The sequence below is a fragment of the Oscillibacter hominis genome, from assembly GCF_014334055.1.
Lineage (GTDB): Bacteria > Bacillota > Clostridia > Oscillospirales > Oscillospiraceae > Oscillibacter > Oscillibacter hominis.
Genome location: NZ_CP060490.1, coordinates 1929116 through 2159801, shown reverse-complemented (window position 1 = coordinate 2159801; position 230686 = coordinate 1929116). Strand labels below are relative to the sequence as shown.

General features: G+C 58.3%; 212 protein-coding genes, 14 tRNA genes and 3 rRNA genes (2 of these 229 cut by a window edge). 95 read left to right on the top strand and 134 right to left on the bottom strand.

The window, feature by feature from the left end:
• Both H8790_RS10785 and H8790_RS10780 read left to right on the top strand, forming a co-directional pair.
• On the top strand, positions 1–1032 hold the 3' portion of the coding sequence (locus tag H8790_RS10785; RefSeq protein WP_187332506.1) for a sodium:solute symporter family protein. The gene continues 384 nt to the left of window position 1, outside the view; the window shows 1032 of its 1416 coding nt (coding positions 385–1416); its start codon lies beyond the left edge, outside the window; the stop codon is at positions 1030–1032.
• 12 nt (positions 1033–1044) lie between these two features.
• Complete coding sequence (locus H8790_RS10780) at positions 1045–1926, top strand: nitrilase-related carbon-nitrogen hydrolase (RefSeq protein WP_187332505.1); 882 nt, start codon at positions 1045–1047, stop codon at positions 1924–1926.
• A 169-nt stretch (positions 1927–2095) separates the two neighbouring features.
• Here H8790_RS10780 and H8790_RS10775 read toward each other — a convergent pair whose 3' ends face one another.
• Complete coding sequence (locus tag H8790_RS10775; RefSeq protein WP_187332504.1) at positions 2096–2545, bottom strand: flavodoxin family protein; 450 nt, start codon at positions 2543–2545, stop codon at positions 2096–2098.
• A 408-nt stretch (positions 2546–2953) separates the two neighbouring features.
• Between H8790_RS10775 and H8790_RS10770 the strand changes: the two genes are divergently transcribed.
• The gene (locus H8790_RS10770; RefSeq protein WP_187332503.1) at positions 2954–4747 is read left to right on the top strand and encodes a glycerophosphodiester phosphodiesterase family protein; all 1794 of its coding nucleotides are present in this window, start codon (positions 2954–2956) and stop codon (positions 4745–4747) included.
• Positions 4748–4786: 39 nt separating this feature from the next.
• Here the strand turns inward: H8790_RS10770 and H8790_RS10765 are convergent, their stop codons facing one another.
• From H8790_RS10765 to H8790_RS10745, 5 genes are read right to left on the bottom strand one after another with little or no spacing between them, the layout of a single operon-like run.
• Positions 4787–5992: a hypothetical protein gene (locus tag H8790_RS10765; RefSeq protein ID WP_187332502.1), complete on the bottom strand. Its 1206-nt coding sequence runs from the start codon at positions 5990–5992 to the stop codon at positions 4787–4789.
• Positions 5992–7134, bottom strand: coding sequence for a hypothetical protein (locus H8790_RS10760; RefSeq protein ID WP_187332501.1), 1143 nt, complete (start codon positions 7132–7134; stop codon positions 5992–5994). The genes H8790_RS10765 and H8790_RS10760 overlap by 1 nt, the downstream gene beginning before the upstream one ends.
• The gene (locus H8790_RS10755) at positions 7131–7985 is read right to left on the bottom strand and encodes an ABC transporter ATP-binding protein (protein ID WP_187332500.1); all 855 of its coding nucleotides are present in this window, start codon (positions 7983–7985) and stop codon (positions 7131–7133) included. The genes H8790_RS10760 and H8790_RS10755 overlap by 4 nt, the downstream gene beginning before the upstream one ends.
• A complete protein-coding gene (locus H8790_RS10750) occupies positions 7972–8718 on the bottom strand; it encodes a hypothetical protein (RefSeq protein ID WP_187332499.1) in 747 nt (248 codons plus the stop codon). Before H8790_RS10750 ends, H8790_RS10755 begins: the two co-directional genes overlap by 14 nt.
• Positions 8711–9256 (bottom strand): RNA polymerase sigma factor, encoded by a 546-nt coding sequence (locus H8790_RS10745; protein WP_187332498.1) that lies wholly within the window; start codon positions 9254–9256, stop codon positions 8711–8713. The genes H8790_RS10750 and H8790_RS10745 overlap by 8 nt, the downstream gene beginning before the upstream one ends.
• Positions 9257–9423: 167 nt before the next feature.
• Between H8790_RS10745 and H8790_RS10740 the strand changes: the two genes are divergently transcribed.
• Together H8790_RS10740 and H8790_RS10735 are read left to right on the top strand one after the other, a co-directional pair.
• On the top strand, positions 9424–9648 hold the full coding sequence (locus H8790_RS10740; RefSeq protein ID WP_187332497.1) for a hypothetical protein: 225 nt from the start codon (positions 9424–9426) through the stop codon (positions 9646–9648).
• Positions 9649–9708: 60 nt separating this feature from the next.
• Positions 9709–9927 carry a hypothetical protein gene (locus H8790_RS10735; protein WP_187332496.1) on the top strand — a complete coding sequence of 73 codons (219 nt, stop codon included), beginning with the start codon at positions 9709–9711 and terminating at the stop codon, positions 9925–9927.
• Positions 9928–10032: 105 nt separating this feature from the next.
• On the opposite strand, the gene H8790_RS10730 is transcribed toward H8790_RS10735, so the two are convergent.
• From H8790_RS10730 to H8790_RS10645, 18 genes are all read right to left on the bottom strand, one after another.
• Complete coding sequence (locus H8790_RS10730) at positions 10033–10986, bottom strand: LysR family transcriptional regulator (RefSeq protein WP_187332495.1); 954 nt, start codon at positions 10984–10986, stop codon at positions 10033–10035.
• A gap of 65 nt (positions 10987–11051) precedes the next feature.
• Positions 11052–12044 (bottom strand): asparaginase, encoded by a 993-nt coding sequence (locus H8790_RS10725; protein WP_187332494.1) that lies wholly within the window; start codon positions 12042–12044, stop codon positions 11052–11054.
• Positions 12045–12101: 57 nt separating this feature from the next.
• Positions 12102–13382, bottom strand: a complete 1281-nt coding sequence (locus H8790_RS10720; protein ID WP_187332493.1) for a TRAP transporter large permease — start codon at positions 13380–13382, stop codon at positions 12102–12104.
• The gene (locus H8790_RS10715; protein ID WP_187332492.1) at positions 13383–13859 is read right to left on the bottom strand and encodes a TRAP transporter small permease; all 477 of its coding nucleotides are present in this window, start codon (positions 13857–13859) and stop codon (positions 13383–13385) included. It abuts the gene before it with no gap.
• A gap of 60 nt (positions 13860–13919) precedes the next feature.
• The gene (locus H8790_RS10710) at positions 13920–14966 is read right to left on the bottom strand and encodes a TRAP transporter substrate-binding protein (RefSeq protein ID WP_187332491.1); all 1047 of its coding nucleotides are present in this window, start codon (positions 14964–14966) and stop codon (positions 13920–13922) included.
• Positions 14967–15025: 59 nt separating this feature from the next.
• Positions 15026–16003 carry a cucumopine synthase-related protein gene (locus H8790_RS10705; protein WP_187332490.1) on the bottom strand — a complete coding sequence of 326 codons (978 nt, stop codon included), beginning with the start codon at positions 16001–16003 and terminating at the stop codon, positions 15026–15028.
• Between the two features lie 29 nt (positions 16004–16032).
• The gene (locus H8790_RS10700; protein WP_187332489.1) at positions 16033–17226 is read right to left on the bottom strand and encodes a metal-dependent hydrolase family protein; all 1194 of its coding nucleotides are present in this window, start codon (positions 17224–17226) and stop codon (positions 16033–16035) included.
• 365 nt (positions 17227–17591) lie between these two features.
• Positions 17592–17668 (bottom strand) — tRNA-Val (locus H8790_RS10695).
• 13 nt (positions 17669–17681) lie between these two features.
• Positions 17682–17756, bottom strand: a tRNA-Glu gene (locus tag H8790_RS10690).
• Between the two features lie 65 nt (positions 17757–17821).
• Positions 17822–17898 (bottom strand) — tRNA-Met (locus H8790_RS10685).
• 217 nt (positions 17899–18115) lie between these two features.
• Complete coding sequence (locus H8790_RS10680) at positions 18116–19402, bottom strand: L-cysteine desulfidase family protein (protein ID WP_187332488.1); 1287 nt, start codon at positions 19400–19402, stop codon at positions 18116–18118.
• Between the two features lie 127 nt (positions 19403–19529).
• Positions 19530–20423 (bottom strand): DMT family transporter, encoded by an 894-nt coding sequence (locus H8790_RS10675; protein ID WP_187332487.1) that lies wholly within the window; start codon positions 20421–20423, stop codon positions 19530–19532.
• Positions 20424–20451: 28 nt separating this feature from the next.
• Positions 20452–21168 (bottom strand): L-2-amino-thiazoline-4-carboxylic acid hydrolase, encoded by a 717-nt coding sequence (locus H8790_RS10670; protein ID WP_187332486.1) that lies wholly within the window; start codon positions 21166–21168, stop codon positions 20452–20454.
• On the bottom strand, positions 21137–21385 hold the full coding sequence (locus H8790_RS10665; RefSeq protein WP_187332485.1) for a hypothetical protein: 249 nt from the start codon (positions 21383–21385) through the stop codon (positions 21137–21139). The genes H8790_RS10670 and H8790_RS10665 overlap by 32 nt, the downstream gene beginning before the upstream one ends.
• A complete protein-coding gene (locus H8790_RS10660; RefSeq protein ID WP_187332484.1) occupies positions 21385–22695 on the bottom strand; it encodes a divalent metal cation transporter in 1311 nt (436 codons plus the stop codon). Before H8790_RS10660 ends, H8790_RS10665 begins: the two co-directional genes overlap by 1 nt.
• Positions 22696–22714: 19 nt before the next feature.
• A complete protein-coding gene (locus tag H8790_RS10655; RefSeq protein WP_187332483.1) occupies positions 22715–23026 on the bottom strand; it encodes a 2Fe-2S iron-sulfur cluster-binding protein in 312 nt (103 codons plus the stop codon).
• 11 nt (positions 23027–23037) lie between these two features.
• Positions 23038–24798, bottom strand: coding sequence for an FAD-dependent oxidoreductase (locus H8790_RS10650; protein ID WP_187332482.1), 1761 nt, complete (start codon positions 24796–24798; stop codon positions 23038–23040).
• 214 nt (positions 24799–25012) lie between these two features.
• Positions 25013–25492 (bottom strand): MarR family winged helix-turn-helix transcriptional regulator, encoded by a 480-nt coding sequence (locus H8790_RS10645; RefSeq protein WP_187332481.1) that lies wholly within the window; start codon positions 25490–25492, stop codon positions 25013–25015.
• A 328-nt stretch (positions 25493–25820) separates the two neighbouring features.
• Between H8790_RS10645 and H8790_RS10640 the strand changes: the two genes are divergently transcribed.
• The gene (locus H8790_RS10640) at positions 25821–26003 is read left to right on the top strand and encodes a hypothetical protein (protein ID WP_187332480.1); all 183 of its coding nucleotides are present in this window, start codon (positions 25821–25823) and stop codon (positions 26001–26003) included.
• Between the two features lie 175 nt (positions 26004–26178).
• Here the strand turns inward: H8790_RS10640 and H8790_RS10635 are convergent, their stop codons facing one another.
• The 6 genes from H8790_RS10635 to H8790_RS10605 form a co-directional block, all read right to left on the bottom strand.
• Complete coding sequence (locus tag H8790_RS10635) at positions 26179–27303, bottom strand: HNH endonuclease family protein (protein WP_187332479.1); 1125 nt, start codon at positions 27301–27303, stop codon at positions 26179–26181.
• Entirely contained in the window at positions 27260–28750 is a 1491-nt protein-coding gene (locus tag H8790_RS10625) for an adenine-specific methyltransferase EcoRI family protein (RefSeq protein ID WP_207724186.1), read from the bottom strand. The genes H8790_RS10635 and H8790_RS10625 overlap by 44 nt, the downstream gene beginning before the upstream one ends.
• 234 nt (positions 28751–28984) lie before the next feature.
• On the bottom strand, positions 28985–30616 hold the full coding sequence (gene groL / locus H8790_RS10620; RefSeq protein WP_187332477.1) for a chaperonin GroEL: 1632 nt from the start codon (positions 30614–30616) through the stop codon (positions 28985–28987).
• A gap of 96 nt (positions 30617–30712) precedes the next feature.
• Positions 30713–30997, bottom strand: a complete 285-nt coding sequence (locus H8790_RS10615) for a co-chaperone GroES (protein WP_187332476.1) — start codon at positions 30995–30997, stop codon at positions 30713–30715.
• Between the two features lie 163 nt (positions 30998–31160).
• Complete coding sequence (locus H8790_RS10610; RefSeq protein ID WP_187332475.1) at positions 31161–32087, bottom strand: diacylglycerol/lipid kinase family protein; 927 nt, start codon at positions 32085–32087, stop codon at positions 31161–31163.
• A 66-nt stretch (positions 32088–32153) separates the two neighbouring features.
• Entirely contained in the window at positions 32154–33272 is a 1119-nt protein-coding gene (locus H8790_RS10605; protein WP_187332474.1) for a THUMP domain-containing class I SAM-dependent RNA methyltransferase, read from the bottom strand.
• Positions 33273–33563: 291 nt separating this feature from the next.
• On the opposite strand from H8790_RS10605, the gene H8790_RS10600 reads away from it, so the two are divergent.
• The 6 genes from H8790_RS10600 (at position 33564) to abc-f (ending at position 40087) form a co-directional block, all read left to right on the top strand.
• Positions 33564–34019, top strand: coding sequence for an NfeD family protein (locus H8790_RS10600; RefSeq protein ID WP_243208492.1), 456 nt, complete (start codon positions 33564–33566; stop codon positions 34017–34019).
• Positions 34016–34951, top strand: a complete 936-nt coding sequence (locus H8790_RS10595; protein WP_187332473.1) for an SPFH domain-containing protein — start codon at positions 34016–34018, stop codon at positions 34949–34951. The genes H8790_RS10600 and H8790_RS10595 overlap by 4 nt, the downstream gene beginning before the upstream one ends.
• Positions 34952–35060: 109 nt before the next feature.
• Positions 35061–35870: a hypothetical protein gene (locus H8790_RS10590; RefSeq protein ID WP_187332472.1), complete on the top strand. Its 810-nt coding sequence runs from the start codon at positions 35061–35063 to the stop codon at positions 35868–35870.
• 66 nt (positions 35871–35936) lie between these two features.
• Positions 35937–37220, top strand: a complete 1284-nt coding sequence (locus H8790_RS10585; RefSeq protein ID WP_187332471.1) for an MBOAT family O-acyltransferase — start codon at positions 35937–35939, stop codon at positions 37218–37220.
• Positions 37221–37232: 12 nt separating this feature from the next.
• Complete coding sequence (locus H8790_RS10580) at positions 37233–38318, top strand: DHHW family protein (protein ID WP_187332470.1); 1086 nt, start codon at positions 37233–37235, stop codon at positions 38316–38318.
• 290 nt (positions 38319–38608) lie between these two features.
• On the top strand, positions 38609–40087 hold the full coding sequence (gene abc-f, locus H8790_RS10575) for a ribosomal protection-like ABC-F family protein (protein WP_187332469.1): 1479 nt from the start codon (positions 38609–38611) through the stop codon (positions 40085–40087).
• Positions 40088–40154: 67 nt separating this feature from the next.
• Here abc-f and H8790_RS10570 read toward each other — a convergent pair whose 3' ends face one another.
• The 20 genes from H8790_RS10570 to H8790_RS10470 form a co-directional block, all read right to left on the bottom strand.
• Positions 40155–41810 carry a ribonuclease J gene (locus tag H8790_RS10570; RefSeq protein ID WP_187332468.1) on the bottom strand — a complete coding sequence of 552 codons (1656 nt, stop codon included), beginning with the start codon at positions 41808–41810 and terminating at the stop codon, positions 40155–40157.
• A gap of 485 nt (positions 41811–42295) precedes the next feature.
• On the bottom strand, positions 42296–45076 hold the full coding sequence (locus H8790_RS10565) for a bifunctional diguanylate cyclase/phosphodiesterase (protein WP_243208491.1): 2781 nt from the start codon (positions 45074–45076) through the stop codon (positions 42296–42298).
• A 462-nt stretch (positions 45077–45538) separates the two neighbouring features.
• Positions 45539–46378 carry a DegV family protein gene (locus H8790_RS10560; RefSeq protein WP_187332467.1) on the bottom strand — a complete coding sequence of 280 codons (840 nt, stop codon included), beginning with the start codon at positions 46376–46378 and terminating at the stop codon, positions 45539–45541.
• A 183-nt stretch (positions 46379–46561) separates the two neighbouring features.
• Positions 46562–48082 (bottom strand): xylulokinase, encoded by a 1521-nt coding sequence (gene xylB / locus H8790_RS10555; RefSeq protein WP_187332466.1) that lies wholly within the window; start codon positions 48080–48082, stop codon positions 46562–46564.
• A 52-nt stretch (positions 48083–48134) separates the two neighbouring features.
• Positions 48135–48995: a MurR/RpiR family transcriptional regulator gene (locus H8790_RS10550; protein ID WP_187332465.1), complete on the bottom strand. Its 861-nt coding sequence runs from the start codon at positions 48993–48995 to the stop codon at positions 48135–48137.
• A gap of 98 nt (positions 48996–49093) precedes the next feature.
• Positions 49094–50404 carry a glycine/betaine/sarcosine/D-proline family reductase selenoprotein B gene (locus tag H8790_RS10540; protein WP_256403913.1) on the bottom strand — a complete coding sequence of 437 codons (1311 nt, stop codon included), beginning with the start codon at positions 50402–50404 and terminating at the stop codon, positions 49094–49096.
• Between the two features lie 14 nt (positions 50405–50418).
• Positions 50419–51723, bottom strand: a complete 1305-nt coding sequence (locus tag H8790_RS10535; protein WP_187332463.1) for a glycine/sarcosine/betaine reductase component B subunit — start codon at positions 51721–51723, stop codon at positions 50419–50421.
• A 22-nt stretch (positions 51724–51745) separates the two neighbouring features.
• Positions 51746–53029 (bottom strand): TRAP transporter large permease, encoded by a 1284-nt coding sequence (locus H8790_RS10530; RefSeq protein ID WP_187332462.1) that lies wholly within the window; start codon positions 53027–53029, stop codon positions 51746–51748.
• The gene (locus H8790_RS10525) at positions 53030–53521 is read right to left on the bottom strand and encodes a TRAP transporter small permease (protein ID WP_187332461.1); all 492 of its coding nucleotides are present in this window, start codon (positions 53519–53521) and stop codon (positions 53030–53032) included.
• 93 nt (positions 53522–53614) lie between these two features.
• Positions 53615–54688 (bottom strand): TRAP transporter substrate-binding protein, encoded by a 1074-nt coding sequence (locus H8790_RS10520; RefSeq protein ID WP_187332460.1) that lies wholly within the window; start codon positions 54686–54688, stop codon positions 53615–53617.
• Between the two features lie 44 nt (positions 54689–54732).
• A complete protein-coding gene (locus tag H8790_RS10515; protein ID WP_187332459.1) occupies positions 54733–55533 on the bottom strand; it encodes an SDR family NAD(P)-dependent oxidoreductase in 801 nt (266 codons plus the stop codon).
• Between the two features lie 30 nt (positions 55534–55563).
• Positions 55564–56670 carry a glycerol dehydrogenase gene (locus tag H8790_RS10510; RefSeq protein WP_187332458.1) on the bottom strand — a complete coding sequence of 369 codons (1107 nt, stop codon included), beginning with the start codon at positions 56668–56670 and terminating at the stop codon, positions 55564–55566.
• A 608-nt stretch (positions 56671–57278) separates the two neighbouring features.
• Positions 57279–58211, bottom strand: a complete 933-nt coding sequence (cysK, locus tag H8790_RS10505) for a cysteine synthase A (protein ID WP_187332457.1) — start codon at positions 58209–58211, stop codon at positions 57279–57281.
• A gap of 852 nt (positions 58212–59063) precedes the next feature.
• Positions 59064–59831, bottom strand: a complete 768-nt coding sequence (locus H8790_RS10500; RefSeq protein ID WP_004010385.1) for a class I SAM-dependent methyltransferase — start codon at positions 59829–59831, stop codon at positions 59064–59066.
• A 50-nt stretch (positions 59832–59881) separates the two neighbouring features.
• Positions 59882–61801 carry a tetracycline resistance ribosomal protection protein Tet(W) gene (gene tet(W) / locus H8790_RS10495; protein WP_031474227.1) on the bottom strand — a complete coding sequence of 640 codons (1920 nt, stop codon included), beginning with the start codon at positions 61799–61801 and terminating at the stop codon, positions 59882–59884.
• 372 nt (positions 61802–62173) lie between these two features.
• Positions 62174–63361, bottom strand: a complete 1188-nt coding sequence (locus H8790_RS10490; RefSeq protein ID WP_228275371.1) for a plasmid recombination protein — start codon at positions 63359–63361, stop codon at positions 62174–62176.
• A gap of 446 nt (positions 63362–63807) precedes the next feature.
• Positions 63808–64962, bottom strand: a complete 1155-nt coding sequence (locus H8790_RS10485) for a helicase RepA family protein (RefSeq protein ID WP_031474225.1) — start codon at positions 64960–64962, stop codon at positions 63808–63810.
• A gap of 3 nt (positions 64963–64965) precedes the next feature.
• Positions 64966–65286 (bottom strand): plasmid mobilization protein, encoded by a 321-nt coding sequence (locus tag H8790_RS10480; protein WP_004010381.1) that lies wholly within the window; start codon positions 65284–65286, stop codon positions 64966–64968.
• A 3-nt stretch (positions 65287–65289) separates the two neighbouring features.
• The gene (locus tag H8790_RS10475; RefSeq protein WP_004010380.1) at positions 65290–66366 is read right to left on the bottom strand and encodes a site-specific integrase; all 1077 of its coding nucleotides are present in this window, start codon (positions 66364–66366) and stop codon (positions 65290–65292) included.
• Between the two features lie 13 nt (positions 66367–66379).
• Positions 66380–66568: a helix-turn-helix domain-containing protein gene (locus H8790_RS10470; protein WP_004010379.1), complete on the bottom strand. Its 189-nt coding sequence runs from the start codon at positions 66566–66568 to the stop codon at positions 66380–66382.
• Positions 66569–66734: 166 nt separating this feature from the next.
• On the opposite strand from H8790_RS10470, the gene H8790_RS10465 reads away from it, so the two are divergent.
• Entirely contained in the window at positions 66735–67292 is a 558-nt protein-coding gene (locus H8790_RS10465) for a helix-turn-helix domain-containing protein (protein WP_004010378.1), read from the top strand.
• 489 nt (positions 67293–67781) lie between these two features.
• Here the strand turns inward: H8790_RS10465 and H8790_RS10460 are convergent, their stop codons facing one another.
• From H8790_RS10460 to H8790_RS10435, 6 genes are all read right to left on the bottom strand, one after another.
• The gene (locus tag H8790_RS10460) at positions 67782–68462 is read right to left on the bottom strand and encodes a lipoprotein (RefSeq protein ID WP_187332456.1); all 681 of its coding nucleotides are present in this window, start codon (positions 68460–68462) and stop codon (positions 67782–67784) included.
• 164 nt (positions 68463–68626) lie between these two features.
• Entirely contained in the window at positions 68627–69790 is a 1164-nt protein-coding gene (locus H8790_RS10455; protein ID WP_138308537.1) for a plasmid recombination protein, read from the bottom strand.
• Positions 69791–70246: 456 nt separating this feature from the next.
• Positions 70247–71401, bottom strand: coding sequence for a helicase RepA family protein (locus tag H8790_RS10450; protein WP_138308539.1), 1155 nt, complete (start codon positions 71399–71401; stop codon positions 70247–70249).
• Positions 71402–71408: 7 nt separating this feature from the next.
• Positions 71409–71729 (bottom strand): plasmid mobilization protein, encoded by a 321-nt coding sequence (locus H8790_RS10445; protein WP_138308523.1) that lies wholly within the window; start codon positions 71727–71729, stop codon positions 71409–71411.
• Positions 71729–72805 (bottom strand): site-specific integrase, encoded by a 1077-nt coding sequence (locus H8790_RS10440; protein WP_138308524.1) that lies wholly within the window; start codon positions 72803–72805, stop codon positions 71729–71731. The genes H8790_RS10445 and H8790_RS10440 overlap by 1 nt, the downstream gene beginning before the upstream one ends.
• A complete protein-coding gene (locus H8790_RS10435; protein ID WP_006571498.1) occupies positions 72792–72995 on the bottom strand; it encodes a helix-turn-helix transcriptional regulator in 204 nt (67 codons plus the stop codon). The genes H8790_RS10440 and H8790_RS10435 overlap by 14 nt, the downstream gene beginning before the upstream one ends.
• A gap of 191 nt (positions 72996–73186) precedes the next feature.
• On the opposite strand from H8790_RS10435, the gene H8790_RS10430 reads away from it, so the two are divergent.
• Positions 73187–73717, top strand: coding sequence for a helix-turn-helix domain-containing protein (locus H8790_RS10430; RefSeq protein WP_071428866.1), 531 nt, complete (start codon positions 73187–73189; stop codon positions 73715–73717).
• Between the two features lie 213 nt (positions 73718–73930).
• Here the strand turns inward: H8790_RS10430 and guaA (H8790_RS10425) are convergent, their stop codons facing one another.
• From guaA (H8790_RS10425) to H8790_RS10375, 11 genes are all read right to left on the bottom strand, one after another.
• The gene (gene guaA, locus H8790_RS10425) at positions 73931–75220 is read right to left on the bottom strand and encodes a glutamine-hydrolyzing GMP synthase (protein WP_187332455.1); all 1290 of its coding nucleotides are present in this window, start codon (positions 75218–75220) and stop codon (positions 73931–73933) included.
• 274 nt (positions 75221–75494) lie between these two features.
• Entirely contained in the window at positions 75495–76121 is a 627-nt protein-coding gene (locus H8790_RS10420; RefSeq protein WP_187332454.1) for a V-type ATP synthase subunit D, read from the bottom strand.
• Positions 76118–77533 carry a V-type ATP synthase subunit B gene (locus H8790_RS10415; RefSeq protein WP_187332453.1) on the bottom strand — a complete coding sequence of 472 codons (1416 nt, stop codon included), beginning with the start codon at positions 77531–77533 and terminating at the stop codon, positions 76118–76120. Before H8790_RS10415 ends, H8790_RS10420 begins: the two co-directional genes overlap by 4 nt.
• A gap of 15 nt (positions 77534–77548) precedes the next feature.
• The gene (locus H8790_RS10410; RefSeq protein ID WP_187332452.1) at positions 77549–79309 is read right to left on the bottom strand and encodes a V-type ATP synthase subunit A; all 1761 of its coding nucleotides are present in this window, start codon (positions 79307–79309) and stop codon (positions 77549–77551) included.
• Complete coding sequence (locus H8790_RS10405; protein ID WP_187332451.1) at positions 79306–79935, bottom strand: V-type ATP synthase subunit E; 630 nt, start codon at positions 79933–79935, stop codon at positions 79306–79308. Before H8790_RS10405 ends, H8790_RS10410 begins: the two co-directional genes overlap by 4 nt.
• 12 nt (positions 79936–79947) lie before the next feature.
• On the bottom strand, positions 79948–80253 hold the full coding sequence (locus H8790_RS10400) for a V-type ATP synthase subunit F (RefSeq protein WP_187332450.1): 306 nt from the start codon (positions 80251–80253) through the stop codon (positions 79948–79950).
• Between the two features lie 11 nt (positions 80254–80264).
• Positions 80265–80717 carry an ATP synthase subunit C gene (locus H8790_RS10395; RefSeq protein ID WP_187332449.1) on the bottom strand — a complete coding sequence of 151 codons (453 nt, stop codon included), beginning with the start codon at positions 80715–80717 and terminating at the stop codon, positions 80265–80267.
• Positions 80718–80752: 35 nt separating this feature from the next.
• The gene (locus tag H8790_RS10390; protein ID WP_187332448.1) at positions 80753–82693 is read right to left on the bottom strand and encodes a V-type ATP synthase subunit I; all 1941 of its coding nucleotides are present in this window, start codon (positions 82691–82693) and stop codon (positions 80753–80755) included.
• A gap of 27 nt (positions 82694–82720) precedes the next feature.
• A complete protein-coding gene (locus H8790_RS10385; protein ID WP_187332447.1) occupies positions 82721–83767 on the bottom strand; it encodes a V-type ATPase subunit in 1047 nt (348 codons plus the stop codon).
• Between the two features lie 13 nt (positions 83768–83780).
• Positions 83781–84092, bottom strand: coding sequence for a hypothetical protein (locus H8790_RS10380; protein ID WP_187332446.1), 312 nt, complete (start codon positions 84090–84092; stop codon positions 83781–83783).
• 446 nt (positions 84093–84538) lie between these two features.
• Complete coding sequence (locus tag H8790_RS10375) at positions 84539–85234, bottom strand: ATP-binding protein (protein ID WP_187332445.1); 696 nt, start codon at positions 85232–85234, stop codon at positions 84539–84541.
• Between the two features lie 103 nt (positions 85235–85337).
• Here H8790_RS10375 and H8790_RS10370 point away from each other — a divergent pair, with 103 nt between their 5' ends.
• The gene (locus H8790_RS10370; RefSeq protein ID WP_243208490.1) at positions 85338–86003 is read left to right on the top strand and encodes a Crp/Fnr family transcriptional regulator; all 666 of its coding nucleotides are present in this window, start codon (positions 85338–85340) and stop codon (positions 86001–86003) included.
• Positions 86004–86115: 112 nt separating this feature from the next.
• On the opposite strand, the gene mutM is transcribed toward H8790_RS10370, so the two are convergent.
• The 9 genes from mutM to H8790_RS10325 form a co-directional block, all read right to left on the bottom strand.
• Positions 86116–86997, bottom strand: coding sequence for a bifunctional DNA-formamidopyrimidine glycosylase/DNA-(apurinic or apyrimidinic site) lyase (gene mutM, locus H8790_RS10365; protein WP_187332443.1), 882 nt, complete (start codon positions 86995–86997; stop codon positions 86116–86118).
• Positions 86990–87880, bottom strand: coding sequence for a radical SAM mobile pair protein B (locus H8790_RS10360; RefSeq protein WP_187332442.1), 891 nt, complete (start codon positions 87878–87880; stop codon positions 86990–86992). The genes mutM and H8790_RS10360 overlap by 8 nt, the downstream gene beginning before the upstream one ends.
• A 23-nt stretch (positions 87881–87903) precedes the next feature.
• Entirely contained in the window at positions 87904–88503 is a 600-nt protein-coding gene (locus tag H8790_RS10355; RefSeq protein ID WP_187332441.1) for a nitroreductase family protein, read from the bottom strand.
• 12 nt (positions 88504–88515) lie between these two features.
• Positions 88516–89151 (bottom strand): nitroreductase family protein, encoded by a 636-nt coding sequence (locus tag H8790_RS10350; protein ID WP_187332440.1) that lies wholly within the window; start codon positions 89149–89151, stop codon positions 88516–88518.
• A 29-nt stretch (positions 89152–89180) separates the two neighbouring features.
• Positions 89181–89633, bottom strand: a complete 453-nt coding sequence (locus H8790_RS10345) for a MarR family winged helix-turn-helix transcriptional regulator (protein WP_187332439.1) — start codon at positions 89631–89633, stop codon at positions 89181–89183.
• A gap of 255 nt (positions 89634–89888) precedes the next feature.
• A complete protein-coding gene (gene guaA, locus H8790_RS10340) occupies positions 89889–91424 on the bottom strand; it encodes a glutamine-hydrolyzing GMP synthase (protein WP_187332438.1) in 1536 nt (511 codons plus the stop codon).
• A 24-nt stretch (positions 91425–91448) separates the two neighbouring features.
• Complete coding sequence (locus tag H8790_RS10335; protein WP_187332437.1) at positions 91449–92021, bottom strand: xanthine phosphoribosyltransferase; 573 nt, start codon at positions 92019–92021, stop codon at positions 91449–91451.
• 220 nt (positions 92022–92241) lie between these two features.
• The gene (locus H8790_RS10330; RefSeq protein WP_187332436.1) at positions 92242–93063 is read right to left on the bottom strand and encodes an Mrp/NBP35 family ATP-binding protein; all 822 of its coding nucleotides are present in this window, start codon (positions 93061–93063) and stop codon (positions 92242–92244) included.
• A 68-nt stretch (positions 93064–93131) separates the two neighbouring features.
• A complete protein-coding gene (locus H8790_RS10325) occupies positions 93132–95309 on the bottom strand; it encodes an ATP-binding protein (protein ID WP_243208489.1) in 2178 nt (725 codons plus the stop codon).
• Positions 95310–95829: 520 nt separating this feature from the next.
• Between H8790_RS10325 and H8790_RS10320 the strand changes: the two genes are divergently transcribed.
• The 19 genes from H8790_RS10320 to H8790_RS10230 all read left to right on the top strand — a co-directional run bounded on the left by H8790_RS10320 (position 95830) and on the right by H8790_RS10230 (position 108215).
• Positions 95830–97359 (top strand): 16S ribosomal RNA (locus H8790_RS10320).
• A gap of 114 nt (positions 97360–97473) precedes the next feature.
• A tRNA-Ile gene (locus H8790_RS10315) sits at positions 97474–97550 on the top strand.
• Between the two features lie 44 nt (positions 97551–97594).
• Positions 97595–97670, top strand: a tRNA-Ala gene (locus H8790_RS10310).
• Between the two features lie 265 nt (positions 97671–97935).
• A 23S ribosomal RNA gene (locus tag H8790_RS10305) occupies positions 97936–100779 on the top strand.
• Between the two features lie 127 nt (positions 100780–100906).
• Positions 100907–100981, top strand: a tRNA-Glu gene (locus tag H8790_RS10300).
• 13 nt (positions 100982–100994) lie between these two features.
• Positions 100995–101070: transfer RNA gene (locus tag H8790_RS10295), tRNA-Lys, on the top strand.
• Between the two features lie 134 nt (positions 101071–101204).
• Positions 101205–101320, top strand: a 5S ribosomal RNA gene (rrf, locus tag H8790_RS10290).
• The 16S, 23S and 5S rRNA genes sit together here with 9 tRNA genes alongside, the layout of an rRNA operon.
• A 43-nt stretch (positions 101321–101363) precedes the next feature.
• Positions 101364–101438, top strand: a tRNA-Asn gene (locus H8790_RS10285).
• Positions 101439–101498: 60 nt separating this feature from the next.
• A tRNA-Ile gene (locus H8790_RS10280) sits at positions 101499–101575 on the top strand.
• A gap of 49 nt (positions 101576–101624) precedes the next feature.
• Positions 101625–101700: transfer RNA gene (locus H8790_RS10275), tRNA-Trp, on the top strand.
• Positions 101701–101765: 65 nt separating this feature from the next.
• Positions 101766–101842: transfer RNA gene (locus tag H8790_RS10270), tRNA-Asp, on the top strand.
• Between the two features lie 3 nt (positions 101843–101845).
• Positions 101846–101921 (top strand) — tRNA-Thr (locus H8790_RS10265).
• Positions 101922–102422: 501 nt separating this feature from the next.
• The gene (locus H8790_RS10260; protein ID WP_187332435.1) at positions 102423–102734 is read left to right on the top strand and encodes a hypothetical protein; all 312 of its coding nucleotides are present in this window, start codon (positions 102423–102425) and stop codon (positions 102732–102734) included.
• Entirely contained in the window at positions 102731–103021 is a 291-nt protein-coding gene (locus tag H8790_RS10255; protein ID WP_404821683.1) for a phage holin family protein, read from the top strand. The genes H8790_RS10260 and H8790_RS10255 overlap by 4 nt, the downstream gene beginning before the upstream one ends.
• Positions 103005–103634 carry a CHAP domain-containing protein gene (locus tag H8790_RS10250; protein WP_243208488.1) on the top strand — a complete coding sequence of 210 codons (630 nt, stop codon included), beginning with the start codon at positions 103005–103007 and terminating at the stop codon, positions 103632–103634. The genes H8790_RS10255 and H8790_RS10250 overlap by 17 nt, the downstream gene beginning before the upstream one ends.
• A gap of 492 nt (positions 103635–104126) precedes the next feature.
• Positions 104127–104696 carry a chromate transporter gene (locus H8790_RS10245; protein WP_187332433.1) on the top strand — a complete coding sequence of 190 codons (570 nt, stop codon included), beginning with the start codon at positions 104127–104129 and terminating at the stop codon, positions 104694–104696.
• Positions 104697–104699: 3 nt separating this feature from the next.
• Entirely contained in the window at positions 104700–105275 is a 576-nt protein-coding gene (locus H8790_RS10240; protein ID WP_187332432.1) for a chromate transporter, read from the top strand.
• Between the two features lie 113 nt (positions 105276–105388).
• Positions 105389–105865: a deoxycytidylate deaminase gene (locus tag H8790_RS10235; protein ID WP_187332431.1), complete on the top strand. Its 477-nt coding sequence runs from the start codon at positions 105389–105391 to the stop codon at positions 105863–105865.
• Positions 105866–105917: 52 nt separating this feature from the next.
• A complete protein-coding gene (locus H8790_RS10230; protein WP_187332430.1) occupies positions 105918–108215 on the top strand; it encodes a polysaccharide pyruvyl transferase family protein in 2298 nt (765 codons plus the stop codon).
• Between the two features lie 159 nt (positions 108216–108374).
• Here the strand turns inward: H8790_RS10230 and rpsR are convergent, their stop codons facing one another.
• The 24 genes from rpsR to H8790_RS10110 all read right to left on the bottom strand — a co-directional run bounded on the left by rpsR (position 108375) and on the right by H8790_RS10110 (position 128410).
• A complete protein-coding gene (rpsR, locus tag H8790_RS10225; RefSeq protein WP_187332429.1) occupies positions 108375–108626 on the bottom strand; it encodes a 30S ribosomal protein S18 in 252 nt (83 codons plus the stop codon).
• Between the two features lie 43 nt (positions 108627–108669).
• On the bottom strand, positions 108670–109128 hold the full coding sequence (locus H8790_RS10220; RefSeq protein WP_187332428.1) for a single-stranded DNA-binding protein: 459 nt from the start codon (positions 109126–109128) through the stop codon (positions 108670–108672).
• A gap of 12 nt (positions 109129–109140) precedes the next feature.
• Positions 109141–109437: a 30S ribosomal protein S6 gene (gene rpsF, locus H8790_RS10215; RefSeq protein WP_187332427.1), complete on the bottom strand. Its 297-nt coding sequence runs from the start codon at positions 109435–109437 to the stop codon at positions 109141–109143.
• Positions 109438–109588: 151 nt separating this feature from the next.
• Positions 109589–110113: a QueT transporter family protein gene (locus H8790_RS10210; RefSeq protein WP_187332426.1), complete on the bottom strand. Its 525-nt coding sequence runs from the start codon at positions 110111–110113 to the stop codon at positions 109589–109591.
• A 234-nt stretch (positions 110114–110347) separates the two neighbouring features.
• Positions 110348–111208 (bottom strand): zf-HC2 domain-containing protein, encoded by an 861-nt coding sequence (locus tag H8790_RS10205; protein WP_187332425.1) that lies wholly within the window; start codon positions 111206–111208, stop codon positions 110348–110350.
• Positions 111205–111798 (bottom strand): RNA polymerase sigma factor, encoded by a 594-nt coding sequence (locus H8790_RS10200; protein ID WP_187332424.1) that lies wholly within the window; start codon positions 111796–111798, stop codon positions 111205–111207. Before H8790_RS10200 ends, H8790_RS10205 begins: the two co-directional genes overlap by 4 nt.
• A complete protein-coding gene (gene dusB / locus H8790_RS10195) occupies positions 111795–112763 on the bottom strand; it encodes a tRNA dihydrouridine synthase DusB (protein ID WP_187332423.1) in 969 nt (322 codons plus the stop codon). The genes H8790_RS10200 and dusB overlap by 4 nt, the downstream gene beginning before the upstream one ends.
• 132 nt (positions 112764–112895) lie before the next feature.
• Positions 112896–113168 carry a hypothetical protein gene (locus tag H8790_RS10190; RefSeq protein ID WP_187332422.1) on the bottom strand — a complete coding sequence of 91 codons (273 nt, stop codon included), beginning with the start codon at positions 113166–113168 and terminating at the stop codon, positions 112896–112898.
• A gap of 103 nt (positions 113169–113271) precedes the next feature.
• The gene (locus H8790_RS10185) at positions 113272–115278 is read right to left on the bottom strand and encodes a SpoIIE family protein phosphatase (RefSeq protein WP_243208487.1); all 2007 of its coding nucleotides are present in this window, start codon (positions 115276–115278) and stop codon (positions 113272–113274) included.
• A gap of 189 nt (positions 115279–115467) precedes the next feature.
• Positions 115468–116358, bottom strand: coding sequence for a bifunctional riboflavin kinase/FAD synthetase (locus H8790_RS10180; protein ID WP_187332420.1), 891 nt, complete (start codon positions 116356–116358; stop codon positions 115468–115470).
• Between the two features lie 6 nt (positions 116359–116364).
• Complete coding sequence (gene truB / locus H8790_RS10175; RefSeq protein WP_187332419.1) at positions 116365–117228, bottom strand: tRNA pseudouridine(55) synthase TruB; 864 nt, start codon at positions 117226–117228, stop codon at positions 116365–116367.
• A gap of 27 nt (positions 117229–117255) precedes the next feature.
• Positions 117256–118209 carry a DHH family phosphoesterase gene (locus tag H8790_RS10170; protein WP_187332418.1) on the bottom strand — a complete coding sequence of 318 codons (954 nt, stop codon included), beginning with the start codon at positions 118207–118209 and terminating at the stop codon, positions 117256–117258.
• Positions 118210–118211: 2 nt separating this feature from the next.
• Positions 118212–118571 (bottom strand): 30S ribosome-binding factor RbfA, encoded by a 360-nt coding sequence (rbfA, locus tag H8790_RS10165; RefSeq protein WP_187332417.1) that lies wholly within the window; start codon positions 118569–118571, stop codon positions 118212–118214.
• 208 nt (positions 118572–118779) lie between these two features.
• On the bottom strand, positions 118780–121170 hold the full coding sequence (gene infB, locus H8790_RS10160; protein ID WP_243208486.1) for a translation initiation factor IF-2: 2391 nt from the start codon (positions 121168–121170) through the stop codon (positions 118780–118782).
• A 176-nt stretch (positions 121171–121346) separates the two neighbouring features.
• A complete protein-coding gene (locus H8790_RS10155) occupies positions 121347–121991 on the bottom strand; it encodes a L7Ae/L30e/S12e/Gadd45 family ribosomal protein (RefSeq protein ID WP_187332415.1) in 645 nt (214 codons plus the stop codon).
• Entirely contained in the window at positions 121978–122259 is a 282-nt protein-coding gene (rnpM, locus tag H8790_RS10150) for an RNase P modulator RnpM (RefSeq protein WP_187332414.1), read from the bottom strand. Before rnpM ends, H8790_RS10155 begins: the two co-directional genes overlap by 14 nt.
• Before the next feature lie 15 nt (positions 122260–122274).
• Entirely contained in the window at positions 122275–123342 is a 1068-nt protein-coding gene (gene nusA, locus H8790_RS10145) for a transcription termination factor NusA (RefSeq protein ID WP_187332413.1), read from the bottom strand.
• 37 nt (positions 123343–123379) lie between these two features.
• Positions 123380–123835, bottom strand: coding sequence for a ribosome maturation factor RimP (locus H8790_RS10140; RefSeq protein ID WP_187332412.1), 456 nt, complete (start codon positions 123833–123835; stop codon positions 123380–123382).
• Between the two features lie 238 nt (positions 123836–124073).
• Positions 124074–124961 (bottom strand): RsiV family protein, encoded by an 888-nt coding sequence (locus H8790_RS10135; protein ID WP_187332411.1) that lies wholly within the window; start codon positions 124959–124961, stop codon positions 124074–124076.
• Complete coding sequence (locus H8790_RS10130) at positions 124936–125442, bottom strand: RNA polymerase sigma factor (RefSeq protein WP_187332410.1); 507 nt, start codon at positions 125440–125442, stop codon at positions 124936–124938. Before H8790_RS10130 ends, H8790_RS10135 begins: the two co-directional genes overlap by 26 nt.
• Positions 125443–125524: 82 nt before the next feature.
• Entirely contained in the window at positions 125525–126340 is an 816-nt protein-coding gene (locus H8790_RS10125; protein ID WP_187332409.1) for a metal ABC transporter permease, read from the bottom strand.
• Entirely contained in the window at positions 126337–127062 is a 726-nt protein-coding gene (locus tag H8790_RS10120; protein WP_187332408.1) for a metal ABC transporter ATP-binding protein, read from the bottom strand. The genes H8790_RS10125 and H8790_RS10120 overlap by 4 nt, the downstream gene beginning before the upstream one ends.
• Entirely contained in the window at positions 127059–128015 is a 957-nt protein-coding gene (locus tag H8790_RS10115; protein ID WP_187332407.1) for a metal ABC transporter substrate-binding protein, read from the bottom strand. Before H8790_RS10115 ends, H8790_RS10120 begins: the two co-directional genes overlap by 4 nt.
• On the bottom strand, positions 128012–128410 hold the full coding sequence (locus H8790_RS10110; protein ID WP_187332406.1) for a Fur family transcriptional regulator: 399 nt from the start codon (positions 128408–128410) through the stop codon (positions 128012–128014). Before H8790_RS10110 ends, H8790_RS10115 begins: the two co-directional genes overlap by 4 nt.
• Before the next feature lie 166 nt (positions 128411–128576).
• Between H8790_RS10110 and H8790_RS10105 the strand changes: the two genes are divergently transcribed.
• Complete coding sequence (locus H8790_RS10105) at positions 128577–129494, top strand: nucleotidyltransferase family protein (RefSeq protein WP_187332405.1); 918 nt, start codon at positions 128577–128579, stop codon at positions 129492–129494.
• Positions 129495–129718: 224 nt separating this feature from the next.
• On the opposite strand, the gene H8790_RS10100 is transcribed toward H8790_RS10105, so the two are convergent.
• The 17 genes from H8790_RS10100 to H8790_RS10020 all read right to left on the bottom strand — a co-directional run bounded on the left by H8790_RS10100 (position 129719) and on the right by H8790_RS10020 (position 153459).
• The gene (locus tag H8790_RS10100) at positions 129719–130270 is read right to left on the bottom strand and encodes a helix-turn-helix domain-containing protein (RefSeq protein ID WP_187332404.1); all 552 of its coding nucleotides are present in this window, start codon (positions 130268–130270) and stop codon (positions 129719–129721) included.
• A 354-nt stretch (positions 130271–130624) separates the two neighbouring features.
• Positions 130625–132058 (bottom strand): MATE family efflux transporter, encoded by a 1434-nt coding sequence (locus tag H8790_RS10095; protein ID WP_243208485.1) that lies wholly within the window; start codon positions 132056–132058, stop codon positions 130625–130627.
• 149 nt (positions 132059–132207) lie between these two features.
• Entirely contained in the window at positions 132208–133662 is a 1455-nt protein-coding gene (gene nhaC, locus H8790_RS10090) for a Na+/H+ antiporter NhaC (RefSeq protein WP_187332403.1), read from the bottom strand.
• A gap of 129 nt (positions 133663–133791) precedes the next feature.
• Complete coding sequence (locus tag H8790_RS10085; protein ID WP_187332402.1) at positions 133792–134268, bottom strand: L-2-amino-thiazoline-4-carboxylic acid hydrolase; 477 nt, start codon at positions 134266–134268, stop codon at positions 133792–133794.
• A 5-nt stretch (positions 134269–134273) separates the two neighbouring features.
• On the bottom strand, positions 134274–135593 hold the full coding sequence (locus tag H8790_RS10080) for a M20/M25/M40 family metallo-hydrolase (protein WP_187332401.1): 1320 nt from the start codon (positions 135591–135593) through the stop codon (positions 134274–134276).
• Between the two features lie 21 nt (positions 135594–135614).
• On the bottom strand, positions 135615–136481 hold the full coding sequence (locus H8790_RS10075) for an EamA family transporter (RefSeq protein WP_256404985.1): 867 nt from the start codon (positions 136479–136481) through the stop codon (positions 135615–135617).
• A gap of 94 nt (positions 136482–136575) precedes the next feature.
• Positions 136576–137484 (bottom strand): NAD(P)-dependent oxidoreductase, encoded by a 909-nt coding sequence (locus H8790_RS10070; RefSeq protein WP_187332399.1) that lies wholly within the window; start codon positions 137482–137484, stop codon positions 136576–136578.
• Between the two features lie 95 nt (positions 137485–137579).
• Complete coding sequence (locus H8790_RS10065) at positions 137580–138755, bottom strand: saccharopine dehydrogenase family protein (protein WP_187332398.1); 1176 nt, start codon at positions 138753–138755, stop codon at positions 137580–137582.
• Positions 138756–138796: 41 nt separating this feature from the next.
• Positions 138797–140299 carry an alanine/glycine:cation symporter family protein gene (locus H8790_RS10060; protein ID WP_187332397.1) on the bottom strand — a complete coding sequence of 501 codons (1503 nt, stop codon included), beginning with the start codon at positions 140297–140299 and terminating at the stop codon, positions 138797–138799.
• A gap of 763 nt (positions 140300–141062) precedes the next feature.
• A complete protein-coding gene (locus tag H8790_RS10055; RefSeq protein WP_187332396.1) occupies positions 141063–141395 on the bottom strand; it encodes a thioredoxin family protein in 333 nt (110 codons plus the stop codon).
• Positions 141396–141419: 24 nt separating this feature from the next.
• The gene (locus H8790_RS10050) at positions 141420–141911 is read right to left on the bottom strand and encodes a DUF2703 domain-containing protein (RefSeq protein ID WP_243208484.1); all 492 of its coding nucleotides are present in this window, start codon (positions 141909–141911) and stop codon (positions 141420–141422) included.
• A gap of 17 nt (positions 141912–141928) precedes the next feature.
• The gene (locus tag H8790_RS10045; RefSeq protein ID WP_187332395.1) at positions 141929–142942 is read right to left on the bottom strand and encodes a permease; all 1014 of its coding nucleotides are present in this window, start codon (positions 142940–142942) and stop codon (positions 141929–141931) included.
• Between the two features lie 79 nt (positions 142943–143021).
• Positions 143022–143330, bottom strand: coding sequence for an ArsR/SmtB family transcription factor (locus H8790_RS10040; RefSeq protein ID WP_187332394.1), 309 nt, complete (start codon positions 143328–143330; stop codon positions 143022–143024).
• Between the two features lie 207 nt (positions 143331–143537).
• Complete coding sequence (locus tag H8790_RS10035) at positions 143538–151097, bottom strand: S-layer homology domain-containing protein (protein WP_187332393.1); 7560 nt, start codon at positions 151095–151097, stop codon at positions 143538–143540.
• 108 nt (positions 151098–151205) lie between these two features.
• Positions 151206–151469 carry a hypothetical protein gene (locus H8790_RS10030; protein ID WP_187332392.1) on the bottom strand — a complete coding sequence of 88 codons (264 nt, stop codon included), beginning with the start codon at positions 151467–151469 and terminating at the stop codon, positions 151206–151208.
• A gap of 270 nt (positions 151470–151739) precedes the next feature.
• Positions 151740–152162, bottom strand: a complete 423-nt coding sequence (locus H8790_RS10025; RefSeq protein ID WP_187332391.1) for a TetR/AcrR family transcriptional regulator — start codon at positions 152160–152162, stop codon at positions 151740–151742.
• 445 nt (positions 152163–152607) lie between these two features.
• The gene (locus tag H8790_RS10020) at positions 152608–153459 is read right to left on the bottom strand and encodes a tyrosine-type recombinase/integrase (protein WP_187332390.1); all 852 of its coding nucleotides are present in this window, start codon (positions 153457–153459) and stop codon (positions 152608–152610) included.
• Positions 153460–153694: 235 nt separating this feature from the next.
• Here H8790_RS10020 and H8790_RS10015 point away from each other — a divergent pair, with 235 nt between their 5' ends.
• Positions 153695–154435, top strand: a complete 741-nt coding sequence (locus H8790_RS10015) for a LytR/AlgR family response regulator transcription factor (RefSeq protein WP_187332389.1) — start codon at positions 153695–153697, stop codon at positions 154433–154435.
• Positions 154428–155741, top strand: a complete 1314-nt coding sequence (locus H8790_RS10010) for a GHKL domain-containing protein (RefSeq protein WP_187332388.1) — start codon at positions 154428–154430, stop codon at positions 155739–155741. The genes H8790_RS10015 and H8790_RS10010 overlap by 8 nt, the downstream gene beginning before the upstream one ends.
• A 311-nt stretch (positions 155742–156052) precedes the next feature.
• Here H8790_RS10010 and H8790_RS10005 read toward each other — a convergent pair.
• Positions 156053–156138 (bottom strand) — tRNA-Leu (locus H8790_RS10005).
• Between the two features lie 257 nt (positions 156139–156395).
• On the opposite strand from H8790_RS10005, the gene H8790_RS10000 reads away from it, so the two are divergent.
• Positions 156396–157235, top strand: a complete 840-nt coding sequence (locus H8790_RS10000) for a pyridoxamine kinase (protein ID WP_187332387.1) — start codon at positions 156396–156398, stop codon at positions 157233–157235.
• Positions 157236–157286: 51 nt separating this feature from the next.
• Here the strand turns inward: H8790_RS10000 and H8790_RS09995 are convergent, their stop codons facing one another.
• Both H8790_RS09995 and ftsH read right to left on the bottom strand, forming a co-directional pair.
• A complete protein-coding gene (locus H8790_RS09995; RefSeq protein ID WP_187332386.1) occupies positions 157287–158543 on the bottom strand; it encodes a helix-turn-helix domain-containing protein in 1257 nt (418 codons plus the stop codon).
• A 172-nt stretch (positions 158544–158715) separates the two neighbouring features.
• Complete coding sequence (gene ftsH / locus H8790_RS09990; protein ID WP_187332385.1) at positions 158716–160818, bottom strand: ATP-dependent zinc metalloprotease FtsH; 2103 nt, start codon at positions 160816–160818, stop codon at positions 158716–158718.
• A gap of 391 nt (positions 160819–161209) precedes the next feature.
• On the opposite strand from ftsH, the gene rlmB reads away from it, so the two are divergent.
• The 5 genes from rlmB to H8790_RS09965 all read left to right on the top strand — a co-directional run bounded on the left by rlmB (position 161210) and on the right by H8790_RS09965 (position 167380).
• The gene (rlmB, locus tag H8790_RS09985) at positions 161210–161968 is read left to right on the top strand and encodes a 23S rRNA (guanosine(2251)-2'-O)-methyltransferase RlmB (protein WP_187332384.1); all 759 of its coding nucleotides are present in this window, start codon (positions 161210–161212) and stop codon (positions 161966–161968) included.
• 32 nt (positions 161969–162000) lie between these two features.
• Positions 162001–164106 carry a hypothetical protein gene (locus H8790_RS09980; RefSeq protein WP_187332383.1) on the top strand — a complete coding sequence of 702 codons (2106 nt, stop codon included), beginning with the start codon at positions 162001–162003 and terminating at the stop codon, positions 164104–164106.
• Between the two features lie 204 nt (positions 164107–164310).
• On the top strand, positions 164311–166386 hold the full coding sequence (locus tag H8790_RS09975) for an elongation factor G (RefSeq protein WP_187332382.1): 2076 nt from the start codon (positions 164311–164313) through the stop codon (positions 166384–166386).
• 202 nt (positions 166387–166588) lie between these two features.
• Entirely contained in the window at positions 166589–166801 is a 213-nt protein-coding gene (locus tag H8790_RS09970; RefSeq protein WP_187332381.1) for a DUF4177 domain-containing protein, read from the top strand.
• 33 nt (positions 166802–166834) lie between these two features.
• Complete coding sequence (locus H8790_RS09965; protein WP_187332380.1) at positions 166835–167380, top strand: NADH peroxidase; 546 nt, start codon at positions 166835–166837, stop codon at positions 167378–167380.
• A 23-nt stretch (positions 167381–167403) separates the two neighbouring features.
• On the opposite strand, the gene H8790_RS09960 is transcribed toward H8790_RS09965, so the two are convergent.
• Positions 167404–167922 (bottom strand): SLOG family protein, encoded by a 519-nt coding sequence (locus H8790_RS09960; RefSeq protein ID WP_243208483.1) that lies wholly within the window; start codon positions 167920–167922, stop codon positions 167404–167406.
• 141 nt (positions 167923–168063) lie between these two features.
• Here H8790_RS09960 and H8790_RS09955 point away from each other — a divergent pair, with 141 nt between their 5' ends.
• From H8790_RS09955 to H8790_RS09920, 8 genes are all read left to right on the top strand, one after another.
• Positions 168064–168429, top strand: coding sequence for a helix-turn-helix domain-containing protein (locus H8790_RS09955; protein WP_187332378.1), 366 nt, complete (start codon positions 168064–168066; stop codon positions 168427–168429).
• 156 nt (positions 168430–168585) lie between these two features.
• On the top strand, positions 168586–168822 hold the full coding sequence (locus H8790_RS09950) for a helix-turn-helix domain-containing protein (RefSeq protein WP_243208482.1): 237 nt from the start codon (positions 168586–168588) through the stop codon (positions 168820–168822).
• A 13-nt stretch (positions 168823–168835) separates the two neighbouring features.
• Complete coding sequence (locus H8790_RS09945; protein ID WP_187332377.1) at positions 168836–169201, top strand: helix-turn-helix domain-containing protein; 366 nt, start codon at positions 168836–168838, stop codon at positions 169199–169201.
• Between the two features lie 171 nt (positions 169202–169372).
• A complete protein-coding gene (locus H8790_RS09940; RefSeq protein ID WP_187332376.1) occupies positions 169373–169567 on the top strand; it encodes a ribbon-helix-helix protein, CopG family in 195 nt (64 codons plus the stop codon).
• Between the two features lie 250 nt (positions 169568–169817).
• A complete protein-coding gene (locus tag H8790_RS09935) occupies positions 169818–170795 on the top strand; it encodes a D-isomer specific 2-hydroxyacid dehydrogenase family protein (RefSeq protein WP_187332375.1) in 978 nt (325 codons plus the stop codon).
• Between the two features lie 152 nt (positions 170796–170947).
• Positions 170948–171889 carry a DMT family transporter gene (locus tag H8790_RS09930; RefSeq protein ID WP_187332374.1) on the top strand — a complete coding sequence of 314 codons (942 nt, stop codon included), beginning with the start codon at positions 170948–170950 and terminating at the stop codon, positions 171887–171889.
• Positions 171890–171974: 85 nt separating this feature from the next.
• Entirely contained in the window at positions 171975–172631 is a 657-nt protein-coding gene (locus H8790_RS09925) for an HAD hydrolase-like protein (RefSeq protein ID WP_187332373.1), read from the top strand.
• A gap of 135 nt (positions 172632–172766) precedes the next feature.
• Complete coding sequence (locus tag H8790_RS09920; protein ID WP_187332372.1) at positions 172767–173636, top strand: helix-turn-helix domain-containing protein; 870 nt, start codon at positions 172767–172769, stop codon at positions 173634–173636.
• 67 nt (positions 173637–173703) lie between these two features.
• Here H8790_RS09920 and H8790_RS09915 read toward each other — a convergent pair whose 3' ends face one another.
• Positions 173704–175002, bottom strand: coding sequence for a S1C family serine protease (locus H8790_RS09915; protein ID WP_187332371.1), 1299 nt, complete (start codon positions 175000–175002; stop codon positions 173704–173706).
• Between the two features lie 152 nt (positions 175003–175154).
• On the opposite strand from H8790_RS09915, the gene H8790_RS09910 reads away from it, so the two are divergent.
• The 3 genes from H8790_RS09910 to deoD are packed head-to-tail and all read left to right on the top strand — an operon-like array spanning position 175155 to position 177564.
• Complete coding sequence (locus H8790_RS09910; protein WP_187332370.1) at positions 175155–176144, top strand: MBL fold metallo-hydrolase; 990 nt, start codon at positions 175155–175157, stop codon at positions 176142–176144.
• Positions 176145–176158: 14 nt separating this feature from the next.
• Complete coding sequence (gene deoC / locus H8790_RS09905; RefSeq protein ID WP_187332369.1) at positions 176159–176815, top strand: deoxyribose-phosphate aldolase; 657 nt, start codon at positions 176159–176161, stop codon at positions 176813–176815.
• A 29-nt stretch (positions 176816–176844) separates the two neighbouring features.
• Complete coding sequence (deoD, locus tag H8790_RS09900) at positions 176845–177564, top strand: purine-nucleoside phosphorylase (RefSeq protein WP_187332368.1); 720 nt, start codon at positions 176845–176847, stop codon at positions 177562–177564.
• Positions 177565–177641: 77 nt separating this feature from the next.
• Here the strand turns inward: deoD and H8790_RS09895 are convergent, their stop codons facing one another.
• Positions 177642–178538, bottom strand: a complete 897-nt coding sequence (locus H8790_RS09895) for a nucleoside recognition domain-containing protein (RefSeq protein WP_187332367.1) — start codon at positions 178536–178538, stop codon at positions 177642–177644.
• Positions 178539–178650: 112 nt separating this feature from the next.
• Here H8790_RS09895 and H8790_RS09890 point away from each other — a divergent pair, with 112 nt between their 5' ends.
• The 22 genes from H8790_RS09890 to H8790_RS09785 all read left to right on the top strand — a co-directional run bounded on the left by H8790_RS09890 (position 178651) and on the right by H8790_RS09785 (position 201782).
• The gene (locus H8790_RS09890) at positions 178651–178917 is read left to right on the top strand and encodes a YabP/YqfC family sporulation protein (RefSeq protein WP_187332366.1); all 267 of its coding nucleotides are present in this window, start codon (positions 178651–178653) and stop codon (positions 178915–178917) included.
• 18 nt (positions 178918–178935) lie between these two features.
• Entirely contained in the window at positions 178936–180132 is a 1197-nt protein-coding gene (yqfD, locus tag H8790_RS09885; protein WP_187332365.1) for a sporulation protein YqfD, read from the top strand.
• A gap of 32 nt (positions 180133–180164) precedes the next feature.
• Entirely contained in the window at positions 180165–181130 is a 966-nt protein-coding gene (locus H8790_RS09880) for a PhoH family protein (RefSeq protein ID WP_187332364.1), read from the top strand.
• Between the two features lie 51 nt (positions 181131–181181).
• Positions 181182–181685 carry an rRNA maturation RNase YbeY gene (ybeY, locus tag H8790_RS09875; RefSeq protein ID WP_187332363.1) on the top strand — a complete coding sequence of 168 codons (504 nt, stop codon included), beginning with the start codon at positions 181182–181184 and terminating at the stop codon, positions 181683–181685.
• A 59-nt stretch (positions 181686–181744) separates the two neighbouring features.
• Positions 181745–182641, top strand: a complete 897-nt coding sequence (gene era / locus H8790_RS09870) for a GTPase Era (RefSeq protein WP_187332362.1) — start codon at positions 181745–181747, stop codon at positions 182639–182641.
• 266 nt (positions 182642–182907) lie between these two features.
• Positions 182908–183660 carry a DNA repair protein RecO gene (gene recO, locus H8790_RS09865; protein ID WP_187332361.1) on the top strand — a complete coding sequence of 251 codons (753 nt, stop codon included), beginning with the start codon at positions 182908–182910 and terminating at the stop codon, positions 183658–183660.
• 57 nt (positions 183661–183717) lie between these two features.
• The gene (locus H8790_RS09860) at positions 183718–186105 is read left to right on the top strand and encodes an endonuclease MutS2 (RefSeq protein ID WP_187332360.1); all 2388 of its coding nucleotides are present in this window, start codon (positions 183718–183720) and stop codon (positions 186103–186105) included.
• A gap of 265 nt (positions 186106–186370) precedes the next feature.
• Positions 186371–186634, top strand: coding sequence for an HPr family phosphocarrier protein (locus H8790_RS09855; RefSeq protein ID WP_187332359.1), 264 nt, complete (start codon positions 186371–186373; stop codon positions 186632–186634).
• A gap of 69 nt (positions 186635–186703) precedes the next feature.
• Positions 186704–188524: an excinuclease ABC subunit UvrC gene (gene uvrC, locus H8790_RS09850; protein ID WP_187332358.1), complete on the top strand. Its 1821-nt coding sequence runs from the start codon at positions 186704–186706 to the stop codon at positions 188522–188524.
• A gap of 211 nt (positions 188525–188735) precedes the next feature.
• Positions 188736–190112 carry an L-seryl-tRNA(Sec) selenium transferase gene (gene selA / locus H8790_RS09845; protein ID WP_187332357.1) on the top strand — a complete coding sequence of 459 codons (1377 nt, stop codon included), beginning with the start codon at positions 188736–188738 and terminating at the stop codon, positions 190110–190112.
• A complete protein-coding gene (gene selB, locus H8790_RS09840; RefSeq protein WP_187332356.1) occupies positions 190109–192037 on the top strand; it encodes a selenocysteine-specific translation elongation factor in 1929 nt (642 codons plus the stop codon). Before selA ends, selB begins: the two co-directional genes overlap by 4 nt.
• A gap of 52 nt (positions 192038–192089) precedes the next feature.
• Positions 192090–192186: transfer RNA gene (locus H8790_RS09835), tRNA-Sec, on the top strand.
• A gap of 54 nt (positions 192187–192240) precedes the next feature.
• On the top strand, positions 192241–193173 hold the full coding sequence (locus tag H8790_RS09830; protein WP_187332355.1) for a selenium metabolism-associated LysR family transcriptional regulator: 933 nt from the start codon (positions 192241–192243) through the stop codon (positions 193171–193173).
• Positions 193174–193635: 462 nt separating this feature from the next.
• The gene (locus tag H8790_RS09825; RefSeq protein WP_187332354.1) at positions 193636–194052 is read left to right on the top strand and encodes a GrdX family protein; all 417 of its coding nucleotides are present in this window, start codon (positions 193636–193638) and stop codon (positions 194050–194052) included.
• 27 nt (positions 194053–194079) lie between these two features.
• Positions 194080–195372, top strand: coding sequence for a glycine/sarcosine/betaine reductase component B subunit (locus H8790_RS09820; RefSeq protein ID WP_187332353.1), 1293 nt, complete (start codon positions 194080–194082; stop codon positions 195370–195372).
• A 22-nt stretch (positions 195373–195394) separates the two neighbouring features.
• On the top strand, positions 195395–196699 hold the full coding sequence (gene grdB, locus H8790_RS09815; protein WP_187332352.1) for a glycine reductase complex selenoprotein B: 1305 nt from the start codon (positions 195395–195397) through the stop codon (positions 196697–196699).
• A gap of 74 nt (positions 196700–196773) precedes the next feature.
• Positions 196774–197715: a thioredoxin-disulfide reductase gene (trxB, locus tag H8790_RS09810; RefSeq protein ID WP_187332351.1), complete on the top strand. Its 942-nt coding sequence runs from the start codon at positions 196774–196776 to the stop codon at positions 197713–197715.
• A 14-nt stretch (positions 197716–197729) separates the two neighbouring features.
• Positions 197730–198047 (top strand): thioredoxin TrxA, encoded by a 318-nt coding sequence (gene trxA, locus H8790_RS09805; RefSeq protein ID WP_187332350.1) that lies wholly within the window; start codon positions 197730–197732, stop codon positions 198045–198047.
• Positions 198048–198121: 74 nt separating this feature from the next.
• Complete coding sequence (gene grdA / locus H8790_RS09800) at positions 198122–198598, top strand: glycine/sarcosine/betaine reductase complex selenoprotein A (protein ID WP_187332349.1); 477 nt, start codon at positions 198122–198124, stop codon at positions 198596–198598.
• A gap of 170 nt (positions 198599–198768) precedes the next feature.
• Positions 198769–200307, top strand: a complete 1539-nt coding sequence (grdC, locus tag H8790_RS09795) for a glycine/sarcosine/betaine reductase complex component C subunit beta (RefSeq protein WP_187332348.1) — start codon at positions 198769–198771, stop codon at positions 200305–200307.
• 12 nt (positions 200308–200319) lie between these two features.
• Positions 200320–201471 carry a glycine/sarcosine/betaine reductase complex component C subunit alpha gene (gene grdD, locus H8790_RS09790; protein ID WP_187332347.1) on the top strand — a complete coding sequence of 384 codons (1152 nt, stop codon included), beginning with the start codon at positions 200320–200322 and terminating at the stop codon, positions 201469–201471.
• 17 nt (positions 201472–201488) lie between these two features.
• Positions 201489–201782 carry a hypothetical protein gene (locus H8790_RS09785; RefSeq protein ID WP_187332346.1) on the top strand — a complete coding sequence of 98 codons (294 nt, stop codon included), beginning with the start codon at positions 201489–201491 and terminating at the stop codon, positions 201780–201782.
• 42 nt (positions 201783–201824) lie between these two features.
• Here the strand turns inward: H8790_RS09785 and H8790_RS09780 are convergent, their stop codons facing one another.
• Positions 201825–202385 (bottom strand): rhomboid family intramembrane serine protease, encoded by a 561-nt coding sequence (locus H8790_RS09780; RefSeq protein ID WP_187332345.1) that lies wholly within the window; start codon positions 202383–202385, stop codon positions 201825–201827.
• Positions 202386–203061: 676 nt separating this feature from the next.
• On the opposite strand from H8790_RS09780, the gene H8790_RS09775 reads away from it, so the two are divergent.
• From H8790_RS09775 to H8790_RS09765, 3 genes are read left to right on the top strand one after another with little or no spacing between them, the layout of a single operon-like run.
• Complete coding sequence (locus H8790_RS09775) at positions 203062–203613, top strand: hypothetical protein (RefSeq protein WP_187332344.1); 552 nt, start codon at positions 203062–203064, stop codon at positions 203611–203613.
• A gap of 20 nt (positions 203614–203633) precedes the next feature.
• Positions 203634–205223, top strand: coding sequence for a GH3 domain-containing protein (locus H8790_RS09770; protein ID WP_187332343.1), 1590 nt, complete (start codon positions 203634–203636; stop codon positions 205221–205223).
• Positions 205220–207763 carry an HD domain-containing phosphohydrolase gene (locus H8790_RS09765; protein ID WP_187332342.1) on the top strand — a complete coding sequence of 848 codons (2544 nt, stop codon included), beginning with the start codon at positions 205220–205222 and terminating at the stop codon, positions 207761–207763. Before H8790_RS09770 ends, H8790_RS09765 begins: the two co-directional genes overlap by 4 nt.
• A gap of 54 nt (positions 207764–207817) precedes the next feature.
• Here H8790_RS09765 and H8790_RS09760 read toward each other — a convergent pair whose 3' ends face one another.
• Positions 207818–208603: a nucleoside phosphorylase gene (locus H8790_RS09760; protein ID WP_187332341.1), complete on the bottom strand. Its 786-nt coding sequence runs from the start codon at positions 208601–208603 to the stop codon at positions 207818–207820.
• A 148-nt stretch (positions 208604–208751) separates the two neighbouring features.
• On the opposite strand from H8790_RS09760, the gene H8790_RS09755 reads away from it, so the two are divergent.
• A complete protein-coding gene (locus tag H8790_RS09755) occupies positions 208752–209240 on the top strand; it encodes a cupin domain-containing protein (RefSeq protein WP_187332340.1) in 489 nt (162 codons plus the stop codon).
• A gap of 53 nt (positions 209241–209293) precedes the next feature.
• Here H8790_RS09755 and H8790_RS09750 read toward each other — a convergent pair whose 3' ends face one another.
• The 4 genes from H8790_RS09750 to H8790_RS09735 form a co-directional block, all read right to left on the bottom strand.
• Positions 209294–209827 carry a hypothetical protein gene (locus H8790_RS09750; RefSeq protein ID WP_187332339.1) on the bottom strand — a complete coding sequence of 178 codons (534 nt, stop codon included), beginning with the start codon at positions 209825–209827 and terminating at the stop codon, positions 209294–209296.
• Positions 209828–209839: 12 nt separating this feature from the next.
• Positions 209840–211672: an LTA synthase family protein gene (locus tag H8790_RS09745; protein ID WP_243208481.1), complete on the bottom strand. Its 1833-nt coding sequence runs from the start codon at positions 211670–211672 to the stop codon at positions 209840–209842.
• Between the two features lie 159 nt (positions 211673–211831).
• Entirely contained in the window at positions 211832–212761 is a 930-nt protein-coding gene (locus tag H8790_RS09740) for a TIGR03943 family putative permease subunit (protein ID WP_187332338.1), read from the bottom strand.
• 12 nt (positions 212762–212773) lie between these two features.
• On the bottom strand, positions 212774–213856 hold the full coding sequence (locus H8790_RS09735; RefSeq protein WP_187332337.1) for a CobW family GTP-binding protein: 1083 nt from the start codon (positions 213854–213856) through the stop codon (positions 212774–212776).
• A 351-nt stretch (positions 213857–214207) separates the two neighbouring features.
• Between H8790_RS09735 and H8790_RS09730 the strand changes: the two genes are divergently transcribed.
• Positions 214208–215605, top strand: a complete 1398-nt coding sequence (locus tag H8790_RS09730; protein ID WP_187332336.1) for an alanine/glycine:cation symporter family protein — start codon at positions 214208–214210, stop codon at positions 215603–215605.
• A gap of 79 nt (positions 215606–215684) precedes the next feature.
• On the opposite strand, the gene cdd is transcribed toward H8790_RS09730, so the two are convergent.
• The 4 genes from cdd to H8790_RS09710 form a co-directional block, all read right to left on the bottom strand.
• Positions 215685–216086, bottom strand: a complete 402-nt coding sequence (gene cdd / locus H8790_RS09725) for a cytidine deaminase (protein ID WP_187332335.1) — start codon at positions 216084–216086, stop codon at positions 215685–215687.
• Positions 216087–216111: 25 nt separating this feature from the next.
• Positions 216112–217323 carry a polysaccharide deacetylase family protein gene (locus H8790_RS09720; protein ID WP_187332334.1) on the bottom strand — a complete coding sequence of 404 codons (1212 nt, stop codon included), beginning with the start codon at positions 217321–217323 and terminating at the stop codon, positions 216112–216114.
• Positions 217324–217764: 441 nt separating this feature from the next.
• Complete coding sequence (locus tag H8790_RS09715) at positions 217765–218187, bottom strand: glycosyl hydrolase family 18 protein (protein WP_187332333.1); 423 nt, start codon at positions 218185–218187, stop codon at positions 217765–217767.
• Between the two features lie 30 nt (positions 218188–218217).
• On the bottom strand, positions 218218–219801 hold the full coding sequence (locus H8790_RS09710; protein WP_187332332.1) for a recombinase family protein: 1584 nt from the start codon (positions 219799–219801) through the stop codon (positions 218218–218220).
• Between the two features lie 169 nt (positions 219802–219970).
• Here H8790_RS09710 and H8790_RS09705 point away from each other — a divergent pair, with 169 nt between their 5' ends.
• The 4 genes from H8790_RS09705 to H8790_RS09690 all read left to right on the top strand — a co-directional run bounded on the left by H8790_RS09705 (position 219971) and on the right by H8790_RS09690 (position 221418).
• Entirely contained in the window at positions 219971–220162 is a 192-nt protein-coding gene (locus H8790_RS09705; RefSeq protein ID WP_187332331.1) for a hypothetical protein, read from the top strand.
• A gap of 181 nt (positions 220163–220343) precedes the next feature.
• The gene (locus H8790_RS09700; protein ID WP_187332330.1) at positions 220344–220664 is read left to right on the top strand and encodes a hypothetical protein; all 321 of its coding nucleotides are present in this window, start codon (positions 220344–220346) and stop codon (positions 220662–220664) included.
• Positions 220665–220895, top strand: coding sequence for a hypothetical protein (locus H8790_RS09695; RefSeq protein ID WP_187332329.1), 231 nt, complete (start codon positions 220665–220667; stop codon positions 220893–220895). It abuts the gene before it with no gap.
• Positions 220896–220899: 4 nt separating this feature from the next.
• Positions 220900–221418 carry a hypothetical protein gene (locus tag H8790_RS09690; RefSeq protein WP_187332328.1) on the top strand — a complete coding sequence of 173 codons (519 nt, stop codon included), beginning with the start codon at positions 220900–220902 and terminating at the stop codon, positions 221416–221418.
• Between the two features lie 116 nt (positions 221419–221534).
• Here H8790_RS09690 and H8790_RS09685 read toward each other — a convergent pair whose 3' ends face one another.
• Positions 221535–222473 carry a LysM peptidoglycan-binding domain-containing protein gene (locus tag H8790_RS09685; protein ID WP_187332327.1) on the bottom strand — a complete coding sequence of 313 codons (939 nt, stop codon included), beginning with the start codon at positions 222471–222473 and terminating at the stop codon, positions 221535–221537.
• A 488-nt stretch (positions 222474–222961) separates the two neighbouring features.
• Between H8790_RS09685 and H8790_RS09680 the strand changes: the two genes are divergently transcribed.
• The 10 genes in view from H8790_RS09680 to H8790_RS09635 are tightly spaced (at most 30 nt apart) and all read left to right on the top strand, a layout consistent with a single transcriptional unit that may run on beyond the window.
• Positions 222962–223420 carry a Na+/H+ antiporter subunit E gene (locus tag H8790_RS09680; protein ID WP_187332326.1) on the top strand — a complete coding sequence of 153 codons (459 nt, stop codon included), beginning with the start codon at positions 222962–222964 and terminating at the stop codon, positions 223418–223420.
• Positions 223417–223722, top strand: a complete 306-nt coding sequence (locus H8790_RS09675) for a monovalent cation/H+ antiporter complex subunit F (protein ID WP_187332325.1) — start codon at positions 223417–223419, stop codon at positions 223720–223722. Before H8790_RS09680 ends, H8790_RS09675 begins: the two co-directional genes overlap by 4 nt.
• Positions 223719–224027, top strand: coding sequence for a cation:proton antiporter (locus H8790_RS09670; protein ID WP_187332324.1), 309 nt, complete (start codon positions 223719–223721; stop codon positions 224025–224027). The genes H8790_RS09675 and H8790_RS09670 overlap by 4 nt, the downstream gene beginning before the upstream one ends.
• Positions 224024–224275 (top strand): hydrogenase subunit MbhD domain-containing protein, encoded by a 252-nt coding sequence (locus H8790_RS09665; RefSeq protein ID WP_187332323.1) that lies wholly within the window; start codon positions 224024–224026, stop codon positions 224273–224275. The genes H8790_RS09670 and H8790_RS09665 overlap by 4 nt, the downstream gene beginning before the upstream one ends.
• On the top strand, positions 224268–225143 hold the full coding sequence (mbhE, locus tag H8790_RS09660; RefSeq protein WP_187332322.1) for a hydrogen gas-evolving membrane-bound hydrogenase subunit E: 876 nt from the start codon (positions 224268–224270) through the stop codon (positions 225141–225143). Before H8790_RS09665 ends, mbhE begins: the two co-directional genes overlap by 8 nt.
• Positions 225144–225170: 27 nt before the next feature.
• Positions 225171–225548 (top strand): sodium:proton antiporter, encoded by a 378-nt coding sequence (locus H8790_RS09655; protein WP_187332321.1) that lies wholly within the window; start codon positions 225171–225173, stop codon positions 225546–225548.
• Positions 225545–227044: a complex I subunit 5 family protein gene (locus H8790_RS09650; RefSeq protein ID WP_187332320.1), complete on the top strand. Its 1500-nt coding sequence runs from the start codon at positions 225545–225547 to the stop codon at positions 227042–227044. The genes H8790_RS09655 and H8790_RS09650 overlap by 4 nt, the downstream gene beginning before the upstream one ends.
• A gap of 18 nt (positions 227045–227062) precedes the next feature.
• Positions 227063–228523: a complex I subunit 5 family protein gene (locus tag H8790_RS09645; RefSeq protein ID WP_243208480.1), complete on the top strand. Its 1461-nt coding sequence runs from the start codon at positions 227063–227065 to the stop codon at positions 228521–228523.
• A gap of 30 nt (positions 228524–228553) precedes the next feature.
• On the top strand, positions 228554–230041 hold the full coding sequence (locus H8790_RS09640; RefSeq protein WP_187332319.1) for a complex I subunit 5 family protein: 1488 nt from the start codon (positions 228554–228556) through the stop codon (positions 230039–230041).
• 14 nt (positions 230042–230055) lie between these two features.
• Positions 230056–230686, top strand: the 5' end (the start) of a protein-coding gene (locus H8790_RS09635) for a complex I subunit 5 family protein (protein WP_187332318.1). 1325 nt of this gene lie beyond the right edge of the window; the window shows 631 of its 1956 coding nt (coding positions 1–631); its start codon is at positions 230056–230058; the stop codon falls past the right edge of the window.

The window sequence follows — 230686 nt, the reverse complement described above, 5'->3', positions numbered from 1 at the left end:
ATCATGACCATCGTGGTGCCCTTTGGCTGGTGCTGCTCCAACCTGACGGCCTTTGCCAAGCTGTACACCACCATCACCGGCATCCCCATCAATGTGCTGATCTGCGTCATGGCGGCGCTGTGCCTGCTGTTTGTGCTGCCTTCCGGCCTCAAGACGGTTGCCTGGACGGACTTTATCTTCGGCTGCCTGATGGTGATCGTGGGCACTGCGGTGGCCATCGTCACGGTGAATATGGCCGGCGGCATGAACCACATCATGACCACTGTGCCTCCCGAGATCGTGGAGCTGCCCGGCTCTCTTTTCAGCGTGGGCCTGTCCACCACGGTTTTGTGGATTTTCTCCCTGACGCCCGGCGGCTTGACCAACCAGATGTACTACCAGCGCATCCTGGCCTGCAAGGACACCAATAAGGTGAAAAAGAGCCTGCTGATCTCCGCCGGCTGCGCCCTGCTGGCCTATGTTTGGGCTGTGATCGTGGGCCTGGGCGTCCGCTCCATGAACCCCTCCCTGGAGAGCGAAATGGCGACCGGCTGGCTGATGAATGAGATGCCCATCTGGTGTGTGGCCATCTTCTCGGGCCTGGTTGTCTGCACCATTCTCTCCACCATCAGCTCCGGCGTTCAGTCCGTGGTGGTAAACCTGAACCGGGACATCTACCGTGTCCTCAAGCCCGACGTGGATGAGAAGAAGGCCGTGCGGATCTCCCGTGTGCTGTCCGTGGTGGTGCTGATCTGCGCCGCTGTGCTGGCCATGTTCTTCCCCCAGGTGCTGAGCCTGCTGGTTTTGACCTATTCCTATTCCGCCGCCGGGCTGGTGTGCCCCATCTTCCTCAGCTACATCCTGCGCAAGAAAGGGATCATCACCAAGAACGGCGTCATTGCCGGCATGGTGGCAGGCATTGTGGTCTGCGCCGTGTCCATGCAGTTTGAGTCCGTGGTGCCCTATGTCATCTGGGGCTGCCTCGCTTCCGGCGTTGCCATGGTCGTGTTCAGCAAGCTGGATCATAAAAACCCCGTTTATCAGGAGCTGTAAGGAGGATCTTTCATGGAAAAAAATCAGTCCCCGGCGCGGGTGGCCTGTGTCCAGATGGATGTTGTGCAAGGTCAGGTGGAGCAGAATCTTGCCACGGCGCGCAGGATGGTCGAGGAGGCCTGCGCCCAGGGCGCCACGCTGATGGTGCTGCCTGAGCTGTTCAACACAGGCTGTGTCTTTGACAACCGGGCCCAGGTGTTTGCCGTGGCGGAACCGGTGCCCGGAGGGCAGAGTACAGCCCTCCTTCTGGAGCTGGCCAAGGCCCATGGCGTATACATTGTCGCCTCCCTTGTGGAGCAGGATGGGCCGGACCTTTTCAATACGGCCGTGCTGGCCGGGCCGGAAGGACTGGTGGGCAAATTCCGCAAGCTGCATCCCTGCGAGGATGAGGTCTACTGGATCGAGCCCGGAAACCTGGGCCTGCCGGTATTCCACACCCCCATCGGGCGGATCGGCCTTTTGATCTGCCTGGACGCGTATTACCCTGAGACCTTCCGAATCCTGGCCATGCAGGGGGCGGATGTCATCTGCGTCCCCTTCAACGCAGGCGATGTGAAGGAGTCCAGGCATCTGCCGGATCCCTATTACACCATGGCCTCCACATTGTGCATGGCAAACGCCCTGTCCAACCACGTCCTGGTGGTGGGGACGGACCGGGTGGGCAGGACCGGCTCGGTGAAGTTTGCCGGCCAGAGCGTCATTGCCGACCAGTGGGGTGCGCCCATTGCAGGCCCGGCCGGCAATGAACGGGAGGAGATTCTCTACGCCGACGTGGACCTGTGTGACAGCCGCCGCAAGTATTTCCACCCCACCAACAGCCGCCTGGCCAACCGGCGCACCGATGTCTACAGCGCCGACCTTGGGTATTGTCCGGAGAAGTACCGGAAGCAGTAAAACTTACACTCTCCTTTCTCTTATAGTTTCCCTTGCCTCAGTCCCCGGACTTTCGTCCGGGGACTGAGGCGTTTTCAGCAGTCGGCGCAGTAAAATGCTGAGAGCAAAAGGGCTGCCCCGCCGGGACAGCCCTTTCCTTGATCAAAAAAGCGTGGACGGTGAAAATCTGCTATTCCCGGGTGATGCGCCGGACGAAGTCCCGGGCCCGCTGAAGGTCCTTTTCGCTGGGACGGCCCTTGGAAATTCCCCCAATTTTCCCAAATACCCCAAAGGTATCATAGCCCGGACACTGGAAGCTGCCCGCCCAGCATACGCCCTTTTCCATCAGCAGCTTTCGCATGCCCCTGGTGTAGTCACGGTAGGAGGTGCCGCAGGTGTCCGCAAGAAAGACCCTTTGGTGGGGCGCAAAGTCGGTGTCATTCACATACGCCTTCAGGGCGTCATGGAACGATTGGTGGTATATGCCGGACGTCAGGCCGATGACATCGTAGCCGGAGGTGTCGGGGGCATCCTCCTTTGTGAGATCGACAAGGTCAGCGCCGATGGAATCCGCCATGCACTCCGCAAGGCGTTTCGTGTTGCCGTGATGCGTGGACACGTACAGTATGATTGCTTTCATCCGATGACCTCCTCAGGCCCTGTGTGTTTCTGTGCATCCCAACCAACAAGCAGGAGGGCGTTTCCCCGCCTGGAGCCGTAAAACCAGCGCGGCCGCGGCTGGGCACGCAAACGATCTGCTGCGGCGATGGAGGCGGATCGGTCCGCCCCTCACGTACAGCCTGCAAGTCAACCATATAACCTTTTTGACGGCCTGTCAACATGTTTGCAGAATCGGCAGCCGTACGCATCCCTTGAAAGCCTGTGCTGACCGGCAGAAAGGGCCCCAAAAGAACGGCTCTGACAAAAAACGGTAGGCTTTTGCAAGCGGCGGTGCATAGAGGGGGAGAAACCGGCAAAGGCTGTAAGAAAGAGCGCCTGTATACAGCACGAAAGGCGTCTTTACACATCTTGGGAAGGGGGAGCATCGATGAAAGAGCGCATTCAGACCGTATGGGAGATGGCGTTTTACAATTGGAGTGTGCTTTTGTGCTTTGAGATGCTGTATCGGGGAGCTGGGTTTCTCCTCCTCTTTCCTCTGCTCCGGGCCATCCTTGGCAGCCTGCCTGGCCTGGCGGGCGAGGCTTTTTTGAGCCAGGAGAACTTATCGCGGCTCTTTGAGCGCCCCCAGGCCCTGTTTGCACTCCTGGGCGTGGCATTTCTGGCCGGGCTTTTCATTTTCTTTGAGCTTGCCGCCCTGTTCCTCTACTGCGACAGGGGGTGGCGCAGGGAGAAACTCACGGTCTGGGGACTTTGGAAAGAGACGGTTCTCCGGACTGCGTCCCTGCTGCACCCGAGGCGGGTGATGGCGCTGGGGGTGCTCCCGGCCATGATGCTATCGGTTTTTGCGATGGAGAGCGGGTACCTGCGCAAGGTGCGCATCCCGGAGTTCCTCTCCGAATACATCGCCGGAGAGCCGCTGCTGCTGTGCCTTTTTCTGCTGTTTATCCTGGGGACTCACCTTGCGGCCTTTTTTTACCTCTTTGGGTTTCCGGTGCTTCTGCTGGAGGGGGGATCATTTCCGGACTCCTGGCGGGAGAGCCTGCGCCTTCTGCGGGGCAGGGCATGGCGGAGCGCGGGGCGGGTAGCTGGGTATGCCCTGCTCTCCCTTACGGCGCTGTGGGGAGCCGCGGCCGCCGCTGTTTCCATCTTGGCCCTTTGGCTGCGGTTTTTCATGGGAACGGAGGCGGGAAGAGAGGAGTTCCGGGCGTGGCTCCTCTCCTTGGGAAAAGCCTGGCCCATTGCAGCAGGAGCGCTGTTCTCCACGCTTTTGTCAGCAGTGGTTGTGATGCTGTTCCACCAGTACCGGGGCGATGCCCGGCCCCAGTGGGCGGCGCTGCGTCCCAGCGGATTCGTGGCGGCCCGGCGGACGGCCGCCGCCCTTGGCACGCTGGCAGCTCTTCTTTTGTTCAGCGAGTCGGAGATGGGAGGCCGCGCCTGGTACACGGAAGGTGAGACAGCCTGGGTGGTGGCCCACCGGGCCGGGGCCGCGTTCGGGCCGGAAAACACGTCCGCGGCGCTGGCGGGCGCCATTGCATCCGGTGCGGATATGGCGGAAATCGACGTGCGGCAGCTGAAGGACGGAACCTTGGTTGTGGTTCACGACGCAAACTTCCGGCGCACTGCGGGTGTGGACCTGGCGGTCAAGGACGCGGATTACCAGCGGGTGGAGCAGTTGGACGCGGGCTCCTCCTTCTCCACGCGCTTTGCGGGGGAGCCGGTGCCCACGCTGGAGGAGCTGCTTCAGACGGCAAAGGGCCGCATCCGGCTGATGATTGAGCTCAAGGCCGATGGCCGGGAGGATGGATTGGTGGAAGAGACGCTGCGCCTGGTGGAGAAGTGGGATATGGAGGACCAGTGCGCCATTGCCTCCACCAGCCTGCGCCACCTCAAAGAGGTGAAGAAGCTCTGCCCCAATATGGCCACCGTGTATATCTCCGCAGTGCTCCTCTCCCGGGCCTATGACTTGGAGTACGTGGATGCCTACAGCGTGGAGACCACCGCCCTGACCCGGGAACTGGTGCTCCAGGCCCGCTATCAGGGCAAGCAGGTGTTTGCCTGGACCGCCAACACGGAGCGGACCATTCGAAAGATCATCGAATGCGGGGCGGACGGCATTGTCACGGACAATCCGGAGCTGGCACGGTACTGCCTGAACTCCATGGAAGAGACCCTGCTTCCGGATGCTCTTTGCGACCTCTTCTTTCCTGTAAAAAGCGCCTGAGGGATCGTTTGATCTCTCAGGCGCTTTGCATGGAGGGGGTCAGAGCGTACGACGCCGCTGCCTGGCGCAGGACAGAATGCATAGCCCCAGGCCAAGGGAGAGAAGCGCAGCCATAAGGACGGCCTCCCCTCCGGCGCAGACCCAGACGCCGCCCCCAATTTCCCTCCGGAGGGGGCGGAAGAAGAAAGGTGCGTCCAGTATCCATGCGCCGGCCAGGGGACCCAGGATCACAAAGAGCGGCAGCGACTTGAGCAGCATGGCCACATAGTTGGCGCTGTATTGGGAGAGGAACACCGTCAGGGCGGCGGCGGTCATGGAAAGGGCAAGGATCAGCCCCATCAGGACAAGGAGATAGGTGCCATAAGTCCAGTTGAACCAGGGCACGCTTCCGCCCCAGAGGCTGTAGAGCCTGCAATCACGAAAGGCCAGCGGCCCCTTGGAGAGGAACGGCAAGGCGTAGAGCGCAGCGTTGATCACGAGGAGCATCAGGGCGGACAGGGCGGCGGCTCCCATCTGGGCGGTCAGAACCCGCCTGCCCCGGCGGGAGGTCCATTGCAGGGCCCGGGTCCGCCGCAGCCGGTCCCGAACCAGAGTGGGAGAGAGCAGCAGCACCGTGCTGAGAACGGCCCACACCGCCAAATCCCTGGCGTACTCGTTGGTGGAGGACATCACCCCGATGGGCAGATAGCCGGAGCGCAGGTCCGGCTGGGCGAGGGCGCCCAGGCGGCGGATCATGGAGTCCGTGTAGCCAATGTCCAATAGGTCCTGGCGGGAGGGTTCTGTCTGATCGCCATAGCCCTGGAGGAACTGTTCCAGTGAGGTGATGGTATAGTAGTTGGTATTGTTCATCACCAGATGGATCAGCCGCTCCGTATCCATGTCGGCCTGGCCGCCGTCCTCTGAAACGGCATCGTAATAGCTGCTCTGAAAGGAGAGGAAGGCGCTATAGTCAGTGAGGCCGGCCTCTGCGGCCGACGGGATGGCCGCGGCCCGGGTTTCAAAAAGGGCGATCTCCTCCGTGAGCTGCTCTTTGATCTGCGGAAGCTCCTCCGGCTCGATGGTGGTACCGAACCGCTCCACCCAGGCGGCGGATAGGTCAAACTGGGCCTGGGCGGAGGGGCCGTTGCAGAAGTAATCGATGTAAAAGACCGGAAAGAGGAAGTAGTACAGGACGCCCAACAGAGCGATGGCGGCCACAATGCCGCCCTGCCAGATTTTTTGAAGCTCCCATTTGAGAAGTTCCATCACAATAGGTCCTTTCTGTTGGTTTGCCGCAGCGCCAAGGCCGTCCCGGCCCCCGCAAGCAGCAGGCTGCAGACCGTGCCCACCGTCTCCTGCCAGGGCACGGCGGCGCTGAGCCCCAACTCTGTAAACCAACCCCCCATGCAGAGCCAAACGCTGGTGGGCTGAAAGCAGGAGAGAAAGTAGAGCGGCCACAGCTTTACCTGGGCCAGCAGGGCGGTGAGGCTGAGCCCGCCGGCGCACAGCAGGATCAGCGCCAGGGCCGCGCCATAGGTGTTCCGGATTAAGATGCCGCACACCGCCGCCAACAGGGAAAATGCCGCACACAAAGCCGCGCCAAGGGCCAGCGCGGCGGCAAGGTACCCCGCCACCGTGAAGTCGGCCCAGGTGAGGAAGGGACGGGTGTAGAGCATGTCCGTGAGGTAGTTGAACTGACTGGACACGCTGGCGCCCCACACGCCGCTGTAGTCCCAGAGGGCAAAGTAGGGCCCCAGGGAGCCTATGCTTAGGAGCGCGTACAACGCGACAGACGCGCTGAGAGCGGAGCGCACCTTGACCCGCCGCAGCGCCCTGCCTGTCCGGGCAGTGAAGGCCAGGCCTCCGGTCCGGAAGATCCGCTCATAGCCCAGAAGGTACAGCGTGGCCAGCATGGAGAGCATGGCCCCCTCCGCCACCACGGCGCGGAGCAGGGTGGAGAAAAGAAACTGATGGCTGTCGTGGGTGATGGGGCCGGCATACAGGGTGAGCGCGGCGTCTTTTTCCGCCAAGTGCGCCGTCCGGCTGGAGAGAAGGCCGTATTTCCACTCCATCCACCGGGAGGCCAGGGGGGAGGAGGAAACCACCCCTTTGTAGAACTCCGAAAGCTCTCCCGTATCGTAGGTCTCAAAAATGTCCTCCAGTCCGGCGGCGGAAGCGATCAGGATGTCCCGGCTTTCACCGGCGGGACGCCGGGAAAGGCCCTCCAGAAAGGATGGGGTCACCTGCTGGCCCAAGTCCCCTGCAACTTTGGACGCATCGCAGAAAAAGTCCCGGCCATAGGAGTGTTCCAGAACCAAGAGCAGATTGAACGCAAGGCAGAGCGCCAAAAACGCCCACAGGGCCGGCAGGCAAAAGAGCTTTCTCCACTCATAGGATGCCTGTCTCAAAGCTGCCCCTCCTCCCGGTAGATGGCAAGGAATGCGTCTTCCAGCCCCGGTGTCACCGGTGCGGCGTTTTGAGGCGGCGCATCGCTCAGGATCCGAAGCACCGTGCCGCCGTCCCCCTGGGCCTCGCTGAGAAGGTGCTGCCCGGCGGTGAGGTCCGTGCCTGCCGGCACCTCAAAGACCTTGCCCAGGAACCGGCCGCAGATGGCGGCGGGGCTTTCGCAGCAGAAAAGGCGGTGATTCCGGAGCAGGACGATCTGGCTGGCGATGGTCTCAATGTCGGAGACGATGTGGGTGGAGAGGATGACAATGCGGTCCTTGGAAAAGCCATGGATGAGGTTGCGGAACCGCACCCGCTCCCGCGGGTCCAGCCCGGCGGTGGGCTCGTCCAAAATCAGAAGCTTTGGGTCGTTCAGCATGGCCACGGCGATGCCCACCCGCTGTAACATTCCACCCGAAAACTTTTTCAGCTTCGTGTCCATTGAGTCGGAAAGCCCCACCATCTCCAGGAGGGAGGCGATGCGCCGGTCCGCCTCCTGGCGGGGGATACACTGCAGCGCGGCGGCATAGCGCAGAAACTGCCTGGGCGTATAGTTGGGATAATAGCCGAACTCCTGGGGGAGGTAGCCCAAAAGGCCCCGGTAGTCTCCCCCCATGCTCAGGATATCCTCCCCGTCCCACAGGATCTGGCCCTGGGTGGGGAAAAGCAGGGTGGTGAGCATCTTGATGAGGGTGGTTTTGCCCGCCCCGTTGGGAGCCAGCAACCCGTAGACCCCTGGGGAGAAGGTCAGGGAGATGTCCTCAAGGGCGGTAAAATCGCCGTAACGCTTGGTCACATGTTCAACTGAAAGCATATGCGCTTCCTCCTTCCGTTTGATGCAGGCAATAGCGGCGCAGCTCCAATAGGTAGAGGGCCAGCCCGGCTGCGGCCAACAGGAAAAAGACCGCGGTGGGAAGCTGGGTGAGCCAGGCCGCGGCCCGCTCGCTGCAAAGGGGCACCGCCCCAAGAACGGCCCAGGCCGCCGGCGCGGCCAGCAGGCCCGGGAGACGGCGCAGCCTCTGGAAGAGGAGGGAGAGGGCGCCGTAGAGAAACAGGCTGGAGCAGGAGAGGCCGAACATCCAGAGAAGGGAGGGGGCGCCATGGGTCAGGGCCCATAGAAGGCCGTCCACCGGCACGCAGATCACAACTGACATACTGCCAAACACCAGCATCCGCAGCGCGGTCATGGCCCGGAAGGAGACACGGCAGGTCCGTTTCCACTCCAGGGTGCCGCTCTGGCCCTCCTTCCAGGCGGTGAAAAGCTGCAAGGAGGCGTAGAGGGCGGGGGAGAGGAGAAACAGCACCGGGGCCAGACGGCCCTGCTGTGCCGCGGCGGCCATGGGAATGAGGCAAAGGGACAGCGCCAGGGCCGAGAGGAACAGGCAGTCGCCCACGCCCCAAAAGAGCGGCCGCAGCCCGACGGTATGAAGCACTTCACTCAGGCTCCGCCGCAGGCCCTGCGGGGCGCTCAGGCCCTCGCTGAGAAGCCGCGCGATGGCCAGGGTTTTTTCCTCTTCCGTGGGCATGGGGATGTTTTGCTCATCCATAGGGGTCAAACTCCTTTCTCAGCCGTCCCATCAGACGGTAGTAACGGGCCTTGACCGCCGCTTCCGGCTGCTCCAGGGCCGCAGCGATCTCCGGGAAGGTCTGCTCCCCGTACAGGCGCAGGCGGAAGACGGCCTGGGTCTGCGGGTCCAGTCCGGAGACATAGGACTCGATCCGGGAGAGAAGGTCCCGATCCTGCACCCGGGCGGCAAAGTCCTCCTCCAGGGGCAGCTCTTCCAGGGGCAGCCCCTCCAGCGGAACGATCTGGGGGCTTAGGCGGCGCCGGGCGTCGATCGCCTTGTTGGAGGCGATGCGGTAAAGATAGGTGCGGAAGGACGAACGCTCCGGGCGGTAGGAGGGCAGGGCGCGCAGCACGGCCAGGAAAATGGTTTGGGTCAGGTCCATGGCGTCTTCCTTGCTGCCGGTCTGCCGGTAGGCAAACCGGTAGAGCTCGTCGTAGTAGGCGCGGATGAGCTGGTCCGCCGCAGCCCGGGAGCCCCGGCGCTGAATCTCCCGGATCCACTTTTTCTCTTGTTCCACCCGCTCACCGCCTTTATTTTTATATTCGTATTTCAGCGTACCATCGTTGCGGAAAAAGGAAAAGAATTTTCTGAAGGATGAAGAGGAAACGCGGCCCGCAAAAGCTGGTGCGGACCAATCGCTGCCCTGCGGCATATCCTGTGGTGCGGAGATTGGAGGTGGCAAGTATGACCATGCGGGCCATCGTGACCGGCGTACAGCCTGGACGGCTGATGGTACTGGACCTGGAGACACGCCAGCGCATTGCTGTCATCACACCCAGCGCATGCCGGTTTCGGCAGGGGAACCTGATCCGCATTCGATACAACGGCGTCATGACCACCAGCATTCCGCCCCAGATCTTTGCGCAGAGCATCTCTGCGCTTCCATGGGGCGGGCCCCGGTGCTGCTGAGCCCAAGGGACGCCGATTCAACAGATGATCCTGTTCTTTCTTGGAAAGGAGAAGTACGATATGGAAATGTCCGCAGAAACTACGATGTGCGCAACGGTGTGCAGAGTCCACCGCTGCTGCCTGTGCGTATGCGATCACTGTTCCCAGCAGGAAGTGATCGTCCACTATGACCGCGCCTGCTGCTTCCGCGTGGGACAGCGGGTCTGCATCCACTACGACGGTACGATGACCAGAAGCATTCCCCCGCAGATCAATGCGACCTGCATTGAGTGCCTCTGACCAAAGCGGCCGCGCGGCAATAAAAGGGCCACTGAGAGCATCGCTTTCAGTGGCCCTTTGCCAATATCCATTCGATTTACCTGGAACACTGGTATGCCTCGGCACTCAATAGAGGTTCCACGCCAGCTGGGCTTTTTCCTGCTCAATGATACGGACAAATCCGCGGGCTGTGGCGGAGAGATACTTGCTCTTCAGGTAGTTCACACACATGTCCTTGGGTGGGAACACATCGCTGATGGGGGAGAGGAACACACGGCCGTCCTCCCTTGAACCGATCTGGTTGCGGTATGGCAGCAAAAACACCTCCGGGCAGACCATGATGCCCAGCCCGTTTAGGCACAGCGGCACCAATACGCTGAGGCTCTTTGCCTTCAGGACTACCTTGGGCAAAAATCCCTGTTCGCCGCAGGCCTCGTAGAACCTGCGGCCCAGCCGCGTCTCCACATCCATTGCAAGAACAGGGCAGTGCCGGACATCCCTGAGGTTCATTTTTCTGCTCCCGGACAGGATGTCCCTGTACTCCGCCGGGAAATAGCGGACCAGGATCTGATAGGGAATCACCAAAACCGTCTCCTCTTTCCAAAAGGGGATGCTCTGCATGCTGTTTTTGCTCAAGGGTGGATAGCCGATGAGAAGGTCGATCTTGGCGCGGTCCAACGCAGTCTCCGTCTCCTGGGAGTTCCCCTCGAAGATGGTGAGCTGGATATTCGGGAACTCCTGATGGAATTTTGTCAGGATGGGGGGAAGGTACAGGTTCCCGCGGGTCCGTGTGATCCCAATGGAGAGCTCCCCGTTTCGCAAGTCCTTGATGTCCTGAATCTCTTTTTCCGTATCGGCCACCGCGGCAAGGATTTTCCGGGCCGCCTGCTGAAGACCAAGGCCCTCCTTGGTCAGGGTCAGGGGGTTGCCCCGGTCGAAGAGGGAACAGCCAAAGTACTCCTCCAGCTTTTTGATGTGTCCGCTCAGGGACTGCTGGGTGATATACAGCCTAACTGCCGCTTTTGTGAAGCTCATTTCCTCGGCGGCAACCAAAAAGTATTCAAGAGACAAAAGGTTCATAGTGATGCCCTTTCCATCATGTGCCAAAGGTGACAATTTGATTATAGTATGCACACCGGAAGGAGTCAAAGGCCAAATTCCCCGCAGCAGTTCTGCCGCAGCAGCGCGATGATCTCATCCGTATCCTCTGTGATGGAGAGAATCCACATCAGTTTTGTCAAAAGCGCCTCCCGCGTCATGTTCCCGGCGCATACCGCGCCCTGGTTCAGCGCCAATCGGCCGGTCTCATAGATGGTCATGTCGCAGCGCCCGCGATGGCACTGGCTCGTCACAACCGTCAGAATGCCCCGCTCCCGCCACTCGATGATCTTTGGCAGAAAGCTGTTTCGCAGCATGGGCAGCCCGCCCACGCCGAAGGCCTCCAGTATGATGATTTTATACCTGGCCTCGATGCACGCATCCAGGAGGTCAGGCGAAAGGCCCGGCGTGACTTTCCAAAGGAGGACCCGGTTGTCCACGCGGATGTGCCACTCCGGCCTTCCGGCCGGCGCAGAGGGGTATTCAAAGATACGCAGCTTCCCCTGATGGACACAGCCGACTTCCCTGCGGTTGACGCACTGAAAAGCCGCCCTGGCCTCCGTGTCGCATTTGCTCACACAGCAGCCGGGCATGATCTTCCCGCCGAATACAACATAAACGCCGGTCAGGCCGCTGCTGCACGCCGTGCAGACCGCGTCCAAGAGGTTTTCCCTGCCGTCGCTGCCCTCCTTGGAAATTGGGATCTGGGCGCCAGTGAAGACCACGCATTTCCTGAGCCCAAGCGTCATAAAGCTGACAGCCGAAGAGGTATAGGCCATGGTGTCGGTCCCGTGTACGATGACAATGCCGTCATAGCGGTCTTCCGCGTCCCGGATGGTTTTCGCGATGAGCTCCCAATCCTCCGGCTGCATATTGGAGCTGTCAATGTTCAGGATGCCGGTTAGTTCTATGTCCGCCAGGCCGCGGACCTCCGGCACATAGCTTAGGAGCGCGCTGCCGTCCAGGGTGGGGGCGTACCCGGCCCCGCCGCCTGTGCAGGCAATGGTCCCCCCGGTTGTCAGCAATAAAATCTTTTTCAATATGACTTCCTCTTTTATGAAGGGCAGCGGCACATACGATCTTTTCTGGCGCCCGCCCTACCCGAAGATGAGATGCGGCAGGAACAGTGTGATTTGTGGGAGGTAGGTAATCAGCAGCAATGCCGCCGCCAAGGGGATCCAGAAGGGCACAAACGCCTTCACCACATCGTCGAATTTCATCTTGGAGATCGTCGCCATGACCAGCAGCCCTGTGCCCACCGGCGGCGTGGACATGCCAAGCAGGGTGACGACCGTGTGGATGACGCCAAAGTGGAGGCGGCTGATGCCGAGCGCGTCGATGACGGGCAGCAGCAGGGGTACTGTGATAATCCGGATGGTGGTGGCATCGATGAAGCAGCCCATGATCAAAAGAACGATCAGAATGAGAAGGAGCATGACATATTTGTTCTCCGTCACGCCTAAGAGCAGCGACGTCAGGTTCTGCGGCACGCGCTCCAGCGTCAGCACATAGCCGATGCCGTTGCCCATGCCGATCATGAACATGATGACCGCGGAGTTTTCAATGGTCTCCACAAAGGTCTCCTTGAGATTCTGAACACTCAGCTCCCGATAAAGGAGGCCCACGACGAAGGAGTACACCGATGCGATAATGCCGGTCTCGGTTGCGGTGACGGCTCCGGAGAACAGGCAGGCCAGCAGGATGACCGGAGCCATCAGGGCAAAAAACCCGTGCTTGAAGGTTCGCCCAACCTCACGGAGGTCAAATTTTTGCGGCGGGGGACACGCTTTTTTGCCGCTTTTTGCGATGACATAATTGGCGGCCATCAAGGCGGCGGCAATGAGGACCCCGGGAACCACCCCGGCCACGAAGAGCTCTGTCACAGATACGCCCGCAAGGCATCCATAGACGATGAAACAGACGCTGGGCGGGATGATGGGCCCCAGGATGGAGGAGGCCAGCGTGATCGCCACGGACCAGCCCCGGTCGTATCCCTTTCGGTCCATCGCCTCAATCTCAACCAGCCCCAGGCCCGCCGCATCGGCGTTTGCCGTGCCGGAGATTCCGGCAAAAATCACGCTGGAGATGACGTTGACCTGGGCAAGCCCGCCGTGCATCCAGCTGCAGAGGGACTCTGCAAAGTCGAAGATCTTATTGGTGATGCCGCCCTTGTTCATCAGGCTGGCCGCAAGGACAAAGTAGGGGATGGCCACAAGGGAGTAGCTACCGGCCCCTTTTTCAATCTGCAGGATCAGGGTAGACAGGCTGTAGTGCCCCGCAAAGAGGGAGGCCAGGGTGGAAACCCCCATGCCCATGCTGATGGGCATGCCCGCGATCAGGACCACAAAGAACACCGCGATTAATACAAACGCTGCCATTTACCGCGCGCCCCCTTCCTTTTTTAGCTGCTCTGTCAGTTTTTCGATATATACAAGGCTCATCAGGAGCATGCTGACCATAATGGCCACAGTGTATAAGTTCAGCGGGATGCTGCTGGTGGTCTTGACCTGCCCGATGCGCAGGCGGAACATGTCCGCGCTGAAGTAGAACAGGCACAGGCTGAACAGCGTGACCAGAATGTCCACGGCCATCTTGACCACGCGCTGGGCCTTGCCGGGGAGCTTGCTGAGAAAGAGGTCCACCGAAATGTCGTTTCCTTTGTTGGCGATTTTAACCATCCCGGGAAAGATGAACCACAGCATGGTTAGAAGTGTAAAATCCTGAATCCAGTAGAGGCTTTTGGCAAAGAAAAAACGCATGAAAATCTCATAGGCATTGGTGAGTACGCAGGCCGCAAGGGAGATGCAGGCGATCGCCATCATGGCATCGGCTGTTTTGTTGAGGAAGCGTTTCATGTAACCGTCCTTTCTTGCGCCGGCCAGAGTCCCCTCTGGCCGGCGTTCAGCGGATGCGTCTTACTGGGCGAGTGAAATGTCGACTGTGCCCTTTGGCAGGACCCCGCTCTCCTCCAGGGAATAGTAGAAGTCCTTCAGGACCTCCCGGGCGGGGGCGGTATCCACCTCGACAAACGTGGCACCTTCCGCCTCCATGGCGGCGATCTGCTCGTCAAGGCTTTCATTCATGGCCGTGTCAACGTCCTCCCCGAACTGATCGGCGCACTCTTTCAGGATTTCAATGTATTCAGGAGGCAGCTTTTCCAGCGCGGACTCGGTCCCCACAATGAGGATGGATGAGAGGTACTCGTTGACATTGGCCACATAAGGGGCCACCTGGGTAAAGCCCTCGTTTTTCAAGGAGCCGATTGCGCAGGCGGCGGCCTCCACCGTGCCCTGCTGGAGGGACATGAACACGTCTGACCAGGGCAGGATGATGGGGTTCGCGCCAAGCTTTTCGTAGGCCGTCATGTAGTTGGTGTTTTCAAAGGCCCGCAGGCGGAGGCCCTTCAGATCGTCGATGGTGTTGATGGGCCTGGTGGAGACCAGCACCCGGTAGGGGCCGCGGAAGCAGTTGCGCGCTTCGTTGAGCATGGTAAAGCCGTTGCTGCTGAGTACGTCCATCTGGGTGTCTTGCGCTCCGGACTCCTTCAGAATGGTGCGGAAGGCCTCGCCGTCCGCATAGAGGTAGGGGACTGTGTCGATGTTGAAGATGGTGTCAAAGCGGGCAAAGTTTCCGCTGGCACAGCTGATAAGGTCGATGTTGCCCAGGGATGCGCTCTCGATCATCGTGGCGGGATCGCCAAGCTGGCCGTGTGGAAAGACTTCGATGGTGACCGCGCCGTTCGTTTTTTCGTGGACATTCTCCGCAAACAGGTCGGCGGCAATTGCCTCGGGCGTACCCTCCGCCATCTCATGGGCAAATTTCAGGGTGTAGGACGCTTCCTTCCCGGAACCGCTGGCTGAAGATTGGGGCTCATTGGGATTCGATGCTCCGCCGCAGGCGGCGAGGCCAATGGACAGTGCAAAAGCAAGCGCAAGCGCGGCAAATCTTTTGAAACAAATCATAGTTGTCCATCCCTTCTCAATCTTTGTTTTGGGTTTCTCTTTGAATTGGGCTGTGAGGGTCAATCCTTTGCGACGTAGTGCCTGTACTCGTCCTCAAAGCGGTAGCATGCGCAGCCGATTCCCCAGGGATAGTAGAAATAAGCCCATTGGGCGATCATATTCGTATAGAGGACAAAGGCGTCAAGGATATAGGTGAACTCCTCCTTGGTCAGTGTCTGCGCGGCGATCAGAGCGCGAAACTCCCTTGCATACTCCCGAAGGGTGCGCATGCCGTAGGAGCCCAGCAGGTTGGTGTAGGTCGGGTCAATCTCCATGTAGATTGATTCCAGGGTGCGGACGTCAAACTCCTCTTTGCGGCAGAGGCGGGAGATGGGGTAGAGTGTATACATGGACAGGTCGCGGGACAGCGAGTAGACAAATTCCCAGGTGCTGAAATACTGTCCGCAGGAGCCCATACCGGCATTTTTACCGGTGCGGACCAGCTTGTGCTCCTCAGGCTCCGCCCTGCTGCACTCCATAGCCCGGTCCAGGATTTTTTCCACCAGGGCTTTGACCTCGGCCTTACAGGCGTCCGGGGCCTCCAGGGTGGGCCGGGCATCCTCTTTGGCCGAGTCCTCACCCAGTCTGGAGATGCGGATGTGGAGCTCGTTTTTCGTCATAAAGATGGACTCCAGGGCCTTGCTGCCAATGGTACGGACGGTTTCGATGTCCTCCTCGTCAACCTGCCCAAGGACGGCACCCATGATGTCCTCATTGCACTCGGCGTATTGGACGATCACCTTGTTGCCGGTATTTTGTGAGTAGCGCAGCCGGCCGACGGGCGCCTTGTCAATCCGCTCTTTCACATGGACGGGGGCGTGGCTGAGCAGCGGCGCCCAGCAGTACATGGAGCCGTCTGTGATCACCGCGTTGTTCATGATGGAGTGGATGGGCAGGGCGTTCCAGAGGTCGTCGCACAGTTCGGGGTTTTTGTCGTCGGCCAGCGTGGCTTTGGCGGAGAGGCCCAGGTCGGGCCACTCAAGTAAAATTCGTCTCATGATGGTTTCCTTCCTTTCCGTTTTTCAAGTTACAGGACCGCCTTGCCGTGTAGCCAAACCTGGACGGCACGGTCGATTGTGTCCAGCGACTTGCTGAGGTCGCCGGGGAAAGCGGCGATGTTGGCGTGCCTGCCCTCTTTCAGCAGGCCCAGGTCTCCGCGGCCGATGATCTTGGCGGAGGTGCTGGTGGCGTGCTCGATTGCCTGGACAGGGGTGCGGTTTGCAGCCTGGGCGATCAGGCGGATCTCATCGGAAAGCCGGCCATAGCTGTCCGTGCCGGTTCCCACCAGCAATCCGGCTTCCACGGCTTTGCGTACAGATTCGTTGTGGGGCTGCCAGATGCGCGTTTCAAGGAGCGCCCGGGTCTTCATGCGGGCCTCGCTGACAGGGGGGATGAAGTACGCGCCGCGCATACCGGTCATTGTCGGGACCAGAGGGAGATTGTGCTTGACCATTTCATCGATGCATTCATCGTCCATCATGACGCCGTGCTCCACGCAGTCGATGCCGGCCTGAATGATCCGCAAGATGGCTTCCTTGGGATAGACGTGGGCTGTGGTGGGCCTGCCCGCGTCGTGGGCCACCCCGATACCGGCCTTCAGCTCTTCCAGCGTCAGCTCGGGGTACTTGGGATCCTCCCTGGGGAACTGGTCCAGCCCGCCGCTGGCCATGAACTTGATGAAGTCGGCCCCCTCTTTGAGCTCCTCGCGGACGCCACGGATCATGCCGTCGACGCCGTCTACCTCGTGGGCGTTTTTGTGGCAGTGGCCCCCGGTCATGCACAGCGGCCTGCCGCAGACCATCATCTCCGGCCCAATCACCAGGCCCTCTTGGATGCCGCGCTTGAGGGTGACGGCGGTATAGCCGCCAAGGCCGAAATCACGGATAAAGGTGACGCCCTCCCCCAACATGTCGCGGACGTTTTTTACGCCGTGGAGCAGCATGTACTCCTTGGAGTTGGACATAAATTCTTTGGAGCGCACCGTAACGGGGAGATCAGTGGGATGATCGCGCAGAATCTTGCGGTTTACATGGTCGTGTAGATTCAAAAGGCCCGGGGTCAGTGTTGTATCCCCCATGTCGACAAAGTCGAATTGCTGTATGGAGGCAGGTTGCTGATCGGACACATAGGTGATGGTATCCCCATCCACACCCACATACACAGGGGCCAGGACAGTTTTTCCATCTCCGGTGATCCCGCGGTCCGCTTTGATGTAAAACATTTGGCACATCTCCTTTGATTGGTTTAATTTACAGAAACCCTCTGCTGATTCGAATATAACCCTGCATCTATCAGGAAATCAAACAGGTCTTTCTTGTAAATCGACAGCTGTTTGCCTGTGGGAGCATTGGAGGATGTCTCTCATACGGCAGCACCCCGGATTGTCCCGGATCATCATTCGGGGCTTCGTAGGCGCAGGGTTCCGTGGATGCGGAAACTGCTGTCAGGCTGGACAGAATAAAATCCCCCCAGGGAGTTGTTCCCTGGGGGGATTTTATCTCAAAAGGTAATAAATTCTCATAAGATTTGGTTGGAACTGAGACATAACAAAAGCCCTTGAACCATTGCGGTTCAAGGGCTTTTGCGTGGTGGAGACTGCTGGACTCGAACCAGTGACCTCCTGCGTGTGAAGCAGGCGCTCTAACCAGCTGAGCTAAGCCTCCAGATGAAAGAAAGTGGTGACCCGTACGGGATTCGAACCCATGTTACAGCCGTGAAAGGGCCGTGTCTTAACCACTTGACCAACGGGCCATCTATATCAAGCCCTGCCAAGGCCCGTTTGGGGTTCTCCTGAGACGCACAGCGTCTCAGGAGAATGGTAGCGGCACCTGGATTTGAACCGGGGACACTGCGGGTATGAACCGCATGCTCTAGCCAACTGAGCTATGCCGCCATAAGAAATCCTCGACAGGGCACAAATTACTATACCAAAAAGCAGTGCATTTTGTCAAGGGTAATTCTTAAAAAACGGAAAATTTTTGTCCAAGCCTATTGTTTGTCCGGTTCCCGCGCGGCAGGCACTTTGCAGTTCCGCCAGGGCCTGCAAAAAAGACCCGGCTCGGCCTGTACACAGACCTTCAAAAGCGATGGTAAAGCAGGGCCGCTGAAGATTATTGCTCCACCATCATACGGATGATCTCACTGTCCGTCTCCCGCATGCCCTCCCGGCCCAGACGGCCAAAGTTGCGGATGGAGTTTTCCACGCCGGTGAGCACCAAGCCCTCGCCGCCGTAAAACTGCTGGCCGTTGCGGTACATCTCGAACCCAAGGATGCCTGCCTCCACCGCCATGGCGATCTTTGCGGCACAGGAGGACTTGGCTCCGTCACAGACAATGCCGGAGGTGACGGCCAGCGTATTGACAATGGTGTGGGAGATGACGTCGCAGTCCCCGCCGTACAGGTAGCTGATGCCCGCGCCCGCGCCGGCCCCGGCGCAGACCGCGCCGCAGTATGCGCTGAGCCGCCCGATGTTCTCTTTGATATGAAGGGTGACCAGGTTGGAAATCACCAGTGCGCGGTAGAGCGTCTCCTCATCCGCGTGGAGTTCCCTGGCGTACACGATGACCGGCAGTGAGGTGGTGAGGCCCTGGTTTCCGCTGCCGGCGCAGATGACCACCGGCAGTTCGCAGCCGTTCATGCGGGCGTCGCTGCCCGCCGCGGCATAGGCCTTTGCCCGGATCCGCACGCTGTCCCCGCCGTTTTTGAGCAGTACCTTCCCAATGTTTGCCCCATAGGTGCTGTGAAGGCCCTCCTCGGCGATGCGGGTGTTTTTCTCAATCTGGGACGAAATGACCTCCCTGACGTCCGATAAATCGCAGGTGGTTGCAAACTCATAGATATCCTGCACGTTCAGAAGAGTGTAGTCCGGCAGGTCGGCCTGGATGTCCTGGGTGCTGGGGTGGAGGTCCTTTTCCAGCGTCACCTTGCCGTTGCGCTCTATGTGGACGATGTTGGTGTGCTCGTTGGCAATGCGAACCTTTGCATAGGAGTCCCCATGGAACGCGGTCACAGTGAGGTCAAGCAAAAAGGGGGACTGGGCCATGTGGATGGCCACAGGCGTCTTTTTGAGATACTCCGGCAACAGGTTTTTTGCGGCCTGATCCACATGGGAGATCACCTCAAGCCGGGCGGATGCGTCGCCGCCCAAAACGCCGATTGCGGCGGCCACCTCGATGCCCCGCCTGCCGTCCGTGTTGGGGACGATGACGCTCTTCACATTTTTAATGATGTTCCCGCTGGCCTCGATGTCCAACCGGTCCGGCATTGCGCCTAACTCCGCCCGGGCCACCGCCGCGCAGTATGCGATTGCGATGGGTTCCGTGCAGCCCATCGCACAGACGAGCTCCCGCTGAAGAATCCGCACATAGGTGCTGTATTGGTTGGACATCTTTTCCATGACGTTCTCCTTTTGGTAATCTGCCGCTGAAGCGGCTCTCGTAAAAAGTACCTTCTGTCAAAAAGCGCTTGTATCCCGCGCCCGGCTAAACTGCTTGTTGGAGAGCGGGATACTAACGGATCGTGCGTCAGGCGGGCATGTCCTCTTGCCGTTTCCCGCGAAAATCGCAGATGGAGAGAAGGAACACTGCCGCAAGGATCAGGACAATCCCCAAGATGATCTGCACGCTGCAGGACTCGCTGAGGAACAAAATCCCGCACACCACGCTGGTAAGGGGCTCGAGCACGCTGAATATGGCGGCGTTTTGCGCGCCGCACAGCTGCACGCCCCGCTGGAACAGCATGGTGGCGCCCACAGCGGTCCCCCAGCTGAGCAATAGGGTGTAGAGCCAGCCCTGCAGGGTGAGGCCAAAGGCCCACGTGCCCATCAGGGTGTTGAGGACTGCCAGCACCACCACGCCGCCAAGGTTCAGCCGCAGCGTCAGCTGGAAGGGGGCCAGGGTCTCCTGCACATGGCTGGCCGGCAGATAGGCCACATATCCGGCATAGGTGATGGCGGAGAGCAGCGCAAGCAGAAGCCCCAGGCCGTCCACCTGCTCCCCCACCGTGCAGAAGAGGGCGACGCCCACAATGCACAAAAAGCAGCAGAAGTACTTCACGGGCCGGATGCTCTGCCGGAACATGGCCCGGCAGAGCAACAGCACGATGGCGGGATAGATAAAATGCACCGTCGTGGCAAGCCCGCTTGCAATTTTGGTGTAAGAGATGAATAGAAGGGAGGGGGTCAGCACATAGGTGATGCAGACCAGGAAAAACTTCTTGTCCGGCGCGGCCCGTTCATGGTGCGGGCAGAGCTTCCGGTCCAGTAAATACAGGAGCGGCAGGCTGAGTGCAAACCGGCAGAAGGAGAGGAAGACAGGATTTCCTCCATTGTCATATACTTTTACCGCCCACAGCGGCATGACGCCGAAGAGGACAGCGGCCAGCATGACATAGATCATGCCCTGCATCTGCTTTTTCACGAGAAAACCCTCCACGCTCTACGCAGCGTTAAATCTGTTCAAAATCGGTTCCGCTGTAGGAGTCCAGCACAGGCAAAAAGTCTTTGCCGTAGCGTTCGGACAGTATGGCGCGAACCCGTTCAATGAGGCCGGCGGCGTCCTTCGGCAGCACCTGGGTGATGACGTGGCAGTACATCTGATAGACGTCCGCGCAGTGGTAGGCCATCTCCCGCTTTACGCACTGGCCAGGCTTCAGCCGGGATTCATAGGTGCTCATGAAGTCGCTCTTCACTTCCGGGCTGTGGAAATAGAAGTCACAGGAGGAGTTGAGGTGCATATTCTGCGTGCGCTCGAAACCCATGGTGGGATTGAAGCCGCGGACCACTGCGCCGTCGATTTCCTTGCAGTAATCCACCCCGCACTGCTCACAGTCCATAGCCCGGAACTCCCGGGCCCACCAGCAGTCGGTCTGATGCTCGTGGACTGTGCCGGGAATGGCCTCATAGGTTCCCTCGTCGTCGAGGCCCTCATCGTTGCAGAGCAGCTCGCCATAGGCAAAGTAGGACGTGAGGTCCAGGGGGTTGCCGTCCCGCATGGCCCGCATGGCCATTCTGCGGCCGCGTCGGGCACCATAGGTGCGCCCAGCGGTCATGAAGAGGTCGTATCCCCGCTCGCGGCCGCAAAAGTCCATCAGGACTTTATAGAATGCCACCAGGATTCCGCCGTGGTGGGTCTCAGTCAACAAGATCGGTTGCTTTTGCGTCATCCTGCACCTCCAAATTCGGGAATGCCAGAACCAGGACCAGGGCGATGGTCAGGATCAGGCTGATGATCATAAGCGCCGGGCCGCCGCCCATCAGATAGTAAAGGCAAATGCCGTACGCCAGGGCAAAGTTCACCGCGCACAAAACGAGAGTCAAAACGGAGCGCACACGAAGGGAACCCACTTTGGATTCCAGGAAACTTGACATCTTTTTCGTCATTATGCCCACACTCCTAACTTAGTTAAAACAAAGGTGACGAAGGTGAGGTTGAGAACGACAACGCTGACCAAGACGCCGATGTTGTAGAGGTAGTTCTTCACCACATGCTTTCCAAGGAACTTGCGGTCGTTTGCCAGCAGGAACCAGGACGAGCCGCTGACCCAGGAGAAGCAGGACTGGAGGCCGGCCACCAGGATGACCGCCCACATGGGCTTGCCGATGTAAGCGCCCAAAAAGCCGATCTGCGTGCTGATCAGGCCGAACTTCCACAGCTTGGAGTGGGGGTCCAGGGGTTTCCCAAAGGCGCGGCACAGGGACTGGGCGGCAATGGTGCTCATGCCGATCATGGTAGACACGGTGATGGCCAAGATGCCGATGTAGAAGCCGATCTGGATGCCCAGGCTGGGGATGGCGCCCACCAGGGCGTTGGCCAGGGCATAGGTGTCGTCGGGGAAGGAGCCGCCGCTGAAGGTCACGGCAAACGCCACGCCCACAAAGGTGAGGACCAGCGTCACGGGAACCAGGCCGCCCACCACAAGGTCAAAGTGGGCAAGCTTTTCGTGGGTGGGGGTGAAGTTGCGCTGCTTCATGGCGTAGTGGTACTGGCACCAGTCGCCCACGGCCACCACAGAGATCAGCGCGGCGATGCCGGTGGAGATGCCCTCGATTCCGCTGGGCAGCGTGGGGATCAGCAGACCGTGCAGCAATGCGCCCCAATCCACACCGGTCACAAAGATGACGGCCACGAACACGACCAGCATCACGACGATCAGGATTTTGCAGAAATTCTCCACAAAACGGACCGCCTTATCGTTTTTGCCGTACATCCAGGCAAAGGGGAACGAGAGGGCAAAGATGACAATCCAGTTGATGGATCTGGGGAAGTTGATGTTCACCAGGGCGAACATATTCTCCAACGCATCCGTACCCAAGGCATACTGCCCGAAGGTAAAGGTCACATATCCCAAATAGCACGCGATCAGTCCGGTGACGGCGGAGCCGATCAGCTTATTTTGATACTTGTTCTGGGCGGTGATGACGTCCAGCCTGCTGTGGACGGCAAACTTAGTACCCAGAGTCAGCATGAACATACCGAGCAGATAGGAGTAGAAGGGGATCCACAGCATCTCATAGCCATAAGCCGCGCCCATGGCGGCGACGGATGCGAAGGAGCCGGCGCCAAGGGTGGTGACGGCCTCCAGGAATGCGGGCCCGGTGTATTTGCTGAATCCCTTCCACCGGGTTAAGACAGGTGCTTGATTGAGACGTTCAAGGTCTTGAATCTCATTGAGATTTACCTGTTCACTCATAATTTCCCTCCCTAAATTATCACGCTTCGCAAATTAAGTCCCGGATCACTTTTTTTGAATAGGGCTCCAATGTGATTTGGTTGGCACACACCCTTTCCTTGCAGGCCAGCTTCACCGCGCCGTCCACTTTCACCATGCATTTGCCGCATGCAGCCTGACGGCAGGCCGCGTGGGAGAAAAACGCAAGAGAATGGTCCTGCTTATTATATATTTCTTCCAGGAGATTCATGACAGAAACCGCCGCGTCATCCTCCACCGTCACCGTGTAGGTCTGATATCGGCCATTGCCTGTTTCGGCCCCCCGTAAGATTTTAACTTCAATGTCTCTCATCTCCAGCCTCCTTAGCTCAGCTTTGCGATTACGTCTTCCACATAGGGGATGTAGTCCTTGCGGACTGGCTCCGGGTAGATGTCGGTGTGGACCGGCGGGACCCATTCGGTGTCTAACGCACAGTTTTTGACCACCAGGTTTTTGAGGTAGTTCTCGTTATCCGTATAGAAATAGTCCTCCCGCACATGGACGCCCCGGCTCTCCTTGCGCATGGAGGCCGCCGTGAGGGTGGCCGCTGCGGTGATGAGGCCGTTGCGAAGCTGCAGGTATTCCAGCCACTCCTTATTATATCTGCGGTCCTTGGTGGCAAGGGACACGCCGGGCAGCTCCTTTTGCAGGCTCAGCACGTCCTGGAGGCCTTTTTCCAGGGCTTTGCCGTTGCGCAGGACCGTCAGGGAGGAGGCGGTTGCGTCGTGCAGCGCCTCCCGCAGCTCCACCGGGCTTGCGCCGCCGCCGTTTGCGAAGGGGCGGAGCAGCTCTTCCTCCATCCGGGCAAGCAGCTTGTCGGAGGCCTTGTCCACGTCGGTCTTCCCCGCATAGGAGGCCGCGGAGGCGCCGGCGATGTTCCCCTCGATCAGCATCTCCGTGGTGGCGGCGGAGACCCGGTTGGCGCCGAACATGCCGCCGGTGCATTCGCCCGCCGCAAAGAGGCCGGGCAGCTTTGTCCCCATCTCCTCGTCGATGCGGATGCCGCCCTCGAAATAGTGGGCAAACGGGGCGCAGGTCACGCAGCGGTTGTTGAGGAAAATTTCCATAATGTCGTGGTACATGCCCTTGGACAGGTTGGGGAGGTCGTGATAGAGCTCCTCCTTCAGCTCCTCCGGGGAGAGGGGAAGGGTGTAGTAGACGCCGCCAAAGCGGTTGCAGCGCTGGGAGTTAATCTCCTTTTGCAGCGCGTAGGAAAGCAGCATCTTGTTCCACTCGGTGTCAAGGGCAAGGGCCTCCACCTCGGCAGTCAGGTGGCGCTGGGTAAAGGGCTTGCCGAATTTGTTGACGTATGTACCGTAGCCGGTGGTGTTCATAATGTAGGGCAGAATGTTGCCCTTATACATCGCTGGGTGGAGGATGACCGAGGGGCAGAAGGAGATCATCTCCATGTCGATGAGCTCAGCGCCCGCCCGCAGCGCCGCCGCCGGGCCTTCACCGCAGCAGTCGGTGGGGCCGCTGTTGTTCCGGAAGATGCCGTGGCTGCCGCCGGTGGCGATGACCACCGCCTTGGCGGGGAAGTACTTGATCTCACCGGTGAGCAGGTCCACACAGGTGCAGCCCTTTACCGCTCCGTCCTCCACCACCAGGTCGGTGAAGAGGTGGCTTTCCACATAGGAGATGCCCAACTCCTTCACCCGCCGGAACAGGGAGTCCAGGATTGCGGAGCCGAAAACGGAGATGCCCCGCTCACCCTCCGTGCCCAGGACCTCCATGCCCCAGCCCATCAGTTCACGGATCCGGTCCGGCGCGCCGTCCACAAATTTGTGGATCAGCTTCTGGTTGCCCAGGTAAAAGCCCTCGTGGCAGACGTCTGCAAAAAACTTCTCTTTGGAGTCGTCCTGGTTCCAGTCACTCAGCCCCATCTCGTGGAGGCTGTGGCCGTCGCAGGCGATGTCCGCGCTCAGGTTGGCTCCGGCCAGCAGTGTGGAGCCGCTGCGGTTGATCTTGCCTTTGGCCACAATCAATGTGTTCGCGCCGCCCTCCGCGGCGCTGATCGCCGCGCGCAGACCGCCGCCGCCGCTTCCAATGACAACGACATCAAATGGAGCGCATTTTTCAAGCATATTCGTTCCTCCTGACCATCTTGTTCCATCCAGTTTTGTTTTGTTTCCAACAAAACAAAAATACTCCCATTCCAAAGAAAAGTCAATTACTTGTTGAATGTTTCTATGGAAATGCTGAAATTTGCAGAGTGCTGTAGACAGTTTGCACAAATATGCGAATCATTCTAAAAAAGAGTCCGCCCTCAGGTTGGGAAACGGACTCTTTTCTATAGGATCAGATGGAACTGAGGGACTGGACATGCTGGCCGCACAGATCCTCCATGTAATCCGCATAGCGGTGGAGCACGTCCAGGACAAGCTCTCTGGACGCGTCCGGCAGCGCGTCAAAGTAGGAGTAGAACTCCCGGCCGATGACCTGGTGAAACTCGATGTGCGCCTCAAATACCTTCATGCCGGTCTCGGTGCCCCGGTAGTAGACTTCCTTGCGGTTGCACTTGTCCTTAAAGCAGTCGATCAGGCCCCGGGATTCAAAATCCCTTGTCATTTTAGAGATGGTGCCTTTCGGGATGCCCGTGATCTGGGCCAGCTTTGTGGTGTTGATTCCCGGATGACAGATGATCTTCTCCAACGTGTGCATTTCCCGCGGAAGCAGGCTCACACCGGGGATGTATTCCCGGTGATTGCGGTTATCGATATTGGTGTAACTGCAAATACGGAGTATGGCTTCATCAAACTCTAAACGCCTGTCAGACATATTGAAATCCTCGAATAAAGTAATGATCGTATGAATTCATTCTATCTCAAGTGTTTGGAAAATGCAAGGGATGTCAAGCCTGACATCGTCCTAAATATTCTACAAGCAGCCTGCACCTTTGCCCACAGTCTGCCAATGCCTTAACAAAATGCACCATATGTCGCCATATTATGGATGCTGACACCGCCTTTATTGGCCGCATATCGGATGATATAAGCCGTTCCTCCAGTATCCATATTTTACGGAGTTATAACAACTCCATTTTGGTCTAAGCGCAACACAACCCTCTAAAATAGAGCCATAGCAGCTCAGTTTTGGAGGTTCTATTATGGAACATAAGAAGATCAATGAGAAACATTGTGGCCTGCGGGTTGATGGCGATATTCATGCAAAGTTCCGCCATGCCTGTGGCTTTCACGGCCGTTCCGCAAATGCCCAGATCATCCGGTTGATGCTGAAATTCATTGCAGAATACGAATCTGAGCATGGCAAGATAAAGCTTGAGAAATAATTTAGAGCAGAGAATAGAGTGGATTTATAACATATGCATAGGTGCATGGATACAGAAAAGGCCGATGGTTACCATATGGTAACCATCGGCCTTTTGAACTCTATCGTGCGCGTTGCTTGTGACAGGCGTCGATCTCTTAATACATGCCGCCCATGTCCGAAGGGGTATCATCATTCTAATATTTGTCGGTCTTTTTCCCGTTGCAGGCTTTGCAGAGCATTTGACAGTTATCAGGTGTTGTCTGCCCTCCCTTGCTCCAGGGCTTGATGTGGTCACCCTCCATTTCTCCAAATGCAAAGTGCTCTCCACAGATGGGACATATCCCATTTTGTCTGCTGTATGCCGCCAGTTTATCTCTCTTGTCAAATGCACGCAGGTTTAGCAGTCTACCTGCAAATGGGTCTGTATCTCGGCAAAGCAGGAATTCATAGATACCTTTTGCTTTTTGTACCTCGTCATCTTCATGCAGGCGTTTCACTTCCAAGCCCATTACCGTAGAATTATAAGTGCGGTCATGGTATGTGTTATAAAGATGGCACCAGTCCAGGCCTTTCATATCCGAGAAGTATTTTGGAAAAATCTTCTCTACCCAATGAATCACATCTTGGAAATACTGCCACAATTCGTCTGCGTCCGCGTCTGATTTATGCTGCGCCATATATTCTGTAATTTCCTTGATACCTTGATACTCGCAGATCCCTTTTAACGCCTTTTCAAGAAGTTCCTGCCTGTTCGGGTCGCCCGTTATGTATTTATCCGACATCAACTTTGCAGCACAATTTCGCTTTGAGAAATGCCGCTTTGCGTCTGAAAGCCATTCGCCTGTGTAAACGGAGTTCCTAAGTTCCTGGTCGGACAGCTTTTCCCCTGCAATATTGACAACTTTGAACCATTCTAATTTTTCAGATTCTTCGCCCTCGCAAATATAAACCATAAACTCATAGTTCATAATGGCGTTGTACTTGTCGTCGGGTAAAGCGTCCCAGTAATATTTCTTGTCGTCAAGGGTGATAGAAAACTGATGTTTCAGATATTGCATGACGGAAAGCGTCCTTTGCTGGCCGTCCAAGACCTCATATCTGACATTCCCAACCCTTACCCAGTACATCACATTCAGCGGAAAACCTTTCAGCACCGTTTGGATAACGGCCTCCGCCTGCTCATTATTATAGACAAACTCCCGCTGATAAGGCGGGCGGATGGCAAGCCTGCCGCCGTAGGCAAAAACGCCGTCGTCGCCGTTGTCGGCGTAGCTGTCAAACACGTCCCTGACCTTGATTTGTTTCGGCTCTATTTTCACGGTTTACCCTCCTTCGGATCAAAATTCTCTTGAAGGTATTCTTCGCATTCCCGCTTGTATCGTAATATACAAGGCTGGTCATGTTTGCAGTATAGTGTCCTTTCCCACCTTGCGCTTGGTATTTTGCGATCCATTCTTCGCCTATTCTTTCAATTCCAATTTCATCAGAGCCATATTTTCCCGTATAATCAGCACAACCAATAATTTCAAACTGCTCTGGATTGTACTTGTCTAAAAAAGTAATGGGTACGCCCATTATCCCGCTACATCTTACGCTTGATAACAATTCTGTCATACAGCCGACTGTACCTTGCGGCGCTTGATGGCGATCCGGTCGTAGAGGCAACGGTAGAGCGTCTGTCGCCTCTCTCTCTCTCTCTCTCTCTCTCTCTCTCTCTACATTAACAGTTTGTGAACTTTCAACAGGCAAATAGAAACGCACTCCGCCCGCTACATAAGTCCCTTTTGGCGCAATTTCCGACATGGGTTTTCCCAACCAGCGGCTTGCCCCGATAATTTCAAACTGGTCTGGGTTATGCTTGTCCAGATAAGTGATGGGGACGCCGATTTCCTCATAGTAGTCGCATGGAATGTCGCTGACCTTCGATACTTCTATTGCATCGTAATTCGCATAATGGGGATATTCTTCTTCGTTGCCGTAATATCGCTTAAATAGCGTTAATTCTTCATGTCGCTTTTGGATATCCAAATTTGTATACCAAGTACAGTTGCGGAAATGAACAAGCCCTGTGGTCGGATTATATACACCAGGGGCATACCCTGCCGCTCTCTCAAGAGGGATCCGAAAATAAGCGTCGTCTTTTCTGAAACCATAGCCAAGCCACAATTTATCCTCTTTAATAAGCGGAAAAATTTCTTTGTATGTAACCGCATTCTTGCTTCCTATGATTAAAAACTTTTTGCCGTACTCCATCAGTTGTGCAACATACTCCCGAAACAGGCTGAACGGCGGATTCGTAACAACAATGTCCGCCTGTTTGAGATATTCGATGCATTCTTCGCTGCGAAAATCCCCGTCGCCCTTTAACTTTTTTACCCCGCGCTTTTTGGATTTCAAGAGTGCGTCAATATCCGCGTCGGAAACGCCCCTGCCGTTTGCCATCGGCACTTCTCTGATGTCCATAACATAGCCGTTTCCCCGCACAACAGGCTCGTCCATCCAGTCAAAGAGCGTAAGCTGCTGCCCGATCACAGGCGAGGTGCTGTAAGAAGTACATATCAATCTTTTCAAGCCGAGGTAATTAAAATTCCGCAGGAAGAATTTACAAAAATTACTCTCAAAAGGATCATCACAGTTACAAAAGATTGTCTTGCCCCTAAAATGCTTTTCGTAATGGTTGAGTTCACTCTGTATATCCTCATACTGTGTATAAAACTCGTCTTTTTTCGCGTCCTTGGCTTTATGCAGATTCTCATTCTTTGCCATCTGTCGATTCCTCCGCTACTGCACATTTACGACTACCTCTACTATAATACAAATGGAAAAGAAGGGCAAGAGCGTGTTTAGACATGATACTTCGACGCAAAAAGGCCGACACCCACAATCGTGAGTGTCGGCCTTTTATTACCCTATCCTGCGCTTTGTCTGTGGCGTAAGTGTAGCGCAAATTCACCTTTCTGTACGCTGAAACCCAGGCGTTTCAAGGGATTGCGGTATTTTTTAATACATGCCGCCCATGTCGCCCATGCCGGGGGCCGCGGCGGGTGCGGGAGGCTCGGGCTTGTCGGCCACGAGGGACTCGGTGGTCAGAACCATGGCGGAGACGGAAGCGGCATTCTCCAGAGCGCAGCGGGCCACCTTGGCGGGATCGATGATGCCGCTGGCGACCATGTCGCAATACTCTTCCTGATAAGCGTCGAAGCCGTAGCCCTTCTTGCCGGACTCGCGGACCTTCTCGAGGATGACGGAGCCGTCCAGGCCGGCGTTGGCGGCAATCTGGCGGATGGGGGCCTCCAGAGCCTTGGCGATCAGGCGCACACCGGTCTTCTCATCGCCCTCTACCTCACCCAGCAGGGCTTCCACGGCGGGGATGACGTTGACAAAGATGGTGCCGCCGCCGGCAACCACGCCCTCTTCCACAGCGGCGCGGGTGGCGTTCAGCGCATCCTCGATGCGGAGCTTCTTCTCCTTCATCTCGGTCTCGGTGGCTGCGCCGACCTTGATGACGGCTACGCCGCCGGCCAGCTTGGCCAGGCGCTCCTGGAGCTTCTCGCGGTCGTAGTCAGAGGTGGTGACGGAAATCTGGCTGCGGATCTGGCCCACACGGTCCTTGATGGCCTGGGAGTCGCCGGAGCCGTCCACAATGGTGGTGGTCTCCTTGGTGACCTTGACCTGACGGGCGCGGCCCAGCATGTCGATGGTGGCCTCCTTCAGCTCCAGGCCCACCTTCTCGCTGATGACGGTGCCGCCGGTGAGGGTAGCGATATCCTGCAGCATCTCCTGACGGCGGTCGCCGAAGCCGGGGGCCTTGACGCACACTACGTTCAGCGTGCCGCGCAGACGGTTGACAATCAGGGTGGACAGGGCCTCGCCCTCCACATCCTCGGCAATGATCAGCAGCTTCTTGCCGGCCTGGACCAGCTGCTCCAGGATGGGCAGGATGTCGGCGATGACAGAAATCTTCTTATCGGTGATCAGGATATAGGCGTCGTCCAGGTTGGCCTCCATCTTCTCGGTGTCGGTGACCATATAGGGGGTGATATAGCCGCGGTCGAACTGCATGCCTTCCACGACCTCGCTGTAGGTCTCGGCGGTCTTGGACTCCTCGATGGTGATGACGCCGTCGGCGCTGACCTTCTCCATGGCCTCGGCAATCAGCTTGCCGATCTCTTCGTCGCCGGAGGAGACGGCGCCCACGCGGGCGATGTCCTTGGTGCCGTCCACGGTCTTGGCCAGGTTCTTGACCTCGGCCACAGCGGCCTCAACGGCCTTGGACATACCCTTTTTCAGGACAATGGGGTTGGCGCCGGCGGCCAGATTCTTCAGGCCCTCATGGATCATGGCCTGGGCCAGCAGTGTGGCGGTGGTGGTGCCGTCGCCCGCCACATCGTTGGTCTTGGTGGAGACTTCCTTCACCAGCTGGGCGCCCATGTTCTCAAACGGATCCTCCAGCTCGATCTCCTTGGCGATGGTGACGCCGTCGTTGGTGATCAGGGGAGAGCCGAACTTCTTGCCCAGGACCACGTTGCGGCCCTTGGGGCCCAGGGTGACCTTTACGGTATCGGCAAGGGTGTTGACGCCGGTCTCCAGCGCCTTGCGGGCATCCTCACCGCGTTTAATCAGCTTAGACATAATTCATTACCTCCAAAATAGAAGAGTTTGATTTTTTGATCTCTTTTTTGCCGCCGAGCTGAGGCGGCCGCCGGACTCTGGCCGGACAGCAGGATGTTATTCCACGATGGCCAGGATGTCGCCCTGACGAACCACCACGTACTCCACGTCCTCCAGGGTGACCTTGGTGCCGGCGTATTTGTCGGTGATGACCTTGTCTCCGGCCTTGACGGTCATGGTGATGGTCTTGCCGTCCACCACGCCGCCGGGGCCCACGGAAATGACCTCGGCCACGGAGGGCTTCTCCTTGGCGGAGCCGGTGAGGATGATGCCGCCCTTGGTGGTCTCCTCAGCCTCTACCATCTTCAAAATGACGCGGTCTGCAAGCGGGGTGAGTTTCATGAAAATTGCCTCCTTATTGTATGATATAATTTTTTGAATGAACGAAATCAGCGTTAGCACTCGTGCTTCCTGAGTGCTAACGCTGCTATCATAGTACATTGTTTTCCATTTGTAAAGGGGGTAGCGGGAGAAATTCTGTAAAGAATTTGTGAATGGACTGTCTTCAGCGGGCGGTTTTGTTGCAGTCGCAGCCCTTGGGACCGAAAAAGTTGAGCCGCTTGTCGGCCAGGCGCACTGTCACGTCGTGGGAGCGGAAGCATTCGCCGTCCAAACAGGTGACGATCTCCTCAGCGTCGGAGTGGATGCGGACCTCCCTGGCCCGGACCACCCGGGCCAGGGAGGGGAAGCGGGCGTACTGGCCGTCGGAATAGGGCCGGAAAAACCGGGCAAAGGTGGGGCGGCTTACCTTTTTGACCAGGATGGTCTCCAGCACGCCGTCGTCCATCCGGGCCTCGGGCACCGGCGTGGAGCCGCCGCCATAGTAGCGGCCGTTGCAGGTGGCCACCAGGGCGAACTCGTCGGTCACCTCTTCCCCGTCGACAGTGACGGTCCAGCGCTGGCCGATGCCCTTGAAGAGAAGGTTGACGGCCACGGAGGCAAGGTAGCAGCCCCGTCCGCTGAGCAGCGGATAGTCGCCGTATGTATGCACATCCTCTGCCACCCGTGCGTCGATGCCGGAGCAGGCGATGGTGGTGCAGTACCTGCCGTTGCACTCGATGAGGTCCAGGGGAAAGACGTCGCCGTCCCAGAGGTTCTCCGCATCGGAGAAGCGGGGCATGTCCTCTCCGAAGTTTTTCAGAAAGTCGTTTCCCGTGCCCACGGGGATACAGGTCACAGCCACATGTTCAAAGCCCGCGGCGCCATTGGCCACCTCATAGACGGTGCCGTCGCCTCCGCAGGCGTAAAGGCGGATGGGTTCCCCGCTCTCCGCCGCCTTACGGGCCAGCTCCGTGGCATGGCCGGGGCTCTGGGTCAGCATACAGGTACAGTCCAGCCCGTGCTTTTGGCGAAGATTCTCCGCCATGGCCAGAATACGGCTGGCCTGGCTGCGCTTTCCGGCGCTGGGATTGATGATGAAGATGTGCTTCATAGGTCCTCCTTTCGGCCAAAATCCAATACGGTTCGTAAACATTCGACCGGAAATTACATATAGTAGTTATTTTCCTCCGTAAAAGAAGGCGTCACACTTGATCATCCCGTTGTAGAGCTTACGCTTTTTCACTGCCGGACGGCCGAAGGAGCGCTCAAACTCCGTGTGGGAGGAGAGTACCACCACCCGCCACTTGGGAGGCAGCGTCAGAAGTGCCTTGCCGAACACCCTGTAAAGGGCTTCCGCTTCCGAGCGCTCCATAAGCCGCTCGCCATAGGGGGGATTGGTGACCAGCTGGCCGTACTCGCTTTCGCGGCGGAACGCGGCGGCGTCGGCCACCTCAAAGCGGACGCAGTCGTCCACTCCGGCGAGCTCCGCGTTGTGCCGGGCAAGGTCCACCGCCGCAGGGTCGATGTCGCCGCCCCAGATGTCGTAGGAGCCGTGGAACTCCCGGTCCATGGCCTCCTGGGCGGCGTCGGTCCAGAGGCGGGAGGGCAGGGTTTTCCAGCGCTGGGCAGAAAAGCTGCGGTCCAGGCCCGGCGCCCTGTTTTTGGCGATGAGAGCGGCTTCGATGGGGATGGTGCCGGAGCCGCAGAAGGGGTCGCAGAAGGGGTCGCGGCCCCGGTAGCGGGACAGCGTCACCAGGGCGGCTGCCAGCGTTTCCCGCAGCGGCGCACCCATGTTCCGGGCCCGGTAGCCCCGCTTGTAAAGGCCGTCCCCGGAGGTATCCAGATACAGCGTGGCCACGTCCTTGATGATGGAGAACTGAATCTGGTAGCGGCTGCCGGTCTCCGGCAGCGTCTCCACGCCGTAAGATTGCCCCAGCCGTTTGGCGGAGGCCTTTTTCACAATGGCCTGGCAGGCCGGGACCGAGTGGAGGATGGAGTTCAGGGTATAGCCCTTGACGGGGAACTCGCCCTCCCGGGGGATATAGTCCTCCCAGGGCAGGGCGCGGACGCCCTCAAAAAGCTCATCAAAGGTGGCGGCGGGAAAGGAGCCCAGCTCCATCAGCACCCGGGCGCCACAGCGCAGGTTCAGGTTCAGCCGGGGGATGTCGGCCTCGGAACCCAGGCAGTGAACCCGGCCGTTTTCCGCGCGGACCTCGCGAAGGCCCAGGCGTTTCATCTCGTCGGCCACCAGGCTCTCCAGTCCAAAGAGGCAGGGGACGGTCAGCGTTATTGTCATAATATGCTCCATTCTGCCGCTGTGCAGAAAAAATAAGACTCCACCAGCGGCGTATGGAGAGTCTGATGTGACGCCGCGCATTCACCCGGCGCATTCAAATTGGATCGGTAATATGCATGGAACAGCATCAGGATTAATTTCCAGAAACAGTATAACAAAAGGGAAGGGAAAGTGCAAATTGGAGAAACGGGAAAATGATAACAGTTTCTTAAAAAGAATCCGGTGGAAATGAAACAAAAGATATGGTATACTGCGTCTATAGGAAAAAGTGCTGTAAGAAAGGAGAAACACATGATTCCTGTCATGACGATAGTTTGGCTGGTGGCCATCGTGGTGTTCGCGGTGGTGGAAGCGGTGACGGCGGGGCTGGTCTCCATCTGGTTTGTGGCCGGGTCCCTGGCGGCGCTGATCGCAGCCATCGCCGGAGCCAGTGAACTTGTGCAGGTCATCCTCTTTGTGGCGGTCTCCGCCATAGCCTTGGCGGCGACAAGGCCGCTGGTGAAAAAATACGCCCGCGGCAAAGCCGTGCCCACCAATCTGGATAGGGTGATCGGCGAAACCGGCAAGGTGACGGAGGACATCAACAACGAAAACGCCACCGGCGCCGTGTATGTGGACGGCAAGACCTGGACCGCCCGCAGCGACGACGGCACGGTGATCCCGGCGGGTGAGCAGGTTCGGATTGTGAAAATGGAGGGCGTCCGGCTCTTTGTAAAATTAAGTGAAAAATTGGAGGTAGTTAAATGAATGGTTTGGGATGGATCCCCGTACTGGTGCTGGTGCTGCTGATCGTTCTGCTCATCATCACCAACATCCATATTGTCCAGCAGTCCCGGGCTTATGTGGTGGAGCGCCTGGGCGCCTTCCACACCGTTTGGAACGTGGGCATGCATTTTAAGGTCCCCTTTATTATGCGCATTGCCAAGAAAGTATCCCTGAAGGAGCAGGTGGCGGACTTTGCGCCCCAGCCTGTGATCACCAAGGACAACGTCACCATGCAGATCGACACGGTGATCTATTTCCAGATCACCGACCCCAAGCTCTATACGTACGGCGTGGAGCACCCCATGAACGCCATTGAGAACCTGACAGCCACCACGCTGCGAAACATCATCGGTGACATGGAGCTGGATCAATCCCTGACCAGCCGCGACATCATCAACTCCCGGATGCGCGCCATCCTGGACGAGGCCACCGACCCCTGGGGCATCAAGGTCAACCGGGTGGAGCTGAAGAACATCATCCCGCCCAAGGAAATCCAAAACGCCATGGAGAAGCAGATGAAGGCGGAGCGTGAGCGCCGCGAGTCCATCCTCCAGGCCGAGGGCCAGAAGGCCAGTCAGATCCTGGTGGCTGAGGGCGAGAAGCAGTCCGCCATCCTGCGGGCAGACGCTGCCAAGCAGGCCGCCATCCTGAAGGCCGAGGGCGAAAAGGAGGCCCGCATCATGGCCGCAGAGGCTGAGGCCCAGGCCATCATGAAGGTGCAGCAGGCCACCGCCGACTCCCTGAAGCTGCTGAATGAGGCCGCTCCCAACAGCCAGGTGGTCAAGCTCAAGGCGCTGGAGGCGATGGAGAAGGTGGCGGACGGCCAGGCCACCAAGATCATCATCCCCTCCGAGATTCAGGGTCTGGCAGGGCTTGCCGCCTCCGCCCAGGTGCTGTTGGAATCCGATAAGTAAAAAAGATTGGCATGGCAGGCGGGGAAACCCGCCTGCTGTTTTTTGGGAACTTTTTTCCGTTGGATTCGTCTAAGGGAAACAGGAACAACAAAGAAAGGAAATCAACGACATGAAAAAACTCTTTGCCCTGCTGCTGAGCCTGAGCCTGTTATTCTCTCTGGCCGCCTGCGGCAGCGACAACAGCGGCTCGTCCAGTTCCTCCGGCGCGGGCTCCTCTGCGTCCAGCGGCCTGCCCGTCACAGGCGGTGTGAGCGATATGGAGGATGGAGAGCCTGACTCCTCCGATGCGCCCCTCGCCGGTGAAGAGGCGGGTGATGTGGACTCGCCCCCGGCCTCAGACCCTGCCGGCGACGCAAAGCCGGTGAATCCCCCGGCCTCCAAGCCCAGCGGCGGGAGCGGCACCTCCAAGCCCTCCGGCGGAAATGCCTCCAAGCCGGAGAATACAGCCAAGCCCTCCGGCGGCTCCTCCTCCAGCAGCGCATCCAAGCCCAATGGCAGCGGAAGCGCCTCCTCCGGCAACTCCTCCTCTTCCTCCTCTTCCTCCTCTTCGGAAGAGAGCCTCAGCGACCTGATGAGCACTATCCTGGATGGTGTGGAGACCCCCAACTACAGCATCAGCGAGCTGGCCGGGGACAGCTTCCCCTACATGCTCTTCATCGATCAGCCCGAGGGCGCCTCCGCTGTCAGCGCCGACGCCATGATCGGCTCCATCGCCCACTCCGTTGTGCTGATGCGGCTGAGCGACGGCTCCGACGTGGAGGGAATCGCCAAGCAGGTGAAGGACAACGCCGATCCCCGGAAATGGATCTGTGTGGAGGCGGAAAAGACCATTGTCAAAACCAATGGGAACCTGGTTCTGCTGGTGATGTCCGATACGGCCACCGCCGACGCCATTGCCGCCAACTTCGACGCCCTGTAAAAACCTCCTCAAAACAGCCTCTTCCTTGGGAGGGGCTGTTTTTTCTGAGTGAAAGGAAACGACCATATGCAACTCTCGTCCCTCACATTTCTGTACGCCTTTTTGCCATTGATGCTGCTCACCTTTCATCTGGCCCCCAGGCGGTGGCGCAGCGCCGTGCTGGCCGGGGCCAACGCCCTATATTGCGCCTTTGGCGGCCCGTTCGCCCTGCTTTTGCTGATAGCAAGCATCCTTTTGGGGTGGAGGGGCTGCATTGTGCTCCGCCAAAATAGAGGCACGGCAAAGGGGCGGGTGCTGCTGACGTGCCTTGTTGCCGCCCATCTCCTGGCGCTGCTGGCCCTGCGCTATGGCGGCTTTTTAGCAGAGGCACTGAAGGCACCGCAGCCCCAATGGAGCGCGCCGCTGGGGCTCTCCGTCTACACACTGGCCCTGATTGGGGCGGAGATAGACGTGTTCCGGGGCCGGGCTGAGCCGGTGGGGAGCCTTTTGGCCTTTGCGGCCCTGGCCGGCTGCTTCCCGGCTCTGGCAGGGGGCGTGGTGGCGCGCCTGCCCGGAGAAGAGCAGCCCCGCTCCTGGGAAACGGCCGCCGACGGGGCCAGAAAAGCGGTGTGCGGCCTGGGAAAGCAGGTGATTTTGGCCGGACTCCTGTGGGAAGTAGCTGCCCGCGTATCCGGAGAGGCCAGCGTGCTCCACGCCTATCTGTATGCCGGAGCGGTGACATTGGGGAGCTACCACTTCCTCTCCGGTTGGGCGGATCTTTCTTCCGGGCTTGGGCAGCTCTTTGGGCTCCGCCTGCCGGATAACTTCCGCTATCCTCTGACAGCGGCTTCCCCACTGGAATTCCAGGACCGGTGGATGATGTCTGTGAACGGCCTTCTGCGCTGCGTGCTGCCCGGGGAGGCTGCGGTGATCCTGGTGGGGCTGTGGCTCCGGCCGGGCTGGAACGGGCTCCTTTGGGGCGCGCTTTGGGGCGCGGCCCTGATGGCGGAAAAGCGCTTTGGAACGCTCCGCGGCCCGTTGGGCAGGGTCTGGGTGCTGGCGCTGTGCACGGTGGGCTCCGTGGCGCTGATGGGGGACGGCCCCTTGGGAGCGCTTGGGGATTTGGGCGCTCTGATGGGCTGGGGAGGCGTTCCCCTGGTCAGTGCGGAAGGGCTCTATCAGCTGAAAAGCGCCGCCGTGCTGCTGATCGCTGCCGCATTGGGCGCAACGCCCGTGCCACGGCGCATCTACCAATGGCTCTCCGGGCAAAAGTGGATGGCCCTGGCCGAGCCGGTCGCCGCCGCCGCGCTGCTGGCGCTGGTCACGGGCTTTTTGGCGGAAGGCGTACCACCAGCCTGGTTTACACTGTAGGGAGGAGAAGGAATGGACAAGCTGAAACAAATCCTGACCGCGTCTCTTTTGGGGCTGATGGTCCTTGGCTTTTCCCTTGCAGGGCTTTTGCTGCCGGATCAGGAGAGCTCCCGGGCAGAGCGGCGCAAACTCCAAACGCTCCCGCAACTTTCCTGGAGCAGGGAATACGGAGAGGGGCTGGAAGTTTACTTTGCCGACCAAATGCCTTTGCGCCGGGAGCTGCGGACGGCAAAGGGCTGGTTTTCCACCAAGGTGATGGGACGGCTGGACAACGGCGGCTATTATCAGGCCGGGGATGTGCTCTGCAAGATGGAGTATCCACTGGATGAAAAGCAGGTGGGCTACGCCGCGGACCGCCTGGCCGGCGTATATGAGGACTTTTTAAAGGGAACCAGCCTCCGCTGGGCAGTGATTCCCGACAAGGGGTACTACGCCGGGGAGGGCCGTCCGGGGCTGGACTACGAACGGCTGGTGGAGCGGATGGCGGACTCGCTGGGCGACGAGGCGGAGTATGTGGATCTCTTTGATGTGCTGCGCCTGGAGGACTACTATGCCACGGACACCCATTGGCGGCAGGAGCGCCTCTTCCCGGCCGCAGACGCGCTGCTTAAGAGCTTTGGCCTGCAGGGGACAGACCCTGGGCGGTACACAGCCCATGAGATCGATGGGTTCACAGGAGCCTACTTCGGCGCCTCCGGCCTTCCGGCAAAGCCGGAGACGCTGACCTATCTCACCAGTCCCGCGACGGAGGGGGCGGTGGTCACCAGTGCGGAGGCAGCGGCCACACTGCCGGTTTATACCCTGAACCAGTGGGAGGAGTCCCTGGACGGCTACAACATCTTTTTGGGCGGGCCCCAGGCGGTGCTGACGGTGGAGAACCCATTGGCGGAGGAGGAGCGGGAGCTGGTGCTCTTCCGGGACTCTTTCGGCAGCTCCATTGCGCCGCTCCTGTTGGAGGGGTACAGCAAGATCACCCTGGTGGATCTGCGCTACATCGCCCCGGAGCTGCTGCCCCAGTACGTGGATTTGGAAGCGGCGGACGATGTGCTGCTGCTCTTTTCCGTACAGGTCCTCAACGCCGGGCGGATTTTGAAGTAGGCATTGACAGGGCGGGGAAGGACCGGTACAATACAGGGGAAGCGGACGTTTGTCCGAAATTCAAAGAGATGGGAGTTGGGAAGATGCGTCACATTTCTTGCTGAAAAGAAAGCGCCGGGGGAAGTATGCCTTGGCGCGCAAGCAGGAAAGTGAACGGTATCTTCTTTTTGCCATAGGATGCGTGCGCCCGGATGAGGGCGGATTGGCGTTGCTGTGAGCTGCGGGAAAGATCGCTTTCCTGCAGCTCATTTTTTACGCCCGCAGACGCGGGGCCAAGGAGGAATGCAGATATGTCTATGATTCAGGTGAATAATCTCACCTTTGCCTATGAGGGAAGCTATGATTCTATTTTTGAGGATGTCAGCTTCCGGATCGATACCAACTGGAAATTAGGACTCACCGGGCGCAACGGACGGGGCAAGACCACGCTGCTGCGCCTGCTTCAGGGGGAGTATGACTATGAGGGCTCCATCGATGCCCCGGTGGGCTTTGACTACTTTCCAACCCCGGTGGAAGACCCGTCGCTCCCCACGGCGGACGTGCTGGCCCAGGTGTGCCCGGAGGCCATGGAGTGGGAGCTGCTCCGGGAGATAGGGCAGCTGAAGGTGGACGAATCGGTGCTTCTCCGCCCCTTTTCCACATTGTCCAACGGCGAGCAGGTCAAAGTACACTTAGCGGCCCTCTTTTGCAGGGAAAACCGGTTTTTGCTGCTGGATGAGCCCACCAACCACCTGGACGCCGAAGCCCGGAGAGCAGTAGCCGCCTACCTTGGGGGAAAACGGGGATTTATCCTGGTCTCCCATGACCGGGCCTTTTTGGACGGATGTGTGGATCATATCCTCTCCATCAACAGGTCCGATGTGGAAGTGCAGCGGGGGACCTTTTCCTCCTGGTGGGAGAACAAGAAGCGCCAGGATGCCTGGGAAATGGAGCGCAATGAACAGCTCCGCCAGGATATCGGCCGCCTCCAGTCGGCTGCTGACCGGGCGGCAAAGTGGTCAAGCCGGACGGAGAAGGAGAAGTTCCATGCGGATGCCTCCGGTCTGCGGCCGGACCGTGGCTTTGTGGGCCACAAGGCGGCCAAGATGATGCAGCGCTCCAAGTCCATCGAGCAGCGACGGAGAAAGGCCGCGGAGGAAAAGACGGAGCTTTTGAAAAACGTGGAGAAGGCGGAGCCGCTTAAGCTCCACCCACTTTCGTACCACACTTCCCGGCTGGTGGAGCTGCGGGATGTGTCCGTGGCCTATGACGGCCGCCAGGTCTGCGCTCCGGTAAGCTTCACGCTGCACCGGGGGGATCGGATCGCCCTGAGCGGCCGCAACGGCTGCGGGAAATCCAGCCTGCTGCGGCTGATCTGCGGGGAGGAAGTGCCCCACACCGGCGTGTGTACGGTCCCGGATCGGCTGGCCATCTCCTATGTGCCCCAGAGCACGGAAGGGCTGCGGGGATCGCTGCGGTCCTATGCCCGGGACTGCCGTGTGGATGAGACGCTGTTTTTGGCCATATTGCGCAAGCTGGACTTCAATCGGGTTCAGTTTGAAAAGGACCTGAGCGAGTACTCCGAGGGGCAGAAGAAAAAGGTGCTCATCGCCCGGAGCCTCTCTGAGAGCGCCCACCTGTATGTTTGGGACGAGCCGCTGAACTACATTGACATCTACTCCCGCATGCAGGTGGAGGAGCTGATCCGGGAGGTTCAGCCCACCATGCTCTTTGTGGAGCACGACGCCGCCTTCCGGGAAAACACGGCCACGGCAGTAGTGGAACTGTAGCCGGCAGCAAAAAAGAAAGAGGCGCGTCCTTACCGGACGCGCCTCTTTTTTTGATTCAATCAGGAAATCACAGCCGGGTCACAACGGGAATGACCATGGGGCTGCGCTTGGTGGTTTTGAAGAGGTAGTTGCTGACCGCGGACTTCACCGTGCCCCGCAGCTCGCCGTCGTCCCGGCGCTTGTGGGAGCTGGACTCGGCGGCCTCCATGGCCACGTTTTGAAGCTCCGTCATCAAGCTCTCCGACTCCTTCACATAGATGAAGCCGCGGGTGATGATCTCGGGCGGGGAGAGCAGCGCGCCGTTTTGTGCGGATACGGGCAGCACCACAACCACCATGCCGTCCTCTGCCAGGCGCTTGCGGTCCCGCAGGACCACCGCGCCCACGTCGCCCACGCCGGAGCCGTCCACAAACACCTCGCCGGAGGGGACAGAGCCATTGATCTTCATGGTCTTGGCAGTCAGCTCAATGATGCTGCCGTTTTCCGCAATGGCCACGTGGTTGGGCTCGATGCCCATGTCCTGGGCCAGGCGGGAGTGAATTTGCAGCATCCGCTGCTCGCCGTGGAGCGGAACGAAGAACCGGGGCCGGGTCAGGGCGTGGATGATCTTCAGTTCCTCCTGGCAGGCGTGGCCGGAGACGTGGAGCATATCGCTGCGGTTGTAGCAGACCTCCACGCCCTTGCGGAAGAGTTCGTTGACCACCCGGCTGACGGTTTTTTCGTTGCCGGGGATGGCGGAGGCGGAGATGATGACCTTGTCGCCGGGGCCCACGTCGATCTGCTTGTGGGTGGAGAAAGCCATACGGTACAGGGCGGACATCTCCTCGCCCTGGCTGCCGGTGGTGACGATGACCTGCTTGTTTTTGGGCAGGGACTTGATCTTGGCAATGTCCATCAGGGTATTTTTGGGCACCTTCATATAGCCAAGCTCTGTGGAGACCTTCATGATGTTCTCCATGCTCCGGCCGGTGACGGCCACCTTGCGGCCGTTTTCCGCGGCGGCATCGATGACCTGCTGGATCCGGTGGACGTTGGAGGCAAAGGTGGTGACGATGATCCGCTGGTCGCAGCCGGCGAACAATCGCTTGAAGGTGTGGCCCACCGCTTTTTCGCTCATGGTGAAGCCGGGCCGCTCCACGTTGGTGGAATCGGCGCACAGGGCCAGCACACCCTCCTTGCCCAGTTCGCCCAGGCGCGCAAGGTCGATGACCTCGCCATCGATGGGCGTGGAGTCGATCTTGAAGTCGCCGGTATGGACCACGGTGCCCATGTGCGTGTGGATGGCAAAGGCCACGGAGTCGGCGATGGAGTGGTTCACGTGGATGAACTCCACGTTGAACTTCCCGGCCCGGACTGTCTCGCCGGCCTCCACAGTGATGAGCTTGGTGGACTTGATGAGGCCATGCTCCTCCAGCTTGAGCTTGACCAGCCCAGCGGTGAGGCGGGTGCAGTAGATGGGCATGTTCACCTGCTTGAGCACATAGGGGATGGCGCCGATGTGATCCTCGTGCCCGTGGGTCAGAAACAGTCCGCGGATGCGGCTCCGGTTCTTGATGAGATAGCTCACATCGGGAATCACCAGGTCAATGCCATAGAGGTCGTCACCCGGGAAGGCCATGCCGCAGTCCACCACGATGATCTCACCGCCGAATTCGTATACGGTCATGTTCTTGCCGATCTCGTCGAGTCCGCCAAGAGGGATGATTTTCATTTTTTCTGCCATAAATTCTGAATACTCCTTTTGCTTATCAAAATATGTAGAGAATCCCCCGGACAGCAGACGCGAAAAGGCCGCACAAAAGTAAGCGGTGATGCTGCACAGCTTCACCGCGGAAAGTGGACGCCCGCTCCCGGCCGGCCCCGTTACGCCGTCGGGAAGAGGGAACGCATCCGCTTTTCGATTGGGATTGTCATCTATAAAACCGGAGTGAAACCACCGGTTCAATACAATTCAAATGGGAGGACCATGCCGAAGTCTGTCCGTCTGCGGACGACACGCATCCAAACAGCTCAAAAGACGGCCAGCAGAGCCGATCCAATTCCCTATTTCTATTAGTATACCACGACTGTATAAATTTGTATACTACTTCCGGGAAAATAACTTTTCCCGGAGAGGCGATATGGATAAGATGCCCGGTTTTTCGCGTTTTAATGGCTTCCCTGTACGCGAGAAGGGCGCCGTATGATCCATACGGCGCCCCTTAAAAATTATGAGTGAAGCAAAAACCTGCGGCGGAACTCCTCTGCGGGCAGGGGACGGCCCAACAAAAACCCCTGGATGTAGCTGAGGGACATTGGGAGCACAGCGTCAAATTCGTCCTCCGTCTCCACGCCCTCCAGGCACGTGTCGATGCCCAGCACGCTGCACAGCTCCACCACAAGGCGCAAAAAGGCGCTGTCGAAGGTGCTGGACTGGATGCCCTTGACAAACGCCCGGTCGATCTTGGCAATATCGATGGGCGCGGATTTCAGGACGCCCAGGGAGGAGTAGCCGGTGCCAAAGTCGTCCATCGCAATGCGGATGCCGCTGCGCCGGATTTCGGTGAGCAGCTGCGCCACCCGGTCCATGTTGGCGGCAAGATAGCTTTCCGTCAGCTCCAGCACAATATGGCGGGGATTGGCGCCCAACTCCTTTATAGTGTCCAGCATGAAGGAGCAGAAATTTTCGTCCTGGAGCTGGAGATAGGAGAGGTTGATGCTGATGGCGAAGTCAGGGGCATCCTGTTCCCAGCTGACGCAGGTGGACAGGACCTCCCGGAAAATCCAGCGCCCCACCGGCAGGATCAGCCCGCTCTGCTCCAGCAGGGGGATGAACTCCACCGGGGAGACCGGGCCGTACTTGGCGCAGCTCCATCTGGCCAGCGCCTCGGCGCCGATCACCTGGCGGGAGGCGTTGAAGACGGGCTGATAATACATTTCAAAGTTCTCAAAGTCATGCTCCACACTTTCCCGCAGCAGCTCCGTCAGCTCAAGGGTGCGGCGCCGGCCCGCCACGATCTCGTGGCGATAGCACTCCAGACGGTTTTTGCCCCGCCGCTTGGCGTATTCCAGTGCATAGGAGGCGCAGCGGGCCAGCTCCACGTAGGAGCGGCCATCGTCCGGCGCAAACACGCAGCCGCCGGAGAGGGTGCAGTAGAACTTCTTCCCGTCGAAGACCTGCTGCTCGCTGAAAGACGCCCGGATGAGATAGAACAGCTGGTCCGCGGCGGTGCGGCTGCTGCCGCGCATCAATATGGCGAACTCATCGCCGTCCAGCCGGTATACGGTGGAGTTGGGGGGCAGCAGGGAGCGCAGCCTGTGGGCCACAAGGCGGATGACCTCATCGCCGAACACACGGTCGTACAGGGAGTTGATGTGCTTGAATCCGTCGAGGCCTAACATCATAAAGGTCAGAGGCTTTGGATGGGGGCCGCTCAGCAGCTGGAGCATGTCGTTTTCCAGCTCAAATTTGTTGAAGAGGCCTGTCAGCGGGTCCAGCTTGTTCTTTTTTCCAAGGTTGGTGATGAACCCCGCGAACAGGGTGGGATCGCCGGCCTTATCCCGCTGGAGATGGCCCCGGCAGCGCAGCCACAGCCATTCCCCCCGCACGTTCTGGGCCCGGTACTCCACACAGTGGACATCCGTTCGCCCATCGATGATCTCCTGGTTGGATTCCAGGAAGACCCGCTTGTCGTGGGGATGGACTTTGGCGCCCCAGACCGCCGCCGCATTGGGGATAACCTCGCCGGGCAGGCCGAACTCCGCTACCATGGCGGGCGTATAGCGGAAGACGCCGGTTTTCATATCGCAGACATAGACATAGTCGTCGGTGCTTGCCACCAGGGCGTCATAGAGCAGGTTGGCATCATAGGAGAACGGGGCGCTGGGTTCCCCGCTCCGGGGCTGGTTCAGCAGCGCCTCGGCACGGCGGATGTGGAGGCTGCGCTTTTGCTGATACATGCGCTCATCCGCCCGGGCCAGCACATCCTGCATGGGAATCTGCTCCCGCACCTCGATGACACCGTAGCAAAAGGCGTCCCCCTCCGGAAAGAAGGCTGGCCGCTCCCGGGCAAACTCCTCCAGCATCGCCTGCATCCGGGCCGCAGCCTCGGCCTGGCGCACACCCGGCAGCACGACCACGAACTCATCCCCACTCAAGCGCATGAAGAACTCCTCCCCGTGGAGCAGCCGGCACACCGCGGAGGCCACGCCCTTGAGAAGGCTGTCGCCGGCAGCATGGCCGTGGAGGTCGTTGACCGACTTCAAGCCATTGATATCCAGCATGCACACGCACAGCGGTTCGCCGGCCTTTTCCAACAGGTGGGAGAGGGCCTCTTTGCCGGCCCGCCGGCTGAGGGCCCCGGTGAGCTCATCGATCATGGCGGCCCGATAGAGCCGGCGTGCTTCGGTAACGTCGGTGGAGTGCTGGAAATGCACCATCCGTCCATCGGTCCAGCGCATCAGGCTGTCATAATTTTCATAGGTGCGCCCGGTGATGGGGTTTTGCTCCTCCCACACATAGGAAGGCGCACTGCCGTCCTGAGTCAGCATCTGGACCGGGCAAAAGGCGCACCGGCCCTGCTGGCCAAGCTGAAGTAACTGCCAGCAGAGCTTCCCCTCCGGGTCCTCCAGGCCGTAAGCCTGCTTCATGGCCCGGTTCATAAAGAGAATCTCATCGGTCTCGGGATCGGTGACATAAATGCAGGCATTGGTGCTGTCCATCATCTTGTTCCAGACCCAATGCTGCAAAGTGGCGTCCCGCCGGTCCCACTCGGCCCGCAGCGCATAGGCGTAGACGGCAGCGATGCTCTCCAACAGCGGGTGCTCCGCCTCCGGCCAAGGGCCGCCGGCGCGGACAAAGCAGGCCGCGCCGAAAGCTCCGCCCTCCGGCAGGCGGAGCTGCCGGGCAAAATAGCGCCCGTCTTCTGCAGGGGCGGCCGTGCCGCCCTTCGCAAGCTGCTCCAACAGGCGCCGGATGGATTCCGGAATCTCCGTCCCCTTTGGATCCACAAAAAAGAAGTCCTCCGTTTGCCCGTGGGGCGCACAATAGAGGTAAATGCAACATAAGCCTTGGGCTGCGCGCATGGCGAACTGCCCAAGGCTGTATAATTCAAGGGTGAGTGCGGAAGGGATATCATTTGTCTCCATAAGGAGGCCCCCTTTCATCGCCGTGTCCCGGCAAAAGGCTGTTAACCGTCCATTCTGGTTCGGCGGAATGCAGCGGATGCATGCTTCAAAATCCGGGGCGTAAGACCGGCACTGCGCCGCAGGTGCCGCAGCCATGAGTCCAAAGCTGCGGACGCGTCTATGGGATTTGCAAGAAACCGAGGACAACCATTGATGCTATTATACCACGCTTTGGCGCCGGGGGGCAAATGATTTTCAAATATTGGAAATGATTTCTGATTGCTTCAGGATAGAAAACGGCGGACAGCAAGGCTGTCCGCCGCTGGAATCAATTTCGGACGATGCTCAATAGGCCACCAGAATGCCCTTTTCCATGGCGTAAAAGCTGCAAAGTCCCTTGCAGCTATAAAGCGTGACGCTGGAGACCGGGAGCTCCTGGAGGATCAGCTGCTTGAGCTTCATGGCGCCCGACAGGTTTTCACAGTGGGAGATGGTCACCGGAAGGCCGTCCAAAGACTTGTTCTCCGCCATCATCTTGACGATGGATTTATAGGTTTTCGCCTCACCCCTGGCCTTTCCAGCGATGTGTATGGTGCCCTGGGGCGTGTTGTCGGCGATGACGTGGATGCCCAGGTTGGTGAGGACGGAGCCCACGAAGGACTTCATCCGCCCAGCCTTGATGAGGTTGCTGAAGTTACAGAGGGTAAAGGTGATCCGCAGCGAGGCAGCATACTCCCGCAGCGCCCGGGCCACATCCTCGAATCCGCCGCCGGCCTCGATGAGTTCCTTGGCGCGAAAGGCGATGAGCGCGGACACGGTCCCCGCGGCCTTGGAATCGATGATGCAGATTTTCTTCTCCGGGTGGGCTTCCAGCACCATGCCCCTGGCCGTCATGGCGGCGTTATACGTCCCGGACAGCTGGCTGGAAATGGTGATGCAGATGGAATAGTCAGCCTGTAAAAAGGACTGCGCAAAGGCGTCCGGAGAGGGACAGGCGGTGGAGGAGGCATCCTTGGAACCTTCCATTGCCTGGAGGAGCTTGGGGATGGAGAGACTGCCGTCATCCACATATTCCTCGCCGCCCACCAGCAGTTTCAGCGGAATGATATCAAAGCGGGCCGCATCGCTGACCAGATCACTTATGCGCAGGTCGCAGCTGCTGTCACAAACAATATTCCAAGTCATATTGATCTCCTTACAATCTGATCTTTCATATTAGATTACAGCAGAAAGAAGAATTTGTCAATGCAATATTTCCCTCTCTTTATTGTATGAAAAAAATGGGGCTCCATTCCGGGGCGCTCCTGCACGGGAACGTGGGGAAGTGGAAAGCGGCCCCCTGACGCGCAGGCGTCAGGGAGCCGGATGTTATTCCTCAACGAATCGGGCCAGATCCTCCCAGACCGGGGCGGACAGCTCCGACACCTCTTTGTAGATCTGAAAGAGCTTCATATACTTAGCGTGGTTTTCCGGATTGGGCAGGTAGGTCTTCTTCATGCGGATGCAGGTTTTGGCGGCCTCCATCTCATTGGCAAAGACGCCCACGCCCACACCGGCCAGCAGCGCCCCGCCGAAAGAGGACTCCGCGTGCTCGGGCAGCTTGACCTCCAGGCCGAAGATGTCGCTGACGATCTGGCACCACAGGGGGCTCTTGGCACCGCCGCCGATGATGACGATGTCCTCCATGCTGTCGGTGAACTCCTTGAGCACCTGGAGGCAGTCGTAGAGGCTGAAGGCCACGCCCTCCAAGAGCGCCCGGGCGAAATGGGCCTTGGTGTGGACCATGCTGACGCCGAAAAAGTCGCCCCTGGCGTTGGGGTTGAAGAGGGGGCAGCGCTCGCCCAACAGATAGGGGTGGAAGATCAGACCCTGGCAGCCCAGCTCCGCGGAGGCGGCCTGCTCATCCATCAGCCGGTAGACGTCCGTGCCCTCTTTTTCACACTGGGCCCACTCGGCGCCATACAGGCTGTCTCGCATCCAGCGGTAGGCGGATGCGCAGCTGTTGGTGGCTGTGACGGTATACCACTTGCCCTCCACGGAGTAGGGGTAGGTGAAGGACTTGGCGTGGGGATTGGCTTCGTTTGTGACCAGGTTCACGTTGCCGGCCGTGGCCAGCTTGATGATGATCTGGCCCTCATTGACGGCGCCGGCGCTGAAATCCTCGGCCGCCGTATCGGAGCAGCCGGCGATGACGCTCAGCCCCTCCGGCAGCCCCGTGCACTCGGCCACCTCCCGGCGGACCGTGCCCACGATGTCCTTGGTTTTGCGGATCTCCGGCAGGACCGAGAGGGGAAGGTCGATGAGGCCGCAGAGCTCACTGGACCAGCATCCGCTGCGGGCGTCGTAGAGCAAACTGCCCTGGGCGTCCACCACATCGGTGCAGAAGTCTCCGGTGACATAGGAGCGGACATAGTCCTTGGTAAAAAGCAGGCGGCGGATTTTTGCGTAGTTCTCCGGCTCGTTTTCCTTGACCCACATCAGCTGGGGCAGCGTCCAGGTAGGGGTGGGCATCTGCATGCCGATGGCAAAGATGGCGCTGCCGTGGTCCTCCTTCAGCCGACGGCACTGGTCGCCGCTGCGCTGATCGTTCCACATGATGCACCGGCGGATCACCTGGCCCTGTTCATCAAGAAGCACGGCGTTGTGGGTGGAGGCGGTGACAGCAAGACCCAAAAGGCCGTCAAACCCGTCGGACATCTGATGACGGCAGGAGCGGACCGTGTTGACGAAAGCGTCGATCCAAAGCGCGGGGTCCTGCTCGGACCAGCCGGGCCTTCCATGCTCGGAGGGATACTCCTCAAAAGCGCTGGCCAGGATGTTGCCCTCCGGATCGATGACGGTGGCTTTACAGCCGCCGGTCCCAAAGTCCACGCCGAATAGTTTTTTCATAGGATCTCCCCATTCAAACTGCGGTGCCGCGCAGGAAGCGCGGAACCGCAGGTCAGTATTTTTTGACAATCAGCGCCTTTTCCAGCGCCTCAAAGTTGTCGATGGCCTGTTCGCCCATCTTCAGCGCCACCCCGGTGTAGAGGGTGTCGATGATGGTCAGCTCGGCCATACGGGAAGAGATGGCATAGGTACGGTATCTGGTCTCCTGGGAATAGGTGTACAGGCGGATGTTGGCCAGCTTGGATACAGGCGAGATACCGTTGTTGGTGATGGAGATGACCGTGGCGCCCCGCTCCCGGGCCAGCCGGGCGGCGTCTGCCGCGTTCCGGGAACTGCCTGAGTGGGAAATGGCCAGCACCACGTCTTCCGCGGTCAGGGAGGAGACGGCGATCATCTGAAGATGGTCGTCGGTATAGGCGTGGGCATCCAGCCCCACGCGAAGAAGCTTGTGCTGGGCGTCCATGGCGATGGAGCCGGAGTTGCCGTTTCCCAACACCACAATGCGCCGGGCGGAGCACAGCGCATTGATGCTGCGCTTGACGGCGGTGGCGTCCATGGCCCGCTGGGTCATCACCAGGGTTTCGATGGCGCTGGAGAAGATCTTTTCAATGATGGCCTCCGCCGGAGCATCCGGCTGCAGGTCCTCGTGGATCTTCTCCTGGGGCGTCACCAGCTCCCGGGCAACGCTGACTTTCAGCGCCTGGAAGCCACGGTAGCCCAGCTTGCCGCACACCCGGGTGACGGTGGCCTCGCTGGTGCCCACCAGTTCGGCAAGCTCTGTGATGGAGGCGTAGATCAGCTGCCCCTGGTGGGCGGCCATATACTCCGCAGTCTCCCGCTCTTTTTTTGACAGGGAATCCAGCTTTTCCTGCACACGGCTGTAAAAGACGCCGCTGCCCATGTTCTCTTCCATTCACTTGTGCCCCCTCATTGGACGTATTGTGTCATAAAATTCATTCTACACGCAATCAGGCCCCGGGGCAAATGAAACTTCCTGATAATCAGGCCTTTTTACAGGATATCTTCCACAGCACCGCGCTTGCCGGGGCGGGTGAGCATATCCAGGGCCTTTTCCACATAGCGGCGGCGGGAGGTTTTCTCGTCCGCCGGGCTCAGGGAGGGGTTCCCCACAGGGCAGGTGATGGCAAAGCCGCGGAGGATCCGGGAGGAACCCACGGACTTGGCGATGTCCACCACCGCGCAGATCTGCGTGACGGGGATGCCCACACGCTCAATTTCCTTGACAATCGTTGACCCGCAACGAGTGCTGGTGCCTCAGGTGGAGGTGAGGATGGCGGCGGTAATGCCCTCGTCCAAAAGCGCCTGGGCAATCTTTTGGCCCTTGGCCTTGGCGGCCGCCACGGAGGCGCAGTTGCCGCAGGTGACATAGACCTCGTCGTCCAGGTAGCCTAAGTTTCCCTGCTCCACCTCTTCCCGGAGAACGTCCACGGGAAACAGGCGGTAGGGGTTTTCCATCACCCAGGTGCCGTCATAGCCGCTGTGGATGACGAAATAGGGCTCCGCTGTCAGCCGATCCCAGTTATAGCAGCCCACCTTGGTGCTGCCGTTTGGCTTGAGCTTGTCGGGGTTGGTCTGGGGGATCAAGCCGCCATCGCTGACCAGGGCCAGCCGGGCGGTCTTCAGATCGGCCACAGGGGGCGCGGGCTCCACCACGTCAAAGTTGGGGGGCAGGAGCTCACTTTTGAAGGGTTCTCCCTTGATCTTTTTCAGCAGCATTTCAATGGCCCGGTCCGCCGCATTCTGAGGCTGCTCCTCGTTGAGGATGATGTCCCGGATCACATAGCCCTCGGACTCCGCGCTGCCGATATGCTCATGCTTTAAAAGGCGCACTCCGATGCTGGCCATGGTGGGGGCCACCTTGCGCAGCGTGGAGGAGAGGATGGCGGTTTTGACGATGTAGGTGTCCTTGCGGAAAAGGTCCACTGCCGGGTTTTCGGGGAACATGCCGGTGACCGTGGGGATGCCCAGTTCCCGGCCCACCGCCGCGGCCATGTTTCCGCAGCTGATGCCGTAGCGCCCGGCGTTGAAGGCGGGGCCGGCGATAAAGAGGTCGGGCTTTAAGCCGCGGACCAGTTCCACGCCCTCGGCCACGGCCTTTTCCGTATGCTCTGCGAAATAGTTGTCGCCGCAGATCACGGTGCCCACCACGTCACAGTCATCTTTCAGAAGGTTCTGGAACAGCAGGGCCGGCCCTATCGGCTCTTCTTTTACGCTGAAGCCCACATGGGCCATGTCCTCGCCGCCGATCTGACCGAAGAACTGGTTGACGTAGCAGACCACTCTCCATTTTTTCGTTTCCATATGTCCCTCCTTTCTCAATAGTCCACGGCCATGCCGTAGGAATAGCCCACCTGGCTCATCAGGCCCACCTGCTTCATATAGGTGGAGCGGACCTGGCCCTTTGCGGGGTCGCCGGAGGCGATTTTGTGGCCGCCGATGACGCCGTCGTCACCGCTGAGGTACAGCGCGTCCTGGGGCCCGCCCAGAAGGGTCTCCACTGGAGGCAGGGTGAAGTTATGGTAATAGGTGCCGGAGCAGACGATGGAGTCCACATTCTGCTCACTGATCATGCACTCGATGGCCAGGTTGCTCTTGCCATTGAGAATCTGGATGATGGGCACAGCCTTGATGCCCAATTTCTCCGCCTCGCTGGCGATGGCGCCCACGCACAGCGTGGAGGCACCGCCCACGCCCTTGGTGACAATGACGCCGTCGGCGTGGAAGACCTCCTTGAGGAGGTTGGCGGCCATTTTGGAGACCAGGTAGCGGTGCTTGGCCTCCACGGAGGTGACGGTGATCAGTACGCCGGCAAAGTTCAGGTCCTTGCCGTGGCGGCGCATCAGCTCCACGATCACAGGGTGGTTCTGAATCTCATAGGTGGTGACGCAGCGGAAGCCCCCGCACAGGGAGATGGCGCCGTCCAGGATTTCCGTGGGCTGCATGATGAGGGGCAGGCTGTCGGGGACGGCGTTGCCGTAGACCATGGGTTCACGGTAGTTCTGGGTGTCATACTGCTTGGAATAGATCTGATAGGAGTAGGCGATGCTGGGCAGGTCCGGGTACTGCTTCTCATTGTCAAAGGTCTCGGAGCTGTCAGCCTCCACGCCCAAGGTGGCCTTGGCCAGCATGACGCTGGTCTTGTACCCCACGCGGCGCACCGCCTCGCGGTAGTCTCGGAAATCCGCGTTCTCCGGAGCCATGGGCTCGATGACCAGTTCTGGCATTTTGGCGTAGGGGTTGATGGCGGCGCATTCGCCGCTCATGTCAAAAGAACCCCATTTCCGGGACCAGTAGGTGTCATTCTGGCACAGGACGATGCCCATGCCATTCACCGCCCGGGTGACGCCGGAGCCGGCGATTTCGTACTCCTCTGTCAGCACGCCGGGCCAGTCGATGTTGCCAGATACCTTACACCGGGGCTGCACCACGTCCACCACATTGATGATGCGGGTGGAGTCCCCGGGGCGGGCAATGTCAATCTTCAGAGTGTCGAAACAGGGCTCCTCGGCGGCAAATGCCAGGATATCCTCTTTGCTCACATAGAGGATTCCATCCCGGAAGCAGGTCTCGGCTCCGAATTGCAGATCCTTGATCTGGATGGTTTCTACGGTTAACTTCATTGGATCAGACTCCTTATAAGAACTACGCGCCCATCAACAGGTTGGGTACAAACGTAATGATCGGCGGGAAGAGATAGCCCAAGAGCATTACGACCAGGACGATCAGCACCACTGGCGCCACATACTTGACCGCGTCTTTAAACGGCGCATCCGCAATATTCATGGACAGGAAGAGGTACAGTCCCACAGGCGGCGTCAACCCGCCCACCACGGTGGCGATGGAGAAAATAACGCCGAACACCAGGGGATCCACGCCCAATCCCACAACGATGGGATAGACGATGGGGATGATGACCGCGGTGGCGGCCAGGGTCTCCATGAAGCAGCCGATGATCAGCATCAGGACAATGATGATCAGCACCACCAGGTTGGGATCGCTGGTGACGGAGAGCATGAAGTTCTTGATGGTGGTGGCCAGGTTCTCGCGGGCAAAGATGTAGGAATAGATGTTGGAGATGCCCATGATCATCATCAGCATGGCGGAAGAAGAGGCCGCCCGCTTAAAGATGGTCACCAAATCCTTCAGGTGCAGCGTGCGGTAGATGAAAAAGCCGCAGATCAGGCCGTAGAGGCAGGCGACGATGCCGGACTCCGTGGCGGTGAAGACACCGGAGATGACGCCGCCCACAATGATGAGCGGGGTGATGAGGGCAAAGAACGCGTTTTTAAAGGCCTTCCACACGGTTTTCCAGCTGAAGGACCCGCTGCCGGCATCCACATTGTACTTTTTGGCGTACCAGCGGCACAGGAACATCAGGCAAATGCCGATGATAATGCCGGGGATCAGGCCGCCGATGAAGAGCTTGCCGATGGAAAAGCCGGTCAGGGAGGCGAAGACGATCATGTTGGTGCTGGGGGGGATGATGGGGCCCAGAGCGCCGGAGCCGGCGATCAGGGCGGCGATGAAGGAACGCTTATAGCCGGCGGCCCTGAGCTCGGGAACCGTCAGGGAGCCCACCGCGCTCATGGTGGCCGCGCCGGAGCCGGAGATTCCGGCAAAGATCATGTTGGCCAGCACGGAGACCATGCCGAGTCCGCCGCGGACCTGGGAGATACAGGCCCGGCAGAAGTCCAGGATCCGCTTGGACAGCTTGGCACCGCCCAGAATCTCACCGGCCAGGATGAAAAGGGGACCGGCCATCAGAGAGAAGGAGTTCATGCCGCGGACCGCCTGCTGCACGGCCATAAAGGGGGCGATGTCGCTGCCGAGCAGGATGGCCAGCAGGCCGGAGAGGCCAATGGCAAAGCTGACGGGTACGCCCACCACAAGGAATACCAGAAGGGTGATGACTGCTATTGGTATCATTTACTTTTCCCCCTTTGCATACTGCTTGGCCAGCTTGGGAATGGCACTGGCATAGGAGCAGAGCATCATGACAATCCCAAGAGGCACTGCCGCATAGATGTAGGAATAGGGTATCTGAATGGCGGCGCCCAGGGAGCTTCCGCTCTTTTGCACCAGGGCGATGGAGCCGGGGAAGAACATGATGAGAAACACCACGCAGATGAGCCGGGAGATGATGAACAGAGCGGCCCGAACCTTGTTGTTTTTCAGAAAGCTGATGACAATATCCACCGACACGTGGCCATCCACGCGGATAGTCAGCGCGGAGCCGATGAAGGTGAGGTAGATGCCGCAAAAGCGCATCGCCTCCTCCGTCCAGGGGGGAGCGGCGTGGAAGATAAAGCGGCCGAAGACCTGGATGGAGCCCAAAATCAGGATCAGGATAAACAGGGCCATGCAGAGATAGGTCTGTATGTTTTCGATGACGCGGTCTATTTTCAAGAGTGTTTTCATTCGCTTACCTGCCTTTCAATTGGAAGATGCGTGCGCACGAACGAGTCCGGTGCGCACGCATCACAAGCCGGCAATACTGGCTTTTGCTGGACCTTAGCCGTTCAGGGCTTCCATCTGAGCAATCAGATCAGCCAGGCCGTATTCATCTGCATACTTATCGTAGATGGACTGGCAGGCGTCTCTCATGCGCTGACGTTCCGTGTCGGAGACCTCGTTGATCTCAACGCCGGCGTCGGCAATGGTCTGTTCCGCCTCGATGCCCAGGGCCTCGCGGTCGGCAAGCTGCTTGGCCTGATTCTCTGCCAGGCACTCCACCAGGATCTGCTGCAGGTCCTCGGGGATGGAATTCCACTTCTCTTCATTGATCAGGACGATGTAAGCCTGGCTCAGATGGCCGATCTTGGACATGTACTTGCCGATCTCCTGCAGGTTCATGCTGACCAGGCCCACGTCATCGGCTTCCACCGCATCGGCAACGCCCTGCTGCAAAACGGTGTAGGCCTCGCTCCAGGCGGAGGTGACGGTGCTGGCGCCCAGGGCGTTCCAGAGGTTCACGTACATCTCGGTCTCGGGGGTGCGCATCTTCAGGCCCTTGATGTCTTCCAGGGTGTTGATGGGGTGGTTTTTCAGCAGGGGCTGGCGGATGCCGTTGGAATAGGTGGTCAGAAGCTTCAGGCCGGTGCCCTCCAGCATCTCGGGAACGGCATCGGGGATGATCTCATTGATGACCTTGATCTGGGAGGCCAGGTCCTTGTTCAGGAACGGCAGGTTAAAAACGCCCAGCTCCGGCAGGTTCAGCGCGGAGGCCCAGTCGGAGGCGTCGGCAAAAGTGATGTCCAGGGTGCCCATGGTGACCTGCTCCATCATTTCGCGGGCGGAGCCCAGCTGGCTGGCGGGATAGATGTTCAGCTGAATGCGGCCCTCGGAGCGCTCCTCCACCAGGGTCTTGAGTTCTTCCGGAGCGATGTACAGCGCGTGGCCAGGGTTTTGAATGTGGCCGAATTCCAGAACCACTTCAGGCTCACCGGAGCCGCCGGAGCCGCCCGTGCTGCTTGCGGAACCGGAAGCGCTGCCGCCGCTGGCGGAGCCGCCGCCGCTGCCGCCGCAGGCGGCCAGCATGCACACGCAGAGCAGTGCAGACAGGATTGCAACAATCTTCTTTTTCATAGTGTACCTCCCATAATTTCAACAAACGTCTTTTATTTTCAGGCTTACAGCCTTACTTGTCCGCAGGTGATGGAGAAGTTGCTTCCGGTGGTGGCACGGCCCAGGTCGCTGCAGAGCATGGCGACCCAGTTGCCGATCTCCTCGATCTCAAGGAGCCGGTGGGTGGGGATCAGGTCTGCAAAATAGTTGTAGCCGCCCTCTTCGTCTGTGCCCAACTGCTCGGCAATGCGGGCGATGGAGTTCACCATCATGGGGGTCCGGACAAAGCAGGGGCAGATGGCGTGGACCAGGATGTTGTCCTTGGCCAGCTCGTTGCCCCAGATTCTGGTGAGGTGGGAGACGGCGGCTTTGGAGGCGGAGTAGGCGCTGTAAGTCTCTGTGGTCAAAAAGGCCTGAGAGGAAGAGGTGTTGACAATGCGCCCCCAGCCGGCCTCCTTCATGTAGGGCACGGCGTGCTTGGTGCAGATGACCACGCCGTGGATGTTGATGTCCGAGACCTTCCGGAACCGGTCCATATCCAGGTCCTGAACCAGATCCTTATAAATGATGCCGGCGTTGTTGCAGAGGATGTCTAACTTGCCGTACTTCTCTGCGATCTTGGCAAAGACCTCTTTTACGTTCTCCTCGTCGGTCACGTCCATGATCATGCGGTCGATGTCCGGGCTGAGCTTGTGCTCGGCGCCCTCCTGGTCCGGCTTGAAGACGATGTCGGTTGCCACAACTGTGGCTCCGGCGTCACAGAGGGCGTTGGCGATCCCCAGGCCGTTTCCCTGGGCCGCACCCGTGACCACGGCCACGTGGCCGCTGAGATCAAAGAGTTTAGCAAAGCGGTTTAGATTCTGCATGAGCGGTTACTCCCTTCAACCCTTATTTTTTTATAGCCCCCGATAGGTTCTGCCCAACTTGTCAGCCACCAGGATGGCGTTGTACACCGACTGGGTGGTGACCAGGAAGGGCTCCTGATGGACCAGCGGGCCGTCAGCTGTCTTGCGGGCGATGGCCATGACGTTTTCATAGGTGGGTTCCACATTCAGCTGTTCCAGCGTGACAGGCAGGCCGATATCCACCATAAAGCGCATTACCTGATCCACGGTCTTTGTGGGTGTGTTCTCCAGCACCATCTGGCAGACCACGCCGAAAGCCACCTTTTCACCATGGAGGAAGGAGTGGGTGGATGCCAGTGCGGTCAGTCCGGAATGGATGCCGTGGGCGGTGGCCAGGCCCGTGTTCAAAAAGCCCAAGCCGCTGAGCAGCGTGTTGGCCTCGATGACATTTTCCAGCGCCTCAGTGACCACGCCCTGCTCCAGAGCCGAGAGGGCGCTGCGCCCATCGGCAAAGAGAATGTCCCAGCAGGACTGGGCAATGGCCATACCGGCCTTGCAGCGGCGGTGGCCGGAGCCGATGTAGTTGGGGGAGTCAGACCGGTCACAGGCCAGAGCCTCCAGGTAGGTGGCCAGGGCATCGCCCATGCCGGCCACAAAGAGGCGTTTGGGCGCCTTGACGATGATCTCGCTGTCCACCAACACCAAATTGGCGTTGTGCTTCATCTTGCGGGACCCGATGTACTCACCGCCGGCCGTATACACCACCGCGATCTCGCTGACCGGGGCATCGGTGGAGGCGGAGGAGGGGACGATGATCACGGGCACGCCCATGGTGTCGGAGCAGAGCTTGGCGGTGTCCAGCGTCTTGCCGCCGCCCACGCCCACGATCAAAGAGGCGTTGTGCGCCTTGGCCACCTCGCTGATGTGGGCAACCTCCTCGTCGCAGCACTCACCCTGAAACTGGATGGAGACAAAGCTGGTCTCAGCGCCCTGGTAGGCCTTTTCCAGCTGTGCGTTCAAAGTCGGATAAAGGAAGCTGTCGATCAATACGCAGGCATTCCCATAGGCGGCAGTATACTCCGGCAGGTGATTGAACTCGCCGGGCCCCTGTATGTATCTGAGGGGGCTTCCAAAAGCTCTTGTCGTGGAATTCACCATACTCCTTAGCGCGCTGCTTGCCGCGCGCATACCCTCCTGTTCCATTTTTAAGTTTTAAAATCAAGCGGAAAGCGATTGAAGTTATCTCTACTATAGTCATATTGAAAAATATTTTCAATAATAATTTTCAAACTTTTTACTTTTTCTATGTTCTTCATGAATTTTCTACAAGGCAGTTGGATGAAATGCACAATTGGCGATTGACAAGGCAACTAAATTTGTAGAAAAAATCATATTCAAGTAAAGCGATATATAAAAATAGAGAGATATCTTTTGCAAAAAAACCAATAGCAGCTCAAAAAAGAAAATAAAATAGGGCATTGTGAATAAAAAAGTAAAAACGGCACAAAACATGGAAAAAGCTGGATTTTTACACGAAAACAATTTTTAAATTATGAACAAAGCGCTAAGAAATCATCAAAAAATATCCAGAAGAAAAATTATTTTCAGTATGGATTTCACCATAGAAAGAATATGCGGTAAGCCTCTGATCCATGCCCACATTGTTGTATAGACAACAGTCCTCCCCTGCAGCACCAGAAAGGCTCCGATCAATTGATCGGAGCCTTTCTGGATGGCAGCAGCTAAGCTGCCCTTCTGGAAGGGGACTATTCAGAAAAGAGAGGGGTGGACAGATAGCGCTCGCCGGTGTCGGGCAGCAGGGCCACAATGGTTTTGCCACGGTTTTCCGGGCGTCTGGCCAACTGAATGGCAGCCCAAACCGCCGCTCCCGAAGAAATGCCCACCAGAACGCCTTCGCTGCGGCCGATATGGCGGGCTGTGGAAAAGGCGTCTTCATTCTCCACCGGGAGGATTTTGTCGTAGATGGATGTGTTCAGCACACCGGGCACAAACCCTGCGCCGATTCCCTGAATTTTGTGAGGCCCGGCCGCTCCTTTGGAAAGCACCGGGGAGGCGGCGGGCTCCACGGCCACCACCTGGATAGCCGGCTTTTTGGACTTGAGATACTGTCCCACGCCGGTGATGGTGCCGCCGGTGCCAATGCCGGAAACAAAGAGATCGACATCACCGCCCGTATCCTCCCAAATCTCCGGTCCGGTGGTGGATTGGTGGATGGCCGGGTTGGCTGGGTTGGTAAACTGGCTTGGAAGGAAGCTGTTGGGAATGGATCTGGCCAGTTCCTCTGCTTTGGCGATGGCGCCTTTCATCCCCTTGGCCCCATCGGAGAGAACTACTTCCGCGCCATAGGCTTTCATCAGCTGCCGGCGCTCCACGCTCATGGTCTCCGGCATGACGATGAGGATGCGGTAGCCCCGGACTGCTGCCATGGAGGCAAGGGCGATGCCTGTGTTGCCGGAGGTGGGTTCAATGATGACGGAGCCGGGCTTCAGACGGCCCTCGGCCTCAGCATCGTCGATCATGGCCTTTGCCACCCGGTCTTTCACAGACCCCGCCGGATTGAAGTACTCCAACTTACCCAGAATGCGGGCTTCCAGCCCGAGCTCCCGCTCTATGTGGGTCAGCTCCAACAGCGGAGTCTTGCCGATCAGCTGGTCTGCAGATGTATAAATACGATTCATATCAATCTCTCCCTGTCAAATTAAAAATATGTAGCGCAAAATTCTCATGACAGGGACATCGGCCCATCCAGCGCGGATAATAAGGCCGAAATATAGCAGGTAAGAGGCTCATTGAATTACCAACCTTTCGAGTAGGTTAATGGGAGTATACAATGTATAACATAGTTTGTCAATGGGAATTATAGAATTAATAAAAACTTGTTGGACGGCTCCCGTTTTCTGTAAGTAAGAATCAGAGGAAATACAGGAATGAATGGTGGCGCTATGCGAGAGGACAGCCTCAACCTGCTTGAGGTGGGGGGGACCCGGAGGGAGCCATGTGGCAGAAGCTGAAGGGCTGCGGCCGGAGCGGAGTCAAGAGGAACGGCCCCGCAGATCAGATGATCTGCGGGGCCGGTTTCGTTTATTCCCACTCGGCAAATTCAGATATAGTAGGGTGTATTTGAGGTGATTTCGCAGGAAAAACTTTCGCAAATATGTTAATATTCCACCTGCTATTTTCGGCTGTAAAGTTTATTAGTATCAAAATAGTATCACAAAAGGCTGGGAAATACAACAGAATTATGTGGAGCTCTACATAATTCCGGCACGGACGGACGCTGTCAGGCACAGCGGATAACAGCCTTGCAAGAGGCGTTGTACCTGCGCTGGATATATTCTTGATAGGCTTTCTGGTCTGTCATGGAAATTCCCCCTCTCTGAATAATAGTGCGGGGCGGCAGCACTCCTTGCTGTCGCTCCTTGACTGCCTAACTGCGAAACCGGGCGGGGCTGTCAACGGTGGGCGAAGCCCGTTCATCTTGACCGCCCGCTGGCTCGGCTGGCTTTGCTATTTACCCGACAAACTTGAATTTATTGTAAGGTATCACGTTTTACCTTCTTAAGCCTTACTATCATTACCATAGGAATTTCTTTGTTGGTTTTGAAACATTCTTCATAAAATCCATCAATGACAAATCCAGCTCTAAAACAAAGGTTAAAAATATCTTGTATGGAACGATGATAATAAATCTGCTCTTTCGGTTGCCCTTCAATCGCTATATCATAGTAACTGTGCGGTGTCATATATTTTTCAGTCAACGTGACAAAACAAGGGTGTTGCGTTGCAAAGACAAAAATTCCGCTTTCCTGCAACAGTTCATAAACAGCCATAAGAAGTGGTTCAATATCCGTAATATCCATAATTGCCATATTAGAAACTGCTTTCGTAAAGGCTCGATTTCTTTTTAATTCTAATATACTTTTTCTATTGGTCGCATCCGCCACACAAAATTCAATTTGTTTTGCATATTGTGATTGCCGTCTTTTAGCCAATTCTATCATTTTTTTGCTGTAATCAAAAGCGACAACCGAAGCGCCTCTTTGTGCAAGATACGAAGAATAATTTCCATTGCCACACGCAATATCCAAAATATAATCCGCAGGATTAGGAGATAGAAGTTCCGTTACTTTGGGACGCACTACCTCTCTGTGAAATTCATTAGATTCGTCACCCATTGCATTATCCCAAAATTGTGCGTTCTCCTCCCAGATTTTTTTACTTTCCTCTGTTCCCATGTTCTCTCCCACTCCCAAAATTTGCTTTTTTGCTTCCATTAAATCTTCCTTACGATATTCCATTGTTACCCTCCATAACTTCTGATTGTTGCCGTCTTGACGATTATGTATCTTTACATTACCTTCTGAAACATATGGCGCACCTTGTCCAGGCGGTTGTTTGGACGGCGGGGCTGGATGACCGGCTGGCCGACAGCGGCCTGATACCCTTTTAGCTCTGTAAGGCATACGCTCTGCCCGTTGGTGTAAAAGGCCAGATCAGTACGGTATGCCTGTATACAGCGGGCGGGAATCTCGCCAGTAAAGACAACTTCATCCTTTTTTACCTGGGCCGTTTCGATGGTGGCACAGTATTTCGGTGCATCATGATAAGCCCTGGAAAGGTATTCCTGGGGCGCATAGAGGGTGAAGGAGAGATAAGGTTCCAGCAGCTGCGTCCCCGATTCCTTCAATGCCTGTTCCAATACAATCGGGGCCAATGAGCGGAAGTCCGCCGGCGTGCTGACTGGACTGTAATAAAGCCCGTATTCAAAGCAAATCTTACAGTCCGTTACGTTCCAGCCGAACAAGCCCTGCTCCAGCCCGTAACGGATACCATCCCTGACAGCGTTTTGAAAACTCTGGTTCAAGTATCCCAGCGAAACCCGGCTCTCGTATTGTACGCCGGAGCCAAGCGGGAGTGGTGTAACAGACAGTCCGATAGATGCCCAAAACGGGTTGGGCGGCACCTCGATATGGATGGTGTGGCTGGCTGCTTTGAGCGGCCGCTCCATATAAATGACGGTGGGTTCCTTTACCACTGTTTCAATCTTGTATTTTTCCGACAGCAAAGCGGAAACGACCTCCAACTGCACCCGGCCCAAAAAAGAAAGAATGATCTCATGGGTGATGGAATCCACTTCGCAGCGCAAAAGCGGGTCAGTATCCGCAAGTTGCGTAAGAGCGTCCAGCAGCCGTTCTCTTTGCGCTGCCGTTTTCGGCGCAATCGTCGTCCGCAGCATGGGGAGGGGGGCCTCGCGCCACCTTTTACGAGGGAGCCGGGTTTGATCCCCTAATACATCGTTTAACCTCACGCTGTCGCTGGGAAGGATAACAATTTCGCCCGGATAAGCGGTGTCTGTCCGAACAATTTCCCCTTTGGATGGAATACGCATCTCTGTGATTTTCAGCTTTTCTCTCCCGGCCAGGGCCACCGTATCCCGCAGGCGCAGCGTTCCGCTGTATAGCCGCAGATAGACACGCCGCTGGCCGCAATCGGTGTACTCAACCTTGAAAACGCTGCCGCATAGGGTGGCGCTCCCCTGTTCCCCAATCGGTTGGAACAGTCCTGTCACCGCATCCATCAACGGTTGAATGCCAAGGCCCTTTTTGGCGCTGCCATGATAGACCGGAAACAGGGAGGCTTCTTGAACCCGCCGCTGTTCCTCCCGCGCAAGTTTTTCCTGGCTGATTGGTTCTCCTGCGATATACTTTTCCAATAATGCATCGTTATTTTCGATGACCGCATCCCATGCTTCTATGTCGGTATTTTCCTCCAGGACTATTTCCGGGGACAGCGACACCGTCTGCTTGATGATAATATCGGCGGAGAGCTTATCCCGAACAGACTGAACCACGCTCTGCAAATCAACGCCAGCCTGGTCGATCTTGTTGATAAAGATAACGGTGGGAATGTTCATTTTCCGCAGGGCATGGAACAGAATACGGGTCTGGGCCTGCACGCCATCTTTCGCGGAGATCACCAAGATGGCCCCATCTAAAACAGCCAAAGAGCGGTACACCTCCGCCAAAAAATCCATGTGGCCGGGCGTATCCACAATGTTAACTTTACATCTGTGCCACTGGAAGGAAGTGACTGCCGCTTGAATGGTAATCCCACGCTGCCGCTCCAAAAACAAGGTGTCCGTCCTCGTTGTCCCTTTTTCGACGCTCCCTGGTTCTGAAATGGCTCCACTGGCATATAGCAGACTCTCCGTCAAGGTCGTCTTTCCAGCGTCTACATGGGCAAGAATCCCGATATTGATAATGTTCATGTCTATCCTCCATACAAGGCCCGAATGGGCGCAAAAATCCCCAGCGGCTAATACTTTTACCGCTGGGGATCATGACTTCGGACACACAGAAACATACACGACTTACATAAGCCGCGGTCCGTCACGATATTTACTAAAAAGGCAAAAGTATTCTTAAAATTGGGTACAAAAACCAAGCCCCTGCAAGGGGCAATCATTTTTGCGCCCATTATCAAATTTTATTTAAGAATACCTTGCCGCATATTTGATAGACTCCTCAAATCAGGATAATAGCAGTATATCATAGTACGCTCTAAAAAACAAGAAATCATTTTACCGATTCCACAAATAAAATCGGAGGGTATTCACTGGAATACCCTCCGGTTTTGGTGATTATCGTGCGTCTATCCGAATTTTTGACTTTGCGGCCCGTTTCCGTTCCTTTTCGGCATGTTCCTGCTGGTAAGCTGCCTCTAATATTCTGTCCACTTGTTCTGGGCCAAAGGCCCTTTTGACCCGCTCATAGTCAGCGGAGACTTGCCGCATGGCCTTGTTTTCCAACTTGACCTCCTGCAATCGATCAGACAGGCGGATGTTGCTCTCCCTCACCCGGCCATAGTCCCCTTGCAGACGCTCAAATTTCCCCCGCAGCTCCACATAGGCCAGATACAGGGAGCGCAGCACCTTGACGATTTGGGCCAGCAGGGGCTTTGCCTTTTTCTCTCGGTAGGCCCGGCCTGTTTCCAGCGTTCCCGGCTCCGGCAAAATCTCCTCCGGATTGGCGGAGAAATCCGCTGCCAACCGCTCCATATTTTTCACCGCCGGGGCAAGTTCTTTGAGCCGCCGTTCCTGGCTCTCCACCTGGTTTTCTTTCTCCGCCTTGACCGTCTCCAGAACGGCGATCTCCTTTGCCCGCTGCTCTTTCTTGTAGTCCAGCACAGACAAGTGCTTGTCGTGGGTGCCTTTGTCCTCCCACTCAATCCCGTGGCGCTCCATGACCAGGGAAAGCTGCTCCTTTTCCGAGCGCACCCACTGGCTCCACTCTGTGTCCCCTCTGGTGCCGCCCTGGAAACCCTGGGCCGCTAACGCCTGTTTCAAAGATACCCTCGTGTCCAGCCCTCGCTTGCTCCCGGTGGTGAATGGTACAAAGTCAATGTGCAGATGGGGCGTAGCCTCGTCCATGTGGAGGTGGGCAGAGAACACCCGGAGTTGGGGGTTGCGCTCTTGAAAGCCCTTCATGTACTCGTCCAAAACCGCTGCCGCAAGCTGTCCCTCCTCGCTGTCGGCGCTCATATCATCTCGATTGCCCACTTGCAGGATGATTTCATGGAACGGCTTTTCCTGCTTGCCGGAGCGGATCTTCTCATAGTAATCCTCTATCCTTCTGTCGGCCCTGGTTTGTTTAGCGTTGTACCGTTCCAGAGCCTCGTCAAAGAGTTCATGGTACACCGCCTTGATATTCTCCTGGCAGTAGGTTATATTCAAGTGGGAGCGTTCCGGGTCAGTGTTCTTGGCGTGGAATTTTCTACTGTTATGGTTCACCGATCCTTGGCCCACCATGGCGCTGATTGTCCTTTTCAAATCAATCCCTCCTCCCTTTTCCGCCGCGCAAGCGGCGAGCCTTTGTTACTTTCTGCGAAAGTAACGCAAAAGCACTTTTGACAGCCTGACGGCCATCAAAAGCGCATTTGCGCCCTACGGGGTGGTGTGGGGGCTTTGCCCCCGGCAACTGCGGTTGCCTCCCCCAGCAGGGCCGCCCTTTGAAAAGGGCACCCTGCACCCCGCCTAAACTTTGTCACTCGCCGTTGGGCAGGGTGGAAAGGCCAGGGGCCTTTCCACCGCCCGGCAAGTGTTTTCCGTGGGCCGAAAGTCAAGGGGTACGGGTTGTATTGACTTGCGGCAATCTCCACCCGCAGGTATGCCCCCCTTGACTTTCGCCCCCGCTCCCCGTGACAGCCGTGACGACCGTGACGATGTTTTACACACCGCCTCCGCACTCCGAAAAGCTGTCACAGCTGTCACGGTCGTCACGCCTGGGGTTCCTCCAACGTGAGCTTGATACTCCGCCCGGCATGGGTTCGGGCGCTTTCATAGTGGATGTGGTACTCATAGGACAGCCGCCACGCCCGGACATTCAGCCGCATAGCCAGGGCATTGGGTTTCATATCCAGCCCCAGGGCGGCGACAAGTTCCGTGGCCGTCCCTCTCCACTCTGGCCGTTCCGCCGTTACCAGGGCGGCAACAGCCTCCAACACCGGGTCAGGCGGCTCCTGCCGCAGCTCCGTTTCCCGCCGCTCCAGCTCCCACACAAGCCGTTCCTCGTCCCGCTTGAGGTAGAGGCGCTGGTCTTGCTGATCCCGCCCAGAAATGTCCAGGGTGGCGGCGTTGTCTGCCCGCCGCTCCTTTTGGAGCAGAAAGGCCCCGTCTGCCGCACCCAATAAGCCGTTGGTGCCGGAGATCATATCAAACTTATCATCGGCCTGCTGCTTGCGGGTGTGATGTACAACCAGGAGGCAAACCCCGCTTATATCGGCAAACCGTTTCAGTTTGGTGATTACCTCATAGTCGTTGGCATAGCTGTACTTCTCTGCCCCGGCCTCCCGGATTTTTTGCAGGGTGTCGATGATAATAAGCCGGGTGTCCGTGTGTTCCCGGACAAAGCCCTTTAGCTGCTCCTCCAGGCCACCGCCGAGCTGCTTAGCTCCGATGGCAAAGAACAGGTTTCCGGTACTCTCTACTCCAAACATCCGGTACAACCGCTCCTGTAAGCGACGGTGGTTGTCCTCCAGGGCCAGATAGAGGACTGTCCCCTGGCGCACCTCATACCCCCACAGGGAAAGGCCCATACTCACATGATAGGCAAGCTGGGCCATGAGAAAGGACTTGCCCACCTTGGGAGCGCCCACAAAGAGATATGTCCCCGCATAGAGCAGACCGTCTACCACAGGAGGTCTGCCGGGGTACACCTGTTCGTAGAGGTCATTCATAGACACGGTAGGCAGATAGGCCGGGTCATTGACCCGGCTTATCTGCCGCAGGATTTCCTCCAAATCTCTTTCCGGGGGCTTGTGTTCTGTCACGCCCTCTGCTATACTTTGGTTAGGTTTTTGTGAGAGCGACTGTCCCCCGTCTGCGCCAACAGGCGGATATGGGGCAGTCGTTTTCTCTTGCAATCTATCCATCTATCAATCCTCCCTCATGCCGTCCATGATGGCGGCGATCAGCCGGATGGTGTCCAGCAACTCCCCATCCACGCCATTCCCGGCCTCGATACGCTCCAGTTCTTCCAGAACGGCGGCCAGCTCGTTCCGCAGGGCCTTATACACCCTGGGGTTGCCCTGTACCACCACATCCCGGCACAGCAGCCGTCGGGTGATGTAGTCCTGTTTGGTAAGGCCGGAGAGCCGCACAGCGGTTTCAATTTCCCTGTCCTCATCCGGGGACACCCGGAAAGCCACAGTTTTGTTTCTCCAGCGGTTGTGTCGGTCAAGATTTTTCACTGACATGATTTAGGCCCCCTTTCGCTCCATGTCCAGTTTGTCCGCCATCTCCGCCTGCCGGGTGGGGAACAGGTGGGCGTAGCGGTAGGTAATATCAATGCTTTCATGTCCCACCCGGTCAGCGATTGCCAGGGCCGTAAAGCCCATGTCAATGAGCAGCGAAATGTGGGAGTGCCTCAGGTCGTGTATTCTGATCCGCTTTACCCCGGCCTCTTTCGCACCCCTGTCCATCTCCCGGTGGAGGTAGGATTTTGTCACCGTGAAAATGCGGTCGGTGGGCTTCACCCCATACAGGCTCTTGATATAGTCTCGCATTTCTTCACAGAGGAAAGCGGGCATTTGAATGACCCGGTTGCTCTTAGGGGTCTTGGGGTCGGTAATCACATCCTTGCCCTTAATCCGCTGGTAGGACTTGGAGATGGTGACGGTCTGTTTCTCAAAGTCGAAGTCGCCAGGAGTGAGGGCCAGCAGCTCCCCCTCCCGGACGCCGCACCAGTAGAGCATTTCAAAGGCGTAATAGGAAAGGGGCTTGTCCATCATGGCCTCGGCGAATTTCAGATACTCCGCCTTTGTCCAGAACAGCATTTCCCGTCCCTTTGGCTTTCCCATATTGCCCGCCTGGGCAGCGGGATTGACCTTTAGATTGTAGTGCCGTACCGCATGGTTGAACACGGCGCTCAACTGATTGTGCAGCGTTTTTAAGTACACCGGAGAGTAGGGCTTGCCGTTCTTGTCCCGGTAACCCAGCATTTCATTCTGCCAGGCGATGACCTCCTTGGAGTGAATGTCGCACATCTTCCGCTTGCCGAAGTACGGCACCAACTTCTTGTAGAGGATATGCTCTTTCGTCCCCCAGGTGTTTTCCTTGATACGGCCTTTCATGTCCGCCACATAGACAGCCACGAAGTTTTCAAAGGTCATTTCCAGGTCGGCGGTCTGTTGTTGCAGGAATGTCCGCTCCCACTCCAGAGCCTCCCGCTTGGTGGGAAAGCCCCGTTTCATTTTCTTTACTTTCTTGCCCGTCCAGTCCTCGTAGTAAAAGGACGCATACCATGTGCCCTTTGCCTTGTCTTTGTATGCCGGCATTGTGGTTCCCTCCTTATTGTCTGTCCCGCAGCCCATAGAATTTTTCCTCGAAGTAGCGCCTGCTTACCCGTCCGGGAATGGTGAGAAAGCCTTTTTTCTTCAGCTCCTCGTTCATCTCCCGCACCAGCTTGTAGGCGTAGGGCTTGGAAATGCCCAGCTCCCTGGCGACCTCCTCTGCTCTCACAAACAGCTCCTTTTCCATGGTCAGCACCTCCTTATTTTAGTTTCGCAAATATGTTAATGTCACCATCTTCATTATACATTAACATAAGTGTTAATGTCAAGAATTTATTTCGCATTTTTGTTAAAGATTATCTTGCATCTTTCGCTTTTTTGCGCTATACTATTGGCAAAGGCGGTGGGATATTATGACAGTCGGAGACAAGATAAAGAAAATCCGCACCTTTCGAGGCATGACACAAAAGGAATTGGGGCTTGCTATCGGCTTTGAGGAAAAGGGAGCGGACAACCGGATCGCCCAGTATGAGACGAATTACCGTGTTCCGAAACGGGAACTGCTGGACAAGATGGCCGAGGCGCTGCGGGTAGACCGCCAGAACTTCTACACCATCGCCCCCGGCTCTGCCGAGGACTTCATGCGGACATTCTTCTGGCTGGACGAGGACAGCCCTGGCGCTATCCGCCTGTTCCAACTTGTCCGCAATCCGGGCAGAGCAGGGGCCGCTGATGATACCGCTGTACGGTACAATGATAGCGATGACTGGCCCGCACACCCTCCCGTGGGTATGTACTTCCAGTATGGCCTTGTGGACGAGTTCATGCGGGAATGGCTTTTTCGTCAGCAGGAGTTACACGCCGGGGAGATCACCAGGGAAGAGTATTTTGAATGGAAACTCAACTGGCCCCATACCTGCGACGATGGCCTGGAAAGCGAATATTATATCCCTTGGCGGAAAAATAAATAAGACAAGCAAAAAAACCGCCCTGCTGAATTTGTCGTTCAGCAGGGCGGTTTTGCTTGTCCTTTTGGGATTTTTCTCTTGAGAATACCGGGCGGACACAAATAGTATCAATCCAGTATCAAGAGCAGTATGGACGGGCAAAAAAGCCTGTATTCATGCGGGTTTTCGCCGTTTCGAGCGTCATTCCCACTCGTTGCTGGGTATCATATTCTAACGGATTTTGCTTTAGAAATATGATGCCCTGTTCTTTTGATTATTTGATATATCCATATTATCCAGCCTATACGATGGGCTGTTATCAAATTGTTATCAGCAGTGATAACGGGAGGGAGTTGCTGACTATTTGTTCTGCTGGTTTGCGACTGTAACTATATCACAAAAGGCGGGGAAATGCAACCACATTCCCCCGCCTTTTTCAAATCGTTCATTGGCAGAAAAGTCCTCGACAAATCGAAAATTACTAACCGTACAAATTAGGGCGTTTCTAATAGCTTATCCGTCTGTGTTCCCCCGTATTTGGGGTAATGTACGGAATGTATAACTGGCACCCCCAACATCTCCCCAGTTCGCAGAAACTTCATAAACATAATCTCCATCACCCAAAGGAAACAGAGAAAAAGTATCTCCCTCAAGCTCGGTATTGACCATTTCAAAATCAGTGGAGTAGGTTTGTGCATCACCAATGCGCGAGGCAGGCCATCGCATAACAGAAACCGTCTCTGGCAAAATTTCTCCAAAATCAAGATAGAATACAGGAGCTATTGAGCCGACATTTTCACCAGCTTCTGGAGCCGGTAAAGTTCCAGCAGGAAAAGCGGTATATAATATGGGATATTCTTGCTGATCCAACGGGTGAGCACCACAAGCAATAAATTCACTAACTGTACCGTCAGGCAGTGTATGGCTCCATTGGTAATTGCCACAAGAAGCAATCACACTATCTACATACATCAAGGTGGAAACGGTCAGTGATGGAGGCTCTGTTAAACTTTCATAATCCAACGGCGCAGTGAAATCCGCTTCGCACTCTCCCTGGGTAGCCGATTCTTGCGGATTGTCTATTGAAATAGTTGTTCCTGTCGGAATTGAAGCTGTTTTTTCATTTGTCTCTACACTCGCACATCCCGTTAGAACAAAAACGAAAGTAGCTATAACCAATACAATTCTTTTCACAATGATACCTCCTTTCGGCCTTATTCATATAGACGACAGATTTTCTAAAAAGTTCCGTGGTCTTTTGGGAAAATTCTAATCTATTGCTCTCATCATAACATAAAAAAGCACCCGCTGACAAGTATAAATCAGGGGTGCACTCCTTGGAGTGCACCCCTGGTGTGTTACCTCGCCCCTCGGCTAAACTTCCGCTTTGCTTTCTTCTGCTCTTTCTCTGCCGCCTCCCGGCGCTTTGCGTCCTCCACGGCCCGCTCTACTTCCTCCGGGCCGAACACCCGCTTGACCCGCTCAAAGTCGGCAACCGTCCCCCGCAGGGCCTTGTTCTCCAATTTCACCTCCTGCAAGCGGTCAGACAACCGCTCGTTGCCCTCCCTGGCCCGTCCATAGTCACCCTGCAACCGCTCATACTTCCCTTTCAACTCGACATAGGCCCGATACAAGGAGCGCAGCACCTTGACGATCTTGGCAAGCAGGGGTTTGGCCTTTTTCTCCCGGTAGGACTTGGCGCTCTCCAGCGGCCCAGGCTCCGGCAATATTCGATCCGGGTCATCGGAGAACTGCGCCGCCAACTGCTCCATGTTCCTCACAGCCGGGGCCAGCTCCTTTAGACGCCGCTCCTGCTGTTCCACCTGTCCCTGCTTCTTGGCCTTAACTGCGTCCAGCTCGGCAATCTCTTTCGCCCTCTGCTCCTTTTTGAAGTCCAGCACAGACAGGTGCTTGTCATGGGTGCCCTTGTCCTCCCACTCTATCCCGTGGCGCTCCATCACGGCGGCAAGCTGTTCCTTTTCAGAGCGTACCCACTGGCTCCACTCCGTATCGCCTCTGGTGCCGCCCTTAAAGCCCTGGGCCGCTAACGCCTGTTTCAGCGATACCCTCGTGTCCAGGCCCCGCTTGCTCCCGGTGGTGAACGGTACGAAGTCGATGTGCAGATGGGGCGTGGCCTCGTCCATGTGGAGGTGGGCGGAGAACACCCGGAGCCGGGGATTGCGCTCCTGGAAGCCTCTCATGTACTCGTCCAGCACCGCCGCCGCAAGCTGGCCGTCCTCGCCCTCGGCGCTCATATCGTCCTTGTTGCCCACTTGCAGGATGATTTCATGGAACGGCTTTTCCTGCTTGCTGGAACGTATCTTTTCATAGTAGTCCTCGATTTTGCGGTCTGCCCTGGTCTGCTTGTCGTTGTACCGCTTGAGGGCCTCGTCGAAAAGCTCATGGAAAACTGTCTTGATATTTTCGTGGCAGTAGGTTATATTTAAGTGGGAGCGTTCTGGGTCGGTGTTCTTGGCGTTGAACGCCCTGCTGTTGTGGTTCACCGAACCCTGTCCCACCATTGCGCTAATCGTCCTTTTCAAATCAACACTCCTTTCGCCGCGCCAGCGGCGGCCTTTGTTACTTTCTGCGAAAGTAACGCAAAAGCACTTTTGACGGCCTTGCGGCCATCAAAAGCGCATTTGCGCCCTACGGGGTGGAGTGGGGGCGTTGCCCCCGCCGTCTGCGGACGGCTCCCCCAGCAGGGCCGCCCTTTGAAAAGGGCACCCTGCACCCCGCCTAAACTTTGACACTCGCCGTTGGGCAGGGGGGAAAGGCACAGCCTTTCCCCCCACCCGGCCAGTGTCCTCCGTGGGCCAAAAGTCAAGGGGTTCGGGTTGTATTGCCTTACGGCAATCTCCACCCCCAGGTATGGCCCCTTGACTTTTGGCCCCGCTCCCCGTGACGGCCGTGACGACCGTGACGATGTTTTACACACCGCCCCGCTCTCAAAAAAGCCGTCACAGCCGTCACGGTCGTCACGCCTGGGGCGGTTCCAGGGTGAGGGTGATACTTCTCCCGGCGTGGCTTCTGCTGTTCTCATAGCGGATATGGTAATCCGCCGCCAGCCTCCCGGCCCGGACGTTCAGCCGCATAGCCAGGGCGTTGGGCTTCATGTCGGTCTGGAGCGCCGCCGCCAGCTCCGTGGCCGTACCGCCCCAGGCGGGCCTGTCCGCCGTCACAAGGGCGGCAACGGCCTCTAATACCGGGTCGGGCGGTTCCACCCACGGCTCCGTTTCCAGCCGTTCCAGCTCCCACACAAGGCGCTCCCTGTCCTTGGTGAGATACATCCGCTGGTCTTGCTGGTCACGCCCGGCCACGTCCAGAATGGCGCTGCCGTCCGTCCGTTTCTCCTTTTGAAGAAGAAAGGCCCCGTCCGCCGCACCCAACAGGCCGTTGGTGCCGGAAATCATATCAAACTTGTCGTCTGCCTGTTGCTTTCGGGTGTGGTGTACCAGCAGGAGACAGATACCGCAATCATCGGCAAGGCGTTTCAGTGTGCCCACCACCTCGTAGTCGTTGGCATAGCTGTACTTGTCTCCGCCAGCCTCCCGGACTTTTTGGAGGGTGTCAATGATAATCAGCTTGGTATCGGGGTGTTCCCGGACGAACATTTTGAGCTGTCCCTCCAGGCCAACGCCGAGCTGTTTAGCGTGGATTGCAAAGAGCAGGTCGTTGGTGCCGTCCATGCCGAACATCCGATACAGCCGCCCCTGCAATCGGCGATGGTCGTCCTCCAACGCCAGATAGAGGACGGTGCCCTTGTGGACGGGGTAGCCCCACAGGGGGAGGCCCATGCTCACATGATAGGCAAGCTGGGCCATCAGGAACGACTTGCCCACCTTGGGCGCTCCCGCAAAGAGGTACGTCCCAGGGTAGAGCAGACCGTCAATGATTGGCGGTCTGCCCTGGTAGACATTCTGGTAAAGCTCACTCATGGAAATGGTGGGGAGATAGGCCGGGTCGGTCATGCGGCGCATTTCCAGAAGCCTTTCCTCCAAACTTTTCTCCTGGGGGTTGTTTTCGGTAGCCGCTTCTGATATACTCATGGCAGTTGCTTGTGAAATGGGCTGTTCCCCGTCTGCGCCAACAGACGGAACCGGGACAGTCCTTTTCGTTTCTCTGGAATCCATCAATCTATCAATCCTCCTTCATTCCATCCAGCGTCATGGTGATAAGGCGGATGGTGGCGAGCAGTTCATCATCCACCCCGCCCCCGGCCTCCATGCGCCGCAGCTCCCCCAGGACGGCGGCGAGCTGGTCACGCAGGGCCTTGTAGACCCTGGGATTGCCCTGCACCACAATGTCCCGGTTGAGCAGCCGCCGGGTGATGTAGTCCTGCTTGGTCAGCCCGGACAGGCGGACGGCAATCTCAAGCTGTTCGTCCTCCTCCGGGGACACCCGGAATGCCACGGTCTTGTTCCGCCAGCGGTTGTGATTGTCCAAATTTTTAGCCGACATTATGCTCCCGTCCTTTCAAAGTCCAGCTTGTCCGCCATTTCCGTCTGCTTGGACGGAAACAGGTGGGCATAGCGGTATGTGATCTCAATACTCTCATGGCCTACCCGGTCAGCAATCGCCACAGCAGAGAAGCCCATATCAATCAGAAGCGAAATGTGCGAATGTCTGAGGTCATGGATTCTGATACGCTTCACACCAGCCTCTTTCGCCCCTCTGTCCATCTCATGGTGGAGATAGCTTTTTGTAACGGTGAAAATGCGGTCTTTCTTCTTGACCCCGTAGAGCATTCCCAGGTAGTCCCGCATTTCGTCACAGAGGAAATTGGGCATTTTAATGGTACGATTGCTTTTCTTGGTTTTCGGAGTGGTAATCACATCCTCGCCGTGGAGCCGCTGGTAGGACTTGTTGATCTTCACCGTCCCGGCCTCAAAGTCGAAGTCCGCCGGGGTGAGGGCCAGCAGCTCCCCCTCCCGAATACCGCACCAGTAGAGCATTTCAAAGGCGTAGTAGGAGAGGGGCTTGTCCATCATGGCCTCCGCAAACCGCTGATACTCCGCCTTTGTCCAGAACAGCATTTCCTTTCGCTCCTCCGTCCCCATGTTCCCAGCTTTGGCGGCGGGGTTGGAACGAAGCTCATAGAAGCGGACAGCGTGGTTGAAAATGGCGCTGAGCTGGTTGTGCAGGGTCTTGAGGTAGGTCTGGGAGTAGGGCTTGCGCTGTTCGTCCCGATAGGCCAGCAGCTCATTCTGCCATGCGATCACGTCCTTGGTGGTGATCTCGCTGATCTTCCGCTTGCCGAAGTAGGGCAGAATCTTCTTCTGGATGATGTTCTCCTTTGTCAGCCAGGTGTTTTCTTTCAGCCGGGGCCGCACGTCCTTGGTGTAAAGCTCGACAAAGGCTTCAAAGGTCATATCCATGTCGGCGGCGGTCTGCATTTGAAAGCTGCGCTCCCAGTCCTGGGCCTCCCGCTTGGTGGGAAAGCCCCGCTTGCACTTCTGCTTACGCTCCCCCGTCCAGTCCCGATACCACGCCATGACGTACCATGTGCCCCGCTTTTCGTCCTTAAATACCGGCATTTTCGTTCACTTCCTTTCTGGCTCCGTAAAGCCGTTCGTTGAAATACTGGCGGTTGACCCGCCCTGCAATGGTGATGAAGCCCTTTCCTTTCAGTTCCTCGTTGAGCTGGCGAATGAGCTTGTAGGCGTAGGGCCTCGACACGCCCAGCTCGTCCGCTACCTCGTCCACCCGGATAAACTTGTTCTCCATGCTGGTTCCTCCTTTCTTGAATGATAACGCTATTTGTTTAATGCTGGCTCTATTATACTAACTATATTCCGTTATGTCAAGGCTTTCCAAGAAGAAAATATAAACAAATTTATTTATATTTTGCTTGACAGTTCTAAACATATCTGTTATACTCCAAGTGTCCCCCATTACATAGATTGGAGTTGGCAGTTATGGCGATTGGTGAACGTATTCGCTTCTTCCGCAATAAGAAAGGTGTTACGCAAAAGTATCTCGGTCAGGTGGTGGGGTTCCCGGAACGCTCTGCCGATGTGCGTATGGCGCAGTATGAAACCGGGAGCCGCACCCCCAAGGCCGACCTGACCAGAACGCTGGCGGGCTTCTTTGAAGTGTCCACCGATGCCTTGACCGTCCCTGACATAGACAGCGACATTGGCCTCATGCACACCCTCTTTGCCCTGGAGGACATTCGGGGACTTACCATCGGAGAGATTGACGGCGAAATCTGTTTGAAGCTGGACAAGTCCAAAGGCAAGACCTATGTTGATATGCTTGAAATGCTGTCCGCCTGGGCGGAGCAGGCCAAGAAGCTGGAGGCCGGGGAGATCACCAGAGAGGACTACGACCGCTGGCGCTACAACTACCCCAAGTACGACACCACCCGGAAATGGGTCAAAGTCCCCTCCAAGGAATTGAGCGACTTCCTTGTGGAAGCGTTCAAGGACAGGCTGGGAAAGGATTGACAGACAGCAAAAGCCCTTACCGATGTTGCCATCGGTAAGGGCTTTGTAATATGGTTTCTGTCACCCACAAGCCGCAAAGGAACACTTTTCACCTGCAATCCACCGGGGATACAGAATGATACGGCCTATGGGGAGCGTTATCAAATCGTTATCAAAAGAGAGGCACAAAACCGTCTATCCGTTGTGCCGCAACGGGTTCAAAGTTTCAAAAACTCATTCCCACTCGATGGTGCCGGAGGGCTTCGGCGTCAGATCGTAAAGGCAGCGGTTGACTCCCGCCACCTCGCTGGTGATGCGCCGGGTAATCCTCTGGAGAAGGGAGAAGGGCACGTCCTCCACCGTGGCGGTCATGGCGTCCACAGTATTCACGGCCCGCAGGATCACCGGCCAGTCAAAGGTCCGCACGCCGTCCCGCACACCCACGGACTTAAAGTCGGGGACAACGGTGAAGTACTGCCACACTTTGCCCTCCAGGCCGGCATTGGCAAATTCCTCCCGTAAGATGGCGTCGGACTCCCGCACCGCCTCCAGGCGGTCCCGGGTGATGGCGCCCAGGCAGCGCACGCCCAGGCCGGGGCCGGGGAAGGGCTGGCGGTAGACCATGGAATCCGGCAGGCCCAGGGCCTTGCCGCAGGCACGGACCTCATCCTTAAAGAGCATCTTCAAAGGCTCCACCAGGGCGAAATCCAGGTCCTCCGGCAGGCCGCCCACGTTGTGGTGGGACTTGACTGCCTTGACGGTTTTGGTGCCGCTTTCAATGATGTCGGGATAGATGGTCCCCTGGCCTAAGAAGCGGATGCCGTCCAACTTCCGGGCCTCTTCCTCAAAGACGCGGATGAACTCAGCGCCGATGATCTTCCGCTTGCGCTCCGGATCGTCCACGCCGGCCAGCTTGTCCAAAAAGCGGTCCACGGCGTCCACATAGACCAGGTTGGCATCCATCTGGTGGCGGAAGACCTCGATCACCTGCTCGGGTTCACCCTTACGGAGCAGGCCGTGGTTCACGTGGACGCAGGTGAGCTGTTTGCCGATTGCCTTGATGAGCAGCGCGGCTACCACCGAGGAGTCCACGCCGCCGCTGAGGGCCAGCAGCACTTTTTGATCGCCCACCTGGCGGCGGATCAGTTCCACCTGGTCGGCAATGAAGTTGTCCATGGTCCAGTTGGCCTCGGCGCCGCAGGTGTGGAAGACAAAGTCGGAGAGGGCCTTTTTCCGATCCGTCTCGTCGGCGGGCCAGGGCGCCTCCCCCTTGTGGTCGGCGCAGAGAACCGGCAGGCCGCAGTGCAGAAGGTCCGCCGAGACGTCGATGGTGACGCCGTCCACCACCCGGTTGGGGCCGCCGTTGAGGATCAGGCCCTTTACGTTGGGGAGGGCCTTGAGCTCCTCCATGGTGAGATCGTGGGGATGAATCTCGCTGTAAACGCCAAGAGAACGAATTTCACGGGCAAGGCGGGGATTTTCCTCGCTGCCCAGGTCCAAAATGACAATCATGTCCTGCTTCATTGCAGTCCTCCTTAGTATCTTTATAGGGATATCCTACCATAGATGTACTGCTTTTCGCAAGAGAGTTCCTTCCCTTTCGCATTTGATGGGAAGCATACTGCCAATCCATATGGCAATCCACGAATTTGAATACCTGTCTCCTGATTCGCTACTTGCCTTGGTTATACTGTATTCAAGTTCGGCAAAGAGGGTACCTGCAAGACTGACAGAACGGTTAGCGGTGGTCCAAAAGAGGAAACGGCAGCCTCCGTTTTCCGGAGGCTGCCGTTTTTCATTAATCTGAGCACTGGGCCTGCTTTTGGCGTTTGATCACCTTCAGGCGTGAGAACTCCTCCCGCTCCTTTTCCTCCAGGGCGTCGGTGATGAATTTGACCGTGGACTCCAGAGTGGGGATGCTCACGTTTTTCAGCGCATTGGCCCTGCGCTGGGTCTTGACAATGGCCTGGGCCAGGCGAAAGGCGCTGTTCTCCACCTCCGCCAGCAGCGCGGTCATCCGCTTGGCCTCGCAGAAACAGCAATAGGCGTTGTCCAGCAGGGAGTTGCTCTGGTGAAGGCCGTAGGAGAGGGTGCGCTGAGGCTCCTCATATTCCACAATGGGGATATCCACGCCCATCACGCTGCGAAAGCGGATGCGCTGGATGCCGTGATCCACCGGAGCAGCCTGGGCCAGATCATCCACCGAGCCCAGGGTTTGGTTGGCCTTGGCCAGGGCGTCATAGGCCTGTTGGTAGGTGGAGCCGATCTCCCGGCGCAGCTGCTTGGATTGGTCCAGCAGCGACATCATCTCCCGGATCAGCACGTTTCGCTTCCGGTCTAAAAGGTCAAAGCCCATGGAGGAAAGGGCCAGTGACTTTTTCGCGGCCATCAGATTGCCCTTGGTGGCGAAAATCTGCTGGCTCACAGCTCCTCACCCCTTTGCTCCAGGAGGGATTGGGCCTCGCCGGGGTGGTAGTGGGCCTCCAGCATCTCGTTGTCCACCCGGTCCAGCTCGCTCTTTGGAAGGAGGGACAAAAGGGTCCACCCCAAATCCAGCGTTTCGTCCATGGTGCGGCTTTCGTCAAAGCGCTGGGTGATGAAATAGCGCTCAAAGGCCGTGCCGAACTTCAGGTACTGCTGATCCACCAAAGAGAGGTCCTCCGCGCCGATCACCGAGGCAAGGGACCGGGTGTCCTGGACGTGGGCGTAAGCGGCAAACAGCTGGTTGGAGACGGCGGCGTGGTCGGCCCGGGTATAGCCCTCGCCGATGCCGTCCTTCATGAGGCGGGACAGGGAGGGGAGCACCGCCACAGGGGGATAGACACCGGTGGCGTCCAAAGAGCGGTCCAGCACGATCTGGCCCTCGGTGATATAGCCGGTCAGGTCGGGAACCGGATGGGTGATGTCGTCATTGGGCATGGTGAGGATGGGAATCTGGGTGACAGAGCCGGCGGCGCCCTTGATGATGCCGGCCCGCTCATAGAGGGAGGCCAGGTCGGAATACAGGTAGCCGGGGTAGCCCTTTCGTCCGGGGATCTCACCCTTGGAGGAGGAAAACTCCCGCAGTGCCTCGCAGTAGGCGGTGACATCGGTCATGATGACCAGGATGTGCATGCCCAGCTCGAAGGCCAGGTACTCCGCGGCGGTGAGGGCGCAGCGGGGCGTCAGGATCCGCTCGATGATGGGGTCGTTGGAGAGGTTCAAAAACATGGTGGTCCGGTCCATCACCCCTGCCTCTTCAAAGGAGCGGCGGAAGTAGTCGGCCACGTCGTTTTTCACGCCGATGGCGGCAAAGACAATCCCAAAGCGGGCGCCGTCAGCCTTGGCCAGGCGCGCCTGGCGCACGATCTGGACGGCCAGCTTGTTATGCTGCATGCCGGGGCCGGAGAAAATGGGCAGCTTCTGTCCGCGGATCAGGGTCATCAGGCAGTCGATGGAGGAAATGCCGGTGTGGATATAGTCCTGGGGATAGACCCGGGCCACAGGATTCAGGGGCAGGCCGTTGATATCGGCCTTCTTTTCGGAAAAAAGGGGGCCAAGGCCGTCGATGGGGCGGCCGGCACCGTCAAAAATACGGCCGGGCAGCTCCGGGGACAGCGCAAGCTCCATGGGATGGCCCATCATGGACACACGGGTGCCGCTCAGGCCCAGGTCATTGGTGCCTTCAAACACCTGGATGATGCAGCGCTCTCCCTCGATCTGCACCACCCGCCCGGATCGGACGGCGCCGCTGCTCAGCCGCAGGCGGACCATCTCGTCAAAGCCCGCGCCGGTGACGCCGTCCAGCGCCACCAGGGGGCCGTTGATCTCGCTCAGGCCGGTCAATTCAATGCTCATTTGCTCTTCCTCCCGTCACAGCGCCGACAGGACCTGGTCGATGTCCTGATCGTAGCTGTCGAACTGCTCCGGATGGTCGTTGGGCACCTCGTATTTCATCTTGGAAAGGCGGCTGAAGATGCCGGACTCCAGCACCTCGGAGAGTGCCACGGCGTGGGGCTCGGCTCCCCGTCCGGAGATGGCGTCCAGGGCGCCGTGGTAGAGGTGCAGTATGACCTCCATCATCCGCAGCTGTTTGCTCAGCGGCACATAGGTGTCCTCCTTATGATAGGCGTTTTGCTGCAGGAAGCCGGTGCGGATCAGCTTGGCGATCTCGATGATCAGCTTCTGGTCGTCGGGCAGGACGTCAGAGCCAATCAACCGGACAATTTCCATCAGCTTGTTCTCCTCGTGCAAAAGGCCCATCAGCTCCTGGCGGCGGGCCATGAACTGGCGGCCCGCGTGCTGGGCATACCACTGGGAGAGGTCCTCCACATATTCGCTGTAGCTCTCGTTCCAGTTGATGGCCGGGTAATGGCGGTTGTAGGCCAGGGATTTGTCCAGGGCCCAGAAGCAGCGCACAAAGCGCTTGGTGTTCTGGGTCACCGGCTCTGAGAAGTCCGCGCCCTGGGGCGAGACGGCGCCGATAATGGACACGGAGGCCTCCTGGCCGCCAAGGGTCCTGACCAGCCCGGCCCGCTCATAGAATTGGGAGATGCGGCTGGGAAGATAGGCGGGGAAGCCCTCCTCGGCGGGCATCTCCTCCAGCCGGCCGGAAATCTCCCGCAGCGCCTCGGCCCAGCGGGAGGTGGAGTCGGCCATGATGGCCACGTGGTAGCCCATGTCCCGGTAGTACTCCGCCAGGGTGATGCCCGTGTAGATGGAGGCCTCCCGGGCCGCCACAGGCATGTTGGAGGTATTGGCGATCAGAACCGTGCGTGCGGTCAGGGGCTGGCCGGATTTGGGGTCGATGAGCTCCCTGAACTCCTCCAACACCTGGGTCATCTCGTTGCCCCGCTCGCCGCAGCCCACATAGACGATGATATCCGCGTCGCACCACTTGGCCAGCTGATGCTGGGTCATGGTCTTCCCGGTGCCGAAGCCCCCCGGGATGGCCGCGGTACCGCCCTTGGCGATGGGGAAGAGGGTGTCGATGACGCGCTGCCCGGTGATGAGGGGCACAGAGATGGGCAGCCGCTCCGCCGCCGGCCGGGGTGTGCGGATGGGCCACTTTTGGCAGAGGCTCAGCTCCCGTTCCCGGCCTGATTCCTCCTTAAGGCGCACCACCACGTCGCTGACGCGGCAGAGGCCGTCCTGGGCCGCGAAGGTCACCGTGCCGGAAAGGCCGGGGGGCACGAGGCAGCGGTGTTCAATGAGCGGTGTCTCCGGCAGCGTGGCATAGACCTGGCCCGGGGTAAGGCGATCACCTTCCCGGACCTTCACGCTCACCTGCCACATCTTCTGCTCATCCAGGGCGCTCAGGCTGGAGCCCACGTCGATCATGGCGCCGGAGGTGCGCATCAGCTCCATCAGGGGCCGCTCGATCCCATCGTAGATGTTGGAGAGGATTCCCGGGCCCAGAGTGGCGCAAAGAGGCGCGCCGGTGGACTCCACGGGTTCACCCGGGGTCAGGCCGGTGGTGGATTCGTATACCTGGATGGTGGTCTTCTCCCGGGTGATGCCGATGACCTCGCCGATGAGGCGACGGCGGCCCACATAGACCATTTCCAGCATTTTCAGGGAGGTAGCGCCACGGACGGTGACAACGGGGCCATTGATGGAATAGACTTCATTCACAGCTGCTCACCTCCCGGGCCAAGGAAAAGTTCCGAAGTTTCATAGAACCACTGGCGCTGGGCCTCCAGGGCCGCGTCCAACGTTTCATCGGCGGCTCTGCCGCTCTCGGGCAGGGAGACAAGCAGCCCCCCCAGCGCGATGGCCTCCGCCGCCTCCACGCGGCAGGGGGCGCCGCAGGCTTGGATCAGGTCTTTTTCGTACCGGAGGTCCTCCGGGCGTACCTGGAGCACAACTTCCTCACCGCCGCGCCGGAGGCCGGAGGCCTTGCCGGCCTTTTTGCGGAGATAGTCCGGGTAGTCGGGGCCGGAGACAAAGTCGCCCAGCCGCGCCCTGGCCTGGGCAAAGAGGTCGTCGGTGAGCTGGGAGCGGCGCTCATAGAGCTGGCGGCGCAGTTCGCTCCGCCGGGCCGAGACCCGCTGGCCCGCTTCGTGCTCAATCCGGAGCCGCTCCTCATCTAACATGTGGTGGGAGTTCCCGCGGGCGTCGTCCTTGCACTTGCCCAGCTCATTGGCGCGAAAGGACTCCAGCTCCGCGTCGATTTTGGCAATCTGTACGTCAGCCTGACGCATGATGCTCTGGCGGAACTGCTCACGCTTTTTTTGAATATCCCGCTGAGACGCTTTCATGTTAACCCCTCCCTACAGCTTGATCCCCAGAGACTCACCGATGTACCGCTCCAATGCGGCGCCCACATCCTCCCCGTGGCGATCGGGAATTTCCACGATCAGGGGGCGTTTGTAGTTCCGCTTGCGCTCGTTGATCAGCGCGGAGCAGAGCGAGACCAGCTTGGCAGTCACCAGCACGATGCCGATGTCCGGGTCCTGTACGGCCTGGCTGAGCGCCTGCTCCACCTCGTCCGCCTGATGGACCACGACGCCTTCAATCCCGGCCAGGCGCATGCCCATCTGGGTATCCATGTTGTCGCTGATTAAAAAGAATTTCATTGCGGAGCCTCTTACAGGCGGTTGATGATCAAAATGGAGATGAGCAGGCCATAGATGGCGATGCCCTCGCCCAACACCACAAAAATGATGGCCTTGCCGAAGGATTTCGCGTTTTCACTGACCGCGCCGATGGCAGCGGGGGCTGCGGCGGCCACGGCGATGCCCGCGCCAAGGGCCGAGAGGCCGGTGGAGAGGGCGGCGGCAAGGAAGCCCAGGCCCTGGGCGGTGGTGCCGGCAATGGAGAGGCTCGCCAAATCCGCTGCGCCCGCTGCCGGCTCGGCGGCAAAGCCGGTCATGGGCAGCACGACGCCTAAGAGGCACACGAAGGCAAAGGTGCCTAAGTTCATGATGATCCTGCGCCGGGCGGACTTTGCACTCAGGCGGCCCCGTGCAAGGGGCACCAGCGGCGCGCACAGCAGGACGATCACAAGGGAACAGATCAAAACAGCCAACCAAATATTCATGTTCAATTCCTCCAAATCTCTTGGGCAGACGCCCGTTATGGCCGCTGCGGCTCAGCAGCGATGGATACAAAGGGGATTCCCTGCCCCTCAAAATAGTGGCTGAACATCTCGTAGAACTCCAGGCGCAGAACCTGGATGCCCACGATAAAGCCCTCCAGGGCCATGACAAAGAGATTCCCGCCGATGAAGGTCAGGATGCTTCCCGAGCCCTGCATCATCTCGGTCAGCGTCAGCACCACCGCCATCATGCCGGCGTGGCTGATGACAAAGCCGCCCACACGCAGAAAGGACATGGTGTTGGTGACGAAGCTCAAAAGCACCTCCAGCAGCTCGAAGAACCCCTCCACCAGGAAGCCCCCGGGGCTTACGCCGGGCGGCAGGGGGCGGCTGCCGTCAATCAGGCGGGCCAGCGGCTCCTTGAGAAAGATCACCAGGATGGGCAGGATGCAAAGGCTGAGGAGGATGGGGTTTCCAAAAAGGCTGTGGCCCATGACCATGGAGACCACACCGGTGAGCACGGCACCATAGAAGATAAGTCCCGCGAGGCCGTTTTGGGAGAAAAGGGCCCGCTCCACGTCGTGGGCGCGAAGGCCCAGGGCGATGTTCATGCAGATGGAGACCACGATCAGCACCACGCCCAGGCCGATGGCAAAAAAGAGCAGGTTGTTCATAGTCACAGGGTTCATGATCTCAATGGGCTTTTCCGCAAAGCCCAGGGCGTGATACAAGGGGTCCAGGGCGTTTTCCAACCCAAACACCGAACCATAGAGAAGGCCGAACAGAGCGGAGGAGAGGCCGATGCGGCAGAGAATCCGGCCGAATTCCATCCGCTTCCACCTGGCAAGAAGAAGTCCCAACAAAGCAATGCAGAGCCCCTGCCCAAGGTCGCCGAACATGATGCCGAACAGCAGCGTATAGCTGAGGGCCAGAAAGGCGGTGGGATCCAGCTCTTCATAGGAGGGGATGCCGTACATCTCTACGAAGAGCTCAAAAGGGCGGCAGAACCAGTTGTTTTTCAAAAGAGTGGGCGTTTGAAAGCGCCTGTCGCTGTCGTGGGGCCTGAAGTCCACGGTCAGGTTTTCAAGGCCCGCGAACCGCTCGGCGAATGAGTTCTCATCCGCGGTGGGGATAAACCCGGTGATGTGGAACATGTCATGATAGGCACCCACATACTTGCGGTATTCAAAGGTGCGGTTCAGGGCGGAGAGGCGGGTATAGGCGGCAAGGATGAAGTCACTGTTTTGCCGCATGATCTCGGTAAGCCGCCTGTTGACCGTTTCCAAGTCCCGGTTGGTCTGCTCCAGGCTGTGTTCCAGGCTCTCCCTGGCGGCCTCCGGCGTCCCGTGGATGGTCTTGGGCACCCAGATCCGCTCGAAATAGAGGGAGGCGAAGAGGTCGTCAACCTCTGCAATCACCTCCTCGGTGGTGAAATAGAAGCCGTAGCAGTACTCGTCGTCCTCGGTCAGCGAGACATAGACAAAGAGCTGATCGGTATAATAATCGAGCTTCCGGTAGCTGTCTGTGGGCAGCCTGCCGAAACGGACCTTCACGTACTCGCAGGAGAAAATGTCGTCCACATCCGCGTCCAGGGTCTGAAGCCGCTCCAATAGCGCGAGGGCCTCCTTGTTTTCCTCGGCGAAGCCGGTGAGCTTTTTCCGGTAGTCGGAGAGCTTGTCAAATTGAACCTTCAGCGCGGCCAGGGAGGTTTTCATCTCCTCCGGGGACGGCGGCGCCTGGGCGGAATCCGGGGCGGGCCTCAACTCAAACCCGGTGAGTTGGGCCAGCTCGGTCAGCTGCTGCAGCAGGGGTTTGTAGGGGTTTTCCTGTGAAATGGGGGAAAAGCCCTTGACCTTGCCGGAGAGCTGGAAGGGCTGCTCCGGGTGGAAGCGGGGCACCTCGGTAAGACGCAGCAATGCCTCGTCCAGCACCTGGAGCTTGCCGGTCAGCTGTACCAGTGTCATTTTTGCAATGGACAAAATTACACCGCCTTTCCAATCTGGAAATTATAATATGAGCATGGAGGCGATTTCCTCCGGAGGCGTCCCATAACGAACCGCCTCGATGATGGTTACGATGTTTTCCAGCTCCAATTGGGTCAGCACCATAAAGGCCATGAAGGCCGTGGGCGCGTCGGAGGCAAAATGCATGAAACGCCTGGCCAGGTGATATTCCACCCGGTCGGCCCGGTAGTCGATGTCCACCAGGTCATCGGAGCCAAAGTATTTGGAATAACGGGATCCGCTCAGTGCCGTGCGGAACTCCCCGGCTGTGGGCGCACTGAGAAACTGCTCCAGTTCCGCGGCACTGATCCGCCGCCAGGAGGGGAGCAGAAGCCGGCGAATCCGGTCCGGCTCCGCATCGGGAAAAAAGGTTTTCATCCGGTAGATGGTGCGGATGTTGATGAGCTCCACGTGGGTCTCAATCAGTTCTTGGAGCTGAGAACGGACCCGTCCCCGGAAAAGCTGGTCCACGGTCTGCTCCAGACGGCGGTAGTAATCGGCATACAAGGCGGTTTCACAGCCGGTATAGTCGATGGACTGGCCTGCCTCCTCCGGCTGAAAAGGTTCCAGGGCCTTTGCATAGGGAGTGCGCTCCAATACCTGCAGGAGCTGGGGAAACTCCCGGACTTGAGCCAGAGCCTCAAAGGAAAAGCTTGCGCCATGCTCCAGGAAAACGGGGTACTGTTTGGCAAAGCGCTCCGGATAACCGGCATTCAGCAGACGGATCAGCTCCAGTATCTGCTCGATTTCCCCCGTGCGCATCAAGCAGCGGTAAAAGCTGTCCGATGCGGAGAAGTCGTAGCGCATCAATCCGGCGTACTGGGCGTGGCGGCTTTTCCGTAGCATCCGCTCCAACTGGGCCCGGTAGATGGCGTCGGGACGGACGGAGGCAAGGGCCTGCTGATAGGCGGGCTCCTCCTTAAGATAGGAGGCAATGGCTGAGACACTGGTGCAGTGCATCAACTCCTGGTATTGCTGAGCCGTCAGATGCTGGCCATACATGGCCTTGCACTTGGCCATGATGGCCTTGCTCGAAAAGGAGGTCAGCATTTTGGCGCCCCCTTCACCGCTGGATGCAGCGCGCTACAATCTCGTCGACCCACTGCTGCCGCCGGCGGTCAAACCGACTCTCCAGGTCCTGAAGGGATGCCTGATGCGCTTTCTCCAGTTGCTGCACCTTTTGATCCGCCTCTTCGCCCGCAGACTTCTCCAGCGCCAACGCCTTTTGTTCGGCCCGCTTGCGATAACAGGCGCTGAGCGCTTCTTTCTCCTGGACGATCTTAGCCCGTTCCGCCTCGCTCCGCTGTTGGGCAGAGCGTACCGCCTCTCGGGCCTGGCGGTCGATTGCAACCAACTCCTGAATGACTTTATCCAAAAGAGCACCTCCCTTAGTTGCAAGAAACCATTTAAAATGTGCCTATCACATTACACCCATTTTACGCAAGATGCAAGCCATCTGTCATTGTGGGTTTGGAATGATGACCCAGACGTTTTGGATGGAATTGTATGGGTACATATTCTGTGAAGAATCGAAGAAATGATGCCAGGACAAGCTGGTTTGGATGCAAGAAAATCGGGACGGACCGCCAAACGCTTCTGTGTCAGGGGCCAGGGCGCGGGCTGGCTTGGAGCGGACCCTGAACGGCTTGGGCTGTAAAGAGGGTGTCGGCGCGGGGAAGACAGGGAAAAGGCTGCTGAAAAGATTAACGGGTTCTTTACAGAGGGACCGCGCAAAACGAAGCGGGCCTGCGCGGATAGCGCAGGCCCGTGTGCAGCGTATGACTTGGCGAACCGCCGGTAAAACAAAATCAGGAAAAAGGGTCAATCCAAAATCCTGCCGTCGGTGGAGATGGTCACCACCTGCCAGGGAATGAATTTCCCGCTTTGCTGCAGGGCGCTTTTCGCGGCCTGCTCGATCCCACCGCAGCAGGGGACCTCCATGCGGACAATGGTGAGGCTCTCAATGTTGTTTTCCCGAAGAATGGCGGCCAGCTTTTCCGAGTAGTCCACCGCGTCCAGTTTGGGGCAGCCAACAAGGGTGATGTGGCCCCGGATGAACCGCTCGTGAAATCCGGCGTAGGCGTAGGCGGTGCAGTCCGCCGCGATCAGCAGCTTGGCACCGTCGAAATAGGGGGCGTTGACAGGGACCAGCTTGATCTGTACTGGCCACTGGGAAAGCTGGCTCTGGGGCTGGACGTTGCTTGCGGGAGGCAGCTGGGCGCCCTGGGCGTGGCGGATGGTTTTCATCCGCGTTCCGGGGCAGCCGCAGGGGGCGCCCAGCCCAGCCTGGCGGGCTTTGACGGCCGCCTCGTCATAGGGGGCCGCCTCCCGCTCGATGATTTGAATTGCGTCCGTGGGGCAGGCCGGGAGACAGTCACCCAGCCCGTCGCAGTAGTCGTCGCGAATCAGGCGGGCCTTTCCGCCCACCATGGCAATGGCGCCTTCATGGCAGGCCGCCGCGCATGCGCCGCAGCCGTTGCATTTTGCTTCATCAATCTGGACAATTTTTCGTTTCATGAGTCAATCCTCCGAATGATATCAAATTCGACCAATTGGTCTTGCGTTTTCGGATTCAGTATAGTACGATGCAGAAAACATATCGGTTGAAATTTCAACAGAGGTGACTTTTTTGACACAATACTTGTCCGTAATCCAAAGCGCGCCCATTTTTTCCGGAATCAAAGGGGATGATCTTGAGACCATGCTCCGGTGCCTGGAGGCACGAATTGAGCACTACCCCAAAGAGACATACCTCCTCCGCGCCGGAGAGGAGGTGGACTCTTTTAAACTGATGCTCTCCGGCGGTGCGCTGATTGTGCAGGAGGACTACTGGGGGAACCGGAACATTGTGTCCCACATTGACCCGGGGCAGCTGTTTGCGGAATCCTTCGCCTGCTCTCCCGGGTCCGCGCTGAGTGTCAGCGTGGTGGCGGAGCGGCCCTGCGCCATTTTGCATTTGAATGTCCGGCGGATTCTGACTGCCTGTCCGAACGCCTGCGGCGGCCACAGCCAGCTGATTCAAAACCTGATTGCCGACCTGGCTGGGAAAAATCTCCGCTTCAGCGAAAAAATCACCCACATGGGGCAGCGTACCACCCGGGAGAAGATATTATCCTACCTCTCCGCGGAGGCCCGGCGGCAGGGGGCCTCCGCCTTTGATATCCCGTTTTCCCGCCAGCAGCTGGCGGACTATCTGTCGGTGGAGCGCAGCGGCCTTTCCGCCGAACTGAGCAAAATGCGCCGTGAGGGTATCTTGACGTTTCACAAAAACCACTTTTCGCTGTAGGGTATCGCTTTCTGCGCCAATCCAGCTCTCTTTTCGCAAATGCAGAAGGGCGCGCGGCGGCGGGGATTATTCCCCGCCGCCGCGCGTGTTCGGATTATTTATTTAGTGTATGCTATGCCTGATTGTCTCCTTGACTTTTGACCTGCAGAGAACCTGCCCCGGCCGGGAAAGCCTTTTGACAATTTGGGCAATATGTGCTGCTTCTGCCGCCGATTACCTTGCGGCAAAGGGCCTCTCCACAGGCCGGACAGGGCTGCCCGGCGCGGCCATAAACCCGTAGATGCTCCGCGTTTCGATATTCTTTGCCTTTCCCCCGCAGGTACTCCTCCGGGGTCATTTGGTCGGCGTCGATTCCCCATAAGATGACTTCCGGAATGGCACTCGCCAACCGCTCCCAGTCAGCATCACTGAGGGCGTCGCACTTTGCTCCCGGATAAATGCCTGCAACAAACAGTATTTCATCGGAATAGATGTTGCCGATCCCGGCCACCACCGTCTGGTCATGAAGCATTTCTTTGATGGTTTTCTTTCGCCTGCCCAGCTTTGATTTCAAATAATCTGCGGCCAGAATGGGATCTGTTGGCTCCGGCCCCAGCGCATCCTGGCCCGTGAGGGTGTCCGTTTCGCCCTTTTGGAAATACCAAAAACGGCCAAACCGCCGCACGTCGATGTAGCGGAGCTGATTGCTGTCCGAGAGGGACAGGATCAGGTGGGTGTGCTTTTCCAGCGGCTCCCCCTTGGGCATGACCAGAAGCTGTCCTGTCATCCGCAGGTGCAGGGAGAGCCTGTCTCCGCTCTCAAAATGGAGGGTGAGAAACTTTCCCCGGCGACTGATCTTTTGAATCGTCTGCCCTTGCAGGAGCGCCATAAACAACTCCGCCTTCGGATGGGCGATAATCTGTTCGTTGTAAACTTCCACAGTTCCAACCGTTCTGCCCGCAAGCTGAGGCTCCAGGATGCGCCTGACGGTTTCCACCTCCGGCAGTTCAGGCATTTTTGGCCGCCTCCTTCTTCGCCGACTTTTTGATCTCCTCGTGGAAAAAGAAGTTGACCACGATAGGCGGGGCCTCAAAGGGACGGTGCATTGAGTCGTCGTCCCGGACATAGGTGAGGCCCTCCAACCCGGTGAACTCCCGTATTTCTTCGTCCAGGGTGGCCCAATAGGTGCGGTCATTCCGCTGGTAGATGGCCTGATACAGCGGCAGCAGGTCAGGGCGCTTTTTCTTAATGTATTCCAGGATAGCCGCTTTGTAGCTTCCCCGGAGGTTCAGATTTTCCAGCCATACAAGATTGCACTGTGCCTTGGCCCTGCGGATGATGGCGGGCACGTCGGTGATGCCGGGGAAGATGGGAGAAAGGAAGCAGGTCGTCCGCACTCCGGCGTCGTGAAAGGCTTTCATGGCGGCAAGACGGCGCTCGATGCTCACCGCCTCGTCCATCTCCCTGCGAAAGTCCTCGTCCAAGGTGTTGATCGACCAGGACACGCGGGCGTTTGGAAAGGCCTTGATTAGATCAAGGTCGCGCAAAACGAGGTCGGATTTGGTGGCAATGCTGATTTTGCACCCGCTCCCCCGCATTTGTTCCAACAGCGCCCTGGTGCGGCCATAGGTTTCCTCCAACGGCTGATAGGGGTCGGTCACGGAGCCGATAAACAGTTCCTTTCCCGCGTACCGTTCCGGGTGCCGGATGGCGGGCCAATATTTCACGTCCACAAACTCGCCCCACGGCTCGGTGTGGCCTGTAAACCGCTTCATAAAGATGGCGTAGCAGTATTTGCAGGCGTGGGCGCACCCTCCATAGGGGTTTACCGAATAGTCGCTGACAGGTAAGTTTGATTTGGTGAGGACACTTTTCGTTTCGATTCCTTGGACTATCATAGGGCCGCCTCCGCGTTTCTATTTTACCACTTGTTCCAGTGAACTTTGTTCTCCACCGTGGCCTTGACCTGAGAGGGAACCAACGCATCCTTGCTGGAATAGCCCAGCAGGATCAGCGTCGGGAGAACATACCCATCCGGGATCTTCATAAACGCCTTGATCTGCTCCGGCTCTTTCTTCACCGGGATATGGACCACAGAGCCCAGCCCCTCGGCGGTGGCGGCCAGCAGAATGTTCTCCACCAGCGCCCAGGCCGCTCCATAGTCCATCAGGCCGTAGTCGTTGGTGGTGCTTTTCAGGTCGTACTTGCACTTGAAATAGGGCAGGATCACGCAGGCGGCCTCCTCCACCATCGTCCGCTGGCGGGGGTAGGCGATCTTGAACATCTCCTGCTGGGGCGTTTTTGGCTCGGTGATGCGGCAGGGATAGGGCTTGATGAGCTTGGCCAGCTCCTGGATGACGGCCTTGTCCGTGAGCGTCACCAGCTCCCATTGCCGCTGATGGTTGGACGAGGGGGCCTTCAGGCCGGCGGTTAAAATCCGCTCCAGCATATCCGGGGGTATGGCCTTGTCCTCAAACTGACGTATACTCCTTCTCTTTTCGATCACTTCGTAAAATTCCATATCCATTCTCCTTTACAGGTTCATTGTCTCTTGGATGTACCAGCCGCCCTTGTGTATATGACTGCTGGGATCGGTGCTGTACTGCTCCAGCACACGCTCGTCCTCTTTGGGATAGCCCACACCGATGAAACAAGGGGTCATCCATCCATCGGGGACACCCAGCTTTTCCAGCACCACATCATGCTCCCGGTTCAGAGGGATGCGGAGGGAATACCCCAAGCCCTCGTTGATGGCTGCCAGCATGATATTTTCCGCCACGCACCATGCGGTGGTGAGCGGGTTGAGCTTGCTCACCCACTCGGCGTTGAGCCGTTTGCATTGAAACAGCGGGACGATCACATAGGGGCAATCGGTTAGCATGGTATATTGCCGCGGCATGGCGTAAAGATACATCTCCTGAGATAAATTGAGCGTTCGGCCCTCGTATCGGGTAGGATCAAATTTCCGTACGACTGATTTTGCGTAGCGGAACGCATGTTCCTTTTCCTCTTTGGTATGGAGGACGATAAACTGCCAGCTTCGGCAGTGATCCCAAGAGGGCGCTTTCATGCCGGCTCCAATGATTCGTTTGATCGCTTCAAAGTCTACCTCTCTGTCTGTCCATTCCCGACTGGTTTTTCTTCTGTTGATGACTTCATCAAATTCCATTTCGCGCTCTCTCCTTCGCCTGGCTGCGATCACTCCTGTATGGCTTCAAACTTCTCTTTCATATAGTTTGAAAAAAGCGTGGTCAGACGCACCAACTCGGCAATATCCTCCCCGGATAAATCGCTCATGGCGTCTATTTCCGCATGAGCGGCGGGTGGTATAATCCCTTTCGTGTACTCAATCCCCGCTTTTGTAAAGCGGACAATTTTATTCCTGCGATCCGTCTCCGATTCGGTCAGTGATACATAGCCCTGTTTCAAAAACTTTTTAATAATTGCGCTGACGGTCTGCTTTGTCGCGGACAGCCGTTCGCAAATATCAGATTGCAGGCAGCCGTCCGGCGCAAACCAGATGATGTCCAGGACGAACAGCTCTTTTGCGGTCAAGCCGCGCTTCCTCGCATACAATTCATAGGCGGCATATTGGATATCTCGCAATGCGCAATATTGATTGACGTACTCCCTCACTTCTTCCCAATCCACAGAAGCACCTCCGTAAAATATTTGATTGTCTAATATTAGACTTTATTGTATCAAATGGGTATTGCCCTGTCAAGTATCTATAACTGATGTTTGGGTGCCTTTCTCCCTCTCTATTCCGTGGCGGAAAAATAAATAGACAAGCAGAAAACCACCCTGCTGAACGAAAAATTCAGCAGGGCGGCTCTGCTTGTCCTTCAAGGGTCAAAGTGACAGCTCAAAATCCTGTATTCATGCGGGTTTGCGCCATTTTGACGCTCATTCCCATTCGATGGTGGCGGGGGGCTTGGAGGTGATGTCATAGACGATACGGTTGATGGAGCGGACCTCGTTGACAATGCGCACGCTGACCCGGTCCAATACGTCATAGGGGATTCTCGCCCAGTCGGCGGTCATAAAATCGGAAGTATTCACCGCCCTCAGGGCCAGGGTATAGTCGTAGGTGCGGCCGTCTCCCATGACGCCCACAGAGCGCATGGAGGTGAGGACGGCAAAATATTGGGACAAGGACGCATCCGCGCCGGCCTTATGCAGCTCGTCCCGGAAGATAAAGTCGGCCTCCCGCAGGATGTCCAACTTCTCCCTGGTGATTTCTCCGATGACGCGGACGGAGAGGCCGGGGCCGGGGAAGGGCTGACGGGAGACCAGGTACTCGGGAAGGCCCAATTCGCGGCCAAGCTGGCGGACCTCGTCTTTGAACAGCATGCGCAGAGGCTCCACGATCTCCTTAAAGTCCACATAGTCCGGAAGGCCGCCCACGTTGTGATGGCTCTTGATGGTGGCGGAGGCGCCCAGACCGGACTCGATGACGTCGGGATAGATGGTGCCCTGCGCCAGGAAGTCCACAGCGCCGATCTTTTTGGCCTCCTCTTCAAAGACTCGGATAAACTCCTCGCCAATGATCTTGCGCTTTCGCTCCGGCTCTGTGACCCCGGAGAGCCTGCTGAGGAAACGCTCCTCCGCATCCACACGGATAAAGTTGAGGTCCCACTTGGAAAATGCAGCCTCCACCTCGTCGCCTTCGTCCTTGCGCATCAGCCCGTGATCCACAAAGACGCAGGTCAGCTGCCTGCCCACGGCCTCGGCCAACAGCGCCGCGGCAACCGAGGAGTCCACGCCGCCGCTGAGGGCCAGCAGTACCCGGCCGCTGCCCACCTGCTCCCGGATTTTGGCGATGGCGCGCTTGCAGTAGTCGCCCATGGTCCACTCGCCGTGGGCCCCGCAGACCTCATAGAGAAAGTTGCGGATCATTTTCACACCGTACTCCGTGTGGTTGACTTCGGGGTGGTACTGTACGCCGTAAAAGCCACGGGACTCATCCGCAATGGCCACGTTGGGGCAGGCGTCGCTGTGGGCGGTCAGGGAAAAACCGTCAGGGACCCGCTCCATATAGTCGCCGTGGCTCATCCAGGTGATGCTCTGAGCAGGCAGATTTTTGAATAGAGGAGAAGTGGTGTCGAAAAAGGTCTCGGTGCGGCCATACTCCCGGGCGGTGGCGTCGGTGGCGGGGGAGACCTTGCCGCCCAAGTGATGGGCCATCAGCTGGCAGCCGTAGCAGATCCCCAGAATGGGAATGCCCAGGGAGAAGATGGCAGGGTCCACCTGAGGGGAATCGGGTTCGTATACGCTGCTGGGGCCGCCGGTGAAGATGAAGCCGATGGGCTCCATGGCCTGCAGTTCAGATAGGGGGGTGGTATAGGGCTTGACCTCGCAATAGACATTGCACTCCCGGACACGGCGCGCAATCAACTGATTGTATTGGCCGCCAAAGTCAAGGACGACAACACGTTCCATACAGTAGTTCCTTTCCGTAAGAAATCAGTCGCGAAAGACGATATTGCCCGGCTCGGCGCTCTCAATGATGGCCAGGGACTGAAGATTTACGCCGGCGGCCCGCAGCCGGTCGCCGCCGCCCTGGAACCCCTTTTCCACAGCGCAGCCCACGCCCACCAGCGCGGCGCCCGCGGAAGCCACGATGTCGCACAGGCCGCGGATGGCCTCGCCATTGGCCAGGAAATCGTCAATGATGAGCACGTGGTCGCCGGGGCGGATCCACTCCTTGGAGACCAGAAGCGTGACCTTTTTCTTATAGGTATAGGAGAAGATGTCGCTCTGGTACAGGCCGCCTTCGATGTTGTCGCTCTTGGCCTTTTTGGCAAAGACCATGGGCTTGCCCCATCTGTGGGCGCAGATGGCAGCCAGGGCGATGCCGCTGGCCTCGGCTGTCAGGATCAGATTGACCTGGCGCAGATCGAAATGGCGGGCAAATTCGTCGGCGATGTCCTGCATGAGCTTGGTATCGACGCGGTGGTTCAGGAATCCGTCTACCTTGATGATGTTGCCGGGCAGTACTTTACCTTCTTTTTCGATGCGCTCTTTCAGCTGCTGCATGTATGTTTCCCCCTGTATGTTCTTTTATAGTTTGGTCATTCACGGCAGAGCAGTCTTAACTTTATTATTATCCCTGCTTTTTCCCGCTTTTTCAACTGTTTTTCCAACAAAAAAGAAAAAGCCGCCGTGTCCATCCCTTGGCTATTTTCCATAGCCTCCCACAAGGGACAAGAAAACGCACCCGTCCGCATGCCGGAAACTGCGGACGGGCACATCATGCTCAGTTGGATTCAAGCGCCGTGGTTACGCCGTCCAGCCAATTGCCGGAGAACTCCTCAATCTTTCCGGCGTCTGCCAGGGCCGCCAGGGCGGGGTCAATGGGCATCCTGCCCAGCAGGGAGAGGTTGTGGCGGGCCGCGGCCAGCTCGGATTTGCCCTCGCCGAAGAGATAGATGGGCTTGCCGCAGTCGGGGCAGGTGACATAGCTCATGTTCTCCACCAGCCCCACAATGGGCACCTCCATCATCTCCGCCATGCGGACGGCCTTTTCCACCACCATGGATACCAACTCCTGGGGTGAGGCCACGATGACGATGCCGTCCAGGGGGATGGACTGGAACACGCTGAGGGAGACATCGCCGGTTCCGGGAGGCATATCCACAAAGAGGTAGTCCACATCCCAGATCACGTCAGTCCAGAACTGGGTGACCACACTGCCGATGACCGGGCCGCGCCAGAGCACAGGGTCCGTCTCATGCTCCAACAGCAGATTGACGCTCATCAGCTGGATTCCCGTGCTGCTCTCCACCGGGTAGAGGCAGTTGTCGCCGCCCCGGGCCCGCTCATGAACGCCGAAAACCTTGGGGATGGAGGGACCGGTGACGTCGGCGTCCAGGATGCCGACCCGAAAGCCCTTGCGGCGCATGGTGACGGCCAGCTGGCTGGTGACCATGGACTTGCCGACTCCGCCTTTGCCGGAGACCACGCCGTAGACCTTGCCGATGCGGCTTTGGGCGTGAGGCTGCTTCAAAAGGGACTGGGGTTCCTGACGCTCGGCGCAGCTTTCGCCGCAGGTACTGCAGTTATGGGTACATTCGCTCATCGTTTGACTCCTTCTTCCTTACTCAATGAATTCCTCTTTATTGTATGGAGCAAAGCCCGCTCCAATCCTCAAATGCATTGCATGTGTGCAAGTCCCTTCCCGCGCAGATAGTCTGCCTCGCGGGACTGGCAGGTAAACATCAGGATCTGCCGGCCGCAGGTGCTGAGGTAATCCAGCGCAGCCGCCATCCGCTGGTCGTCAAAAGTGATCAGGGCGTCGTCCAAAATGAGTGGAACCTCCTTTTCCGGCGGCAGGAGCAGATCACAGATGGCAAGGCGCACCGCCAGGTACAGCTGGTCGGCGGTCCCCTGGCTCAGCAGCCGAACATCCCGGGCAATGGGGTCCTCTCCGGTTTGCGCGGAGGCGCCGAAGCTGCGGTCCAGGGCGATTTTCTGATAGCGGCCGCCGGTGAGGGCGGAGAAAATCCGGGCGGCCTGCCGGCCCAGCTCCGGGGAAAAGCGGTTTTGCAGCGTGGTGTTGGCGCTGGCAAGCGCGTCCATAGCCATGGTGATGGCGTCATACTCCTGCTGCAGCCCGGCCAAGGTGGCCCGGAGAGCTTCCACGGAGGCGTGGAGGGCATCCTCGTCCCCAATGGCGGACAGGCGGCCCTGAAGCTGGTCAGCCTGGGAACGGACGGCAGCCATCTCCCCCTGTGCAGCCTCTAACTGCCGGTTCAGCTCGTCAGGACCCTCCTGGGGCCGGGGCGGCAGATCCTGAGGAGAGAGGGCGGGCTCCAGTCCCGCCTGGGCAAACTGACAGCGCAGCGCAGCCTCCCGCGCCTGGGACTCCGCCTCCGCAGCCTCCCGCCGCCGCCCAACGCACTCCCGCAGCGCATCGTCCGCCGCGGTGAGGTCAAACGCGCCGGGACAGAACCGGCGGACCTCAATGAGGATGGCCTGCTCATTGGTGGTGAGGGAGGCATACAGGGCCTCCGCGGCCGCAGACTTGGCGGCGGCGTCCTCCTGCGCCCTCTCCCTGGCCGCATACAATTTTATATAGGTATCTGCCGCCTCCGCCAATGCCTCCGGAGAAGATGTTTGGTACAGTTCCAAAAAGGCGGCCCGTTTTTTCAGATCGCTCCGCTGGCGCCGGAGCACTGCGTAAAGGCCCAGGACAAAGCCGATACAGCCCATCAGGCCCGCGGCCCAGAGGGGATACGCCCCCCGGCTGAGCAGAAAGGTTCCGCCGGCGCCGACAAGGAACAGCAGGACCGGAAACCACCAGGCCCTGGGGCGAAGAGGCGGTACGGCAGCGGCGGTTTTCCGGGCAGACTCCGGGCTCTGGCCCGCAAAGGGGCTGTCGTTGACAGCCATCTCCGCCCGATACAGGGCGCGCTGGGCATTGTCCCGGTCCTCCCGGGCCTTCTCCACCGACTTGCGCACGGTTCCCAAGTTGACGATGGCGGCCCGCAGCCGGGCGATCTCCTCCATAGTGGGGATGCGCTCCTCCTCCAGCCGGGCGCGCAGCAGCTCCGCCCGCCTTTGGGCGGCCTGGGCCTCCTCCTGCTGTCGCAGGCAGGCGGTTTGGGCCTCCGCTTCCTCCCAGCGTCGGCAGAGCGCAATTTTCCCCTTCAGCGATTCGCAGCTTCGGCTCAGTTCCTCAAGATGCTGCAATTGGCCCTGCAGTTCTTCAGAAAGAGCGTGGAACTGGGCCAGCTCCCCTTCCCTGGCCAGCAGGGCGGCCTCTGCCTCGGGAATCATGCCGTTTTTATTATAGCGCCTGCGGTTGAGCTGCTTTTTCAGGCGATCCCAGGACTCTATATAAGAGGTGTCTTCCTCTCCGGTTGTGATCAGGGAGGCGATGCGGCGCTCCAACTCCGCGTCCTGGCCCACAGCCATCCCGGCTTGACGGATCAGGGCGCTGCGCTCAAAAACCTCCCTTGGAACACCTAACAGCAATTCCCCGCAGGAGGAAGCGGTCAGTCCGGGAACCTCATCCGCGGTGCCGGCGTAGACGGCGGAGAAGCGGCCCAAGGGGGAGTTGGCCCGGACGGTATCACGGGTGATCCGAAGGTCCCTGCCGCCGCAGCGGCATTCGATGGTCCCCCGCATGGCCGCGCCGCTCCAGGGTGTAAATCGGTTTTTATCAGCCAAAGGCCCCCGCTCCCGGGCGGGGAATCCATATAACATGGTTGAGAGAAATGCGCACCAGGTGGACTTGCCTGCCTCATTGGGGGCGCAGATCAGGTTGAGCCCGTCGGAAAGCTCCAGGGTTTGATCTGTCAGCTTGCCAAAGGTGGCGCTCATGCGGTGCAGCAGCAGAACGATCCCTCCTTGTCTCCTTCATTTAGCCGCAGAGCCGCGGCACAGCAGTATTATAGTACACTTACTGCGGAAAGTCACGTATAAAGCGGAGGCAAGATATAAGGTAGAGAGATGGGAGGGATAAAAAAATAAGAAAAAGCGGAGAAAGGGTATTGACAAGCGGGAAGAGATTTGGTATTCTAAGCAAGCTGTTTCCAAGCCCGCTGTAAAAACGGCCTCGAAAAAAATCTGAAAAAGATTGAAAAAAGAGGTTGACAAGGCAGTGAGGGCTTGGTATAATAGCAATGTTCCGCCGGTGAGGCGTGCACCTTGTAAATTAAACAACGTAACGAAAAGAAAGCACCAGACGGTAAGCGTACTTGTGAGAAATCACAGTGCGCACCGATAAAGGCCTTGCAAGTAGGGGTTTAGTCAATTACCCAAACGCAGGGCAAAACAAGAAGCTATGGAAATAGCTCTGTAAGTCAAGATTAGCTCAGGCCACGGCCTGTGTTGATACGAATTTATAGAGAGTTTGATCCTGGCTCAGGACGAACGCTGGCGGCGTGCTTAACACATGCAAGTCGAACGGAGCACCCCTGAAGGAGTTTTCGGACAACTGAAGGGAATGCTTAGTGGCGGACTGGTGAGTAACGCGTGAGGAACCTGCCTTTCAGAGGGGGACAACAGTTGGAAACGACTGCTAATACCGCATGATGCATATTGACCGCATGGTCGGTATGTCAAAGATTTATCGCTGAAAGATGGCCTCGCGTCTGATTAGCTTGTTGGTGAGGTAACGGCCCACCAAGGCGACGATCAGTAGCCGGACTGAGAGGTTGACCGGCCACATTGGGACTGAGATACGGCCCAGACTCCTACGGGAGGCAGCAGTGGGGAATATTGGGCAATGGACGCAAGTCTGACCCAGCAACGCCGCGTGAAGGAAGAAGGCTTTCGGGTTGTAAACTTCTTTGACAGGGGAAGAGTAGAAGACGGTACCCTGAAAACAAGCCACGGCTAACTACGTGCCAGCAGCCGCGGTAATACGTAGGTGGCAAGCGTTGTCCGGATTTACTGGGTGTAAAGGGCGTGTAGCCGGGAAGGCAAGTCAGATGTGAAATCTGGAGGCTCAACCTCCAAACTGCATTTGAAACTGTCTTTCTTGAGTATCGGAGAGGTAATCGGAATTCCTTGTGTAGCGGTGAAATGCGTAGATATAAGGAGGAACACCAGTGGCGAAGGCGGATTACTGGACGACAACTGACGGTGAGGCGCGAAAGCGTGGGGAGCAAACAGGATTAGATACCCTGGTAGTCCACGCTGTAAACGATCAATACTAGGTGTGCGGGGACTGACCCCCTGCGTGCCGGAGTTAACACAATAAGTATTGCACCTGGGGAGTACGATCGCAAGGTTGAAACTCAAAGGAATTGACGGGGGCCCGCACAAGCGGTGGATTATGTGGTTTAATTCGAAGCAACGCGAAGAACCTTACCAGGGCTTGACATCCTACTAATGAAGCAGAGATGCATTAAGTGCCCTTCGGGGAAAGTAGAGACAGGTGGTGCATGGTTGTCGTCAGCTCGTGTCGTGAGATGTTGGGTTAAGTCCCGCAACGAGCGCAACCCCTATTGTTAGTTGCTACGCAAGAGCACTCTAGCGAGACTGCCGTTGACAAAACGGAGGAAGGTGGGGACGACGTCAAATCATCATGCCCCTTATGTCCTGGGCCACACACGTAATACAATGGCGGTAAACAGAGGGATGCAAAGCCGTGAGGTGGAGCGAACCCCTAAAAGCCGTCCCAGTTCGGATTGCAGGCTGCAACCCGCCTGCATGAAGTCGGAATCGCTAGTAATCGCGGATCAGCATGCCGCGGTGAATACGTTCCCGGGCCTTGTACACACCGCCCGTCACACCATGAGAGTCGGGAACACCCGAAGCCCGTAGCCTAACAGCAATGAGGGCGCGGTCGAAGGTGGGTTCGATAATTGGGGTGAAGTCGTAACAAGGTAGCCGTATCGGAAGGTGCGGCTGGATCACCTCCTTTCTAAGGAGACATTGCCAGGATCGAGGTTCTGGCATAACATCCTAAGGTCAGCCGGAAGGTGCGGAGGAAGTAGTTACGTTGTTTAATTTAGAGGGTGCAGCCCTCGGTGGTTATGGGCCCGTAGCTCAGCTGGCTAGAGCGTACGACTGATAATCGTAAGGTCGGTGGTTCGAGCCCACTCGGGCCCACCACAAAAAAGCAGCCGTCCCCGAGAGGGGATGGGGAATATACAGCCGGGGATATAGCTCAGCTGGGAGAGCGCCTGCCTTGCAAGCAGGAGGTCGCCGGTTCGATCCCGACTATCTCCACCATTTGAGATCAGATTGAAGCATTTAAGGGATTAAATGTTTCAATCTGGCTTCAAAAGAAGCCGGGGAATGCACCTTGAAAACTGAACAATGTATGATGAAAGACATGTAAGGCAACAGAAGAGGTCTTCTGGACAAAAGTTCGGAAGGTAATTTAATTGTGGAACAACATCTGAAAAGATGAGGGTAACAATTACAATTTCAAAAAGATTCTGAGGAAGCCTGCATAATTCAACTAAGAGAACCAATTGAAAGATTGTTCGAAATAGGTCAAGCTAAAAAGAGCGCAAGGGGAATGCCTTGGCATCAGGAGCCGACGAAGGACGTGACAAGCTGCGATAAGCTGCGGGGAGGAGCAAATATCCATTGATCCGCAGATTTCCGAATGGGGCAACCCGGCAGAGCAATACTCTGTCAGCGTGCGTTGAACAAAATAGGCGTACGCGGGGAACCGCCTGAACTGAAACATCTAAGTAGGGCGAGGAAAAGACATCAACAGAGATTCCGTAAGTAGTGGCGAGCGAACGCGGAAGAGGCCAAACCAGGGGATTTATTCCCTGGGGTTGTGGACTCACATAACGGCGCAATAGTTTAGGAGAACGGCATGGGAAGGCCGGCCACAGCGGGTGAGAGCCCCGTATCCGAAAGATGAGTTGCGTCAGTGAGGATCCAGAGTACCGCCGGACACGTGAAACCCGGTGGGAAACAGGGGGGACCACCCTCCAAGCCTAAATACTACCTGATGACCGATAGAGGAGCAGTACCGTGAGGGAAAGGTGAAAAGGACCCCGGAAGGGGAGTGAAAGAGAACCTGAAACCTTGTGCTTACAAGCAGTCAAAGCACGTTAAAGTGTGATGACGTACTTTTTGTAGAACGGTCCGGCGAGTTATAGTAACGAGCAAGCTTAAGGCATTCAGTGCCGGAGGCGCAGCGAGAGCGAGTCTGAATAGGGCGTGTGAAGTTCGTTGCCATAGACCCGAAACCGGGTGACCTATCCATGAGCAGGTTGAAGTGGGGGTAAAACCCCATGGAGGACCGAACCGACCCCCGTTGCAATGGTGGCGGATGACTTGTGGATAGCGGAGAAATTCCAATCGAACTCGGAGATAGCTGGTTCTCCCCGAAATAGCTTTAGGGTTAGCGTTATGTTAGATTACCGGAGGTAAAGCACTGAATGGTCGAGGGGTCGATAAGATTACCAACGCCTATCAAACTCTGAATGCCGGATAATTGATGCATAGCAGTCAGACAGTGTGAGATAAGTTTCATTGTCAAAAGGGAAACAGCCCAGACCCACAGCTAAGGTCCCTAATGTATGCTAAGTGGAAAACGATGTGGAGCTGCAAAAACAACCAGGATGTTGGCTTAGAAGCAGCCACTCATTAAAAGAGTGCGTAATAGCTCACTGGTCGAGTGGTTCTGCGCGGAAAATATAACGGGGCTAAGCATACAACCGAAGCTTGGGATGCGCGCAAGCGCGTGGTAGGGGAGCGTTGTGTACGGGGTGAAGTCTGAGCGGAAGCACAGGTGGACTGTACACAAGTGAGAATGCCGGAATGAGTAGCGAGAATTATGTGGGAATCATAATGGCCGAAAATCTAAGGTTTCTTGGGGAAGGTTCGTCCGCCCAAGGTAAGCCGGGGGCTAAGGCGAGGCCGAAAGGCGTAGTCGATGCACATACGGTAGAAATTCCGTAGCCACCGAACCTTAAGCATGAGGGACACTTTGAGATAGCAGAACCCGGGCGTTGGTTGCCCCGGGCGAAAGGGACCGAAATTAGAGTAGGGAAGTCTGCGATGCTTGAAGGCGAGAAAAGCTCATGTGTATGCTAAGGTGCCCGTACCGCAAACCGACACAGGTAGATGAGGAGAGAATCCTAAGGCCAACGGGAGAAGGGTTGTTAAGGAACTCGGCAAGTTGACCCCGTAACTTCGGAAGAAGGGGAGCCCCGAAAGGGGCCGCAGTGAATAGGCCCAAGCAACTGTTTACCAAAAACACAGGTCTATGCTAAATCGAAAGATGACGTATATGGGCTGACGCCTGCCCGGTGCCGGAAGGTTAAGAGGAGATGTCAGCCGCAAGGCGAAGCATTGAATCGAAGCCCCGGTAAACGGCGGCCGTAACTATAACGGTCCTAAGGTAGCGAAATTCCTTGTCAGGTAAGTTCTGACCCGCACGAAAGGCGTAATGATTTGGGCACTGTCTCAACAGCCCGCCCGGCGAAATTGTAGTACTGGTGAAGATGCCAGTTACCCGCAACTAGACGGAAAGACCCCATGGAGCTTTACTGCAGCTTAATACTGGAAATCGGTAATTCATGTACAGGATAGGTGGGAGACTTGGAAGCTGGACCGTCAGGTTCAGTGGAGTCGCCGGTGGGATACCACTCTTGGATTGCTGATTTTCTAACCTGCGGCCCTGAATCGGGTCGGGGGACACTGTTAGGCGGGCAGTTTGACTGGGGCGGTCGCCTCCAAAAGAGTAACGGAGGCGCTCAAAGGTTCGTTCAGCACGGACGGAAATCGTGCAGTGAGTGTAAACGCATAAACGAGCCTAACTGCGAGACCGACGGGTCGAGCAGTAACGAAAGTTGGAGTTAGTGATCCGGTGGTATGTGAGTGGAAATGCCATCGCTCAACGGATAAAAGCTACCCTGGGGATAACAGGCTGATCTCCCCCAAGCGTCCACAGCGACGGGGAGGTTTGGCACCTCGATGTCGGCTCGTCGCATCCTGGGGCTGAATTCGGTCCCAAGGGTTTGGCTGTTCGCCAATTAAAGCGGCACGCGAGCTGGGTTCAGAACGTCGTGAGACAGTTCGGTCCCTATCTGTTGCGGGCGTAAGAGATTTGAAGGGAGCTGTCCTTAGTACGAGAGGACCGGGATGGACGTACCTCTGGTGCACCAGTTGTCCTGCCAAGGGCATAGCTGGGTAGCTATGTACGGACGAGATAAACGCTGAAGGCATCTAAGCGTGAAACTCCCCCTAAGATGAGATCTCTCACTCTGAAAAGAGGTAAGGGCCCAGGAAGACTACCTGGTTGATAGGCCGGAAGTGGAAGTGCGGCAACGCATGCAGCTGACCGGTACTAATCGCCCGAGGGCTTGACCTACAATGAAAATGCAGGCGGCCTGAAGTGGAAGGAAACATACATTGTTCGGTTTTGAGGGTGCATGGAGCGGCCATGAACCCCGTAAATCCAAGCAAAACCCAACGGAATGGGTTTGCGATGACGACGCGGCCCGTTGGTCAAGTGGTTAAGACAGCGGCCTCTCACGCCGTTAACATCGGTTCGAATCCGGTACGGGTCACCAATTCGATGTGTATGCGCCTTTAGCTCAGTTGGTAGAGCAACTGACTCTTAATCAGTGGGTCCCGGGTTCGAGTCCCTGAAGGCGCACCAAAGATCAGCCGTTGAGGGTTGAGAATGGGAAGTGAGCGGGAGCTTGCTTCCGGTTCTAAGTCCTCAAAAAGGGCTTGACAAGAGGCAGGAAAAACTTTATAATTTGTTTGTTTTCCGGAGTGTTCCGGATGACAGTTGGTGCTGATTAGAGCGAGGGTCCACCCGTTCCCATTCCGAACACGGCAGTTAAGCTCGTTTCTGCTCACAATACTTGGCTGGAGACGGCCCGGGAAGATAGGTAGCGCCAACATTAAGTTCAGGCTTTGGTTCAAGAGAGCTGGAGTCTGACATATTCCTCCTTAGCTCAATGGTAGAGCACGCGGCTGTTAACCGCGGGGTTGTTGGTTCGAGCCCAACAGGGGGAGCCAGAGTATTGCCGCCACACGGCGTGGCGGCAATACTTCTCTTAAGACCAGGGCACCAGATAAGGGCCTTTAGCTCAGTTGGTTAGAGCAGACGGCTCATAACCGTCCGGTCCCGGGTTCGAGTCCCCGAAGGCCCACCACTTTATTCTGGCAGGGTTCACGTTCTAACATAGCTTTGAAGTGCGAGATAGGGGTATAGCTCAGTTGGTAGAGCAGCGGTCTCCAAAACCGCGTGTCGAGAGTTCGAATCTTTCTGCCCCTGCCATAAAAACTCTTTACATCAAGTGTAGGCTGTGTTATAATAATTTGGCCTGATTATGATGCAGATGTGGCCAAGTAGTTCAGTTGGTTAGAACGCCAGCCTGTCACGCTGGAGGTCGTGGGTTCGAGCCCCATCTTGGTCGCCATTTGCTGCTGTAGCTCAGTCGGTAGAGCGCATCCTTGGTAAGGATGAGGTCGGCAGTTCGAATCTGCCCAGCAGCTCCAAGCAAAACCCCGTAGCCATAATGGTTACGGGGTTTTGCTTTGTCTTGGCATGTGGAAAGAAATTTCGGTTTGGGTTTGCTTGTACGGTGGAAACAGATAAGATAAAAACGACTGGGGCTCATTCCTCAGTCGCTTTTATCTTCGAACGCCGCCAGATAAAATATGTTCATCCATGCCTTTCCTTGTCTCTTTTTCGCATTTTATAAAAGGATTCGTTTGAGCGGATGGGAAAAGGCACGCCAGTGGGATATAGATCGAAAGGCACACTATGAAAGATGTTTGATTAAAACAGCAGTGGCCTTACAAAGTTTACAGAGATACGGCTTAAATTGAGTGCAGTTGCCGTGTTTCATGCAAGTTTTGGCTTCATCCTAAAAGGGAGAGAGGATCTGAAAGAGGCCGTTCTTATGGACGATTCGGGCGTATACAGATAGTTTGAGGTATGCTGCGGAGCGGACAATGGAACGGCTTCTCAGATGACACTTGAAAGGAGAAGGTAGAATGAATCTGAAACCGTACGCATGGAACATCTTTGAGATCGCCAAGGAAAACAACGAGGATCTGGGCGCAGCACGGAGGATGCTGGTCAACAACATTTCCCAGGGCAGGGCGGTAAACGGCGGCGCCGATCTGGACTACGCCGCCCTGAAGAAGGAGTGGGAGGCCATGGACGGCGAGGCCCAGAAGGCCGCCCTGGAGGAGCTCTGCGACTATCTCACCGACTTTTCCACCGACGCGCCTTACCATAGACTCTGTCGGGCATTTGAGCAGGGCGACCGGAATGCCTTTGACAAAGTGCTGGAGGGGAAATGATGGATATTACATCTTTGGGCATCACGGGCGTGGCGGTCATCACGGTGATCTGCTATTTAATCGGCCAGGCGGTCAAAGTGACGGGCCTTGACAACAAGTACATCCCCGTCATTGTGGGCACGACGGGCGGTATTTTGGGCGTGACGGCCATGTTCCTTATGCCCGACTTTCCAGCGGCGGACTACATGACGGCGGTGGCCGTGGGCATCGTCTCCGGCCTCGCTGCCACGGGCATCCATCAGGTGGCAAAACAGATGGGCGGTGGCAATCGTGGCGACCGTCAATAGCTTGCTCACCGTTGCCCGGGGAGAGGTGGGGGTCAAAGAGTCTCCGGCCAATTCCAACAGGGTCAAGTACAACACATGGTACTATGGCAAAGAGGTGTCCGGCAGTGCGTATCCCTGGTGCATGGTGTTCGTGCAGTGGTGCTGCGCCCGGGCTGGTGTGATCCTTCCGGTCAGGACGGCCAGCTGCAGCGCCTTGATGCGCGCGGCAAAGAAGATTGGCGCGTGGGTGACGTCCGGATATCAGGCAGGGGACATCGTAATCTATGACTTTGATGGAAACGGGGGCACGGATCACTGCGGCATCGTGGAGAACGTTCTGAGCGGGGGCGTGGTGGCTATTGAGGGGAACACGGCCCAGGGCAACGATGCCAACGGCGGGCAGGTCCAGCGCCGCGTCCGGGCGTCAAGGCTGATTGTGGGGGCACTGCGGCCCCAGTATACCAAGGAGGCGAAGATGGACAACACACCGGGGAAGTATGCGGAGGAGGCTGTACACTGGGCCGTAGAGAGCGGGCTCATGCAGGGCAGCGCAGACGGCGACCTGAAGCTCCACGACAGCGTGACGCGGGAGCAGCTCATGGTGTTCCTCTACAGGCTGCGCAAGATGGAATGACACATCGGCGTTTCAAAAGGGCAGATCTTCTTGATAGAAGACCTGCCCTTTTTGCATTCCTATTGCAGTAGGCCTGCCTTTTTGTGGCCAACATTATTTTATTTGATGTGACAAAAGTCAATTTAGACCGCCAGGCCTGCTGGGCGCCGTGGGTCTGCCAGATAAAAGAGGGGAGCTCCGGGAATGGAGGCCCCGGTGAAGAGGGAACAAAAGAAGTTCAATATAGGGTAAGGGGAACCGTCTTCCGCAGCGTCCCAAGGCGATGGAATACGGTTGCAATTTTTACCGCCTGGAGTATAATCAACTCACTGAACAAGATCTGCGTATGGGAACTAACGACCAATGGATTGCTGTCCTCAGGGTTTGGCCGCCGCTTATTGCTTCCGGCGGCCCCAAAGACTGTTGTGGCGGAACCCAGAGGCTCTGTTCAATACAGCTTGAGCGGCTGTGATGGGTGGCCGGGCCATGCGCCGGCGTCAGAGGAGGACAGATATGACCAAGGGAAGGAAGCTGTATTGGCAGCTGTTTTTTAACGCATTGAGTTTGAGTGCGTTCACCTTCGGCGGAGGCTATGTGATCGTCTCGCTGATGCAGAAAAAATATGTGGATGAGCTGAAGTGGCTGGAGGAGGACGAGATGCTGAACCTGGTGGCCATCGCCCAGTCGGCGCCCGGCCCGGTGGCGGTCAACGCGTCCATGATCTTAGGCTACCAGTTAGGCGGCGGAATCGGCGCGCTGGTCTCCATCCTGGGGACCATTTTGCCGCCGCTGGTGACATTGTCCGTCATCTCCCTGGCCTATCAGGCATTTTCCGAAAACGCCGTGGTGCAGGCGGTTCTGCGTGGCATGCAGGCAGGCATTGCCGCCGTCATCGCGGACACCATCTTCACCCTGGCCGGAAATGTGCTGCGGGAGAAGAGCATCCTGTCCGTCCTGCTGATGGCGGCCTCGTTTGCGGCTGTGTATTTCGGCGGTGTCAATGTGGTGGTGATCATTTTGATCTGCGGCGCAGTGGGCGTTGGCCGGGGATATCTGGCCATGCGGCGGGAAAGGAAGGCGTAGGCAATGGTATTTCTCAAGCTTTTTCTCAGCTTCTTCCAGGTTGGCCTGTTCAGCTTCGGCGGCGGAATGGCGGCCCTGCCCCTGATCCAGACCCAGATGGTGGAGATCCACGGGTGGCTCACCCTTTCCCAGTTCGCAGACCTTGTCACCATTGCGGAGATGACGCCGGGGCCCATCGCCATCAACGCCGCCACCTTTGTGGGCATCCGGGTGGCGGGGCTGCCTGGGGCGCTGGTGGCCACCTTTGGCTGCGTTCTGCCCTCCTGCGTCATTGTGCTGATTCTGGCCCGGCTGTATGTGCGCTATAAGAGCCTGAGCCTGATGCAGGGCGCCCTGGGCGGGCTGCGTCCCGCCATTGTGGCGCTGATCGGTTCCGCGGGCGTGTCCATCTTCCTGATGGCGATCTGCGGGGAGGGGGGCTTTCACGGCCTGGACTCCGTCAACTGGATCGCGGTGGGGATGTTTGCCGTGGCGTTTGTGTTGCTGCGTAAGTGGAAGGTGAGCCCCATCCTACTGATGCTGTGCTCCGGCGTGGCAGGCGGAATCCTCTATACCCTGTTCCCGGCTTTAGCGGGATAGATCGCCTCCCAAGGAAAAAAGCGCCGCCCTTGATGCGGCGCTTTTTATTGCATCCGCCCCCGCCCTGTGGTATGATAAAAACTACAAAATTCAACAGTAAACGGAGGGTTGACATGTCTCGCATCAGTAAGGAGAACTATTATCTGGATATCGCCCAGACGGTGCTGGAGCGCTCCACCTGTCTGCGCCGGCGCTACGGCGCCATCATTGTGAAAAACGATGAGATCATCTCCACCGGCTACAACGGCGCTCCCCGGGGACGCAAGAACTGCGTGGATATGGGGTACTGTGCCCGTGAGGCCATGCAGGTGCCCCGTGGCGAGCGGTATGAGCTCTGCCGCAGTGTGCATGCCGAGGCCAATGCCATCGTCTCCGCCGCCCGCCGGGACATGGTGGGCGGCACGCTGTATCTGGTGGGGCGGGACGGCCGGACCGGCGAGCTGCTCAGCGACGCCACCTCCTGCCCCATGTGCCGCCGTCTGGTCATCAACTCCGGTTTGGAGCGCGTGGTGATCCGCAAGACCAAGGAGGATTTTGAAGTGGTCGGCGTGGAGGAATGGGTGGCGGATGACGACCTTAACATGATCTGAGCCTTATGCTGACGGAACATGCCGGATTCCGGCATGGGAAGGGGAGAATGCTTTGAAAACCGGATTAGTCACCTTTTATCACATTCACCATTACGGCGCATTTCTCCAGGCCTGCGCCACAGCCCGGGCGGTGGAAGCCCTGGGCAGTGAATGCGAAATCATCGATTACTATGTCAACCAGAGCAACGATCTGTTCCGCGGAGCGCGCTCCATCGCAGCCGCTGCCTCGGACGCTCACACGGCGCTGCACTACGGCGCGCTGAAGGCCCGTTACGACCGGTTTGAGCAGTTCTCAGCAGAGCACCTGCCCATTTCCAAGCATCGCTACATGAGCTTTGAGGAGCTTCAGAAGGCGGATCTGCCCTACGACGTCTATCTCTCCGGCAGCGATCAGATCTGGAACCCCAAGATTTTTCCCGACGGCCGCTTCGACCCCGTGTTTTTTGCAGCCTTTACCCAGGGGCGCAAGATCGCCTACGCACCCTCCTTCGGCATCTCCCAGATTCCCTCCGGCATGGAGAAGGAGCTGCGGGGGTATCTGGAGGGCTATGAGGCCATCGGTGTGCGGGAGCGGGCTGGACAGCGGATCGTAAAAGAGATCGCGAACCGGGATGTGCCGGTCGTGCTGGACCCCACGCTGCTGCTGCAAAAAGGGGAGTGGGCAGCCATGGCGGCCCAGCCCAGGTCCACCGGCGGATACATCCTGTGCTACTGCATCAGCAGCCCCGGTGCCCTGTCGCCCTATGTTTTCAAGCTGGCCGAGGCCACGGGGCTGCCCGTTGTGCAGCTGTGCGGTATCCGCCGCAAGGTCCACCCAAAGGCCCGCTGTGTGCTGGACGCGGGACCGGCGGAATTTTTGGGCCTTTTCCAAAACGCGGCCTATGTCTGCACCAACTCCTTCCACGGCACGGTGTTCTCCGTGCAGTTTGAAAAGCCTTTCTTTACCACGGTGGCGCCTATGGAGATGGCCCACCCGGAGCAGTCCCGTACCTTTAACCTGCTCACCACCCTGGGCCTTACGAATCGTGTGGTGGGGCGGGGGGATACGGCGGAGCTCACGGAGGAGATCGACTACGCCGCCGTGAGCCGGAAGCTGGAGGAGCAGCGGCGCCGTTCCCTTGAATACCTGCGCTGCGCCCTGCGGGGCGAACCCTTTGACGGCCAGGAGGAGACCGACCGACCACTGCCCATCCTGGCCAGGCGGGAGGAGTGCACCGGGTGCGCCGCCTGCTACAGTGGATGTCCCAAAAACGCCATTTCCATGGCCCGGGACAAGGAGGGGTTCCTCTATCCGCAGGTGGATCACAGCCTCTGCGTGGAGTGCGGACACTGCACCGTGATCTGTCCTGCATTGAACAAGAGGGAGCAGAGGGAGCACCTGCCGGTGGCCTTTGCCGCCTGGAACCGGGATGAGAATGTGCGCCGGGACTCCACCTCCGGCGGCGTGTTCTCCCTGTTGGCGGACTACGTGTTTGAGGACGGCGGCGTGGTGTTTGGCGCGGCTTTGGACAGCAAAATGCATCTGCGCCACATCGCCTGCTGGTCCAAGGCGGAGCTGCGCCATCTGCGGGGAGCCAAGTATGTGCAGAGCGAAATCGGAGACACCTACCGCCAGATCAGAAAGTTGGTGGAGAGCGGCAGAAAGGTGCTTTTCTCCGGGACGCCGTGCCAGGTGGACGGGCTGTACCGCTATCTGGGATATCGGCCGGAGAACCTGCTCAGCTGTGACCTGGTGTGCCACGGCGTGCCTTCTCCCGGGGTGTGGGAGGACATGGTGGATTCCATCCAGCGGGAGACCGGCCGGACCATCCAGAACGTACGCTTTCGCAACAAGGTCAGCGGCTGGAAGTCCAGCCATCTGACCACACTCTTTGAAGGGGGCACGGTCAGTTCCCGCCCGCTGACCCAGACGGAGTACGGCCGGGCCTTTGGCCGGGCGCTGTTCCTGCGGCCCTCCTGCTACCGCTGCACCTATGCCTCCATGAACCGCCCCGGCGACTTCACCTTGGGTGATTTCTGGGGGCTGCGGGAGGACGAGCTGCCGGAGGAGCAGCACAAGGGCGTTTCCCTGCTGCTGGTGAACACCTCTCAAGGCAGCCATGTGTTTGACCAGCTGCCCATCGCCCGGGTGCCTTTCCCCATTGAGCGGGCCATTGCCGGGAATCCCCGGCTGGCGTCGCCCACCGCGATAGTGCCGGACCGTACCGCCTTCTTTGCCGCCTATGCGGTGGAGCCCTTTGACGAGGTCCGCAGACAGTATCTCAAGCTGCCGGGCCTGCCCTACCGGATCGCCGCCAAAGCCCTTTCCCCGGAGGCGAAGGCCAAGATCCGCAAAAAGCTGAAGGGATAACGGGGCCGCTGCCGGCGCCGCACCATGGCCCTGCGGGCGATGAAAACAAGTCTATTTAATAAAAAAGTGCCTGCGTCCTGAGTTGGACGCAGGCACTTTAAAATGGGGCTGGATGCGAAAAAACAGCCGCCCCAAAATGGGCGGCTGTTTCCAGAAAAATCAATCGGTGACGAAAGGCAGCAGGGCGATCTGCCGGGCACGCTTGATGGCCTCGGTCAGCTGGCGCTGATGCATTGCGCAGGTGCCAGTGGTTCTGCGGGGCAGAATCTTGGCGCGCTCGGAGACATAGCGGCGCAGTTTTACCACGTCTTTATAGTCAATGGACTCGCACTTGTCCACACAGAACTGGCAAACCTTTCTGCGCTTGCGGTTCATGGGACGAGCAGGTCTGTTCTCGCGTTCCATAGCCATGGAAAGTTCCTCCTTTTAAGATGTTCGCTCAAAGAGCATTGGATCAGAACGGCAGCTCGCCGTCCTCCTCGCCGATCTCAGCAAAATCGGAATGGGCATCCACCGGGGAAGGGGCGGAGCGGTATCCGCCGCCGGCAGGTGCGCCGTAGCTGGGCGCGGCAAAGGAATCTCCGCCGCCGTCCCGCTTGGAATCGCCGAAATAGACGTTGTCGGCCACCACCTCGGCAGAGGTGCGTTTGTTGCCCTCCTTGTCCGTCCAGGGGCGGATCTGAAGGCGGCCCTCCACCACGGCCATGCGGCCCTTGGCGAAGTACTTTGCCACAAACTCGGCGGTCGCACGCCAGGCGACGATATCGATGAAATCGGTTTCCTTCTCGCCGCTCTGGTTCTTGAAATCACGATCCACAGCGATGCGGAAGGATGTGACGGGCGTTCCGCTCTGCGTCCTGCGCAGCTCCGGGTCTGCCACCAGACGGCCCATCAAAAGAATGCGGTTCAGCATAACTTGTCCTCCTTATTCGCCCTTGGAGACGATCAGGGAACGCATAATGCCGTCGGTAATGCCGAGGACACGGTCCAGCTCTTTGGGGAAAGCGGGAGCGCTGGTAAAGCTCATCAGGACGTAATAGCCTTCAGACTTGAAGTTGATCTCGTAGGCCAGCTTGCGCTTACCCCACTCCTCAACCTCAACAGCGCTGGCGTTCTGCTCAGCAAGGGTCTTGAACTTCGCCACCAGGGCGGCGGTCTGCTCCTCGCTCAGCGTGGGGTCGATGATGTAGACGACCTCATAGTTGCCGGAAACTTTTGCCATGTTGGTTGCACCTCCTTTTGGACATTTGGCCCTCACCCAAAGTGAGAGCAAGGATTGCCTGCAAGTTTGCAAGCTATATTATTATACCGGAAATCCTGGATAAGTCAAGGGATAATTCAAAAAAACAGCACAATTGTCGGGGAAATCCAAGCTATTTCTGTTCCTGAGGCCGCATCCAGCGCGCAAGGCCGCGGATGCGGGGCAGCACGCCCAAGAGCGCCGAACCCAGCACATAACAGGAAATCAGCTCCCCAAGGCCCACGGTGGCGGCGTTGTAGAGGAACGCGGCCGCGAAAGAGCCGCCGCCGGAGGTCTGCTGGAAGGCGATGACGCCGCCCACAATGACGGCGTTGCACAGCACCGGCGGCAGGGGAGCCAGCCACTTTTGAGTGCACCGGGAGGTGAGCACCGCGGCAAGCAGCGTGGCCAGGGAGCCGAAAATGATGTCCAGAGCGCCGTAGGGACTCAGAAGATTGGCGATGAGGCAGCCGATGAAAAGGCCGGGTGTGGCGGCGGGGAAAAAGAAGGGAAGGACGCACAGTGCCTCGGAAAAGCGGCACTGGATGGGGCCGTAAGCCACACTGAACAGCGCGGCGAAGTAGGACAGCACCGCATAGGCGGCCGCCACCACGGCGGCAAAGGTGATCTGCTGGACGGTAAACCTGGATTTGGACATAAAAAAACCTCCTGAATCAAGTTCGGAGGCTCCATCACATGACGAAACGCCCGCGTAAAAGGCCGCGGACTGCCTCCATTTTTTGTTTAGAGAACGGCAACGTCCATTTTGCCGAACGAACGCCGCGTGGGCGGCGCTTGGACAGGGTGTGGAAACCTGTCGCAAGCAGTATAGCACAGGGGCGGGCAAAAAGAAAGGGCCCACTTCACTTTTTTGTGAAATGGGCCCTTCCATTCAGTTTTCCGTAACAATTACCAGGGCGTAGTCCCCGCTCTGCTGGGGCTCCGCATCCTCCGGGGAGATCAGCTCCGGAAGCTGGCCGGCCAAGCCGTCGTACTCCGCCTCCGTTAGGGTGTAGGCCACGCCGGTGACCTTGCCGTCGCTGTAGTCCTCTCCGGTGTAGCCGTCCAACAGTGAGCCGGCCTGGAGGGAGGTGAGATAGACCTGGGTGAAGTAGGAGACTTTACCTTCCAGCGCCGTGTAGGCCGAGGAACCGGAGGTTTTGGCGGGGGCTGCGGCTTCCGGGTCCTCAGAGCCCGCCGAACTCTTCGGCGCGGCTGTTCCGGAGTCAGGATCAGCCTCCTTCGGAAGGGATGCGCTGTTGGAGGAGCCGCCGTTTTCCGAGGCGGTATCCTGTTCGACACCGCCTTTGAAGGAACTGCCGCCGGCTGGGCTGCTCTGGGCCGCAAAGGGGGCATCGCTCAGGTCCCCGGAGGACTCGGAGAGGAGGGCGGCTTCGCCGGCGGAGTTCCCGGCCCCGTCCAGGCTGGAAAAGAGGCCCTTGGTGCCGCCCAGGACAATGAGAAATGCCAGGCAGGCCGCCAGCGGCACCATGGTCCGCATCTTCCGGGAGCGTGCCCTGCGGCGGACCTGCTGGGAGCGGATGGTGGCCATGACCGAGTCGGCCAGGCCATCGGGCGGCTGCGTCTCATCCAGCGTGGGGAAGCTGTCCCGGATGGCGTAGAGCTGCGCAAGATAGGCGCGGCAGCCGGGGCAGTCTTTCAAATGGGTCAAAAGCGCGGATTGTTCCTCCGGTGCCAGCTCATCATCCAGATACGCGCTGATGAGAGCTGCATAGTCGTCACAGTATTTCATTTGCAGCCCTCCTTTTCTATCTCCTTGGACGGCTGGGGTACGAAAAAGTTCCCGTGCTCCAGCAAAACCTTGCGCAGGTGCTTCCGGCCCCGGCTGATCCGGGATTTGACCGTGCCCACATCCACGTCCAACGTGTCGGCGATCTCGATGTAGGAGAGCTGATGCATCTCCCGCAGCACCAGCACCTGACGGTGATCGTTGGAGAGGGACATCAGGCACCGCTCGATCTCCTCCCGCACCGCGGAGCGCTCCAGGGCCTCCTCCGGAGTGGGGGCGCAGTCGGGCAAGTCTATGTTCAGTTCCTCATCCTCCAGGGAGAGGGCCGGGCGCTTCTGCTTGCGCAGGAGGTCGATGGAGGCGTTGGTGGTCAGGCGGTAAAGCCAGGTGGAAAAGGTGGATTCCCGGCGAAAAAACTTCAGTCCCTGCCAAGCGGAGAGAAACGCCTCCTGAGCGACCTCGGCGGCATCGTCCGGGTTGCCGCACATCCGCAGCGCCAAAGCATAAACCTTCTTTTCATACAGCCGCACCAGCGATTCAAAGGCGTCGTCATCCCCTTGCTGGGCGGCCAGGATCAATTCAGTTTCCGTCATGTCAAATCCCTCTTGATGCCCTTTGTGACGCGATACACGTCTTCCAAGGTGTTCATCTGCACGATTTGCTCCTTATAGTAGTTGGAATGGGACACGCCCTTTAAATACCAGCAGTAGTGGCGGCGGGCCTCCAGAACCGCCACCTTCTCGCCTTTGGAGGCGGCGGCCAGCTCAAACTGCCGCACGGCGGTGTCCACCCGCTCTGATAGCGGGGGAAGAGGCGGGATGTCCTTTCCCTCCAGTGCGGCCTGTGCCTGCTGGAAAATCCAGGGGTTACCGAAAGCGCCGCGGCCGATCATGGCCATATCCGCTCCGGTGAAGCGGAGAATGCGCACAGCGTCCTCCGCACTCCAGACGTCGCCGTTGGCGATTACCGGAATGGACACCGACTCCTTCACCGCCCGGATGGTGGTCCAGTCGGCGGTCCCGCTGTACATCTGCGTCCGGGTGCGGCCATGGACGGCGATAGCGGCGACCCCCACCTGCTCCAGCAGCCTGGAGAGCTCCACGGCGTTGATGCTGCCCTTGTCCCAGCCCCGGCGCATCTTCACCGTAACCGGGACGGGGCTTGCCTTGACCACGGCCTCCGCCACCCGCGCGGCCTTGTCCGGGTCGCGCATCAGGGCGCTGCCGTCGCCGGAGGAGACCACCTTGCCCACCGGGCAGCCCATGTTGATGTCAATGAAATCCGCGCCGGACACCTCCGCCGCGATCTGGGCGGCCTCCGCCATGCAGATCGGGTCGCTGCCGAATATCTGGGCCGCCGCCGGATGTTCGCCGGGGGAGAGCTCCAATAGGAGCCTGGTCTTTTTATCCTGGTAGCACAGGGCCTTGGAGCTGACCAGCTCCGTACAGGTCAGGCCCGCGCCCAACTCCCGGCAGATCTGCCGGAAGGCCACGTCCGTCACGCCGGCCATGGGCGCAAGGGCCAGGCGGGAGGGGACGTCCACATCTGCAATTTTCATGGCTGCGCCCTCCTTTTCATCGAAGACACCTTAGTTTAGCATAGATCAGGCGCCGGTGCAAGATCGAGTCCCTCCGGAACAGTTCACAGGAAAAAAGAAGCCATGGCCAAGCGGCCATGACTTCTTTTCCCGTTACAGCAGCGCAGCAAGCAGCCACACCAGGCCGATGCCGCCGGCACCCATGACGGCATAGAGGGCGGGGGGCAGGGCCCGCCAGTGGCGGCTCAGCTTGCCGGCGCCCTGGGTGTAGCTCCTGGCCACCCGCTCCGCCTCCTCCACAATCTCCCGGGAGGAAACACCGTCTTTGGTCAGCGCGTCGTTGCGCACAATGAAAATCGCCTGTTCAAAAATTCGCGGGTCCGGGGAATTGACCACTACGACCCGCCGGGAAACCCCCTTTACCATATCCGATTCCTCACTCTCACATCAATCTCAGCAAATCCATTGTTTCCTTCAGGAGGGGGAAGTATACGGAGGTTGGGACGGTTTTACAAAAAATTGAGTGGCATCAGACCTCTTTTTTCTCTCCTGCGGAGGAGAGATAGAGCACCTGCACGGCGCAGTCGTCGCTCATCTGGCCCTGTTTTCGGACCTGGGCCACGATGGCGTTGGCCAGAAGCTGGGGATCGCTGCCGGGAAAGCCGGCCAGCAGGTTCAAAAGCCATTCGTCATGGCCCGCATCCGCCACGCCGTCGCTGATCTGGACCACAAAACAGCCGTCCTCCAGGGGGAAGTGGGAGGAGTCGGGGGGCGCGGGCTGGGAGTGGAGCCCGGCGGGCAGGCAGCCGCCGGTGATGCGCTGCACCCGCCCGCCACGCTTCACATAGGAGGGGGCGGCCCCGTATTTGTAGACCGCGCCCTGGTCGCCCTCCAATATAAAGAGATCGATGGTGGTAAAGCTGCCCGTGTCGGAGCTCCGCAGGGACAGGGCGGAGTTTAAGGTCTTCAGCGCCGCCTCCGGGTCAATGCCGGCCTTTAAGAACCGTTCCATCAGCCTGAGCGTCATGGAGGACTCCCGGCGGGCGGCCTCGCCGGTGCCCATGCCGTCGGAGAGCAGCATGCAGAACCGGCCCTGACTGGTTTCAAAGGAAGAGATGCTGTCGCCGCTGACGCTCTCCCCCTCCTTGGGAGAGAGAACCGCGCCCACCCGCCAGGAGGGCGCGGCGCCGAAGGCGGGCGCGGCCTGTCCGAGGTGGGAGGCGGTGGAGGCCAGAAGGTCTGACAGCTGGGCGTATTGGCCCTGGGCGCTGCGGCGGGTCTCCTCCATTTGGAGCCGGTACTGCCGGCGCAGCAGGAAGGCGGAGAGCTCGCCGTTGATAGAGGTCAGCAGCTCGGGAAAGTGGATGCAGCGGGAGGAGAAGTGGGGCGGGAAGTCCTTGGGCAGCGCCCGGCCCCGCTCCAGGAGGAAGGGCGTTGCGTCGTTCATGGCGTTGAAGGTGGAGGTGTACTCCTTCTGCCAGCAGAGATCGCACAGCGCGCAGCCCCGGCAGGTGGATTCCGCCGCCCGGTCGAAGATGATGGCCGGGTTCTCCGTGGGAGCGGAATTGCGGCTGAAGCTGTCATAGAGGTCCCGGAGGGCTGCGGAGGACTCCTTGAGCTGAAGCCGCAACCGGTCCAGGAGCGTCACATCCTCCTTTTCCTGGACCCGCTTCCCGGAGAAGAGCTTTCCGGGGAGGAAGAGGAAAACCGTGCAGCCTAAGAGCGTCTCCGCCAGGAGGGAAGGCGTGTCCTGCCAGATGGCGGAGAGCAGCAGCGCTGCCAGGGCGCTCAGGCCCGCGGCGGACCCCCGGCCGCAGCGGCTGCGCAGTCCGGCCAGAAGGCCGCTGAGGCCGTAGGCGGCGGCGTAGAACAACGTGTCCGCCCCGGAGCAGAGGTCCATGGCAAGGCCCGTGCAGATGCCTGCGGCGGCGCCAATGCCCATGCCCTGCTGATAGGCCGTGTAGAGCAGCAGGCAGCACACGGCGGCGCGCCCGGGCGAGATGCCTCCCGGCAGGGCCAGCCCTGCCACGCTGGTCAGCAGCGTCACCGATACGTAGAGAAGCGTCAGCTGGCGGTTGCCCTCCTGGCGCAGCAGCAGCGTGTAGAGCCGTGCGGAGACGCCGGTCAGCACCGCTGCCGCCAGACAGGGGAAGAGGTTGTCCCAAAAGCGGAAGGACTGGAAGAGGTAGATAAAATGTACGCAGAGAAATAAGAAAACTGACAACAGGGGGGTGAATAGGGGGCTTCTGGCCGGACGGGTCCCGTCGAACGCCGTGGCCGCGGCAAAGATCAGCACGGCGGCAGCTAAAAACCGGAGCGCGTCCGCAAACTCCAAAAAGAGAGCCGCACCTACCAGGCAGCCGGCCAGTGCCGCCCCGCCGGCGGCCCCTGTCCCCGCCGCGGCGGCAAAGCCCAACGCGAAGGGCTGATACCCCCCGGCGACGGTGCTGCCGGTCAGGGCCGCGGACAGGAAAAATCGAACCCCGCAGCCAAGCAGGAGGGACATCTGCTCCTTACTCAAAGATAAACGCTTCACGGCTGTGACCATCCCTTTCGTAGAATCGCTTGTCCCATTCTACAAAAGCCCACCCTGAAAAGGCTGTCGGGAAAAGACAGAGGAATGAAATTTTCCATATTTTTCTGGGAAGAAGGAAAAATGGACCGCTTGGCACGCCGGGTAAGCAAAGAAACTCCCTCTGCGGCGTCAAGCCGCAGAGGGAGGCAATCAGAGGGAAGCGAGATAGGAGGCTGTGGCGCCGATGTCCTGCTGAATCTGGGCGCGGAGTGCCTCCACCGAATCAAAACGCATCTCACCCCGGAGCTTTTTGAAAAACTCCAGGCGCAGCGTCTTACCGTAGAGGTCGCCCTCAAAGTGGAGGAGCGAAGCTTCCACCGTGATGTCGGCGCCGTTGTTCACTGTGGGGCGGTTGCCCACATTGGTGACCGCGTCATAGGCCGATCCGTCGGGCAGATAGGCCCGGGTGACGTAAACGCCGTGGCTGGGGATCAGCACATTGGGGGGGATGATCAGATTGGCCGTGGGGAAGAGCTGGGACCGTCCAATGCCGCGGCCGTGGCGGACCGTGCCGGTCAGGGTATGGGGATGGCCTAAAAACCGGGAGGCCCGCTCCATGTCACCCTCCTCCACCAGCTGACGGATGTAGGTAGAGCTGACGGTCATCCCACTGATTTCCACCCGGGGGATGATGTCGCAGCCAATGCCCAACTCTTTGCAGGTCTCCTGGAGCAGCTGGGGGTTGCCCTGGTTTTTATGGCCGAAGTGGAAGTCGTGGCCCGCTACCAGATGGGCGGCCTGATGTTCGCCGGCCAAAAAACCAGTGATGAACTCCCGCCAGGGCATGGTCATCATCCGCTGGTCAAAGGGGGCCATGATGATTTCGTCGATGCCGTAGAGCCGTTTCACCAGGCCCCGGCGGTCCTCCGCGGAATTGATCAGGGGAATGGGGCGGCCGGTGACCACCGCCTTGGGCGGCCGGTCGAAGGTAAAGACCGCCGGTGACAGGCCCCTGTCCCGGGCCACCTCCGCCGTGCGGCGCAGCAGGGCGCCGTGGCCCAGGTGGATGCCGTCAAAAAAACCAAGTGCAATGACTTTCACGTCTGATCACGCTCCAAAGAAATTCTTGATGCTGACAAGCTTTCCACGTTCCCACCGGCTCAGGCAGAGGAACTTCCCGTCCCGGCCGTAGACCCGGTAGATCCCCTGGGGCAGCTGGGCGGGGATGGGGTTGCCATGGAGGCAGAAAAACTCCTCCCGCTCCCGCTGAATCCGGTAGGCGGGGTATTGCTCAAAAAAGCGGTCCACATCCATCAGCAGCGCTTCGCCGCGCTGGTGCACCTCCTCCAGCGTGACGGCCTCGGTTAGGGTGAACCCGGCGGCCATGGTGCGGCGCAGCGCGCTCATGCACCCGCCGCAGCCCAGGGCCTGTCCGATGTCGTGGCAGAGCGTACGGATGTATGTACCCTTGGAGCACACGCAGCGCAGGCAAAACTCCGTTTCGCTCAGCTGACCGGTGAGCTCCAGAGCATAGATGGTGACGCTCCGAGGGGCCCGCTCCACCTCCCGGCCCTTGCGGGCCAGGTCACAGAGCTTCTGCCCGTTGATTTTGATGGCGGAGTACATGGGTGGAACCTGCTGCAGTTCCCCGGTAAAGCGCTTCAGGACGGAGGACACCTCCTGGGCCGAAACGCCGACGTCGCAGCGCGAGAGCACCTCACCGGTGATGTCCTGGGTGTTGGTGGTCAGTCCCAGGCGCAGCGTGGCCGCGTACTCCTTGCGGCCCTTTTCCGCAAACTCCACCGCCCGGGTGGCCTGCCCCACAAAAACAGGCAGCACGCCGGTGGCCATGGGGTCCAGGGTGCCGGCGTGGCCCACCCGCTTTTCATGAAGCATGCCCCGGATTTTGGCGCATACATCCATGCTGGTCCAGTCCTGGGGCTTGTCAATGATGAGAATTCCGTTCGGCATAGTTCCCCCTGTAGTCAAAAGTTCGTGTTACCGCGGGAAATCGCCTGCGATCCGGGCCACGGCATCCAAAATCTGCTCAGTGGCCGACTGGGCGCTGCCCTCGATGGTGCAGCCCGCCGCAGCGGCGTGGCCGCCGCCGCCCAAGAGCTGGCAGACCTGAGTGGCGTTGACCCGGCTTCCGGTGCGCAGGGAAATTTTCCAGACGTCCCTGCGCAGCTCCCGCATGGTGACGGCGCAGTCGTTGCCCTCCACCAGGCCGGCCAGGGAGGAGAGGTCCTCTGCGTCGCTTTCGCTGGCCTGGACCTCCTCCATCAACGAGACGGGAATCTGCATGACCACAATGCGGCCGCTGTCGAACAGCTGCATGTTGCGGAGCATGTCCGCCTCCAGGGCCAGGCGCTTGCGGCTTTTGGTGCGGAAAAAGGTCTTGTTGACCTGACGGTAGTCGATGCCTGTGTCCATCAGCGCCGCCGCCACCCGGTGGGTGTTGGCGGTGGTGTTGGAGTAGACAAAGCAGCCAGTGTCCGTGGACACGGCCACATAGAGGGGCAGGGCGATCTCCGGCGTAATGGGCCCCAGTTCCCGGGCGATCTCATAGAGGATCTCGCCGCAGGCGGCGCACTGGGGCTGCACGCAGCTGTTTGCCCCAAACCCCTCGTAGGAGGGGTGGTGGTCGATGGCCAGGTCCACCCGGTCCTGGTAGGGCAGGGCGTTTTGTGGGAACAGGGACAACGCGGCGATATCGGTGCTGACCACCTTCTCCGGGCAAAAGCCGTCCGGCGCCAGGTAGGGCGCGGCATAGGGGCGGCTGTTGTCCGTGATCTCCGGGTTGGGCAGGAGATAGGCGGTCTTTCCCAGATTCCGCAGCGCCGCACAGAGGGCGCCGGCGCAGCCCACCGTGTCCCCGTCGGGCCGCATGTGGGTCAGGATCAGGACGTTATCAAAGGTGCGCAGCAGCTGCGCGGCCTCTTTGGCGGTCATAGTCACTCCTCCTCTTCCTCCCGGCGCTCAATGTCCCGAAGGACCTCCAGGATATGGGCACCGTGCTGGATGGAGTCGTCGGCCACGAACTGCAGCTCCGGGGTGTAGCGCAGGCGCAGGGCGCTGCCCAGCTCCCTGCGCAGGAAGCCGGAGGCAGATTTGAGGCCCTTCAGGATGTCCTGTTCCTGGGACTTGTCCAGGGCGCTGACATAGATGCGGGAATAGCGCAGGTCGCCGGTGGTGTCCACATGGGTGATGGTCACCATACCGGACTGAACCCGGGGGTCCTTCAGCCGCCGCATCAGGGCGGACAGCTCCCGTTGGATCTCTTCATTGATACGGCCGATTCGGTTGCTGGGCATAAAGCGGCCTCCTTTCCGGGATAGAAATTTAATTTGCGCGGCAGACGCCGCCTGAGAACGGGCGGCGCACCATGGGATAGTATGTGCAGCGGAGATCGGAAAAGCCGGAGATGCGGCGCGTCGCCGCTGGCAATTCCTCCGCCGGACGGGGAAAAGGCGGGGCGGGCGAATCCGCCCGCCCCGCCGCAGCTTTATTGGATCGTAAGACCTACTGCTTGATCTCCTCCATGGTGAAGGCCTCGATGATGTCGCCCTCTTTGATGTCGTTGAACTTTTCCACGGTCAGGCCGCACTCGTAGTTTTCGGCCACCTCCTTGGCGTCGTCCTTAAAGCGCTTCAAAGAGGCCAGGGAGCCTTCGTGGATGACGATGCCGTCCCGGACCACCCGGACGGAGCAGGCTCGGACGATCTTGCCGTCCTGGACATAGCAGCCGGCCACAGTGCCCACGCCGGACACCTTGTAGACCTGGCGGACCTCAGTATGGCCCAGCACCACTTCCTTGAACTTGGGCGCCAGCATGCCCTTCATGGCCGCCTCGATCTCGTCGATGCAGTCATAGATCACGCGGTACATGCGCATATCCACATTGGAGCGGACGGCGCTGTCCCGGGCCGCCGCGTCCGGACGGACGTTGAAGCCCACGATGATGGCGTTGGAGGTGGCGGCCAGCATCACGTCGGATTCGTTGATGGCGCCAACGCCGCCGTGGATGACACGGACGTTGACCTCCTCGTTGGAGAGCTTCTCCAGCGAGGCCTTGACGGCCTCCACGCTGCCCTGGACGTCGGCCTTGACGATGAGGGCCAGCTCCTTGCGCTCCCCGGCCTGAATCTGGTCGAACAGGTTCTCCAGAGAGACCTTCTGCACAGGGGCGGAGGATTTTGCCTTTTCCTCCTCCTTGCGCTGCTCCACCAGTTCCCGGGCCATGCGCTCATCGGCCACGGCGTGGAAGGTGCTGCCGGCGGAAGGCGCTTCACTGAGTCCGGCAATCTCCACAGGCACGGAAGGGCCGGCCTTTTCCAGCCGTTTGCCCTTGCTGTCCACCATGGTGCGCACACGGCCCACGGCAGTGCCGGCGATGATGATGTCGCCCTGGTTCAGCGTGCCGTTTTGCACAAGCAGCGTGGCCACCGGACCGCGGCCCTTGTCCAGGCGGGCCTCGATGACCGTACCTTGGGCGGCGCGGTTGGGGTTGGCCTTCAGCTCTGCCATTTCCGCGGTCAGCGTGACCATCTCCAGCAGATTGTCAATGCCGATGTTCTTCTTGGCGCTGATGGGGCAGCAGATGGTGTCGCCGCCCCAGTCCTCGCTCACCAGGCCGTACTCGGTGAGCTGCTGCTTCACCCGGTCGGGGTTGGCCTCGGGCTTGTCGATCTTGTTGATGGCCACAATGATGGGGATGTTCGCGGCCTTGGCATGGTTGATGGACTCCACGGTCTGGGGCTTGATGCCGTCCTCGGCGGCCACCACCAGGATGGCGATGTCCGTCACCATGGCGCCGCGGGCACGCATGGAGGTAAAGGCCTCATGGCCCGGGGTATCCAAGAAGGTGATGGGCTTGCCGTTGATCTGGACCTGATAGGCGCCGATGTGCTGGGTGATGCCGCCAGCCTCACCGGAGGCGACGGAGGTGTTGCGGATGGCGTCTAACAAGGAGGTCTTGCCGTGATCCACGTGGCCCATGACCACCACCACCGGGGCCCGGGGCACCAAATCCTCCGGCTTATCCTCGTGGTCGTCGATGAGGCGCTCTTCAATGGTGACGGTGACTTCCTTCTCCACCTTGCAGCCCAAATCCATGGCCACCAAGGCGGCGGTGTCGTAGTCGATGATCTGGGGCAGGGAGGCCATGATGCCGTTCTTCATCAGCACCTTGACCACCTCGGCGCCGGTTTTCTTCATCCGGGAGGCCAGCTCACCCACGGAAATCTCATCGGGGATCTGAACCTTCAGAGGGGTCTTCTTGGCGATCTCCAGCTGGAGGCGGCGCATCTTCTCCTGCTCATCCTGGCGGCGCTTGCTGGAAAAGGGCACTCCGCCCCGGCGGTTGCCGGTGTTGCTGCGGAATTTCTCCTTGCCCTGCTGCATCCGGCTGGCGCGCTCAGGAGCCAGTTCCTCCAGACGCTGGTCGTATTTGGCCAGGTTCACGTCTCCGCCCTTGCGGGTGTCCACGATCTTCTTCTGGGGGACCCGGGTGGTGGGACGCTGCACATTTTGCTGAGCGGGCTTGGCACCGCCCTGCGGCTGCGCCTGCTGGGGCCGGGGCTGCTCCTGCCGCGGGGGGACACCGTTTTGCGGCCGGGGCCGGTTCTCCGGCCGGCTCTCGGGCCGGGGAGCCTGGGGCTGCTGCTTGGGGGCCTCGGGCTTGGGCTGCGCCGCCGGCTCCTTATAGGTGTCTGCAAAGATCACCTGGATCCCGGACACAGGGTGCTTCTGCGTCAGATAGTCAAAGATCAGAGAGAGCTCATGATCCGTCAGCACCTGCATGTGGTTTTTCGGCGTGGACGCATATTTTGTCAGGATTTCCGTGATCTCGCGGGTGGAAAGGCCGAAATCCTTCGCCACCTCATGCACTCTGTATTTGTCGATTGTACCCAAATAAAGCCACCTCCATATAAGCTTAGCTTCGCTCCTGTCCGGGCGGAAGGGATTCCGCCGCCTGCGCCATCCGGCGCGCTTTCGCTGCGGTCCTACCGCAGACATTGCTTTTCGGAGCGAAGCCGTCCAAAAAACACACGCAAACTCCCGCGTGCAAAGCGGGCGCTGCTTACCTGTCAGCTGCTGCCCTTGCTGCGGAACGACCCCTTACCCCGCTTGACGGGCCGGCTGCCGGAGTAGGGGTTCTTCTTCGCCGCAATGCGCCGCCGGGCATTCTGCCCGGCAGGGCTCCGGGGGCTTTGGACAGCGCCGCCCCGGCTTGTTTTTCTGCCCTCCGACTTTGGAGGTGCTGTCTTTTCTGCGGAAACCTTCCGCTTTGCAGATACTTTCTTTTCCGCGGCTGCCCGCTGCTCCCCGGCGGCCCGTTTCTCCTCGGCCGCCTTGTGCCGCTCCGCGGCCCGCTTGGCCTTCAGCTTCAGCTTTTCAGCCGTGCCGCCGTAGGCGTCCGGGTCGGATGCGGCCAGCTTGCCGGCCACGGCGCTGGCAAAGCCGATGTCGGTCATGGCCGCGATAGCACAGGAGGTGCGGCCCACGGCCCGGCCCAACTGGTCTTTGGAAAAGGGAAGCCGGATTGAGAGGCACTTGCCCTCCTGGGCAAAGTGGAGCGCCCGGCGCGCTGTGGACGCGGCCGCGTCGGAGGCCAGCAGGATCAGCCGTGCGTCCTGGGCCCGGCAGACCATCCCCACCGGTTCCTCCCCGGCCTCCAGCCGGCCTGCCTTTTTGGCAAGGCCGATGAGATGCAGCAGATTATTGTTCTCCATCCAGCGCTCCTAACTGAGACTCCAGGGCGTCATAGACCTCCGCCGGCACGGCGCAGTCAAAGGCACGCTCCAGCGCCTTGGATTTTCTGGCCTTGCGCAGGCACTCCGCGCTGGGGCACACATAGGCGCCCCGGCCGTTTTTCCGTCCGCCGCTGTCCAGGGAGATCTCGCCCTCCGGCGAGCGGACCACACGGATCAGAGACTTTTTTTCCTTCATTTCGCGGCAGCCGATACATTGCCGCTGCGGCGTTTTCTTAGGCTTCTGCATAAGCTGCCTCCTTGATTATTCTTCCGTTTCCTCGTGATAGCTTTCCGGTTTGATGTCAATTTTATAACCGGTGAGGCGGGCCGCCAGACGGGCGTTCTGGCCCTCCTTGCCGATGGCCAGGCTCAGCTGGTCGTCGGGCACCATGCAGCGGCAGGCCTTCCCCTCCTCCGCCATCAGGACCTCCACCACGTCGGCGGGGGCCAGGGCGGCGGCGATGAACTCAGCGGGGTCTTCGCTGTATTTGATGATGTCGATCTTTTCGCCCCGCAGCTCCTCCACGATATTGGCCACACGCTGGCCCTTGGGGCCCACGCAGGCGCCGATGGGGTCCACATTCTCATCGTTGGACCAGACGGCCATTTTGGTGCGGCTGCCGGCTTCCCGGGCGATGGAGCGGACCTCCACGGTGCCGTCGTAAATCTCGGGGACCTCCAGCTCAAAAAGCCGCTTCACAAGACCCGGATGGGTACGGGAGATCAGTACCTGGGGGCCGCGGGTGGAGCGGCGGACCTCCACCACATACACCTTTACATGCATGCCCTCCACGAGGACCTCGCCCTGCACCTGCTCGCCGGCGGTGAGCAGGGCCTCGGTGGACTCGGCACCGTTGCCGATGCGCAATGAGACATTGCCGTTGCGGGGGTCCACACGGGTGACCACGCCGGTGAGGATTTCGTGCTGCTTGGAGTTGAACTCATCGTAGACCATGCCCCGCTCGGCTTCCCGCAGCCCCTGGATGATGACCTGCTTGCCGTTGCCGGCGGCGATGCGGCCAAACTCCACGTTGTTCACGGGGAAGTTGACCATCATGCCCAACTCATACTTGGCGGAGATGGCACGGGCGTCCTCAAGGGAGATCTGGGAGGCGGGGTTCTCCACCTCTTCCACCACTTCCTTCTGGACGTACATCTTCAGGTCCTGCCTGGCCTCATCCACGTCCACCGCCACGTTCTCCACACCCTCGTGGTCCCGCTTATAGGCGGTGGTCAGGGCCTGAACGATCTTATCCATCATAAAGGCCTGGGGGATGCCCCGTTCCTTTTCCAAAAGCGCCAGTGCGGCAAAAATTTCATCACATTTCATGAGGCTGCTCTCCTATTCTATCGTCATTGAAACTCAATTAAAATTCAACGCGCAGACGCACCAGTGCCACGTCTTTTTTGGAAAACGTCATGGGCTTGCCGCCCACCTCGATGGTCACGTCCCCGTTGTCGTAACCGCTCAGCTTACCGGCAAACTCCTTGCTGCCGTCCCGGTTTTGATAGAGCCGCAGCGAGACGGGGCTTCCCATAAACCGCTCAAAGTCGGAGGGGCGCTTCAGCGGCCGCTCACAGCCTGCGGAACTGACTTCAAAGGTATAGCTTCCCTCGATGGGGTCAGCCTCATCCAACAGCGGTTCCACCGCCCGGGACACTGCCTCGCAGTCCAGGATGTCCACGCCGCCCTCCTTATCCAGATAGAGCCGCAGATACCAGGTGCCGGCCTCCTTCACATATTCCACGTCCCACAGTTCGCAGCCCTGGGACTTTACGGCGGGTTCGGCCAGTTCGGCCACCAGCTCTGTGATCTTCTTCATAGAGACTCCTTCCAAATTTTAACCAGCCCATTTAGGCCAATAAAAAGAGCGGACTTCAAAAGCCCACTCTGCCATCGTCTAACATCAACATGAGTTATGATAGCACAACCATCCGCAAAAAGCAAGCCTTTTTCCGGATTCTTCCGGATAAAATTGAAGAAAAAACAGGCGAAAGGGTACAAAAAAGGGGGATAGACGCAAAAGAGCGGGGGAGAGGCATGCTCTCCCCCGTCTCCGCTCAGTTCAGGTATCCGCTGCGGGCAATCCCCTGCGTCACGGAAGCGGGGATCACAAATTCGACCACGCCCATGTACATGGGCGCCACATCGCCTTCGTTGAAGACGATGATGAGCTCCTGGTTTTCGTCGACATAGAAGGCGGTCTCGTCGGTAATCGTGGTGAAGTTCCAGTCCGACACCTCATCGTTGAGCCAGTAATACGCTCTGCCGTTTTCGTCCATACGCTGGCGCATTTGCTCCCTGATGTTTTCAGATATGACGGATTTATAGTCGCTGCCGCTCTCAAAGAGGTCGGCAAGGCCGATGATCTCCCCGGTGGCTTTGTCCACGTTGTAGATCATCACCGACTCCGTCCCGCTGGCCATGACCAGCGTCTCATCAAAGCGCAGGGCAAACAGGGAGTCGTTGTCCGTGACCACAGAGTAGTCCACGCCCACCTGGTAGTGATTGGTCTGCGCTCCCGCATCGTCGCCGGCGTTGACGATGCCGGCCTCTTCCTCATACCGGGCGATAATGGTATCGGTATAGTTGGAAAGGGCCTGGTTCAGTTCGTCCGGGCCGCCCTCCACCTGGGGGATGTGAATGTCGGCAGACGAGTTTGGCCCTTCATCCTGATAGATGCGGAAGGTGAAGACCCGGGTGATGGCCCCTAAGACGGGAACCTTCTCCATGGCACTGGCAATGCCGGCATTGGAATTGACCAGCGCTACCATCAGGACCAGAACAGCAGCCGCCGTGGTGGCGGAGCGCCTCCAAATTCTCCGGGAGGAATCGCGACGTGACCGGCGCTTCGCTTCTTCCATGGAGGAGCGGACGCGAAACTCCAGTTCCTTTGGAATGGGGATGGACTCATAGTCCCGTTTACAGTGGTTCAGTTGCTCTTTCATGGTGCTCTCCTTCCGACAGGTGGGCCTTCAGCTTCCTGAGGCTCCGATACAGGATGGTTTTGACGGTGCTCAGATTTTCGCCGCAGATGTCGGCGATCTCCTGGAGCTTGCGGTCTTCAAAAAACCGAAGGACCACCACGGCCCGTTCCCGGGGATCCAGGATATCCAGCGCCCGCAATGTATCCACGTCCTGGTAGACATCTTCCCGGCCGGGATCGGGCAGCTGGTCGGACGGGGTTTCGCGGCCGCGCTTGCGCAGCAGGTCCAAAGAGGCGTTGACCACAATGCGGTACAGCCACGTCTTGACGGCCTGCTCGCTTTTGAGCTCTCCTGCACAGGAGATGGCCTTGTAGGCGCTCTCCTGGACCACATCCATGGCGTCATCCCGGTTTTTGACATAGGTGTAGGCGAGGCGGTACATGGACTCATACGACGCCAAAATCTGTGTCTCCACTTGTTCCTGAACTGCCCTGAGTCCCATTGCACGCCTCCTTTTCACCGTCTTACCAATCAGACGCCGGCAAAGAGAAAAAAGTTTGAAGGAAGAAAAAAAGATTGGATGCTCAGCGGCTTCTGACCGCCCGCAGGGCGCAGAAGCACAAAAAGACCATCAGGTTCACCACCACCACCGACGCGCCCACAGGGGTGGAGAGCAGGTAGGAGGCGGTGAGCCCGGCGCAAAAGCAGAGCACCGATAAAATTCCCGCACACAGCACCACCGCGCGGAAGCTTTTAAAAAGGCGCATGGCGGAGAGGGCCGGAAAGATCACCAGGCTGGAGATCAGCATGGCGCCCATCATCTGCATACCCAACACGATGGTCAGGGCCGTGAGCACGGAGAGAAGGGTGTTGTACAGCTCCACCCGTGTGCCGGTGGCCCGGGCAAAGCTCTCATCGAAGGTGATGGCAAAAATCCTGTGGTAGAAGAGGAGGTACAGCGCCAGCACCGCCGCGCTCAGCCCCACGCTCAGCGCCACATCGGCGCCGGACATGGCCAGGATGCTGCCGAACATATAGCTGTCCACGTCGGTGGTCATGCCGGTGGTCAGCGAGGTGACGATGACGCCGATGGCCAGGGCAGAGGCGGAGGTGACGGCGATGGCGGCGTCGCTGCTCCAGCGGCCATTGTCCGCCACCCGCAGCAGGCAGAAGGCGGAGAGGATCACCACCGGGATGGAAAAGGCCAGGGGGGCCCAGCCCACGGCCACGGCCACCGCCAGAGCGCCGAAGGACACGTGGGAGAGGCCGTCGCCGATCATGGAGTAGCGCTTCAAAACCAGAGGGACCCCCAGGAGGGCCGCGCAGAGGGAGACCAAAATGCCCACCACAAAGGCCCGGACAATGAAGGGGTAGGTGAACATCTGAAGGAGAAGGCTCATGAACGTCCACCTCCGAACCGGCGGCCCTCCGGTGAACGGAGGTACTCCTCCACCGAGCCGCAGAACCAGCGCCCGCCGTGGGAGATATGGACGATGGTCCTGGCGTCCTGAAGGGCGCTTTTGATGTCGTGGGTGACCATGAGCACGGCCATGCCCTCCTTCTCGTTGAGATAGCGCAGCGTCTTGTAGAGGTCCTGGGCAGCGGCGGGGTCCAGGCCGGTGATGGGCTCGTCCAGGATGAGGAGCTGGGAGGCGGCGCACAGCGCCCGGGCCAGCAGCACACGCTGCTGCTGGCCGCCGGAAAGCTCCCGGTAGCACTTGCCCTGGAGTTCCAGGACGCCAAGCTTGCCTAAATTCATCAGCGCCGCGGAACGCTCCACGGCAGTGTAGAAAAACTTGAGCCCCCGGTTGGAGAGAAAGCCGGAGAGCACCACCTCCAGCACCGTGGCGGGAAAGTCCTTTTGCGCCGGCGTCTGCTGGGGAAGGTAGCCGACGGCCCGGTCACGGAGGGCGGGGGAGCGGAGAATCTCTCCGGAAAGGGGGGGCAGCAGCCCCAGAAGGCTTTTCAAAAGCGTGGATTTGCCCGATCCGTTCTCTCCCACCACGCAAAGGTAATCGCCTGACCGGACGCTCAGATTCACATGCTCCAGCACTGGCTTGCCCTCATAGCCCAGGGACACGTCGCGGCAGGAGAGCAGTTCATTTTCCTCCAGTGTATTCATTGCAATCCCTCCTTCAGGGCTTCCACGTTGGCCTGCATCAGGCTGAGATAGGTGGCACCGCCTTCAAATTCCGCCCGGGTCACGTTGTGGCAGGAGTGGAACTTAAGAGGCTTTGCGCCGGTGGACTCGCAGACGGCGCCGCTGATCTTTTCGCTGGAAAGCTCCAGGTGGTAGACCACAGGGATCTGTTCCTCCTGGACCTTGTCGATGAGATAGGCCAGGGTCCGCACTGAGGGCTCCGTGTCACCGCTGCACCCCTGGAAGGCGGCCCGGTAGTCCAGGCCGTAGGTTTTGCAGAAGTACAGCAGGGGAAAGCGGTCGGCAAAGATCAGTATGCGGCGCTTTGCGTGGGCCACCACATCCCGGAACTCCTCATCCAGCGATTGGAGCTGGGCCTGGTAGTCCGCCAGGTTGGAGGCATAGTACTCCGCCCCCTCCGGGTCTGCCTGGCTCAGCGCGCCGCAGACCGCCTCCGCCAGCGCCATAGCGTTGACCGGGGAGGTCCAGATATGCTCGTCGTACTCGATCTCGTGGCCGTGGCCGTCGTCTTCCTCCCCATGGCCGCCCTCGGCTTCCATGCCCTCCGCCAGCTCCTCCTCCAGAGCGTCCACATGGTCCATCATCCGCTCGCGGACCTGGCCCGGCGCCTCCAGACCCTCCAGCGTCTCGTCCACCCAGGTCTCCCCCTCACCGCCGTTATAGAGGAACACGTCGGCCTCGCTGATGCGGATCACGTCCAGCGGGGTAGGCTCATAGCTGTGGCTCTCCCGTCCGGGGGAGAGCAGCAGCGTCACCTGGACCCGGCTGCCGCCGATGGCCCGGGCAAAATCATAGTAGGGGAACAGGGTGGAGACCACGGAAAGGGTCCCGTCGTCCGCCGGCTCCCTCTGCTGGGCGCCGCAGCTTGTCAAAAGAAGGACAAGGGCCCACAGCAGGGCAATCAGTCGTCTCATTTCTTCTCTTCCTTTGCGCAGGTTTCACAAAGACCATAGAACATGGTCTTCCGGGGATTGATGACAAAACGGTGCTCTTGGGCGATGTGGCGGTACAGAGGCTCCAGATGGAGGCAGTCCATATGCTGGATGCGCCCGCAGCGCTCGCACTTGAGGAGAAAGCAGCCTCCCTCGGGATGGTCACAGTACTGGTAGCATGCCCCGTCCTCGGTGCTGATCTTATGGATGCGCCCAGATTGCTCCAGCCGTTCCAAATGGCGGTACACCGTGGCCAGCCCCACGCTTTCGCCCTGGCTGTGAAGCTCCTCCGCCAATTCCTGGGCCGTGACATGCCCGTCCTGGTGGGCGGCGATGCAGCTGAGCACGGCCCGCTGCTGCTTTGTGGTATAGGGCATCTCCATGCACCTCCTAAATATGAAAATGATTATCGTTTTTATATTATAGACAGATCAATGGAAAAGTCAAGCAGGACTTGCAAAAAAGGGCCGATTCAGGTATGGTACTTATATAATAGGCAGCGGTTGTGCGAACAAAAGAATTCGGTTGATAAGGAGTGACGCAATGAAAGCGGCATTGGTGATTATGGCGGCGGGCATGGGTTCCCGCTACGGCGGAAACAAACAGGTGGACGGCATCGGCCCCAACGGGGAGATTTTGATGGAATACTCCATCTATGATGCCCTGCGGGCGGGCTTTACAAAAGTAGTGTTCATCATCAAGCCCGACATGGTGGATATGATGAAGCAGCTCTGCGGCGACCGGATCGCGGCCGGGAAAACGGCAGACGGGGAGCCGGTAGAGGTCGCCTATGTCTGCCAGGACTTTTCCAGCGTGCCCTCGTTCTATCATATCCCCGAGGGGCGGACCAAGCCTTTTGGCACAGTGCACGCGGTGCTGTGCGCCGCCGGGGCGGTCAGTGAGCCCTTTTGCGTCATCAACGCCGACGATTACTACGGTGTGGACGCCTACCGCACCATCTATGAGGAGCTGTGCCGTCTGCCGGAGCGGGGGCGGGCCACCATGGTGGGGTATCTTCTCAAAAATACCGCCAGCCTCAACGGGACCGTCTCCCGGGGCGTGTGCACCGCCTCCGAAGGAAAACTGGTGAACATCCGGGAGGCGCTGAAGATCCAGCTTTACGGCGACGGGACGCTGAAGGATTTGGACCGGGGGGAGGAGCTTGCTCCGGACACGGTGGTTTCCATGAACTTCTGGGGGTTTATGCCCTCCATCTTTGAGGAGATGCGCCGGTATTTTGAGGAGTTCCTCCGCGCCGAAGCCGGGGACAACCTGAAGGCCGAGTGCCTGCTGCCGGTGATGGTGGGGCAGCTCCTCGCACAGGGCCGGCTGGAGGTTTCCGTGCTCCACTCCGCCGACCGCTGGTTTGGCATGACCTATCACGAGGACCGCTCCGCTGTGGCGGAGGAGCTGAAAAAGCTGCACAGCGCCGGGACCTATCCCGCATCGCTGCGGGCATAGCAGGCAAGAGATTCTGAGAGCGGCATTCAGGCCATGGCGGAGGAGTAAGCTGCCGGCGCCGGATGCAATATAATCCAGTCTAACCTGTCCGCTACCGGGATTGAAACAGTGGGGCGGGAAACCTTTCCCGCCCCACTGTGGATCTGTAGAATTCGGAAAGAGCCGTCACATCATGTGACGGCTCTTTTTGCAATGGATGAAAGCTGGAAGCGCAACTGCCGGTATCAATAGATGACGGCGGAGAGGATGGAGACCGCCACCGCGTCGGTGTCGCCGGGGTTATAGAAGCGGTGGAGTGTGCCCGGTGTGTGGTAGATGCTGTCGTTTTCGTGGAGGATGATGGGGGCCTCCCCGGAGCAGTGGATTTCAAAAGTGCCTTTCACGACGACAAAGCACTCATCCACATCGTGGCTCGCCTCGCTCTCGGTGCCCCAGGAGTTGGGCTTGAGCGTCAAAAGCGTAACCTCCATGTTCGGGGTGATGCCGTCTATGCGGGGCTGCGGGGTCAGGAATTCATAGGTTACGTTGACGTCAGAGAACACGGCCTTTTTCCGTTTGCCGCTTCTGGAGATAAAACTCCCGTTTTCCTCTGTGAACAGCACATGCAGCGAAACGTTCAGCTCTTTTGCAATGCGCTGAAGGACCGCCAGAGACGGATCGACGATGTTCCGCTCGATCTGAGAAAGGCCGCCCGGCGTGATGCCCACTTGATGGGACAGATACTCCAGTGTCAAGTTCTTTTTTTTCCGAATTTTCCGAATGGCGTCTCCCACCATGTATGGGTACCTCCTATTTGCTCGTGCAGAAGCACTGCTTTTGTGAACTGTGCGTTTGACCGGTTTTAGGAAACAGTCCACGCTTAGTTTTTAAAGCACATAGCGAGGCTCAGACACACTTTTTTACTCTTCTGCTGCCTGATGCATGGTCCACATGTTGCTTGTTCCCGCTGAAAATACGTTTCAAACGCAGGGCGTTGCTGGACGTTCCCTATATGTACCTAAACTATTATAATACACCAAGAATAGTATATTGTGTCGTTCTCATAATGTCAATGTTTTTTAAGCTTAACTAAAAAAATGATTGCCAGGGGGGCGCGCAAGGCCGCCGGACGCAGGAGCCGGCAGAGCCATTCACTGCGGTTCGGAGCCGTTTTTGGCCAGAGACGGGAGCGTGAGCCATTTTCCCCGCAGCAGGCGGATCAGGAACAGGATGCCCCGGATGCAGAGCTCTCCGCACATAGCAAGCCACACCCCCACAAGGCCGAATCGGGGCGCAAGGAGAAAGGCGGCGGTGATGCGGACACCCCACATGCTGATGAGGTTCAGGATGCTGGGGGCCAGTGTGTCCCCCGCGCCCCGCAGTGCCCCTGTAACGACGATGGACACCGCATACAGCGGCTCTGCAAAGGCCTCAATTTGCAGCACCCGCACGCCCAGCGCCTGAATGGCCGTGTCCGGCGTCAGGATGGAGAACATCAGCGGGGCGAGCAGGAACATGAGCGCTCCGCTGCAGGCCATGACCGCCACGCCCAGCGCCGTGGAGAGGTAGGCGAACCGTCGGGCCAGGTCCGTTCGGCCGGCACCGATGCTCTGCCCCACCAGCGTGGTGGAGGCTGATCCGATGCCATAGCCGGGCATGTAGCAGAGGCTCTCGGCGGTGACAGCAAGGGAGTTTGCAGCCACGGAGATGGTACCCAGCGGCGCGATAATACGGGTGGACAGAATCTGGGCGCCGCTGAGGACCACCCGTTCAAGGGCCATCGGCAAAGCCAGGCGGAGGGCGGTCAGCTGTATGCCTTTTTGCACCCGCCAGCTCCCGCCCCGTTTCAGGCGGAGCTTTGGGGAGCGGAGACAAAGGGCGTAGAGCATCAACGCCGCGACCGCAAGTTCTGACAGGGCGGTGCCCAGTGCCGCGCCGGCGACCCCCATTCCGGCCCCGGGCAGTGAAACGCTCCCGCCAAACAGGGAGATGTGACGGGCGGGGAAGATGAGCAGGCTGTTGAACAGGATATCCAAAAGGCACATGAGGACGTTCAGCGCGCTGGGCGTCCGCATGTCACCGCTGCACTGGAGCATGTTGCCGGCCATCCTGCGCAGCTGCGAGGCCGGCAGCGCGCAGGCGTAGATCAGAAAGTATTGGGAGGCGGCCGGCCGGATGCCCGGTTCACCGCCGAGCCAGCGGGGGAGTGCGAAGCTGATCCCAATGCCGGCCAGGGCCGCAACAAGCCCAAAACAAAGGGTGCCCAAAATCGCCTGACGGAGGACGCTGCGGGCCTGGGCGTCCTTGTCCGCCCCGATGAGCTGTGCCACCTGCACAGAGAATCCGGTTGCGGCCGAGACGCACAGCCCATTGAACAGCCAGGTTGTACTGGTGACAAGTCCCACAGCGGCCGAGGCGTTCCCGCCCAGGCTTCCGACCATTGCAGCGTCAATGTACTGCATGGCAATGGAGCTGATCTCCGCCAGGATCGCCGGCACACTCAGCCGGACTACCCACTGTATCTGCTCCTGGAGTGCCATGGATTGGGCCAGGGGCAAAGCAGCGGGCTCTTTTCCAGTCTTCATGGCTCACCCCTCCTGAAAGATTTCCCTGTAGTATATCATTTTGCAAAGATCAAATCTATATTGAGACGCGTCCTGGGCAGAAAAAATCAATGGCTGGGGGCCGCCGGCGCGCCTTTCGCGCGCGACCCCGCAGCCATGCTGCCGCAAGTTCACTGCCGCTGAACCGAATCGGCCGGGCCATGCTCCTGCTCCTTTGGTGCGGCCTCCGTTACATATCGGATGCCGATGCCGGTCACCGCGGTCAGAATGCTGAAGACCGGCGTCAGGAAGGCCATCAGGTAAAAAGGAAGATACGCCCCCACGGCGATGCCCAGCGTGGTGGAGCAGAATACGCCGTTTGAACCCCAGGGAACAAGGGGGGCGAAACAGATGCCGCCGTCGGAGACGGTGCGCGAGAGCACGCAGCGGTCCAGCCCCTGCCGCTCGTACTCCTTTTCATAGGCCTTGACCGGGATCAGGGCGGCGATATACGGATCCGATGCCACAAAGCTGGTGATGATGCCGGTGACCAGTGTGGTGACGATCAGGCCTACCCGGGTGTGGGTGATCCTGGTCAGGCGCTCAGCCACCTTCAGCAGCATTTTGGTGCGGTCGAACACGCCGGCCATGGACATGGAGCAGATCACCAGGGCGATGATGTACATCATGGAGGTCATCCCGCCCCGGTTGAGGATGGTGTCCAGGGAATCCGAACCCGTTTGGATGGAGAAGCCGCTGAAAAGGTAGCCCAGAAACTGCCGGACCGCCGCGCCCTGAAGGAGCACGGAGATGAGCCCGCCGGTGACGGTGCCCAGCCACAAGGAGGGTACGGCCGGCACCTTCAGGAAAATCCCCGCAGCAACCGCCAGCATGGGGAGCCACAGCACCGGCCCGAAGTGGAACGTCTCGGCCAGGCCGTTCCGGATGGCGCTGATGGCGCTTACGTCCAGGGATTTGCCGCCATACTGAAGCCCCAGGAAAAAGAACAGGATCAGGCTGAGCGCAAAGGCCGGGACCGTTGTGTAGAGCACATACTTGACATGATGGAAGATGGGCACCTTTGCAATGCCGGAGTTGAACACCACCACGTCGCTGATGGGGGAGACCTTATCGCCGAAATAGGCGCCGCAGAGGATGGCACCCGCCGTCAGCGGCAGTGAAATGCCCATGCCGATGGAAATGCCGATGAAGGCCACGCCGATCGTGCCCACCGTGGTCCAGCTGGACCCGGTGACGGCGGATAGGATCGCGCACATGAGCGCCACAAAGACCAAAAACCAGCTGGGGGCGATAAGGCCAAGCCCCAGATAGATGATGTAGGGCACTGTGCCGCAGGAAATCCACGCAGCGATCAAAGGCCCGATGGTCATCAGCAGCAAGATCGCACCCAGCGCGTCGTGGAGCGACCGGAGCATGGCCTGCTCCAGCTCGGAGTAAGGGATGCGGAGCACAAAAACGCCGTAGAGCGAGGACACCGCGATTGCGGCCACAAGGGGGATGTGCGCATCCAGCTTGAGTACCATGACGCCGAAGAGAATGACCGTGACACAGAGAAGAAAAACCACCAGAGAGGAGACAAAGGACCCCTCGCGCTCCGGCCGCTTGGCACCGCGTTTATTTACCATGTTGATCCATCCTTTTCCGTCCATGAAGTTCTGCAGAGTGAGTCGGATTTGATCTCCGGGATGCACAAAGCCAGCATTCCCTGAAGAATCCTGGCTTCGTGCATCAGATAAAATAGAGAGAGGAAAACATCAATCAGGAAGCTTGGTGACCACCATTTTACAGGGGGCGTCCGGGCCGTCTGAGAAGATGGCGGGGCGCTCAAATTTGATGCTGCCCATATAGGCCTGATTCATCGCAATGTCGATTCCACAGTAAATCCCGCCCTCTTTTTCAAGGCCCAGCGCACGCCAGGCAGCGGCCAGGGGGCAGTAGCGGGTATCCTCGGTCAGCACGCCGTTTTCAATGACCGTGTCCGCGTCCCAGCCGTTGTTGGGAGGCAGGTCATAGTACTTCTCCATGTTTTCAAAGGTGAGTTCCTCCCCGGCATCGATCACCGCCTGGCGGATTGCGCTTCCGCGCAGTTCGCCGAACCGGGCGACTGCTCTGGCTGCCGCGGCACGGCCCCGCGCTTCTCCGAATTCCCTGTTCATCTCATCCACCATGATGGCGAACAATTCACCCATTTTGTAGGCCATTGCGCCCACGGGGTCATTTCGATCAAACATCGTTTCTACACTCCTCTCATGCCGTCCCAATCACAGGTGTCCAGTTCCCATACTGCCTTAATATAGAGCCTTACCGCGTGGAGCAGCGTCCGGATGCTGTGGGCCTCATCCGGGCCGTGGGAGCCGCCGTAGCCTGGCGGGAAGGGCTTTTTCTCCGCCGGACAGCCTGCTCCAAAGCCGCATGCGTATGAGAATTTTCTTGCATATGTAGTGCCGCGCCGCATCACACAGGGGGAGTAGCGGATCCCGCTTTCCCGGCTGCAGAGGTCCGTCAGCGTCCGGATCACAGGATCCGAGTCCCTTAGGAGGCAGGGGGGACTGGCGTGCTCGATCTCCAGATGCAGGTTTGAGCGCTGGAAGATTTTTTGAATCTGCTTCCGCACCCGCTCCAGGTCTTTGGAGAAGTACAGCTGGAAGCTCATCTTTCCCCGGCGCCCCTCCTCCATCTGGAGTTGGGTGGGGATGATGTCCACCTCCTCCTGGAACTCCTCCATCATGCGGAAGGGGCAGGCGTTGTTGACCAGTACCAGAAGCTCCATATCCTGTTCCGGCCCGAACAGCGGAATCCTCCGCTGATAACAGGCCCTGAGGGCGCAGGCAATGGGGTTGCGCTCCGCCCGTTCAAACCGCAGTTCCTGCGGCGCTTCCCCTTTTGGGTGAAACACAATGGAACAGGACTCCGGGTACAGGCACTGAGGCTGCTTTTGACAGCGCAGGGCGGTGATATCCGGAGAGAGGGGCCCGGAAACAGAGAAACGCAGCAGGCCCGGCTCCCCTTTGACGACGGGAAAGCCGCTGAGCGGAATGATTGCAAGGTTCGGCTGTCCGGCCCGTGTTAGGTAATAGTCCATGTCCCGCATCCCGGACTCCCCGTCGCTGCCGATCAGGAGGGAGAAGCGGTTTTTCAACGAGATGTTGTATTGGCGGAAGAATGCAAGCGCATAGAGCGCGGCAATCAGCGGCGCCTTATTGTCAACTGCGCCCCGGCCGATGATGTAGTCGCCCTGGACCGTGCCTGAGAAGGGAGGAAACCTTCCCCGGATATCCGGCGGCACCACATCCGCATGGGCGGCGAACAGAATCTGCCTTCCGGCGCGTTCCGTCGGGAGGTCTGCCCTTGCGCAGTGATAGTCATAGTTGTAAACCAAAAGCCCTTTGCGATCCGCCAGATCCATACAAAAATCCAGCGCCCGCGCGCAGTCCATACCGTAGGGGTAGTCCAATGTGCTCTGAGCGCAGACACTGGGAACCTGAATCAGCCGGCAGACTGCGTCGACGATCTCGTGGCGGTAGCTTTCCAGGTAACGGTCGATCAGTACATCCATGTTCATACCCCGCAGAACGCGTCATTGACAGACGGGCCGCTCCCTTTGGATGAAGATGACGGACCCGATGATAATGGCCATGCCCAGGATTTTTCCGGGGATCAGCTGCTCCTTCAGGAAGAGATTTCCCAGGATCAGCGCGACCACCGGGTTGATGTAGGCATAGGTGCAGACTTTGGAGGCCGGCATCACCTTGAGGAGATAGATATAGGAGGCGAAACCGATGACGGAATCAAAGATCGCCAGATAGAGGACCGGGATCATGGCCTCGGCGCTGATCCCGGAAAGGGGGATGGAGCCGGTAAGTCTGGACGCGCCAAAAAACAAAAGGGACGAAAAGAGGGCCTCCACTGCAGTCTGGGAAAAGACTGAACCGCTGATGGATTTTTGTTTGGAGTAGAGGGTGCCAGTGGTCCAAAAGAGCACCCCGGTCAGGATCACCAGAACCCCTTTCCCATTGGCATAGAGTTTACCGCTGCCGCAAAGAACCACGATCAGGATGCCGATAAAGCCTCCGGCCATCCCCAACAGGGTCTTTGCCCGCTTCGCGGCCTTTCCCACCACCAGCTCAAACAGCGCCGCAAAGATGGGCGTTGTCGCCATCATGACGGTGACAACGCTGGAATCGATCAGCGTGTTGCTGATGACCACGCATCCGTTGGTGAGGAAGTTCATCAGCAATCCGATTTTCAAAAGAGACTTCCATTCCTCCGGAGAAAAGGACAGCCGTTCCCCCCGGAGAAGCGCAACTGTCAGCAGAACCACTCCCGCCAGGAAAAAGCGCAGACACGCAAACTGCATGGGCGGGATACCGCCGACGCCGATCTTGGTAAAGAGGTTGCTGGTGCCCCACAAAATACAGATGTTGAAATAGGCGACGACGCCGATGCCTTTCCCTGTGATGATGACTCCCTCCAGCTTCTTATCCGGCGCCCTGGGGGAGTCCGGCGAACAGGGCCGGATTCCCCCAGGGACCGCTTTTTTACTTTGCGGTTTTCAGGTAGGAGGTGATATTATCCAGAACCTTTTGAATCAGACGCTGTTTGGCCTCCTCGGTCATGCCCACGGTCAAATCGGTGTAGACAAAGTTGGGATACTTGACATATCGGTCCAGATGCCCGCCCATGGAGCTCTTTTCGCTGAGCAGGAAGTTGCTCCCGTCCTGAAGCCACTCCTCCATGTCGTCGATGTTATAGGTGGGCCCGATGGAGGGGTTGATGACCATCTTTCCGCTGCCGAAGATCTGGAGCATCTTCTTATCCAACAGGCGCAGGTGCTTGGGCAGATGGGTGGTCACGATGTCCACCGTCCTGAGCAGGTCCTCCAGAGGCAGGTACTTGAGGCCTTTGCGTTCCAGCTCCGGCCTGCGGCGTACGTCAAAGTAGTACAGGTCGCCGCCGAACATCTGCAGCGCCTGAGCGACCATGGAACCGGTGGTGCCCAGGCCGATGATGCCGATTTTCAATCCGGTGATCTCAAGAATCTGATCGTCCCGCCAGCGCTTCCCGTGAAATCCGTGCAGTACATCAATCAGCTGAGACGTCACATATTCCACAACGCCCTGGTCGCCGTAGTCCCGTACGCCCAACACCACGATGTCGCGCTCCCGGGCCGTTACAATGTCCACGTTGGCGCTCTTCTCATCGTATAGGCTGCAGCACATGCCGATGTAGCGAAGGTTGGGGCAGCTTTCAATCACGGTCTTGTCGATCTTGGTGTTCCAAGAGACCAAAAGACAGTCGGCGTCACCGATGCGGCGGATGATTTCCTCATTCCCGGTGGGGTAATCCCGATAGGATTCCACCGCTTCCGCAAACTGATCCAGCTCCTGATACCGATCCTCCGTAAAACCGATGTTATCCACTGCAACAATTTTTTCAAATTTCTTCATGAGTGGGATAAACCTTCTTCCTTATATTGATGTTCTCGTTACAGCCTTCAGACTGAGGGCCGGCAGACTGAGGACCCTCCGCCTGAGGGAGTGGTTTAGATCTCGACCTCGGTGACGGCTTCCTTGTAGAAGACGCCCTTCTTTTCCATGCCGGACATCAGAGCCTGATAGGCCTTCTCGTCACGGCCGATGAATTCGGGGTGGCACAGGCCGCCAGAGTACTTGAAGGCGCCGTCGGTGACCATCTTGGCCATGACCAGGGCGGGGAAGCAGGTGGTGCGGGCCATGGAGGTATAGCCGGTCTTGTCATCAAAGTAGTCCAGGCACTCATAGTGGTAATTGACGCCCTTGCCGTCCTTGACACCCTTGATGTCGCAGAAAACGGCGGTCAGTTCCTTCTCACCGGGCTGGAGCTTCCACTTGGGCAGCAGCATGTCGGAGGTGAAGTCCACGGGGCGGAAGTGGGCGCCCTTGTAGTCGATGTAGTCATAGCTCAGAAGGCCGGAATCACGCAGCATCTTGATCTTCTCGGTATGGCCGGGATAGCGCAGGGTCATCTCCTTCATATCGGGAATGATGTCCCGATAGGTGTGCATCAGGCTGGTCAGGCCGTTGGTGGTGAAGGCCTCCATGGTGCCGATGCCCTCCACCTCAACCTGCTTGATCTCGGAGCAGGCCTCGATTACCTCGATCTGGTGGTTCCTGACGACCTTGACGGGGAAGACAAACTGGCCCAGGGTACCGATCAGGGAGAACACCAGCTTGTATTCATAGGGCTGCTCGCGCACCACGGGCAGGCCGCCCACCAGCAGCTCGGCCTTCAGGGCCTTATCCATCTTGGTGACCGCATGGGCGGTCAGGACGTTGATCATGCCGGGAGCCAGGCCGATGCCCAGGCAGACCGTGGCGCCGCTTTTGGCCGCAGCGTCCTCCATGGCCTTTCTGTCGGCCTCGGGCTTATTGGCGTAGTCCAGACCGGAGACTTCCACCATGTCCACGCCGGTTTCCAGAATCTCCATGCAGGTGTCGGAGGCCAGGAACTTGGGCAGTGCGCCGACGACCAGGTCAAAGTCCTTGACCAGCTTGCCCGCTTCGCCCTTTTTGGAGAAGTCCACCTGGATGGTCTTGATACCGGGGCACTGCTCCGCCACCAGCTTCAGATTGTCCTCGCTGAAGTCGGCGATGGCCAGATCGTAATCTTTTTCACCAATGAGCTCCTTAGCCATCACATGGCCCATCATGCCTGCGCCCAAAATAACGACTTTTTTCATTTTTTACACCTCATTTTAAAAATTTGTGATTGTTAATGATTTTACTTGGCCGCCGCCGCAGCAGCTCTCTCCAACTCGTCCTTCTCCTCATAGGGCATCTTGGTCTGGGAGAAGAGAACGACCTGGTCGGGGCTCTTGTCGGGCAGCTTCAGCACCGTCTTATTATAGTGATGGAGCAGCTGGAAGAACTTGCCGCTCAGGAGGAACACCGCCAGGATATTGATATAGGTGGGAATCGAGGTTGCCAGGTCGGCAAACAGCCAAACGTTGGAGGAGTCCCAGCCCCCGCCGACCACAGCGATGGTCAGGATCAGACTGGCGGTGCCGTGAACAAAGACCTTCAGGATCACCACGGCCCGCTCCTTCCACTTGTTGTTGCCGCGGAACAGGTAGCGGAGCACGGTTTCAAAGAATACAAACCAGCCGAAGTGGGTGGTGAGACAGAAGAGCACCAGAGCAATTGTCATCACAATGCCGCCGATTTCACCGCCAAATCCCATATTGAACGCCAACAGGGAAAGGGTGGCGCCGGAAGCACCGGAGGACCAGGCGCCGGTGTTGATGATCACCAGGCCGGTGATGGAGCAGACCACGAAGGTGTCGAAGAACACTTCAAGGACGCCCATCATGCCCTGCTCAACAGGGTGCTTGACATCGGCGGTGGAGTGGGCCATGGGGGAAGTGCCCCAGCCGGCCTCGTTGCTGTAGAGGCCTCTGGCAATACCGGTGCGCATCGTGATGATAAACGCGGAACCGGCGAATCCGCCGACAGCCGCCATGGGAGTAAACGCGCCCTGGAAAATGAGTGCAAACGTGTTTGGCAGATTGGGGAAGGTCTTAATCAGGATAAAGAGGCCGCCCGCGATATACAACACGGACATGGTGGGCACGATGATGGAGGCCGCCTTGGAGATCACCTTCAGGCCGCCCAGGACAATGCTCTTGCCCACTGCCCAGTAGACAACGGCCGCGGCGATCTGGGGGACATGGAATGTGGAAGCGATTGCCTCCGACACGGTGTAGTTCTCCATGCCAAAGAACAGCTCGATGAACAGGGACAGGGCAAACAGGGTGGCCAGGATTTTTCCGCCCTTCAGGCCCAGCTCCTTAAAGCCCTTTTCTATGTAGTAGGTGGGGCCGCCGAAGGTCTTGCCATTTTGGTCCACGCTTCTGTAGTGGACGCCAAGGGTCACCTCAGCCATCTTGGTCATCATACCCACGAGGGCGGTGACCCACATCCAGAACAGGACGCCGGGGCCGCCTAAGGCGATGGCGCTGGAGACGCCGCCGATGTTGCCCACGCCGATGGCAGCGCCGCAGGCGATGCTCAGCGCTTTGACACCGGAGATTTTGCCGGTTTTGTGGTAGTCGTCGTTCCCAGAGCTTCCTTGTTTCATAAATTTAAGGCACTCTTTGAAATGAAAGAACTGCCAGAACTTTCCGCGGATAGACAGGTATACACCAAGGCTGATCAGGGATACCGTGAGGGGCCAGCCCCAGAGGATGCCAACAACTTTTTCAAGAATTGATAATAATAGGTCCATACTGCATCTCCTTATCTCTCGTCTGATTATTTCTACGATGCCGGGAAATAGGTTCGTTTGCCTCTGCCCATACCCGTTTTTGGAGCTGTGGTGCTGGGTATGCGCCTGGTTTGCATGGACTGCGTCTTACCTCCTTTCCTCTGTTGTTCGCGGTATGTTCACTTCACAAAAGGACGTCCAATGGATATGCCCTGCGTGAATCGGCAAATTGTTGAACCATCTTTGGTGAAGCGTGTTCTTCTAAGTTGTTTCTGCCTGTTAATGTTTTTTAGTGTAACTTAAAATTACCACAGTCTTTCCTGAAAAGCAACCCCTAATTTTAGTAATAGTTAAATTTTTTAATCATTATAAACTTTGATGAGGACTCTATTTTGCGATTAAGTAGGTGCGGACTGTCGCCTTCGGTATAGCGGCTGACACAAAATCTGCGGACAGAAAATGGAACGTTCACGGCGAAAGGCGGCAAAAAGCGCTGCAAGTAATATCGCTTGCAGCGCTTTTTACGTTTCAGGCAGAACAAGGAACTCTCAATACGTATACCATCGAGAGCCCTCTGCTTCCTTTAGAACGCCGTAGTTTTAAAAGTGCCGGTGTGGAATATGTAACGTAAATACTCTCATGACAGCAATCCTTATTGATCAGCCGATAGGTTTCCTCAAAAAGCGCATCAGGCTGAACGTTTCCTTTCCGGACATTTTGGCAATGTTCCGACATTCATGCAGATTACACTATCAGTCAATCCGTCGGCATTTTGCGGGTGGCCCTATTGCTCCCGTGCTTTTGCAAGAAGTGCTTTTGCTTCCTCTTTGCTCAGCACCTTGCCATAAGACACCACCTTCCCGTTCACCACGAGGGCCGGGGTCGTCATGACCCCGTATGCCGCAATCTGGGTGAAGTCCGTCACATGGTCGATGTCCGCGTCCATACCAAGCTCCGCCAGGGCCTCGCGGACGGATGCCTCCAAAGCGTTGCATTTGGCGCAGCCCGATCCTAACACCTTGATCCCGCTCCCGCCCTTCTCCGCCCGGGCCATCGTTTCCGGGGTAAAGTTTCCGCCGCAGCAGGATTTCGCCTTCTTCTTTCCAAACAGGTTCATAGGTACTCCCTCCATTATGATGATTCAGCAGCATCCGCTTGAACAGCAGCATGAGCCGTTTTTAGAAGCCTCTCCGGTAAAAAAGAGTTTCAGATTTTCGGGCAAGGTGTAGCCGTTACAGCAGGGTGCGTCATCCGGGGCAAAGACGGTGTGCAAAATGGCCTCCACCAGCATTGCTTTTGGGGGAACCTCATAGACGCTCCCCTCGTATTCAAATACACGACAGTCAACCGCTGTGCCGCTGATTTGGTTGCAGCACCCACACTCGCTTTCTTTTACAGCCGTGCAAATATCCTGCCCATTGACGCGGATGGTCGGGGAAGACTGGAAACGGTATTTCTCCGCAAGCTCGGCAGTCGACATTTCAATTTTTTGATACTCGACCTGATAGCCCGCCAGCGCCAGCACCGGAGTAATCGTTTCCACGACTTCATCCAAAATCCGGTCCGTTCCGATACAGCGGTCACAGGTTTGGAGATCAAGAAACAGGTATTCGATTTTAACTGACTTTGACACGAATATAACCTCCCCAATTAAAGTAACAGGAACTGGAACGCATTGAACAAGTAGCCAACAAGGATGATCCCGACCGTACAGATCCCGACGAACAGGGCCAGCAGCTTCGGTTTCACCGCCTTGCGGAGCATGATAAGGGACGGCAGGCTCAAGGTGGTGACAGCCATCATAAAGGCCAGGATGGTTCCAAGCTGCGCGCCTTTGTAGAGAAGGGCCTCCGCCACAGGGATGGTGCCGAAAATATCCGCGTACATGGGAACGCCCACCAAGGTGGCAAGAATGACGCCGAAGGGGTTGTTGCTGCCAAGAACCGCCTCGATCCAGTGTTCAGGAATCCAGTTGTGGATGATGGCCCCGACGCCCACGCCCACCAGGATATAGGGGAACACTTTTTTGAAGGTAGACGTCACCTGTTCTTTTGCGTACTGGAGCCGCTCCCGCTTTGTCAGCGTTGGGGATTCCATATCAACCCCGCCCGCGCTCAGAATGAATTCCTCCACATACCGCTCCATGTGCAGCTTTTCGATCAGCGTACCGCCGGCCACCGCGATGATCAGGCCGACGGCCACATAGATGACGGCCACCCTTGCCCCGAAGATGCTCATCAGCAGAACCAGGCTTCCCAGGTCAACCATGGGGGAGGAAATCAGGAACGAAAAGGTGACGCCCAGAGGCAGCCCCGCGCTGGTGAAGCCGATAAATAGGGGAATGGACGAGCAGGAGCAAAACGGCGTTACCGTTCCCAGCAGAGCCGAAATAATATTGGCCCCTATCCCGTGAAAGCGGCCCAGAATCTTCCTGCTGCGCTCCGGGGGAAAGTAGCTTTGAATGTAGGAAATGAGGAAGATCAAAAGGCAGAGCAGCACCGTGATTTTCACCACGTCGTACAGGAAGAACTGGATGCTTCCGCCCAACCGGGATGTGGTGTCCAGGCCGGCAAAGGAAAGCGCGTTGCCGATCAGGGCGTCCAGCCACTTCATGCCCAGGATCTGGTCCTGTATGAACAGCCAGACAGATTTTAATATGTGCATTGGAATCCCTCCTGAAATGAAATCAAAAAAAGTTGATATGTAGTGTCAAAGAAAAACCATCCTTCAAAGATGGTCTTTCTCAGCCGCAGGCGCATTGCTCTTGTGCTGTATCCGGCGTCGTAATCTGCTTCAGCAGTTCCAGGGCATATTGACTACCCGCTTCGCTGAGCCGGTAGTGCGTCCACTTGCCCTCCTGGCGGCTCTCGACAATGCCGGACTCGCAGAGAATCTTCATGTGATAGGAGACGGCGGACTGCCCCATTCCCAAGGTATTGATCAAGACACAGGCACATTTCTCACCGCTGCGAAGCAGTTCCAGGATCGCAAGGCGCTTTTCATCACAAAGCGCCTTGAACACCTTTGCATTTTTTTGGTGGACGGTCTGCAATTTCCACACCTCACATCAAAAAAATTTGATATAAATAGTATATGCAACGGCCGCGGAGTTGTCAACACCCAATTTCTCCTCCTGCCGGCGCCGGGATCGCAGGAACAGGACCGGATTTCCGCAACGGGGAAGGTATGTGCCGTTCCCCACCAAGAAAACCGGCCCGCGCCAAAAAGGCGCAGGCCGGTTTTTGTATCAATTGCCCGATTAGCGGTTTTTCCAGGATTCCACGCCGCTTGTCTTGGTATAATCGTGGGCGTTGGTGGCCTCCAGAACGTCGTAGTAAGCCCAGTAGCTGGACTTGACGTCCGGGAAGGTGACAAGGTCATCCAGATGTCCGTCCACAAAGCCCTCGTCCGCTGCGCGGCCCAGCATGTGGTTGACAATCGTCGTGACCTGTGCACGGGTCACAGTGCCGTTGGGATTGAAGGTGCCGTTGGAGTAGCCGCTGATCCAGCCGTAGCCGGTGGCGGCCATGATGTAGTCATAGGCCCAGTAGCTTACGGGCACGTCCTTAAAGGTTCTGGTGCCCGGCGTCAGCTCGTCGGCAAAGCGCATGGCGATGGCCACGAACTGTGCCCGGGTGATGCTGCGGTTGGGCGCAAACTGGCCGTTTCCGATGCCGTTGATGATGCCCATGGAGGCCAGGGTATTGACTGCCGTGGCGTACCAGGCATCCTCAGGGACGTCGGCGAAGCTCTTGGTGATGGTCACGTTCTTGTTTTTCAGCAAACGGTAGAACATCATCGCGGCCTCGGCACGGGTCATGTTCTGGTCGGGTCCGAATTCGCCGTTTTGATAGCCCATGAGATAAGCCATGTGGTCGGCGGTGTTCAGCTTATCCGCCACGCCGGTAACCTCGGGATCCACAGGTTTGATAGGCTGGGTGCTGCTGCCGGAACCGCCGCCAGAGCTGCCGCCACCGCCGGTATAAGTCAGGGTAAAGGAGTAAGCGTCGGAACCACCGGAGGCGTTCATCGTCTCCACGCCGCCGTATTCGGTGAACGCGACAGCCAGCTTATAGGTTCCGCTGTAATCGTTCCACTTGCCCACCGCGCCAAAGTTAATGGCAGCGTAATCTTCCTCGCCGGCGTTGTTGGGTTCACCAGTATACCAGTTGGTGTATTTGGCAGCGACATTGTCTCCATAAATATAGCGATTGGGCGTGGCGTTGACCCAGGCTCCCTCGCTTGCCGCATCGTTGGCGGCAATCCAGCCGATCGCGGCGTTCATCTGGGTGAGGTGGGTATTTTCCGCTGCGCTGTCCACAACGGCCAGAGAGCCGTTCATGCCGCCCAACAGGCTCCGCTGGCTGCGTACAATGGCATCAGCCTGCGCCCAGGTCAAGCTGCTGGATTCCACGGCGTAATAGTGGCCGTTCCAGAAGCTCCGGCTCAGGTCGGACCAGGCGCTCCACTCGGAGACCAGGAGATTCACCTCGCCGGGGAAGGTGCCCTTGGAGGAGGATTTGAACGTAACCTGCACCTGCTTGACGAAGTCCTCGACCACCCGGGCCGTTGTGCCCGCGTCAGATTTGTACTGCCTGTAGTTCGCCTTGCTGCTTACCATCTCCCAGCCGCTGGGCAGCGTGGGAACGGTGAGGGTGGCGTTTTCGCTGGCGGCCAGGATGATGTTGTGGATCGTAGCACTGTCGGTGACCTCAGAAGGCTCGGTAAACGCCTTGTCTGTAGACTCCTGCTTCACCACCGTAGAGCCGGACAGCGTCACGGTGACGCTGGAGCCGGTACCGTGGCCCATGCCGGTGCTGCTGTCCTTCAGGTCCACCGCGTAGCGATAATACTTCATGGGGACAACCTTGAAGTCGACAATGGTATCCGCGTTCAGCACGCCGATGGTCTGGCCGTCTGTCATGTCAGCGGGGCCATATTCCCCATCGTTTACGCGATATTCGCCGCTCTTGATGGTTACGCCATAGGCCGCACGGAGCTGAATGGTAACATTAGTATCCTTAGCAACCCAGTAGGACCCGTCGGCACCGAAGACCACACTGGCTGGAGTGGCTTCGATCCAATCCTTCTCAGCCAGATAATCCCGGCCCTCAGACACAGTGACGATCAGTTTGACCATTTCGCCGTGAATGGGATAGTGGTCGTTAACGTTACCGGCATCGTTCTGATACATGATGGGCTCGCCGTAGGCCGACGCCCAGTCGAAACCGCTGTTGTTGGCGTTCCGATTATCGCCCTCGCGCTTCATGAGCTCGTCGTTCATGACAGCTATGGCTTCGGCCTTGAGGACAGCTTCGGGCAGAGCCACTACTTCGTCGTCCGCGGAAGCTGCACCGTCATCGCCGATGAAATAGCAGTTATAGAACTTGCCGCCGCTGCTTTCCGAATCCACCATCCATGCAGAGGAAGTGGCATAGCAGCCCACGTACTTGCCGCCGTTGACCACGCGGAATGCATTGCTCCCGGCTACGCAGCCCTGGGCGTAGCAGCCGTACATCTCCACGTTGTTGGCGGTCTGGATCAGGTGGACATAGCTTTTGCCTGTCACACTCATGCCGCGCACAAAGCTGCGGTAGAATCTGGAGCCGCTGGCGGTGGCCGCGAAGCCGCCGGAATTGCCACCTTCAGCGCTGACACCATCAGAATCCCCACCGATGATCTGTACGTCCTTCACTACGTCGTTCGCAGAAACAGCGGTGAGGCCGCCGGCGCGGTTTTCGGTACCGATTGCCTTGATGGTATTGGGGACAACATTCGTTACCGTATTGCCGACCAGCACATGGCTGAAGGCAGTATTTTCGGAAGAGCCGGTCACGCCGCCCGCGTAATTGGCGGTGGAGGCGCCTTCTGCGGTAACGGCCAGCGCATCCAGATAGGCGTTCGGGAAATCAGAGATGGTGCTGTTGGCCGCCTTACCGGCAACGCCGCCGGCATAGGTTTCGGAGCCGTTCTGTGCTGTGACAATAACAGCATCGCTGCTGCTGCCGCCCAGATTGAGGTTGCTGATGGAAGCGCCGTCCACATAGCCGACAACGCCGCCCGCGTAAGCTTTGCCACTTTCAGCACAGACCGCGGTGATCGTGTCGCCAACGACCTGACTGCCGGCGGTGCTTGCGATCAGGGTGCCGGTGAGGGCTCCGTTTTGCATCCAGCCCACCAGGCCGCCGATGCAAACATCGCCGCCAGTGGGATTGACGCTTTTCATCGTCATGCGCTTCGCACTGCAGTTGACGATAGTGGTATCCTTGGCATGTGCCGCAACGGCGCCCATGTAGTCGACCTTGCCGTCCCAGCTCATGTCCCCTACAGTCCAGGTGTACTGGCCGCCGGAATCTTTGGTCATGCCGCGGCTGGTATCGCTGTACGCCGTCTGCAGGGTCCTGACGTAGGCCTGGCCGGTGATTTTCTCGCCGGAAATTGTCAGATAGCTGATGTTTGCGCCGTTGGTATAGCCGAATAGTCCGTAAACATCGTTTTCATAGTTCGCGGGCATCCGCAGGCCGGAGATGGTGCGCATGGTTATCTTGCCAAAGCCCTGGCCATTGGCTCCGCCCGCGATGATGCCCTGGAAGGGATTCTCAGCGGTGCCGATGGGGTTGGCCCACAGCAGTTTGGACAGATCCAGATCGTGGATCAACTTGAAGTCGATGTTGGTGAAGTCCTTGCCCAGCACGTTATTTACGTAGGCCAGGGTTGCCAGCTTTTCAGGCGTATCCAGGGGATAGGGGTCGTTGCGTACTTCCAGCTTGCCTATCTCCTCCGCCGCCGTCATATCCACACCGGAGTAGCAGGTCTTGCCGTCCACCTCGAACTCTTCGCCCCAGGTGCCGGTGAGCTGGATGTAGTTGTTGTTTTGGTCGCGGGTGGCCGAATTGAGGGTCACCGGCTTTTCGCTGTGCAGCTGGTACCGTACGCCGTTGGAATCCTCCACTACGATGGAGTCGATCGTCGTAGTATACGAATTTTGGCCTTCCGCATTGGCATTTTCAGGCATATAAAAGTACGCAAAGCCCTGCGGGTTTACATATACGTCCTGCGTGCCATATTGGTAGGTATCGGTATTTTTGCCGCCCACACTGCAGGTGATGGACGCATTTACCACGCGGTAGATGTCGCCCTCCAGTCCCGCAAACTTGACACGGGCGTAGGCTGCACCATCCGCATTGGAACCAGTGCCCGTTTCATAGTTCTTCTTGATACCATTGAAGCCCGCGTTGTCCGGAACGAACTGGCCCCATACGTCGGTGCATGCGTCCGCCGCATCGTCGTAGCCGTTATTGGTCTTGGGATTCGCATACACCGTGCCGCCGCTGATGGTAGCGGTGCCAGTCAAGTTGATGCCGTTATTGGCATCCGTGCCGCCCTGGGCATAGATGGTGCCGCCCTTGACGAGCATATCCTCGCCAGCGATGGCAACAGCGTTATCGCTGCCGGATTGGCCCATCGAACCGCTCTTGGAGTGCGAGTCCTTATAAAGGTCTGGGTAAGCTGTGCAATAATCAGCATTCGTTCCGTCAGCTGAACCTGCAAAGCCGCCCGCGCCCTGAGTGCCGGAATAGGCCAGCAGCACGCCGGAATCCGTTTCCAGCGTACCTTCACCTATCACGCCATAGCCGGAATTTCCGCCCTGGCCGCCCTGGCCGCCAATTGTCTTTGTGTTATGTGTGTAGCCTTGAAGGTTGCCCTCTCCATCGTAATAAGACTTACACTCCAGGTTCATGGCTGTCACATGCCCGGCCTGCTGCCCCTGGCCGCCCTGGCCGCCCTGGCCGCCGATGACGACCAGTTGACCCTGGCTCCACTGCTTAGAAGTCATGGCGTTGGTCACTCTTCCCATGTTGCAAATGGCTGCGCCGCCCATACCGCCGGTGTGACCGTCGTAGCCGTTCGCGTTAGCGCCGGCCTGGGTCCAGGAGGAGCCAATGCCGCCTGTGCCGCCCTTGACCATGGCGATGCCCTCACCGGTGAAAGTAAGCTGTGCGTTTGCAGCATTATAGATGCCCGCGCCGCCGATAAAGCTCTGCCCCTGATTTACTTTACCCGGCAGGCCCGTGCCGCCGCGCACGTCGAGGACGCCATCTTCCTTCACTTCCACGGTCAGGCTGGTGCTCTTGTTGTAGACGCCCGGGCACTGGTCGTGGTTGGAGCTGTCAGCCGTAATGGAGCTGCCCGCCTCTGTACTCCACTGCTCATCTGCCGTAGCATTGGGGTTGATAATATAGGTTTTGCCCTCAATCACCAGCTTGGCGTTGGTGGCAGTCTCTGCAAAGCGGATCGTCGCCTGATCCGGCATAGTTTTACTGTTCTGAACCCACAGCACGTTCTCCAGCTCGATGGTGACGTTGGGCTTGTCCACCACCAGGGGGGCCTGAACGCTCACATTGTAAGAAGTAGCCGTGGGGGTATTCGGCGTTTTATCCACGATGCGCAGGGTAGACCCCGCGGCCAGGTCAAAGGTAGACCCCGCGGCGATACCGCTGTTCTCCTCCAGAACAATTTCCATCTTCTGGCCCGTGGCCACCCGGAAGGTGTTCTCGTGGTAGGTCATGTTCCCCTGACCATCGTTGAAGGTCACAACGTCATCGCTGATGACTTCGCCGTTGCCCACGATGATTTCGTCGGGATCGACGGGGATCTTCGTCAGGGTAAAGCTGACCGCCTTGCCGCCCGTCTTGGTCAGGGTGACCACCTTGGTCTGCTGGTTGGGCACAAAGCTCATGGCGGCGATGGCCTGGGGATTCAGGCTGTCAATCACCTTGTCGCCAACCGTAACATTGCTCAGCGCATAGCTGCTGAGATAATAAATGGTGGTGGTGCCGGTGGTGGCATCCGCTTCCACCAGGCCGATCACTTCTTCGCCGTCCAGGATATCGGCGGTTTTGTCAGGATCAGCTGCATCCCAATTCACGGTGATGTTTTTGCCAACAACTGTGATGGATTCAGGGGCTGCATCAGCCGTGCCACCGCCCTCGCCGGTCTGGCCGCCGGGGGTGTTGATCTCCACATCATCCAAATTGGTGTTGACGATGTTGATGGCTGTCAGCTTGCCCTCCCTGAGGCAGAGGGCGTTCAATTTCTGCGTACCGCCATCTTTTGCAGTGCAATAGTTCAGTGTTAAAGTGGTGCGCTCGTCCGCGCTCACACCGTCTTTCAGGACAATCTGCTCCTCGCCCTGTGCAAGCGTCAAACGGCCGTCCTTATCCACGCCGGACACGGTCAGCTTGGCTGCGGAACCCACGGTGATGGGGCTGGACAGGGTGTCCGCCTCCAGCCACTGGAGGGTCACATCCGCGCCGTCCGTGATCTCAAAGGGGGCGTTGTCACTATGCTGGGAATTGGCCCAGCCAAAAATCCGCGTCGCAGCGGCCAGCTGGAAGGTGGCCTTGGGGCCGTAGCCCTCGGTGCCTACGGCCGCGATCAGGGTGCGGTCGATAGAAGTCTCGTCGCCGCGAAGCACGACGGTGGCCTCATTGCCGATTGTTTCTACAAAAGCGCCGGTATGGCTCAATGCGGGATCGGTAAGCTGCGCCCGGGAGAACTCCGCTGTCGCGCTCTTGCCAATAAAAATGCTGGGGGCGGTCTTCTGCTCTGCATTCCACACGGCGCCGGGCACCGTCATGTTCACAAAGCCTGTAGCACCGTCTTCAAACATGATATCGCCCAGAACCGTTCCGTTCTGATCCAGCGTGTCGCCGGACTTGATTTCGCCTTTGGCACATTCCCCGAGAAACGTCACATCGCCCTGGATATCGTGTTCATTGGCGTCAAAGAGGCCATTTTTGACGACGATATCATACAGGATGTCGCCCTCGGCCATGACATACTGGCCAGTGTAGGCATTATCCACCGTCAGGGTGTTGTTCTGGAAAATGGCACGCACTTCTCCATTTGGCCCATCGTGCAGCATAAATTTGACCGGATCCGTTTTGCCGATCTCCATATGTACCGCAGATGTACTGCCACCAATTGATTCCATTTTCCCGGTCACTTGACCATACACTTGAATGACCGTGGCAATGCCGTTATCCGTATTATTGTTGTTGGTGGAAACACTGCCAAGGTCACCGGTGATGGTGATAGTAGGAGTGCCGGCTTTCGTCTGGGAATACAGCTCTACCTTTCCGTCCACAGTGACCGTGCCGCCGGTGGCGGACAGGGTGTCCACGTCGCCGGTGAGGGCCACCGCACCGGTTCCGGTATAGGTCACCGAAGGCGCACCCTCAAGAGTGTAGCTATTGGAGCCGCCCATAGTCACGGTCACATTCTCGCCGGTAAAAGCGATGTCTCTGGGAACCGCCAGAGAAGCGTCCGTTCCGTTCGCATACTCCACGCCGCCGATGGTGACCGTAGCTCCGCCGGCAATCAGCACGCAGCTAATTTCCGCTTTTAGCTCGTTGATTTCTTCCACAGCCGTGCCGTCCATCAAGGTGACGTTTGTGATCTGCCCGTTGGCATCATCTAACGTCAGCCTGCCGATGGAGCCGCTGAGTTGAAATTGGTTATTCGGAATACATTCTACTGTTACATTGACGTTTTCAGCACCATAGGACCAGGTGCTGCCTGCGCCTTCCACTGCGTTCAGAGCCTCAGCATCAACGCCCTCAGCGTCTGATACGGCGATGATATCGTCCATGCTGAACTGTTCATAGGCCCCACCGTCAGCCGCTTCCTCTGCGGTGACCTGATGGATGGTCACTGTCGATGGCGCATCCTCTGCAAACGCAACCGACGGAAGCATGGTCACAAGCATGCTGGCACACAGCAGCCATGCAAAAATCCGTTTTCTGGATCCGTTCATATTTTCACTCCTTCTCTTATTCCGCATGGCACTGCCATGCATCATCTATCATTGATCGGTTCCGGCGTCCGCCGGCCCCGTTGTTTCCCGGGCTTCGCGTCAGGTCCCTTACATCTGCATTTGATACAGCCGATCCATCAGCCTTGCTTTCAGCTCTCCCGCCGCAAGGCTTTCCAGGCCCGCGCACGGCCCCGCGAGATAGTCGATGGCATCCAGCCATTGGCTGGTGGAATATCTGTCTGCCGGAATATCCGTTACAAGCCGGTAAACAGAAAATGCGGGGGCGTCCAGGTATTTTATGTCAGACAAATACCGGCAGCCGAGATTCCCTGCAAGATACCCAATCAGGGATGTATCTTCTTTCAGGGCCATAACGCGACATTCACCTCCTGACGGCCGCACTACAGCCGTAAAAAATCCAATTAGCCGCGCGGAATTTCCGATCTTGCTTCCTCCGAAGAGCCCGCAGGACCGAACAGCCCCCGCAGACCGCCCATTAACAGCCGGAACACAATTTGTTCCGTGGCGGGGGCGTTTGGGAGAACCCCTTCCGCCACATATTTTGCATACAGGACTGTGCCGGTCAAAACATGCAGCCACAAAACGTCGGGAGAAATCTTTTCATAAATATGAAGCTGGCGGTCAATCTGATTGGATCAAGGATGAAAAATAGGATACATCCCGCTTTTTATCGTATTCCGGAAATCGGGCGTTGTCCCGGTACCGGTGGTAAAACACCGTTTCGTCCGGGTGGTTCACCAGCCAGCGCCAATAGATGGTCCATAGCCGGCGGATCTCCCCCTCCGGATCTTGCGCCGCCTGCTCCCGGGACACATGGACCTGGTCAAAAATCCCGGCGATCTGCCGGTCCACGGTCTCAAAACAGACCTGAAGCAATTCTTCTTTACTGGAAAAATGGGAGTAGAGATTGCTGGCGGCAAACCCGGATATCTCCCCAATGTGCTGGATGCGCAGGCCTTCCAACCCGTGAAGCCGGACGGCCTGCATTGCACTTTTAATGATAGCTGCCCGTGCAGTACCCCTTAATTCGTCCTGATCCTTCAACGCTCCACTCCTCCGCTTTCAAAGTGATTAATCAATCAGGGTGCGGAATCAATAACTGAAACAGCTATTTTTCGGCATGGAGCCGCGCCGTGACGCATTCAAGGGGGCTGAAAAGCAATAAAAAAAAGCCGCATAAATTTTGATTTATGCGGCTTTCTACCATCCTTTCACTTCAAGACGGAATAATCCTTCCGTCCTATTTTGCATATGTGGAACCATGCGGGTTCCCCCATACAGGAAGGAAAAAAGGGCATGAAAATAGGACCGGTGCATAACCGGTCTTACTCTCGCGCCCATTTTATAAGGATACAAAAAAAAGTCTGTTACAATTTTGTCGAAACCTCTTGTAACTTGTTGTTTTTTGTACTATACTAATTACAAACTAATATGTATGGATGAGTTGAATAGGGACTGACGGGACGGAAGGATTATTCCGTCCCGTTTTTCAACAGACCATCTGTAAACGATCCAGCGCCAGGATGTGCTCTTCACCGGAGGAGAGCAGATAAATTCTCGTGGTTTCGATACTGGAGTGGCCGAGAAGATCTGCCAGCTTGGAAATATCCTTATGCGCGGCATAGAAAATCCGTGCGAAAAGATGCCGCAGGTTATGCGGAAAGACCTTCTCCGGGGCCACATTGGCCGCCCGGCAAAGGCGCTTCATCTGCGCCCAGATTTCTTTGCGGTTCAGGGGCCGTCCGCTTCTGGTGAGAAACAGCTCGCCGGAAGCAATTTTTTGTTTTTTGGCGTATTTCAGCAGCTTGCGGCAGAGCTTGCCCGGCAGTAAAATCACCCGGGACTTCCCCTTCATGGAGATTTCCGCCTTGCCGCGCTGCACGGAAGAAAGCGTCACGGAATGGATTTCGCTGACGCGAAGGCCGGTGGCGCCCATCAGCTGAATCAGCAGGGACAGCCGCTCGTCGCCCTGCTCTTTTGATGCGGACACCAAACGCTCATACTCCTCCCGGCTCAACTCCTTTTCCCGGGCGGCAAACACCCGGCGCTGGATGCGCAGCGGCTTCACCCGGCACTCCTGCCAGTCCAGAAATTTGAACAGCCCGTTCAGCGCGGCAAGCGTTGTGTTCACACTGGCGGGCGCATATTGCGCGGACAGTTGATTTTTATAGGCGATCACCAGTTTTTTGCTGACCACTCCGTCCGTAAGGCATGCAAAAAACCGGTTCAGCGCGCGGTTATACTTTTCCAGTGTGGCCGGGCTGTGCTCTTCTTCGCTCAGCTTGTCCAGAAAATCAGACAGATCTTCCAATTTCAGAATATGGGTAGTTTCCCGCAACATGAGACGAGCCCCCTTTAGGCAATTTTGCTTAGTATAACCGCTTCCCAGAGATTACATCCAACCGCAGCCTGCCGGGGGACTTGTGGCACGAACTGCTCTCCATCTGGCGCGAATTGCGGGAAATTACCATTATTTACATATGACAGCCAAAAACCCGGATGGTATGATGAAACGGGCGCGCCCTTTCCTGAAAAAGGAAGCCGCCAAATTCCAGGACACAGGAGGGTGGCATTGGATGCTGCGGATTGCAATCTGCGACGACCGCAGAGATGATCTTTTCAAATTGAGGGGCCTAATCAGGGAATATCAAAAGATGCGGCCTGGCCTGGAGCTGGAGCCCTGCTTTTACTCCTGCGCCAGCGACGTGCTGGACGCGGGCGTACTTTTCGATATTTTTATGCTGGATATCCTCATGCCGGGTCTTAACGGAATTGAACTGGGCCGCGAACTGCGCACAACCTTTCCCGCCGCGCCGATTCTTTATCTGACCGTCAGCCGCGAGTTTGCCCTGGATTCCTACCGTACGGAGGCCATGAGCTATCTTCTCAAGCCGTTGGACCAGCAGGCGGTGTTTCATGCCTTGGATCAGGCCGTGGAACGGTGCCGCACCGAGTGTGCCGGCGCTATCGCGGTTCATGTGGACGACGGAATCCGCCGGATTTTCTTCTGGGAACTGATCTATGCAGAGGCCAGCGGAAGAAAGCTTTGCTATCACACACTTACCGGACAGGTGAACGCGGCTCTCCGTCAGCCCACGTTCGCTCAGTTGTGGGAGATTCTGGACGGCCGCTTTCTTCTGGTGCGGCGCGGATGCGCCGTCAACATGGACTGCATCGAGTTTTTGGGCGATACGGCTGTGGAGCTGACCGGAGGCCATCAGATCGTTATCGCCCGGGATCGCCGTGCGGCTGTGCGGCAGGCCTATCTGGCCTACTGCCACCGCCGCTTCAGCGCAGGAGGCGCCGTCCATGCCTGAAATGACGTTTTTCAACGGCCTTGTCACCCTGGATGCGCTGGGGGAACGGGCCTTCTGGCGGATGCTTCTGGTGGTCCCCGTCACGCTTTTTGCGTTCTACTGCTTGATTCCACATCGGATGAACACCAAAAAGGCCCGGCTTTCCTTACTCGGGGCCTATTGCATTCTCTGGCTGAACTTTATGTTTTCGCACCTGCGGATTTTCCCGAGCCCCGCCGCCGGAATGCTGGGCTCCGTTCTGCAAGGAGCGGTGGAGTATATCGCCTACCCTGTACATATATCCAAATACCGAGACCAGCGTACGCTTTTTCTCATGTTCACCATCTGGATCATTGGCGCCCAGGTAGACGCTCTTGCAAATCTTTTCTACCAGGAGTGGCATCCAATCTTTCTGCACGCTCTTCTCACCTGTATGTTTTTTTTGCTGCTGCTGGGCTATTTTGTTATCTTCCAGCGCAGTGAAATTTGGGCCAGCACAGAAAGTCAGCCCACGGGCTGGGTCATGCTGTCCGCCCTTTTGGGCCTGATCTGCATCGCGCTCCTTTTGTTCCGGTGCTATCCTGATCCGCTTTCCCGCAAGGTCCAAAATCCATTTGGCGTTTTGCTGATGTCCATTCTGCTGCCGGCGTTCTACCGGGTTCTCTTCCACACGCTGGCCGTGCAGCGGAATCAGGCCCGCTTAAAGCAGGATGCCGCTCTGCTCCAAACCCAAATTCACATGGTCCAGGAACAGGAGCGGCAGATGGAGCGGCATGTCCGGGAACAGGCGGTAGCCCGTCATGACCAGCGTCATTTTCTACAGGCGGTTCTTGCGTATTTGGACGCCGGTGACGCCGAGGGCGCCCGCGCGGAAATCCGCACGCAGTTGGAGCGGGGCGAGAAATCCGTAGACCGATACTGTGAGGACCCCGTTTTTAACCAGCTTTTGGCCTACTATGTGCAGTGGGCAAAGACGGAGAACATCCGTTTCTCTATCCAGGCCTTCATGCCGGAAGTCGGCCCCGGCCGCCGGATCGGTTTGATGATGGCGCTTTGCAACAGCCTGGAAAACGCCATCCACGCCGCCATCCAGGTCCCGGAACCGGAGCGGCAGATCCGGCTCATCCTGCATCATAAAGGCCATCAAGTGTACTTTGAAATTTCCAATTCTTACCACGGAACGCTCCAACTGAACCCAGACACAGGTCTGCCCAGTACGGATCGACCCGGCCACGGCCTGGGCCTGCAGAGTATCGCCTCCCTCTCCGTTCAGCCTCCCGTCTGCACGGCAGAGGATGGGATATTTACGCTTCGAATGCTGATTTAAAAGCCTATTTTGGATGGAAAGCGAAGAATTTCTTAGGCGGAATTCACTTTCGCCGCTAAAAGATCAAATCGGAACGGAGACAGCTTTGCTGTCGGAGTCAAAACAAAAGGACACGACTATGTCGTGTCCTTTTGTTTTGCACGAGGAGGCTAAAATCGATGTTTTTGCTCCTGGAGAAGAGGCCGCCGAAGACGGCCAACAAAATCGAAGCCCAGCCCAGCGGGTTCGATTTTAAAAGGAGGAGCAGCGGCGTGAGCGCGCTCTGACTTATAAAATAAGTCGGAGCAAGCGATACATAGCTTGCTCCGACGTGGTGCGGGCGGCGGGACTCGAACCCGCACACCACGAAGGTAATGGAACCTAAATCCATCGAGTCTACCAATTCCACCACGCCCGCATATTTTATTTTCCCTCTGCTATTATCCGGAGAGGGTAGGCGGAACGCACGCTTCATGCGCCATACCCGCTGTCATCGGGATGTGACAAAAAATGCATTGAGGTGGCAGCCCCTAATATGCCAACCACTTTCCCGCGTGCCCGTCCCGGCGGCAGGCCGGGGCATCTTTGGTTATTTTAACACAGTTTCCTCGCTTGAACAACAGAAAAAAACAACGTATAATAGAAACAATTTGATTGTACTTGGAGATGAACGAAATGCCAACTCCCCGCGTTGCAGCCATCCACGATCTGTCAGGCTTCGGCCGATGCTCCCTCACCGTGGCGATTCCTGTACTCTCTGCCATGGGCGTTCAGTGCTGCCCGCTGCCCACGGCCTTCCTGTCCACTCACACCGGTGGGTTTACCGGCTACACCTTTTTGGACATGACCGATGAGATGCCCAAGGTAGCTGCCCACTGGAAGGAGTTGGGGCTGCATTTTGACGCCATCTACAGCGGCTTTATGGGCAGCGAGCGGCAGATGGCGATCACGGCGGAGTTCATCCGCACCTTTCGGCGGGATGGCTCCACGGTGGTTGTGGTGGACCCGGTGATGGGGGATCACGGACAGAGCTATGCCACCTACACGCCGGCCATGTGCGATGCCATGGCGCGGATGGCCACGCTGGCGGATGTCATCACCCCCAATCTGACGGAGGCGGCTTTTATGCTGGGCGTCCCCTATGATGCGCTGCGCACAGATGAGGCCGGGTACCGCCGATGGGTGGAAAAACTGAGCCTGGGAGGGAAGCGGTCGGTTGTGCTCACCGGCGTCTCTCTTGAGCCCACAAAGATCGGCGCCGCCTGCTTTGACGCGCGCAGCGGGAAGGCAGAAATCATCCAGACCACCTTTGAGACCAGGGAGTTCCACGGGACGGGAGACGTGTTTGCCAGCGTTTTAACCGGCGCGTTGGTGGGGGGCCGCAGCTTGATGGAGGCCGTGTCCGACGCGGTGGAGTTTGTCCGCGAGTGTGCGGCGTACTCGGCGCCCCAGAACCTGCCGGTGCGTGAGGGCGTGGACTTTGAGCCGCTGCTGTGGAAGCTGCACCGGGGATAACACTGAAAAATGCCGCCGGAGCACTGCTCCGGCGGCATTTTTGTGATGCGCTCAATACCGCCAGTTGACGGGGTTGTGGTTGCTGATGTCCGAAGCATTGGGCCAGGTCAGCTCCCCGTCCTGCAGGATATAGGGGACGTCACTGTACACCAGCTCCCGGCCATACTCATCCGCCACCACGGCGGCAAAGCAGAGCTGATCGGAGCCATTTGCCATAGTGACGGCCCTTTCTGCCAGGCGGAAAAAGGAGGAATTCTCGAAGTCGCCATGAAAGCCGTCCGGCTGATCGCAGGGGTCCAGCCATGTGACCAGCCTGCGGTTTTTGAACAGCCCAACCCGCACCGAGCCAATCTCCGACTGGCCGACGTCTCCGTTGACGGCGTACACGGAAAAGCCCGGCTGTGTGGTGACATAGGTCTCCGGCAGGGCGATCCGGCCGCTTTCATCCGCCTTCAGGCCCAACAGATGGCCATAGGCCAGCAGGTCCACGGCGGGCAGGGAGGTAGTGTACAGGTCATCAAAGCGCTCCAGGAGCTGAGTTTGGCGGGTTCCGTCTGCAGAGGTGAACACGGCGGAGATGTTGATGCTGTCCGTAAGGGGGCAGGCCAGCGTGGCAGTGAAGCTGCCGTTGACCGCCTTCTCTCCCGGGATATAGGAGACGCCGCCTGTACCGTTGTCGATGGAGAACTCCACGGACATGCCCTCTGTGTAGGTTTTGGGCACGGCGTGAACGGAGAAGACGATGCGGTTGTCCTTCAGGTCCGTGTGGACAATCTCCGCGCCGTAGTCGGCGGTGAGGCTGTTCTGCGCCTTCAGGATTTCCTCCACCCGGCCGGAGATGCCTCCAATCTGGCTGTCCACGCTCCGCTCCACCCGGGAGATGGAGTTTTGCAGGCTGTCGTAGTTATTGTCCAGCTGCTTTACCCGGCTGTTTATGCCCATCAGCAAAGCCAGCAGGATGCCGCACAGCGCGAATAAAATCCGAACGTCCCACTTTCCCCAGGGGGACTTTTTTGCCGGTGGCTGAGCCTGGATGTACCGCCCCACAATCTCTTCCACCATCTTCAGCTGGGTATCTGACAGTTCAGCCGGCGGATCCGAGGGAGCGTCCTCCTCCACGCCCAACAGCCATCCCACGGATACGCGGAACAGGCGGCTCATGGCGATCAGCTTTTCAATCTCCGGCAGCGTGGCGTCGCTCTCCCATTTATAGATGGCCTGCCGGGAGACACCCAGCGCATCCCCCAGGGCCTCCTGGGAGAGGTTCTGCTCTTTTCGCTTTTGCGCGATTCTCTGTCCAATGGTCATTCGGGTGACCTCCTTTACGCCTTGGAGTATAACAGGGGAGGGGGAAAAAAGACACCAACCGGCCGTTGATTTTTGTCAACCTCTGGTTAGCAGAGGCGAAATGCCTTGGCGGGCAAGGGATTCAAAAAAAGAAAAGACGAAAAAGGCGCGCCATTTGGCGCGCCTTTTTGAATTATTGCTGCTGGTCCGGGGCCTGAGCCTGTTCCGATGCGCCGGATCCTTCGTCAGCCGGCTCCGAACCTTCCGACTCGGGACTGGCCTCCTCCGGCGCCTCAATCTTCTTTGAGATCATGTGGACCTTTCTGGCGGCCGGCTCAATCTCGCCGCCCCGGGGGTGGGTGGAGGCATAGGCGTCCTCTACCTGTTCCGGGTCCCGGCCCTCCAAAATGGCCACCATCTCGCCGCCGGTGATGGTTTCCTTTTCAAGAAGGTAAGAAACCACTTGATCCATCTCCGCCCGGTTGGCCTTCAGGATTTCCACCGCCTGCTTGTAGCACTCATCGAGAATCTGCTTGACTGCCTTGTCCATGGCCGCTGCGGTGTCCTGGGCGCAGTCCATGCCGTAGCCGCCGTCTAAATACTGGTTGCGGCGGGAGGCCAGGGCCATCATGCCGAACTCCTCGCTCATACCGAACATGGCCACCATGTTCCGGGCCACGCTGGTGGCGTCCTGAATGTCCTGGGAGGCGCCGTTGGTCATGGTGTTCAGCACCACCTCCTCGGCGGCGCGGCCGCCCATGGAGACGGTGATCTTGGCCATCAGCTCGTCCTTGGTGCGCAGTTCCGTCTTGTCCTCCTCCGGCATCAGCAGCGTATAGCCCAAAGAGCCCTGGGTGTGGGGGACAATGGTGATCTTCTGCACCGGCTCGGTGTTTTTCTGCTTATAGGCCACCATGGCGTGGCCCACCTCGTGGTAGGCCACCAACTTTTTCTCGAATTCCGTGAGGACGCTGCCCTTTTTCTCCGTGCCGGCGATGACCAGTTCAAAGGCGGCCAGCAGGTCCTCCTGATTGACAGCCTTGCGGCCCAGGCGGACGGCCCGGAGGGCAGCCTCGTTTACCAGGTTTGCAAGGTCCGCGCCCACACAGCCTGCGGTGGCAAGGGCCACCTTTTTCAGATTCACATCCTCGCTGAGGCGGATGTTGCGGGTATGGACCTCCAGCGTGGCCAGGCGGCCGGCCAGGTTGGGCCGGTCGATGGTAATGCGCCGGTCAAAGCGGCCCGGCCGCAGCAGCGCCTGATCCAGCACCTCGGGGCGGTTGGTGGCGGCCAGGAGGATAACGCCCTTGGTGGGGTCAAAGCCGTCCATCTCCGCCAACAGCTGGTTCAGCGTCTGTTCCCGCTCGTCATTGCCGCCCATGCGGTTGTCGCGGGATTTGCCGATGGTGTCGATCTCGTCGATGAAGACGATGCAGGGAGCCACCTTGCTGGCCTCTTTAAAGAGGTCGCGGACACGGCTGGCGCCCACGCCCACGAACATCTCCACAAAGTCGGAGCCGGAGATGGAGAAGAAGGGCACGTTGGCCTCGCCCGCCACAGCCTTGGCCAGCAGCGTCTTGCCGGTGCCCGGAGGGCCCACCAACAGCGCGCCCTTGGGAAGCTTTGCGCCAATCTCCGTATACTTTTGAGGATTGTGGAGGAAGTCGATGATCTCTGTCAGGGACTCCTTGGCCTCATCCTGGCCCGCCACGTCCCGGAAGGTGACGCCGGTCTGCTTTTCCATATAGACCTTGGCGTTGGACTTGCCCACATTGCCGATGCCGCCGAAGCCGCCACCGCCGCTCTTTTTCATCATCACCCGCATGAACAAGGAAAGCAGCAGCATGATGAGCAGGAAGGGGACAATGGTGGAGATCAGGAAGGTGAGAATGGGGCTGATCTGGGGCACATAGTCGGACTTATACTCCTTCACGCCGTTATCACGCAAAAAGGCGATGGTGGTGTCGTTGGACTCCAGTTGCTTGGTATAGAGCTGGTAATTCTTGTCATGGGCGTTGCCGTCCGCGTCAGTGTAGGTGTAGCCCTCCTCCGGTGTGAGGAGTAAAAGGCCGGTGCTGTCATCCAGTTCCACGCCGCTTACATGGCCGTCTTCCACCAGTTGGATGTATTCACTGTACTCGATTTCGATCTGCGCGGAGGCGTCCATACTCTTATTCATATAAGAGCCGGTGTAGCTGAAGATCACGGTCAGCAGCAGCGCCCAGGCCACCAGGGAGAGAATCCCTCTCCAGTTGCCGCCGCTGCCGCCGCGGTTATTCCGGTTTTTTTGATCCATGCAGATAAACTCCTTTCAGGAGAACAATTTTCCAGTCAATGTCAGAAAAACGATTGCGGAATTCTTCCTAAAAACAATGGAAGTATAGCACACAAAGCCAAAAGCTACAAGGCGGGAGCGGGGTTTTTCTATGAAATTTCTGTGAATTTGCTTTATCTTGTCCCGTGCCCATGGTATAATGACAACAATTGCCGCATGAATGCGCGGCCGGGTTCGAAGCGGGAGCCGATTTTGGACAAACAGGCCAGCGAAGTGTGGCATCCCAAAGCGGCCGCATGGGACGATTCGGCTGGAGGGATGCCGGTTTGGCCATGCGCACATTCTATAGCATAGTATGGACGGATTCCGCCGGAAAACGCGGCGAGCCGGCCTTTGGAAGAGGAGTCATTTCATGGAAAAGAACAATTTTGCCGAAGCCGACGGCATCATCGAGGGCCGCAATGCGGTGATCGAGGCGCTGCGGGCCGGTGAGAGCATTGATAAAATATACCTGCAAAAGGGAGAGACGGACAAGACCCTTGGCCACATTGCGTCCACGGCCCGCGCCGCCGGTGTAGTGGTGGTGGAGGCGGACCGGCGGAAGTTGGACGCCATGAGCCGGACACACGCTCACCAGGGCGTCATCGCCCTGGCCGCGGTGCGGGAGTATGTGGCGGTGGAGGAGATCCTGCATATCGCCGAAGAGCGGGGAGAGGCGCCGCTGCTTGTGGTCTGTGACGAGATTTCTGACCCCCACAACTTAGGCGCGATCATCCGGACCGCGGAATGCGCCGGGGCCCACGGCGTCATCATCCCCAAGCGTCGCAGCGCCGGCCTGACCGCGGTGGTGGGGAAGACCTCCGCCGGAGCGGTGGCCCATATGGCGGTGGCGCGGGTGCCGAACATCCCCTCCCTGTTAAAGGATTTGAAAAAGCAGGGGATTTGGATTTTTGGGACCGCCGCCGAGGGAAGCACGGCCCTGTATGACGCCGACCTGAAGGGGCCTGCGGCCGTGGTCATCGGCAGCGAGGGGGACGGGATGAGCCGGCTGGTATCGGAGAACTGCGACTTTTTGGTCAGCATTCCCATGCGGGGGAAGATCAGTTCCCTCAACGCCTCCGCCGCTGCGGCCATCCTCCTTTACGAGGCGGTGCGCCAGCGCCTTTCATGAGAGTATAGGACTTCAGCCTTGGGTGAGATTTGATGCGCAACAGAGAAGAAAAAGACCAATATGATCCCCTTGCCGACACGAAAGAGCTCTTAGGCGGCACCAGGGTGCCGAAGGGCGACCCGGAGTTTTCTCTGGAGGCGATTCTATCGGAGTACGGGAAGGGGATTGTGCCTCCCGTTGATGCGGAGAGGGGGCCGGAGGCCCGGCATGAGCCTCCGCACCCCAAGAAACCGCCTGAGGAGGCCGTGATAGAGAAAGAGGTGCTCAGCGGCCTTCCGGAGAAAACGCCCCCCGGCGAGGAAAGCCTTCCGGAAAAGGCGGAGGAGCTGCCGCGCCCGCCCCGGCCCATCAGCATGGAGGAGATCGTGGGAAGCACGGTGGACTCCGTGCTGGCGGAGGAGGATGAAATCCTGGAGGAGCGGCCGCGGCGCAGGTTCCTCTTTTCCCGCCGGCCGGTGGAGGATACGGAGGAGCTGCCACCGCCGCCGGAGCCAGAACCGGAACCGGAGCCAGAGCCGGAGGAGCCCTCCCTGGTGGAGGCCGCGGACGTGTACCGCCGGCTCCGCCGCCGGTGCCACCGTCCCATCCCAGCCGCTACGGTAATTACGCTTGCCCTGTGCGTCCTGCTGGGGCTGGAGGCGGGGGGAGTGGAGATTTCCTTCTGGACGGGGGACGATCTTCTCCGCGCCCTGGTGCAGTTTGCCGCCGTGGCGGTGGTCTGCGTGCTCGGATGGGGCGTTTTCCGGGAGGGGTTCTATGCCCTGGGGCACCGGCGCTGCACGCCGGAGCTGCTGGTGGGGCTCTCCTGCGTGGTGACCGCCCTGGACTGCATCACCCAGCCTTTTTTGGCCCAGCGGTGCGGGGCGGAGCCCTTTGCCGCGGCGGCCTGCGCCGGCATGGTGTTCGCCATGTGGGGACAGGAGAAAGAGGCCTGCGGCCGCTATGACAGCTACCGCACCGCCGCCATGGATCCGGACCCGCCCTACCTGGTGGCGGACACCTCCGACGGGGCCTGCAAGCAAAAGGGAGAGGTGGCCGGCTTTTTCAACGATACGGAGCGGCCCAGCATTGTCTCCCGGCGCCAGTCCATCCTGCTGCCGGTGATCCTGTCCGCCACGCTGGTATTTGCCGTGCTGGCGTCGGCAGGTCAGAAGCACGGCCAGGATTTCCTCTGGTGCTGGTCGGCCATCCTCTGCGCCGGCGCCACCTTTACGCTTCCGCTGGCGGATAAGCTGGCCTATGCCAAGCTCTCCCGCAGGCTCCAGAAAAACGGCAGCGCCGTGGCCGGCTACGCCGGGGCGGAGCGGATTGGGAAAAAGCGGACCATGGTGGTGACGGACAGCGACCTGTTCCCGCCAGGAACGGTCAGCCTCAACGGCATCAAGGTCTTCGGCGAGGAGATGCGCAAGGTGGTTTCCTACGCCGCCAGCCTGGCCCAGGCCTCGGGCAGCGGGCTGACCCGCCTATTTGACAGCCTCCTGACAAGCGAGGGGGGGCGGATTGAGCAGCTCAGCGACTTCAGCTTTTACGAAGAGGGCGGCGTCTCCGCCGCCATCCACGGGGAGACGGCCCTTTTGGGGTCCGCCTCTTTCATGCGGAAGATGGATGTGCGCCTGCCCGGCGGACTGAATCTCAAGACCGGCGTCTACCTTGCCGTGGACCGGCAGCTGGTGGCGGTATTTGCCGTCAAGTACCTGGTGTCGGAAAATGTGGAATGGGCGCTGAAGGCCATGCGCCGCAGCCATTTAACCGCGGTACTGTGCGCCCGGGACAGCAACATCAACCCAGCGCTTTTGAAGCGGAAGTTCGGCTCCTCGGCCAAGGTGGACTATCCGCCGCTTTCCGATCGGCTGGCGCTCTCGGAGCAGGCGGAATACAAGGGCCGGCCCGCGGCGCTGGTGTTCCGTGAGGGGCTGATGCCCTATGTGGAGACAGTGGCCGGCAGCCGCCGGTACTGCAAGGCGGCCTCCCGCAGCTCCTTTTTGGCGCTGCTGGGCAGCGTGGCCGGGACGGTGCTCAGCTTTTATCTGAGCTTTGTGGGGGCCTACACCCTGCTCACGCCGCTGAACCTGCTGATATTTCTGCTTTTGTGGCTGGTGCCTGCGTTTTTGCTCTCCGGTTGGGTCAATCACTTCTGATGGATGCCCCGCCTTTTGCGCCTGTGTGCACAAAAGGCGGGGATTTTCTACGTGGGCGTAGAAAATGGTGATACTGCCAAACTTTTAGTTGTATTGCTCCGGTATTCGTTGTATAATTTATACATTAGGCATGAGTTCCGGAGGTACGCGTGAGCGCCATAGTCCGGAATGTGCGACAGTCCAAACATAAGGAGTGGAAAGATCATGAGCTATTCTGTACAAAACATCCGCAACGTCTGTCTGCTGGGACACGGTGGGAGCGGAAAGACCGCCCTGGCGGAGAGCCTGCTTTATATGACCGGTGCCATCGACCGGATGGGCAAGGCTGTCGACGGCAATACTGTCTGCGACTATGATCCGGAAGAGGTCAAGCGCCAGATTTCCATTTCCGCTGCGGTGGCCCCGCTGGAGTACAAGGGCTGTAAGATCAATGTCCTGGACACCCCGGGCGGCTTCGATTTTGCCGGCGAGGTGATGGAGGCGCTGCGGGCCGCCGACGCGGCCATCATCGTCTGCTCCGCCAAGGACGGCATCAGCGTGGGCCTGGAGAAGGCCTGGAAGTACTGCGAAGAGCGCAATATGCCGCGCTTTATCTATATCTCCAAAACCGATGAGGACAACAGCGACTACAACGCCACCTTCGACGCGCTGCGGGAGCGGTTCGGCAACAAGATCGCGCCTGTAATCGTGCCCATCTGGGATGAAAGCAAACGGGTCACCGGCATCATCGACGTGGTCAACAAGCGCGCCTATGAGATGCAGAACCTCAAGCGCGTGGAGATCGACATTCCCGAGGGCAAGGGTGAGGTCATCGAGGAGTTCAACAACGCCCTGAAGGAGTCCGTGGCCGAGACCAGCGAGGAGTTCATGGACAAATTCTTCGGCGGCGAGGACTTCACCTATGCCGAGATGATCCAGGGCCTGCGCCAGGGCGTCCGGGAGCTGAGCATGTTCCCCGTGCTGTGCGGCTCCGCCGTCAACTGCATGGGCTCTTTGATGCTGATGGACTATATTGTGGACCTGCTGCCCAACCCCATGGAGGGCAACTACCACAAGGCTACCCGCCAGGACGGCGAGACTGAGGAGTTTGTGGTCTCCCCCGGCGGCGTGCCCACGGCCTTTGTGTTTAAGACCGTTTCCGACCAGTACGGCAAGTACTCCTATGTCAAGGTGCTCTCCGGCACGGTGACGGCGGATGTGAGCCTGGTCAACTCCCGCACCGGCGCCAACGAAAAGTTAGGCCGCCTGTATGTGATGCGGGGCAAGAAGGCCACCGAGGTCAAGGAGCTCACCTGCGGAGACATCGGCGCCATCGGCAAGATGGATAAGGTCAAGACCGGAGACACCCTCTGCGATCCCCGCAAGGTCGTGTCCCTCAAGGGCATTCCCTTTGCGGAGCCCTGCTACTCCGTGGCCATCGTGCCCAAGACCCGTGGCCAGGAGGATAAGATCGCCCAGGGCCTGACCCGCCTGAACGAGGAAGACCCCACCTTCACCGTGACCAACAACGCCGAGACCCACCAGATGGTGGTCTCCGGCGCGGGCGACATGCAGATCGACGTGCTGGTGTCCAAGCTGAGAAGCCGCTTCAACGTGGAGGCCGAGCTCAAGCCCACCCGGGTGCCCTATCGTGAAAAAATCCGCAAGACCGTCCAGAAGCAGGGCCGCCACAAGAAGCAGACCGGCGGCAGCGGCCAGTTCGGCGATGTGTGGATCCGCTTTGAGCCCTGCGAGGAGGCCGAGGACCTGATCTTTGCGGAGGAGGTGTTCGGCGGCAGCGTGCCCAGAAACTTCTTCCCCGCCGTGGAAAAGGGACTGCGGGAAGCACGCATCCACGGGCCCCTGGCCGGATACCCGGTGGTGAATCTGAAGGCAGTGCTCTACGATGGGTCCTACCACCCTGTGGACTCCTCCGAAATCGCGTTTAAGACCGCCGCGCAGCTGGCTTACAAGGCCGCGCTGCCTGAGGCCAATCCCGTGCTGCTGGAGCCGGTGGGCGAGCTGAAGGTCACGGTGCCCGAAAACTACATGGGCGACGTCATCGGAGACCTCAATAAGCGCCGCGGCCGCGTCATGGGCATGGACCCCACCGGAGACGGCGATCAGGTCATCACCGCCGAGGTGCCCATGGCGGAGATGGGCAGCTATGCCATTGATCTGCGGGCCATGACCCAGAGCCGGGGCAGCTTCACCTTCCACTTCGTGCGCTATGAGGATTGTCCTCCCGCCGCCCAGGAGAAGGCGATCGCAGAGGCCAAGGCGCTGGCGGAAGCGGAGTAAACCGCCGGCGAGAATACGAACCATGCGGGGCGGTTCCGGATCAGCCGGAACCGCCCCGTTTTTTGATAAAAACCGGCAAATTGTGAAATTTCTTTGAACTTCCATTCTTGTTGCAAAAGCAACTGGATTTTTGGAAGGCCAACTGATATACTCAGACCATACCAAATGAACCGGCGAAACGCTGAATGATGGAGAATCCCTTATGTATGAATATCAGTACATAGAGCTGCACGTAGGCGGAGGCTTTTGGATTGACAATTCCCAGTGCGCGCACCGAGACCTGATTGAGGAACAGGCCAAGGCGGGATGGCGCTATGTGGGATACATTCCAAGCTGCTTTACGGGCAACGGCGGAATTAAGGACATTGACTTGATTTTTGAGCGCAGGGTGGACGCCGGTTCCAATGAAGAGTAGGACTTATTTTTAAAAATTAGGAGGATATGAGTTATGAAGAAGTGGGTTTGCCCTGTTTGCGGCTATGTGCATGAAGGCGATGTTCCCCCCGAGAAGTGCCCCCAGTGCGGTGTCCCCGGCGCCAAGTTCACCGAGCAGAAGGGTGAGATGAGCTGGGCTGCCGAGCACGTGGTCGGTGTTGCAAAAGACGTCCCCGAGGAGATCAAGGAGGGCCTGCGGGCCAACTTCAGCGGCGAGTGCTCCGAGGTTGGCATGTATCTGGCCATGGCCCGTGTCGCTCACCGCGAGGGCTATCCCGAGATCGGCCTGTACTGGGAGAAGGCCGCCTATGAAGAGGCTGAGCATGCCGCCAAGTTTGCTGAGCTCTTAGGCGAGGTTGTCACCGATTCCACCAAGAAAAACCTGGAGATGCGGGTCGAGGCCGAGAACGGCGCCACCATGGGCAAGTTCGAGCTGGCCAAGAAGGCCAAGGAGCTGAACCTGGATGCGATTCATGATACGGTTCATGAAATGGCAAGGGATGAGGCGAGACACGGCCGCGCCTTTGAGGGCCTGCTGAAGCGCTATTTCGGCAAATAATAAAACCAAGCAGGGGTTGCTGATCAGCACCCCCTGCTTTTTTGTGCCGCCTGCCACGGTGCGGACTTTGCGCAATTTATGAGTTTCAGGCCTTGTTCCCGTGCGTATTTTGTGGTGTAAGCAGTGCCGCCGCTGGCTTTATACTGATAGAAGACGCAGACGCTGGAACAGTCCACCAAGTGCCGGTCCCTTTTATAATAGCAGCCGCGGCTGTAAGCCTCCTGGGTATAAACCACCCTGGAGGCTTTTTTCGTTTGCGCCTGATGCCGGGCGATCTCTTCCCGGGTCCATCCGCTTTCCCGCTGAAATGGATTGACAAAAGGCAGTACCAAGATCAGGTGGATCTGAGGGTATTTTGCTTTCAGCTCCAATACCACATCAGCGGCCAACGTGTCGAATCCCCGGGCCCCGCCCGCGCCAAAATATAAAAATCCCTGATGGATCAGGCTTTCGACGACCCGCGCCAGAGGCTCTCTTAGTTGGCCGTCCCTGATCTCCCGGTGCCCTGTGAAGCATACGGTATGCTCTCTCAATAGAACCATCTCCCAAGGGAATACTTGATCCGATCAGATATAGTACATACGTGAGTTACCCGATAATATAAATAGTAATAGTTCGTTTTTCCGATTGATGCTGTCGAATAAGATAAAAGTAACAAGCAGTTTCGGACGGGAGGTATGGTTTTGAGGGATAAGGACAAGAAGGCCATCAATATTTTGATAGGCGAAAAAATCAGGTTTTACAGAGAAGGCGCAGGCTACAGCCGAGAGGCCTTTGCTGAGTTGGTAGGCGTTTCAACCCGGTTTATTGCCGACGTGGAGACTGGATTCGTTGGCGTCAGCCTGACGAACCTGAAAAGAATCTGTGAGATTTTGGGAGTTTCTTCAGACAGGCTCCTTTGGGAAGAGGACAACCAGTTGGGATTGGATGAGCGTGTTGCACATATCGACGCAAAATATGCTGATATTGTGGAGCAGGTGATCTCCAAGCAACTGGAAGTCATTGCGATTGCAAGTAAAGAGGAACACAGGAAGAAAACAAGGAATTGAGTAAGACGCTGAATTTTTGGCGTCTTATTTTTCTGTGCTTGTGTCGTTTTTGGCGATTGCGGCATAGAATTGCCTTCTATCATCATAATATCTGATTATCAGATGAAATGCAATATCTTGATTTCAGATATTATATGGTTATAGCGGGTGATTGATATGCGTTATGAAATGATGAAATTTGAAACCATCCGCAATCTTCGAATAGACAATGGCTATACACAGCAGCAACTTGCAGAGTATCTGCATATCAAGCAAAATACCTACTCCCAATATGAGCTTGGCATCTTGAATTATCCTATTGACGTTTTGATGAAGATAGCGGATTTCTATGGAGTCAGCGTGGACTACCTGCTGGGCCGCACCAACGTAAAGCAGCCTTACCCCAAAAAGTGAGGAGCGATGCGCCTTGAGAGCAAAAAAGAAAAAGCCGATCAATGTCCAAATTGGTGAATCCATCAGGTTTTACCGTGAACAGGCGGGGTACAGCCGGGAGAAATTTTCCGAACTTGTTGAGATTACACCCCGGTTCCTTGCAGATGTGGAAACCGGATATGCAGGCGTCAGCCTGACGAACCTGAAAAGAATCTGTGAGATTTTAGGAGTTTCTTCAGACAGGCTTCTCTGGGAAGAGGACAACCAGTTGGGATTGGATGAGCGTGTTGCACATATCGACGCAAAATATACTGATATTGTGGAGCAGGTGATTTCCAAGCAGCTGGAAGTCATTGCGATTGCAAGTAAAGAGGAACACAGGAAGAAAACAAGGAATTGAGTAAGACGCTGAATTTTTGGCGTCTTATTTTGTCTACTCTTGTTAGTAGTCCATCACAATATGCACACTATTAAATAACTATAAATATATAGTGATTATTAAACTACTTAAATATAACATATTAAAAATTGCTTCTGTCAAGTTAAAATGCAACTATAAGGGGTGACTAATATGGCAGAAGTAATCAAAATTACAAAGAAAAACGATCGTAAGGGCGACGATGGATATAAAATTGTGTCTGTACGCATGAAAGATGAAACCATTGCACAATTGGACGAATTGTCAACAAAAACAAATCGTTCTCGTAATGAATTAATCAATCTTCTTTTACAAGCGGCAATACCCATTGTTAAAATCGAAGATTGACACAATCTATCAGATGCGTAGCTTGAGGTCGTTGCGATTGCAAGTAAAGAGGATTTCTATGGAGTCAGCGTGGACGATTTGCTGGGCCGCACCAACGTAAAGCGGCCTTACCCCAAAAAGTGAACGACAAAGCGCCGCAGAGCATGCTCCGCGGCTTTTTTTGCGATCCGGGCAAATTGAGATTGACCATCCGCAGGAACGGTGCTACCATACAAAAAGTGTGATAGAACAGCACAAAGGAGGATGTATCATGAAACTGTTTGCATATGGCTGCCGGGAATTCGACGAGGAGGCCTTTTTCCTCAAGCACGCCAAGGAGCTGAACGTGGAGCTTGGCATCAGCCGGGAGCCGGTCAGCATGGAAACCGCGGAGTTGGCCCGGGGCTACGACTATATCTCCATCCTGACCTCGCCGGTGCCGGCGGAGCTGGTGGACCGGTTCCGGGAGATGGGCGTGCGGATGATCTCCACACGCACCATCGGCTACGACCACATTGACTACCACCACGCCAAGGAGGTGGGGATGAAGGTCTCCAACGTCAGCTACACGCCAGAGTGCGTGGCGGACTACACCGTGATGCTGATGCTCATGTCCATCCGCAAGATGAAGCGGATCATGCAGCGTGCATCCATCAATGACTTTACGCTCCAGGGCATCAACGGCGGCCTGCTGCCGGAGCGGACCGTGGGCGTCATCGGGACGGGCCGCATCGGCCGGGCGGTGATCCGCGACCTGAAGGGCTTTGGCTGCAAAGTCTACGCCTATGATCTCTACAAGAGTGACCAGGTGGATGTGGAGTACTTGCCGCTGGAGGAGCTGTTCGCCCGCTGCGACCTCATCACCCTCCACATGCCCCTGACCGACGAAAACTTCCACATGATCGACCGCAAAGCCATTGAGAAGATGCCCGACGGCGTAATCCTGGTCAACACCGCCCGGGGCGGCCTGATCGACAGCGACGCCATGATCGAGGGGCTGGAATCCGGCAAGATCGGCGCCTGCGGCCTGGACGTGGTGGAGGATGAGTTCCAAATGTACTATTTCGACCGCCGCAGCGACGTGGTGGGCAACCGCAGGCTCTCTATCCTGCGGGACATGCCCAACGTGGTGGTGACGCCCCACATGGCCTTTTACACGGACCGAAGCGTTTCGGACATGGTGCACAACTCCATCCTCAGCTGCCTGTACGACGACCAGGGAGAGAAGAACCCCTGGCAGGTGGTATAAGCGACATCGGGAGAGGGAGGGCGGAAGCCCTCCCTTTTTGCAGCCCTTGGGGCCGCGCTTTTTCCCAATTGCCTTTTTAAAACAGGTATGCTACGATGGATGAAGATTCTGGAAGGGATGCGTGAAAAGGGATGAGTCAGAGGAAGGCCTCTATGCTGCTGCTGTTGGCATCCATGATGTGGGGCAGCAGCTTTGTGGCGTCTAAGGTGTGTCTGAACAGCGGAATGCTGCAGTTTGAAATCGTGTTTTACCGGTTTTTGATCGGCGCGGTGCTGATGTGGCTCATTTTCCGCAAGGAGCTGCGCAGCTTTTCCCGGCAGACCATGAAGACCGGCATCGCGCTGGGCCTTGTTACCACCGCCAGCTTTGCCGCAGAGATGTACGGCATCACCATGACCCAGACCACCAAGGCGGCGTTCATCACCGCCACCAACGTGGTGATGATGCCGTTCCTCTACTGGCTCGTGTGCCATGTGAAGCCGGGGCTGCGGTCGGTGGGGGCGGCCATGCTGGCCTTGGCCGGCGTGGGATTTTTAAGCCTCACCGGCGGGTCCTATGTGATGGAGGTTGGGGATTTGCTGCTGCTGTTGGCGGCCCTCCTTTACAACGTCTACGCGCTGGTGACAGTCACCATGGGCAAGGACTGCACGGCAGCGCAGATGACCTTTTTGCAGTTTGCCTCCACGGCAGTGTTCATGGGGATCCTGACGCTGTTCCAGGGCAGCGGCGGCAGCTTCACGCTCCAGAGCACGGGGGCGGTGCTCTATCTGGCCGTGATGCCCACGGTGGTGTGCTACATGATAAAAAACATCACCATACGCTACATGAGCCCTGTGCGCTGCTCGCTGATCCTCTCCACGGAGAGCGTGTTCTGCGCCATCTTGTCCGCCATCATCCTCCACGAGCGGATCACGCTGCGGATGCTCTTCGGCATTGTGCTGATCTTCAGCGGCGTGCTCCTGGAGCAACTGCGCTCCCGCAAGGCGGTTCCCGCGCCCCGGGATACGGAGCTGACGGCAGAAACGGAGGACGGGCCGGCGGAAGAGGGGATGGAAGCGTCAGGGGAGGGCGCGGAGCCTGTTGACGTCAATTAGGTGGGAAGGTCTGGTGCAGCCGTGAAAATGACTTGCGCGGCGGATGATTTTATGATACTCTTTTTCACGTGAAAGGATGAGAACGATGTATCATTATATCCTGTTTGATCTGGACGGGACGCTGACCGATTCCAAGGAGGGCATCTTCAACTGCCTGCGCTATGCCTTTGAAAAAATGGGGGAGCGTACGCCTGACGACGCGGAGCTGACCAAGTTCATCGGACCGCCGCTGCAGGATTCCTTTATGGAATACTGTGGCTACAGCCTGGAGAAGGCCCAGCGCGCTGTGGGTATATTCCGGGAGCGCTATGTGCCCATTGGAAAGTTTGAGAATGCGGCCACGCCGGGCCTGCCGGAGCTGTGCCGGAGGCTGAAGGAGCGGGGTTATGTGATGGCGCTGTCCTCGTCCAAGCCGGAGGACATGTGCCAGCAGATCTGCGCCCATTTTGGATACGACCAATCCTTAAGCGTCATCGCCGGCAGCCCGCCTGTGGGGGAGACCTCCAAGGCGGAGGTGATCCGGGAGACCTTCCGCCGCCTGGGGATCGGCGAGGCCGAAAAGGCATCGGTGCTGATGGTGGGTGACCGGAAGTTCGACGTACTGGGCGCTAAGGAGTGCGGTATCGACTGCGTGGGCGTGGAGTTTTTTGGCTACGCCGCGCCGGGCGAACTGATGGAGGCCGGCGCCGTGGCGGTGGTACATAGCGTCCAGGAGTTGGAGGAGTTTATCCTGAGCCATTGAAATGGCGGCCTAAGATTTGGCGGGACAGCAAAAAATGCTGTCCCGTTTTTTCTTCTACGGCCGGAAAGGCAAAAAAAGTCGAGAGGAGTTTCGCGGAACGGTCTATACTGGCAGCAGGTGAGGAGGAATGGATGGATGGAACAGGTTGAGGCAGTGCAGCGCATGCAGGACTACATTGAGGCCCATTTATATGAGCCCATCACGCCGGCGGACCTTGCAAGGGCTTCGCTCTTCTCCCCCTGGCACTCCTACCGGCTGTTTGTGAGCTTGGTGGGCCTGACGCCGGCCGGATACATCCGGCGGCTCCGCCTCTCCAAATCCGCCCTGGGGCTGCGGCGGGGCTTAAAAGTCGCGGACGCCGCCTTTGCAGCCGGGTTTGGGAGCGTGGATGGGTATCAGAGGGCCTTCTTCCGCGAGTTCGGCTGCAACCCGGGCGACTATGCGGCCGACCCCAGTCCCATCTATCTGTTCACCCCTTACGGCGTAAAATTCAGGCACATCGAAAGGAGAAAAGTTGTGGAACCTGTGAAGACCGTATTTGTTCAGATGGTGGAAAAGCCCGCGCGCAAGGTGCTCATCAAACGGGGGCTCCAGGCCAGGGATTACTGGTCCTACTGTGAGGAGGTGGGCTGCGACGTGTGGGGGCTTCTCCAGAGCGTCCAGTCCATCGGCCCGGAGCCGGTCTGCCTCTGGCTCCCGCCGCTGTACCGAAAGCCTGGGACGTCAGAATATGTGCAGGGTGCGGAGGTCCCCCTGGACTACAGCGCCGCAGTGCCGGAAGGATTTGACCTGATCGAGCTGCCGGCCGGGAGATACCTGATGTTCCAGGGGGAGCCCTTTGCGGAGGAGGATTACTGCAACGCAATCGAGGAGGTGCAGGCAGCGGTCAAACGCTACGACCCAACCCTGATCGGGTACGTTTGGGATGACCGGAGCCCGAGGATTCAGCTGGAGCCCATTGGGACCAGGGGCTACATCGAGCTGTGGCCGGTCAAGCCCGCGTAAGAGGCCGGGCAGAAAAAGGGAGTGGAAAGCAATTGCTTTCCACTCCCTTTTTTGAATGGAGGTAGGATCAGGCCGCGTCGGATTTGGTCTTCTCGATGTTTTTGACCTGCTCCAGCGTTTTGCCGGGCACGCTCAGGTCCGCCTTCAGGACAGGGTCCATGGGAACCGCCAGGTACATGTTGTTGCCGTAGATCAAATAGGCGCTGGTGATGCCGATGACCTGGCCGTACTCGTTGAAGAGGGCGCCTCCGCTGCTGCCGGTGGAGATGGAGGCAGTATTTTGAATTACGGGGATGGAGAAGCCCTCGATGGTGCGGGAGCTGCTGCTGACCACACCGGAGGTTACGGAATTCTGCAGGCCGAGGGGGCTGCCGATGGCATAGGTGATGTCGCCGTTGCGGACCGTGTCGGAGGACACCATGGGCAAAAAGGAGAAGGCAGAGGTCCGTTCGCCGGCGGCGGAGAGGGTGGAAATCCGCAGCACGGCGATGTCCTCGCCGGCGTCATAGTAGAGCACCTTCTCCACCGGGTACTTCTCGCCTGTGATCAGCGTGATGTTGGCGTAGGCCATGCCGTCTATGGAGTGGTAATTGGTGACGGCAATTCCGTCAGCGGTGATGAAAAATCCGCTGGAGGTGCTGGAGACTTTGTTGGTATCACGGTAGTAGTCGGTGGCGTAGCACTCCATGAAGAACACCGCTGCGCTGCAGCGGTCGGAGATCTGGCGGGCGGTGAGGGATTCGCTGGTCAGTCCAAGGGCGTTGGCCGCGGCCTGACTCACCAGGCCATTGACAATCAGACCGTCCAAGAGGGTCTCCGTGCCGCCCTTTTTCGGAAAGGTCAGGGCGCTGAGCATGGCCTCAAACAGATCGCCCCGGGTGAAGGTGGAATAGGAGGTCACGGTGGAGAGCCCAATGTGGCGGGCAAAGAGGGCTGCATCGCCGGGGACGAAATCCCCGTTGCTGTCCTGATAGCCCAAAATCCGCAGCAGGAAGGTGAAGAACTCATCGGCGCTGACGGCCCGGTTAGGGGAGAAGGTGGTTTCAGAGGTGCCGGCCACCCAGCCGCAGGCATAGGCGTAGCTGACATTGGCCTGGGCCCAGGCGGGGACGTCGGTAAAGGGGGCGTGGTAGCTGCCGCTGGCGGCGGATTGCTCTCCGCCGGCCAGGCGCACGATCAAAGATACCGCCTCGGCCCGGGTGGCGGAGCGGTTCAAATCATAGCCGGAGCCGGAGCCGTTGACCAGGCCCAGCGTATTGAGCTTGTCCGCCGCAAGAGTCTGCTCACCGGTCAGGGCGGCGGCCGCCGGGATCAGATTCACTGCCAGCACAAGGGCGCACAGCACCGCGGCAATGCGTTTTTTCATATGTGGGTACCTCCAGATGAAAGAATTTCAGCGCCGCAAAAGCGGCGGAGGATACGGAACGCGGTCTCTATCATAGCACGGGCCATCATTTTTTACAAGAACATGGACAGCAAAGGAACAATCTGTTAAACTAACGGGGAAAGGAAGAGAACATGGCTGAACTAATTGGAGAAAACCTGTACCGGCTGGATATCCCGCTGCCGGAGAGCCCTCTTAAGAACCTGAACAGCTACCTCATCAAAGGGGAGCGGAATCTGCTGATCGACACGGGATTCCGCCAGGAGCCCTGCCGCAGGGCCATGGCGGAACAGCTCTCGGAGCTGCGCGTGGACATGGACCGGACGGACCTTTTTTTGACCCACCTGCATACCGACCACACCGGCCTTGCCCAGGAGCTGCTCCGGCCCGGCTGCCGGGCCATGCTCAGCGAGGTGGACGTGCCGCTGCTGATCCACAGCCAGAGCGAGGCATACTGGCAGGACAATTTTGACGCCTATCTCAAAGAGGGCTTTCTCCGCACGGAGCTGAGGGAGCTATGGGGCGACAATCCGGCCTGGGACATCCACCCCGTGCCCTTTTCAGGCTACACTCCGGTGCGGGATGGGGCGGAGCTGCGCTACGGGGGCTACCGCCTCAAGTGCCTGCTGACGCCGGGCCACACGCCGGGCCATATGTGCCTTTATGAGATGGATAAGAAGATGCTCTTCTGCGGCGACCACGTGCTGTATCACATTTCACCGAACATTACCCGCTGGCGGAGCATGCCCGACGCCTTGGGGAGCTATTTCAAGAGCCTGGAGCTGGTTTCCGCGCTGAAGGTGGAGACGCCGCTGCCGGCCCATCGGGCGGTGGAGGGCGGCTTTCGGGAGCGGGTTGCCCAGCTGCGGGCGCATCATGAGTCGCGGCTTCAAAACACGCTGGATCAGGTGGGCCGTGCGCCGGGGCAGACCGCCTATGAGATCGCAGGGGGGATGGACTGGGACATCCGCTGCCGCAGCTGGGAGGATTTTCCGCTGACCCAGAAGTGGTTCGCCGTGGGCGAGGCGCTGTCCCATTTGGACTATCTGGTGGTCCGCGGCCGGCTATTGTACCGTGAGGCGGAGGGAATCCGCCGTTATTTTCCAGCATCGGACCAAGTATAAGGGGGATACCTAAAATGGAACTGAAAGAGATTTTAAGCAGGGTGGACCACACGCTGCTCCGCCCCGACGCCACCTGGGAGGAAATCCGTGCCCTGTGCGACGACGGGGCGGCGTACAGCTGTGCGTCGGTGTGCATACCGGCCGCTTATGTGCGCCAGGCGTCGGACTATGTGCAGGGCGCCGTGGCGGTATGCACCGTGGTAGGCTTCCCCAACGGCTACTCCACCACGGCAGCCAAGTGTTTTGAAGCGGAGGAGGCATTGGCCTCCGGTGCGTCGGAGATTGACATGGTCATCAACCTGGGATGGCTGAAGGACGGCCGCTACCATGAACTGGAGCGGGAGATCCGGGCGGTGAAGGCCGCCTGTCAGCGCCACGTGCTGAAGGTTATTGTGGAGACCTGCCTGCTGACGGAGGAGGAAAAAATCCGCATGTGCGAGGTGGTCTCCGAATCCGGCGCCGACTTCATCAAGACCTCCACCGGCTTTTCCACAGGTGGAGCCACACGGGAGGATGTGGCGCTGCTGCGCGCCCATGTGGCGCCGGGGGTCAAGGTGAAGGCAGCGGGCGGAATTTCCAGCCTCCGGGATGCAGAGGACTTCATCGCCCTGGGGGCCGACCGCCTGGGCACATCCCGCATTGTCAAGGCCGTTAAAGAAGGAAGCAATTGAATTTACAAATCAGAAAAGGAGAAGATACCATGTCTACTGCTCACAACAGCGCCGAAAAGGGCCAGTTTGCCAAGACCGTTTTGATGCCGGGCGACCCGCTGCGCTCCCAGTTCATCGCAGAGACCTTTTTGAAGGACGCCGTGCTGGTGAACAATGTCCGCGGCATCCACGGCTACACCGGGACTTACGAGGGTGTGCCGGTTTCCGTCATGGCCTCCGGCATGGGCACCCCTTCCATCGGCATCTACTCCCATGAGCTGTTCCATTTCTACGATGTGGACAATATCATCCGCATCGGCTCCGCCGGGGCCATGTCTCCGGACTTAAAGCTGATGGATGTGGTGGCGGCCCAGGGCGCCTGCACCAATTCCAACTATGTGTCCCAGTTCCGCATGCCCGGCACCTTTGCCCCCATCGCAAGCTTTGAGCTGCTGGAGGCGGCGGTGGCTGCGGCCAGGGAGATGGGAGTGCGGATGCCGGTGGGCAACGTGCTCTCCTCCGATGTGTTTTACGACGCATCCAACTCCACCATGGACTGGGCCAGGATGGGTGTCCTGTGTGCCGAGATGGAGGCGGCGGGCCTTTACTGCAACGCGGCGGAGGCCCACAAGCGGGCGCTGGCTCTGCTGACCATCTCCGACAGCCTGGTCACAGGGGAGGAACTGTCCTCCGAGGACCGCCAGACCGGATTCACCCAGATGATGCGCATCGCCCTGCGGGTAGCCGTTGAGATGGCCAACCGGAATTGATGCACGGCAATGATGAAGGCCCCCTCTGCTGCCAGGTTCGGCAGCAGGGGGGCCTTTTCTTCGGACGGGCTTTTCCTTTAAAAGAACAGAGGGCTTACGGCTGCCGCCAAAAGTACGGAGAGGACGCACTGGATGGACTTGCCCATCCAATAGTAACGGGAGGAGAGGCCGGGGATGACGGAGAGGGTTTGGCAGTGGACGGAGAGGCCGCCCCAGCCCAAGAGCCCCGCGGCGGTGAGAAAGCCAAGGCGGTCGGCGCTGAGCAGCGCCGCACCGTTGAACAGCTCCGTAAAGCCGATCAGCAGCGCGCCGGACTCTCCGCTCATACGGCGCAGGGGCAGCAGAAGGACGGAAAAGAGGATGATGAAGGCGCACACGCCGGCCATGGAGCGGGCGCCGCTGCCGGCGGCCTTGACAAAGGCCTCGGAAAAGGGGAGGGGCTTTTTTACGCGCCGAAGACGGGCGCTGCGGCGCTCTGAGGCTTTGCCGCGAAAGAAAAGACCGGTGATCAGCGCGGCCAGCACATGGATGAGCCACAGGCACAGTCCGATCCGGCCGCTGCCGAATACGCCCAGGCCAAGGATATTTACGGCAAAGGCAGGAGAGCAGTTGTTGCAAAAGGCAAGGAGCCGCTGGGCCTCGTCCCGGCTCAGCACCTGCTGGGAATAGAGGGAAGCGGCGGTGCCGGCCCCCACGGGATAGCCGCCCAGGACCCCTAAAACCAGCGCCGCCGCCCCGGCACCGCCCACGTGGAACAGCGGCTGCATGAGGCCCTCCAGCCGCCGCCCCAGCGCGTCGGCAAAGCCCAAGTCAATCAGCAGCGACGACACCACAAAAAAGGGGAACAGGGAGGGGATGGCCGATTGGAGGCAGAGGGAGATTCCCTCCTGCACGCCGGCGCGCACGTCCTGGGACCAGTAGAGCAGCGCCGCCATGGTCAGCAGCAGGAAAAGATAGAGGAGTTTTCGCTTCATTTCTTTGATCACCCCGTCCAACCTATGCATCTTTTGCCCCTACCATGACCGGGACACGCAAGTTTCTCAGCGGCGGGACATAGATTGGAGGTACGGAAATGGAGGAAATCGTATGGAAGAAATCTTGGCACGGGTGGCGGAGCTCTTTGATCTGCCGGGCGAGGTGGTGGCAGGGCTGCCTCACATTGAACTGGTGGGGCAGAGGCAGCTGCTCATTGAAAATCACCAGGGCATCCTCTCCTACAGCGACAGTATTATTGATGTGAACACGGTGGGCCGGGTGGTGCGTATCCGGGGGGAGCGGCTGGAGCTGCTGGCCATGACGTCGGAGGCCCTGCGCATCGGCGGCACCATCGCCGGTGTGGAATTCTTACAGTAGTAGAAGGGAGGGACAACTGTGCTGGAGCAGGGAAGCAACTTCCTGCGGGGAGAGGTGTGGCTGCGGGCGGAATCCGGCTTTCCGGAGCGGGTGCTCAACCTCTGCGCGGCCCAGGGCATCGCCCTGTGGGATCTGCAGTGGCGCTCCCCGACGGAGTTCACCTGCCGCCTGACCCGGAAGGACTACCGCCGGCTGCGGCAGGCCGCCGCAAAGATCGACTGCACCCTCAGCGTGCAGAAAAAAACAGGCGTGCCCTTCCTCTTAGGCGCCGCCCGCCGCCGCCAGGTGCTGCTGGCCGGATTCTGCCTGTGCCTGGGGATGCTGCTGCTGGGCTCCTTTTTTGTCTGGGACTTTGAGCTGGAGGGGAATCGGACGGTGACGGATGAGCAGATCCTGCGGTCTCTTGAAAAAAATGGGCTGACCCGGGGCGTGTTCGGGCTCAGTGTGGATTCAGAGGATTTGCGCAACCATGTGCTGCTGGATATCCCGGAGCTATCCTGGATCGCCGTGAACGTCTCCGGCTACCGGGCCCACGTCCAGGTGCGGGAGCGGGTGGTCAAACCGGAACTGGCGGACAAAAAATCCCCTGCCAACGTGGTGGCGGTAAAGGACGGCTATGTGGTGCGGGTGGAGGCGCTGGGCGGCGACAAGCAGGTGCTGGAGGGCGACACGGTGGAGGCGGGCCAGCTGCTGATCTCCGGCGTCAGCGACACGGACACCTTCGGCGCCCGTGTCCTGGCCGGTATGGGTAAGGTCTATGCCAGGACCTGGTATCAGCTGAGCGTGGAGATGCCGCTCACCGTGACGCAAAAAGTGGACACGGGGACGCAAAGGCACCGCTATGCGCTGGACATCGGGAAAAGCCGGATAAAATTTTATGGGAATGGTAGCATTGACACGGGGGATTATGATAAAATAAGCAGGAAAATCAAATGGACGCTGCCGGGCGGCTTTGCGCTGCCCATCAGCTGGGTGGAGGAGACGTACCGGCTCTATGAGACCCGGGAGGTCAGCCGTCCGGCGGAAGAGGCGGAGCGGGAAGGGGAAAAAATCCTCCAGGCGTATCTTGCCACGCTGATCGGCGATGAGGGAAGCGTGTCCTCCACCATCTGCTCCTCCCGGGAAAAGGACGGGATATTGACTGTCACCCTCTCCGCGGAGTGCGTGGAGCAGATCGGGAAGTCAGTGCCCATACCCACAGACCTCACAGATTGATCGGCGGTCCGCCGCCGCAAAGGAGTGTATCCATGGAACAGCGAATCAGCATTGAACGATTGGAGCAGGCGGTGAATATTTTCGGCTCCTTCGATGAAAACATCCGGCTTTTGGAGGAGGAGTTCCACGTCACGGTGGTCAACCGGGAGGGGGAGCTGCGGGTCAACGGCGAGCCTGAGGAGACCATGCTGGCCTGCAAGGCCATCCGGGCGCTGCTGACGCTGTCCTCCCGGGGGGAGCCCATCAGCGAGCAGAACGTGCGCTACGTCATCGGCCTGGCCCGCACCGGACAGGAGGAACGGGTCAGTGAGCTGACGGGCGATGTGCTGTGCATCACCGCCAAAGGCCGCCCGGTGAAGCCCAAGACCATCGGGCAAAAGCAGTATATCGAATCGGTGCTGAAAAATACGGTGACCATCGGCGTGGGCCCCGCGGGCACCGGAAAAACCTACCTGGCTGTGGCCGCCGCAGTGGCGGCCTTCCGGGACAAGCAGGTCAACCGCATCATCCTCACCCGCCCGGCGGTGGAGGCGGGTGAGCGGCTGGGCTTTCTGCCCGGTGACCTCCAGAGCAAGGTGGACCCCTACCTCAGGCCGCTTTATGACGCGCTGTTCGACATGCTGGGCGCGGAGACCTACCAGAAGTATCTGGAGCGGGGCAACATCGAGGTGGCGCCCCTGGCCTACATGCGGGGCCGGACTTTGGACGACAGCTTCATCATCCTGGACGAGGCCCAGAATACCTCCCGGGAGCAGATGAAAATGTTTCTCACCCGCATGGGCTTTGGCTCCAAAATCGTCATCACCGGCGACGTGACCCAGATCGACCTGCCCTCCGACAAAACTTCGGGGCTGAAGGAGGCCATGCGGGTGCTGGACGGTGTGGAGGGGATCGGCATCTGCACACTGACCAATCAGGACGTGGTGCGCCACGTAATGGTGCAGCGCATCGTCAAGGCCTATGACGAGTATGAAAAGAGAAAACGGGTGAAAAAATAAGAGGCGGAGTGCAGGACCGGGCGGACAGGAAAAGAGAAAGAGGGATGAAGAATGAAGCGGAATCGGATTGCGGTGACGGCGGATGTGCCCGGCGCGGCCAGCCAGGGAAATGTGGCGCTGATTCGAAAGACCATCCGCACGGCGCTGGCGGCACAGGGGGTCACGGTGCCCTGTGAGGTCAACGTACTGCTGACCAACGACGCGGGAATCCGGCAGATCAACCTGGAGATGCGGGATGTGGACAAGCCCACGGATGTGCTCTCTTTTCCCATGTTTGAATTTTCACCGGACTGCCCGCCCACGGAGGAGAGCGCCGGCGAGCTGCTGGACTGGGCCACGGGGCTGCTCCCCCTTGGGGACATGGCCATCTCCATGGAGAGGGTAAAGGAACAGGCCCGGGAGTACGGCCACTCGGGCCGCCGGGAGCTTGCCTACCTGGTGACCCACTCGGTGCTGCACCTTCTGGGTTTTGACCACCTGGACGAGGGGGAGCAGAAGGCCCGGATGCGCTCGCGGGAAGAGGCCGTTTTGTCAGAGCTTGGCATCCAGCGATAGAGAGTGCCCTGCTGTTGCAGGAAAAATAAAACGCTCAAGAAAGTTGAGGATCACCTTTTATGAATGAGATCAAAAAAACAGCCATGGTCACTGTCTGCGGGCGGCCCAATGTGGGGAAGTCCAGCTTGACCAATGCCCTGGTGGGCGAAAAGATCGCCATTGTGTCCAACAAGCCCCAGACCACCCGCAACCGCATCTACGGCGTTGCAAACCGGGGCGACACCCAGTATGTGCTGCTGGACACCCCGGGGCTGCACAAGGCCCGCACCCGCCTTGGAGACTACATGGTCAAAGTGGTCAACGCCAGCGTGGCGGAAGTGGACTGTGTGCTGCTGCTGGTGGAACCCATCGCCCATGTGGGCGCGCCGGAGGAGGCGCTGATCCAGCGCATCCGGGAGGGCCAGCTGCCGGCCATTTTATGCATCAACAAAATTGACACGGTAAAAAAAGAGGAGCTGCTGCCGGTGATGGCCGCGTACCACGAGGCATATCCTGACTTCAAGGCCATCATCCCCATCTCCGCCCACACAGGAGAAGGGTTGGAGGAGCTGGTGGCGGAGATGCACAAGTATGCCTCCGAAGGGCCCCAGCTGTTTCCCGACGGAATGACCACGGATCAGCCGGAGCGGCAGGTGATGGCTGAGATTGTCCGGGAAAAGCTGCTGCTGTGCCTGGATAAGGAGATTCCCCACGGAACGGCGGTGGAGATCACCCGTTTTTCCGAGCGGGAAAACGAGATCATCGACGTGGAAGCCACCATCTACTGCGAAAAAGCCAGTCATAAAGGCATCATCATCGGCAAGCAGGGCGCCATGCTGAAAAAAATCAGCACACTGGCCCGTCAGGACATGGAGCGCTTCATGGGGACCAAGGTCTATCTGGAGACCTGGGTGAAGGTCAAGGAGAACTGGCGCGACAACCCCGCGTCCATCCGCAACTTCGGCTACGAGGAATAAGTGCGGCATCCGGCACCCACAGATGCTGGCATGATTTTCGGCTTTGCACAGGAATTGCCAGTCATATAATTCGACATTCCGCGCCATGCTAATCCCGAAAGGGAGGATGCACACATGGACGGAACCGAATATTGGACGCTTTTTGTCGAGACCGGCTGTCCGGTTTTTTACCTTTTATATAAACAGCAGTGCGCCGAGGAAGAACAGCAGGGCTTTAAGACGGCTTAGGCGGAGAGATGTCTCTCCGCCGCGGGGAGGGTACATAGATGACATCTCATCTGGTGACGCCGGGGATCATCCTGCGGGAGACGGAGACCAAAGAGGCGGACAAAATCCTCACCGTGCTGACCCGGGACTTGGGGAAGGTCTCTGTGATTGCCCGGGGCGCCCGGCGCAAGGGCTGCCGCTTTGCAGCTTCCGCCCAGCTTCTTGCCTACTCCGAGTTGACGCTCTACAAGAGCAAGGACTGGTACTTCCTCAACGAGGGGGCCACGCTGGAACTGTTTCCGGGGCTGCGCCGGGACCTGGAGCTGCTGGCGCTGGGCTCCTATTTCGCCGAATTGACAGAGGCCGTGTCGGGGGAGGAACTGCCGGCTCCGGAGGTCCTGTCGCTGCTGCTCAATGCCCTGTACGCCCTGGACCGGCTGCACAAACCCCAGCTGCTGGTCAAGGGTGCCTTTGAGCTGCGGTTGATGGCCCTGTCCGGCTATGAACCTTTGGCGGAGGGGTGCGTCTACTGCGGAAAAGAGGAACCGGAGGAGGCCATGCTGGATATCCGCCAGGGCGTTCTGCACTGCAGGGCGTGTGGGGAAAAGGGCATGGGACTGTCCCTCCCACTGTCGCCGCCCACCCTGGCGGCGGTTCGGCACGCCCTCTACGGCGATGCCAAGCGGCTTTACTCCTTTACCTTGGGAGAGGAGCCCATGGAGCAGTTTGCCCAAGTGGCGGAGGCCTTCTCCGCAGCTCAGCTGGAGCGGGATTTCCGTACGCTGAGCTTTTATAAAAGTATTAAAATCTGACAAAAACCGATAACAGTTTGTATAATTCTCCTGTTATGATACGCAGAGGAGTCGAATATGAGCGAATTATTTGAGAAATCCATACGAACGTTGGAGCTGCCCCGGGTTTTGGAACTGCTCAGCGCCCAGGCGGTCAGCGACGAGGCCAAGCGGCGCTCGCTTCAAATCCGGCCGGAGACGGAGCGGGAGGAAGTGCTCAAGCTCCTGGATCAGACCGACGCGGCGAGGACTATGATCGGGCTGCACGGCAGCCCGACCTTCACTGGCATCAAACCAGTGGCGGAGTCGCTGGCCCGGGCGGACCGGGGCGGAATGCTGAACACCTCGGAGCTTCTCACCATTGCCGGGCTTTTGACCACCGCACGCCGGGTCCGGGAGTATTTCAACGGCGACAGCGGCCAGAGGACGGCCATTGACCATCTCTTTTTATCCCTCCACGCCAACCGCTTCCTGGAGGAGAAGATCACCCGATCCATCCTCAGCGAGGATGAGATCGCCGACTCCGCCAGCCCGGAGCTCCAGGATATCCGCCGGCACATGCGCTCGGCCGGAGCCAAGAGCCGCCAGATCTTACAGCGGATCATCTCTTCCCCCTCCTATGCAAGGGTGCTGCAGGAGACCATCATCACCCAGCGGGACGGCCGGTTTGTGGTGCCGGTAAAGGCGGAGTGCAAGGGGGAGCTGCCGGGGCTGGTCCACGACATCTCTTCCTCCGGGGCCACGCTCTTCGTGGAGCCCATGGGGGTGGTGCAGGCCAACAATGAGTTGAAGGAGTTAGAGGCCAAGGAGAAGAAGGAGATTGAGAAGATCCTTTTCGCCCTGTCCGCCGAGGCGGCCGCCCACCAGGGGGACATTCTCTGGGATTACGATACCCTGGTGCATCTGGATCTGATCTTTGCCAAGGGACAGCTCTCCTATCAGATGGACGCCTGCCGTCCGGAAATCCGCGCCGACGGAGGATTGAACCTCCGCCGCGCACGCCATCCCCTGCTGGACCCGGCCAAGGCGGTGCCCATTGACATTGAGTTGGGCGACACATTTGACACCCTGGTGATCACTGGCCCCAACACCGGCGGCAAGACCGTGAGTTTAAAAACCCTGGGACTTTTGACGCTGATGGCCCAGTGCGGGCTTCACATCCCCGCCGCTGACCGCAGCTCCCTTTCCGTATACGACCGGGTGCTGGCCGATGTGGGCGACGAGCAGAGCATCGAGCAGAGTCTGTCCACATTTTCAGCACATATGGTCAACATCGTGCATATTCTGGAAGAAGCAGACCGCCGCAGCCTGATCCTCTTTGACGAGTTGGGGGCCGGCACCGACCCGGTGGAGGGCGCCGCGCTGGCCATCGCCATCATTCAGGAGGTGCGGGGCAAGGGGGCGAAGATCGCCGCCACCACCCACTATGCGGAGCTCAAGACCTTTGCCATGACCACGGCCGGCGTGGAAAACGCTTCCTGTGAGTTCGACGTGGAGACGCTGCGGCCCACGTACCGGCTGCTGATCGGCATTCCCGGAAAATCCAATGCCTTTGCCATCTCCAAGCGGCTTGGGCTGCCGGAGCAGGTGATTGACGCTGCCAAAGAGCAGATGAACAGCGAGAGCATCCGGTTTGAAGACGTGTTGACCCAGCTGGAGGAGAAGCGGCAGACGCTGGAGAAGAAGCAGCTGGAAACCGAACGGCTTCTGCGCCAGCGGGAGGAGGACGCCCGTAAGGCCCGGGAGTTCCGGGAGCAGATGGAAAAAGCCAAGGAGCGGGCCCGCTCCAGAGGGGAGGCGGAGGCAAAACGGGTGCTGAAAGAGGCCCGGGACACTGCGGATCAGATTTTTGCAGAGCTCAACGAGCTGCGCCGCCAGCAGACAAAGGCTCAGAACTGGCAGGACACCAACGACGCCCGGGCCGCCGTCCGGCGCCACTTGAATGAGGCGGAGGCGGCGCTGCAAAGCCGGGAAGCGGAGCCGGAGCCCATTCCTGCCCCCAGCCGTCCCATCCGGGAGGGCGACCTGGTGGAACTGCCCGGGGTCCGTACGGCGGCAGAGGTGGTCTCTGTGGGCAAGGACGGCTCGCTGCAGCTGAAGGCCGGCATGCTGAAGATGACGGTGAAGCCCGGCGAGGTGAGGCTCATCGAAGAGGAGGAGCGCAGGAAGAAGCCGGTGAGCATCCAGCAGCGGGCGGCCCAGAGCTTGCGGTCCATGGCCGCGGCTGCGTCGGAGTTGGACATCCGGGGCATGGAGACCCTGGAGGCGGAGCCGGTGGTGGAACGCTTCATCGACAGCGCCGTCATGGGCAAGCTGAACCAAGTCACCATCATCCACGGAAAGGGCACCGGCGCGCTGCGCAAGGCGGTGCACCAGATGCTCAAGCGGAACCCGGCGGTGAAATCCTTCCGGCTGGGCGTATACGGCGAGGGCGAGGCTGGCGTGACCGTGGTGGAGCTGCGCTGAGGCGGGACTATTTGCGGCGCAGGTGCGAAATTGCACAAAACCTAAGGAGCAAAACTGTGCAAAATGGCGCTCAAAAGTATGGTGAAATCTGGAAATTGGAGGAAATGATAATTTTTTCTGTGCTGGAAAATCACTTTTCAGGTAATGTTTGTGAAAAACAACATTGACGAAAAAGAGAAAAGCAGATATTATAATAGGTAATTGGGCATCTTGGTTTCCGGACATAAAACGTGAAATTCAAGCGTGGAGAAGGAGTGCTGTATCTATGTATACACAGGAAATTACTGTCAACAATGAAGTTGGGCTGCATGCAAGACCCGCAACATTCTTCATTCAAAAGGCCAACGAGTTCAAAAGCGGCATCTGGGTGGAGAAGGACGAGCGCCGCGTCAACGCCAAGAGCCTGCTGGGTGTGCTGTCCCTGGGCATTGTAAAGGGCACTACCATCACCCTGATCGCCGATGGCGTGGACGAGAAAGAAGCGGTCGCCGCATTGGCCGATCTGGTTTCCGGCAATTTCGGCGAATAAGATTCCGGCTGTAAAAACGGCGGCTCCGATAGAAACGGAGCCGCTTTTTTTTGTAAAAGGGGGGATTGGGTGACCAAGGAGGAATTAAAGGAGAAGGCGGGCGACCTGCCGCTGCTGCCGGGCGTCTATCTGATGATGGACAAATCCGGGAAGGTCATCTATGTGGGCAAGGCGAAAAAACTGAAAAACCGGGTGAGCCAGTATTTCCAGGACACGGCTTCCCACGCGGTCAAGACCCGGGCCATGGTGGCCCAGGTGGATCACTTTGACACCATTTTTGTCTCCAGCGAATTTGAAGCGCTGATTTTGGAAAACGCCCTCATCAAGCAGTACAGCCCTAAGTACAACATCCTGCTCAAGGACGACAAGGGGTACCCCTTTGTGCGGCTGGACAAGACCAGCTACCCCCGCTTCACCATGGTCAACCGCATCGCCGACGACGGAGCCCGCTATTTTGGGCCTTTCGGCGGGCGGCACGAGACGCGCATGGCCCTGGACGCCATCTGCACGGCGCTGCGGCTTCCCACATGCAGCCGCAAGTTCCCGCGGGACATTGGGGCGGAACGGCCCTGCCTCAACTTCCACATGGGCCGGTGCGACGGGTTCTGCCGCCGGGAGATGAGCGCCGAGGAATACCGAAAGCGCATCGAGCAGGCGGTGATGCTGCTCTCCGGCAAGTCCAAGCAGCTCAGCCGGGCCATGGAGGAGGAGATGGCGGCAGAAGCAGAGGCACTCCACTTTGAAAAGGCCGCGCTGCTGCGGGACCGGATCGCGGCTATCTCCGTGCTCAGCAAAAAGCAGACGGTCATCGCCGGAATCTGTGCGGATACGGACGTGTGGGGCATCTACCGCGGCGCGGTGAAGAGCGGGTACGCGGTGCTCCACGTGGAGGACGGGCAGCTTACCGGACGGGAGGTGGAGGTGTTCTCCGCGCCGGCGGACGAAAACGACGCGGAGATGCTTTCCGCCATCACCTCCCAGTACTACCTGCCCCGGGCCGCCTTGCCCCGGGAAATTCTGCTGCCGTTTGACACGGGGGACATCGAGGAGCTGTCCCAGGCCCTCTTTGAGCGGGCGGGGCACCGGGTGTATATCCGCATCCCCCAGCGGGGTGAGAAGGCGGAACTGCTGTCGCTGGCCATCGACAACGCCCGGGAGGAGGTGGAAAAGGTCACCACCCTGCAGGAGCGCAGCGACCGGACGCTGGACCTGCTGGCCCGGATGACCGGCCTCACCCAGCCGCCCCGGCGGATGGAGGCCTACGACATCTCCAACACAGGCAAGTCCGACATCGTGGCCTCCATGACGGTGTTTGCCGGCACCAAGCCGCTCAAGCGGGACTACCGCCGCTTTAAGATCAAGGAGCTGGACCACCCCGACGACTATGCCTCCATGCAGGAGGTGCTCCGGCGGCGGCTGAACCGCTGGAAGGACGGGGACGAGAAGTTCTCCCAACTGCCGGACATATTTCTGATTGACGGCGGTGAGACCCATGCCAGGGCCGCCGTGGAAGTGATCCGGGGTGAATATGGCCTGGATACGCCGGTGTTCGGCATGGTGAAGGACGACCGCCACAGGACCCGGGCTCTTGTGACGCCGGAGGGGAAGGAGATCGGCATCTCCGCCAATCAGGCGGTCTTTTCCCTCATCGGCCAGATTCAGGAGGAGACTCACCGCTTTGCCATCACCTTCCACCGGGAGAGCCACCGCCGCAGCGCCGTCCACTCGGTGCTGGACGACATTCCCGGCGTGGGCGAGAGCCGGAAGAAAGCGCTGCTCAAACGGTTCGGCAGCGTCCGGGCCATCCGGGAGGCCGAAGTGGACGTCCTGGCGGAGGTGGTCCCCCGACCCACCGCCCAGGCGGTGCACGCATTTTTTCACAAGGATTGAAGAGCGCTTGCGCTTGAACTGCGGCTGTCGCGAAGGAAAAGTGCCTCCGGCGGGACCGCCGGAGGCACTTTTCGCGTGTTATGCGATTTTTGCATACCAAGCTGTCCATATTTGCAGTGGGCGGGGCGGAAATTTACAAAATATGCATTTACATTTATTGATTTTTCATATATAACTAATTTATTGAGTGAATGATTGGAGCGTGGAGAGAATGGAGATCAGGGAGCTGCTGCGCGGAATCCCGAAAGTGGACGAGCTCTTGAAGCTGCCCGCCCTTGAGGAGGCGGAGCTTGCCGCGGCCACGGTGCGGGAGGCGGTGCGGTGCGAGCTGGAGGAGCTGCGCGCCGGAATCCTGAGAGGCGCGGTGGCGGAGTTGCCCGGGAGCGAAGCGCTGTGCGGGAGGATATTAGAGCGCTGCCGCCGCCAGCAGCTGCCGTCGCTGCGGGGCGTGATCAACGGCACGGGAGTGATCCTGCACACCAATTTGGGCAGAGCCTGCCTTTCCCAGCGTGCGGCGGAGGCGGCCTACGACGTGGCCCGGAGCTACTCCACCCTGGAATACGATCTGGAGCGGGGCGGCCGGGGGCTGCGCTACACCCACGTGGAATCGCTGCTGCGCAAGGTCACTGGCGCTGAGGCCGCCATGGTGGTGAACAACAATGCCGCGGCGGTGCTGCTGATTCTCTCGGCCATGGCCTCCGGAGGCGAGGTCATCACCTCCCGGGGGGAGCTGGTGGAGATCGGCGGTTCTTTCCGGGTGCCGGAAATCATGGAGCAGTGCGGCTGCAGGCTCAAAGAGGTGGGCACCACCAACAAGACCCATCTTAAGGACTATGCCGCCGCCATCGATGACAGCACCAGGGCTCTGATGAAGGTGCACACCAGCAACTTTAAAATTCTGGGCTTCACCGAATCCGTGGCCTTGGAGGAGCTGGTGGCCCTGGGACATGAAAACGGCCTGCCGGTGATTGAGGACTTGGGCAGCGGCTCCCTGATGGACCTGGAGCAGTTTGGAATCCACGGAGAGCCCACGGTTCAAAACTCCGTCCGGGCGGGAGTGGATGTGATTTCCTTCTCCGGCGACAAGCTGTTGGGCGGGCCGCAGGCCGGCATCATCATCGGCAGGGCGGGGTACATCGCAAAACTGGCACACCACCCGCTGACCCGGGCCATGCGGGTGGACAAGATGACTTTGGCGGCCCTGGAGGCCACGCTGCGCAGCTATGCCGAGGAGCGCGCCCTGGAGGAGATCCCCACGCTGGCCATGCTGGGCGCGCGGGAGGAGGAGCTGCGCGCAAAGGCGCAGCTGCTCTGCGACGCTTTGGTGAAGGGCGGGGTGGAGGCCCAGGTGGTAGCGGAGCAGTGCCAGGTAGGCGGAGGCTCCGTGCCCGCCCAGCTGCTGCCCACCTTCGCGGTGGCGATCGCCCCGGCCAGGTGCAGCGTGGACGAGCTGGAGCAGGCGCTGCGGCTGCGGGAGCGGCCCATCATCGGACGGATCGCCCACGACCGGTATCTTCTGGACCTGCGCACACTGCGGGAGGAGGACTTCCCCGCGGTGGAAACTGCACTGTTTGAGGTTTTATCATGAAACACATCATTATTGGCACTGCCGGACACGTGGACCACGGCAAGACCCTGCTGGTGAAGGCCCTGACCGGCATCGACACGGACCGGCTTCAGGAGGAGAAAAAACGGGGCATCACCATTGAGCTGGGGTTTGCCCACGTGGAGTTTGACGACGGCACCCAGGCCGGTATCGTGGATGTGCCGGGCCATGAAAAATTCATCAAGAACATGCTGGCCGGCGCCGGCGGCATCGACCTTGCCATGCTGGTGGTGGCCGCCGACGAGGGGTTTATGCCCCAAACGGTGGAGCATCTGGGCATTTTGAGCCTGCTGGGCATCCGTGACGGCCTGGTGGTGATCACCAAGTGCGACATGGTGGAGAGCGAATGGGTGGAGATGATCCGGGAGGATGTGGCCCAGCAGGTGAAGGGCACTTTCCTGGAGGGCAAGCCCGTTCTGGCGGTCTCCGCCTATACCGGAGCGGGCATCCCGGAGCTGAAGGAGCACCTGCACCAGCTGGTGATGAAGGCGTCGGAGAAAAGCATGCGGGTGCCCTTCCGCCTTCCGGTAGACCGGGTGTTCTCCGTGGAGGGGTTCGGCACCGTGGTCACCGGCACGCTGATCGAGGGATGCATCCAGGAGGGGGAGACGGCGGAACTGGTGCCCTCCGGCCTGACGGCCAAGGTGCGAAACCTCCAGGTCCACGGGAAGGATGTGGAAACGGCCTACGCCGGGCAGCGGGTGGCCATCAACCTGGCGGGACTGAAAAAGACGGAGGTTTCCCGGGGAGACACGGTGGCAAAGCCGGGCACAGTCCGCTCCTCGCTGATGATCGACGTCCGGCTCCAGAACCTGCGCAACTCCCAGCGCGTGATCCTCAACGACTCCCAGGTCCATCTCTACCACGGCTCCACGGAGCAGCTGTGCAAAGTGGTGCTGCTGGACCGGGACAAGTTGGAGCCGGGGGAGAGCTGCTATGCCCAGCTGCGCATGACGGAAAGCGTATCCACCAAGGCGGGAGACCGGTTTGTCATCCGGTTTTTCTCCCCCCTGGAGACCATTGGCGGCGGCGTGGTGTTGGACGACACGCCGGTGCGGCACAAGCGCAACCGCCCCGAGGTGCTGGAAGCGTTGGCCATCCGGGAGAGCGGGAGCGGCGGCGAACGGCTGGTGCAGGCGGTGGCCGGGTTCGGCTATGCCCTGCCGGACCGGAAAAAACTGGCGGACAAGCTCTCCTGCAGCCCGGAGGACATGGAGGCCGACCTTCAGGAACTGGTGGGCCGCGGCGAGGTCATCGAGGCTCTGCCGGGCCGCTATCTGGCGGCCTCGGTGCTGGATACGGTGTGGGGCAACTGCCGCGCATTGCTGGAGGGCTACCACAAGGCCAATCCCCTCCACGCAGGCATGCGTCAGGCGGAAGTGCGCCAGAAGCTCTTTAAGTCCACGGAGCAGACGGTGGCCGACGCGGTGCTGGGTGCACTGCGTTCCGAGGGCAAGATCAAAAAGGTGGCTGACCGGTACGCACTGTCGGAGTTCGACATCCACTATACCAAACGGCAGACCGCCATCCGGGAGCGGCTGCTCAAGGTTTACCAGGACGCCGGAGTGGAGACAGCCACGGTGGACGAGGTCATGGCCATGTTCGCCCCCAATGAGAAAAATGATTCCAAGCAGGTGCTGGACAGCGTGCTTTCCGACGGGGAGCTGGTGATGCTCTCCCCCCAGATCTGCTGGAGCAGGGAGACCTATGAGCGGGTGTGCGGAGTGGTCAGCAAACACTTTGAAGACCATGAGACCATCACGCTGGCAGAGCTGCGGGATGCCCTGGGGACCTCCCGCAAGTATGCGCTGGCCGTGCTGGAATATTTTGACCGGAATAAGGTTACAAAGAAAGAGGGAGACTTCCGCCGTCTGGCCCAGGGGTTCGGGCGGGATATGTCGAATTGACGCAAAACATACTTGCCTTGCAGCGGCTGGTGTGTTATACTGAGCGTCGCATGGGAGTAGATGGGTGCTGGTGTGCCCCCCGGTCTTCAAAACCGGTGCAGGTGGTGAAGAGCCGCCCAGGTGGGTTCGATTCCCACATATTCCCGCCAAAAGAGCGCTGCAGCGATGCGGCGCTCTTTTCCTATTGAGAGGAGGGATGGGTATTGGACATCAAGCAGTTAGAGGTATTTGCCGCAGTGGTGGACAGCAACAGTTTTTCCAAGGCGGCGGAGCAGCTGCATCTGACCCAGCCGACGGTCAGCACCCATATCGCCTCGCTGGAAAAAGAGCTGAAAATCAAGCTCATTGTCCGGACCACCAAGGAGATATTCCCCTCCGAGGCGGGAAAACTGCTGTACCAATATGCCCGGCGCATGCTGAAGCTCCGCCGGGAGGCCTTGGAGGCCATCCAGTCCTACTCCAGGGAGATGTGCGGCACCATCCACATCGCAGCCTCCACCATTCCGGGCCAGTATTTCCTGCCCCGGCTGATGCGCAGCTTCCGGGAGGAGTATCCGGACATCCAGTTCGCCATGGAGATCACCGACAGCCAGGAGGTGGCGGCGGCGGTCTCCTCCCGCAGCGTGGAAATCGGCTTCTGCGGCACGTTGCTGGACGCCCCCAAGTGCTCCTTCCAGGAGTTTGCCGACGACCGGCTGGTGCTCATCACGCCCAATACCCGCAAATACCGCCAGTACCAGAAGAAGGGGTTTCCCGTCCGCCGGATCCTGGAGGAGAGCTTCATCAGCCGCGAAAGCGGCAGCGGCACCCGGAAGGAGACGGAACAGTTCCTTCGGGAGATGGGGGTGGACATGACACAGATGAAGATTGCCGTGGAGGTGCGATCCACCGACGACATCAAAAAAATGGTCAGCGAGGGGCTGGGGATCGCCGTGATCTCCAAGACCGCATCGGAGAGCGACTGCCAGTTCGGAAACCTGCTGGCCTTTGACTTTGACAGCGTGAGCCTCCGCCGGAAGCTATACGCGGCGCGGCACAAAAAGGGAATCCTGTCCCCCATTGCCCAGGCCTTCTATGATTATGCCCTGGAGTATTATAAAAAGGGAAATCCTGGGGATGGGAGTACCCGGGCATAGCAGGGGATCTGTTTTCTTGCCATGGACAGGCTGCGCCCTGTACGCCGGGATGAAGATGCTATGGTTTATACTTATTCAAGCCTGCACAGCGATCACCACAACGAATAATAAAGCGCATAGCTGACTGCATGGAAGAGATGAAATGCCTTCATGTAAAGCTGAATGAGATACATATGTTTTCTTGGTATGGACAAATCGAATTGCATTTGGATAGGATTTCCAAATCAACCGACAAAATAGATAACTTCCCTGCAGAAAATTGTGCAGGTATGACAAAAACGCAGAAAAATGCAAAAACCGGATTGAATTTATTTATAAATCCCTCTTTTTGCTTGCCATTTTTTCATTTTCCTGTATGATGGTGATTATAAAGCCGGAGTTTGGGGATTTGACCTGCCGGTAGGCTGAAAAGTAGGATTTTCGGCCCTTTTTTGCGGAAAAGTATGGAAAATGGAGCCTGGTATGAGTTCGGAAAGAGACTATTTGATTTTGACCAACAATCCCCTTGTGGCGCGCTGCATGGACGGACGGTTTACCATCCGGCTGGAGGAGGCGCTGGGCTACCGGGAAATCCTGGTGCTGGCACGGGATATGGTCTATGAAGGGCATACACTCTACACCCACCCTCTTTCCGGCAGCGTCAAGCCCAACGAGACCCCTTATAAGTCCGTGGTGGTCTCCAAGGTCCCTCATGGCTTCTCGGCGGAGCAGGCCGAGATCATGGGCAATGCCATTATAGCCTATGACAAGTTCGCTCCCCGCAACGTGGTCCTGACCGACCAGATCCGGCAGGACTTCCAACTGATCGACTATACCCTGCTGTCGGGTGCTTTGAATTTTGACGCGGCGGCGGGTCTTAGTAAATTTGCTCAACCATAAGGAAAATATAAGAAGGAGGTGTTCTCTTTGAAATTGGAACTGGGCTATATCCAGATGAAAGACATTCAATTTTCAAAGGAATGCAAGGTAGAAAACGGAACGCTTTTCGTGAATGCCGATGAGGTGAAAGCTTTCGTATACGAGGACGACGATGTCAAGGCCTGCGTCAAGAGCGTGGTATTTGACATTGCCAAGCCCGGCGAGAGCGTTCGTATCACCCCGGTCAAGGACGTCATCGAGCCCCGCGTGAAGGTCGAGGGCCCTGGCGGAATCTTCCCCGGAGTCATCGCCAAGGTTGACACCGTCGGCTCCGGCAAGACTCATGTCCTGCGCGGCATGGCTGTGGTCACCGCCGGTAAGATCGTCGGTTTCCAGGAGGGCATCATCGACATGTCCGGCCCCGGCGCCGACTACACCCCGTTCTCCAAGCTGCTGAACCTGGTGCTGGTCTGCGAGCCCGTGGAGGGCGTGCATCAGCACGAGTATGAGCATGCGGTCCGTCTGGTGGGCCTGCGCGCCGCCACCTTCATCGGTGAACTGGGCCGCGACCTGGTCCCCGACGAGGTCAAGACCTTTGAGACCTACGGCATCAAGGAGGGAATCGAGAAGTTCCCCAACCTGCCCCGCGTGGCCTATGTCCATATGCTCCAGAGCCAGGGCCTGCTGCATGACACTTATGTCTACGGCGTGGACGCCAAGCGCTCCCTGACCACGATCCTCAACCCCACTGAGACCATGGACGGCGCCATCATCTCCGGCAACTGCGTGTCCGCCTGCGACAAGAACACCACCTACCACCACCTGAACAACCCCGTGGTGGCCGAGTTGTTCGAAGAGCACGGCAAGAGCCTCAACTATGTCTGCAACATCATCACCAACGAGAACGTCTACCTGGCTGACAAGCAGCGCTCCTCCGACTGGACGGCCAAGCTGTGCCGCCTGCTGGATCTGGACGGCGCCATCGTCTCCCAGGAGGGCTTCGGCAACCCCGATACCGACCTGATCATGAACACCAAGAAGATCGAGCTGCAGGGCGTCAAGACCACCATCATCACCGACGAGTATGCCGGCCAGGATGGCAAGTCCCAGTCCCTGGCGGACGCCGATCCTCTGGCCGACGCTGTGGTCACCGGCGGCAACGCCAACCAGGTCATTGTCCTGCCCAAGATGGACAAGGTCATCGGCACGCTGGACTATGTGGATAAGATCGCCGGCGGTCATGCCGGTTCCCTGCGTCCCGACGGTTCCATCGAGGCGGAGCTGCAGGTCATCACCGGCGCTACCAACGAGATGGGCTTCAACTGCCTGAGCGCAAGATAAGGGAAGGAGGACTTAGAGAACAATGAGTTATCGTGTAGTACACTATATCAACCAGTTCTTCGCCAACATCGGCGGCGAGGAAATGGCTCATGTGCCCCCCGAGCTGCGGGAGGGCTTTGTAGGCCCCGGCATGGCCTTCAACCAGGCCTGGAAGGGTGAGGCCGAGATCGTCCAGACCATCGTCTGCGGCGACTCCTATTTCGCTGAGCACGAGAAGGATGCCAAGGCGCAGGTCCTGGAGTGGGTCAAGGCTGCCAAGCCCGACCTCTTTATCGCGGGCCCCGCGTTCAACGCCGGCCGTTACGGCTATGCCTGCGCCAATGTTTGCCAGGCTGTCCAGGATGAGCTGGGTATCCCTGTCCTGACCGGTATGTATGAGGAAAACCCCGGCGCCGATCTGAAGGACAAGGTCCTGGTCGTCGCCACCACCAACAGCGCCGCCGGCATGCGCAAGGCCGCCCCCGTGATGGCCAAGCTGGCGATGAAGCTGATGAAGGGTGAAGAGTTGGGCGCCTCCTGCGAGGACGGCTATATGCCCAACGGTATCCGCCGTAACTTCTTTGAGAAGGACCGCGGTGCAAAGCGCGCTGTCAAGATGCTGATCAACAAGCTCTCCGACAAGCCCTTCACCACCGAGTATCCCATGCCCTCTTTCGACCGCGTGGCCCCCAATAAGGCCATTAAGGATCTGAGCAAGGCCACCATTGCCCTGTGCACCTCCGGCGGTATCGTCCCCAAGGGCAACCCCGATCACATTGAGTCCTCTTCCGCCTCCCACTATGGCGAGTACAACATCGCCGGCGTGCAGGATCTGACCGAGGCCACCTATGAGACCGCCCACGGCGGCTACGACCCGGTCTATGCCAACGAGGATCCCGACCGCGTCCTGCCTGTGGATGTGCTGCGCGAGTTTGAGCGCGAGGGCAAGATCGGCAAGCTGCACGACTTCTTCTACACCACCGTCGGCAACGGGACCGCTGTTGCCTCCGCCAAGGCCTTTGCTGCTGAGTACGCGCAGAAGCTCCTGTCCGCAGGAGTGGATGCCGTCATCATGACCTCCACCTGAGGCACCTGCACGCGTTGCGGTGCAACGATGGTAAAAGAGATTGAGCGCGCTGGCATCCCCGTGGTGCATATGTGCACAGTTACCCCCATCTCCATGACGGTCGGCGCCAACAGAATTGTCCCGACCATTGCAATCCCCCATCCCCTGGGCAACCCCGCACTGACCAAGGAAGAGGAGTACGCCCTGCGTAAAAAGCTGGTTTCCCGCGCCCTGGAGGCTCTGACCACCGAGGTGGAGGACCAGACCATCTTCGAGGTCTGATTTTGAATGAAGATGCTCCCACGGTGCCCAAAAGGTGCCGTGGGAGAGCATCCTTAAATTAGGAGCGTAAAAGAATGAGCAAAATCTACGATGTTATTGTTCTGGGCGCCGGCCCTGCCGGCCTTGCCGCCGGCCTTTACGCCGGACGCAGCCGTCTGGATACCCTGATTATTGAAAAGGGCCAGGACGGCGGTCAGATCGCCATCACCAACGAGATCGAAAACTACCCCGGCCAGATTCTGGAGGGCGAAAGCGGCCCCAGCCTGATTGCCCGCATGACCGAGCAGGCCAAGAAGTTTGGTGCTGAGCGCGTCAGCGACGTGATCAAGAGCGTGGAGTTGGACGGCGATGTGAAGAAGCTGGTAGGCAATAAAGGCGAATACCTTGCCAAGGCCGTGATCATTGCCACCGGCGCATTCCCCCGCCCCATCGGCTGCAAAAATGAGGCCCAGTATGTGGGCAAGGGCATCTCCTTCTGTGCCACCTGCGACGCCGCGTTCTTTGAGGACTTTGAGGTCTACGTTGTGGGCGGCGGCGACGCTGCCGTGGAAGAGGCCATGTATCTGACCAAGTTCGCCCGCAAGGTGACCATCATCCACCGCCGCGACGAGCTGCGCGCCGCCAAGTCCATTCAGGAGAAGGCGTTCAAGAATCCCAAGCTGAACTTCATGTGGGACACCGTGGTGGACGAGGTGGATGGCGACGAGATCCTCTCCAAGATGATCGTCAAGAACACCAAGACCGGCGAACTGACCACCGTGGAGGCAGATCCCGAGGACGGCATGTTCGGCCTCTTCGGCTTCATCGGCCTGCTGCCCAACTCCAAGCTGTTCGATGGCATCATCGACATGGAGAACGGTTACATCAAAACCGACGACAACATGCACACCAACCTCCCCGGCGTCTATGCCGCCGGTGACATCCGTGTGAAGAGCCTGCGTCAGGTTGTCACAGCTGCCGCTGACGGCGCCATCGCCGCCATGCAGGCTGAACACTATATCGCAAATCTGAAGTAAGGAGACTGAGAGTTATGCTGGAAGTTGATAAGAATACTTTTGAGGCCGAAGTGCTTCAGGCCAGCGGTAAGGTCTTGGTGGACTTCTACGGCGACGGCTGCGTGCCCTGCGCTGCCCTGATGCCCCACGTCCACGGCTTTGCCGAGACCTACGGCGATAAGCTGAAGTTCTGCGCCCTGAACACCACCAAGGCGCGCCGCCTGGCCATCGGCCAGAAGATCCTGGGCCTGCCCGTCATCGCCATCTATGAAAACGGCGCGATGATCGATTCCTGTGTCAAGGACGACGCTACCCCCGAGAACGTCGAGGCCATGATCAAGCGCCACATCTAAGTGATGGCGCAACCAAGCGGTAGAACGCTGCTGAGCAGCTTTCTATAAATTCATTGCAAAGGAGGAAAAGAGACATGAGCATTTTAGCTGGCAAAAAGGTCATCATCATCGGTGACCGCGACGGCATTCCCGGTCAGGCCATCGAGGCTTGCGCTGTGAGCGCTGGAGCTGAGGTCGTGTTTTCCTCGACGGAGTGCTTCGTCTGAACCGCCGCTGGTGCAATGGATCTGGAAAATCAGAAGCGAGTCAAGGAGTTCGCTGAGCAGTATGGCCCTGAGAACGTTGTCGTTCTGTTGGGTGCTGCTGAGGGCGAGGCTTCCGGCTTGGCTGCTGAGACGGTCACCAATGGTGACCCGACTTATGCCGGTCCGTTGACAGGAGTCCAGTTGGGACTCACGGTTTACCACGTGTGCGAGCCTGAAGTGAAGGCTGAGTTTGACGAGGCGGTCTACGAGGAGCAGGTCTCCATGATGGAGATGGTTCTGGATGTGGATGATATCATCAGCGAGATGAGCGCCATTCGCGATCAGTACTGCAAGTATTTGGGCTAATGACTGAGCTTGGGGGCGGCGGCTTCAGCCGCCGCCTCTGTCCGTCTTTTAGGCGCATTCTGCGTCGATGTGGATGATCGCAGAAGGCCGCACTCGTAGGACGCAGCACTGCTGCAATGATCCATGGCGATGAACTACATTTTTGAAAATGCAGAGAGGACGATTTTCTTATGAAGAGTGTTATCAAAGGCGCGGGCTATATCCTGGTACATACGCCCGACATGGTGATTCACAATGGCACCACCCAAACCACCGAACGCATCGTCAATCCCGACGGTGACTACCTCAAGGAACTGCCCAGCCACATCCGCAGCTTTGAGCAGACCCTGAGCTATTGGCCCAACCAGGTCTACATCGGCAACAAGACCCCCGAGGACCTGGCGGGTGTGGAGCAGCCCTGGCATGACAAGACCTGCGACGTCAGCGAGCGCTATGGCAAGTTCGGCCAGATCATGCCCCAGGAGGAGTTCCTGCTTCTAATGCAGGCCTGCGACGTCTTTGACCTGGTGAAGATGGATAAGGACTTTGTGGCTGAGCATAAGGCCGCCCTGGCTGCCAATCCCCTGATCGACGAGACCATTATGGCCCGCATCAACGACGGCGTAGATGGCGCCGAGGTTGCCCGCCTGGTGGCCGAGGAGCACTCCGAGGGCCTCTACCATCACGACAAGCTGGTGGGCTGCGTCAACCGCGCCCACGACATCGACGTGAACCTGTCCGCCCATGTGATGCACGAAAACATTGTCTCCAAGGCATCTTCCGTGCTGGCCCTGCTGTCTGCCGTGAAGAACGCCGGAATCAGCAAGGATGAGGTGGAGTACGTCATTGACTGCTGCGAAGAGGCCTGCGGCGATATGAACCAGCGCGGCGGCGGCAACTTTGCCAAGGCTGCTGCTGAGATTGCTGGACTGAGCTGCGCCACCGGTTCTGACGCCCGCGGATTCTGCGCCGGTCCTTCCCACGCTATGATTGAGGCTGCCGCTCTGGTGGAGTCCGGCGCCTATAAGACCGTCATCGTCACCGCTGGCGGCTGCACCGCCAAGTTGGGCATGAACGGCAAGGACCACGTGAAGAAGGGCCTGCCCATCCTGGAGGACATGGTGGGCGGATTCGCCGTCGTGGTCACCCAGAATGACGGCGTGAACCCTGAGATCAACCTGGAAATCCTGGGCCGCCACACGGTGGGCACCGGATCCGCTCCTCAGGCTGTCATCGGCTCCCTGGTCACTGAGCCGCTGGAGCGCGCCGGCCTGAAGGTCACTGACATCGACAAGTTCTCCCCCGAGATGCAGAACCCCGACATCACCAAGCCCGCCGGCGCTGGTGACGTGCCTCTGGCCAACTACAAGATGATCGCTGCTCTGGCTGTCAAGCGGGGCGACATCGCCAAGACGGACCTGGCCAAGTTCACCGTCGAGCACGGCCTCACCGGCTGGGCTCCCACCCAGGGCCACATCCCCTCTGGCGTTCCTTACATCGGCTTTGCCCGTGAGGATATCCTGGCCGGCGCCATCCAGCGTGTGATGATCATCGGCAAGGGGTCTTTGTTCCTGGGCCGCATGACCAACCTCTTTGACGGCGTCTCCTTTGTAATTCAGAAGAACTCCGGCGAGGGCGACAATGCCGGCGTCAGTGAGGAAGAGGTCAAGGGCATGATTGCCAAGGCCATGAAGGAGTTTGCCGCCACTTTGATGGCTCAGGCCGAATAAGGGAGGCAAAGCATGAGTAATTTGGAAAAAACCATTGCCAAGGCATTCTTGGAGATGGCTGAGGGCCTGGAAAACGGTTCCTACGGCGTCCGCCCCAAGATTGCCCTGACCGGCATGGGCAGCGAGCATGGCGAGGAAAACGCCATGGCCGCCGCCAAGATGGCTGCCGCCCGCGGTGTGGATGTGTACTACATCGGCACTCTGGAGGCGGAAGGCGTCACCACCGTCAAAGTGGCGGATGAGGACGAGGGCCACAAGAAGATGGAGCAGATGGTGGAAAACCACGAGGTGGACGGCGCGGTCACCATGCATTTCCCGTTCCCCATCGGTGTTTCCACCGTGGGCCGGGTCGTTACCCCTGCCAAGGGCAAGGAGATGTTTGTGGCCAACACCACTGGTACCTCCAGCGCCGACCGCATTGAGGGTATGATCAAAAATGCCGTTTACGGCATCATCGCGGCCAAGGCATCCGGCGTCCAGAATCCCACCGTGGGCATCCTGAATGTGGACGGCGCCCGCCAGACCGAGATGGCCCTTAAGCAGCTGCAGGAGGGCGGCTATGAGTTCCAGTTCGCAAACTCCGCACGGGCCGACGGCGGCGCTGTCATGCGCGGCAACGATGTGCTGCAGGGTACACCCGACGTCATGGTCACCGATTCTTTGACCGGCAACGTGCTGATCAAGATGCTCTCCGCCTACACCACCGGCGGCAGCTTTGAAGCCACGGGATACGGCTACGGCCCCGGCATCGGAAAGGGCTACGAAAAGCTGATCCTCATCATCTCCCGCGCTTCCGGCGCACCCTTGATTGCCAACGCTCTGGAATTTGCCGCCCAGCTGGTGCGGGGCAAGGTGTTCCAGGTTGCGGCCGAGGAGTTTGCCAAGGCAGAAAAAGCGGGATTGAGCAAAATCCTGGAGGCCCGCAAGGCTGCGGCCAAGCCTGCTGCTGAGGAGGAAGAGGTCAAGGCGCCTCCCGCAGAACCTGTCACCGCCAGCATCCCTGGCATCGAGGTCATGGATCTGGAGGACGCCGTGAAAGCCCTGTGGAAGGCCGGCATTTATGCTGAGTCCGGCATGGGCTGCACCGGTCCCCTGGTAATGATGAGTGAGGCCAACCATGCCAAGGCCCTGGAGATTCTCCAGAAGGCCGGATATGTGGGCTAAAAGAAGGAAGCGAGCATATGAAAGTCAACGACGTCATTGAAAAATGCGAAAAGGATTTGACCACCGAGGAGCTCATTGACCTGGTGGCTAACCACAATCGGCAGGTCGACCTGATCTTTGCCGAGAAAAAGAGCGACGAGGACGGCTATCTCAGCTGGGATGCTGAGAACTGGACCTCTGTGGACGGCAAGCGGTTCATCCGTAGCTATTCTCTGGAGGGCCGGGTTCTGTCCGACTACTCCGGTTACAACAAGTACGACATGAAGGGGTACTTTGAGCCGGAGAAGGCCAAAGAGGTTCGCCTGAACTGAGCAAAAAGAGCGCGCGGATGGTTCCGCGCGCTCTTTTTTGTTTTATTTTTTTGGCCGCAGGGCCAGGCCGGCTCCGCCGCCGATGACGCCGCCCAGGATATGGGTCAGATGAGACACATTGTCCTGCTGGGTGATGCCCTCATAGATTTGGCCACCCAAGTAGATGACTGCAATCACAATCAGGGTCAAAGGGACTCCATCCCGCCCACTCCCGGTGACAGAGGAGAGCAGGATGAAGGCAAACACCACTCCAGAGGCACCTAACAAAGCCGTTCCGGGGAAGAAAAGGACCTCCGTCAGCCCGGTGACCAGGGCGGTAATGGCGATGACCGCTGCAACGCGGCGGCTTCCGTATTTCTCCTCCAGCATGGGGCCGGTAAGCAGCAGCAGAACCATATTCCCGCTGTAGTGGGCCCAATTGGCATGTCCCAATACATGGCCAAAGAGGCGGAAGTAAAAAAGAGGATCCGCCAGGGAACTGCGGTATACGCTGAACAGGTACGCGTTGGTCCAGCCGGCGGTAAGCCGATTCAAAAGGAGCGCTGCCATGGAGAGCAGTGCAAAGGTCAGCACCACTGGGGAATTGTATCGGATTTTTCGCATGTTCATCACCTCAGGACGTGATTTGGCAAAGACAAAATGAGATTAGCTACAATATATCAGATATTATAGTTAATATATTACACAAAATGGACACTGTATGCCTATCTGGCTGCACGACTTGTCCTCTTGTAAGAGCCCGGAAGACTGATGGAGAATGGATATCGGAGCTCGAACAGGAGGGCAATTCTTGTTCAAAGGGGTTTGGATGCCATGCCGACAATTTGATGGGGAGAATGTGAAATGATTGGGATATCCTTTAGCAGTCGGGGTCGAGACATATGTGCTTATTATAAGGCAAAGCCTAAATTGCTGTCAAATTTTTGAAATTGAATCATTAGTCAAAATGCTTTGGAATGGCAAAGAATTCAGGATGTCGTCAAAATTACCAAACAATTTGAAACAGAAAAGGTGGCTTATAAATTGATTTGAAAAAAATACCAAATTAGAAAATAGTGACGCCCAACTCTTGGGGAACAGGAAGAAAAGGATTCCCATATCTTGTGATTGGTCAAGTTATCGTCCGATTTGTGAAAATTCACCGTGTGATATTTGTTGAACTCGCACAAAATTTATCATATAATATATATAATTGGTATACATAATATGAATTAGTAGATTCTTGGAAGTTGCAGAGATGACCCGCTTACACCGGAAGTGGGGAAGAGGAGGAAAGGATATGATCCTGCTTGGCACGTTGGGATTTGCCTTCTTCTTCCTCAGTGACTGGAACGATCTGCACCGGGGTGACAAGCGCCTTTGCTGGCTGTTTCCAGCCGGGGCGGTTCTCTTTTGCACAGCGGTTGCGGCAGGGAGCCGTTTCGGAGCGGCGCCGCTTACCGGGGCCTGGCGAATCGTGGCTGCTGCCGCGGTGCTTGCATTTTTGGCGCTGGAAGCCTACTCGCTGTTTTTTGCTCTGCCGGCCGGCGCCTCTTACGGCGAGCCGGGTGCAAAGCGGGCTGCGCTGACCGGGGGCGTTTATGCGCTCTGCCGCCATCCCGGCGTTTTGTGGATGATCGGATTGCTGTTCTGTCTGTGGCTTTCCTGCGGCTTACCGCTTTTGTGTGTGGCGGTGTACAGCCTGCTGGATGTGCTTTTGGTGGTTTACGAGGACCGGTGTGTGTTTCCGGTGCTGCTGGAAGGATATGATGCGTATCAGAAAAGGACGCCTTTTTTGGTGCCCTCCGCTGACAGCATCCGAGCGTTTCTGGCGCCTAACAAAGGAGATTAAGAGAAAAAGGGGTGTGTCCCATGAAGTTTCAGGAGCGGTTGAAAAAATGCAGTAAGGAGCAGCTTTGGCGGGAATACTGCGGCTTTTTGGACATGTCCGTGGACGAGTATATGTACACCCAGCGCCGATTGATGGAGGAGCAGCTTCGGGTGTGGTCCAACAGCCCCCTGGGGCGGAAGCTGTTAGACGGCAAGAAACCAGGCAGCATTGAGGAGCTGCGGGACACGATGCCCCTCACTACCTATGCGGACTACGCCGATGTGCTGCTGCCCCGGCGGTCGGACATGCTCTGCAGTGAACCCGCGGTCTGGATCCAAACCACCTGGGAGGGAGGCCTGCGGCCCATCAAGCTGGCACCCTACACCAGAGGGATGCTGGACTGCTACCGCCACAACCTGCTGTCGGTGATGATGATGGCCACCAGCAGGAGGAAAGGCGATTTTGATTTGAAGCGGGGTGACCGCATCCTGTACGGGGGCGCGCCGCTGCCCTATGCCACGGGGCTGATGCCGTCTCTATTTGACGAGGACATTGAATTTACTTGGCTGCCCGATTCCAACGCCCACTCCGACCTGAGCTTCAGCCAGCGGATCAAGAAGGGGTTCTCCATGGCCATGAGCGGCGGCGTGGATTTCTTTTTTGGGATCGGCAGCGTGGCCAACTATATTACAGAGAGCTTTGGAAAAGGCGGCAGCGGCGGAAAGCTGAACATCTCCGTCAAACACGCCCTGCGCTATGTCAGGGCCAAATACATCAGCCACAGGGACGGGCGCAGCGTGGTGCCCGGGGATATTTTCCACCTGAAGGCCCTCTTCTATGCCGGGACGGACGCACGCTGTTACCGGGACCGCCTGAGCGCGGCCTGGGGGACGGTTCCCCTGGAACTGGCTGCCGGAACCGAGTCCACCTGCCTGGGCGCTGAGACGTGGGAGCGCAATGGGATGGTGTTCTTTCCGGACGCCTGCTTCTATGAGTTCATCCCCGAGGAGGAGATGCGCAGGAACCGGGCGGATGAGACCTATCAGCCCAGGACCTGCCTGATGGACGAGGTGTGCGCGGGGGAAACCTACGAGCTGGTGATCAGTGTACTCCACGGCGGCGCGTTTATGCGCTACCGGATCGGCGACACCTACCACTGCCTTCGGGGCGGAAAGGGCGAACTGCCCCGTTTTTCCTTTGTGGACCGGGTTCCCGACGTGATCGACATTGCGGGATTCACCCGGATTACGGCCTCCTCTGTGGAAGAGGTGATCCATCTGTCCAAGCTGGGGATCGGCGACTGGGTGATGAAAAAGGAGTTTGACGCCCAGGGCAACCCCTTTTTGCACATGTATGTGGAGATCACGCCGGAGGCTCAGGTGGACGATGTGACGACGCGTCAGGTTCTGACCGAGCATCTCACGGTCTATTTTAAATATTTTGACAGCGACTACAGCGATTTGAAAAAGCTGCTGAACATGGAGCCTCTTCAGATTACCATCCTGAAGTACGGAACCATTTCCGGTTATGAACAGCAGACCGGGCACAAGCTCTACCGCATCAATCCGGGTATGCTGGATATCACCGGCCTGCTGAAGTACCAGGCGCAGGTATGGGAGGATCACATATGATGACGCACTCCATCCCGTATCTTTTTGTGAACACCATTGCGCTGAGCTGTTTTGCGCTGATGTTCACAACGTTTCTGGCGGCGAAGAAGACGCCGGAAATCCGTGCCTTCATGGCGGTGTTGGCAGGCAGCATCCTGTGGTCCGGCGGCGCCATCCTCATGCGGCTGCAAATGTGGCCCGGCATGGAATTTTGGTACTACGTTTCCATTGTATCCCTCTTTTCCCTGGAGTGGCTATTCTATCTTTTTGTCCATAACTTCTCCCGCCAGAGGGGAAAGTTTATGCTGATCCTCTGGACTGTGCTGACCATCGCCATCTGGCCCGGGACCATCAGCGGCTTTTACCTGGCCCCGCCCACCCCGACAGTGACGGCCAGCGGCGGCACTGTGTTTACCTACAGCACAAACTGGCACATCCTGATTCCCTGCGTGCTGTTCGTGGCCATCATCATCTCCACGCTGCAGCTGCTGTTCCAGATCATCCGGGAACAGGGCATCCACTCCCCGGGCATCCGGGTCATTGTGATCGGCGGGCTGGTGATGCTGGTGGGTAACTTGATGCAGATCGGCATCCCAGGCAACACCTTCCCCTATGACGCACTGGCCGGAATCTGCTTTGCCTGTTTGCTGATGTCCGCCCTCTACAAGCGGAGGATGTTCCGCATGACGCTGGTGATCTCCCGCAGCCTTTTGATGATCGTGCTGGTTGTCATCTGTGTGTTGGCGAGCATTTATGTGATTGCCCCTCTGGAACAGTTTTTAACCACGTCCATCGGCATGGCTGTCAGCAGCGCCACCACGGTGGTTGCCATCTTCTTTGCGCTGATCTTGTCCATGTCCTATCTGCTGACCAAGCGGCTGATTGACTCCATCTTTACTCGTGAGGAGCAGCAGAACAAGCTGCTCAAACAGTTTACCGCCGACGCCACCCAGACGCTGGATACCGGCGAGATCATGGCCAAGCTTGCGAATGCGATCCGTGAGGAAATCCCCATCGAACAGGTTTACATCTGCCTGGCGGAGAAAGACCACTTTGCCGCCCGGTACTGCTCCAGCCCTCTGGCGTCGCTGTCCTTTACCATCTCCCGGACCAGCCCCCAGATCAGCTACTTGAGGGATCAGGAGCCCTACCTCATCATGTCGGAATTCCGAAGCAACCCCCTCTATCTGTCGGTATGGGAGGAGGAGAAGGACCTCTTCCGGAGGCTGAACATCGACTGCGTGTTTGCCATGCGGGACGGCAAGGATATTGTGGGGCTCATATTGCTGGCAGCCTCTGACCGCAACCGGAGTTTCAGTTATGTGGAGATCAGCTTTCTGGAGACCATCAGCTCAGTGGCCTCCATTGCCATGAAAAACGCGGGGCTCTATGAGAAGATGTTTCGGGAGGCCAGGATTGACAGCCTGACCAATGTGTTCAACTACCGCTATTTTGTGGAAAAGGTGGCAGAGCAGTTCAACGCCTGCAAGGGCGACTGCATCTCGCTGATGTTCTTGGACATCGACGATTTTAAGCTCTATAACCAGCTCTACGGTGTGGCAGAGGGGGATGCGGCACTGCGTGCCGTTGCCTCGGTGATCTCGCAATGCACTGGCGAGAGGGGGATGGTGTTCCGCACCAGCGGAAAGGTATTTGCCGCGCTGCTGCCCCGCACCGATGCCCGGACTGCCGAAACCATGGCGCGGGAGATGCAAAGCCGCATCGCTCAGGTCAACCGGGACAACCAGAAAAAAGCCATTACTGTCAGCGTCGGCATCTGTGCCGCCCCCTACGCGGCAGCCACCGCCAAGGAACTGCGGGACAATGTGGACATGGCGGTTTACAGCGCAAAGCGCAGCGGGAAAAACCGGATTTCCGTGTTCCGCGGTGCAAAGGCGCTGCCGCAGAAGCTGACGGAGCGGACCAACGCAGTTGTGGAACAGATCGAGCGGGAGGACAACAACGTCTACCGCAACGCCCTGTCCATGATTTCGGCGCTGACTGCCGCAATTGACGCCAAGGACCACTACACCTACGACCACAGCAAGAACGTGGCCTATTACGCGGCCATGCTGGCCACTGCCGCCGGCTTCAATGACGAGCAGGTGCGGATGATCTACTCGGCGGGACTGCTCCACGACATCGGTAAGATCAGCATTCCTGAGGATATCCTCAACAAAAAGGGTAAGCTCAGCGATGAGGAATTCCGGGTCATGCAGTCCCATGTCAACAACTCCATTGAGATGATCCGCCATCTTCCGGATATGGACTATCTGATCCCGGCCGCCATCGGGCATCATGAGCGGTGGGATGGGCGCGGGTATCCCCGGGGCATTGCGGGCAAGCAGATTCCGGTCTCCGCCCGCTGCCTGGCCATTGCCGACGTGTTCGACGCCATGACCACGGACCGGCCTTACCGCAGCGGCCTGCCCACGGAGTATGCGCTCCAGCAGATCGAGCAGGGGGCTGGGACACAGTTTGACCCGGACCTGGCCAGAATTTTCGTCAGCCTGGTACGGGAAAAGGAAATCCCCGTTGCATGCCGCAGCAGGGTGGAATAAGAAATAACGGCCCGGAGCTGCCTGCTCCGGGCCGTTTCTTTTATCATGGAGCGCTTATCCCCGCTGCTGATGGAAGCGGTAAAAAGTCTCCAGGGCGATTTGAATCTCCTGCTCCCAGGCATCCACCAGCTTTTGGTTGCCGGATTCCGGCGTGCCGTCTGCATAGTAGAGCTCGCTGGTCTTCAGGTTTGCAGAGCAGCCGTAGATGGCGGCGGCGCGGCAGCCCTTGCGGTGGGCCACGGTGAATACGCCGGAGGCCTCCATCTCCAGATTGATGCAGCCATAGCTCACCAGACGGTCGATGAATTCCGGCGTCTCCCCATAGAAGGAGTCGTCGGTGGAGCCGATGCCATAGTGGACGGAGGTTTCAGACAGCTCACGGGCCGTGGAGAGAAGCAGGGCCGTCAGGTCAAAGTCCGGGACGGCGGGGAAGGAGTCCGGGACAAAAAAGCGGGAAGTGCCCTCATTTTTCATAGAGCCGGTGCTGACGATCAGGTCTCCCACCCGGATCCCTTCCTGGATGGCGGCGGTAGAGCCGATGCGGATGAACACTTTTGCGCCGGCGTTGCACAGCTCCTCCGTGGCAATGGCGGCGGAAGGGCAGCCCATGCCGGTGGAGGTGACGCTCACGGTGAGGCCCTTATAGGTTCCGGTGAAGGTGCGGTGCTCCCGGTTGTTGGCCACCAGCTTGGCGTCTTTCAGGTACTTGGCTGTGCGGTCGCAGCGGGCGGGATCACCGGGCAGCAGCACATACTCCCCCACGTCGCCGGGGGCAAGGCAGGTCAGATATTGACGGATGTTTTGACCGGTGATAGCGCTTTTATCCACAGGATTGCTCATTGATATCCTCTCCTTTTTATAAATGGGCCGCTGGGCGGCTTAAACCCATTATACTATGAAGCGCTATTTAGTCAATCATGGAAACAATTGACGAATGCAGGGGATTCATGGTATGGTGAGGGCAGGTCAACGAAAGTGAGGAATCATCATGCTGAACGCAGAAGAGATTGTCAAACGCCTGAAGTTAGAGCCCCTGGACCGGGAGGGCGGCATGTATCGCAGCACTTATACCTGTGAAAAAACCGCGGATGGCGAGCCCATCGGAAGCGCCATTTACTACTTTTTGACAGAGCGCTCCTTCTCCCACCTCCACAAGCTGACCGGAGATGAGGTATACCACTTCTATCTGGGCGACCCGGTGGAACTGGTGGAGCTGCTGCCCGACGGGAGGCAGCGCATCACCCGGTTGGGAACTGACCTGGAGCAGGGCCAGACGCCCCAGCACCTGGTGTGTGCCGGCACCTGGCAGGGCTCCCATCTGCTGCCGGGCGGCAAATTTGCCCTGCTTGGCACCACCATGGCCCCCGGTTTTACCCCGGAGTGCTATGAGCATGGGGTGAAGGAGGAGCTGATGCGCCGATATCCGGAGGCAAAAAGTTGGATTGAGCAGCTGACTGGAGAGGCAGTGGCGTTTTAAACATCAAAAAGAAGGCCCGGATTCTTCTGAATCCGGGCCTTCTTTTTTCTTTTTTAGCGGCGAAACAGCCAGCTTCGGACGCGGAGGCGGTAGATGACGGAAAACCGCCCCAAAGCGATATCCAGGAGAAAAAAGGTGAGGTTGGCCGTGACAAGGAACATCATAATCAGGGGCAGAGAATACTGGGAAACCTCCTCCCAGGCGCCGGGGGCGCGGAAGAGGAACAGGAGACAGCCGTACATACCGGCTATGGCGGCGTTGCAGATCAGTAGTTTGGCAAGGAAGCGGGGTGCGGCATGGCGGATGCGGTTCAGCCGGGGCTGCAGGATGGGATAAAAGCCAAAGAAGACAAAAAACAGGGAGACCTCCAAATCCGGAACCAGCAGCATCGACAGTACACTGACCGCCGCATAGACGGTCAGGCCGGTTTGAGTTCCATACTCCAAGTGGATGGGGAGCAGGACCAGCATGGCCAAAATAGGGCAGCAGAATGTGGCAAGAGGCACAATGCCGCCCAACAGCAGAATCACGACAGACAGGGCTGTCAGCATACCGCACAGCGCGATCCTGCGGCTTCGCTCTCGCATGTGATTCTCCTTTCAGCTGACCTTTTTATCCTTCAGCTTATAATAACTCCAATTGAGATATTTGGAGATCAGCTCCATCTGCTCCGGAGAGGAGGTAACTGTGCCGTCTATGGTCTCATACACGCCGTTTTGCATGACAGGCACCTGGCGGCGCAGTTCATTGAGATAGGAAAACCAGGCCGATTCGTCGCCACGGCCAGTCAGCTCCAGCAGCACCGCACCCAGGTAGCAGGCGCTGAGCTGCCCGTCCGCGGGCAGGGACAGGGAATCCAACTCGACTTCCGCCGCAGCGGCGTCGTTGCACCAAATGAGATAGGGGGTTTCATAAGAGGTGAAGTTTTCCGCCGAGTCGTCCGCCATGGGGAGGCCCAGCTCCCGGTAGCAGAGACGGTCATCCCCCAGATACGGCAGATGGTCCCCAAAGAAGACCAGGACCACGGGCTCATCGGAAGCGGAAAAATGGTCTGTCAGCTTTTTCAGCATGGCGTCGGCGTCCCGCAACCCCTCGATATACACGCTCAGAAGCGTCTGCGCCTCCTCGGAGAGGGGCAGGTCCACCGGCACAGCGGGATAGGGGCCGCTTTCCCCGTACTTGTCGGCGGTGTAGGACATGTGGTTCTGGATGGTGACGGCATAGTCAAACAAGGTCTGATCGTTATTCACCGCCTCATCAAATTTCAAGATAATGTTCTCAGCCACCGTATCGTCCGTGACCCATCGGCCCCGGCTGACGCTGTCCACAAAGTCGGCGCTGAAGAGGATCTCGTCGGCACCCAGCCAGCGGTAGACATTCTGCCGGTTATAGAACCAGGCGTCGCCGGGGTGCATGAAGACCGTATGGTACCCGTCGGCGCCAAAGACACGGAAGATGCTGTCCAGGTTCCGGTTGAAGGAGCGGAAGGCGGAGGTGGTGTGCAGGTTGTTGGTCTGCATGCCGGTGGCCACATCGAACTCCGTGTTGGCGGTGCCGCCGGCATAGCCGGGAACCACTACCTTGCCGGAAACGGCATTTTCCCCCCCGCACAGCGCGTTGAACGTCTTCAGGGGATCCTCCTCCTCACTGTACTGGAAGACATCGTAGTTGGTCAGGTCGGAAAAGGCCTCGTTCATCACCACAATGACGTGAACGTCTTTTCCCCCGCCGGCAGTGTCCCCCGTCTCCCAGGCGGCGGCTTGGGCTTTGCTGTAGCCCTCTGGCTTTTGTACCTGGTAGGTGGAGAAGTGGTAACAGAAGTAGTAGGGGAAGCCCAGCTCATTGCTGACGCTGGTCAAATAATAGGGGTTGGTGACGGAAAAGGAGTTGTAGAGGTTGGAGGAGCTGTACAAAAACCGGATGCTCAGCAGCAGGGCCAGGACACTCACTGCAAATCCCGCGAGCCGCACCAGATACTGGCGGGCAGGGGCCTTTGTGGGAAAAAAGATGCCCAGGGCCACCATGATCGCTCCAAAAGCCACCACGCAGCCAATCAGCATCCAGGGCAGGCGAAGGTCGTAATTGCCCGCCGCGTCCGCCGCCTCCTTCAAAAGGCCGAAATCCCGGGGAACCAACGGCTCGTCCCGGATTTGGATTTTCACGCGGTTGGCCACCGACATCAGCGCGGTGACAAAGCCCACCAGGCCGGTGGCATAAAAGGCGTTCCGCAGCAGGCAGGTGAAGGCCAGTATCAGCAGAAACAGGGGCAGGTAGTTGAGAAGCAGCAGCACGGGCTGCCTCATAAGCATGGATTTGATCATCGCCATGGTGCTGACCGGATGCATCCAGAGCACCAGGCCTGTGGCCAGGCCGGAGAGCAGCACGACCAAAAAGAATGTGGGTAAATACCCAATTTGTCGTTTCAAGTTCAAAAAAGTCTGCACCTTCCATCCATTGTTGAATAGACCTATTATACCTGATTGAAGGGAAATTGCAAGTTGGGCCGCTGGATAGGCAATGCGCAAAAAAATACGTTTCGCTGTAAAAACCACAACGAAACGTATTTTTACGACTTTATTCTACAAATGGTATTAGAATGTGACGACTTCTTCCTCTGGCTTTTCACAGGGCGCCACAGCCATGGCATAGAGAACCGGCCCCATGCCCCGGTAGGCTTTGTGCTTCTCCGCCTTCACCTGGGCGGTTAGCTCGATCCAATCCCTGTTTTCATAGGCATTGAGGGAGTCGCCCTTGCATACAATCCCAAGGAAGGTTACGTCCTTTTCACAGCAGACCATGGCAAAACGGCCGGGCACTGAAACGCCCTTGAGCTTTTTGGAATGGCACATCATGGCCTTAAGGTGGACCGTTTTTCCATCGTACCGCTCCGGATGATCCATCACGTCCACGTACCATACGCCAAAATCATCATCCGGGATGTCGATGACCTCCTGGCTCAGGTCAAAGGGGCACTCGTCGCCGGTCAGGTAGTCCTCGCTGCTGCCGTCCACATTTTCGAGATAGATGTCCGCCCGGCGGTTCACCATGCGCAGGTTCCGCCTGCGCAGCGAGGCGCGCAGCTCCTCCGTGCAGCGGTTGAAAACGATCATGTCCGCGTTGGTGATCTTCTCCATCATCAGCTGTCCCATATTTTTTGCGTACACCTCAAATGTGGCAGCGTCAATAAAGGTCATGATCTGATACAAAATCCAATTGGCCGGAAGGATGTCCCGATACAGCGTCTCCATGGGCCACATTCCATTGTATTCAATCATCACCTGACGGGGGGCGTATTTTTTTTCGCACTCCTTTAGAAAAGAACAGGTCAGTTCCTCCTGCTCCTCCACCGTGACGACCGTGACATTGTCCAGGGCCGCCTTCTCATACTCCTCCTCGCCCTCTTCGCAGCAGATGAGCAGCGTGCGGTCCTCCCGGGCAAAGCCATCTTCCAACGTGCCGTTGATAAATCTCGTTTTGCCGGCATCCAGAAAGCCGGCGACCAGGTAAACAGGAATGTCCATTGTGATCCCCTATCAGATTCCAAAGAGTTCGGCAAGCTTTGCCTCATTCAGCTCCGAGCCGATGACACAAAGCCGGCCGGTATATTCCGCCGAGCCATAGCGGACCTGCTGTTCCTCCGGCACGTGATCAAAGTGAATCCAGCGGCCGTCAGGGGTGGGGACAATTCCCTTTGCCCGCAGGACCTTGCCGTAGTTGCCAGAATCCAGGGCCGTCAGAATCTGCCCCACCTCTCCTTCGGTGAACTGCCTGGGCGTCTCGCGGCCCCAGCTGGTGAACACCTCGTCGGCGTGATGATGGTGGTGATCGTGGCTGCAGCACTCGTGATCGTGGTGATCGTGGCCGTCGTGGTCCTGACAGTGATGGTCATGCTCGTGATGATGTTCATCATGCCCGTCATAGTCATGGCCGCAGCACTCGTGGTCATGGTGCTCGTGATCACAGCACTCGTGTTCCTCTTCATGGAGATGCTCCTCCAAAAGATCGTGGAAGGACTGGGAGCCCTTTTCCACCGCCTTGAGGATCTGGGCGCCGTCCAACTGATCCCAGGGCGTGGTGATGATGGTGGCGTCGGGGTTATGCTGGCGCAGCAGTTCCACGGCGGCCTCCACCTTTTCGGGGGAGGCTTTCTGGGTGCGGCTGAGGACGATGGTGCCGGCACTCTCCACCTGGTTGTTGAAGAACTCGCCGAAGTTTTTCATATAGACCTTGCACTTGGTCACATCCGCCACGGTCACATAGCTGTTGAGCTTCAGCTCCGGGTCCTTTGCAGCTACTTGCTCCACTGCGCGGATCACGTCGGAGAGCTTGCCCACGCCGGAGGGCTCAATGAGAATCCGGTCGGGGGTGAACTGCTTCTGCACATCCTCCAGCGCCTGGCCAAAATCTCCCACCAGTGAGCAGCAGATGCAGCCAGAGGACATTTCGGAGATCTGGACTCCGGAATCCTTCAAAAATCCGCCGTCGATGCTGATCTCGCCGAATTCATTCTCAATCAGCACCAGCTTTTCGCCCTGATAGGCCTCTTTCAGCAGCTTTTTGATGAAAGTGGTCTTTCCAGCACCAAGAAAACCGGAGATAATATCTATTTTTGTCATGTTGATCCTTCCTTTTATGATAAGCTTCCTTAATTTATTTATTGTAGTCAGTTTCTCTGCAAAATGCAAGAAGAAAAGCGGCCTAAAGGCAGGCAAGATCATATAAAACCGCATAGAATGGGCTGGAAGTGGAAGATGGGGAACAGACAGCGGCAAATGCTTCGGGCCGGTCGGCAGTTGGGGAACAGGTGACAGGAATCAGTTGATGGAATAAGTCATAATTTTCCAGAAACATCGTTAAATATGCATAAAATTTTTACAAAACCTGGAGGAACTATTGATTAGATTTCATAAAACCAGTATTATCATGTAAGCAGTTCCAGCGGGAGACTGCAGAGAGGGGAAAGAAATATGGCAGACCTGATTCAAAGTATCAACGACATTGTCAATGGCTTTGTCTGGGGCGTCCCCATGATGATTTTGATTGTTGGCACAGGTGTGTATTTCACCATCCGCACCGATTTTCTGCAAATTCGAAAATTTGGCTATGCCATGAAAAATACGGTGGGAAAATGCTTCCAGAAGACAAAGGCCAAGCCGGGCTCGGTCACTCCGGTCCAGGCGTTGACCACCGCGCTGGCCGCCACAGTAGGCACAGGAAACATTGCAGGCGTCTGCGGCGCGATTGCGCTGGGCGGACCCGGTGCGGTATTCTGGATGTGGATTTCGGCCCTGTTCGGCATGTGCACCAAATTCTCCGAGGTCACCTTGGCCATCTCCTATCGGGAGAGGAACCGGAAGGGCGACTGGGTGGGCGGGCCCATGTACTACATCAAAAACGGACTGGGCACCGGGTGGAAATGGCTGGGGGCAATTTTTGCCACTTTTGGCTGCCTGGCTGCGTTCGGCATTGGGAACATGACACAGGTCAACACCATTGCCACCACCATCGGCACCGCGCTCACCCAGTTTATCGGGCTTTCTAAGGAAGAACTCAAGCTGTTATACCTGGGTGTGGGTATCCTTGTGGCCATCATCGCGGCGCTGGTATATCTGGGAGGGCTGAAACGCATCGGCAGCGTGACGGAAAAGCTGGTGCCTGTGATGGCGCTCATATACATCGCCGGTTCGCTCTATGTGATCGTTACCCATGCCCAGCACATCGGTCCGGTGTTCCTCTCTATTTTTGAAGGCGCCTTCAACCCTGATGCCGTGATGGGCGGCGTGTTGGGAACCGGGATTGCCCAGGTGATTAAAAGCGGCGTTGGACGGGGCCTTTTCTCCAACGAAGCGGGCCTTGGCTCCGCACCCATCGCCCACGCCGCGGCGGACACCAATAATGCCGTACAGCAGGGCTTGTTTGGCATCTTTGAGGTGTTTGCCGACACCATCGTCATCTGTACCCTGACGGCGCTGACCGTACTGTGCAGCGGTGTGAAGGTGCCCTACGGACAAAGCGACATCGGGGCGGATCTGGCCATCAGCGCCTTTACCACCAGCTTTGGGGGAAGGACGGCCGGCGTACTGGTTGCCATCGGCCTGACCCTGTTCGCCCTCTCCACCACTCTCAGCTGGGGCCTGTATGGGACCCGCTGCGCCGAGTACCTGTTCGGGCCGGGGATCATCAAGCCCTACCAGGTGATCTTCTGCATTTTTATGGTGATCGGCGCCACCATGAAGCTGGATCTTGCCTGGGCCATCGCGGACACCCTCAATGGGCTGATGGCAATCCCCAACCTGATCGCCTTGCTGCTGTTGTCGCCTGTGGTGATTAAGCTGACCCAGGACTACTTCCGAAAAAACCGCTGAAACAAACAGGAGCCGGCGCATTGGATGCGCCGGCTCCTGCTGACTGTTTTCAGGATGGGAAGGCGATTTCAGCCATGATTCACACGTCAATCGGCAATGCGGAGCTATCAAAGCTGTGGGGCAGCAGCTCTCTCAGGGAAAAAGATTTGGATTCCCCGGCACCGTTGATGCAGATGACCTGAATCTCCGGAGCAAACTCCAGGAGCACCTGGCGGCAGACGCCGCAGGGGACGCAGTAGTCCCTGCCGCGGCCAGCCACGGCGATGCGGACAAAGTCCCGATGGCCTTCACTGACCGCCTTGGCCACCGCCGTGCGCTCGGCGCAGATGGAAGGGGAATAGGCGGCATTTTCGATGTTGCATCCGGTGAATACCGTGCCGTCGGAACACTCCAGGGCCGCACCCACGGCAAAATGGGAGTACGGGCAATAGGCCCGGTCCAGCATGGCGATGGCGGCATCGCAGAGCGCTTGTTCCGTCATAAGAAATCCTCCTTTTATGCAGATGTTACTGCCAGTCAATTTCCCGCTGGGGACGGACCGAGACGTCCATCACGTCCTTGGCGTCATAGAACTTCAGATACCGGTCCCGGGAGTGGCGGAGCGTGGTGCCGTCGGGGTGCAGACGGTCGCAGATCACAGCGCAGATATCCTTTTTGATATAACTGAAGCTCTCCGTACCCACGGAGCAGAACACCCGGAATCCTTTGCTTTGAAGGTACTGGAATTTGGGGCCCGTCTGGTGCCAGTCGTCGCCGTCCGGCCGGGCACCGTGGGGGTAGAAGAGAATGCTGGTGGGACCCACCAGGGAACCCACTTCATTCATCCACTTTTCCGTGTCGGCCTGGATCACCTCCAAGGGCCGGTCGGTCAGGTTGACGTGCCCCCAGGTGTGGCTGCCAAAGGTCCAGCCGGTGCGCTTGAGCTCGGCGATGATGGGCTTGACCGCTTCAATCTCCCGCTGGCGGTTTTCCTCATGGGCGGCGGAGGTATCCTCCTTTTCCGTCATGGTCCGGTAGCCTAAGATGCCGCAGTAGCCGGTTAGGGACAGGCAGCCTTTGGCACCGTAGGGGGAAAAGTCGGGATGCTCCCGGACAAATTTGTCCAAAATGGTGACGGCGTCCAAGTCCTGGGAGATCACCTCGGCGCCCTGGGGGTCTTTTCCGTAGCTCCAGAGCTGGCCGTTGTCGCCGATGATCAGCTTATGGGTGAAGCCGTTTTCCAGCATGTAAGGGTAGTAGTTCACGTCATCAAAGGAGAGGATCAGGGGCTTTTTCCCCTCCGGAACCATCAGCTCATTGCGGACCATCACGGGGTTGCCGGATTCGTCCTTGGATTCCGACCAGACCTGATTGATGTCCACCAGGACATAATCGTTTGCATACAGGCTGCTGAGAATTTTATTGTATTCGTCCACTGTAACCATCCAGTCGTCGATGCCGTTGGACTGCTTGTCACCGTCAAAGGCCAGCTCCGGATAGGCGACCACCGGATGGAAAAAGAGGTGCTCTACCACCCCTTCATAATTGACCAACTGGACGGAGGAGAGGTCAAAGACCGGCTCTTCCGGAGGGATCGGTTCCTCCGGCTCCTGCTGCGAAGAGGAACCGGATCCACTGCCGGCTGAGGAGGAGCCGCCGGAGGACGAGGCACCGGAGGTTCCGCAGGCGGCCAAAGTCAGGCAACAGAGGAAACATAGGATGAAGAGGCTCTTTTTCATTGACTAAGTTCTCCTTTGTGAATTTCTTTCTAAGTTGAGTATAGCAGATGAGAAGGGGAAAGAAAACACAAAATGATGACAAGTTCCGACAAAGTGTGCAGAACATGGTTTTCGAATAGGATGTGCGGAAAAAAAGAAAAATCGCAGTAAATTTGAATGGAATATGAACAAAAGATTACCAAAACAGGAAGGGTGTAAACAAATTGTGAATGATATGGAAATGCCCTTGACTTCCTGCAATTGGGACGGTAGGATGAAGCCATAAACCAAGCGGAAAGAGGCAGGACTCTTTCCCGCTGAGATTGGGAACCTCCCCAGATGGAACGGCGATGGGGTACACCGCCGCGGGGACGGATCAATCGGGTGTTTAAGATACTATTTCTCCCCTCTCCTTTCTCTATATCATACGGTAAAATGGACGGTTCTTTTGAACCGTCCATTTTACGTTTGTGGGATATCCGCTATGTCATAGAGCGCATTGAGTGTCAGCCAGGTCTGGGAAAAGGGACGCATGAGGTTCCAGTACCCCACTCCCTTGAGGCCATACTCAGCCACCAGGCGCAGCCGGGCGTCCTGGCTGCGGGCATCCTCGAACCACACCTGGTGCTCGGTGCCCGCGCTGTCCCAGTAGGTGAAGTAAGGCGCCTGTGCCCAATCGTCGTATTCAATGGGCACGCCGTACTGAATGGCGAGGTTGATGGCCTGCTGGTTGGAAAGTGACGTGGCCCGGGTGACGCCCTCCACAAAGGGAAGAGGCCAGTCATATCCGTAGTTGGACATGCCCAGGAAAATCTTCTCCGGCGGAATTTCCGTCAACGCATATTCCAGGACGGCCCGGACATTGGGCAGGGGTGAAACCGCCATGGGTGGGCCTGCTGTATAGGAACCACCATGTTATAGGCCCTGGTCCGTGTCACGGAGCTTTGGATAGATATACAGCTTCAGATCGCTTTTCCGCCACTGGCCACCCACGCTTTTCCAATAGACCACATGATCCACCGCCGCTTTGAGCAGGGTGTTTTTTTCACCCGCCGTCTCCAGGCTGCTGTAGACCTGGAGAATGCTTTGGCTCTCCATAGGCCGCCGTGCCGCCTCCGGTTGACGGAGGGCACAGAGCTGGAGGCGGAGGGCTTGTTCCCGGGAGGAGGCGTCGGCGATCCGATGGTTCAGGCTGCGGGAGCGCTCCAGGAAGACCTCCTGGGTATAGACTCCCTGCTCTACCAGATCATGGAGCCTCTCACGCTGCATGGCGAGGACTTCCAGACTCCGCTGGACTTTGGAAAGCTGATGTTCGGACTCACGAATGGCGGATGCGCTGTGTTCTGCTCCGGCGGTCATGCTGATCCGGCAGTGCTTCAGGTAGGACTGGAGGCTCTGGAGGATCGCTGATTCCACCACATCCCGGCGGCTGCCCACGGTGGGGCAGTTTTTTGTGGGGCAGACAAGCATGGGGGCGCCATGGCTGCCCTGGGGGAGCTGGACCAGCGGCTTTCCGCAAAGAGAGCAGTACACCAGGCCGGCCAGTGGATTGGAAAGCCGCCTGGGGCCGGGGACCGGAGCATGGGCGCGGCTTTCCATAGCCGAACGGGCGGCGGACCAGAGGGACTGTGAAACGATGGCCGGATGGAGCCCCTTACGCTGAAGGCCCTCCGGGTTGACCGGGCGTGTGAGCACCACGCTGCCGTCCACCATCTGCTTTTTGTCCGGTCGGTGGCCCCAGCGCAGGTATCCGGCATATGTGGGGTTTTTCAGGATATCCCGGACCGACGGAGCAGACCACTTGACACCGCCGGGGGAGGGGATGGCCCTGGCGTTGAGCCATTGCGCAATGTCGCCGCTGCTCAGCGGCGCTCCGCCCACGGCATCGCCGCAGGCGTACAGCTGGAAAATCTCACGCACCACCTCCGCCTGGTCCGGCTCGATTGCCAGGGTATAGCCTTTTTGTCCGGACAGCCTGACCTTGTGGTAGCCGTATGGGGCCGTGCCGGCCACGAACTTACCTTCATTTAAGGAGGCCAGGCGGCCCCGCTGGAGGCGGCGGTTGATGGCCTTGTATTCCCGGCGGCTCATGAACAGGCCGAATTCGAAGTACTCCTCATCGGCCTCGTCGGCGGGGTCGTAAACTTTTTCCGGTGTGATGATTTTCGTGCCGCTGTACTGAAAGGTCTCCGCCACCATGCCCTGATCCCGGGTGTTTCCGCGGGCCAGGCGGGGGACCTCCATCACCAGCACGCCCGAAAAGGCCCCGGTTTCCACTGCGGACAGGAGCTTTTGCATCTCCGGCCGGTCCGCGATGGTGTCGCCGCTGACCACCTCCTCATAGATGTGAGCAATGTGGTAGCCCCGCGCCTGCGCCAGTGTGGTCAGTGTGTCCCTGTGGCGCTGTAAGGTGTCGAACTGCCCGGTTTGGGACTCTAACTCCCGGTCCTTCCTGGATTTTCTGAGATAGATCAAATACTGCTCCATAACCTCTCCCATTGAAAGAGCCGCCTTGAAAAGGGCGGCTCTTTTGCTGTGTTTTGACGGTTGTCCGCATCGAGTTCAGAGTGCTGCCAGTTCCATTTATATGATCTGGACGAGCTGGAACAGAACGCAGACAGTCATAGGATGAATCATCGGGCCGTAGACTTGCGGTGAGGTGATGCATATGGCATACTCCGCAAAGGCGCCCTTTGTACCTGATATGGAGGAATGCAGGATGACGGTGGAATGCGGTGACGCGGTTTGCTGCATCATGGACGCGGTGTGCCGCAGTGCAACGGAGGAAGAGCGAAAGAGAGCCATGCGGCAGATTCAGCAGCTGGCCGAGGCGGCCCTTTTGCGAAAGGCGGAGGACTGATCGGCCTTTTCCCGGGAAGTGGAATGGCCGGGCCTTACATAGGATGTTGTACCCAAAGGTGCAAATTGGAACCGGATTGGTTGTCCTATTGACAGAGATCAAGGACAGGCAAATGTTTTAATGAACCGGGAAGAGAGATTCTGCGTTTGCGCGGTCCGGACTGTGAAAGGAGAAGATGCTTGTGGCAATCTATGTGAAACAGGGAGACGCCTACGCCCTGCCTGTGGAGATTCGGGCCAACGATGAAGTGCTGCGGGTGGCGGAGGTGGAGACAGTGGAATTCTATATCGGCGGACTCCGGAAGGTCTATCCCGGCGATGTGGTCTATTCCGAGGAAAGCGGGGTATTTGAGCTGCCCCTCACCCAGCAGGAGACCTTTGACTGGGAGGCCAACTCCTCCGTTGAGTTGGACATACGGATCAAATACGTCAATGGAACCGTGCAGGGCATTGTCCCTAAAAAAGTCAACGTGGTCGACGCAATTTCCACGGAGGTGCTGTAAATGCCAGGGAAAATTTCAGTATCAGTGGGCACTGTGCCCGGCCTTACGGTCAACATTAGGCCTTTGGCTGCCAGCGGAGGTACACTGGATCACAGCGTGCTGCAAAACCGGGACAAGGAAGACCAGCACCCCATTGCATCGATTACAGATTTAAAAGAGACCTTGGACAGTAAACTGGGGCTGGAGGACGCACTGTCCAATGCACAGCTCAAATCAATATTAGGGTGGTGAGAGGATGGCAAGTTACCTGGATGAAAACGGCCTGCTGTATATAAAGACAAAGTTAGAAGAAAAATTCGAAAAAAAGGTGGACAAGGTGGATGGCAAGGGCCTCTCCACGGAGGACTTCACCTCTTCTGAAAAGGCAAACTACGATGCCGCCTACACCCACAGCAAGGCGCCCCACGCGCCCAGCAGCGCCCAAGCAAATGTGATTGAGACGGTAAAGGTCAACGGCGTGGCTCAGGGCGTGGTCTCCAAAGCCGTCGATATTCAGGTACCCACCGCGGTGTCATCGCTGCCGGACGCAGGGGACTATGCTAAGAAAACGGACCTTGCCAACGTCTATATCTATCAGGGCAGTGTGGCAAACACATCAGACCTGCCCGCCACTGCGGTTCCGGGTTATGTGTACAACGTGGAGACAGATGGGATGAACTATGCCTGGAACGGAAGCAAGTGGGATACCTTAGGGGCGGTATTCAACATTGCCTCCATTTCCAACGCGGAAATCGACAGCCTTTTTGCGTCCTGAGAGGAAGTGCGGATCCGCTTTTGGATAAAAGCGGCGGTGCTCTCCGCCATCTGAAAGCGGCTCAACAGGGAGGCAAAGCGGACAAGTTAAAATGGTTATGGCATGAAATACGGCGGTTAATACTGTTGATGATGTAAAAACGCAAACGGCCTGGGAGTTATCCCGTGCCGTTTGCGTTTTTTGCACTGAGAACAAGGTGGGCTTGATGTATACCCCCATTCATAAGTCATCAGCAAGACCCCATCCACTACCGCGCCGATGCCGCCATAGTCGTGGGCTTCATAGAGGAGCCCCGGCTGATCGGGAGATGTCTTCGGCGCCAGGGCCGCCCACAGGGGGCGCGGCGCCAAGCTTTGATGCAGCCGGTCTAAAAAATCGATGTAATCCTGCCGCTGGGTGCCTGGGATATACTCAAAGTCCACATCCACGCCATAAAAGGACTTCTCCTCCACCGTACGCAGCACATCGGAAATCAGACGGGATTGGGCCTGCGGATCCGTCAGGACACGGACGGCGCGTTCACTGGAAAAACCGCCCTCCTCCGTCAATGTGGAAAGGTGGAGCATGGGGGCGGCGCCATAATACCGGGCGGAGGCAAGGAGAACGTCGTCATCCAGGGGCAGGAGATTGCCGGTTTCAGTGACTCCATAGGTAAAGGGCGTCAGGTAGGTGAGATAGGGGAGCTCAGCGTTTAAAAGCGTGGTGGAGATAAAGGGGTAGGCATAGCTGTTGGATTGGAGCAGGCCCAGCTTTTCACCAATATAGGAGATGACAATCCTCTGCCCGGGGATCAGATCAGACCGGCCTTGCAGCGGCCAGTTGTTTCGATAGAGCTGGCGCAGAGAGACGCCGTACTGCGCCGCGATGGATGAAAGAGACTCACCTGGAGCCACGGCGTGGACCGTGCGCGGGAACTGCACCACCAGGGTCTGGCCCACGGCCAGCGCGCCGGTGGCGCCCACCTCATTGTCCGCAGCCAGACGCTGCGGATCGACGCCGTATCCGGCAGCAATGGAAAATACAGTTTCTCCAGGCTTTACCACATGAATCTGCATATCAGATCACCTCATGGAAGACTATGCATGCCGGAGGGAAGTCAGCACACAATCCAAAACTTCTGCAAGAAAAAACTGGTGAATTGCATAAGAAAGGAAAAACAATTTTGGTTATTATTTTTTGCTGCAACAAATGGAGAGAGTGCTGCCTTCGCCTTGACTTCTATTGGGAGAATCTTTATAATAAAAAAGAACGGTTCCGGCTGCTTTTACACGGGATACCACCGCTCTGCGGTCAAAGTGGTCAATTTGAGCCACGTGTCCGTCTTTGGACGCGGAGATCAAGCGCATGAAAGAATGCCATGGAGATGTTGCAAGGGGTGTGGCCGGTGAGAAAAACAAAGCAGAGGATGAGGCATAAGAATTTGCTGCGGCTTCAGCCGCTGATCAAGTGATATAATTAGAAGAAGCGACGCCAGAATGAGGTGCGGGAAACCCGCGTCTTTTGGCGCCATTTTTCGTGTCTGTTGGGAGAAGGTGAAAAGAGTATGCCCCTGCTGTATTTTGTGCTGTGGATTATATTGAGCGGAACGCTGAGCTGGGAAAGCTGTCTCTCCGGAGCGGTTGCGGCAGCGGTTTTGACCTTGCTTGGCCGCAAAGCGCTGGGGTACCGGTTCCACCGGGTTTCTTTTCCCTACATATGGAAAAAAGCGGTCTATTTCCTGAGCCTGATCTGGGAGATCATTCTGGCTGCAGTGCGGATCATCGGTATGATCTGGCGGCCCAAAGGTGAGCTGCGGCCGCAGATCATCTACTTTGACAGCGCCCTGCAGACGGATGAGGCAAGGGCCCTGCTGGCCGATTCCATCACGCTGACCGCGGGGACGATCACTGTGGCGGCGGAGGGGCCGGAGCTTTGCATCCACACGCTGGACCGGTCGCTTGCACAGGGAATTGAACAGTGCGGCTTTATCCGCCGGCTCAGGGAGATGGAGGAAGAGGGATGACGAGACACTACATCCTTCTGGGGAGCGCGGTGGCCTTTACGCTGCTGATCCTTGCCGTTTTGATCCGCTCCATCCTGGGGCCGCGGTTTACGGACCGGGTGGTGGCGGTCAACGTATTGAACACCATGGTGGTGGCGGTAATCAGCATCCTGTCGGTCTGGCTGGGAGAGGACTATTTGGTGGATGTGGCGCTGGTATACGCACTATTGAGTTTTCTGGCGGTTGTGGTGCTCTCCCGCCTGGTGCTTTCCCGGCGGAACAGGAGCGGGGCCAAGTTCCGCAGCAAGGAGGGGAAGCTGTGACGGCAATCGGAATTGCATTCGTGCTCTTTGGGCTCTTTGTATTTTTCACCTGCGTGGTGGGGCTGTACCGGCTGGACTATGTGCTGGGCCGGATGCACGCCGCCGCGCTGTGCGACGCGCTGGGGATTTTTTCTGTTCTGGTGGGACTGATTTTCCTGCGGGGCATCTCCATGACGGGGTTCAAACTGCTGTTGATCCTGCTGTTTCTCTGGTTCACCAGCCCGGTGGCAAGCCATCTGCTGGCAGAAATGGAGGCGGCTACAAATCCCAATCTGGAACGGGAATGCGAGGTGGAGAGAAGATGACGGGCCTTGAAAACATCCTGCTGCTTGGGCTGATTCTCACGGCGGCCGCGGCGCCTTTGTGCCGCAGGCTGCTGGTGATGGTGATCGTCTACATGTCCTTCAGCCTGCTGATGGCCATCTTGTGGAGCCTGCTGCAAAGCCCGGACCTGGCCATCACCGAGGCCGCTGTGGGTGCGGGCATCACCAGCATCCTCTTTTTCCTCACGCTCCGGAGAATCCATGCGCTGAAGGGAACGGAAGATGAGTAAGTGGAGCCATTTCGCCGACTGGGTCAACGGGGACTACCAGCCCAAGGAGTACGTACTCTTTACCATGGCCACCAAGCCCAAGCGGGAAAAGCGCAGTGAGGAAGAGGAACAGCATCAGGACCAGCGCCGCCTGAGGCATTTTTTCCGGTTTTACCCCATTGCCGCTGCGGCCATTACCCTCTGCATGGTGGGGATCCTGCTGGTGACGGCCCTCTCGCTGCCGCCCTTTGGAAACCCTGACAACCCCACCAACAATGACGTTGCGGAACACTACATCGAGATGAGCGAGGAGGAGACCGGCGCCACCAACGCGGTCACCGGCATGATCCTCAACTACCGTGGGTTTGATACCTTCGGTGAGTCCTGCGTGCTGTTTCTGGCGGTGAACTGTGTGATCATGCTCCTTCGGCGGGACGATGAGGGAAGCCCCGTGCGCCTGCGGGGAAAGAGGGAGTGTTTTGAAGAGGCGCCGGGAGACCTGATTTTACAGCAGGCCGCGCGGCTCATGATTCCGCTGATTTTCCTCTTTGGCGCCTACGTGCTGCTCAACGGCCACGCCTCGCCGGGAGGCGGATTTTCCGGCGGCACCATTTTGGGCGGCGGCCTGATCCTGTTTTCCGCCGCCTTTGGGTTCTCCGCGCTTCAGGCCTATCTGGACTATGATGTCTACAATGTGGTGCGGGTGCTGGGGCTGGGCGTCTATGCGCTTCTGTACGCATTTTACATTTTTGTTGGGGCCAACGGGCTGGGCGGCCACATTTCCACAGAGCACGGCGGGTTGATCGCCCCCATTGAGATCGCGGTGGGGATTGTGGTGGCCTGCACGATCTATGGTTTCTATGCCCTTTTTGCACGGGGCGAGATTTGAGAAGAGAATCGAGGGAAGGAGGGACGTATGCTCCAGACCATTTTGGACAATCGCTTTTCCATCACGGCCGTCATTTTGTTTGGCATCGGCTTTGCCAACATGATGCTTCAGGACAACCTGGTCCGCAAAGTGGTGGGCTTCAATATCATGGACAGCGCCATCTTTTTGATGCTGGCCGCCACCGGCTACATCGATGGGAAGGTGGCGCCCATTGTGGATGAGGCGCTGACCAATCCTTCCCTCTACATCAACCCCATCCCCAGCGGGCTGGTCCTTACGGGAATTGTGGTGTCCGTCAGCATCTCCGCCTTTTCCCTGGCGCTGATTCTGCGGATCTATCAGCGTTACCGCACCGTTTCCCTCCGGGAACTGCTGGAGAGAATGGAGAAGGAGGGGGATCGGTGAGGCCGCTGATTGAAAATTTCCCTTTTTTCTGTATTTTTTTATGCATGGGGACGGGAATCCTGCTGTCCATCGTGAGAAGCGGACGGATCGCCTACCGGATCAGCCTCTTTGTCATTGGGGCGGTGGCTGTGATGTCGGCAGCGCTGACCGCTTACCTGACGATCCACGACTACAGCTTCCTTTTCCGCATGGGTAAGTTTGCCGCCCCCTATGGAAACGCCCTGAAGGCAGGGCCGCTTCAGGCATTGCTGTGCCTGGCGTTTTCCGTGGTGATGGGGCTCTCCCTGATGGGGGGGAAAACAGACCTTTTCCAGGATGTTTCACTCAAGAGGCAGCCCTTCTATTTCATCATGACCAATTTGACGCTGGCATCGCTGCTGACCCTGACCTACACCACCGACATTTTTACCGGGTATGTGTTCATCGAGATCAGCACCATAGCCGCCTGCGCCATGGTGATGGCCAAGGACACGGGCCGGAACCTCATTGCCACCATCCGCTATCTCTTTATGAGCCTGGTGGGCTCTGGGCTGTTTCTTCTGGGGGTGACCTTTCTCAACAGCATCACGGGGTATCTTCTGATGCAGGCCCTTCGGGGCAGCGTAGAGGCACTGGTGGAAAGCGGGCGCTACCAGGTGCCGCTGACGGTGGTGACCGGCCTTGTCACCGTGGGGCTTGGCATCAAGAGCGCCATGTTCCCCTTTCACCTGTGGCTGCCCGACGCCCACGGCTCCGCCACCACTGCCTCCAGCGCCATTTTGTCCGGCTTGGTGCTCAAGGGGTACATTGTGCTGCTGATGACGCTCTTTGTCAGGGTGTTTACCCTGGAGACGGCGGCCAGGTTCCACATCACCGACGTGGTGCTGGCATTTGGGCTGCTGGGGATGCTGTTCGGCTCCCTGGGGGCTATGCGGGAGCACCACATCAAGCGCATGCTTGCATTTTCTTCTGTGGCCCAGGTGGGGTACATCTTTATGGGAATCGGCCTGGGGACTGAGGCGGGCCTGGCAGCCTCCTGCCTGCACATCTTAGTGCACGCCTGCTCCAAGCCGCTGCTTTTTTGCTGCGCCGGACGGCTCAGCGCCGTCAGCGATCACCATAAGAGCCTGGCCATGCTGCGGGGAAGCGCCTACCGGGACCTTCTGGCCGGAGTGGGATTTACCGTCGGGGCCCTCTCCATGATTGGGATCCCGCTCTTCGGCGGCTTTGTATCCAAGCTTTACTTTGCCAACGCCAGTTTGCTCAGCTCCGGCCGGACGGCCCTAATTTTGCTGGTGATTGCCGCCAGCACGGTGCTCAACGCCCTCTATTATGTGCCGGCACTGATCTCCATTTGGTCCAGAACCAGCCAGGAGGAAGGATGCTCTGCCCCGTCCGCGGCAAAAGACCCGTCCTTCTCAACAGCCGCCGTCTGCCTGATTCTGGCGGTGCTGGCCCTGGGCATCTTCTATGAGCCGGTGGTATCCATCATCGAATCGGGCATCCGGCTGATGTAAATCTTCCAAGAAAGCGAGGTGAAACCGTTGCTGCTGGCCCCTCTTCTGATCCCCTTTGCGGGCGGGTGCTTTGTATTTTTGGAGAAACGGGAGAAACAGAGAAACAACGCCGTTCTCTGCACGGTGTGGCTCACCGCACTTTCGGCTGTTTTGGTCTGCCTCCTGCCCGTGGAACCCATGGAACTGCTGACCATTGAGGGGCATCTGACCCTGGCCCTAACGGTGGACCGGCTGGGGCGGTTTTTCCTCCTGTTTGTCTCCGGCATCTGGATTGCGGTGACTTATTTTGCCTTTCCCTACATCCGCCACGTCGGGAAGGAGCAGCAGTTTTTTGGGTTTTTCACCATGGCGTTAGGGGCCTTGATGGGGCTGTGCCTGGCCCGCAACTTCATCACATTCTACATGTTCTTTGAGCTGATGACTCTCCTGACCGTCCCATTGGTGCTGCACACCGCCGACGCCGGCGCCCGGGGCGCCTCCTTAAAATACCTGGGGTTTTCGGTATTTGGGGCGGGCATTGCCCTGGCCGGGTTTTTCTTCCTGGCCCCGTATCTGATCTCCTATGATTTTACAGCCGGCGGAGCACTGAATACCGTGCGGGCTGCGGAGCACCGCCAGCTGCTGCTGACCGTTTACTTTATGATGGTCATCGGCTTTGGCTGCAAAGCGGGCCTTCTGCCGATGCAGGCCTGGCTGACCACCGCCCATCCGGTGGCTCCGGCCCCGGCGTCGGCCCTTTTGTCCGGCGTGATCACAAAGGCGGGTGTGCTGGGGATTCTGCGTGTGACATTTTACCTCTATGGCGATCACTTCCTGCGGGGGACCTGGGCTCAGGAAGTGCTGCTGATTCTCGCCCTGACCACGATTTTTACCGGCTCCATGCTGGCCTACAAGGAAAAGGTGCTGAAAAAGCGGCTGGCCTACTCCACAGTGAGCCAGATCTCCTATGCGCTGTTCGGCATCTTTTTGCTGACGGAGCAGGGGATGGAGGGCGCCCTTTTGCAGATCGTGTTCCATGCCATCGCCAAGGACGCGCTGTTTTTGGCCGCAGGCGCCATCCTCTACATGACCAGCGCCACCCGGGTGGACCAGCTGGAGGGCATTGGTAAGAAAATGCCGGCTACCATGTGGTGCTTTACCATTGCATCTTTGTCCCTGATCGGAATCCCGCCCATGAGCGGCTTTGTCAGCAAGTGGTATCTGGCATTAGGCGCTATGGACAGCAATTTCCGGGGGATCGCCCTGGTGGGAATTGTGGTGCTGCTGGTTTCGGCTTTGCTGACGGCAGGGTATCTTCTGCCGATCATCACCCGGGGCTTTTTCCCTGGCAAAGAGGTCATCGTGGAGCACAAAGAGGCGGGGCGGCTGATGACCGTGCCCATGATGGTGCTCTCTGCCCTGACGATTGTCCTGGGGCTGGCACCCGGGCTTGTTTCACAGCAGCTGGAGGGTCTCATTCATCTGCTGTTCTGGTCGTGAGCCAAGCTTAAGAGAAAGGAGGCGCTTGAAATGGGAAGTCTGATGGCCGCTGCAATCCTCTTCCCCATTCTGACGGGAACCGGGCTTTTGATCTGGAACCCGGTGCATAAAAAACACAGGGAGCGCTATATCCTTTTTGCCACCGTGGCCACCTCGCTGCTAACAGCATCCTGCATCTTCCTCTCCTGGAAATTGGGGGCGGGTGCCTTTACCTGCACGCCGATCCGCTTTTCCCAGGCGCTCTCCCTGACGCTGCGCATTGACGGGGCGTCCCGCATTTTTGGGGCCATGATTGCCGCGCTTTGGCCGGTGACGGCTATCTATGCCTTTGAATACATGGAACACGAGGGGAGTGAGAACCGGTTTTTCGGCTTTTTCACCATTGCCTTCGGCGTGGTACTGGGGGTAGCCTTTGCGGCCAATTTTTTGACGCTGTACCTTTTTTATGAGCTGCTCACGCTGGCCACACTGCCGCTGGTGATGCACACCATGGATCACCAGGCCCGCTATGCCGGAAAGAAATATCTGATCTACTCCCTTTCCGGGGCGGCGTTTGCCTTCATCGGGATGGTATTTCTACTCAATTACGGCACCAGTTTGGATTTTACACTGGGTGGTGTGCTGGATGAGTCCTTGAGCGCCGGCAACGAGCAGATGCTGCTGTGGGCGTTCCTGTGCGCGTTTTTCGGATTTGGCGTAAAAGCTGCCATCTTCCCCTTTCACGGCTGGCTGCCGGACGCCTCGGTGGCGCCCACCCCGGTTTCCGCGCTGCTGCACGCTGTGGCGGTGGTAAAATCCGGCGTCTTTGCGGTGATGCGGCTCATCTACTTTGGGTTTGGCGCAGACTTCCTCCGGGGGACCTTTGCCCAGGACGTGGCCATGGCCGCCGCCATTGTCACCATTGTTTACGGTTCGGCCAGGGCGCTGCGGACGCCCCACTTGAAGCGGCGGCTGGCCTACTCCACGGTCAGCAATCTCTCTTATATCCTTTTTGGCTTTACCCTGATGACGCCGGAGGGAATGGCCGGCGGGCTGACCCACATGGTCTACCACGCCGTCATCAAGATCACCCTGTTTTTCTGCGCCGGTGCGATTCTCTGCAAGACGGGAAAGGAATACGTCTACGATTTGGAGGGGTTCGGCCACGCCATGCCGGTTGTGTTCGGAACATTCACCATCTCCTCCGTTGCGCTGATCGGCGTGCCGCCCCTGGGGGGCTTTGTGGGGAAGTGGTGCGTCGCCTCCGCGGCTGCGGCCACGGGGAGCCCGCTTGCCTACTGGGGGATCGGGGCGCTGATCCTCTCCACGCTGCTGACCACCCTCTATCTGATGACGGTGGTGCTGCGGGGGTATTTCCCGGTGGGTGAGGAGTACCGCTCAAACCTGGAGCACGTAACCGCCCCCGGCGCCCCCATGAGGGGGACTATGCTTCTGCTGACGGCGGCGGGCATCGCGGCGGCCTTTTGCTCCGGGGAGCTCGTCCACCTGATCCGGCAGGCTGCCTACGGATTATTCTGAGAAAGGAGGAGGGTATGGCGTCATTTCTTCTGATCTTTTTAGTGTGTTTTCCCATGGGGATGGGAGTTGTATGCTACATCATCGGACGCCACCACCGGGACGTACAGGATCACTACGTGGTTGCAACGGCGGCTGTGGAATTGGCTGCGGCCCTGCTTTTGCTGTTCGTGCAGGGGCGTGAGCTGACGCTGGGCGGCATTTGCGGGTTTGGAATCTCCCTGAGCCCGGACGGGTTCCATGGTCTGCTGGCGATTCTGGCCTCCTTTTTGTGGCTGATGACAGCCCTGCCCTCCCGGGAGTACTTTGCCGAATCGGACAGCCGCACCCGGTACTATCTCTTTTACCTCCTGACCCTGGGCGCGCTGATGGGGGTATTTCTGTCCAATGACCTGTTTACCACCTTTCTCTTTTTTGAGATGATGTCCTTTACCTCCTATGTCTGGGTGGTTCAGAACGAGACAAGGGAGGCCATCCGGGCGTCGGACACCTATCTCGCCGTGGCAGTTATCGGGGGAATGACGCTGCTGATGGGGCTCTTTTTGCTGCAGGATCTTTTCGGCACGCTGCGCATCGAGGCCCTGGGGACGCTGGTGACAGGGCTGCCGGAAGGTAAGCTGGGGCAGCTGTATGCCGCGGGAGGCTGCT

Bases quoted from the DNA above. Each gene is read 5' to 3' on its own strand.
- H8790_RS10780 (WP_187332505.1), top strand. From the start codon at position 1,045: ATGGAAAAAAATCAGTCCCCGGCGCGGGTGGCCTGTGTCCAGATGGAT.
- H8790_RS10775 (WP_187332504.1), bottom strand. From the start codon at position 2,545: ATGAAAGCAATCATACTGTACGTGTCCACGCATCACGGCAACACGAAA.
- H8790_RS10770 (WP_187332503.1), top strand. From the start codon at position 2,954: ATGAAAGAGCGCATTCAGACCGTATGGGAGATGGCGTTTTACAATTGG.
- H8790_RS10765 (WP_187332502.1), bottom strand. From the start codon at position 5,992: ATGGAACTTCTCAAATGGGAGCTTCAAAAAATCTGGCAGGGCGGCATT.
- H8790_RS10755 (WP_187332500.1), bottom strand. From the start codon at position 7,985: ATGCTTTCAGTTGAACATGTGACCAAGCGTTACGGCGATTTTACCGCC.
- H8790_RS10750 (WP_187332499.1), bottom strand. From the start codon at position 8,718: ATGGATGAGCAAAACATCCCCATGCCCACGGAAGAGGAAAAAACCCTG.
- H8790_RS10740 (WP_187332497.1), top strand. From the start codon at position 9,424: ATGACCATGCGGGCCATCGTGACCGGCGTACAGCCTGGACGGCTGATG.
- H8790_RS10735 (WP_187332496.1), top strand. From the start codon at position 9,709: ATGGAAATGTCCGCAGAAACTACGATGTGCGCAACGGTGTGCAGAGTC.
- H8790_RS10730 (WP_187332495.1), bottom strand. From the start codon at position 10,986: ATGAACCTTTTGTCTCTTGAATACTTTTTGGTTGCCGCCGAGGAAATG.
- H8790_RS10720 (WP_187332493.1), bottom strand. From the start codon at position 13,382: ATGGCAGCGTTTGTATTAATCGCGGTGTTCTTTGTGGTCCTGATCGCG.
- H8790_RS10715 (WP_187332492.1), bottom strand. From the start codon at position 13,859: ATGAAACGCTTCCTCAACAAAACAGCCGATGCCATGATGGCGATCGCC.
- H8790_RS10710 (WP_187332491.1), bottom strand. From the start codon at position 14,966: ATGATTTGTTTCAAAAGATTTGCCGCGCTTGCGCTTGCTTTTGCACTG.
- H8790_RS10705 (WP_187332490.1), bottom strand. From the start codon at position 16,003: ATGAGACGAATTTTACTTGAGTGGCCCGACCTGGGCCTCTCCGCCAAA.
- H8790_RS10700 (WP_187332489.1), bottom strand. From the start codon at position 17,226: ATGTTTTACATCAAAGCGGACCGCGGGATCACCGGAGATGGAAAAACT.
- H8790_RS10680 (WP_187332488.1), bottom strand. From the start codon at position 19,402: ATGGAAAAGATGTCCAACCAATACAGCACCTATGTGCGGATTCTTCAG.
- H8790_RS10670 (WP_187332486.1), bottom strand. From the start codon at position 21,168: ATGACGCAAAAGCAACCGATCTTGTTGACTGAGACCCACCACGGCGGA.
- H8790_RS10665 (WP_187332485.1), bottom strand. From the start codon at position 21,385: ATGACGAAAAAGATGTCAAGTTTCCTGGAATCCAAAGTGGGTTCCCTT.
- H8790_RS10660 (WP_187332484.1), bottom strand. From the start codon at position 22,695: ATGAGTGAACAGGTAAATCTCAATGAGATTCAAGACCTTGAACGTCTC.
- H8790_RS10655 (WP_187332483.1), bottom strand. From the start codon at position 23,026: ATGAGAGACATTGAAGTTAAAATCTTACGGGGGGCCGAAACAGGCAAT.
- H8790_RS10650 (WP_187332482.1), bottom strand. From the start codon at position 24,798: ATGCTTGAAAAATGCGCTCCATTTGATGTCGTTGTCATTGGAAGCGGC.
- H8790_RS10645 (WP_187332481.1), bottom strand. From the start codon at position 25,492: ATGTCTGACAGGCGTTTAGAGTTTGATGAAGCCATACTCCGTATTTGC.
- H8790_RS10640 (WP_187332480.1), top strand. From the start codon at position 25,821: ATGGAACATAAGAAGATCAATGAGAAACATTGTGGCCTGCGGGTTGAT.
- H8790_RS10625 (WP_207724186.1), bottom strand. From the start codon at position 28,750: ATGGCAAAGAATGAGAATCTGCATAAAGCCAAGGACGCGAAAAAAGAC.
- groL (WP_187332477.1), bottom strand. From the start codon at position 30,616: ATGTCTAAGCTGATTAAACGCGGTGAGGATGCCCGCAAGGCGCTGGAG.
- H8790_RS10615 (WP_187332476.1), bottom strand. From the start codon at position 30,997: ATGAAACTCACCCCGCTTGCAGACCGCGTCATTTTGAAGATGGTAGAG.
- H8790_RS10610 (WP_187332475.1), bottom strand. From the start codon at position 32,087: ATGAAGCACATCTTCATCATCAATCCCAGCGCCGGAAAGCGCAGCCAG.
- H8790_RS10605 (WP_187332474.1), bottom strand. From the start codon at position 33,272: ATGACAATAACGCTGACCGTCCCCTGCCTCTTTGGACTGGAGAGCCTG.
- H8790_RS10600 (WP_243208492.1), top strand. From the start codon at position 33,564: ATGATTCCTGTCATGACGATAGTTTGGCTGGTGGCCATCGTGGTGTTC.
- H8790_RS10595 (WP_187332473.1), top strand. From the start codon at position 34,016: ATGAATGGTTTGGGATGGATCCCCGTACTGGTGCTGGTGCTGCTGATC.
- H8790_RS10590 (WP_187332472.1), top strand. From the start codon at position 35,061: ATGAAAAAACTCTTTGCCCTGCTGCTGAGCCTGAGCCTGTTATTCTCT.
- H8790_RS10585 (WP_187332471.1), top strand. From the start codon at position 35,937: ATGCAACTCTCGTCCCTCACATTTCTGTACGCCTTTTTGCCATTGATG.
- H8790_RS10580 (WP_187332470.1), top strand. From the start codon at position 37,233: ATGGACAAGCTGAAACAAATCCTGACCGCGTCTCTTTTGGGGCTGATG.
- abc-f (WP_187332469.1), top strand. From the start codon at position 38,609: ATGTCTATGATTCAGGTGAATAATCTCACCTTTGCCTATGAGGGAAGC.
- H8790_RS10570 (WP_187332468.1), bottom strand. From the start codon at position 41,810: ATGGCAGAAAAAATGAAAATCATCCCTCTTGGCGGACTCGACGAGATC.
- H8790_RS10560 (WP_187332467.1), bottom strand. From the start codon at position 46,378: ATGACTTGGAATATTGTTTGTGACAGCAGCTGCGACCTGCGCATAAGT.
- xylB (WP_187332466.1), bottom strand. From the start codon at position 48,082: ATGAAAAAACTATTCGGCGTGGACTTTGGGACCGGCGGCTGTAAAGCC.
- H8790_RS10550 (WP_187332465.1), bottom strand. From the start codon at position 48,995: ATGGAAGAGAACATGGGCAGCGGCGTCTTTTACAGCCGTGTGCAGGAA.
- H8790_RS10535 (WP_187332463.1), bottom strand. From the start codon at position 51,723: ATGAAGTTAACCGTAGAAACCATCCAGATCAAGGATCTGCAATTCGGA.
- H8790_RS10530 (WP_187332462.1), bottom strand. From the start codon at position 53,029: ATGATACCAATAGCAGTCATCACCCTTCTGGTATTCCTTGTGGTGGGC.
- H8790_RS10525 (WP_187332461.1), bottom strand. From the start codon at position 53,521: ATGAAAACACTCTTGAAAATAGACCGCGTCATCGAAAACATACAGACC.
- H8790_RS10520 (WP_187332460.1), bottom strand. From the start codon at position 54,688: ATGAAAAAGAAGATTGTTGCAATCCTGTCTGCACTGCTCTGCGTGTGC.
- H8790_RS10515 (WP_187332459.1), bottom strand. From the start codon at position 55,533: ATGCAGAATCTAAACCGCTTTGCTAAACTCTTTGATCTCAGCGGCCAC.
- H8790_RS10510 (WP_187332458.1), bottom strand. From the start codon at position 56,670: ATGGTGAATTCCACGACAAGAGCTTTTGGAAGCCCCCTCAGATACATA.
- cysK (WP_187332457.1), bottom strand. From the start codon at position 58,211: ATGAATCGTATTTATACATCTGCAGACCAGCTGATCGGCAAGACTCCG.
- H8790_RS10500 (WP_004010385.1), bottom strand. From the start codon at position 59,831: ATGGAATATCGTAAGGAAGATTTAATGGAAGCAAAAAAGCAAATTTTG.
- H8790_RS10485 (WP_031474225.1), bottom strand. From the start codon at position 64,962: ATGGATAGATTGCAAGAGAAAACGACTGCCCCATATCCGCCTGTTGGC.
- H8790_RS10480 (WP_004010381.1), bottom strand. From the start codon at position 65,286: ATGTCAGTGAAAAATCTTGACCGACACAACCGCTGGAGAAACAAAACT.
- H8790_RS10475 (WP_004010380.1), bottom strand. From the start codon at position 66,366: ATGCCGGCATACAAAGACAAGGCAAAGGGCACATGGTATGCGTCCTTT.
- H8790_RS10470 (WP_004010379.1), bottom strand. From the start codon at position 66,568: ATGGAAAAGGAGCTGTTTGTGAGAGCAGAGGAGGTCGCCAGGGAGCTG.
- H8790_RS10465 (WP_004010378.1), top strand. From the start codon at position 66,735: ATGACAGTCGGAGACAAGATAAAGAAAATCCGCACCTTTCGAGGCATG.
- H8790_RS10455 (WP_138308537.1), bottom strand. From the start codon at position 69,790: ATGGTGGGACAGGGTTCGGTGAACCACAACAGCAGGGCGTTCAACGCC.
- H8790_RS10450 (WP_138308539.1), bottom strand. From the start codon at position 71,401: ATGGATTCCAGAGAAACGAAAAGGACTGTCCCGGTTCCGTCTGTTGGC.
- H8790_RS10445 (WP_138308523.1), bottom strand. From the start codon at position 71,729: ATGTCGGCTAAAAATTTGGACAATCACAACCGCTGGCGGAACAAGACC.
- H8790_RS10440 (WP_138308524.1), bottom strand. From the start codon at position 72,805: ATGCCGGTATTTAAGGACGAAAAGCGGGGCACATGGTACGTCATGGCG.
- H8790_RS10435 (WP_006571498.1), bottom strand. From the start codon at position 72,995: ATGGAGAACAAGTTTATCCGGGTGGACGAGGTAGCGGACGAGCTGGGC.
- H8790_RS10430 (WP_071428866.1), top strand. From the start codon at position 73,187: ATGGCGATTGGTGAACGTATTCGCTTCTTCCGCAATAAGAAAGGTGTT.
- guaA (WP_187332455.1), bottom strand. From the start codon at position 75,220: ATGAAGCAGGACATGATTGTCATTTTGGACCTGGGCAGCGAGGAAAAT.
- H8790_RS10415 (WP_187332453.1), bottom strand. From the start codon at position 77,533: ATGAGCATTGAATTGACCGGCCTGAGCGAGATCAACGGCCCCCTGGTG.
- H8790_RS10405 (WP_187332451.1), bottom strand. From the start codon at position 79,935: ATGAAAGCGTCTCAGCGGGATATTCAAAAAAAGCGTGAGCAGTTCCGC.
- H8790_RS10400 (WP_187332450.1), bottom strand. From the start codon at position 80,253: ATGAAATTCTTTTTAATCAGCGACAACATGGATACCCAGATGGGCATG.
- H8790_RS10395 (WP_187332449.1), bottom strand. From the start codon at position 80,717: ATGAATATTTGGTTGGCTGTTTTGATCTGTTCCCTTGTGATCGTCCTG.
- H8790_RS10385 (WP_187332447.1), bottom strand. From the start codon at position 83,767: ATGCTGACCTCCTTTTCGAGCAAGGCCATCATGGCCAAGTGCAAGGCC.
- H8790_RS10375 (WP_187332445.1), bottom strand. From the start codon at position 85,234: ATGAAACGAAAAATTGTCCAGATTGATGAAGCAAAATGCAACGGCTGC.
- mutM (WP_187332443.1), bottom strand. From the start codon at position 86,997: ATGCCTGAACTGCCGGAGGTGGAAACCGTCAGGCGCATCCTGGAGCCT.
- H8790_RS10360 (WP_187332442.1), bottom strand. From the start codon at position 87,880: ATGATAGTCCAAGGAATCGAAACGAAAAGTGTCCTCACCAAATCAAAC.
- H8790_RS10355 (WP_187332441.1), bottom strand. From the start codon at position 88,503: ATGGAATTTTACGAAGTGATCGAAAAGAGAAGGAGTATACGTCAGTTT.
- H8790_RS10350 (WP_187332440.1), bottom strand. From the start codon at position 89,151: ATGGAATTTGATGAAGTCATCAACAGAAGAAAAACCAGTCGGGAATGG.
- guaA (WP_187332438.1), bottom strand. From the start codon at position 91,424: ATGGAACGTGTTGTCGTCCTTGACTTTGGCGGCCAATACAATCAGTTG.
- H8790_RS10335 (WP_187332437.1), bottom strand. From the start codon at position 92,021: ATGCAGCAGCTGAAAGAGCGCATCGAAAAAGAAGGTAAAGTACTGCCC.
- H8790_RS10330 (WP_187332436.1), bottom strand. From the start codon at position 93,063: ATGAGCGAATGTACCCATAACTGCAGTACCTGCGGCGAAAGCTGCGCC.
- H8790_RS10325 (WP_243208489.1), bottom strand. From the start codon at position 95,309: ATGAGCGCCACCTTTGGCAAGCTGACAGATCAAACCCTGGAGCTTTCC.
- H8790_RS10260 (WP_187332435.1), top strand. From the start codon at position 102,423: ATGAATCTGAAACCGTACGCATGGAACATCTTTGAGATCGCCAAGGAA.
- H8790_RS10255 (WP_404821683.1), top strand. From the start codon at position 102,731: ATGATGGATATTACATCTTTGGGCATCACGGGCGTGGCGGTCATCACG.
- H8790_RS10245 (WP_187332433.1), top strand. From the start codon at position 104,127: ATGACCAAGGGAAGGAAGCTGTATTGGCAGCTGTTTTTTAACGCATTG.
- H8790_RS10240 (WP_187332432.1), top strand. From the start codon at position 104,700: ATGGTATTTCTCAAGCTTTTTCTCAGCTTCTTCCAGGTTGGCCTGTTC.
- H8790_RS10235 (WP_187332431.1), top strand. From the start codon at position 105,389: ATGTCTCGCATCAGTAAGGAGAACTATTATCTGGATATCGCCCAGACG.
- rpsR (WP_187332429.1), bottom strand. From the start codon at position 108,626: ATGGCTATGGAACGCGAGAACAGACCTGCTCGTCCCATGAACCGCAAG.
- H8790_RS10220 (WP_187332428.1), bottom strand. From the start codon at position 109,128: ATGCTGAACCGCATTCTTTTGATGGGCCGTCTGGTGGCAGACCCGGAG.
- rpsF (WP_187332427.1), bottom strand. From the start codon at position 109,437: ATGGCAAAAGTTTCCGGCAACTATGAGGTCGTCTACATCATCGACCCC.
- H8790_RS10210 (WP_187332426.1), bottom strand. From the start codon at position 110,113: ATGTCCAAATCCAGGTTTACCGTCCAGCAGATCACCTTTGCCGCCGTG.
- H8790_RS10205 (WP_187332425.1), bottom strand. From the start codon at position 111,208: ATGAAATACTGTGACGACTATGCAGCTCTCATCAGCGCGTATCTGGAT.
- H8790_RS10200 (WP_187332424.1), bottom strand. From the start codon at position 111,798: ATGACGGAAACTGAATTGATCCTGGCCGCCCAGCAAGGGGATGACGAC.
- dusB (WP_187332423.1), bottom strand. From the start codon at position 112,763: ATGAAAATTGCAGATGTGGACGTCCCCTCCCGCCTGGCCCTTGCGCCC.
- H8790_RS10190 (WP_187332422.1), bottom strand. From the start codon at position 113,168: ATGGTAAAGGGGGTTTCCCGGCGGGTCGTAGTGGTCAATTCCCCGGAC.
- truB (WP_187332419.1), bottom strand. From the start codon at position 117,228: ATGCCGAACGGAATTCTCATCATTGACAAGCCCCAGGACTGGACCAGC.
- H8790_RS10170 (WP_187332418.1), bottom strand. From the start codon at position 118,209: ATGACCGCCAAAGAGGCCGCGCAGCTGCTGCGCACCTTTGATAACGTC.
- rbfA (WP_187332417.1), bottom strand. From the start codon at position 118,571: ATGCCCAGCAACCGAATCGGCCGTATCAATGAAGAGATCCAACGGGAG.
- H8790_RS10155 (WP_187332415.1), bottom strand. From the start codon at position 121,991: ATGGAGAACAATAATCTGCTGCATCTCATCGGCCTTGCCAAAAAGGCA.
- rnpM (WP_187332414.1), bottom strand. From the start codon at position 122,259: ATGCAGAAGCCTAAGAAAACGCCGCAGCGGCAATGTATCGGCTGCCGC.
- nusA (WP_187332413.1), bottom strand. From the start codon at position 123,342: ATGAAATGTGATGAAATTTTTGCCGCACTGGCGCTTTTGGAAAAGGAA.
- H8790_RS10140 (WP_187332412.1), bottom strand. From the start codon at position 123,835: ATGAAGAAGATCACAGAGCTGGTGGCCGAACTGGCCGAACCCGCCGTA.
- H8790_RS10135 (WP_187332411.1), bottom strand. From the start codon at position 124,961: ATGAAAGAGCAACTGAACCACTGTAAACGGGACTATGAGTCCATCCCC.
- H8790_RS10130 (WP_187332410.1), bottom strand. From the start codon at position 125,442: ATGGGACTCAGGGCAGTTCAGGAACAAGTGGAGACACAGATTTTGGCG.
- H8790_RS10125 (WP_187332409.1), bottom strand. From the start codon at position 126,340: ATGAGCCTTCTCCTTCAGATGTTCACCTACCCCTTCATTGTCCGGGCC.
- H8790_RS10120 (WP_187332408.1), bottom strand. From the start codon at position 127,062: ATGAATACACTGGAGGAAAATGAACTGCTCTCCTGCCGCGACGTGTCC.
- H8790_RS10115 (WP_187332407.1), bottom strand. From the start codon at position 128,015: ATGAGACGACTGATTGCCCTGCTGTGGGCCCTTGTCCTTCTTTTGACA.
- H8790_RS10110 (WP_187332406.1), bottom strand. From the start codon at position 128,410: ATGCCCTATACCACAAAGCAGCAGCGGGCCGTGCTCAGCTGCATCGCC.
- H8790_RS10105 (WP_187332405.1), top strand. From the start codon at position 128,577: ATGAAAGCGGCATTGGTGATTATGGCGGCGGGCATGGGTTCCCGCTAC.
- H8790_RS10100 (WP_187332404.1), bottom strand. From the start codon at position 130,270: ATGGTGGGAGACGCCATTCGGAAAATTCGGAAAAAAAAGAACTTGACA.
- H8790_RS10095 (WP_243208485.1), bottom strand. From the start codon at position 132,058: ATGAAGACTGGAAAAGAGCCCGCTGCTTTGCCCCTGGCCCAATCCATG.
- nhaC (WP_187332403.1), bottom strand. From the start codon at position 133,662: ATGGTAAATAAACGCGGTGCCAAGCGGCCGGAGCGCGAGGGGTCCTTT.
- H8790_RS10085 (WP_187332402.1), bottom strand. From the start codon at position 134,268: ATGTTTGATCGAAATGACCCCGTGGGCGCAATGGCCTACAAAATGGGT.
- H8790_RS10080 (WP_187332401.1), bottom strand. From the start codon at position 135,593: ATGGATGTACTGATCGACCGTTACCTGGAAAGCTACCGCCACGAGATC.
- H8790_RS10070 (WP_187332399.1), bottom strand. From the start codon at position 137,484: ATGAAGAAATTTGAAAAAATTGTTGCAGTGGATAACATCGGTTTTACG.
- H8790_RS10065 (WP_187332398.1), bottom strand. From the start codon at position 138,755: ATGAAAAAAGTCGTTATTTTGGGCGCAGGCATGATGGGCCATGTGATG.
- H8790_RS10060 (WP_187332397.1), bottom strand. From the start codon at position 140,299: ATGGACCTATTATTATCAATTCTTGAAAAAGTTGTTGGCATCCTCTGG.
- H8790_RS10055 (WP_187332396.1), bottom strand. From the start codon at position 141,395: ATGAACCTGTTTGGAAAGAAGAAGGCGAAATCCTGCTGCGGCGGAAAC.
- H8790_RS10045 (WP_187332395.1), bottom strand. From the start codon at position 142,942: ATGCACATATTAAAATCTGTCTGGCTGTTCATACAGGACCAGATCCTG.
- H8790_RS10035 (WP_187332393.1), bottom strand. From the start codon at position 151,097: ATGAACGGATCCAGAAAACGGATTTTTGCATGGCTGCTGTGTGCCAGC.
- H8790_RS10030 (WP_187332392.1), bottom strand. From the start codon at position 151,469: ATGGCCCTGAAAGAAGATACATCCCTGATTGGGTATCTTGCAGGGAAT.
- H8790_RS10020 (WP_187332390.1), bottom strand. From the start codon at position 153,459: ATGTTGCGGGAAACTACCCATATTCTGAAATTGGAAGATCTGTCTGAT.
- H8790_RS10015 (WP_187332389.1), top strand. From the start codon at position 153,695: ATGCTGCGGATTGCAATCTGCGACGACCGCAGAGATGATCTTTTCAAA.
- H8790_RS10010 (WP_187332388.1), top strand. From the start codon at position 154,428: ATGCCTGAAATGACGTTTTTCAACGGCCTTGTCACCCTGGATGCGCTG.
- H8790_RS10000 (WP_187332387.1), top strand. From the start codon at position 156,396: ATGCCAACTCCCCGCGTTGCAGCCATCCACGATCTGTCAGGCTTCGGC.
- H8790_RS09995 (WP_187332386.1), bottom strand. From the start codon at position 158,543: ATGACCATTGGACAGAGAATCGCGCAAAAGCGAAAAGAGCAGAACCTC.
- ftsH (WP_187332385.1), bottom strand. From the start codon at position 160,818: ATGGATCAAAAAAACCGGAATAACCGCGGCGGCAGCGGCGGCAACTGG.
- rlmB (WP_187332384.1), top strand. From the start codon at position 161,210: ATGGAAAAGAACAATTTTGCCGAAGCCGACGGCATCATCGAGGGCCGC.
- H8790_RS09980 (WP_187332383.1), top strand. From the start codon at position 162,001: ATGCGCAACAGAGAAGAAAAAGACCAATATGATCCCCTTGCCGACACG.
- H8790_RS09975 (WP_187332382.1), top strand. From the start codon at position 164,311: ATGAGCTATTCTGTACAAAACATCCGCAACGTCTGTCTGCTGGGACAC.
- H8790_RS09970 (WP_187332381.1), top strand. From the start codon at position 166,589: ATGTATGAATATCAGTACATAGAGCTGCACGTAGGCGGAGGCTTTTGG.
- H8790_RS09965 (WP_187332380.1), top strand. From the start codon at position 166,835: ATGAAGAAGTGGGTTTGCCCTGTTTGCGGCTATGTGCATGAAGGCGAT.
- H8790_RS09960 (WP_243208483.1), bottom strand. From the start codon at position 167,922: ATGGTTCTATTGAGAGAGCATACCGTATGCTTCACAGGGCACCGGGAG.
- H8790_RS09950 (WP_243208482.1), top strand. From the start codon at position 168,586: ATGCGTTATGAAATGATGAAATTTGAAACCATCCGCAATCTTCGAATA.
- H8790_RS09940 (WP_187332376.1), top strand. From the start codon at position 169,373: ATGGCAGAAGTAATCAAAATTACAAAGAAAAACGATCGTAAGGGCGAC.
- H8790_RS09935 (WP_187332375.1), top strand. From the start codon at position 169,818: ATGAAACTGTTTGCATATGGCTGCCGGGAATTCGACGAGGAGGCCTTT.
- H8790_RS09930 (WP_187332374.1), top strand. From the start codon at position 170,948: ATGCTGCTGCTGTTGGCATCCATGATGTGGGGCAGCAGCTTTGTGGCG.
- H8790_RS09925 (WP_187332373.1), top strand. From the start codon at position 171,975: ATGTATCATTATATCCTGTTTGATCTGGACGGGACGCTGACCGATTCC.
- H8790_RS09920 (WP_187332372.1), top strand. From the start codon at position 172,767: ATGGAACAGGTTGAGGCAGTGCAGCGCATGCAGGACTACATTGAGGCC.
- H8790_RS09915 (WP_187332371.1), bottom strand. From the start codon at position 175,002: ATGAAAAAACGCATTGCCGCGGTGCTGTGCGCCCTTGTGCTGGCAGTG.
- H8790_RS09910 (WP_187332370.1), top strand. From the start codon at position 175,155: ATGGCTGAACTAATTGGAGAAAACCTGTACCGGCTGGATATCCCGCTG.
- deoC (WP_187332369.1), top strand. From the start codon at position 176,159: ATGGAACTGAAAGAGATTTTAAGCAGGGTGGACCACACGCTGCTCCGC.
- deoD (WP_187332368.1), top strand. From the start codon at position 176,845: ATGTCTACTGCTCACAACAGCGCCGAAAAGGGCCAGTTTGCCAAGACC.
- H8790_RS09895 (WP_187332367.1), bottom strand. From the start codon at position 178,538: ATGAAGCGAAAACTCCTCTATCTTTTCCTGCTGCTGACCATGGCGGCG.
- H8790_RS09890 (WP_187332366.1), top strand. From the start codon at position 178,651: ATGGAAGAAATCTTGGCACGGGTGGCGGAGCTCTTTGATCTGCCGGGC.
- H8790_RS09880 (WP_187332364.1), top strand. From the start codon at position 180,165: ATGGAACAGCGAATCAGCATTGAACGATTGGAGCAGGCGGTGAATATT.
- ybeY (WP_187332363.1), top strand. From the start codon at position 181,182: ATGAAGCGGAATCGGATTGCGGTGACGGCGGATGTGCCCGGCGCGGCC.
- era (WP_187332362.1), top strand. From the start codon at position 181,745: ATGAATGAGATCAAAAAAACAGCCATGGTCACTGTCTGCGGGCGGCCC.
- recO (WP_187332361.1), top strand. From the start codon at position 182,908: ATGACATCTCATCTGGTGACGCCGGGGATCATCCTGCGGGAGACGGAG.
- H8790_RS09860 (WP_187332360.1), top strand. From the start codon at position 183,718: ATGAGCGAATTATTTGAGAAATCCATACGAACGTTGGAGCTGCCCCGG.
- H8790_RS09855 (WP_187332359.1), top strand. From the start codon at position 186,371: ATGTATACACAGGAAATTACTGTCAACAATGAAGTTGGGCTGCATGCA.
- selA (WP_187332357.1), top strand. From the start codon at position 188,736: ATGGAGATCAGGGAGCTGCTGCGCGGAATCCCGAAAGTGGACGAGCTC.
- selB (WP_187332356.1), top strand. From the start codon at position 190,109: ATGAAACACATCATTATTGGCACTGCCGGACACGTGGACCACGGCAAG.
- H8790_RS09825 (WP_187332354.1), top strand. From the start codon at position 193,636: ATGAGTTCGGAAAGAGACTATTTGATTTTGACCAACAATCCCCTTGTG.
- trxB (WP_187332351.1), top strand. From the start codon at position 196,774: ATGAGCAAAATCTACGATGTTATTGTTCTGGGCGCCGGCCCTGCCGGC.
- trxA (WP_187332350.1), top strand. From the start codon at position 197,730: ATGCTGGAAGTTGATAAGAATACTTTTGAGGCCGAAGTGCTTCAGGCC.
- grdC (WP_187332348.1), top strand. From the start codon at position 198,769: ATGAAGAGTGTTATCAAAGGCGCGGGCTATATCCTGGTACATACGCCC.
- grdD (WP_187332347.1), top strand. From the start codon at position 200,320: ATGAGTAATTTGGAAAAAACCATTGCCAAGGCATTCTTGGAGATGGCT.
- H8790_RS09785 (WP_187332346.1), top strand. From the start codon at position 201,489: ATGAAAGTCAACGACGTCATTGAAAAATGCGAAAAGGATTTGACCACC.
- H8790_RS09780 (WP_187332345.1), bottom strand. From the start codon at position 202,385: ATGCGAAAAATCCGATACAATTCCCCAGTGGTGCTGACCTTTGCACTG.
- H8790_RS09775 (WP_187332344.1), top strand. From the start codon at position 203,062: ATGATCCTGCTTGGCACGTTGGGATTTGCCTTCTTCTTCCTCAGTGAC.
- H8790_RS09770 (WP_187332343.1), top strand. From the start codon at position 203,634: ATGAAGTTTCAGGAGCGGTTGAAAAAATGCAGTAAGGAGCAGCTTTGG.
- H8790_RS09765 (WP_187332342.1), top strand. From the start codon at position 205,220: ATGATGACGCACTCCATCCCGTATCTTTTTGTGAACACCATTGCGCTG.
- H8790_RS09760 (WP_187332341.1), bottom strand. From the start codon at position 208,603: ATGAGCAATCCTGTGGATAAAAGCGCTATCACCGGTCAAAACATCCGT.
- H8790_RS09755 (WP_187332340.1), top strand. From the start codon at position 208,752: ATGCTGAACGCAGAAGAGATTGTCAAACGCCTGAAGTTAGAGCCCCTG.
- H8790_RS09750 (WP_187332339.1), bottom strand. From the start codon at position 209,827: ATGCGAGAGCGAAGCCGCAGGATCGCGCTGTGCGGTATGCTGACAGCC.
- H8790_RS09740 (WP_187332338.1), bottom strand. From the start codon at position 212,761: ATGGACATTCCTGTTTACCTGGTCGCCGGCTTTCTGGATGCCGGCAAA.
- H8790_RS09735 (WP_187332337.1), bottom strand. From the start codon at position 213,856: ATGACAAAAATAGATATTATCTCCGGTTTTCTTGGTGCTGGAAAGACC.
- H8790_RS09730 (WP_187332336.1), top strand. From the start codon at position 214,208: ATGGCAGACCTGATTCAAAGTATCAACGACATTGTCAATGGCTTTGTC.
- cdd (WP_187332335.1), bottom strand. From the start codon at position 216,086: ATGACGGAACAAGCGCTCTGCGATGCCGCCATCGCCATGCTGGACCGG.
- H8790_RS09720 (WP_187332334.1), bottom strand. From the start codon at position 217,323: ATGAAAAAGAGCCTCTTCATCCTATGTTTCCTCTGTTGCCTGACTTTG.
- H8790_RS09715 (WP_187332333.1), bottom strand. From the start codon at position 218,187: ATGGCGGTTTCACCCCTGCCCAATGTCCGGGCCGTCCTGGAATATGCG.
- H8790_RS09710 (WP_187332332.1), bottom strand. From the start codon at position 219,801: ATGGGAGAGGTTATGGAGCAGTATTTGATCTATCTCAGAAAATCCAGG.
- H8790_RS09705 (WP_187332331.1), top strand. From the start codon at position 219,971: ATGGCATACTCCGCAAAGGCGCCCTTTGTACCTGATATGGAGGAATGC.
- H8790_RS09695 (WP_187332329.1), top strand. From the start codon at position 220,665: ATGCCAGGGAAAATTTCAGTATCAGTGGGCACTGTGCCCGGCCTTACG.
- H8790_RS09690 (WP_187332328.1), top strand. From the start codon at position 220,900: ATGGCAAGTTACCTGGATGAAAACGGCCTGCTGTATATAAAGACAAAG.
- H8790_RS09685 (WP_187332327.1), bottom strand. From the start codon at position 222,473: ATGCAGATTCATGTGGTAAAGCCTGGAGAAACTGTATTTTCCATTGCT.
- H8790_RS09680 (WP_187332326.1), top strand. From the start codon at position 222,962: ATGCCCCTGCTGTATTTTGTGCTGTGGATTATATTGAGCGGAACGCTG.
- H8790_RS09675 (WP_187332325.1), top strand. From the start codon at position 223,417: ATGACGAGACACTACATCCTTCTGGGGAGCGCGGTGGCCTTTACGCTG.
- H8790_RS09665 (WP_187332323.1), top strand. From the start codon at position 224,024: ATGACGGGCCTTGAAAACATCCTGCTGCTTGGGCTGATTCTCACGGCG.
- mbhE (WP_187332322.1), top strand. From the start codon at position 224,268: ATGAGTAAGTGGAGCCATTTCGCCGACTGGGTCAACGGGGACTACCAG.
- H8790_RS09655 (WP_187332321.1), top strand. From the start codon at position 225,171: ATGCTCCAGACCATTTTGGACAATCGCTTTTCCATCACGGCCGTCATT.
- H8790_RS09640 (WP_187332319.1), top strand. From the start codon at position 228,554: ATGGGAAGTCTGATGGCCGCTGCAATCCTCTTCCCCATTCTGACGGGA.